The organism is Stieleria varia, from assembly GCF_038443385.1.
In the GTDB taxonomy this organism is placed as follows: domain Bacteria; phylum Planctomycetota; class Planctomycetia; order Pirellulales; family Pirellulaceae; genus Stieleria; species Stieleria varia.
Genome location: NZ_CP151726.1, coordinates 7,150,953 through 7,381,638 on the forward strand (window position 1 = coordinate 7,150,953; position 230,686 = coordinate 7,381,638).

A 230,686-nucleotide genomic window follows, 5' to 3' on the forward strand; every position below is an offset into this window, starting at 1 on the left:
CTGGAATTCACTGACCAGTTGGTGAGTCGAGCTGTTGCCGGCAAAGGACCAGGGCAAGGCTTCGTTCTGCTCAGCCGATCCCGGTGACTCGTTCAAACGAATCGTGTTCGCGTCGACGACGGTGACGTAGTATCGCTCGCCGTCACTCAGTCCACCAATGGGCCGGTCCGCAATCGTCACCTCGGATGCGATCAAGAACGCATGGTTGCCTCCCAACGCAGGACCCGTCAGGTCGATCAGATTGTCTCCCAAGTCGGTCAACGAAAAGTGATCCCCGTCCAAGACCTCGACTTTGTACTCTTGGCCAGGTGTCAATCCGCCGATCGATGAACTGCCCTCGCGAACATACACGACATGTTGTCCGTCACGGAGTCCGTGACCGGCCAAGCGAATCGATTCACCCAGCGGGTCAACGATGTCCGGATCCATCGGGTCCGGCGCGGGCGTCAGACGTGAGTTGAGGTTCAACGAAGATCCCGCAGTTGGATCAAAGGCCAGGAGCGACGAACTCCCCACTGCGGTTGCTCGGGCAGCAACAAAACTGATCGTGGCTCCTGATCGATCGCCCGTCTGAACCTGAAAGTTGTGACTTTGGTTGGCAACGCCGGCACTTGATAAAACGATCGGCGTCCCGGTGTCCTTGTCCAAGAGCGAGATCACGTCGCCACTGACACGCACCACTTCGTATTCTCGATTGTTGACCAAGCCACCAACGTTGGTCACACCAGTGCCACGCGTGTACTGGACGATGTCACCGCTTGCCAAATCGTGAGCGGGCAATTGAATCGAGCTTGATGCTACGTCGACGGCGCCTTCGATCGAGACAAAGACATGATTGCCGGTCAGTACCGTCGCCGTATCGGAGAACGTGATGATCGATCCGTTGCTGGTACTGGTCCCGAGTTGCAATTCGTTGGGCTTGCCCGGGCTGACATGGGCAAAGTATCTGCCGCCATCTACCAAGCCGCCGATCGGTTGGCCGCCGCCGGTTCGATACTCAAGGTAGGCGCCGTCGGCGAATCCGTGTGCCGTCAAATTCAAGACATCGTCGCCATTGTTGACGACTTTATCGACCGTGGTTCCATCGACGATCAAGGCGACCGTTTCAGACGTAAAGGCTTGGTAGTCGTTGTCGTTGAACGTGCTGGTGAGACTGATTTCATTGCCCGCCAAAGCGTCGCTCAATGAGTTCGCCACTTGAATGCGATCCAAGTCCGTCACGATCGCATAGTAGATCTTTTCGCTCGGAGAACCATCCGCTTGAATCAATCCAGCCGATGCCGGAGCATCAGCACCGGTGAGAGGGTCGCGTCCTGCCGTGTACCGCAACGCCTGGCCAGTGAACAAACCATGGTTGGGAATGACAATCGAATCCGATCCGGTTTCGATCACCGTGGGAGTGAATCGATGGTTGTCACCTGTTCCCGTCGAGGTCAGGTTGACTGCAAGTCCCTGAACTGCTCTGGGTTGCGTCGTCGCCAACGAGGTGGTGCCATCGGCGTTAGAGATGACAAAGTAGTCGGTGCCGTTTGTCAAACCACCGATGCGGGTTCCCCCGGCATCGGACTGATAGGTCACCCGCGTTCCTGTGACCATGCCCGACAAGTCTGGATGATTGAACAGGTCGTTGGCGAGATCGACGACGGGATTGCCGTTGGCGTCCAAGCCCTCCACGTCGACGACCGCACTGTCTCCGCGGGCAAAGATCGCGTTTCGGCGAACGGTCTGAGTCGAGCTGACCGAAGAGTCCGTGTGGTAGAGAACTTCATCACCCGTCTGGAAACCATGAGAATTCAGCGTGATCTCATCCCGTGACACGTCGACCGTCGTGGCCGAAGCAGGGAAGCTGATCGCCGGAGCATCAAACGAGATCACGTGATCGCCTCCGACACCCAAGCTTGTCAGATCGATCGGCGAACCGATGTTCCCCAATGCGTCAATCGGAGCGAGCCGGAAACTGATTCGGCCACCGCTCTCGGTTTGCCGTCCTACCACTGAATAGAGCTCGCCATCCTCCAATCCGCCGATCGCCACAGGCTCGATGGCTTCGTCGTCAGAGGCGGCAAAGTATCTGATCTCGGTTCCGTTTTGGATCTCCGAGAGATTGGGTAGCTGACTATTGCTGATCGTGATGCGATCGGTGCTCGCGATGTTCGACAATCCGGAATCAAACTCGACACTTCGTTTCGCGGAAAACGTATGCGTCGATGGCGTCGCATAACCGGCTCGCTCGATAGCATCCAAGCTCAACGCAACCGCAGGTTCACGCACCAATTCAAAGTGATTTGCATCGATCACGATCACACTCAGGATCTCGCCGTCCACCAACCCGGTGACCGGGTTGGTCGATCCATCGGGCGCGGGCAGGACGAGATAAACCAGTTCATCTCCCGTGCTGAACCCATGGCCGACTTGAGTGATCACGCCAGACGAATTTGCATTGCCGCTTTCCACGACGATCGCACGATCCGCACCTGCTGCCTGTATCGTTCCTTCCACCAACGCATCCACATCGGCTGTGTCCGATGCAACACTCACCGAAACGCCGACCGCTCCATCGACAGAGAACGCGACTTTCGATTCCGCTTCGTTGTTCGTCTTGCCGATGGCGTTGACGTAGACATTTCCGGTCGACGCGGTAACCGATGCGTTGACTCCCACATGTGTTTTACTGACCAAGTCGGTCAACGAGACCGCGACACTGCCGCCTGCCGCGTTGGGATCAGCCGGCGATGGCACGCCTTTTTTCACCGACGAGTTGCCAGACGTCATCGCCTCGATTTCAGCGATAGCCTCCGCCCGCGATTCAATTTTGACATCGCCTCCTGTGGATGTGATCCGAGTGTTACCCAGCAGCAACGTTTGTGCATGCGAGTCGGCGATCCCCACGCCAACGCTGAGTGACTGCAACGCCCCCGAAAGTCCCGTCGCACCCGCGCTGCGAGTCGCGATCGCGGTGGTGCTCGCGTCGACCTTGCTGTTCGCTCCCACCGTGATGTTGCCGGTCGCATTGATGACGGTCGAGTTCAGTGTGATGTCGGCTTGCCCGCCGCGGATCATCGCTGCCAGCGGACTGCCGATTCCAGCGGCCTGAAAGATTTTCTTGACGCCCTCGGATGAGTGCGAGGATGCGAAATCCGGGACGATGTCGTCCAAGTTCTGATCCTTTGCCTCCGCAATGATCTCCACACTCGTTCCCGTGATCGTGGCATCCGCGATACGAATATCCACATCCTTGTCGCCCCCGCCGAACGGACGCAGCGGGCTGACGACCGAGGTCACGCGTGTTGCTTTGATCTCAATGGCATCGCCGTTGATCTGAGCCCCCGAGCCGATGTCAATCAGTCGCTCTCCATCCAATACATTGGCCAAGTCGATCGGCAGATTGGCCAAGACATTGGCGCCCATCTCGACGCCGCCGGTGACGAGACTGATGTCGCCGGCATCGATGTCCGCATTGGCCGCTACAAAGATCTCCTCTGAGATCACGGAGATTGTTGTGGAAGTTCCGAGATTGACCGTTCCATCGAAGGTCACCCTGTCGTCACCCCTTTGGCCATCAATGGTCAACGAATCGATGGGCAGAACTCGCTCGTGCAAAATCGTAGCAACCACCGGCGGGTCGCCTGCCATCGCTCCCGGTTGAGTATTGGTCACCTCGGCAAACACCTTCGCCGGCGTCGCCCCGACCGCAGGCTCCGTCCAGATCCGGACGGTGTCATCACTGTTATTGGTGGGGACCAGAAAGTCGCCGGCTAGCAATTGCCGCTGCTCCAGCGATTCCAACTGACCGCGTTTGGCTTGGCGACGTTTCGCCTTGCGGTTCTTCTGCTGTTTGCGAGAGTCAGAACGAGCGCGCAGTTGATCAAGCAAAAGCTGCAAATTCATCGCAGAGTTTCCCAATTCCATCCGGGGCAATTCCGGCCGCATTCGTTGCGGCCGCGTCTTTCGGTCGACAAAACGTGGGACTTGAGTAAATCCGCACACTTTCGACGAAATACGTTCGAGCCAAGATATATCGTGCCGTGAAACTCGACGCTAGATGAACTGTGTCAAAGCCAACCCCCCCGGCGAAAATATTGGCCGCGTGCAATGTTTGATCACGTGATGTTTGATAGCATTGCGTCTTACCCGTTCTCTTTCTCTGCTTCGATGCCGGAACCCGCCCATGAATCAGCCAGAACACGAAGTCTCGATGCTGCTGCAACAACTCAAGGACGGTGACGAGTCGGTCAAGGAGCAATTGTTCGTCGGGCTCCAGGACGAATTACGGCAGATGGCGGCCGCGCTGATGCGACGCGAACGCGCCGACCATACGTTGCAAGCAACCGCATTGGTGAACGAAGCATGCTTGAAACTGCTGGACTCCTCGGCCATCGGAAACGCCACCGATCGCAGGTACTTTTTCGGGATGGCCAACCGTGCGATGCGTCAGATCCTGGTCGATCACGCACGCAAACGTCAGACGAATAAACGAGGCGGCGACTACCAGCGAGGATCGTTGGACATCGTGCTGGATAATTTCGAAGCCAGCAATGGTTGCCGGTTCATCGAACTGGAGGCCTCGCTGGACGAATTGGAGAAGTCATCTCCGCGACAGCGCGAAGTCGTGGAACTGCGTTTCTTTTCCGGACTATCCATCCCAGAGGTCGCCGAAGTCCTGGGGGTCAGCGAGGGGACGGTCGAACGGGATTGGCGGATGGCTCGTGCAAAGTTGTACCAGCAATTGCGTGACGACGAATCCTCGACTCAAGGAAACCCGTAGGCTTCATTGTTGACATCGAAATCGTCGTCCGTCAGACCGACGTTGGTTTTGATGTCGTGGTATGCGTAGGACTCCAGCAGCGGTAGCTCGCTATCAGGTACGTCTGCGTCCGCCTGCTCAGGCCAACCGAAACTTCGGTAGCTCAGGATCAGCATCCGTTCTCGGTCGAACACAATCTCTGCCAGTTTAAAATCATCCTTGTCACCAGACGGTTTGCTGCGTCGAACACGAATCAGCTCCGCTTGAATTCCGTCAAACTCGTGGCCTTTGGACATCACCACGGACACGTCTGGATTGTCGAGATCTTTTTGACCACGTTCGATCAATTGTTCGACCAATCGCACCAAGCCGATTTCGTAGATCGGAAATTTTTGTCCAGTCATCGCGATGATGCCGGTCGGCTCCAACCAAATCGTCTTCAGGTTCAGTAAAAACGCTGTTTCATGAACCGCCATCTGGCCGTCGTACTTGTCTTTGCACCACATCACTTCGCGACCAGCAGCAGACTGCGGCGAAATGAACTTCAGATAGATCCGCATTGGAGCGTCATCGGAGTCGTTTCGCATTCGGGTCTGAATCTTCAGCTCCATCTCGTTCAGCTCACCAAGAACGCCATCGTCGCTCCGCTCTTGTTTGACAAACCGCGCGGTGTAGTCGTGGAGATTGGTCGACATGGTTGTCTTCGCATCCGCCGCCAGCTGCAACACATCGGCGATGCTGGACTGGGCGACAGCAGCAGAGTCAGTCGCTTGAATCGTCGGCGCGGAGACAGGGGCATTGGGCGACTTGGCACTGGAATCTCCCCACCAATAGCCCACCATGCCGGCAAAGATCATCAGGGTGACGGTGGTCGCGTGCTTCTTCATCTCGATAGATCGCTAGAGAAATCGTACCTGGCTGCAAGGATGCCAGGCTTTCTAGTACGTCAGGCTTTCTAGCCTGACATACACAGGACATGTCAGGCTAGAAAGCCTGACGTACGTGGGGCAGGTCAGGCTGGAAAGCCTGACGTACGTGGGGCAAGTCAGGCTGGAAAGCCTGACGTACATGGGGGCTCAGAAGGGGGCTGGGGCACCGCGACCGGGCTGAGCTGCTGCGGCTGCAGCACCGATCGCACGGATTAGGCCTTCGCCGATGCTCACTCGGGACTTGGAGCCGTTGGGGATCGAATCTCCTGTGATATTCAGGACTCCTTGATCACCAGCTTCGCTCAACGAATCGATGACCGCGGCGACTTCGTCATTCATTTCCACTGACTGCGCGAACTGCAGGATCGGCAGCAATTTGACTTTCATGCTAAACACGGATGGCCCCATCCCTGCGGTTGCACCCGAATCAATCAGCTCCTTCAACAACGCCTCACTGTCACGTCCCAAAGCGAGATACAGCGACTTGTCGCCGGTCCCCAAGTGGACTTGCAGCATGTCGCCAAAGACCTTGCGAACTTCGTCCTCCGACGCCGGCACGTCGGCTTCGACCACGTGCATTTGGACTCCGTTGTACTTGCCAAGATCAAACTTGAATCTTGGGGCATCGGGGTTTCCTGCTGGGACCTTGGCCGACAGATCCTTGACCAACTGAGCAGCCTTGTTGCCGTCGGCGAGGAACATGCCAAACGCGAGACGGAACTGGTTCTCGTCAGCCAGCAAGACCATCCCGCTGTCCGACTTTCCTTCAGCGAGCGTATCTCCGATCAGGTCACCAAGGCGTCCCAAAACGCTGTCGATTTCAGCGAGTTCATCATCGGACAAGTTGTTCTCATTGGCAATCGCGTTTCGGATCATGGTCATCGAGCTATCGATGCTGCCACGGTACTGTGCGACGCCCTCAGGATTGATCGCTGTTGCTCCGTGGAAATAGGCTGCTGCGTCGTCGCGAACGACGGACGCGAATGCTGATGGAATGATTTTTTGACCGCTATAGATCGCGGCCATGTTGGAGCCGGGGACGGCGGTGAAGGCAACGTCGAAGACGAGTTCGCGTGCATTCTGATCGATGTTCCAACCAAAGTTCAACTCGTCGGCTTCACGAACGATCTGCTCGATCTGCTGAATCGATTGCTCAGCCATTTCACGCGCGGCGGCTTCGTCTGGATTTTGTTGACGCATTGCGCCCTCAAACCCTTGGCGCATTTGTGCGATCAGCATGTCGCGAATTTCGGTTGGGATTTGCTGCACTTGCAGTCGCACAGCCAGGTCATAATCGTTGCCCATGCCCGAGAACAAGGTGGTCGGATCGCTGGGGGCCAACGCGATAACATCACGGTTGCGAGCGGCAACGGCCCAGGCACCTAGTTGGCGGACATAGACGGTGTTTTGGTTGACTGTGATCACCAATGTGCCATCGTCCAGTTCATCGACCGGCCCGGTCTGAGCCTCCAGACGCTTCAACACCGTTCGGATATCGTCGGTGGGAATGGTGACGATCGGCTCAGGAGCACCATTGACCATCGGCACGATCACGCCGATGGGCAGGTTCATGTTCATGCCTTGCGTGAACATCCCAGCAAACATTTGGAACATCCCGCCTGCTTGCGGCTGCCCAGCGACACCCGTGATGTAGTTGACGTCGGCCATCAGCTTGCTGACCGAGCCAAGCGTCACCACCAAGACGGGCTGAGTGCCGTCGGTCAGCGTGGCCTGTGTACCGATCGGGGCCAGTTTTTCCTGGCCACTGGCCAGAGGCGCGACACAGAATACGGCCGCTGTGGCCAGCATCGCCGAAGCGATTCGAGTGCGAATCGACATTGTTGGGAAACCCATCTTCAAAAACATCCTTAGGTAAGTCGGTGGATTGGTGAGCCGTCACTGGCGAGATCATCCCACGGCGGGAACCCCGCTCAAGGCGGCAATTTATCAGTTTGTGGGCGCGCAAACAAAGCCACTTCTTGGAGACAGTCCATCGACATCGTTTGCACGTCTATCAAGGAGTACCTGAGAAGAGCACTCAGGGTTTCACCGGAGAAGCAATTAAGGGACCAAGCGTCCAAGTTTGGCGTGGTGGACACTGCCAATAATTCGCTGCCGGTGGGAATTCTGGCGCATCCCATTGCGGGCGATCGTCGCTCGACTCTTCGAGCCGATAGCGTACTGCGGGCAACATCGGACGTTACACCAAGTCAATCCGCAAGACACGACGGAGGAGAAGCTTTGCAAAAAACAGCAAAGCGGCCAGACAGGTCCTATCGTTCTCGATAGGTGATGCGACCCTTGGTCAGGTCGTACGGAGAGAGTTCGACGCGGACTTTGTCGCCCGGAACGATGCGGATGAAGTGCTTACGCATGCGGCCAGCCACATGCGCCATGACCTCACTGCCCGTTTCCAACTGAACGCGAAAACGCGTGTTGGCGAGGGCCTGAGTCACGGTGCCTTCTACTTCGAATGCTTCTTCTTTCTTTCCCAAGGGGGGACCTTAAACTAAAGGGACCGAGAAATCCAAGGATCGAATTTCTCGTAATGGATCAGGGACGACTCCCCGTTGGTCATTCTCAGGCAAATGCCCGAGAGTAAGTGACCAATTCTGCAGAGGTACTGCAGAAGTCGTGCCATTTGGTACGCACTGCCAATACTTGCTTGGCAGCACGCCATTGGCAATTACCGTTTGCTGAACTGGACTCCGCGGCGTGCACCACGCAGGCCTGGTTTCTTTCGTTCCTTCATTCGCGAATCTCGCGTCAGGAATCCGCCTTCACGCAGCACATCGTGAAGGCTTTCGTCAAAGCTAACCAGGGCGCGGGCCAAGCCCATGCGGATCGCTCCGCTTTGGCCTGTGGTTCCGCCGCCGTTGACCCGTGCCAACACGTCGACTTTGCCAGCCACCTCAACAGCATCCAGCGTTTCGGTCACGCTGCGGCGATCTTTGTCGGTGTCAAAAAACTCGTCGATGGGACGGCCATTGATCGTGATGTTGCCGCTACCCGGACGTACTCGCACGCGGGCAACGCTGCTTTTGCGACGACCGGTACCGAGAGCATCGCCGTTGATTTTGTCTTTTTTGACCGCAACCATGAATCGATTGTGTTGGGATGGAGTGTGTGAATGAAGGGGGGGCTAGGACGATGGCTTTACCGCGGTGCATGGCCATTGACCGGCCACGCTGCGTGGTTTTAAACCACCAGTGATGATCGCTTCGCTGCGACTACCGCTTCGCAATCTTCTTGCTGACTCGCTTGAGCGGCTCAGCTTGCTGAGCCACATGCGGATGCTCGGGACCCGCGTAAATCTTTAATTTCTTGATCATTTGGCTGGCCAATTTGTTCTTGGGCAGCATGCGACGCACGGCGTGGTAGATCAAATCCTCGGGCTTTCGCTGTTGGCGATCACCGTAGCTCTCGAGTTTCAATCCGGGATAACCGGTGTACCACGTGTAGTGACGTGCATCCATTTTCTTCCCCGTCATGGCCACTTTCTCGGCATTGACGACGATGACAAAGTCGCCGCAATCGACATGGGGTGTGTACTGCGGGCGGTGTTTGCCCATCAGGACAACCGCAATGTCGCTGGCAAGACGACCAAGGACTTCATCGGTGGCGTCAACGATGTGCCAGGAGCGATCGACTTCGCCCGTTTTTGCTACAGTGGTGGATTGAACGGTCACGTGACAGACTGTTAGTAATCGGAAATGTACATTGGCCGCGGGCAAACGGTGCTGTGTCGACTGTTTCCATGGAACCGATCCCGCCAATCCCTTTTTTGGAACCCGTTGTGGGGTAATCCTAAGGATTCGGTGGCAATCAAAAGCTCGATGGAAGCTTTCTCCGGCAGATTTTGTGCCTGATACAGCGTCCCGCAAAGAATCCAGGAATGTATCGACCAAGCCAAACTTGAACAAGGGCTTTTTGGTGTGCAGTTTTGCGAAAAGTGGTCTTAAAAAACAACCAATTCGCACTGCCGTGCCCTACCGGTTCTCTTGAATCTGCCATTTTGGCCGATATCCGTTGGCAAGGATTTGAGTTTTGCTCTGTCTCTCGCTGTCTCTCGCTGTGACTTCCGATGCTTCCTCGCTAAGCTAGCGGGCTGTTGATTGAGTGAGCCGCTAGCTGCGGGCCTTAGGGTGTTGACGCACCCCTTTGAGGCCCGTGGCTATCCCGGATTATTCACACGACTTACTACGGTCATCGCAACACGTTTGCGTGAAACGGCTTGCGCGGATTGGCACGAAAGCAGTCTGCGCATATCAGCCGCCACGCGATAGCGTCAGGTTCTTGCACCTATACTCAGGAACCGGACGCTATCGCGCTGCGGCGGATGAATAATCTGGGCTAGCGGCATCGGCCGGGGCGACCGTACTGCCTGGTGCCTTACGGCCCACGGCTCACCATTGCGTTTACAGTTTCGACAGAATCAGTGGCCCGCAAGCTCCCGTTCTCGTCCCTTGCTACTGGGTAGTGTTTCTTGATCCGCCGACGTTTCCGATCCAAGTTTCCGCTCTTGCTGGTATTGCTGCTGATGGGGCTTGCCGGGGCGGGGTACGTGATCGGTTTGTCTTGGTGGCAAAGCCGGCAAAATGCGTTCTACGAATTCGACGATCTGCTGATCCCTCGCCTGATCGACTTGACCATTGTTTCGTGGCTGCTGTATTTCGGCGGAGCCATTGGCAGCTTTCTGAACGTTGTGGCCTGGCGAATGCCTCGGGGGGACTCGATCAGCGGTCGTTCCAAGTGCCCGCGGTGCGACAACGTATTGCTAGCGCGGGACAACGTGCCCGTGCTGGGGTGGCTCTCTCTGGCGGGCCGCTGTCGATTTTGCTCGTTGCCGATTTCGGCCCGCTACCCGATCGTTGAAGCCGCGGTGGGTTTTTCGCTGACGGCGATCGGAATCACGCAACTGTACAGTTTGGCGTTGCCCTACCAATCACTGCACTGGCACGGCGGTCCGCTGTGGGCTCCTCAGGTTGATCAAAGGGTGATCGCGATCCTGACCTATCACACGGTGGCGTTGAGTACTTGCTGGGCGATGGCATTGATTCGCGTCGACGGAGTGTCCTTGCCCAAGTCGTTGGTGGTGTTTTCGCTCGTCGTCACCGCCGTCCCGATGATTGCTTTTCCAGTCCTGATGGTCACACCTTGGCAATTGGTGCGGCCAGATCATTGGACCGCCGGAGGGCTTTACTTTGACGCACTGCTGAGAGTCATCGCCGCGTGGGTGGCCGCGGCGCTGTTCGCCCGAGTGCTGGCAAAGTCGTTGTGTCCCGCAGCAGACCTCAAGCTCGATCCGCTGGGCGTCGACACAACGCGATTGATTGATTTGGTGATGCTGTTGTCGGTTCCCGCCGTTCTGATCGGTTGGCAGTCGATGCCCGCTGTGGTCTTGATGAGCGCCGTCATTGCCGTAGCGATTGGCCCGCTGTTGCGTCGGCTGCCGATCAACGATGGCCCCAAGGGTTCCATCAAACACCGCGACGCGTTCTGCCGATTTGCCTTCGCGGTCCCGATCGCACTGACGATCCACTTGGTCGTTTGGCGTCATTTACAGGCTGCAACGTACTGGCCCAGCGAAGGTTCTCGGCCGATGGTGATCGTCTTCGCGGCGATGTTGACGCTCACGATCCCGCTCTGGCTGCGTGACCCAACCAGAGCGGTTTTGGGGCAGCCAGACGTTGAGGAACAAGACATTGAGGAAACCGAGTCATCGAATCCGTGAAAATTCACGCCGCGCTGGGGACGCTTCATTCATCGATGGCGTAATGGATTTCGCCAGAAATCCTGTCCGAAAGGAATTCTGGCGAGTCCCACTACCGGGTGCGCCCGGCAATGGTATCGTCGCTCCTTACTTGATGTGGCGTGGACGCAACTGCAGGAACAATGCGCGTTTCTGATCTGGCAGCGAATAGCCGAATCCGCAGTTCTCCAAGAAATGACCGGACGAACTGATCGCCATGATTTCCATCACGCCCAGTCCTCGCGCCCGATCGACACACATCTGGACCAGCTTTCCACCGACACCTGCGCGTTGATAGTCGGGATGGACGGCCAAGCACTGCAGTTCGGCCAGCTTGGGGCTGTAGATCTCGACCGCCGAAAAACCGACGCATCGCTGCGGTCGCCCATCGTTGTTGGTGATCGCAACAAAACCGTGACGCGTCAGCTCGATGATTTCTGCTTCCGTCCGATCCAACAACAAACGCTGAGCCACGAAAGGACGCATCAGTGCATGGATCGCAGCCGCGTCCGTCGGCATGGCTTGACGCAACGTCGGCGCGGGATACTGCTCCGCCCGCGGCTCAGGAATCGACTCGCCTATCGGCTCAGACATCAACATTTCCTTTCTGTGTAGTTGAACCCGCCAGCCGGCTCACCGGTCGGTTCTCTCGTCAGTGAATCTTGACCGGATTGGTTGCCTGCTTGATCGTTTGACGCATCAGCATGGTCGGGGCGTCCTTCCCGGTGAAGAGCTTGAACTGATACGCCGCTTGACGAACAAACATATCGACGCCGGTGATGATCCGACATTGTGCTGCTTTGGCGTGTTTGATCAGCATGGTGTTTTCCGGGTTATAGACCGTATCGAACACGATCATGTACTGATTGAGCGCAGACGCGTTGAAGGGCGAGCGATCGACGTCCGGGTGCATGCCCACCGGCGTGCCGTTGATCAACAATTGAACACGCTGGTTGTGGCGATCCTCCCAAGGCACGACGCGACACCCGAGCTCTGAACCGAGCACACGAGCGCGTTCTTCTGTTCGGGAAGTGATCACAACATCGGCGTGACGCTGCTTGAGTCCCCAGGCGATCGCGCGCGATACGCCGCCTGCCCCGAGCACCATTGCGGTGATGCCTTGCATCGGCTGGCTCTTGCGGTCTTCCTTGCGAATCTCCAGTAGTTCTTCGATGCAGTCCATCGCGGCGCGGTAATCCGTGTTGTACCCGAGGGCTTCCCCGTCATGGAACACCATCGTGTTGATCGCGCCGATCCCATTGGCGCTCGATTCGGCTTGCGTGCAGTATTCCAAGGCGCGTTCTTTGTGTGGGATCGTGACGCTGATCCCGTTGATCCCGAGTTTGGGGCAACACTTCATGAATTGATCCAGATCGTCCCGGGGGACCCGAAACGGCAGGTACCGCGCATTGAGCTTCTCGGCTTGAAAGGCTCGGTTGTGAATGATCGGGCTGTAACTGTGTGCGACGGGGTCGGCGATCACGCCGAACAACTCCGTCTGATCGTTGATGTTCTCGTAGTCGTACAAGCCATTCATGTCTTTCCAGTTCAGCAGACCCGGCGCGATCTTTTTGTCCCTGCTAAACGTTGCGTAGGTGAACGGCGACCCCAGGCGGTTGGCCAGAATCCGAGTGATGGTTCCCATTTCGCCCATGCAAATTCCGATCGTGGGCACTTTGGCTTTGCGGACCATCTCGATCATTCGGACGTTGTCCGAAAAGGAGTTGGCCATGGTCGCGATCTTGACGATATCGGCATCTTCTTCTGCCATCGCCGCATGCAGGTCTTCCAGGTTGTCCGGCGTGTCCTCAAATCTGTGAAAGCTGATCACGCGTTTGGTGGTGCCGTAACGTGGGATCTGGCTCGCCACGTCGGCTTCGATGTCGACGTATTCGACGCCCTCCACGATCGCGTTGCGGAGCAGCATCATTCGCTCGTCTTCGCTTTTCGTCCACCTGCCCCCGTCATCTCGCCGCCGAACGGTGACCACCACCGGCCCCGGTCGCTGCCTCAACAAACGGTTCAAGCTGACCGCGCGGCCGATGTAATCGAGCCTCAGCTCGACCAGCTTGGCTCCTTGTTCGACCAAATTCTTGTGTTCGGCAATCATCCGCGTGTGGCGACTGCAGCCGAGGGTAACGCAAATCATGGATAGAAATTGACAATGATGAGGTGATGGAGACGGCTTTTCGACACGCAAGCCTATAATAGATAGACTGGATTGATCGAGCGGGGGTGTTTTACTCCAATCATCGCGGGAACCCTAAAACACATCGAAATGATCCCGCAATGGTGCCCTGAACGTGAAACTTGTTACCCAAATGGTGGAGATACGATGCCAAACCTCTTGCCCCACTTTTTGCCAAGGTTTCTGCCCAGGCGGGGAAAACCGCTCGTTTTAACCAAGCAGATCGGTCTTTTCAGGGGATCGCGGGCATTGCTTTTTTTGTTTTTCGCGTCTTGGTCGGTAATCGCCCAGGCCGACAAGGACTGGCCCACGCCGCGTGGGGACCAGCATTCCTCAGGCAGCAGCAAAACCAGCTTGCCGGAAAAACTCGTCCAACGCTGGGAGTTTCAAGGTGCCGAAGCGTTTGAGACAACTCCCGTCGTTGTTGACAAAAGCGTTTTTGTGGCTGACGTGTTCGGCAAAATCTACTCGCTCGACCGGGCCACGGGCAAGCAACAGTGGATGCAAGATTTTGACACCGGATTCTCGGCCTCGCCCCTGGTCCGCGACAACGTCTTGTTCATCGGCGATGTCGAAGGAAACGTGTACGCCCTGGAATCGGGCAGCGGCAAAGAACTTTGGAAAGCACAGACCGATGGCGAGATCAGTGGTTCCGCTGCGTACTTTGATTCCAACGTCCTGGTCGCCAGCCAAGACGGCAAACTGTACTGCTTTGCCGCCAAAGACGGCTCGCCGGTCTGGACCTATCAAGCAGAAGACCAGATCCAATGCAGTCCCACCATCGCTGGCGATCGGACCTTTCTGGGCGGATGCGACGGACAACTGCATGTCATCGACCTCAAAACCGGCAAGGGCTCCGGCGAAAAGTTGCCGCTCGGCGGCCCCACTGGCAGCACGCCAGCCGTGTCCGGCGACCGTGTCTTTCTGCCCATCATGGACGGCGCCGTCCTCGCGTTTGATTGGAAACAACAAAAACAGATCTGGAGCTACATCGATGACGAAGTCCAACAAGAGTATCGCAACAGCCCCGCCGTTGCCGATGACCGTGTGATCGTCAGCAGTCAACGCAAACAAGTCGACTGCCTGTCCGCCGACACAGGCAAGCGGATGTGGCGTCATACCCTCCGACGACGCGCCGATGCGTCACCCGTCATCGCCGGCGAGGATGTCTGGATCGCCGCCAGCGACGGACGCCTGATTCGCCTGTCGTTGGCCGACGGAAAACCGCTATGGTCCTACGAAATCCGCGGTGCCTTTGTCGCTGCCCCCGCCGTGACCGATACCGAATTGTTCATCGCGGACGACAACGGCGTCGTCAGGTGCTTTGCCGCTGAAAATTAACTGGACAGAGTTGCTCGATTCCTGCGTCTGACTCCCCACGGCATTACACTATTACATTCGCTACCAACGATTGACGCCGAGTTCCTTGGCACTCACACACCACCTGCCAATTCCCTTTCAACCCCCGGTCCGTCCACATGTCATCTGTTGACAGTGAAAACAAAACCGAAGTCGGCAGCTACTTCATTTCCAACTATCCGCCTTACAGCCAGTGGAAAAAGGAGCAGCTACCAGCCGTTGAAACGGCTCTGCACACCGACGCGGCAGAATCGACTCCGCTGGGGCTGTATCTGCACATTCCATTTTGCAGAAAACGCTGCAAATTCTGCTACTTCAAGGTCTTCACGGACGTCAACGCCGCCGAAGTCCAACGGTACGTCGACGCTTTGTGCAATGAAATCTCGCTGGTCAGCCAGTTGCCCGTGATGGGGCAGCGCCCGTTTCGCTTTGTCTATTTCGGCGGTGGCACCCCAAGCTTTCTGTCCCCCAAACAACTGACGAAACTCGCCGACCGCCTCCGCGAACACATCACTTGGGACGGGGCCGAGGAAGTCACCTTTGAGTGTGAGCCCGGAACCTTGAGCGAAACCAAGGTCAAGACACTTCGCGATGTGATGGGAGTGACCCGACTGAGTCTCGGTGTAGAAAACTTCTCTGACGCATTGCTGGAGGAAAACGGCCGCGCCCACCTTTCCAAACAGGTCTTCAACGCTTGGGAATGGATCACCGCTGCTAACTTTCCTAACGTCAACATCGATTTGATCTCCGGCATGGTCGGCGAAACCTGGGACAACTGGCGCGAGAACGTCCGTCGCACACTGGAGCTTTCTCCTGAAAGCGTGACGATCTACCAGATGGAGCTGCCCTTCAATACCGTCTACAGCAAAGACATCTTGGACAAGCATTCCGATAGCCCCGTCGCCGATTGGGCCACCAAACGCGCGTGGGTGGACTACGCGTTCAACGAGTTCATGGCGGCGGGTTACAGCGTCAGTAGCGCTTACACCGTCGTCAAAGATCCCAACAAAGTGAACTTCTCCTATCGAGATAACCTTTGGCTGGGCGCCGACCTGCTGGCCACCGGCATCGCCAGTTTTGGACACGCCAGCGGAGTCCACTACCAGAACATCGCCGAGCTGGAACTGTACCTCAGCACGATCGAATCCGGCAAACTGCCTCTGGGACGCGGCTTTGTCCCCACCGATCACCAGCGTCTGATCCGTGAAATGATCCTGTTGCTCAAACGCGGCTATCTCGACGTCGATCATTTTCGCAACAAGTTCGGCGTCGATATCGTCGCGCATTGGCAAGCCGAGTGGGATCGCTATGTCAACGAAGGATGGGCGACGATCCAAGACAACACAATTCGTTTGACACGCTACGGCTTGCTGCGTGTGGATGCCATGCTGCCAGCGTTCTTTGAACCCGAACACCAAAACGTGCGATACACGTGAGCGACGGCAACGAGTTCTCGTTCGCGATGGGCGAATTCACGGCGACGTTCCCCAACGATCGTTCGTATGCAAAGAATCACATGTGGGCCGCCCACCAGGGCGGACTGCGATGGCGATTTGGCCTGACTCAGTACGCCGTCCGGCTGCTCCAAGACGTCTATTTCCTCGACTGGGTCGTCGAGCCGCCTCAGACGATCACCCACCGAATGCACATCGGTGCCATCGAAAGCAAGAAGGCCGAGAGTGATCTCTACGCTCCCATTGCCGGCACGTTTTCCGCGATCAATTCGCAAACCCTCGATGATCCGTCTCTGATCAACGCGGCCCCCTATGACGACGGCTGGCTGATCGAAATCGACTGCCTCGATGCCCATCCCGATGTCCTGCTGACCCCCGAGCAATACGCGGAGCACCTGATCGAAGCCTGGAAGGTCGCCCAGCGAACGATCAAGGGACAAGCCAACGAGTAGCCCACGAGCCGGACCTCATCGATACCTACGCCCCATGAAGAATGCCAAGACCCTCGCCAAATCCATCACCACCTGGGAAGCGGACAAGGAGCAGGAAGAAAAACAACCCGATCGCGCGTCCAAGGACAACGTCGAGTTCTGTAACCTGATTTTTGCCGAAGCCTACTTGCGCGGCGCATCGGACATTCACCTGGAACCGTTCGAGCAAGCCTTTCGGGCACGCGTCCGAGTCGATGGCGCGTTGCTGCAAGTCGCCGCCGGTCCGCTGGATGACTATCCGCAGATCTCCACCCGTTTCAAAGTCATCAGTAACCTCGATATCTCCGAACGCAGGCGGCCACAGGAAGGCCGCTTGAGGATGATCATCGAAGGCCGCTCGATCGACTACCGTGTCTCCTCCGTCCCAACCCTGTTCGGCGAAAAAATCGTTTTGCGAGTCGTCGACGCGTCCGAACTACGCGGGGATCTGACCCAACTGGGCATGTCGCAGCGAGACTCTCAACTGATGATCGAAGCCATCAGTCGCCAGTATGGCATGTGCCTGGTCACCGGCCCCACCGGATCGGGAAAAACCACGACGTTGTATTCTGCGATCTCGCGACTGAACCAACTTGATCGCAACGTGACCACGATCGAAGATCCCGTCGAGTTCAATGTCTTTGGCATCAACCAGATCAACGTCCGCCGCGACCTCAACATGGATTTCCCGCAAGTCCTGAGGCTGTTGTTGCGGCAGGACCCTGACGTGATCCTCGTCGGCGAAATCCGCGACGAAGAAACCGCGAACGTGTCCTTTCAAGCCGCTTTGACCGGCCACATGGTGCTCTCCACCTTGCACACCAACGACACCGTCTCCGCCGTCGCGCGACTCAAAGACATGGGGGTCGAGCCGTTCCTGATTTGTAGCGGTCTGAACGTCGTCTTGGCGCAACGCTTGACACGTCGAATTTGCGACTATTGCAAAGTCCAGATCAACGTGACCGAACAACACTTGGCCGCGTTGCGGATTTCGGAAAAGTTTGCCGGTCAAGCTACCTTTTGCGCCGGACGCGGTTGCCCCAACTGCAACGGCAGCGGCTTCAAGGGCCGAGTGGGAATCTTTGAAGTCCTGCCGATGTCCTCGCGATTCAAAGACATGATCTTCAAAGACGCATCGATCGCCGCGTTGCGTGAACAAGCCATCAAGGAAGGCATGCGCCCGCTGCGAGTCAGCGCGCTTGCCAAAGCCGCCAAAGGCCTCATCAGTCTCGAGGAAGCCTCCCTGTTTGTCCTGGAATGATCCGCGACGTGTAGGCCGGGGCACGCTATCGACTTGGAAAGTCGAAAACGAACACCACCATCCGCCCAAACACAAGCCATACGTCTTGAGCCGTAATGCGCAACTGTCACCTCCGCCACGGAACGAGACTGCTGATTTCATCGTGTTGCGCCCTGCAATGGTGAGTGGCAAGCCGCTAGTGCATCGTCCAGTCTTGGAACGTGGGTTTGATAAATGAGCCGTTTTGGCGTTAGCCACGGTTTTCGCGACTCAACCGTGGCTAACGCCAAAACGGCTAACCCCAAAATCAAGACTGGACGATGCACTAGCCCGGGTTATGAAAAACAATCTGCATTTCCCAACGATGTCACAACTCATTGTCAAGAATCTGTTTGCGCTAAAATCAATCATCCGCATGAATCATCCGGGCTAGTGCCTTGCGGCTCACTAATCATCAGTCTCCTGCGCCGGGAGAGGTGACAGAAACTTGCAAAACGCCACAGTGCCACAACCTCAACGTTTGAACGGTCCGGGGTTAAGCCAGTCACCGACGTTTCGTATCTATGAGCGCCCCGCCGAACTGAATTTCGTTATCATGTCGTGGTCGGTGCCAGAAGTCTGCGTACTCACCTACCACGCCGCGTTACTTGCTCCCCCTCCCTCACTCCCCTCATCCTGCCCCACCATCATGCCTGCTGCTCTCGCCATCTGTGCCCACCCCGATGACATCGAAATCTTGATGGGCGGAACGCTCCTGCAACTCGCCCGCCGCGGCTGGGATTTGCACTACGTCAATTTGTGCGACGGATCACGCGGCAGCACGACCATGTCGCGTCAAGAATGCGCGGCGGTTCGATTGGAGGAAGCCAAACGGAGCTGTGAAGTCCTCGGTGCAAAGTTCTATCCGCCGATCTACTCGGACATGGAAGCGGTCTACACGACCGAGAATCTGCAGAAGGTCACCGCGATCGTTCGAGCCTCCAAGGCCAGCATCGTTTTGACCCACTCGCCGAGTGACTACATGGAAGACCACGAGATCAGTTGCCGGCTCGCCGTCAGCGCCGCGTTCTCTCACGGCATGCCGAATCTGGAAAGCATCCCGCCGGTCGAATCCTATTACGAACCGGTGACGGTCTACCACGCTCAACCCGTCGGCAACCGCACGCCACTGGGCGAACTGGTGGTCCCGCATTTCTACGTCGACAGCACGGATCTGATCGAGAAAAAGATCGAAGCCCTGGCGTGTCACGCTAGTCAAAAGGAGTGGTTGGATGTCAGCCAAGGAATGGACAGCTATCTGGAAACCACACGCCAACTCAGTCGCGAAGTCGGCCGAATGAGCCGCCAGTTCGAACACGCGGAAGGCTGGCGACGGCATCTCCACTGGGGATTCTGTAACTCAGACGACGATCCGCTTCGCCTAGCACTCCGCGATGTCATCATCGAGTCCGATCCAACCGGCGCATCTGCGTGATCATTCGATCCAGTGCAGGTAGTCGCGGATGACTGACCAGCGTGGCGTTGACGCTTCGGCTGTCTTGCCCAACACCCAGTGATCATAAAACTCCTGCGCGGTCCCGTCCTTGCGTCTCAACTCGATCCAGTGCTCCAAGAAGTCCCTCATTTTGGCGTCGTTGTTTCCGATGACATAAAAAAGCGGCAGTTGAACGTTGACGTCTCTGGGAATGACCACTTCGTACTCGGGATGCATCAATGTGAATGCGGAACCGCTCTCCGCGCTGATCAGCAACGCGTCCAACTCGGGATGTTGACCCTGAAAAAACTCTAGGTTGTTGCCGATCTCGACAATCGTGACGTCCGGCAATGCGGCTTTCAAGCGTTCCACAAATCCGCGGCTCAGGTCCACCAGCCCGATGGTCAGATCTCCGTGCTCACGTATCGCTTTGAGCGTCTTGAACTCGTGGACTCGGAAATCGGGAACCGCAAGCGCAAGGTTGACATCCAGGTAGCTTTCGGTGTGCTGCATCGCTTGAGCCCGTTCCAAGGTGCCCACCAATCCGGACATGACGACGTCAAAGTGATCCGCTTTGAGTTGCTCGACCAAAGTCGAACGTTCAAATCGAACAAATTCAAGCTTCACCGCAATGTCTTTCGCCAACGCATGGGCCATCTCGACGTCATAGCCGACCAGGGTTCCTCGGGCGTTGAAAAACGCGAAGGGAACCTTGTCTTCGTTGTATCCCACACGCAAGACGCCGCGTCGCCGAATCCTGTCCATCAACCGCTCGCCGTCCAATAGTGGATCGGGGTTAGGGGTAGGCACCAGGATCACCTTGCTTTCGACCGCTTCATGGAGCAGTTGCATGCGTTCGATGATCTCGGCCCGCGGCGGCGATTCTTGGACCACACCATAGAGAAAAAACTGTACGCCACCCAAGAACATTCCTCCGATGACCGCCGTCGCCAGAACATATCGGATGCCTTTGGCCAAGTTGATTCTCAGCCTGCCGTTGAAGGCGAATACCGAGATCATGGTAAAGGCAGCCAAGTGCATGACTCCGACTGCGTCACCGAATCGTTCTCCGACCACTCCAGATACCAAATAGAGCTGGAACATGTCATGAGGCAGGTGCATCTGGTCCAACAGAAAAGGGATCGCTACGACCGGACCACCAAAGAATGCAAACAGGCCTGACCCTAGAAAACCCGGATAGTCCGACGAACGAAACGGCACACCCAAGAACCAAGCCGCAAAAGGGATGAATAGCAGACTCAGAAGTTTGCCGATGTGGGGAAAGGGATACGCCGTTCCGTACAACGCATCGACCGCGGGCGATTCGACTTCGCCAGAGATCAGATCGTCTCGTTTGAAAAGGCGTTCAGTGTTCTCGATCAACATCGGCAACACCACGATCAGCTTGCCGGTCGCAAACGCGGTCAACATCGGTTCTTTGACGACGAACAAGACCTGTCGATACGTCAGCGGTGTTACTGCGACCACCAACCCGGGCAAAACGATGAATCCCAGAAACAATGAGCCGGCGATGTACGCAACCAGATAGGCTTGCAGCCGACTGATTTCTGCCAGTGAAACCGTCCCCGCGGTGCTGGCCGCAATGGCAAAGATTCCGATCGGCGCCAAACGGGTCACAAACCTGCTGACTCCCATCAACGCTCCGGCGGCAACGTCCAACTGTTCCAACAGCACACCTCGGCGATCGGTTCTCGCCAATGCAACGCCGCAAAAGATGCTAAAGACGACGATCGCAGGGACATGGTTGCCGGCAAGTGACTGAAAGATGTTGGACGGAACGAAATACGACATCAGGTCCGGTTTCGGCGTGGACTGGATCATCGCCGTGCTGAAAAAAGAGCCCGACTGGATGTCTGGAAACGAAGCGGCCAAAAGCCAGATCGTGATCAGACAGATCGTCCACAGTCCGGTCAGCACGCTCACGCCCACGATGGCCAGCCTGCGACTATTGCTGAGCGTCAGTTTCCCAAGACTGGCAATCAACGTGATCGCGATATACGGCAACACCGTCATCCGCAACAGACCGATGAACACGTCTCCGACGATCGATAGACGTCCGCAAAGTTCACCAAAGAACAAACCACAGAGAATGCCCAGGATTAAGGCAATCAGAATTTGAATGGAGACATCCATTCGCAAGAGCCACCGCGACAATCGCCCAAATCTGACGGGGACGCTCGGGTGTGTATCATCGTCAGGCAAGCGGGCTTCTCCGGTCAATCTCTTTCGCTTCTTCTTTGCGTCGATAGGGATACGAAGACAACACAACCGTCGTTCCCGCCATCCGGTCGCCGATTCGCTGTTTCAGCGGAGATGCCCATGCGCTCAGGCAAGCAGGCAATCCCCCAAATACCATCGGATTGGTTTCCACCAAACGCATCAGGCTGCGAACCGGAACTCATCAGTGATTATCCGTTAGCGAGTTGATAAGGGGCTCGGTATTCCTTTGTCAGCCATTTTGCCGCCTCTGGATCGCCCACCACCGTTTCACTTGCGGGGTCCCACTGGAGCTTCTTGCCCGTTCGGACGGCAATGTTACCCAAGTGGCAAACCGTGGCCGAGCGGTGACCGATGCTGATGTCCGCCGCTGGCTTGTTTCGCGTTTTGACGCAGTCCAGAAAGTCGTTGAAATGGGCAAAGTTCGCGGCGGAGTTGACGATCTTGGGGATCTCGACTTCTTTGAGCAACTCCGGCGGATCGGCGATCAAGCCGCCGCGATAAACGAACAAGCTGCCTTTGTCGCCGACAAACTGCGTCCCCTGTGATTTGCTCGGTGCACCCGGTGTCTGTCGACAGTTCAGCACCACGCCGCTCTCGTACGTGTATCGGATGTCGGTCGAGTCGGGCGTTTCGTACCAGCCGTCGGGCTGATAGACCGCAGTGCCCTCGACGCTGATCGGCCCGCTGTCATCCATGCCCAATCCCCATTGAGCGATGTCGAGGTGGTGGGCGCCGAAGTTGGTTTGTTGCCCTCCACTGTAATCCCAAAAGAATCGGAACAAGTAGTGAACACGATTCTTGTTGTACGCTCGCTGGGGAGCGGGGCCGAGCCAACGATCAAAATCAAAACCCTCCGGCGGGGCACTGTCGGGAACCGGCATCCCGGCACGGGCGATCCAGTTCGGGCCGGGCAAAGTCACGTTCACTTCGCGGACCTTGCCGATCAAACCATTTTGAACCAATTGGACTGCCAGTTTAAATTCCAAGCCGCTGCGTTGCATGGTACCGGTTTGCACAACGCGACCGTGTTTTCGAGCGGCATCGATCATCGGGCGGCCCTCGCCGATCATCAGCGTGAGCGGTTTTTCGCAATAAACATCCTTGCCCGCCTGGCAGGCTTCGATTGTCATCAGTGCGTGCCATTGATCGGGAACCGTAACGACGACCGCATCGATGTCCTTGGAATCCAGCAGGCGTCGATAATCGTCCGTCATGACGGCGTCGCGCCCCGTTTCCTTTTTTAAAAAAGCTGCCGCTTCGGACAGATAGTTTGCGTCCAGGTCGCAGAACGCCTCGATGTTTCCCAGCAGGTACTTCATGTTGTTTCTCGGCCCGCCCTGATTGCCCACGCCGATCATGCCGACCCGAACTCTCTCACTGGGTGATTCCGCCGCAAAGGTGTCGCGATAACTCTTGGCCGAAATCCCCATGAAAAGTCCGCCGATGGCAGACTGTTTCAAGAACGATCGACGTGTCGAATGTGGCATGAAGTCAACTTTCTCTGCAAGAAGCTTGTGGGGGAAGGAGCCGATACAGGATAACTCGGCATGGGGCGAAACGAAACGTGGCGAGCCCGGTTTCACCCGAAGCCGACAGACACAGGCGGCTGCGGCGATTGGCTCTGCGGGGCAGTCCGGATGGTGGTCGCGTCGACGCCTTCGGCTTGGCTTCAAGCGAATTCGTGGCACTCATCGTGCGGCAACAAGAGGCCGCGTTCCGTGGGGCAGGTTTTCAACCTGCCAGGAGTCCTTCTAGCTCACGCCCCAATGATTTCCCCGACCGCGAAGCCGATCACAGACGGTAGCCGTCGGTCGCGACTGCGCACCGACGGTGAGTAGAACCTCGCCCCAACGGACCCCGAAGGAGACTGCTGATTTAGTCGTGTTGCGTTGTGTCTGTGAGCCGATGGCGCTAGCCACGGGCCTCGAAGGGTTTCGTCAACACCATTAGGCCCGCGGCTAGCGCCTTGCGGCTCACTAAATCAGCAGTCTCCGAAGGTCGTCGCAGAGAACTCGTCGCAACAAACCGTCTGACGTAGGTCATGCTGTGCATGACGAAATGCGGCACCGCCATCTCCACGCTTGGCCGTCTTGATTCGTTGTAACTTCCAGCACAGCCGCGTTTCAATGGACCAGCGGCATAAAGCCCAGCTTGCCCTAGCGGAACCGCGTTGTGACAAAGAACAGACAGCAAGGGCAAAAAAATGTGTGGGCAAAAAAATATCGGACCAGAATGAGCACTTTGTTGCTGGTGAAATCGCTCCCTCACGTCGATCAAGCCCTGCTACGACGCACTCTTCGCTGCCGCGCACACCGATTCACCCAAAGCAGAACGCTCTATTACCCCAGCAAAGTGCTCTGTCCCTATCAGATGCGTTGACTATTCAATCGGATCGTACAGCGAAGCATTTGTGCCGGCAAGCATGATGCCGACAAGCAGGAAGCCGAAGTTGCGGCCCGTGGCTTTTCGTGCGGGATTGCAGTTGTGATAGAAATACCAAAACACAAGTGATGTTGTGGCAGTCGGCAATACCGCCAGTAAGGGTGGCAACACGAATCGCAGTCCTACTGAACCGAAGTCAAACAAGGAAATCGAGCAATAACCGTGGCATGTAAGTTTCCAGCCCGCTTCACCGTGCGACGAGAAGAACAATGCATACAGAGGCACTGCTGAAAGTACGTGAACCATGGAAACCATCCATCGCCAATCGGGATGAACTGTGCGGACCGGCGTCTCAACCGAGTCGATCTTGGTCGGCGTTCTGTAAGGGTTGTTGGCTCCCATGTCGCGATTAAAACCCCCTCGCGATTAAAACCCCCAGCCCCTTTTAAGCGATCGCAGGCGTAGTCGAATCCGTCGACACAATCGAGAGCCGTCGCCCAAACCATCAGCATCAACACAGCAAAGACGCCGTTCATGCAACATGGCTCCCCCGACCGCGAAGTCGGTCAAAGAAGGTAGCCGTCGGTCGCGACAGCGCACCGACGGTGGGTAGAACCTCGCCCCAGCAGACCCCGAAGGCGGTCGCAAACACCTTGCAACATACCGTCTGTGCAAGGCCAATTGCGCCCCAGCGGCGGGCGAAAGAAGAAGCGGGGTGCGAATGCAAGAAGAAGCTCAGTCAGGACTTGAAGTTGGTTGGCAACGAAGCCAAAGCCTCCGTCCTCGCAAGGATGCGTACTCCTAAGCCACAAACCAAGACCACTTCTCGCATCAACACGAACTCAACCAACGAAGGCCCGATAAGGTTCAACAAATTGCACCACCGAGTCGGGAAAGTTGAGTGTCCATTTCTTAAACCGCGCAAGCCCGACTTCGGTGGATGCGATGGTTATCCGTTCGTTTTACTTAAGCGCTGGTGAAACCTTCTTGGCTAACGCTTTCGCCTTCTTACTACCAATCGCATCCAATCTTCGCTTTAGGTAAAACTGTGAATTGCGATCTTCGCGTGGTAAAGGGTCTAGTAAATCAACGAGTTGAGAATCATTTACCATGCTCAGTGCGAGCTCAGTAATCCGTGATGCCTCTGAATCGTGATATTGATTCTCGTGTGTTCGTGCCATTAGCTTTGCGAACGTCGTTTCTTCCGCTTTGGTGAGTGCATTCTTCGGGTAAACGAAGGAGTTGTCTTCGATCGCAAAATAGATGTCATCATCTTGCGATTTGAGTGACCGAAGAAATGCAGGAATGTTGGGTGCGAGAATGCGAGAGTTGTTGTCGTGACACATCTGGAAAACCAAACCGCGTATCGGACCATCGATTCCGACAACGACCGGATCGGATTCGTTGTTCTCCGATACGAAGAACGGCAGAAAGCGGAGGTCCATTGTGAAGTCGAATGCGCTCCATGTGAAAACTGCCTCCGATAACGGGTAAAACCGACAACCAAGGCGTTTGACCTTGCCGCCGTTGCATGTCTCATAGAATCGAGCCAGCGGTTTGACTGAGGCGATTCCCATGTCGTCGAAGTAGCGTTGAGCCGCTTTGGTGGACGTCGGTTTTCGTGGCTTGCAGCCAACGGATTCGATTAGTTCTATCGAAGGTTGCATGTTGCCTCTATCGGATAGCGGCGAGATCACCCAGTCGCGGCGGCGGTCTCTGTGGTTTGAAACGACGACACCCGCGGCTTGGGTCCATCAGTACGCCCAACATGGGCGTGATCTTGTGGGGTGCCGCTTCCTTCGGGAAGCCAGTCCCCTGTACGAAAACGAAGCTTGAAACGAAAGGCAGTATACCAAATGTAATCTTTCAAGATGAAGTACTAGGCCCTGTCTCCAAGATGCCCGGCAACTGCGCACAAGGCGACAAACCGTGGGGAGGAAGCCTGCGGATGTGCTCGGAAAGACGGCTCCGGCCAGAGGAACGTGCGGTTCGACGAGAACTGAATCGGATAGAATTCCCACGGCTACTCGTGCCGTCCACATCCACGCCAAGACCCGTCAGGTTCGCGCGCAGCATGCAGCAACGTGGTACAGAAATCACATTGAGGCCGATGACCCTAGGTGAGCTGGCTGCTGACAGCGAAACCGAACCGGAAAAGCAGGGCACAGGTAGATGTGGCCCAACAAGCAATGAATACAGTGACGGGAACAGATCACGTGTCCGTGAAAAATCGATGGTCTCCATCGACCAAACGGACGTCCCTTATTTGGGGAGGGCTTCATCCTGTGCCCGCTCGTAGAGCTTGCTCCAACGCAGGGTGGACCGTGATAACACGAACCCACGATCGAAGTCGGCAGCAGAAGGCATAGGAGTGACCCGCCGAGTCCAACGGCGACACAAAGGCGTGAACGTCACAAGACAAGGAACGAACCACCGATGAACTCTGATGCTTCCTCGCTCTCCATCCGGGCTTGACCCGGTGGAATCAAGACTGATGAGCTACAAAGAAGCAGTCGATTCGCTTGGCTCCCCTCCGGCCTCGTGCCGGTGGAAGCAAGGACGATCACTGGCCATCTCAAGTCGCGTTCGTCCCGTTGCCACCGGCACGAGGCCGGTGGGGAGATGGGGTTCGATTGGCCTGCGGTGTCGTAGCCAGTCAATCTTATTCACCACCGGCACGAGGCCGGTTGGAGTCTGGTCAAATCGAACGAATGGTAACAGCTATGCAGACGACTTTGTGATTTTCACAAAGACCGAAGCGGTGGCGCAGCGCGTGTACGGGAGCATCGAACGCTTCTTGACCGAGCGTCTGAAATTGTCCGTCAATCACGACAAGAGCAGCATCCGCAAGACGGATGGGCTTGAGTACGTGGGCTACGAGTTTCGTGGTTTTGGCGGCCAAACTCGCGTGAGCGAGAAGAAGCTCTTGGCATTCAAGAAACCCGGCTGCGGAAACGGATGTCGTTGGGCGTGTCCTGTCGTGTCGCTCGTGGCTTTGCGATGAGCGGCAAGGGCCCGCGTTGTTTGGCAGACAGAGCGTCTTTCCGCGACGTCAGGTGTCCAGCGAGCTTTATCCAACGAGTACCTAGCCGCCGAGGGCTTGTTTATTCTTGAAGAGTGCTGGCTATCGCTTACATTCTTGAGGCGAAACGCACTGTATTCATCGATCCTGGGCGGACCCGCATGCTAGGTGATGTGAGAAGGGTCCCGGGCAACCGGGCTCCTATCTCGATTGGCATGGTTCTGTCGAAGTCTTGTAAGGGCTGAAAACTGAATGGAGGCGACATCGTCCACGGTGATCTGACGTGACTGCGCTATCGATCACCTGTTTACGCACGCATAAGCTATGACAGATACAAAGCAAACCTGCGATGCTGCAAACCCGGTGAAGAGAATCATTTTCGTCGCGGTTCCTTCACCCAATACTTGCGCAGCGATGGATGCAACCGTGATTAGTACGGCCCCAACACCGAACGTGATCTTGACTACACCAGCGAGCCGCCGAGCACGAACGTTGATCGGCGCCGAATTCAATGCTTGCCCTGCTTTGTAGATCTGTGTCTTCACGGTAAAGGTCTTGATGTATCGCGTAAACCCAGCGACGAGTATTCGAATGCGACGAACGCCCCGCATCACGGAGTCGGGAAAGTTGATTGTCCATTCGTGAAACCTCGCAAGCCCGGCTCCGTTGAATCGCATGGTTTCGTCCCTTCTTTTCGTTTGCACAACCAAATGCTTTGGTGTGACGTTGAAGTGTAGCCGATGAGCTTAGTCGAATCAAAACCAGTCATGAACCGAACAATGGGACATTCGGGATTGCGATCCAAACAACAAAACGACGAATCAATGATGCCATTTCGATGAGCGTTGATTGCAGACAAGTGCATCGAGCAAATATGAAATGTACGAACAACAATGTCTTGTCCAAGCGAAAATCTGGGCTGGTCGAGCAGATGGTGGAAGTAGTCAAGTTTCCATTCGTTTTCGTGGTCGTCGTCTTCAATCGGAAGTTCATCGTCAACGAAGGGGATCGTGTGCCAGTCGACGTTCCCGTGCTCGGCGCTTGCGAAAACGTACGCAAGAGATTCATGACGCCGATCAAGCAACACGCGGACGTCGTCGCGATTGCTGTCATTGAACGAGTCCCACCACTGCTCGACTTGCGTGCGTTCAGAGGCTGAGCATTTGTCAAGAAAGTCAGTTGGCAGATGCGTCGTCATCGAGTCTTCTTTGTGGCGGAACGGCGACGATCACGTGGCGGCGACGAGCGATCAACCACTTCAAGCAACTGGACTTCGCCGCTCGTCGTGCATCGCGTTGTTCCCCGATTTCCGTTGTTTGTGTTTGCGTCACTGAATGCGATTGAAAGGCATTGTTATTTCTTCGAGCGTCCGAAGAGATGAAGATCGGGCGATGCAACGTCGTCGGTACCAGGATAGTACAACGTCCATCCGCGTGCTGGAATATGCGCGAGCGATTCTTCGAGTATTGGAATAGTCAAAGTCAATGATTGGAGCGATCCCTCGCCGTAGATGTACCGTGGTTTGAAGAACCCGTCGACCTCAAGAAGCGTCCGATACGTATTGCCCTGTGGATCGTTCGGGTCACGCTCGGGCGTGGAAATCGCGATGCACAACCTACGACTCTCGCCGTCTGCTCGTCGCGCATCGAGGTGCATTTCAGCGATTCGAGTCACACCAATCTTTATTCGGGGAACGGCTGCCAAGAAACTCTGATTTTCACGACCCGCGTTGTCGGCCGCTCCAGTTCACGACATTGTTCGCTCATTACGTTGCGGCGTCCCATCTGATTCAAAGTCAATGTACCGATCAAGAATCGCGGTTTCCCCATTGGCAAACGTCACGCGACACAAACACAAGAATGTGCCGAACGCCGAAACCTTAATACCGATGTATCCGCCGTCGTTGTCGCAAGCAAATACTCGGTTTTTCCATGACGGTCCCAAAAGGAACTCAGCCTTCGTGACATCGTCTAGTCCAAATGGACTGCCAGCATTGTCGGGACGATGTCGAAAGAGGTAGATGAGAATATCGTATTCTTGGTTCGGTTTGCTTGACGGCTCAATTACGTGAACAAGCTCCGTGAAGCGGCGTCGCTGATACCGAGTCGGCCTTTCATTCGTCCATTCCGATGCGTCCAATGAGTCTGGACTATTTTGATCGACCGTTTTCAGTTGTGCGCTGCGCACCTCGCGACCAAGATCGGCGAGCACACTCTTGGCAAGATTGTCGGGCGAGGTAAACGTCTTCCAGACGTGTCGCTTGCCTAGAAGTCCCTTGAACTGCGCAAGTTTTTCGGCGTGCTTGCCTGAGTCAATGTACTCGGGAATCCAGGGTGTCTTTTGATCAACGACGTACACCAGACGCTTTAAGTCTGAATTACCCGCAGCATGATATTCAGCCTCAGTGATTGAGACGCCCGAGTCATCGGGAACGTATCCGTAACGGTGAGCGTAAATCCCAACGAAATAGTCGGACTCCTCGGCAATCATCCGAAGGCACACGTTCTGAGGCCGTTCGTCACGGGCGCCCATGTACTCCATCGCTATGTCGAGAAAGCCGCCTTGACGAAGCGCGTCACACACCGCTTTTCGATGTTCCTGAAGGTCCGCGAACGTGGACGAAACAAAGACGGGTGTTGGTGGGTGTGTCATGTAACTGTGAGCGAACGCTAGCTATCACCGGGCGTCGGCGAATAGCTTGCAAAAAAAGTTAAAACGTGACCACCGACGCTCCGTTGCAGTACGCCCAACATGGGCGTGATCTTGTGGGGTGAAAGTCCGCTGTACTTAGTTCCGGTTACTTCCAATAGGAGACAGTATACCAAATGTAAATCCCAACGAAGTAAGCAAATGTAAATCCCAACGAAGTAAGTACGAGGCGAGGGCAACTGCGGGGAGATGACAAACCGTGGGGAGGAAGCCTGCGAATGTGAGCGTCAAGCTGGATAGCCGCCGAGAACCGTCCGGGTCATAAGGTCAATCTTGCTGATTCGGGCAAGGTTCAACGCAATTCGTCTCCAGACGCATTCACGCCAAGACCCATCAGGTCCGCGCGGAGCTTGCAGTAGCACGGAACAGAAACCCTATAGAGGCCGACACTGCAGGCCCATCGCTGTGCGATTCCCAAAAATCCGCTGGCTGCTGACAGCGAAACCGAACCGGAAAAGTTGGTGGAGGTAGATGAGGAGCTTTGGCGGGGATAGATCACGAGTTTCAAGACCGTCGCGTCTTGAAACGTCCCTTATTTGGGGAGGACTTCATACTGTGCCCGCTAGTAGAGCTTGCTCCAACGCAGGGTGGACCGTGATAACACGAACCCACGATCGAAGTCGGCAGCAGAAGGCATAGGAGTGATCCGCCGAGTCCAACGGCGACAGAAAGGCCCGAACGTCACAAGACAAGGAACGAACCACCGATGAACTCTGATGCTTCCTCGCTCTCCATCCGGGCTTGACCCGGTGGAAGCAAGACTGATGAGCTACAAAGAAGCAGTCGATTCGCTTGGCTCCCCTCCGGCCTCGTGCCGGTGGAAGCAAGGACGATCACTGGCCATCTCAAGTCGCGTTCGTCCCGTTGCCACTGGCACGAGGCCAGTGGGGAGATGGGGTTCGATTGGCCTGCGGTGTCGTAGCCAGTCAATCTTATTCACCACCGGCACGAGGCCGGTTGGAGTCTGGTCAAATGGAACGAATGGTGCCAGCTATGCCAACGACTTTGTGATTTTCACAAAGACCGAAGCGGCGGCGCAGCGTGTGTACGGGAGCATCGAACGCTTCTTGACCGAGCGTCTGAAATTGTCCGTCAATCACGACAAGAGCAGCATCCGCAAGACGAATGGGCTTGAGTACGTAGGCTACGAGTTTCGCGGCTACGGCGGCCAAATTCGCGTGAGCAAGAAGAAGCTCTTGGCACTCAAGAAACGTGTCTGCGAGATCTTTCGTAGAAATCGCGGCGTATCGATGAAATCACGCTATGCAGCGTTTCGCGTCTACGCTCGTGTTTGGTTAGGCTACTTCGCGTTGGATCAAGTGAAGACAACGTTCGCCAGCTTGGACAAATGCCCCAAACTGATCAAATCGGGTCGTCGGGTACGAGCCTGTTACTGGAAACAGTGGCGGAAATCGAAGACCCGTCTGAAGAATCTGATGTCGTTGGGCGTGTCCTATCGTGTCGCTCGTGGCTTTGCGATGAGCGGCAAGGGCCCGCGTTGTTTGGCAGACAGAGCGTCTTTCCGCGACGTCAGGTGTCCAGCGAGCTTTATCCAACGAGTACCTAGCCGCCGAGGGCTTGTTTATTCTTGAAGAGTGCTGGCTATCGCTTGCACCCTTGAGGCGAAACGCACCGTATTCATCGATCTTGGGGGGACCCGCATGCTAGGTGTTGTGAGAGGGGTCCCGGGTAATCGGGCTCCTATCTCGATTGCGATGGTTTCCCCATTCTGTCATCTCGACTCGAGTTCGGAAGCCGGCAACGACACCGGAACAGTGAATTTGACACGAGACGTCGATGAAGATGATGTGTCAGATTTGCCCTTGGAACCGAGACCAATAGTGCCAACCATTACTCCGATTCCGCCTTCGGTTCCCTTGCCCTCTGTTGTAGTCAAAGCAACATCGAATTCGACATTCTGAACAGTCCTGCGGAATCCGGGATTCACGTACGTGGTGTTTCCGTCACTCTGCGTTCCATCGGGGTTGATGATTGCGCCGCGAATGTTGACATCTTGAGCAGCATCGTTCACGCCGTCGCAAATTTGGACGAGTGTCTCCTTGATGAAGGTTCGGAGTTCCATTACGAGTTCAGCACAGTTTGATTGGGGTAACGATACGGATCACGTGGCCACCGCGAGCGATTAACCACTTCAAAAAACTTAGCTCGGTGGCTCACGTGCATCCGCTGGTTCGCCGTTGTCGATTTCTTTGATTCGATAGGGCTCAACATTTATAGAGACGACACATTTCGAAAATCGGTTGGTGAATTCCTCAACTGCTTCTTCGGTTAGTTCGGCACAGTCGACCGTGAGGAATCGTAGCTGAGGGAGATCTGGAAAGTCGCTCAAAGATGAAATTTGATCTGACCGAATTGCAAGTGATCGGAGATTGTCAAATGTGCGGAGCACGTGCAGGGAGTTCACAGGGTCGTGGGAAAAATCGGAGATGCTTAGCTCACGGAGGTTTGCGATTTGCTGAAGCTTTTGCAAGGTGGGTTCGTCAATCGTGATTCCACCGAGCGAAACTCGCTCGAGCGATGGGAACGTTTGTGGATCGAATTTGGTAAAAGCCTCGGGCCCGTAGATCATTAGGGAAGGCAGAGTCTGGCAGACGCTCCGTCTAGTCAGCAGTTTTTCATACCCCCGACGATCTCGCACGTTCGCCATGATGCAGTCCCCGTTTCCGTCGAAGCTGATTCCCCCAACATTGTCGCCAGAATAGCCACCTTCATCCGCGAATGATTCCCAACGTCGCTCGTTGCCCCCTTTTTGCATGGCGATAGAAGTTGACATTTGTCTTGTTATGCCCGCCCAAGCTACGAGCAACGCTGCGACAACACACAGCGACAACAAAAGTCGAAGGCTAATTCGCATGATTTGGTTGCTATGTTCGGCGAACGCAGAGATCACCCAGTCGCGGCGGAGAACACACCATTGAAAAAACGCTCGCCTCCGCGACTTGAGTGCATCTGTACGCCCGACATGGGCGTGAACTTGTGGGGTGCCGCTTCCTTCGGGAAGCCAGTCCCCTGTACGAACTCGGAACTTGAAACGAAGGACAGTATACCAAATGTAATCTTTCAAGATGAAGTACTAGGCGCTGTCTCCAAGATGCCCGGCAACTGCGCACAAGGCGACAAACCGTGGGGAGGAAGCCTGCGATGCTCGATCGGCGTAGCAACCGGCAGCATTCCGCCAAAACTGCGGGGTAACGAATAGAAACGCGATAGAGGCTCTGGGAGTCATTGGGGTGAGCGGCCCGAGGACTGCAAAACCCGTTTCCGACAACCTCCTGAGTAGATCGCGTACTCGCGCAGCGAAAGTTCACGTCCCCGTATTCGGGGAGATCTCAGACGCGTACCCGCGAGTAGGGCTTGCCCAAAAGGCGGGACGACCAGGGTGACCTGACTCGTGCTCTGAGAAGTCAGCAGAGGTCATAATACCGATCTGCCGCAATCCAGCGGCAACGGGAAGGACCGAACGTTTCTTGACAAGGAAGAACCATCGATGAATTCGAACCGACCCAAACACACAAAACCTCATTCCGGCAACCAGCAAGGAGCGGAAGACATGAAAGGCCCGTGCTCTTGGGAGTCCCTCGCCGGTCACTCGGACTCGGCGTCCATCGAGAAGCCATCCTGTTCGTTCTCACTCCGATCTTTGATCCGGACTTTTCCGAATCAAGTTTCGGGCTTCGTCCTCACCGCTTCGTGCACTATGCGGATGACTTCTTGGTGTTCTCCGAGACCAAGCAGTCAGCCACACGTGTCTTTCGATCGGTAGAACGATATCTGACATCTGACATCCAAGCTAAAAATCGTGGACAACCACGACAAGAGCCGTATCTGTCCGACGGAAGTGGTCGATTCTCTCGGCTACACCTCTCGCGGCCTTGGTTCTGCCATCTCTATGGATCGCTAAATGCCAACCGCAATTCGAATTCAGCAGTCTCTGTCGCTGCTTCCGCAGCTTGATGGGATGATTGCCGGTCGGACGTGGGGCTGACGCCCCACGCTTTATGCTGTCGCTGCCTCCGCAGCTGAAAGCGGTCACACGCAGAAGAAGTTTTCGTTTTCCACGGGCAGCTTCCATCGACACGTTTGACCGACACAGCAAAGTGCTTTGTCCCCAGGGGCCTGTCAAGGTTCTACCCCTTTTTCCCTGTGCTATCCAGTTTCGAGACCCAGTAAATCTGCTTGTGTTTGTGCGACTCTAATTCCGTCTGCCAGCACTTTGCGTCGAGCAATGACGTCGGTTCGCCGATCGGCATTTCATTACCGTCGTCACCCTGACGCCAAAGCTGGTAAGAGCGAGGTTCAAGCAGTTCGGGGTGACGTTCAGCGTAATGGTCAATCGTCATCGCATCCAAATCGGCGAAAGTACTGGCGGGATACGGCTCCAGCTTAGATTTCCAGTTCTGAAAATGCCTCTGAACGTGCGATGGATTTGGTTCGGATGCCCTAATGGATCCACCTGTTTCAAGGTGCAGGAACTCGAATCCGACTGTTAGTCCGCAATCGAACTTAACGGCCCAAATGTCCGCGTCACCAAGTCCCTGAACGAACTCAACGAACGGTTCGGTGCCAAACCACTCTCGAGCAGTGCGACGATCAACATGCAGAAGGAAAAGCTGAAACCACGGACGAGCCGGCTTCTTACCTTCCGTTTCAATGTCGAATAGTTTCATTCAAATAGTAAAACGTTGGTGTTCACGCGGTGGCGACCCACGACATTGCTTCATGAATAGACGTTGCCGCCACTCGCGTGCAACACATGGTTCGTCAGTTTTGCAGCGGCGATCGAGCGATCATTGCTCAATCACCTTGCTTAACAACATACCGAACATTCCGCGTCAAAGCCAATCTAATACGAGTTGGGAAAAAGGTGGAACCACGAAAGGCACGAACTACACGAAAGTCCCACACATGATGTTTTTCGTGTAGTTCGTGCCTTTCGTGGTTTAAACCGCCCGCCCGCCGTTTCAAGCAATGGCGTTCACGCAACGAGCAACACACTGCTTGTCATTTCGGTGTGCGGGCAACAACCGGTACCCCATCACCGAGAGCAAGGCTGATTAAATAGTCGACTCATGTCGGCCACTGCCGCTCCGTATCATCGCTTGGTCACATGGCTTTCGTTTGCTAGCGTTAAAGTGCGTTTCGTAGCAGCATCAGCTGAGTATCGACATTCTCGTCGATCCAGTCTCCGTCGTTGGCATGAATTGTGCCAAATCGCTCAACGCCATCGCCGCTAGTGTCGATCAGCCAACCACCTGCGTAGAGCAGTCGGTGTATCTCAGTCCCGTCGGACATAAACCGTATTGTATCACTCTTGTTCGGCATGGTTGCGACGAACGGGACCCAGCGCGCATTTCGACAAAGTTGGATGAAGCGTCGAACGTCCGAACGATTCGCAATCGTCAATTCTTCGATTTGAATCGTGTCGACGCCATCCAGTTGGGTCAAAAACTTCGGTTGCGACACCCCATCAATCACGGGTTCGGAGACGGCGCTCGTCGAGGCGCATCCAGAGATCAATGCAATGCAAGCGATTATTTCGATTCGCGGGTGAGACATTACTTTGTCCATGTAACGGCGGTGATCAGCGGGAACGGGCGAACGAGTTACAGGCAGACGAGAAAACGGGCCACCCGTCCTCCGTTGAATCACATGGTTACCCGTCTTCTGGAGGCATGCCAAGAAATACGGTTTGCGGACCATGCAGGTTGCGTTTGTACGGTATGACACGGCAATCCGGAAATCGAGTCTCGAATTGGAGTATAGCATCGTCGCTAATGTTGTCGCAGTCGATAAAGATGTATCCCAGGTTGGTAATCTTTGCGGCGTCTTGCAGGCAAGCATCAGTCAGGATGTCATTGTCCAGATAGAGATCGGTAATCTGAGCGAGTCCATCAAGACGCAGTATGGATGCGAAGTCGCGATCCGCCACGCCACGTCCAACGGAAAGTTGATGCACGTATGGGAGCGGGAATACGTTTCGGCGAACGGTAACATCCGCATACGTGTCGAGATTTTCAAGAAGTGCCCGGTGCCGCAGTTCTGCGCGATATACCAAGGCAAAATAGACGAAAAGACTGGCTGTGACCGTGGTAATGAGAGCTAAACCTACGGAACGATTAAATCTTAGTGCGCTACGAAACAGGTAGGCGATGCCAACGAGAATTGCGACAGCCGCGATGGGCAATGCGAGCAAACGAAGTGGGCCAAATGCAATGAGCAACAGAACGACAATCGCTACGTTACGCAGAGATTTACCGCCACTGTCATCAGTGCCTGAGTTGATTGAATCATCCGTCATCGTTGAGATGTCGCGTCCGTCTCATTCGGGTAACTTGTAATTGAAGGGGAGTCAGGACTTGGCGGTTGGTTATTTAATGCCTAATGGGCGGTTGCCTCTCGATTTCTCCCAGACTTATTGGCAGTTGACTGGTTTTGCCAAGGCTTTACAGCAATTTGCCAATGAAAACACCTCGCATGATAAGCAGTTGCAGTCTCGGATGCGACCTCCGGGGACTGACACCGCTTGGCAGGCCCTGCGTTTTGACTGCACTGACATTTTGTGCATCTGGATTTCTGATTCCAAGGGCATGCGATGACAAGATCTGAGAGTGCGGGATCGTGGGCGCATTGACGCCACGGAAACGCTTGTGTTGCAAGAGTATCGAAGTGTGATTCGAGCGAATCAACTTGCCTGCAACACTGAGGAAGCCTATGTCGCTCCGGTCAGAAGGTTTCTTCAAGCAGCCAACCGCTTGGATGCGATCGAACGCGTGGGTAGGGAAGATGGTTGTGGGCTTCGTGATTTGGCCGCCCGAGATGTGGAGTTCCATCTGTCGAATTTAGCAGTATCTGTCGCTGCCTCCGCAGCTTGATGGGGTGATTGTCGGTTGCACGTGGGGCTGACGCCCCACGCTTTATGCTGTCGCTGCTTCCGCAGCTAGAAGCGGTCACACGCAGAGGAAATTTTCATGTTCCATGGGCAGCTTCCATCGACACGTTTGATCGACACAGCAAAGTGCTGTGTCCCCAGGATCCTGTCCCCAGGATCCGTGTCCCCCGGTCGGATCAAGCCGTCCCGCAGGATTCAATTTTGCAGCGATTGTTCTGGCGCATCAAATCGAGTGTGGGGATTGCCTGTCCGGTGCAGTTCGACGACCTTGGAAAACAAGCTATAATCGAATCAGAAGCCAGTCGATGGCCGTTCCAAGATCAATTTCGTATCGAGACTGTTATGCAGGCCGAACTGAAAAAAATGCTGACCGCGGAGCCGTTCGTTTCATTTACCGTCGTGATGAGCGACGGCACGCACGTAACCGTCAAGCACCCTGAGAAGGCGCTGCTGACAAAACACTGGCTCTATGTCACAACAGACGGCGGCGAGACTACCGAGCATTTGTATCTACTGCATGTGACACGCCTTCAGCGTACAGAGAAAGCCGCATAGTGGGCGCCAACTTCTTCGCAGTGGAACGACGGCGGTAACGGGGCCGCGGCAAAAAACTATGATTTCAAAACCCGCGCCATCGGCGGCTCCCGTTCACCGCATGGTTATCGGATATTTTGGGGTCACGTAACGACCTTTTCATTGTCGAGATGAAGCTGCAAGTCCTCGGATTTGAACCCTGCGAAATGAGCGTGTTCACGGTCGAATTGATTGTACGGAAATCCTCCAGACCACGTAGCGAATTTCCCGGGCGTGATTGGATCGTTCATGGTGATGCCAATGCGAAATATTTCCGCGTCGAAGAGATCAGAGAACACCAAGTCACCCTTTACGGCCCGGATGTTGTCACCGGAAATGTTGTGGAAGCGGAGTTCAAACTCAATTCGGTCTTCGTAGATTTCAAGATCATAGTTTTCTGGAATCAGACTTTTGCCGACCAATTCAACCTTTATCATTTTCGATTGTGGTTGCGCATCCCGCTGACGATTGTTCGGGGTGGTTGCAATTGAATTGTTACTGGCAGAACTCGACGCGTTGGTTTCATCCATTCGTCGTTCGAGTGCCGTGACGCGCAGAGATAGCGATTCAACCAGATCGCTGATTTCGCAGAATACGCGATAATCTCCGACGCCAGAAGCGACGAGTTTGGAGTGAAGATCATCGAACGTCACGCAGTCATGTTCGCTGACGCGCCGCTTCCCATCAGATTGAGTGATCACGAGGAATTTCATTGCCTGCGGTCTGTCCGATAACTTGTAATTAGGGAGAGTCAGGACTTGGCGGTTGGTTATTTGACGTCTTATGGGCAGTTGCCGCTCGAGTTCTGCCGCTCTTATTGGCAGTTGACTGATTGTTCCCCGGCGTCACAGCAATTTGCCAATGAGACCACTTCGCATTGTAGGCAGTTGCAGTCTTGGATGCGACCTCGGGTGGAACTGGCACTGATTGACAGGCCCTGCGTTCTGAAAGTATCGCGAGTTTGTGCATTTGAATTTCCCATTCCACGGGCATGCAATGAGAAGATCTGAGAGTGGGCGGGATCGTGGGCGCATTGACGCCACGGAAACGCTTGTGTTGCAAGAATATCAAAGTGTGATCCGAGCGAATCAACTTGCCTGCAACAATGAGGAAGCCTATGTCGCTCCGGTCAGAAAGTTTCTTCAAGCAGCCAACCGCTTGGATGCGATCGAACGCGTGGGTAGGGAAGATGATTGTGGGCTTCGTGATTTGGCCGCCCGAGATGTAGGGTCCCATCTTACGAATTTAGCAGTATCTGTCGCTGCATCCGCAGCTTGATGGGGTGATTGTCGGTTGGACGTGGGGCTGACGCCCCACGCTTTATGCTGTCGCTGCTTCCGCAGCTGAAAGCGGTCACACGCAGGGGAAGTTTTCGTGTTCCATGTGCAGCTTCAAGCGATACGTTTGATCGACACAGCAAAGTGCTGTGTCCCCAGGATCGCGTGAGTGCGGAATTGGATCCCGCGAGGGATCGCAGAAGGTAGCCGCGGGTCGCCGAAGGCGCTCCCGTGGTATGCGACAACCGTGTTGAATCGACCCCGCAGGGTGTCGCAGACTTCTCGGAATCGGGGCTGCGACCGCCTACGGGGTCGGTTCTCGTCAGACCGAACGAACCGGCGATGATCGCTGCGCTCTATCGCCGGCTACCGTCTGATACCGCTTCACGGTCATGGGCAGCAACAATTCTTTTCACATCCCGAGAGACGCTGCTACGTGTGGGCGCGCCACGATCTGAGTGTGGTGCTGAGTGCAGTGCTGAGCGGCTGAAGACTGTACAACAGCTGCGGGGCCGCCTCGTTTCATTTGCCGCGTTGGTAAATTGCGGTCAGTAGTGATTCGGTGTCTTTGAATTTCTTGCCGCCCGCCAAGGCTTCGTCGATCAATGCCCGGGCGTCTGACTCGCTGTGTCCGAGCGTGATCAGTGCGTCGAATGTTTCGCTGACGACGGCGGTCACGCCGCTGTCGACGTCACCGGGTTGTCCACGATCGACCATCAATGCGAATCGTGGCATCTTGCGACGTAGCTTGGCGATGATGCGTTCGCTGGTGGACGGGCCGATGCCGGGTAAAGCGGACAAGCCTTTGGCATCCTGTTGCTCGATCAGCACCGCCAGCTCGTTGACAGGGCGCACCATCGCGCGAAGCGCTTTCTTGACTCCGACACCGTCCACGCTGCAGAACAGGTCAAAGAATTGACGTTCCGGTTCGGTGAGAAACCCGACCAAACGCGGCGTCAACCTGCCGCCGCCTTGAACGCTGCCGTCGATGTAGTCCAGCGTGTGCAGTCGAGTGGATTGACCGATTTGGCTCTGCAGTTGCCGTCGCGTGTAGTCTCCCACCAGGACTTCGTATTCAAAGGGCGACGACTCAATCGTGACCGCCGTCTCGCTGACGTGAAGGATCTTTCCGGAAATCGCGACGATCAATGCAGTGTGCCTGTGTGAGAAGGGGGAACGAGAGGGCCGAGCGAGTGCAGGTGCTGGAGTGCAGGTGCTGTAGCGATGTGGTCGCTCAGTTCACGAAACCAAGTCCAATTGACGTTGCGTCAGCTCGGCGATGCCTTTTTTGGCCAACGCGATCATACGGGTTAGCTGTTCATCGTCAAACGTGGCTTCCTCGCCGGTGCCTTGCAGTTCCACGAATCGACCGCTGCCGGTCATGACGACGTTCATGTCGACGTCTGCGGCAACGTCCCACTCGTAGTCCAAGTCCAAGCGGACTTCGCCATCGATCACGCCGACGCTGATCGCTGCGATACTGTCTCGCAGCGGTCCGTTTCCGATGGAGGAATCGGGCAGCTCTCGTTTGATCAAAGTGGCCAGGGCGATGAAGCCACCGGTGATGGACGCGGTTCGGGTTCCTCCGTCGGCTTGCAAAACGTCGCAATCGACGACGATGCTGCGTTCCCCGAGTGCTTTCAAATCCACGACGGCCCGCAACGATCGTCCGATCAGGCGTTGGATCTCCGTCGTGCGGCCGTCCAGCTTACCGCTACGGTCTCGACGTTTTCTGGGGTTGGTGCTGCTGGGCAGCATGTCGTATTCCGCCGTCACCCAGCCTTTGCCTTTGCCCTCCAGCCATCCGGGAACACCCGGTTCCAGCGATGCAGAGCATAGGACGACGGTGTCGCCACAGCGATACAGGACGCTGGATGGGTTGCTGTTGAGATACCCGACTTGGATATCGATGGGGCGCAGTTGGTCGGACGGACGCATAGTGTGAAGGTTCGTTTGGGAAGGGGAAAGAAAGATGGGCGAGCTGTTACTCCAGGTTCTTCATTGCCCAATCACGATTGAGCAACCAGACCAAGAGACCCTTTTGTGCGTGCATCCGATTGCCGGCTTGGATGATCACGTCACTTTGCTCGCTGTCGATCACGCTGTCAGTGATTTCTTCACCGCGGACGGCGGGCAAGCAGTGTAGGACGCGGGCGTGGCGTGGGGCGGCTTTCATCAATGCGTCGTTGACTTGAAAGTCCGCGAAGGCCTGTTTTCGCTTTGCCGTTTCGGCTTCTTGGCCCATGCTGGTCCAGACGTCGGTGTAGATGGCATCGGCGTCCGCGACGGCGGCGGCGGGGTCACGCACGATGTTGATTTCGGCGTCTGGATACGCGGCATCGACCATGTTGACCCATGCGTCGTCCATCTCGTAACCCTCGGGGCAGGAGAGCGTGAATCGCATGTCGAGCATGGCGCAGATCAGAGCCAGCGAGTGCGCGACGTTGTTTCCGTCGCCGACGAACACCAAGTGCTTTCGTTCATAGGTTCCCAGCGATTGTTGGATGGTCAGCACGTCCGCCAAGGCTTGGCAGGGATGACAAACATCGGTCAGTCCGTTGATCACCGGCAACGCGTTGAACTCTGCCAGTTCCTCGACTCGCGTGTGTGCTTTCGCTCGACACACCACCGCGTCGACGAACTGTCCGAGGACTTTGGTGAAATCGGCAATCGACTCTCGTTTTCCCCAACCCACGTCTTCGCCGAGAAACAGACTGGTGCCGCCCAGTTGGCCCATGCCGGTTTGAAAACTGACGCGCGTTCGCAGGCTTGGTTTTTCGAACAAGAGCGCGATCACACGGTTGCCCAGCACGGACGGTCGGTCGCCTGCATCCAATTTGGATTTCAGCACCGACGCGATTTGCAAGATTTGACGAAGCTCGGATGGGTCGATGTCAAAGAGTGACAATAAGTGTTGCATGCTGTTTTCTCAGTCAGATGCGGTGGTCAATTGGGCGGTTTCTCGTTCGACGATTTCCATGGTTTCGCCGATTCGATCTAATAACTCTTGCTGATCCGAAGGTTCCATGATCAGTGGCAATTGCATCAGCACTGCGGTCTGTCCACAGACGCCAAGGCATAGCCCGGTCTTCGTGGCGGCTTGAATGATTTGTTCTGCGGGCAAATCGGTGTCGATCCCGATGGTTGCACCGCAGTGGTGAATGTCACGCAAAAAATCGAATCCGCTGATTCGCTTGGCCAACGCCACGGCCAGTTCTCGGTGGGCATCGACCGCCGAGTTCGGCAGTTCCAGCTGTCGCATCGTTGCCAGCGTGGCAACTGCGGCCGTTTGAATCAGGCTGGATCGGCACTCGGGTACTATCGCTACTTGTTCCGATCTCATTCGATCGTTACCCAGTACGATGGCGCCGGGCAGCCCTGTGAAAAGCCCGGCGGCGATCACGGCGACGTCGGGCGCCAGCTCCGCGAGACTGGAGACGGTCAGGCATTGGCCCGAAGCACCAAAACACAACTTCGTTTCATCGATGATCAGCAACGCATCGTGTTCGTCACACAACTGGCGTGCGGCGATCAAGTAGTCTTCGCTGAGCGGCGAAGCTGCGTTGCTCAGATCCAGGGGCGACAACAGAATCGCTGCGGTTTGCCCGTCGACAGCGTTGTGTAGGGCGTCAACATCGTTGGGTGCGACATGGGCAAATCCGGCGACCATCGGCCCGTAGCCTTCATGCAACTCGGGTTGTCCGCTGGCGGTCAAGCACGCAGCGGTACGTCCGTGATCACTGCCGACCAGTGAAACGATCTTGTGACCGCCAGTTGGCTTACGTGTTCGGGCGATGCGAATTGCCAATTCGAGCGCGTCATCGGACGATGCGAGACAATACGCTTGGCTCCATTGATCATGTCCCCAGCCGTGCATGGCGTCCACCAGCACCGCTGCGAATTCGGTCGAGTCGGCGTCTGAGAGTGGCACGGCAGCAGCGGCGGCATCGACCATCGCGTTGGTGATGGCGACTTGCCCGAGTCCCAGTGCACAAATCCGACCGACCGTCGCGTCGACCCAGCGGCGACCGCCAGCGTCGCTGTACTGCAGGCCTTGAGGTGTCGGGGTTGAATCGGTCATGCGAACGATGAATTGGAATGCGGTGAGCGGAATGTCAACGAAACGAAATGGGCGGTGATGGATGCGACCGCACCAAGGAAAGAGTCTTAGTCACGGTTCAATAGAGAAGGTTCGCCCGCCCGTCGAATTCTTCTGCAAGTTTTTTCTTCGGCAAGTTTTCTTGATTCGACTTGCTGAGACACTCACTCGGGCGGCGCCTTGTAGATTTCCGTGCCGACGCCTTGCGACGTGAATATTTCCAGCAACAGAGAGTGTCGCAAGCGGCCGTCGATGATGTGAACTTTACCGACGCCGCGACCAAGTGTCTCCAAGCAGGCTTCGACCTTGGGGATCATTCCGGAGGCGATGACACCTTGATCGATCAAGTCACGAGCTTGATGCTCGTTGAGCGAGTGAATGATCGTTGAGGGATCGTCTTTGTCTCGTCGTACGCCGTTGACATCGGAGAGGAACACGAGTTTCTCGGCGCCCAACGCTTGAGCAACGGCCATCGCGGCGGTGTCCGCGTTGACGTTGTAATATTCGTCATCCGGTCCGACACACATGCTGGGGATCACGGGGACTTGGTCGGTGTACAGCAGACCTTCGATGACACTGCGGTCCACTCGCGTGACGCTGCCGACGGCGCCGAGGTCTTCGCCGCTGGGTAGCGTCAGTTTTTCGCCGAACAAGACGTTGGTGGTATCGAATGAGAGGTTCATCGCCCGACCGCCGAGTCGCTCGATTTCCTCCGTCAAGAAAGCGTTCAACTCACCGGCCAGCACACGTCGGACGATTTTCAGAGTCGCGTCATCCGTGAATCGACGACCTTGAATGAATTTGGGCTCGATGTTCGCTTCGGCCAACGCCCGGTTGATCGCCTTGCCGCCGCCATGAATCACCACCGGTTTCATTCCGACGGTTTCCATGAAGATCACGTCGAGCAGGATGTGCAGCAAAGCGTCGTCGTCATCCAAAACGCTACCGCCGAGCTTGATGACGGTGGTTTTGCCACGAAAACGCCGGATCCACCCCATCGCTTCGATCAGCGTATCAGCCTTGGTGATCGCTTCTTGCACGCTGAATTCTCCAGAGGATTGTGGCGTGGTGGCCGTGCTCCATTCAAAATGCATCCTGGCGGCTCCACGGATTTGGGGCTAGTTTGTTCGGTCGGAAAAACCGATCAATTTACGTGTGTCAAGATCGTGGGTCAATTGACATCCGCCCGTTGTCGGCTGGCAAAACCCGTTGTCGGCTGCCAAAACCGGCTTTCCCGAGCACTTGCGGGGCGAGTGAGAGCCTGCTGACCGCGTCAAAGCAATGAAAGAAGAAGATTTGATGAGCAAAAAGAGGTTGACCGTCATCGGTGGGGGCCAAATGGGGCGTGCCTTGGTGGGCGGCATGGTCGCGGCGAACGTCCTATCGCCAGCGGAGATCTGTGTCGTCGAACCCAGTGCCGAAAGTCGACTTTGGTGGCAAACCCAGCACGGGGACATCGATTTGGTCGTCGATTCAACCGATCCGGCGGCTGACAGCCAGATCGTGCTGATCGCGGTCAAACCGAATGTCGTTCCCGTTGTTGCGTCTCAAAAGGATGGAATGTGGAGCGGCAAACTCGTTATTTCGATTGCCGCCGGAGTCAATCTAAGCAAGCTGGCTGATTGGTTCGGCCATCAACGTGTCGTCCGCGTCATGCCCAACACCCCCTGCTTGGTCGGGCAGGGTGCCTGTGCGTATTGTTGCGGCAACGATGTCGGCGATGAGGACAAGCAGTGGATCAGTGCGGCTTTATCGGCGGTCGGACTGGCGGTGGAAGTCAACGATTCACAGATGGACGCGGTCACCGGCTTGAGCGGTTCTGGACCCGCGTACATCTGTTTGGTGATCGAAGCGATGGCCGACGGTGGTGTCTTGGCTGGCTTGCCGCGTCACTTGGCGATGCAGCTCGCATCGCAGACCGTTCTTGGGACGGCTAAGATGGTTCAAGAGACCGGTCGTCATCCCGGTGAGCTCAAAGACGCCGTGGCCAGCCCCGGCGGCACCACCATCGCGGGGCTCCAAGCCCTGGAAAACAAAGGCCTTCGCAGCGCAATGATCGCCGCAGTGGAAGCATCCATGAAACGAAGTCAACAATTGGATTCTCTCTCCTCCCACAAAGGACAAGGAGCTGGCTGATGGACACTCCCCTGATCTTGATCGACGACAAGCACATTCCGCTGTACCGAATCGTGTGGGTTGCCGATGTCCCGCACTTCTGTGGCGAAGAAGACTGCATGCACGAGGGTGACTATGAAGTGCGTTTGGACGTCGATGACTCCGTCTGGACCAATCGCGCAGGACGTGACGAAGTGATCCAGTCGCTCAATCGATGGTGTGGCGACCCACGCGGCGAAGACGGCGAGTTCTGAGAAGCTTGCTGAACCTTTCTCAAGGGACGCACAACAGGCTTCGCTCTTTCAACCTGGGACAGGTTTGCAACCTGTCAATTATAGAACGGCAGGATAAAAGCCTGTCCCACATGTTCTGCCTCAGCGACTCAGCGACATCAGATAAGCGAACAGATCTTTGCACTGTTGCTCGCTGAGCGTCTCGGCAAAGTTTGCGGGCATCGGCGACAACGTCGTTGCCTTTTGTTTTTCGATCGTATCGACGGCGATGGAAACCTCCTTGCCCGTGCTGTCGACCAAAACCAATTGAGTCCCCTCGGTTCGTTTCACGATCCCGTTGTACACCTTGCCGTCATCGGTCAGCACCAGCGACGCCCGAAAGGCCACATCGACGTTTTGATTGGGCATCAACACGTCTTCTGCCAGTCGCTCCAAGCCACGGTTGCCGATGCCGTCCAAATTCGGACCCACCGCATGTCCTTGGCCGGCAACCTGGTGACAGACGCCACAATGTTGGTCAAACAGTTTCTTGCCCGTTTCCGCCGAACCGAGCCCCGCGAGCAACGAAGCGCGACGACCGTCGATTTGACTTGCAACCGCCGGGTCCACTGCGGGCAAGGTCGCCGTCAAAAATGCGACTCGCTGACTTTGCTGCTCATCGATCACCGCAGACAGTTTTCCTGCGATCGCGGCATCGGCAAGCATCGACGGAGAACCACGCCCCAACTCGATGCAACGGATCAAGACGCTGGCGCCCGGCCGATCGGAGGCTAGGCTCCCTGCCAAACGTTTTTGCTGAGCCGAACTCGCGATCGCCATCACTTGAGAGACCAACTCCGTCGCTTGATCGATTCCATCATTGGCTAACAGTTGTTGGACCAGCTTGGATCGCAATTCGTCAGTAATTCCCGTGACGACAAACGACTGCGCCAAAGTGCTGCGGACGGCCGTGGGATGATCGGCAATCAAGGCGTTTGCAATCTCCGTCGCGGTCTCCGCATCCAATGCCGGATGAGACAACAGAGTGGCGAGTGCGGGGGTAAGCTCGGTCAACTGAAAGTCGCAAGCCAACGCCGCACCGCGTCGCCAGTTGCTGAGCACTTGGCTGGGGTTCAATCCGTCAACGGAAAACCGCCCGACGGCCAACCATGCGTAGGCAGTCGCTGTGTCACCATCCACCAACTCGATCACGACATCTTTTCCGGCGTGCTGACCCGTTTGCCAGTCGATTCGTTGCGCCGTGTCGTTTCGCGGAGGACTCCATTGCTGTAGAACCGCGTTGGTCCCCGCGTCGATCAGGCGGACAAAGTTCAATTGCTGCAGCGGTTTGCTTGGAAATCCATCGTGACCGGCCATGTAAAACGAAAAACTGTCCGGCAGAGTAAATCGTCCACTTCGGTAGATCCCGGTGCGCTGCTCGCCTTTCGGAAAACTGCTGTACAAAACGCTGCCAGATTGCCCGTCTGCGGACGATCGACGCTCAGAGACCGCCCAAGGATTGTCAGCTGAATTGCCTGCTGGGTGCGTAACGTAGCTCCACGCGATCGGCGTGGAATCGACTCGTGGTTTCGATTGCGGATCGGACAAGTCGACACCCAAGTGGCGAGCGGCCAAGTCCAACGCCCACGACTGAATTGCATCGGGGATCGCATCGCCCCGTTTGATGATTCCCGCACGCAACGAGTTGAGCAACTCTTCTTGATACGCTTGATCGCCAGCGAACCGATCGCGTGACAGTTGGGCAATCGAAGTCAAATGTTGCGTCGATGCGTACTGCGCAGCGAACGACAGGTACAGCGAAAGTCGCTCGCGTGGCAAGTCGCTGAGCGTCGCCAGGTGGCCTGCCAAGAACTCACCGGCATGATCCGTTTTCAGTGCCAAGCACAACTCACAAACAGCAGACACGTCGCGTTGTCGTGATTTGTCATCCGTGTTTTGTGAAATCTTGCTTGCCAACTGTGCAAACCAATCGCGATCGGAGAGATGATCTCGCAATGCCATCCGAATCGCGTGTCGTAGATGCACGTCGGACGGGTTCACTGCATGCAGTGATTTCAACAGGGGTTCCATCAACGCGGAATCACGATGCTGTGCCGACGCCATGGCTGCACTGCGTCGGACCAACGGATCGTTATCGACCAGCCCTGCGGTCAACAGGTCGACATGTCCGCCCGGAGGTTCTGATGACGCACCCAGTATTCTGAAAGCGTGGTTGCGAATCAGTGCTTCGTCGGACTGAATCAACCGTCCAAGCTGTTCGTCAGTCAGTGCGTCCAATCGAAACAGCACCCACGCCAGATGGACGACTTCCATCGGATCGGTGGCCACCGCAAGACGTTTTGCCGCGGGCTGCTTGATTGCATCGCCCAAGTCATCGACCAAGTGATCTGCCGCAGAATTTCGCACGGTCGGATTCTCGCTTTTCAGCAAGTCCAGCGTTTGTTCCACCGTGGTGGCAGCGACCGATGTGATTGCTGTCGTGCGGGTGAAATCCTCCGGCACGTCGCGTCGGTCGCCATTGCCGGTGTACACGATCCGCCAAATACGTCCACGATGTCGATCGCGTCCCGGGTGTGTCAGCGGGACTTCGTAGTGGCCGATGATCCGATTGTAGAAATCGGCGACGTACAGTGCTCCGTCGGGACCGACTTGCAAATCGACAGGTCGAAACCAAGGATCCGACGAGATCACAAAATCAGGTTCTTCTCTCGCCACGACACTGGAGCCGACGTACTGCAACGAGTTGCGGTTGACCCGTCCTGTCATCACATTGCCACCGAACGCACTGTTGTAAAACGTCGGCGGGAACTGTGGCGATTGATAGAGTGCAATGCCGCCGATCGCCGTTGAGCCGTGCAAGTGATTCATCACGGGAGGCACAAATCCGAGTCCATCATGTGGCGCACCGAAGCTCTCGCTGTAGCCGCCTTGCATCAACAAGGTGATCGGTTTGGTATGGCAATCGGCCGTGAACAGGTCGCCGTTGATCGATTGCGCCATCCCAAACGGGTTGACTTGTCCGTGCGTGAAGTGTTCGATCCGTGATCCGTCCAGTCGCATGCGAAACGTGTTGCCCGAACGCATCGTGATCTGATGCCCATCGCGACCCGCGACGGTGGACTGATTGTTGAAGCCGTGACACGCGTACAGCCAACCGTCGAGTCCTCGCGTGAACGCGTTGCACATTCCGTGGGTATCACGGGTCGTGTCCATCGGTCCGTACAACACTTCGCGAGTGTCCGCGACAGAGTCACCGTCGGTGTCACGCAGGAACAGGACGTTGGGAATGCTGAAACAGATCACACCGTCTTGGTAGGGATACAAACCGATCGGAATGTTCAGGCCATCGGCAAAGGTCGTGAACTTGTCGGCTCGACCGTCTCCATCGGTGTCCTCCAGGATCTTGATCGTGTCTTGTCCCGGGCGATCATCTGGCGCAGGGTACGGATACTCGGTGCTGCTGGTCACCCACAAGCGTCCTCTCGCGTCAAAGGCCATGTTCAATGGCTTGGCAATCTCCGGCTCGCACGCCACCAATTGGGCTTCGAATCCGTCGGGCAAGGTGAACGTTTTCTGTTCGTCTTCTGCTGTCAGCGGATCGGTTTCTCGCACATGTTTGGCAAATTCATCGGTCCCAACCAACGAATAGGGCTGGTTGATTTGTGGTAACGCGTGCGACGCGAGGTTCTGTCCCGAATTCAGACTCACAAACGTGCCCAACTTGTTGCCCACGACGACATCGGGAAACCCATTGCCGTCCACGTCTGCAATCGTGACTTGCGTACCCACCCCGCTACGTTGGTGAATCACATGCGGAACGAACTCCACGCCGTTGCCCGTTCGTCGGGTTTGCCACCACATCAACAACGGCAGTTGAAACGCGCCCGGATCGCCGCCGCCGTGAGCAAAGAATCGTTTGCCGGTCACGATGTCCAGCACTCCGTCGCCGTCCATGTCAGCCAGCGCAACCGCGTGCATTTGAGTGGGAGCCAAGCCGTAGGGATTTTGGCTTGGCTGATCGCCGGTGATGAGATGTTTGACGAACAGATAGTCATCACCCTTTCCGCGTCGCTCGAACCAATTCAGCCCGAACGCGTGCGCATTGGCAACCGAAACCACATCATTGTCTCCATCGCCGTCGATGTCGTAGGCGTACATCTGCGAGCCGCCTGATTCGGCGAACTTGTTGGCGTGAAAGACAAAGGGTGTGCCGCCATCAGCGGGTTGCTGCCACCAGCCGTTGGTCTCCAACAAGTCCATTCGACCGTCGCCATCGACATCTCCGACGCCCAGTCCGTGTGTGAATCGACCGTACTGTCGATCCGTCGAAATCGGTTTGAAGTTCCACGGAGCGCCAGGCTGTTCGCGGTCGTGCACGGCATAGCCGAAGTTGCCTTGGTGGATACAAACCAGTTCCTTTCGTCCGTCTCCGTTGATGTCGGCGAACGTGGGGGACTCATTATCTACGGTGGACAAAACCGGATGCGAACGCCATGGGTGACTGCTGCCAGTCGAGTCGCCGCCAGGGTTCTCGTACCAAACCGCGGCCCCACCTGGGATCGGGATCGACAGAATGTCCACGCGACCATCGTCATTGAAATCGTCGATGAAACTGAAGAAGTGATCCGAGTATTGCTTGATCGAGTAATCCTTGACCGCAGCATATGGCGTTCGGTTTCGGAAATCCGGCCCGCGATACCAAAACGGCCCCGAGACGATGTCGTTATGTCCATCGCCGTCCAGGTCGGCTACCGCGGCGCCTTCACTGTGGAATTGTTCGCTGAGCACCAGCGTGTGAAAAGAGGGATCGGAATCCTGTGCGTTGACGACGCCGTTGATGATGGAGAGCGACAACGCGACGAAGATCGCGCATCGCCGTGCGTGGGGCTTGTTATTCAAGAGTCTGAACTCAATGGCGGGGGCAAGAGGCTGGCGGGCTGTTGATTGGGTGAGCCGACGGCGCTAGCCGCGGGCCTTATGGTGAAAATGCAACTCTTCAAAGCCCGTGGCTAGCGCCATCGGCTCACGAGAAATCCGTAACGCACTCAATCAACAGCCCGCTGGAGGAGCAGGAGGGAGGACCATTGTCACTCAGCCAACCTCCCTCTGCAACTCAAGGCCATAGAGCACAGGCCATAGAGCATCAGATGCAAGGGCCATGGGCGAGGACTCGTTGTCCTTTGGGCCACGTGAAAAAAGTGACACAAAAACGGCTTTGCCGCGCCCAGACGGGATCCTTTTGTGGCCACAATAGGGGCCGTTCATTCGTCATCGTTGAGGTACAGATCATGCGATCAAGCAAGAAAACCCTGTTGTCTGCCGTCGTTTTGTCCGCCACGCTCGGCTGGTCCACCGCGACCGTCGCCGAAACTTGGACCGATGCGACGGGCAAATTCAAGCTGGAAGCGAAGTTTCTCGGAGCCCAGGACGGCACGGTCGCGTTGCAGAAAGAGGACGGCTCAAAGATCTTTGTGCCCTTTGACAAGCTCGATCAACGTAGTCAAACGCAGGCCCGCGAACTGTACGGCAAAATGAAAGCCGCAGCGGCAGCAAGCCCTGCGGCCGATCAGCCCGCCGCAACGCGTCGCGCGGCAGTCTCACCCGCAATGAACAACACATCAGCGCCGCTTGGCAAATCCAAGTTCGGCGCGAACCCGACCGCCGAAGAGACCGTTGAGATTCTGACACGGGCCATGGAGGAATCGGACCTAGTGACGCTGTGGGATTCGTTGCCCAAAAAGTATCAAAATGACATCAACCAAAACACTCAAATGTTGGCCAAGAACGTCGATCCGATGCTTTGGAACGGCGTCGGAGATATCGTCAAGAAACTTGGGCGTGTGCTGAGTGAAAAGAAGCAGTTCATCTTGGGCAACGAGAACGTCGGCGCGTTTCTGCCCCAGGACCCCAAGTCGCTGGAAATTTGGGACGCCGCGGCTGACGCCATTCAAGCAGTCGGTAATAGCTCCCTGACCAGCCATGGCAAGATGCAGCGTTTTAGCGTGGAAGGTTTCTTGCAATCCGATGGAAGAAATCTTGCAAGTTCCTTCAGAGCGTTGTCCAAACTGATGGAAGACCCATCAGGTGACTCAACAGCGGGTGTTCCGAAGATGCGAGTCGTATCTTCCGACGCACAATCGGCGGTCGTGGAAGTCACCCGACCAGACGGCGATGTCGAAACCAGGGGACTGGTCAAGGTTGACAACCGGTGGGTGCCCGATGACATGGCCAAGGAGTGGGATGAGCAGATGCAAAAGGCGCGAGAAGGGCTTCAGAAAATTGGTTCCCCAGAGGGCAAGCAACAAATGATGAATGCCCGCATGATGTTGGGCATGGTCGGCGGGCCGCTTGATTCCTTGTTGGCTGCGAGTTCTCAGTCGGAATTCGACCAAGCGTTCAATCCGGTCTTCAACATGGTCTCCGGGATGGTCGGTCAAATGATGCCAGGAGGCCCAGGCGGTATGGGGCCTGGTGGATTCGGGCCAGGAGGTATCGGAGCGGGAGGATTTGACGGTGGTGGATTCGATGCAGGCGATGCCGTTCCAGCAGAATTCGGAGCGGACGCGTTCGGCCAGTGATTGGGCGGTCGCCGTACCCATAATGGGATTCGCCAGAATTCCTGCCCGCTATTGGGCTGCACTTCGTGCTGGTATCACGGCGCAGCTCAAGATTCTTGCATTAGCGTTTTTGAACCGACGTGGTGTGCATCGTCTCGCCCTGCAATCGCATTCGGTCGGCTTGGTTCCCGGCCAGCTTTTGCAGATGGGGTCGTCGCAGCATTTGCAGACTCGACGATTCGCCAAGGTCGACGGGCGAATCGATTCGTTGATCGGCATCCGTTCCCCAGGCTCTGAGGCGACGCACCAACTCTGGCGACAGAGACTTTGGTGTGCTTTCCGCGCGAGCCGCAACGACGGAATCGTCTTCGGCCATTCTCAGCAATCGACGCATGTCTTCGATCCGCACTGCCGTATTGGATTCTTGGATGAAGACCAGCTCGCCTGTTGAACATTCCAGCCCCGTTTGCCCGGCGGCTTCCATTCCTCGTGGGCGACCGTGTCGGATAATACGCACTTGAGGATAGCGGGCACTCAGATCGTCGAGGACCTCCGGTGTCGCGTCTCTGCTGCCGTCGTCCACCACGACCACTTCGGCCGGTTCGCGGGTCAAGGTGATCAGTGCCTCCAAGACCCGCTCGACTCGCTCTGCGATATCATGTTGACGATCGCGAACGGGCAATACAACCGATAGCTTGGGGTCGGACATTTGATCATTCCCTGCGAAGAGCAGCCTTTGGGACACTGCGAAGAGCAGCCTTTGGGACACTGCGAAGAGCAGCCTTTGGGGCACTGCGAAGAGCAGCGTTTGGGAGGAACAAACGACAGCGTTGTAAATGAGCTTGCACTGAAAGTGCTCCTGTTTTTCTTCGGCGTTTCCCCGTTCAAGACTTCAATGCTCCACGCATTACGAGGTTTTCTTCGGCGACGAATCAGAGAGATTTACCTGTCGTTCCGTTTGGACAGATTGGGCCTATAATCCCTTTTCATTGAACAGTAATTGTGTTGAGCAACACTGGAATCGGCCATCGAGAGGGCGATCCTTCGTCGCCCGCTCCCGATAGAGACACCATGGACTCAAACCCAGAAAACGAAACCGATGCGGCTGACGGCGAAAGCATCGAGCCGGCGAGCCAAGGTCCCGACTTCGCCAAATCGTCCAATGGACTGTTGCCGGCAATCGCCCAAGATTTCCGGACCGGACGTGTGCTGATGGTGGCCTGGATGAACGAAGTCGCCTTTGCAGAGACATTGGCCAGCGGTCACGCCGTTTATTTCAGTCGTAGTCGCGGCCAACTTTGGCGAAAAGGTGAGACCAGCGGCCATCAGCAAGTGGTTCAGGAGATCCGCGTCGATTGTGATCGCGATACAATTCTGCTGCTGGTCGAGCAACAGGGAGCCGCGTGCCACGAGGGCTACGAAAGCTGTTTTTTTCGACGCGTCGAGCCCGACCGTTCATTGACCGTTACCGAAGACCGCTTGGTCGACCCCCAAACTGTTTACAACCAACCCAAGAGCGAGTGATAGGATGAGTGCCGAAGCCAAACTGAACGAACTAGGAATCGAATTGCCGCCAGCCCCCAAACCCGTCGGCGTTTACAAACCGATCGTGGTCGTCGGAAACATGGCGTACCTGTCGGGGCATGGTCCACTGGATCACAAGAAAACGCTGGTGACCGGACGCTTGGGGTTGGACATGGATGTGGAAGCAGGCTATGACGCGGCGCGTCTGACCGGTTTGGGGATGCTTGCCACTCTGCAAAGTCACCTGGGCAGCCTGGACAAGGTCAAGCGGTTGGTCAAGTTGCTCGGATTGGTGCGTTGCACAGACGGTTTCGACCAACAACCGGCCGTGATCAATGGATGCAGCGAACTGTTCCGCGACGTGTTCGGCGAAGACGCAGGTGTGGCGGCTCGAAGCGCCCTGGGAACCAACGCGTTGCCCGGCGGCATCGCTGTTGAAATCGAAGCGATCTTTGAGATCCAGGAGTGAGATTGCTTGCCCCACCTGGGTAGCCCAGAATCAAGTCCACGTAGACGCGTCTCTCCGAGACGCGAACGCCTTCGAGCCTCGGAGAGGCTCGTCTACGTGAAAGCCGCTCAGAACGTGGGTTTGATCAACGAGCTGTTGAAAATCTCTCGTCGCAGAACATTCGGCAGGGCTACTCCGTAGAAACCTGCTGGACCATGCTGCCCATTGCTGGAAAGCCTCCCCCGGGCTTCCGAAAACAATTGACTTGGGGGAAGAATCCCAATAGTCTACGAGTGTTCTCTCCTCTTGCTCGCTTCTCGCGACGATGTTTCGAATCTCCATCATCACCGCATTATTGCTGATTTCTGTGGGCGTTTTGACGTCGCGGTCGGCTCATGCAAGTTGCGGTGACTGGCTGGAACACGCTTTTCCGACCATGACGATGGATCAGGCCGATTTGCCGGATTCATCGCTATCGACGACAACGCCGCAAAAAACATCGTATCCCGAAACTCCCTGCGATGGTCCTTTGTGCCGGCAATCACCTGATGGAACCCCACAGGCTCCATCCAGTCCCGGCGTGGAAAAGATTCGCCAGTTTGCCGCAGTTGGGTGTAGTGGTTCGATGTCTGAAGCATTCAGGGACATCGATTGGTACTCGGAGTACTCGCTCCGTTTGCTCTCTGGACATGGCCTGATGATCGAGCGTCCTCCACAAATCTAGTGTGCATCGGAAACAGGGCTCGACTGATTCTACTCGAGTGCCGCCGCACGCTGTGAGTTCCGCTCCGGCGTCCGTTGGGCATGTCATCCCGAGTGTGTGTGCGTCAGCCATTTGTTTCCAACTCGTCTACTCGGCGTTTGTCTGCGTTGGCGATCTGTTGATAGCCGGCTTGAAGGCAGTGACTCAACTCCACTGCTGAGTCCTTCAGGTCGCAGTCACGTTGCATCCAACGAGCGATGCAGCGCTGCTCATGGAATCAAAACACACTAGGGTTCACTCATGTCTTCCGTCACTGGAAATGGGGACTCAGCACCGGCTCTCCAACAGAATCCGGCCCCCCGAAAAAAATACGTTCGTGCGGTCGGACCTCGACTTCGCAAGCTTCTTTATTTGATCTTTGTACTCGTCGCTCTGCTATTTGCGAACTCGGGTTATTTGGCAATCGTTACGTTTTTGGAATGGTTTCAGAACCAAACCTATCAGGACTTTTTCTATCAATACATGTTCCTTGCCCACCTCGTGCTTGGGTTGCTGTTGATTCTGCCGCTGGTGATCTTTGGGTTCGTCCACATGTGGAACACAAAGGATCGCCGCAACCGTCGCGCCGTACGAATCGGCTATGCGCTCTTTGCCATCAGTCTCGCCATTCTCGCTACGGGCATCTTGCTCGTACGAATCGGCGGGTTCGACCTCAAACAGCCCGTCGCAAGAAACACGGTTTACTGGCTTCACATCGCCTGTCCGCTCGCTGCGGTTTGGTTGTATTGGCTACACCGCTTGGCTGGCCCTCGCATCAAATGGCGAATCGGAATGAGTTTCGCCGGAGTTGCCGCGGCAGCGATCGCAGCAATGGTCGTGATGCAAATGCAGGACCCCAGGCGGTGGAACTCGATCGGACCCGATTCGGGCGTTCAATACTTCGAACCGTCGTTGGCCCGGACTTCTACGGGTGATTTCATACCGGCGGACGCGTTGATGAACGACGACTACTGTGTGAAATGCCACGCAGATATTCACAAGGATTGGGCAGACAGTGTCCATCGCTTCAGTTCGTTCAACAATCCGCCGTACCTGGCCAGCGTCAGCGGCACCCGTGAGATGTCGCTCAAACGAGACGGAACGGTTCAAGCCTCGCGATGGTGCGCCGGGTGTCACGATCCCGTGCCGTTCTTTTCGGGTGCCTTTGATGATCCGGAATTTGACATGTTGAAACACTCGACGGCTAAGGCAGGCATCACGTGCACGGTTTGTCACGCGATCACGAATGTGAACAGCGTTCGTGGCAACGCGGACTACACCATCGAGGAACCTCTGCACTATCCGTTCGCCAGCAGTGACAACGCCGCCCTGCAATGGATCAGTAATCAACTGGTCAAGGCGAAACCATCGTTCCACAAAAAGACTTTCTTGAAACCTTTTCACAAGACCGCCGAGTTCTGCTCGACATGCCACAAGGTGCATTTGCCCGCGGCGCTGACCGGATACAAAGAATTTCTTCGCGGGCAAAATCACTACGACCCTTATCTGTTCAGTGGGGTCTCTGGCCATGGCGCGCGTAGTTTCTACTATCCTCCCAAGGCGGTCGACAACTGCAGCAAATGCCATATGCCCCTGGTCGCGTCCAACGATTTTGGCGCGAAAAAATTCGACGATGCCGAGGAACTGAGTGTTCACAATCATCTCTTCCCCTCCGCCAATACCGGCATCGCATGGTTACGTGATCGAGAGGAGATCATCGCAGCCCACGAGGAGTTTCATAAGGGCAATCTGCGGGTCGATATTTTCGGAATTCGCGAGGATGGCGAGATCGATGGAGCACTCACTGCCCCGCTGCGACCCGAGGTCCCGACGCTCAAGCCCGGTGGAAAGTATTTGTTGGAGACGGTGATCCGCACACTAAAACTAGGGCACCTGTTCTCCCAGGGAACCGTCGACAGCAATGAGATTTGGTTACAAGTGACGGTGACCAGCGGCGATCGGGTGATCGGCAAGAGTGGCTGGATTGACGAAAAGAAGTTCAATGAAGTCGATCCGTGGTCGCATTTTGTCAATGTTTTCATGCTCGACAAAGACGGCAATCGGATCAGTCGACGCAACGCCGAGGACATCTTCACTCCTTTGTACAACCACCAGATTCCACCAGGGGCCGGGCAAACCGTCCACTATGAATTGCAGATTCCCGACGATGTGGATGCACCGATCAAAGTTGAACTGAAACTGCTTTATCGAAAGTTCGATGCCCAGTACATGGACTTCGTCGCCAAACGCAACGAAGAGCTAGGGCAGATCATTCGCGGTCACGAAGCGGGCAAGGATTACACCAATGATCTGCCTGTCACCACGATGGCGGTCGATACGGTTGTGTTTCCCGTCGAGGGAGTCCAACAGCAGGCCGAAAATCCGACACGCGAGATCCCGCAGTGGCAGCGATGGAATGACTATGGGATCGGTCTGTTGCTCAAAGGGAAAGCCGTATTGCGTCAGGCCGAAGAAGCGTTTCTGGAGGTGGAAAAGCTGGATCGCTACGATGGCCCGTTGAATTTGGCTCGTGTGCTGAACGCCGAAGGGCGTTTGGACGAAGCGGTTGTGGCTTTGCAACGAGCCGATAAGTATCGAGAGACCGAAGGGTTTCCACGATGGACCTGGGCTTGGTTATCGGGGGTGGTAAACGCTCAGCAGGGGCGATTGGAGCAGGCGGAACAGAACCTGAAAAGCGTGTTGGAGGACAATACCGAAGACATGCAAAAGCGAGGGTTTGACTTCAGTCTCGACATCGAAGTCATCAACCTGTTGGGGCGAACCCAGTTTGATATCGGAAATGTTCGTCAGCGACAGAAGCGTTACGATGAAGGCCAACGCTATTTCCAAGAGGCCGTGTCGAGATTCCAACGCACCTTGGAGATCGATCCTGAAAATGTGACAGCTCATCACAATCTGCAACTGCTGTACGAAAAACTCGGCGATCAAGAGCTGGCCGAAAAACATCGCCTGTTGCATTTACGTTACAAACCGGATGATAACGCTCAGGGGCGAGCAATACGTTTGGCGAGAGAAAAGTATCCCGCAGCCGATCACGCAGCCGAGGCCGTGGTGAAGTACCCGCTGCAGCGAGAATTGGAAACAGAACGGAATGAAATCAAAACGATCACGCCCGAAGTCAAAGAGGAGGCCTCCGATGTCCAGTGAGACTCGATCTGAACGAGAGGAAGTCGACGAAAGCGAATTGCGGGACGACGCCGCGATCAATCGCGCTGTTCGTGGCTCTGTGATCGCATTGGCTGTGCTGTTGGTCGCCGGAGGCGCACTCGCCTACGCTTTGTCGCGGAGCAAGCCCGCGCCACCGGTTCGCCAATCCGAGCTCGCGACAGTGGATGTTCGTGAGCTGCCCGAGGTGGATGTCCCCACAGTGAACTTCACAGACATCACCGCGGAGGCAGGTATTGAGTTTGTGCACAATAACGGTGCTGTCGGCGACAAACTGCTGCCAGAAACGATGGGTGGCGGAGCTGCTTTCCTGGACTTTGACAACGACGGTGACCAGGATTTGTTGTTTGTGAATTCATCGGACTGGCCATGGGATTCGCCGAGCGATCGCACCAGCACATCGGTTCTGTACCGCAATGACGGAGGTCAATTTGTGGACGTCAGTCAAGGATCAGGGTTGGACGTTTCGATGTATGCCATGGGCGCTGCCGTCGGCGATTATGACAACGACGGGTTGGTCGATGTCTTTGTCACCGCGGTCGGCAAGAACCGACTGTTTCGAAATCTTGGCGACGGCAAGTTCGTTGATACGACGGAATCAGCGTCCGTGGGTGGCGACGAGAATCGGTGGAGCACGAGCGCTGGCTGGTTCGATTGCGACAATGACGGAGACCTCGATCTGTTTGTCTGCAACTATGTCGGCTGGAGTCGCCAGTACGATCAGTCGCAGGGATTTCAGTTGGTCGGTGGCGGTCGCGCCTATGGCCGGCCACAGAATTTTGAAGGCACCTTTCCCTATCTGTATCGCAATGACGGAGACGGAAAATTTACCGACGTTTCGGAGGCTGCCGGAGTCCAAGTGCGAAACATGACGACGGACCTGCCGCTTTCAAAATCGCTCGGTGTCGCATTCTGTGATTTCGACGATAACGGGGCGATGGACATCGTCGTGGCGAACGACACCGTACAGAACCTGTTGCTGCGGAATGATGGAAAAGGTCACTTTACCGATGTTGGCACGATCACCGGCATCGCGTTTGATTCTTCCGGCAATGCACGCGGTGCGATGGGTGTCGATGTCACAGCGTTCCGTGATCAAAAGTCGCTCGCGGTCGCGATCGGCAACTTCTCGAACGAGATGACCGCGTTGTACGTGACCAAGTCCGGGCAGATGCAGTTTTATGATGAAGCCGTCTCAACCGGATTGGGGCCGAGTACGCGACTGTTACTGACGTTCGGTCTGGCCTACGTGGATTATGATCTCGACGGTCGGCTCGATTTGTTTTGTGCCAATGGGCACTTGGAGGAAGACATCAATCGAGTTCAGCCCAGTCAGCACTATGAGCAACCACCGCAGATGTTTTGGAATGCGGGGCCGGAATTTCAAACCGAGTTTGTTCCGGTCTATGAAGAGCACGTCGGCAAGGATTTGCTGGTACCCATGGCAGGACGAGGCGCAACGTATGCGGATATCGACAACGATGGGGATACCGATCTGTTGATCACAACGACGGGGCGAAAACCTCGTTTGTTGCGCAATGACCAGAATCTCGGGCACCATTGGTTACGCATCAAGCTCGTGGGCGACGGCAAGAAATGCAACCGAGACGCCATCGGCGCGATCGTTTCCGTGTCGGTGGGTGATGAGGTGCTGCAGAAAACGGTTTCACCGACACGGAGCTACTTGTCACAAGTCGAACTCCCACTGACCTTCGGCTTGGCAGACTCGGACTCGGTCCAGAACGTCAACGTTCGCTGGCCCGATGGCGAAGTCACCGAAATCGGACCACTGGCTGTGGATCAAGTACACGAGATCGTGAGGTGAATGGTCGTCACTCCCCAACCGTGACGCCGCGGTAGGTCATTTTGGGTTTCTTTTGCTCGAAACGACGGGACAGTTCGGGGAGGTCTTGATCGTGACTGAGGACCACGACGATGTCGTTGGGATGCAAGATGCTTTTCGATCCTGGATTGAGATCTGTTGTGCCGTCGGAGCGACGGATGCCGACGACGAGGTAGCCGAGATTGCCGCGAATCTCGATTTCACCGAGCGTTTTGCCCGCCAGTTCAGATCCCGGCAGCACCGACAACTCATTGAACTGCAAGCCGATTTGACGTAGATCATCACGAAGCGTGCTTTGATCATGGATGCTTTTCAGGAGGTTCTCCGCTGTCGGTTTGGTGATCAATTGGGCCATCTTTTGCGCGCCGATCGCCGTCGGCAGGATCACCTGATTCGCGCCGCACCCGAGTAGCTTTTTCTCGGTTCTCGGATTCTCGCCTCGTGCGATGATCGTGACCGATTGATTCATTGCGCGAGCCGTGATGGTGACAAAGACATTCACCGCATCTTGGGAGAGTACCGCCGCGACGGTCGACGCGCGATCGATCCCGGCTTGCTCCAGGATATGCTCATCCGTTGCATCCCCGTGCAGCACGAGGTAGCCACGCGACTCTGCTTCCCCTAGTCGTTCCAAGTCCATGTCGATGGCCACAAAAGGCTTGCCTGCACGGTCCAATTCCCGTGCCAAGATCATTCCCAGGCGTCCCATTCCACAGACGATGGTGTGGGCCGATAGCTTTTCAATTCCTCGCGTCATACGTCTTGCTCCTAGAGCTCGATTCAATTCACCGTCAATCAACATTTGCATGAAACCGCCGACGGTGTAGATCACGGCACCGTAACCGCCGATGATGACGGCGATGGTCAATGCACGCAGCATCGGCGTCTCGATCGGTTTCACCTCTCCATAGCCGACACCAAAGATTGTGATGATGACCATGTACACCGCATCATCGACTTTCCATCCGGCACCGATGTAGCCACCGACCGCGACCAAGCAAACCACCAGGAATAGAAAACCGCCGGTGACGATGCGTCGCAGAGGCGCCGACATGTGCGTCGAATGTGCACTACGACGCGGCTCGTCATGTGGGCTAGTCTCTGGACCAAAGCCTCGGTTTTGAGGTGTATTTACAGGTTCAGGCACAGCGGAGCCTCATGACAGATCATCACTGCGGCAGGTACCCAAAGTAGCACTTCGACTTGATCACCTCAGCGACGCTTGGTGGGACCATCGATTCCCAGCTTGAGTCGCCGTCGCTGATTCGCCGCAACACTTCACGCGAGAACACGGTAAGACAATTGGGGTCGTAGTTATCCAACGCGTTGATGACGCCGCGATCCAACAGGTATCCATACAGCTTGCTCAACTCAGGAGTCACGGGCAGGTTGTCGCATGTGGTCAGTTCGCCCGTGTCGGTGTTGAGCAACGGATAGCAATAGAGTCTCAAATCGTTTTTGAACAGCCGTCCAAATGATTCCAGCACGCCGCCTTCCAAGCCGGTGTAATACTTTTCATCAAATAAATCGATCAAGCTGGCTGCTCCCATCGTGATCGCGATGTTCTCCTTGGTGTATCGGGACAGATAAGCAGCGAGTCGGAAGTATCGGAAATAGTCTGAAATGAGCACGGGCATTCCGCAGGCAGCGATCACGTCGGCGCGGGCGAGGAAATCTCGCATGTCGATTTCACCGGTGGCCTTGAGATTGTTCATCGTGATCTCCATCACTTGAACGATCTCCTTGCCGGCAACTTCAGGCAACTGAGAGAACTTTTCATGGGCACACCGAAGCATGTCCAGATTGACATTGCAGATGGGGCGGAAACTGCCACGTTCCACCAGAATGGCTTTGCGATAGAAAAACTCCGACGGCTGCAATACGGTGCCATCGGCCGCAAACATGGCGGCGCCCGACAGGCCGAGCTCCACGAGTTTCAGACTCATCAATCGGTTGTCGACATGCCTGAAGGCGATGCCGGAAAACTCGATCATGTCGATCTCGATTCGTGAAGTGGTCAAACCATCCAGCAACGAATCAACCAGCAGCTCCGGTTCATGATTGAGCATCAGCGCGCCGTGAATCAGGTTCACGCCGACGATCCCCAGGGCCTCTTGCTGCAACGCAGCCTCGCCATCGAGCATGCGGACATGGATGATGATCTGGCTGTCGTCGTCTCGGGGGTGGGCTTGAAACTTGATGCCCATCCAACCATGACACTCGTTGGTCCCTTTGAAATTCCTCGCCGAGACGGTGTCAGCAAACGCAAAGAATGCGGTGGTGTCTCCACGGACCTCTCGCAGACGGTCCAGGTTCAAACGATGCTCGTAGTCGAGCATCGCTTGTAGACGTTCACGGCAGACGTAACGCGATGCACGACCATAGATTGCATCGCTGACCTGCATGTCATACGCAGAAATGCTCTTGGCGATCGTGCCGGCTCCGCCACCGACGCGAAAGAACCAACGGACGACCTCCTGTCCCGCGCCGATCTCTGCAAAGGTCCCGTAGCGACGTGGATCGAGGTTCACACCGAGCGCTTTTTGGTGTGTGTCGATCACGTCGCGACGCTGGTACATACCGATTGCATTCATGGAAACATCCGCCTGTACTGCTGTCTCTATTTGTTATCTCTCGGGCAAGAGTGCCCAAGCTACAAATGTTGTTATCCAAACGTTCCAATAAGATCCACAACCCTAACGTTAAGTTGCCCCAGGCCACTAGCCGTCAGCAACTGTACACTTGCCCGCGGCTAGCCCGGATTATTCATCAGCCGCTGGCGCGATAGCGTCCGGTTCCCGATTACAGACGTGAGAACCGGACGCTATCGCGTGGCGGCTGATTTGCGCAGACTGTTTTCGTGCCAATCCGCGTAAACGGTTTGGTGCAAACGCATTGCGAAGACTGTAGTCAATGGCGTGAATAATCCGGGCTAGCGTCTTGCGGCTCACCAAGGCGGCCGTCTTATTGGGAACAGGTTTACTTTCCCTGCTCTATTTGATGAACAACATCTCCTGGTACGTCGGCAGTGGCCAAAGGTCATCGGCAATGAACTCTTCGAGCTTGTCGACCGTTTCTCGCAGGGTCAACATGTTCGGCAACACGATTTCACAGCGGTGTCGGCATGCCTCGTCCGCATTGGTTGCTGAATCATCGTTGACGGCCAAGTCCAATTTGGCGATGGAATCTTGCAACGATTTCACCAAGCCCGTGATGGCGTCCAGGGTGTCGGTGTCGAAAGAGTACCCGACGGTTTTCAGATTCGCACACGTCGAGGCCAGCTCGTTCTGGTACCGGATGGCAGCAGGAAAAATCATTGTCCTGGCGATGTTCAATGCCAACTTGGCTTCGACATCCACGCTCATGCAATACTGTTCTTGGTAGGTCTCCAGGCGGCTGTGAAGCTCTCGCTCGGACAGAACGCCGTACTCGGAGAACATCGCTGCGTTTTCGGGCGAAATCAGATGGGGCAACGCGTCGGCGGTGGTCTTGAGGTTTAGCAGTCCACGCTTGGCTGCCTCTTCGTGCCACTCGCTCGAATAACCGTCTCCGTTGAAAATGATGTCGCCACATTCATCCAAGATCTCCGCGATCAAAGATTGCACGGCACCATTGAGCGCCGACGGATCATCTTTGGTCGCCTGCTCCAGTTTGGTCGCGCAAAAGTCGACCGATTCAGCGATGATGGTGTTCATCGCGACCAAGGGACCTGAGATTGATTGGTTGGAACCAACCGCACGAAACTCGAAGCGATTTCCGGTGAAGGCGAATGGGCTGGTGCGGTTTCGGTCCCCGGCGTCCTTTGGCAGTGGTGGTAAAACATCCACACCCACCTCCAATGTCCCGCTGGGCAACGAGCTGCTGGCCCCACCTTTTTTGATCTGTTCAAAAATGTCCGTCAATTGATCTCCCAAGAAGATCGAAATGATTGCCGGAGGGGCTTCGTTTGCACCCAGGCGATGGTCATTGCCCGCACTGGCGACGACCGCACGCAGCAAACCTTGGTGTTTGTAGACCGCACGAATCACAGCGGCACAGAAAACCAGGAACTGGGCATTTTCGTGAGGAGTTTCGCCCGGATCCAGCATGTTTCCTTGCGAAGAACTGCCCAACGACCAGTTCACGTGTTTTCCTGAACCGTTGACGCCTTTGAATGGCTTTTCGTGCAGCAGGCACGCCAGCCCGTATTTGGTTGCCACTTTATTGAGCGTCAGCATCATCAATTGCTGGTGATCGGCAGCGACATTGGCGGATTCAAAGACAGGTGCGACTTCGAATTGTCCCGGAGCGACTTCGTTGTGACGTGTTTTGACAGGAATTCCAAGTTTAAAGAGCTCCCGTTCGGCTTCGCACATGAACGCGAGCACTCGCTCGGGGATCGCACCGAAATAGTGATCGTCGAATTCTTGTCCCTTGGGCGGTTTGGCACCGAACAGTGTTCGCCCTGCATTGAGCAAGTCGGGTCGGGCGTAGTAAAAATTCCTGTCGATAAGGAAGTATTCTTGTTCAGGGCCCGCGGTGGACGCGACGAAAGCGCCATCAGTGTGGCCGAAAACGTTTAGCACTCGCTGGGCGTGTTTGTTGAGCGCCTGCATGGACCGCAAAACGGGAGTTTTTTTATCCAGAGCCTCTCCCGTCCAAGAAACAAATGCGGTGGGGATGCAGAGAGTGGTTCCGTTTGGATTCTCGAGGATGTATGCAGGACTGGTGACGTCCCAAATCGTGTAGCCCCGAGCTTGAGAAGTGACACGAATTCCGCCGCTGGGAAAGCTGGATCCGTCGGGTTCACCTTGGCAAAGCTGTTTTCCACTGAACTCAGACAGGGTGCTGCCGTCGGAGGTGGGCGAAAAAAAACTGTCGTGCTTCTCGGCTGTGATTCCTGTCAGAGGATAGAAAACGTGGGCATAGTGCGTCGCACCCTTTTCCATCGCCCAGTCTTTCATCGCGGATGCCACCATATCGGCGACGGCCGGATCCAGAGCATGGCCCGAATCGATGGTGCTGATGAGCGATTTGAATACGGGCTTGGGCAACCGCTCCTTCATCACCGCCTTGGTGAACACATTGCTGGCGTAGTAATCCTGAGCAGGGACGTCAACGAACGAAATGGTTTGTGACTGAGACAGACGGTTGGTGACGGCGGAGACGGCGGAACGCCGCGGCGTGTTTCCGCCTCCCGCACCTCCGCCATTACCGATGGAGCCACCGGAGGTTGATGTCGACTCGTTGAACGTTGCGAACACTGAAGCCATGGGATTTCGCCTGGAGAATCATGGGGGGACAAAATGGAGAGTGACCACGTCGGAGCGTGAAATACAGATGGAACGCAATGTGCATACCAATTAGCGTCTTCGCATCCAATGAAAGCATTGCTCGTTGTCAGTGTCGGCGAATCAACCGCTAGAAATGTTTTTGGCGGTCTGCGCTGCCCGTGCAGAAACGTTCAGCGGCAGATTGACGGGGATGCGTAGCAACTGGGACATGCACAGCGTCTTGATTGCACATAATGAGTGCTGATGAAGCACGAAAAGCGGGCAGTCATACGATGTCATGGGAGGCGAGAGTCGAGAGGCGATTCTGAGCGCGCACGAAAAAACCCACTCGGCAGGCGACTAGCCGAGTGGGTCTTTCGATGATATTTGGTGATGAACTTGATCTCCTAATTGCTTAGGCGATCAATCTGTTGAGTTGTTTGCGAGATCACTTCCACGGATTCAGTTGCCCGGTCACCCGGAATGTCTTGCGACAAAATTGTTTCCGAGGAAACAACGCAACCTAATTCTAAGAATCCTTAGAAAGGAGGTGATCCAGCCGCAGGTTCCCCTACGGCTACCTTGTTACGACTTAGTCCCAATCGTCGAGCTGACCTTCGGCGCCTGCCTCCTTACGGTTAGCTTAGCGACTTCGGGCCCTCCCAACTTTCGTGGCTTGACGGGCGGTGTGTACAAGGCTCAGGAACACATTCACCGTAGTATGCTGACCTACGATTACTAGCGATTCCGGCTTCATGCAGGCGAGTTGCAGCCTGCAATCCGAACTGAGGTACGGTTTTTGGGATTTGCTCCACCTCGCGGTATTGCGTCCATTTGTCCGTACCATTGTAGGACGTGTGCAGCCCTAGACATAAAGGCCATGAGGACTTGACGTCATCCCCACCTTCCTCCGGTTTGACACCGGCAGTCTCTTTAGAGTCCCCGGCATTACCCGCTGGCAACTAAAGATAAGGGTTTCGCTCGTTAAGGGACTTAACCCGACATCTCACGACACGAGCTGACGACAGCCATGCAGCACCTGTGCAAGAGCTCCCCGAAGGGCACTCTCTAATTTCTTAGGGATTCTCAAGCATGTCAAATCTAGGATAAGGTTCTTCGCGTATCCTCGAATTAAGCCACATCCTCCACCGCTTGTGTGAGCCCCCGTCAATTCCTTTGAGTTTCAGCCTTGCGACCATACTCCCCAGGCGGAGCACTTAACGCTTTCGCTACGGCCGGGAGAATGTGGAAGTTCCCCCAACCCAGTGCTCATCGTTTACAGCTAGGACTACCGGGGTATCTAATCCCGTTCGCTACCCTAGCTTTCGTGCCTCAGCGTCAGAAAAGACCCAGTGTTGCGCCTTCGCCACCGGTGTTCCCTATGATATCAACGCATTTCACCGCTCCACCATAAGTTCCCAACACCCCTGTCTTCCTCAAGCTTGGGGGTTTGCGACGCAATTCCACGGTTGAGCCGTGGGCTTTCACATCACACCTACCAAGCCGCCTACGCACGCTTTAAGCCCAGTGATACCGAATAACGTTTGGACGGTTCGTCTTACCGCGGCTGCTGGCACGAACTTAGCCCGTCCTTCCTCTGAATATCGGTCAAAGTCTGCTCTTCACAGACCTTTCCTCCAAACTGACAGCGGTTTACAACCCGAGGGCCTTCATCCCGCACGCGGCGTCGCTCGGTCAGACTTTCGTCCATTGCCGAAGATTCTCGACTGCAGCCACCCGTAGGTGTCTGGGCAGTGTCTCAGTCCCAGTGAGCCGGGCCATGCTCTCACACCCGGTAACCATCAGAGCCTTGGTGAGCCATTACCTCACCAACAAGCTAATAGTACGCGGTCCAATCTCAGGGCGGAATCACACCATTTGATCCTTAGATGTTATCCGGTATTACCGCCAGTTTCCCAACGCTATCCCGGTCCCTGAGGCATGTAACCACGCGTTACTCTCCCTTCCGCCGCTGTCCGAGTTTAATGCAAGCAAAAAACTCTTCTCGCACGACTTGCATGCCTAATCCACGCCGCCAACGTTCATTCTGAGCCAGGATCAAACCCTTCAATTTTGTATCGATTCACGAGCCAGCAAGCTGACTCGGGGAAATCAAAGTGAAACCGAAAGTTGATTCTGCTCCGGGCCGTTCGGTTAACGACCCAGCGATTCGCCTTTTTTGTTTTGAATTGCTTCGAAGCATTGCTGCCTCTAAGCAACCCAGCACGAGCGATCTCGCAAATGCTGAACTCAACAGAGTATTCATCAACCAAATTGTCAAATATCAATGACGGGTGCGGCTCGTTGTTGAGCGTTACCCGTGGGGCCCAAATCTTAGGGCGTTGTTTTTTCTCGTCAAGTGGTTCGAGTTAAAGTTTGTTAAAAAGTTTTTAACTCGGGGATTTCTCCCTCGGCAGGTCGCTTTCGACTTGCCGTTCCTTGCTTGCGAGGCGGAAAGATAGGGGCAGGGCCCTCGCTTCGCAATAGCCGTTGAGAGCTTTTTCAGAAATTATTCTCCGCGACCGCTTCTCAGTCACGCTTTGCATCGGTCAGGTTCGCCCAAAAGTTCACTAATCACGGGGATTTGAGGATGTTTTCGTTCTTTGGAAAGCTTTGTCAGTTAGGCCGTGCTTTACCAACAATCTGCTTCTGAGGCTTGTTTTGCTCGCTCAGTAGCCAGCCAACACCGCCTGACGATAAGAGTTTTACGCACCCCAACATCGGCTCGCATCGGCTCGACCGCGAGTTTCGTGCCAATTGGTGCCGCACCCCCGTTTCGCCCACCTGCCCGGACATGGCAAATCGATCGGCAAGGGTTGCTCGGTCAAGAAGACTTGGATTGGCAAACTCGGGATAAGAACACTCGGGCAGGAACACTCGGCCAACGCTACAAGGAATACCCCATGGGACACGCTCCCTCGGACGCATCGGGACAAAAGCCAGAGGTCGACAGTCAACTGGATGCTTTGATTTCACGCATTCAGTCGCTCACCGGGGGCGATGATCGTGGGGCGGCCTCCTCCGCACAGCGCCCTCGACCTTCAGCGCCGACCCAGTCAGGTGCTGGACCGTCAGGTGTTGGGCCCTCAGGTGCTGGCCCGTCAGGTGTTGGGCCCTCAGGTGCTGGCCCGTCAGGTGTTGGGCAGATGCCGCTTCGCCCCACACCGTCAGGGCTCACACCGTCAGGGCCGATGCAGCCGCCTCTCGGACCGGCTGGTCCGCCGCGGCAAATGCCACCGGCGGCACGCCAAATGCCGTCAAATGGAGGTCCACCCGGCGGATCGAACGCTCCGACGCGACCGCCGCAATCGGGCGCCGCTGCACCATCGTCAGCGGTTCAGTCGTCGTCGGCCGCGACGTCGTCCGCAGCCGGCGGTCCCAAACAAACACTGGGTGGCAGCGTCACGGTCCCCGAGGGACCCTTCGGTTTCATCGCATCGCGTGACGAACAGTGGCGTCCGTGCGAACCGACGTCCGTCGTGGAGTCCAGGATCAATGAGACGATCTTGGAAGCCATCATCTATCGTTTCTTGATCAGCATGGGGGAATGCGAAGGCCGTAAGATCGCCGACCAAGTCAAGCTGCCCTTTCGGATGGTCGAACCGCTGCTGGAGCGCCTGAAGATGGAGCAGAACGTGGCCTACAAGAGCTCGACCGCCACGAACGATTACGTTTATATCTTGACCGAGTCGGGCCGCGCCATCGCAAGAAACCATCTCAACGACAGCACCTATTACGGTGCTTGCCCGGTGCAGTTGAAGGACTACATCAACAGTGTTCGCTACCAGACCATCGAAGGCCAGTATCCCAAGAAAGCTGACTTGGTTCGCGCGTTCAGCGATTTGCTGATCAACCCGATGATGCTCAATCGCCTCGGCCCCGCCGTGGCCAGCGGTCGCGGCATGTTCCTGTTCGGCTTTCCCGGCAACGGTAAGACGTCGATCGCCGAACGAGTCACGGGCGCGTTTGGTAAGTACATTTGGATCCCCAGGGCGGTCGACATCGACGGCGATGTGATGCGAGTGTTCGACCCCATGAATCACGAAATGGACATGCCGGAATCCGCCGGCGGTTTGCTGGACATCGGCGGCTATGACAAACGCTGGGTGCGCATCAAGCGGCCAACGATCATTGCCGGGGGCGAGTTGACGATGGACATGTTGGAGGTCCAGTGCAACAGCGACAGCAACATCAGCGAAGCCCCTCTGCAACTCAAAAGCAACTGTGGCACCTTGGTCATCGATGACTTTGGTCGCCAACGAATGCGTGTTGATGAACTGCTGAATCGATGGATCATCCCGCTGGAAAAACGCTATGACTTCCTCAACATGTCGAGCGGAAAGAAGATCCAGGTTCCCTTTGACCAACTGGTGATCTTCAGCACCAACTTGGAACCCAAAGACCTCGTCGATGACGCGTTTTTACGTCGGATTCCGTACAAAATCGAAGTGGAGAATCCGCCGGAGAAGGACTTTCGCAAGCTCTTTGAGATCATGTGTAAGGTCGTCAAGATTCCCTATGACGCGGAGTGCGTGGATTACTTGATCAAGACGCATTACTTGCCGGTGAACCGTCCGTTCCGAAACTGTCAGCCCCGTGACTTGTTGCTCCAAGTTCGGAACTACTGCATGTACAACGACTTGAAGGTCGAACTCAAGAACGAGTACTTCGACTTCGCTTGCGATAACTACTTCTCCGTGATGTAGTGGCTTTTGTGTACGTCAGCCTTTCCAGGCTGACCTACGAGAGGGTGTGTCAGCCTGGAAAGGCTGACGGACTAGAATCTCCAGCACCAGCATCGGTAGCAGCCAACTGGCCCATGCCGCAATCTGGTAGGTCAGCTCGAGTGACCATCCGGTACGCAGCAGAGCGAAGTGACCCAGTCGCAAGAACACTGCGGACATCATCAGCACATAACTCCGGATCATCCAAAGTGCGTGTGCCCGGAAGTCAAACCGAATGGCGGCTCGCCATCCGAGGAAGGTTGCCAGCCAAGTTGTCAACGCAATCGCGCTGAAACAAATCGTCGTTGACCAACCCCCGAAAGACTTCGTTGCCATCACCAGCCCGCCCGGTGCTGCTGCCAGCAACACAATGGCAACGTAGACCTGGCCGGCATGCCGGTGCAGACGCGGCCAACGTCTCCTGATGGTGCCGCTCATCTGAAAACCACCGATGAACAACGCCGTCGGTGCCGCGAAGATGTGCAGGTAGAAACCGACGAAGTAGCCCGAGCGATAAAAGTACTCGGACTTGTTACGCAAGAAGCCGAATCCAAAATCGGGCGGCAGGTAATGCGGAAACGGCGTGAGAATCCGCCAGCCGATCCAAAACGCCATCGCCAACGCCCACCATTTCAGCAGCCGCCACGGTGTTGGTTGTCCGATGAATTCTCGCATCATGAGCCGTCGTCGGTGAGTGTTCGTCGGTGAGTGTACGCCAGTGAGTGTACGCCAGCCTGGAAAGACCAGAGTTCTTAACATCTACGTAGCCATCCTGCTCGGAACGTGCGGAAAATAAGTGTCGCGAAATCCACTTCGCAATCATCGCTTCGCGTGATTTTGGCAACGAGAGTGAACACTTATTCTCCAAACGACCACGAAGTGGTTAAACAACATAGCCGGGGGTCGCGGCGAAGCCAGCGCACCCCGGGTTAGCTCCGATAGCTGCGGAGCAGCGACAGCATACAGCATGGGGTGCCAACCCCATGTTTCTGCAAGCGAGTCCGCCCAGAAGCTGCGGAGCAGCGACAGCATAAAACGTTTGGTGTAGCCCACGGCACGCGGTGGTCCGGATGCAATCTGTCGCCGCTCCGCGGCTTGTTGGCGGCGTCGGGTGTTCACCTGGGGCTCGCGCCCCAGGCTGTATGCTGTCGTCGCATCCGCGACTGAGGGGATTGCTTTTCACGTCCCCCGCAGGATGATGCCCGACGACAAATTTCGCAATCTCAGGCGATCATGTCGAACAGTTGATTTGAGAGTTGGTGATGCCGGTATTGGCTTCGTTTGGCACCCAAGGGCCGACGACGTTTTTTGGATTGGCAAATCGCTTGGTCGGACCGCATCACGGCGGAGCGTGATGCCTGCGAAGCCATCCACGACATGCCTGCAACTCCTTTTTAGCGGGTAAACCCAGTGTGCTTCATGGTTTAACGCTCAGTACAAAGATGTTAAAAGCCCTGGCCTGGAACGGCTGCGCACATGCAGAAAATGCCCGAATTCAGTGGCTTTTTCCCTTCGCGTATTCGTAGAATGGAGAAATGACACCACGTGCCATCGACTCACTCATCCCTTTTCTTTTCTCACGAGGCATTGATCATGCGAGATGAAACTTCGACTGAATCGTCTATCGATCAAGTGGAACCGTATCGGTCGCCCGTCGATGTTGCGGGAGCAGCGGGCACGACCAGTGCGATGAAGAGTCCGATACTATGGATCGGCGTGGTTGCAGTCATCGCCATCGGAACCGCCGGTGTCTTTGCCATGATGGCGCCCGTCGTGGATGACTTTGGCGGCAATCGAGCCGGACCGCCGCAAATGGAAGACCCGATTGGAGACTACGGCGGCATTCGTCGCAGTGTCCCCTATGAAATACCCGAAGATCTTGCGCAACAATCCTCGGTATCAGAAGCAAATGCTTCGGTTCCGCAGCCATGAGATCAGCAGAACACCAGGGCTCAATCGATGAGTTGATGCCCTATCAGTCGGCAACAGAGATCGTTCAAGACCAAGCGTCCGCTGGAGCAGGCGGCGCCGCACCACGTTGGAAACAAACTTTCGGTTTTGTTGCTGTTCTCATTGCTACCGGATCGATCACGTGGTGGAGTGATGTTGCTAGTACGTCACGGACACCTGCCGAAGTTTCATCAGATGCAATTGAATTGAGCGCGAAAACCGCCGATCCAGACGCGGAATCCAAATTGGAATCTCTCGATGATTTCGTCCAGAGTTACAGCATGCACCGGGGCGGTGCTCATGTCCTGATGGATGACGGAGCGGTGAAGTTCATCCATGATAAAACCGACGAATCGGCCAAGCGTTGGATCGAGGATCCGACGTCAGACGGTCCGTACGGTTTGTGGGGGGCATTGGGAACGAAATCAGACGCAAAGGCGGTGGAAGGCCAGCAAGCAAACACTGTCCTTTCATCGATTGAGTTTCAAACACCGACGGTGCCGGGGGTAAAAAAGTAGCCGATGCGGTCGGCTGTTTTTCAACTCGCCGCGTCCACCATCCGATCCAACGCCATCGCAAAACGAGTCGCGGATTTTGTGTCGTAGGGGAAATAGAGCGAAGGCTCCACCAGTTCCAGTTCGATCACCGCTGGGCTGCCGTCATCCAGCACGACCAAGTCGACGCGGGCGTACAAGAGCACTTCGTCGAGCGCGGCCAAAGCTTGCTCAGCCACACGCAACAACGCGTCGGTGGGCGTGACGCTTTCGATCAATCCGCCGTGTTCTTCTTGGACGCGAAAATCACCCGACTTGGGTTTCTTGATGATCGCGTGGCTGAACTGACCGGCGAAATAAAACAGCGAGTACTCGCCGACCGTCTGGATGGTGGTCAGGAAAGACTGGACCATGGCGGGGCGATCGCAGTAGTGTTGTAAAGCACTGGCAAATTCTTGCGAATCCACGGAAGACACCAGATAGATCCCCGTTGCGCCCGCACCCACGGTCGGCTTGATCACGACCGGTAAAGTCTCCTGATGTTCATCGATCAGGCATTCCAATTGAGCCCGATCGATTTGGCCGAACCATTGCGTGGGCACGATAGGAACGCCCTTTTGCTGCAGTTCACGCAGATAGGTTTTGTCCAGATTCCAGCGACAGATGTGTAGCGGATTGAGCAGGCGCGTCCCGGCGGATTCGATATCCGCCAGCGTGTCGAGAAACCTTGCGGGCGAGGCTTGATAGTCCCACGGAGATCGGATCACGACGGCATCGAATTGAGACCATGGAATAACGGGTCTCGACCAAGGCACCTCGACGACCTTCCAGCCCAAATTACGCAGCGGTTCGTAGGTCAGTTGGTCATAGACAAAGAACCCCTCCGGATTCTCCATCGTCAGATAGGCACACGTTCGCGGCAAGTTTCTGTTCCTCGTTGGTCTTTGAAAGTCGTTCGCATCGCGGCCTATTTGTACCATGCGGGTAGCCAGGCAGTCTTGCTCCCACCGGGGCATGCAGGCTGTCAATCATTCGGCATTGCACTGGATTTGAAATTCGAGAGTTTTGTTTCTCAAGCGTAGGTTCAAGGCGATGAGGGTTGCCAACCCCAACGTGGTTCGACAACAAAGCCTGGAGTCGCGCAGTGCACCCCAGGAAAAGCTGACTAGTGAGAGCGAAATTGGATCCCGCAAGGGATCGCAGAAGGTAGCCACGGGTCGCCGAAGGCGCACCCGTGGTGTCCGACGACGATGTTGAATCGACCCCGCAGGGTGTCGCAGACTACTCGGAATCGGGGCTGCGACCGCCTTCGGGGTCGGTTCTCGCGAGACCGAATCGACCGGCGATGATCGCTACGCTCTATCGCCGGCTACCGTCTGAGACCGCTTCACGGTCATATGCAGCAACAATTGATTTCGCGCCCCCTGGGGGTTGAGTTGTCGTCAATAGCTCTTCACCCAGGGTGCGTTACGCGACCCTGGGCTTTGATGTTTGACCGCGTTGCGGTCGGGAAGCTACCTCGTTGTTGGCGGCAGGAAGTGGGTGGCCGTTTCGTTGAAATGTTCGACTTGTTTGTCTCGCCACGGTTCATCTTTGCCGAGTTCCGTTGCCATGATCTGGGCGACCAGCGGCGCGATCTCGATCGCTGCGTGGGCGTTGAGAAACAAAGCTCTTGATCGTCTGGAGAGGAAATCCTCCACGGTGCGTGACATCTCGTGAAGCACTGCCCAGACAACTTCGGATTTGCGAATCGTCAATTGCGGATGCAGCATTTCCGAAAGTTCCGGGCGTTCGGATTCCAATTGTTCGATGGAGGCCAGATCGCTGCCGTAATGATTTCTGGATGCGGGACGGTGGGTGTCGCAAAAACCGTGCAGATGCATTTGTTTGGTTTGGCAATCTTTCACTGTGATCCCTGATTGTTCCACAACGTGGTCCACGCAGTCCTCCGCCATCTTGCGAACCGTCGTCCATTTGCCGCCGGTGATGGTGATCAGGCCTGATGGAGAGGTTCGAATCACGTGGTCGCGGGACAACGAAGCCGTGCGAGCTGACTTGTCTCCTTTGACCAACGGTCGAATGCCGGTGAACACGCTCAGGATGTCGTCGTGTGTCGGTGTTTGTTTTAGATAGATGGCTGCCGTCTGCAGCAAGAACTCGATCTCTTCTGTTTGTGCGGACGGTTCCAGCTCGGAGTACTTGATGGCGGTGTCCGTCGTGCCGATGAGAGTGTGATCGTGCCAGGGGATGATGAAAATCACACGGCCGTCCGATGTTTTCGGGACAATCATGGCCGCGGGGCCGGGGAAAAAGCTCTTGGGTAGCACCACATGGACACCTTGGCTGGGTGCGATCATTGGTTCGATGCTTACGTCATCCATTGATCGAACGGCATCACAAAACGGCCCCGCGGCATTGACCACGCAGCGTGATTGGATGGAGTAGGTGTCGCCCGACTCGGCATCTGTTGCCGTCACACCGATGATCTTGTTGTCTTGTTTGAGCATTCCCGTCACGCCGACGTAGTTTGCCAACCAGGCACCCTTGTGAGCGGCGGTTTGAGCCATGTTGATCAACAGTCTCGCGTCATCGAACTGGCCGTCATGGTAAACGACACCGCCGCGCAAGCCGTCTTGTTGTAGTTCCGGCACAAGGCTGTCGAGCACCGTGTTGGACGCGCCATGGGAACGTCCAAAGCTATTCCCAGTTGCCAGCAGGTCATAGATTTTGAGTCCAAACCCATAGAAAAAACGTTGCCAGAGGCTCGTGCAAGGAATCACGAACTCCATGTCGTGGACCAAATGGGGCGCGTTATTGCGCAGCAGTGTGCGTTCCCGCAAGGCGTCACGAACCAGCGTGATGTTTCCTTGTTGCAGATAACGCACGCCGCCGTGGACCAGTTTGGTGCTGCGACTGGAAGTTCCTTTGCCAAAGTCCGATTGTTCCAGCAACAAGACATCCATGCCGCGACTGGCGGCGTCCAGGGCGATGCCGATCCCGGTCGCACCGCCACCGATGACAACCAAGTCCCACAGTTGGACACGTTGACGGATTTGTTGGATCGCGTCGTCGCGTTGAAACACGGCTGACATCAATTGGGTTCCCAGTTTTGAGAGCGACGCAGGGCCTCGGACCAACGATCCCGACGCTCGGTGACTTCGCCATCGGCCATCGATGGCTCAAAGACTCGATCGGTCTGCCAAACTTGAGCGATCTCATCAACGTCTTTCCAAAACCCGACGGCCAGCCCGGCCAGGAAAGCTGCGCCGATCGCGGTGGTCTCGATGACTTTGGGACGCACCACGGGGACTTGCAGGATATCGGCTTGAAACTGCATCAACAGATCATTGGCGCACGCGCCGCCGTCCACACGCAGTTCTTTGATCGGATGCCCGGCGTCTTTGCGCATCGCGTCCACGACATCGGCGACTTGAAACGCGATTCCTTCCAGCGCCGCGCGGGCGATGTGTGCGCGAGTCGTTCCGCGGGTGAGCCCCAGGATGCTGCCGCGGGCGTAGGAATCCCAGTGCGGCGCGCCCAAGCCGGCAAACGCAGGAACCAAGTAGACGCCATCGCTGTCAGGGACCGATCTTGCCAGGTCTTCGATTTCATCGGAGGATTCGATGATTCCCAAGCCGTCCCGCAACCATTGAACGGCCGCGCCGGCGATGAACACGCTGCCCTCCAATGCGTACTCACGCCGCTCGCTCGTGCTGCAAGCAGCGGTGGTCAGCAGTTGATTCTTAGAGGCGACGGGTTGATCGCCGACATTCATCAGTAGAAAGCAACCGGTGCCGTAGGTGTTCTTGGCCATTCCGCTGTGGGTGCAGTTTTGACCAAACAACGCGGACTGCTGGTCTCCTGCTGCGCCCCCGATGCGGATCGGCGCGCCGAACAGTTCCGAGTCTGTTTCGCCATAGACATGGCTGGAGGGCACGACCTCGGGCAGCAGGCTGCGGGGAATTTCAAAAAGGGACAGCAGCTCATCGTCCCACTGCATCGTCTGGATGTTCAACAACATCGTGCGTGAAGCGTTGGTGACATCGGTGACATGCAGTCGCCCTCCGGTCAGGTTCCAAATCAGCCAACTGTCGACGGTTCCGAACGCGAGTTCGCCACGTTCGGCACGTTGGCGAGTGTGGGGAACGTTGTCCAGCATCCATTTCAGCTTGGTCGCACAGAAGTACGAATCGATCACCAGGCCGGTTGCGTCTTGGACCATTTGAGTGTGACCGGCGGCGCGTAGTTCATCGCAATAGCCGGCTGTACGTCGGTCCTGCCAAACGATTGCATGATGCACGGGTTCGCCGGTGGCGCGATCCCAGAGCACCGTCGTTTCGCGTTGGTTGGTGATGCCGATGGCGGCCACATCAGCGGCTGATAGCTCACACTGCGCCATCAGCTCCCGTCCGACCTGCAACTGCGTTTCCCAGATTTCAGTCGCATCGTGCTGCACCCATCCGGCCCTCGGGAAGTGCTGGGTGAACTCACGTTGGGCAACGCCCAGAATGCTACCGCTGTGATCGAAAGCGATGGCACGCGAACTGGTGGTGCCTTGATCGAAAGCCAGAACAACGCTCATCAAATTACCGTCAGAGGGGAATCGAATTCAGAGAAGCACGAGCTCTTAGTTTACGCGACCGAGCAACCGGTCGGGGTAGGTGGCGTGATTGTTGTGTAGAATGGTTGTTGATGTGATCTTTTGGTCATGAGCGTATCCCCAGAGAAAGAGCCTGATGATTTCCCGCGTTCTGTTTTCGTTCACACTCGTTGCGGTGATGTTGTGGGTGGCATCAGGGGTTTGGGCGGGGCAACGTGTGGATTTTGTCCGTGACGTGCGTCCTGTCTTTGAGTTGCATTGTTATCCATGCCATGCTGGGACCGAACAGGAATCGGGGTTGCGACTGGACGTTCGGGAGGCCGCGATGGTTGGCGGCGACAATCATGGACCTGACATCGTTCCGGGCAAGTCGAGCGAGAGTCCTTTGATTCGCATGATCACCTCAGATGACGACGAGTCTTTGATGCCGCCCGATGGACGAATGTCGGATGTGGAGGTCGAGATACTGAGGAAATGGATCGACGCGGGTGCTCCTTGGCCTGACGGCGTGGACCGCGTTCAGCTCAAGGACAAGCGTGACCATTGGAGTTTCAAACCAGTCTCTACCGAGATGCACGCAACGAGCATTGACGAGTTCATCGAGGAAAGACTTGCGGCCAACGGACTGGAGATGTCACCGCCGGCCGATGATCTGATTTGGCTCAGGAGGGTGACGTTCGACCTGACCGGATTGCCGCCGACGCCAGAGGAGGTTCGTGATTTTCAAGACTTGTTGGCGATCGGTTCGTCGTCCTGTGGGATGCGCGACGCGTACACTGCGGTGGTGGATCGCTTGCTGGCCAGCCCGCGATACGGCGAGCGTTGGGCACAGCATTGGTTGGACGTGGTGCGATATGCCGACACGCATGGTTTCGAAGTCAACACGGAACGTCCCAACGCTTGGCCCTATCGCGACTATGTCATTGACGCGTTGAATCGTGACACACCGTACGATCAGTTCATCAAAGAACAGATCGTTGGGGACGCATTAGGACGGGACGCTGCGACCGGTTTTTTGATCACGGCATCAGTGTTGTTGCCAGGGCAGATTGGAAAAGACGAGCCGTCGATTCGATTGGCACGTCAGGATGCCTTGGATGAGATCGTCAACAACATCAGCCAGACCTTTCTGGGGCTGAGCGTCGGATGTGCAAGATGCCATGACCACAAGTTTGATCCGATCTCGGCGCGAGACTATTACGCGATGCAAGCGTTCGTGGCGGGGGTGGAGTATGCCGATCGGGAGATGGCGGGCGAAGAAACGCAGGAGCGAAAGCGAAAACTCAGCTCCTGGCGCGCGATGTCACAAGCAGTGCAAACACGACTCGATCGTTTGATACAGCAAGGAGAAGCCGGTGTGCAGAAAACGGACGCCAAAGAGAATGTGGAAAGGTTCGAGCCGATCCAAGCACGCGTCGTCCGCTTTACCATTCACGATGCGAATTTGCACCCGTCGCTCGGATTGATCGAACCCTGTATCGACGAGTTTGAAATCTTTGCGACGGGCGATGAACCCCGAAACGTTGCATTGGCCACGTTCGGGACAAAGGTCACCGCGTCGGGAAGTAGGGAATCGGCAGCACACAAGTTGCAGCATATCAACGATGGACAATACGGAAACTCTCACAGTTGGATGTCGGATACCAAAGGACGAGGCTGGGTGCAGTTTGAGTTCCCGGAAACCGTTGCAGTGAATCGGATCGTTTGGAGCCGCGATCGATTGGGGCGTTTCCAGGATCGATTGCCGACCGTCTATACCATCGAAGCGGGACTGACTATCGAAACGCTTAGCAGGATCGCTGGCGTCAGCGCGGCTGCAAAAGATTTGCATGCAGAAAAAGCAAGGTTGGAAAAGGAAATCAGCGGACTGGGAAAAGGACAGCCGGTGTTTGCCGGCAAGTTTCGCCAGCCTGACGAAATTCGACTGCTGCTGCGGGGTGACCCGGAACAGCCGCGTGAGTTGATATCGCCGGCAGTGTTGACCGCACTGGGCGATGTTTCTCTGAGTCCAGAAGCGGAAGAACAGGACCGGCGTCGTGCCTTGGCTCAGTGGATCGCCAATCCGCAAAATCCGCTGACGGCTCGCGTGATGGTCAATCGGATCTGGCAAGGGCATTTCGGTGCGGGGCTGGTCGAGACTCCCAGTGACTTGGGCAACAACGGGGCTCAGCCCACGCATCCGCAGCTACTGGATTGGTTGGCAGGCGAGTTCGTTCGTTCGGGCTGGAGCATGAAACACATGCATCGGATGATCGTGTTGTCGAGGACTTATCGCCAGTCCGCGGAGTCCAACGACAGGGCGGCGGAGATCGACGCCGGCGTTCGCCTGTTGTGGCGATTTCCGTCACGGCGGTTGGAAGCAGAATGCATACGCGATTCCATGTTGGCGATCAGTGGGAAGTTGAATTTGCAAATGGGTGGACGCGGTTTTGATTTCTTTGACAAACGCGGTGGTTTGAGCGGGTTTCAACCCGTCGAGGAATTATCGCCTGCGAATCAGCGGCGGATGATTTACGCGCACAAAGTTCGCAGGGAATCAGAGGCTGTCTTCGGAGCGTTCGATTGTCCGGATGCTGGGCAAAGTGCTGCGGTGAGAAGAGTTTCGACCACCCCTATTCAGGCGTTGAATCTGCTCAACAGTCGCTTCACCGTCGATGTGTCCCGTTCTTTTGCCGAGCGAATTGAGCGAGAATCCGGAGATGACTTGGCGAGCCAAATCAAACACGCCTACGAGTTGGCTTTAGGGCGATTACCCAGTGCTGATGAAGTCGTCGACGTGGAGCCAATGGTGCGTGAATTTGGCATCGCCGTATTGTGCCGAGCGTTGATGAATAGCAACGAGTTTCTGTTTGTACCGTGATTGCTTTGTCATCAAAGGGAGGACATGCCTTTTGTGGGCTGTTCTGTAGCGATTTCAGCGAGCCGATCCGGACGGCGTGGGGTATTATTAAGGAAGAAGCGGAATTCCTTGAATTTCGGTCATAGGAATCGGCGAAGAGTCAAAGCAGCACGAGTCCGGCGATCAGGAATCTGGTCCATCGATAGAGACAAATTGTGGTGAGCCAAGATCGCATTCATTGCCCGCATTGCAACGATTTGCCGCACGAAGTCTATCCCTCGCGTTGGGGCAAGCAACTGGTGTGTCTGTTGCTGCTGCAGCGATGTTGGCGTTGTGCACGTTGCGATGCACAGATCATTGATTGGTGTTGGAAACGCGTTCAAGAGAACAACGATCCATTCCAACGGCGCGGCAACAAGATCGACGTCGAAGATTCGTCTTCGTGAGGGTGGACTGGTGATTGTCTCACCCTTTCAGGGTGAAATGGGCCTGCAACTGTTTCACCCAGGGCGTCGCTTCGCTTTGCCCTGGGCTTTCATGTTCCGGCCCTTTCAGGGCATGGGCGGAGTCGACAGCAGGTGACTGCTGCCCTAGTGAGCCGCGACGCGTGAGCGGCCGGGCCTTTCACGCAGCCCGGTGCCATCAGAAACCGGGCCAATGAATACTGCCCGGTGCCATCAGAAACCGGGCCAATGAATACTGCCCGGTGCCATCAGAAACCGGGCCAGTGAATACTGCCCGGTGCCATCAGAAACCGGGCCAATGGATACTGCCCGGTGCCATCAGAAACCGGGCCAATGGATACTGCCCGGTGCCTTACGGCCCACGGCTCACCCTTGCGTTCCAGCGGAACTCAGGCCATGCCCCATCGGCGGCGGAGGTACCATTCGGTGCTGAGGGCGGCGGCAAAGAGCGTGAAGACGATCCAGCCGCTCAGCGGGCCATCGCCCAATCGGTAGCGATCCACCACCGGGGCTTCCGCTTTCTTTCGCCGCGCGGCGATTTGCTCCAACAACTGCTCCATCTGATCCGCGCGATAGGCGCCGCCTCCGTGATCGGCGGTCAAGTCCGCGAGCTGTTTCATGTAGAGCGGATCGGCCATCGGACGCGACAGTTCTCGACTCGCCTCGATGACTTGAAAGGCCAGTTCGCCCGGCTGGATCTTTGACGCGGGGTCCGCTGGTTTGACTCGCAAGCGATAGAAACCAGGTTCCAACTCAGGAATCTTGCCCGACACCGCTGCGACGCTGGTGGCGGACACGATCGAAGTCGTGGGGACGGTTTGAGCATCGGTTGAGACGGAGTTTGTTTCTGTGCTTGATTCTGCGAGGATTTCGGCGATCAAGGTTTCACGTGGTTGGTCTTCGGTCAACGCCGTGACGCTAGCGGTGAACTCTGGCGTGGCTTTGGTTTCGAAACGCCGCGAGTCCATTTTGACGATGACTTTGTCCGCGCCGGATTCTTCGCGTGACATCAGCCACAGCATCAACTGACGCCAAAACCTGCGGTGAGCTTCGCTGTTGCCCTGTCTCCACCAGCGATGGGTTTCATCAAACGCCAGTGAGGTCACACGGCCGCTGCCGAATTCGCCGACCGTCAGCAATGGTTGTCCCTCCGGCGTCTGCAACAGGACTTGAACGCCCGCGGCGACCCGTGGTCCGAGCAAGCGGTTTGCGCCCGAGAGTGGCGAAAGTTGCGACCACACGGTGGCTGGATCGTCGCCGCCCAAGTCGGTGATCGGATGTTGTTTGGCAAAGACGATTTCGACGGGATCGGTGAGTTGTCCTGGGCTGTCGGTTGGAATCGAGCCGATGGAAAAGTTGGCACGTCGTCGAGATGCGTCCATCCGCACCGGCAGGACGTCGGCGAGTGGTGAAGTCGCATAGCCGCCGGTGCCGTAGGTTTGAAATCCACCCAGCGTCACCAATGCCCCGCCGTCGGCGACCCGGTCGCGCAGTTTCTGCAGTTGATCGGTTCCCAGAGCGGTCGCATCAAGATCCCCCAGGATGTAGATGTCGTATTGATTGGGGGCAAAGACGTTGCCGAGATCCACGGGCCATTTTTGATTGGTATGGATCCATTGATATTGCAGTTGCAAATCGGGAAAGCCTCGCAAGGCGCGACTGAGGAACGTTTGTTCGGGCCGCTGGGCACCTTCGGCGTAGAACACTCGGCCGCCGCCCTCACGGACTTCTGCAAACGCGGTCTGTGAGTTGTTGCTGGTGACCCACTCACCGCTTTGATTCTCGGCAGCGACTTTCAATCGATAGGCACCCGGTTTGGGAGCCGTCAGTGGAATCGTGACCCCCAGCACGTCATTGGCGCGTTGCGTCGCGCGGGTTCGTTCCGCGGCCACGGTTTCGCTGCCGTCGCTGGCGATCCAAGTCACTTTCAAAGGCACTTCCGTGTTGGCCAAGCCACGCAAGGAAAGTTGGAACGTGACATCGAATTGGTTGCCGGAGAACAATTGGAATACTTCCGGCATCGCGTCCACGGCCACATCGCGAGAGCCGGTATCGCCTGCGGGCGGACCGATCGGGACCGTCCAGAACGGGACACCGAGGGAGTTGAGGATTTCTGCGGAAGACTGTGCGCCCCGCGATGCGGCTTGCGCGGCCGCCGCCCCATCGCGTTTGGCGGTTTGCGTGCCGTCGCCCATCAGGATCACTCCGGCCATCGGTTGACCGGCGGCGGCCGCAATGGCGGCTTCCAACGCCGCACCCAAATCCGTTGCGTCGCCGTCGGGTTGGATCGCTTGTAAAGCCTCGCCCGCGGCGATCGTTTGCTCGGGCGTGCTGGATTGCAGCAGGGGTTCGGCGGAGCCATCGTAGGTGAGCCACTGGACGTTCAGTGACTCGTCCATCGCTGCCAATCCGCTGGCCAATGCTTGCCATGCCTGCTGTTGTGTGGTCCAGCGATCGCCGCCGTCACCGTCGGCCAAAGTCATGCTTTTGGAAACATCGGCGGCGACCACCAACGTTGCATCGGCCGGTCGATTGTCGGTGCGAATCAGTGAAGGCCGAAAGGCGGCCAGTAGCAACACCAATGCGGCGAGACCGCGAAGTCCGATCAGCCAGCGTCGTTGTTCTGGTTTGGGAGTCGGAGGAGTGACCCAAGCGATCACGGCAACGACCACGATCGCGCAAACGATCGTGACCAGTAGCGATCCGTAGAGCGGTTCAAGGGCAAAGTGTGTCATGCCGCCGCCTTTCTCGGCTCGCCCGAGGTTCGACCTGCAGTTGACGATCCAGAGTAGAACCGATTGCCCAAGAGTTGCTCCAATAGAAACACCGCCAGTGCCAACAGCATCAATGGCGAACGTAGCAACACGCGGTCTTGGTTTTGACGGTCACGCCAAGCGATCTCGTCGACGCTTTGGATGATGTCGTAGGCGTCCGCTCCGAAACGCTTGTCGAGTGCCGTGACGTCAATCCGCTGTGTGGAGATCCTGTCGCGACTCAGATTGGCGGAGAAACCAGTTTGCGTCCCCGGTCCTCGCAGCCAATAGGTTCCCGAGCGGGAGACGTCACGGATGACCACGGAGCGAGAATTCGCGGCAGCGTCAGTGGACTCTTTTGTTTCGGTAATCTGAGTGTCGGCTCCCGAGATCGCGACATCGATAGGCACCGGCACCGAATCGCCCGGCGGAAACAATTGCATGCGTACTGTTTCTGCGTTCGTTTGTTGCGAATCGGGAATCGAAACGCGGAGCGATGCCGCTGAGCCGACCGCAGAGGTCGAGTTGGTTTCATCGCGTCCGCAAATTCGTTGGGCGATGCTGCGCACGAGTACGAAAGCCGGCCAGGCTTCTTCGCTGCTGAACAGCTCGTTCCATTTGGCAAACTTGCCCGCCAAGTCCGGCAGGGGCGTGGTCAAGATCAACCAGCGTCCCGATCCGTCGGTCGGTGACGTCTCCAGCAACGCCGGGTGTTCGGTGCCGGCCATCCGCATCAACACTTGATCATTCGTACGACGTTTGATTTGCCAGTATTGGTGAATCCGAAAATCAGACCAAGGCACGCCGCCGGAGAGATCTTCAAAGATCGCTAGTACGGGATGGGACGCATTGATGGTTTGCAAGAACGATCCTGGACGCGGCACACGCCAACGTCGAACCAGCTCTGGCAGATAGGGCACCGAGAGCGGATCGTTGCCAACGGACTCACCCAGGCAGACGAAGACGTTTCCACCGGAGGCAACAAAATCCTGTAGCGAGTCGTCCGCCAGCGTCTCGCGTGGAGGGTCCAGCAGGATGATGGCGGGGAAATCGCTCAGGCGTGCGACCGGCAAGTCGGCGTAGCTGATTCGTTGGATCGCGTATTCGGGCACCGGAGCATCAGGACCCGGCGTTGCCGTGATGACATCTGAGATCACGGATGATTCATCATCGTCATTTCCGACCAACAAAAGACTGATGGGAGGCAAGACGTTGAGCGTGAAATAGGCAGCGTCGTCCAGCGGCATCGCATCACCGCCGATCAAGCGTACCACACCGTGGTGTTGGCCCGACTGCAAGGGCGGAACGGTCAGGCGAATTTCCACCGGCTGATTGATTGACACCTCCACGCTTCGCCGATCAACACTCTTGGTCGCTGGACGCACGATCCGGCCGTCACGCAGCACGGGTAATGACGGATCGTTTTGGTAGAGTTGCAATTCGACGGTGACCGATTGGGTGGCATCCGTGTCCTGCGGCGGTGCCTCGTCGGCGCTTGCCGGCGAGAGGGGATCAACAGCGATGGTCGTTGAAATCGGTACCGGAGATCCTGGGGGCGGCGTTTGGTCCGAGATGACCGGCAGTGATAGCGAACGGTTGTTGCCGCGAAACTCGCCGAGATCCATGACCGACAGTCCAATCGCCGAGTCGCCGCCGAATTGACCGACCAAGGCGGGCACCGTATCGGTGGAATCGCCACTGTTGACGGATTTGTCCGTGTTGGCGTCATACGTCGATGTGGAAAGGTCGGTCACCAAGACCACGTGACGCATCGAGAGATCGCTGGTCTCCAGCAAACGTTTCGCTGCGTCCAACCGAGATTCGATGGGTTGTGTGATCTCCAGGGGCCGCAACTGGGCGACTTTGGAGACCGCGCTGGCGATGTCCAGTGAAAACGCAGCGGGTGTCGATGAGCGATCGATGACCGCGATGCGGCTGGTGGCGGGCAGCGTGGCAATCAATTCATCGGCGACGGCGCGAAGACGTGTGATGCGGTCGTCATCGGGTGTTTGCCAAGCCGATGTCGGCGAGTTGTCCAGCACGATGGCCAGGGCCACCGGTTGGCTATTGTCAATCGACGGTCGAGCGCCCGAGGCTGCTGTGTAGATGCCCCAGATCGACGCGATGGCCAACAGTGCGGCTGCTCCGATACCGAGTCCCATTGCCGTGGCTCGTCCTTGGTTGCGTGCCAACGCTACGCTTGCCATCACCAGCAAGGCGACACCGATCACGGCGAGCAATCCGATGGTCAACCAAGTCATCGAGAGCGCGCGGTGGATCGCGGGGCGTGCCAATGCGATCGCCAAGACCGCCAGGGCAAGGATTCGCAGCGCCAGCAGCCACCAGCGGCGAATCCTCAACTTGCTGCGGTTGGATTCGACACGTCGGACCAGCAAGCGTACCGACGGAAAGACGATCTGGCGTGGTTCGCGTCGCGCGATGAAATGCAAAACGATCGGCACGGCAATCGCCAAGGTGCCAAAGATCAGGGATGCATTGAGAAAGGTCACGACGAGTGTTGCGAATCGATGAGAGGAGGAACCAGGGAACGAACCGGTGAAGTAGGGTTATGCCAGTGCTTGTCGTTGCAACAGATACTGCGTCAATGCTTTATCGAACGGCATGCTGGTGTCCAGCGGTACGTAGTCGATCTTGAGCCGATTGCATCCTTCGCGATACGCGTCGCGCAGAGCCTGCAGTTGTGCCAAGTAGTCTTCGCGAAACCCCGTTGCGTCGACCGAAACGCTGCGTCCACTCTCGGCGTCCACAAACTGCGTCGGGCCATCGTACGGGAACGTCACTTCGGCTTCGTCCAAGACATGAAACACGATCACATCGTGTCCGGCATATTTCAAACGGGCCAGCGCCGAGATCGCATCGGCGACCAAATCGCTGGCGTTGAGGTCTGCGTTGCCGCTGCTGCTGGTGTCATCGCCTGCGTCGTCGCTGGGCCATAGATCGCTGAAGACCATGATGAGCGAATGATGTTTCAGCATCGATGCCAGTTGGGTCAGCGATTTGGGCAAGTTCGTCTTGCCTGTCGGTTTCAACTTTGCCAAGTGCGACAGGACGTCGCCGAGGTGACCACGGCGGCTACGCGCGGGCAGTTCGGCGTGCAGGGTTTCGTCAAAGGTGATCAGGCCGACGGGGTCCTGTTGCATGTTCATTAGGTACGTCAACGAAGCGGCCAAGCAAGTCGCGTACTCGAATTTTGTCATCGATTGGCTTTCGGTAAACCCCATCGACTCGGAGAGATCCATCACCAAGTAGCCGATCATGTTCGTTTCGGCTTCGAAACGTTTGACGTAGTACTTGTCCGTCTTTGCGTAGACCAGCCAGTCGATCAGTTTTGGGTCGTCGCCGCGGTTGTAGCGTCGATGCTCGCTGAACTGGACCGAGAATCCTTGAAAGGGACTGGTGTGCAGACCTTGCAAGAATCCCTTCACGACCATCCGCGCACGGACATCCAGTCGTTGGATCTTTTGCAGTGATTCCGGGGACAGCAGCGCGGACATGACCAGAACGTTCCCTTACGCCTTAGCGAGTTTTTCAGGCTCGGGCGGCTTGATGTCGTTGAGCAACCGTTTGATCACCGCGTCACTATCCATTCCTTCGGCTTGCGCCTGAAAGTTGGTCGCCAAGCGGTGACGCAGCACGGGAGCGGCGATGCGTTGGACGTCGCTGGGATCGACGCTGAATCGTCCGTCCATCGCCGCGAGTGCTTTGGCGCCCGTGATCAGGTTCTGACCGGCGCGAGGGCCGGCACCCCAGTCGACGAGCTGACGAACATATTCTGGTGCCGTGTCGTCTTTGGGACGCGTGGCGCGGACCAACTGGGTCACGTAGCGAATCACAAACGGATTGACGGCGACGCTGGAGACGAGTTTTTGCACGTTCAGGATCGCGCGGCCGGTCAGGACTTTGTTGACCGTGACGCTGTCACCGCGCGTCGTCGTCGTCAGGATCTTTTCTTCTTCCTCGACCGACGGATAGTCCAGACGAATGTTGAACATGAACCGGTCCAACTGGGCTTCGGGCAACGGGTAAGTGCCCTCCTGCTCGATCGGGTTTTGTGTGGCGATGGCAAAGAACGGCGCGGGCAGGTCGTAGGTCTCACGTCCCACCGTGACTTGACGCTCCTGCATGGCTTCCAACAACGCGGCCTGCGTCTTGGGAGGCGTCCGGTTGATTTCGTCGGCGAGCAGGATGTTGGTGAAAATCGGGCCTTCCACAAACCGAAAGCTTCGTCTGCCCGATTCGTCTTCTTCTAGAACTTGGGTGCCGGTGATGTCCGAGGGCATCAGGTCGGGAGTGAACTGAATCCGTTTGAAGGAAACGTCCAGAATGTTGGCCAAAGTGCTGACAATCAGAGTCTTCGCCAACCCCGGAACGCCTTCCAGCAGACAGTGACCACGGGTAAAGATGGCGGCCAAGAGTTGCTCGATCGTGTCCGTTTGGCCCACAATGACTTTGGCCAACTCGGAACGCATCTTTTGTTGATGCTCGGAAAACTCGCGAAGAACGTCACCCAGATTGCGGGCGGGTTGTGGCGAACCTTGAGGTGCTGGTGGAGGAGAACCGCTCATGGTGATACAGAAACATTCCTTTGCAGTGATGCGGCGTCGCGGATTGGGGGCGAACGTCGTAGTAAACTGGATAGTGAAATCGACCGTACGGTGGTTCCGCGGACCTGATCGGTTTGCGTCCACCCCCGACGCGTTGCCACTATTCATCGGTCGGTCATTCTCACACCATCAGTATACGATCCGGGCATCGGGCTGTATGTCCCACTGCCCCCGAACCGCCGAATCGGGTGAAATGGATCGAAACGCATTGCCCGATTTTTCATCGCAGACCGCCGTCATGACGCAAACTGAATTCACAATTCCAGACCGAGCAGCGACCTTTAGGAACGACGATGCGATTGCTGGGGCACTTGGTAGTGGGATTCGCCAGAATTCCTTTCGCATGGGATTTCTGGCGAAATCCACTACGCCATTTAATGAGGAAGCGATTCTTAGTGGTCAAGTCTGGCGTTTTGCCGCAAGACGATGCGTGATCGTCGCCATGATGGTCTTGGTCGGCGTGTTGGTGGTCACGCAGTCGGTTGCGGCCGCCGGGATCGATGCGGTCGCGGTGCAACGCTCTCTGGATCGAGGAATTGCCTATCTTCGCAAAACCCAAGAACCACGGGGTTCTTGGCAGGAGTACGGCGGTCAATCCTGTGGTGCGTCGGCGTTGTGCACGCTGGCATTGCTCAACGCGGGTGTGTCACGTGACGACCCGGCGATCGTCAACGCGATGAAGTATTTGCGAAGCATTCAGGCGGGCGAGACGTATAGCGTTTCGTTGCAAACGCTGGTTTATTGCCAATTGGGGGCCGCAGGCGACTTGCCACGCATCCGTCGCAACGTCGAGTGGCTGGAGTCCAAACAAAAAAATGAAACCAACGGCGCCGCCGGCTCGTGGGGGTACGGTGGGGGAACGGCCGGCGACCCGTCGAATGCTCAGTTCGCTTTGTTGGCTCTGGGGGCTGCCCACGATTTGGGCGTCGAAGTCGATCCGCTGGTGTTTGAACGCGCTCTGGCATACTGGGTCGATTTGCAGCAAGCCGGTGGCGGGTGGGGGTATGGCAGGACGACTCCCTCGGGCAGCATGACCTGCGCCGGTATCGCTTCGGTGATCATCGCCCGCGGTCGATTGGGAGGCACGTCATCCTCGATCGTGAACGGTGCGGTGCAGTGCTGTGGCGGTGAAAGCGACGATGACGATCCGGTGGAAAAGGGATTGAAGTGGTTGGCGGGGCACTTCGACGTGCGAAACAATCCGGGCAGCAACAAAGGAACTCACTATTACTACCTGTACGCGTTGGAGCGTGCCGCTCGACTGGCCGGGCGTCGGTTCATCGGTGATCACGATTGGTACCGCGAGGGTGCCGAACAGTTGATCAGCTTGCAAGACGGTTTCCAGGGTTTCTGGAAAGGAAACGGTTTTGGGGACGACGATCCCAACATCGCAACTTCGTTCGCCCTGTTGTTCTTGGGCAAAGGCAAGCGGCAAGTCGTGGTGGGCAATTTGCAGTACCAAACGGCTGCCAACCAAGACTGGCAGCGGCATCCCGATGCGATGAGGCAACTGGTCCGGCACGTCGAGCGACAATGGGGACGCGATCTGACTTGGCAAACGGTCAAGTTCGAGGGGGCAACGGTTCAGGATCTGTTGCAAACGCCCGTGCTGGTCGTCAGCGGTGGTGCCAAGCTTACTTTCACTGCCGCTGAGTCGGATTTGCTGAAAGAGTATGTTGACCAGGGCGGCAGCATTTTGTTCGACGCCAACGGCGGCAACGGGTGTGGCAATCCGGAACCGTTCCGCGAGAGTGTTCAGAAACTATGTGAGTCGTGGTATCCCGGCGCACAGCTCGATCGGTTGCCGCCGACTCATCCGATTTGGACGGCTGAGCGCAAAGTCGATTTCGATGAGCTGCCGCAGGACTTTTGGGTCTACGGCGTGCAGGCTTGTTGTCGGACGGCGGTTTTCTACGTGCCGCAAAGTTTGACTTGTCGTTGGGAGCTGAGCGATATCCTGTTTCGACGAGGCGACAAAGAGGAACCGGTCCGACAGGAAATCGATCAATCCGTCCGCATCGGCGAAAACCTGATCGCCTACGCGACCGGACGTGAGTTGAAAGACAAACTGGAGCAGCGGATCGTCATGAACGGCGAAACGCTGGACTCCACCGAACGTGGCGTCACACGTGTGGCGATGTTGGCGTTGGACGCTGGAGGTGAAGAAGCGTTTCGGGCGGTCCCGAATGTTTCCGCGATCATTCGTGACAAAGCCATGATCCGCGTTGCCGCAGCGTCCGATGCGGTCGCTGCAGAGGCGGAGACGTTGCGAGAAGTTTCGCTGCTGTGGGTCCACGGCCGGACGGACTTTCGCTGGACACCCACGCAGCGAGATGAACTGGCGATGTTTGTTCGCAACGGCGGCGTGATTTTGGCGAGTTCGATTTGTGGCAGCGAAGCGTTCACGGAAGCGTTTCGGCGAGAAATCGCACTGGTATTGCCCGGCTCGCCCCTGCAAACCATGCCGGGTGACCATCCGGTGTTGTTGCCCACCTACGATGGATTTGATTTGCGGAACGTGACGCTCAGAAAGCCCACGCAAACGGCTCGGGGGCAAGTCATCAACAAACGCACTTCGCCGCCGATTTTGGAAACGGCGACGATCGATGGATTGGTCGCGGTCGTGTTCTCTCCCTTGGACATCAGTTGTGCCTTGGAAAGTCAAAACTCGGTGCAGTGCCCCGGCTACGGCACAGAGGACGCCGCAAAAATCGTCACGAACATCCTGCTCATGACGTTGCGTCAGTAACGAGAGTTACTTTCCAATCCATTTGGTTTTCGTGACATTTTGAGGCAGCGTGCAGGCGGATGCAGTTCACCCAACTGGAATTCTTGATCTTCTTTGTTGTGGTGCTGGCCGTTGCATGGGCTGCTCGCTCACTGCAACTGCGCTCCGTTCGGATGCGTAATGTTTGGTTGCTTGCGGCCAGCTACTACTTCTATGCCTACTGGGACTATCGCTTTTGTGGGTTGTTGGTGCTGTCCACCGTCGTGGACTTTGTCGTCGCCAAGTGGTTGGTGGCGACGGAAAGCCCGACGCGGCGAAGAGTGCTGTTGGGCATCAGTGTCGCCGTCAATCTGGGTGTGCTCGGGTTCTTTAAGTACTGCAACTTTTTCATCGAGTCGGCTCAACCCCTGATGGAGTTCATGGGGCTCAACGCATCGACATTGAACATTATCCTGCCGGTCGGTATTTCCTTTTACACCTTTCAGACCTTGAGTTACACGATCGATGTCTATCGTGGGAACTTGCGGCCCACGGACAGACTGGTTGATTTTGCGTTGTTTGTCGCATTCTTTCCGCAACTGGTCGCCGGGCCAATTGTGCGAGCGAAAGAATTGCTGCCGCAGTTGGCGAGGACGCCGAAGTGGTCGGGGCGCCGGTTTTACGGAGGATCGCAACAGTTGTTACGCGGTGCGGTCAAGAAGGTGTTGTTGGCGGACCGTTTGGGTGAAGCCGTGGATGTCGTCTTTGCCGCGCCGGATTTGTACAGCTCGGCAACGGTCTGGATCGCCGTTTTTGCCTATGCGGGTCAGATCTATTATGACTTTTCCGGCTACAGCGACATGGCGATCGGTGCGGCGAAGATGTTGGGGTATCGATTCCCCGTGAATTTTCGTCATCCGTACTTGGCACAATCAATGACCGAGTTCTGGCATCGTTGGCACATGACATTGTCGCGTTGGCTGAGAGATTATCTCTACATTTCGCTGGGCGGTAATCGCAGCGGCAGTCTGATGACGTATCGCAATTTGATGGTCACGATGGTGTTGGGAGGACTATGGCACGGAGCGGCGTGGACGTTCGTTTTGTGGGGCGTGTTGCATGGCATTGCGCTCTCGGTGGAGCGACGGTTTGCGGGGCGCAAACCGTCGCGACCGAGTCGACTTCGGCAGATCGCTGGCTGGTGCGTCACGCTGTGCGTCGTATTGCTGGGTTGGATTCTGTTTCGCAGTCCTGATCTGACGTCCGCGATGCAAGTTGTCGCCCAGTTGTTTGCGTTTGACGGCGGGATTGCCTGGTACCCACCGCTGGTCTTGCTAGCGTTGGGCTGCATGGTCGCGGAACACGTGGCTTGGCGGACCAGGTTGCGCCTCGCGATGCGTTTACCGATCACGGCGTGGTACTCCCCGGTGGCGACGACGGTGATGATCTGGGCGCTGGTGCTATATTTCCCCCGCGAGTTTCGTCCCTTTGTTTATTTTCAATTTTGAGTGGGGACAGTCGCTTGACGTTCCACGTCGATTTCACGTAGCCGAGCCTCTCGGGGCGTGCGGAAAATAAGTGTCGCGAAATCCACGTAGCAATCATCGCTTCGCGTGATTTTGGCAACGGGAGAAGACACTTATTCTCCAAACCGACCACGAAGTGGTTAAACAACATAGCCTGGGGTCGCGGCGAAGCCAGCGCACCCCGGGTTAGCTCCGATAGCTGCGGAGCAGCGACAGCATACAGCATGGGGTGCCAACCCCATGTTTCTGCAAGCGAGTCCGCCCAGAAGCTGCGGAGCAGCGACAGCATAGAACGTTTGGTGTAGCCCACAGCACGCGGTGGGCCGGATGCAATCTGTCGCCGCTCCGCGGCTTGTTGGCGGCGTCGGGTGTTCACCTGGGGCTCGCGCCCCAGGCTGTATGCTGTCGTCGCATCCGCGACTGAGGGGATTGCTGGGAACGTGAAGAATGAACCGGCGATGATCGCTGCGCTCTATCGCCGGCTAGTGTCTGAGACCGCTTCACGGTCATATGCAGCAACAATACTTTTCACGTTCCCCGAGGCTTAGAGTTTCACGTCTGGGAAAGACGCGACTACGTGAAAGCTCCTCAACCTCGGAGGGGCGAGCGACTTTTTCAGGTTGGCAGTCTAGGTGATCTGCGTTTGGTTTGTCGGAAGTTGCGATTCTCGTGGTCATTTCGAATCTATCGGACCGATACGGAAAGTGAATTTGATTTCTCCCAAGAGGTTTCAGGATGAAACGCACACTTTCCGTTTCGGGTCGACGCAACCGCATCGCTCGTTTTTTGATGTCATTGACCGTTGCAGGATCGGTGGCTGTTGTGGGGCATTGGGCCAATGCGGGTGCCGGCTGTGGCTGTGCGACGCCTGAGCCTGGATGCGGCGTGGTATCGGTTGATTGTGGTTGCGAAGTCGGGGGGTGCGACTGTGGTGTCGCGGCCGAGCCGACGTGCGGTTGCGGGGTTGCGGCCTGCGGAGGCTGCAAGACGCCTCACAATCCGTTGTACCGAACGCTGGATGCCGTTGCCGGCGGAATCGAAAAGGTCTTGGGTTTTGACAAGTGCAAATCGGGCTGCAACAGCGGATGCGATAGCAACTGTGACGACGCTTGCGATGCCGGGTATGCCAACGAATTGATGAATCCGATCTACATCCCGCCGTCACATTCTCATGGCGCACCATCGCCGATCGTCGAATCGATCCCGTCGGTACCACCCTTGGTGACCTCACCGCCGACGATCACCGAGTCGGTGCCGATGTATTCGCAACCTCGCTCGGCTGCCCCTCGAATGGCACCTCGTAGCATCACGCCGGCGGATTCCGCTCCTGGGGCCACTGCGCCCTTGCAGGATCCGACACCGATCCCGCAACCGGAAGCTGCTCCAGAGCCCGGTACTCGCATCGCTCCACCGACTCCGCCCGAGACGACTCCACCGGCGGACAGCAAGAAGGGCGGATTTGATTTTGATTCGCTAGATGATCCGTTCGGTGATGACGAAGTGCGAGCGAATCAGCCCTATCGCCGCGTGCATCCGATCAGTCATGAGCGATTGCCGGCACCGCCGCCTGCCACGGAATCGACGGTTCCGTTTTCCGGACGAACGACCTTGTTGGAAAAAAGTCGAGTGAAATTTCAAGACGCCAGACGTCGCTACAGCGGCGGTTCGGTTCGTCCGGCATCGCACGACGACGGCTTGCAGCCTTTGACCGATCCCATGCCTCACTTGCGGTCGGTCAGTCCCACCCAACTGCGTCCCGCCCCCGCCGTGAACCGCAACGCTACGGTTCGTCCGGTGGGGCAAGTCCAGCCGGCATCGGCACAGGAAGATCGTTTCGAGGGTGCGCCGGCTCCTTTGTCAGCAGGCCGAGTCCTGGCCCCCTATCGCCGATCGAATCGCTAGTCGCGTCGATCACCACGTGGGCAAATCCAATTGAAATTGGTGTTCAGCCCATCGGTCTCATCCCGCAGTGAGGCCGGTGGGCTGATTTCGTTGACCGGTACCCAAACAGCTTGTTGATTTTGTCGTAGGTTGGGATTGAAAGACTGTAGGATGGGCACTCTCGCCCGTCTGAGTATTGAATGTCGGCCAAGAGTGGCCAACCTACGAATAGATCAACATGCCGGAATCGGACAGAGCCGACGTGCGAATCTTTTGGGATCGGTTATCATGATGGGCTTGTACCCTTCCCCCGGACATTGCCCACCCCGCTTTCGATTCTCACATGAGCACTTTGCTGGTTGCCGTTGCTTCGATGATCGGTTTCATCGTCGCCTACAATACGTACGGACGTTGGTTGGCTCAGCGATTGTTCACGCTGACCGACGATGCGATCATGCCGAGCGAAGAAATGCGGGATGATGTGGACTTTGTCCCCACTCGCAAATCAATCGTCTTTGGGCACCACTTCACCAGCATTGCTGGAACGGGGCCGATCGTCGGTCCGGCATTGGCGGTGTTTTGGGGCTGGCTGCCCGCTCTATTGTGGGTCGTGTTTGGGTCGATCTTGATCGGTGGCGTACATGACTTGTCGGCCTTGGTCATTTCGATTCGCAACAAAGGTCAGACGATCGGTCAAGCAGCAGGGCGGATCGTCTCGCCTCGGGCAAAGATTCTTTTCTTGATCGTGTTGGCACTCGCGTTATCCGTGGTGTTGGCGGTTTTCGGATTGGTGATTGCGAACATCTTTTCGATCTATCCCGAATCGGTGCTGAGTGTTTGGATGGCGATGCCATTGGCAACCGCGATCGGCTGGTGGGTGTATCGACGGGGAGGCGGCTTGTTGGTTCCGAGCATACTGGGGCTCGCGTTGTTGTACGCCTGTGTCTACGTCGGCGCTTACTACTTGCCGATCAATTTGGCGGCCGTCCTGCCATCCGGGCATGCGTACTTGACGCCGGTGGTCGTATGGACGGGGATCTTGCTGCTGTACGCGTTCGTCGCGTCGGTCTTGCCGGTGTGGCTGTTGCTGCAACCGAGAGACTACATCAACAGTTTGCAACTTTTCGTCGCGCTGGGGTTGCTCGTGATTGGATTGGGCGTTGCGTCCTTTACCGGAGCAGCGGACTTGACTGCGTCGGCACCGGCGATCTCGGACGAAGTGCCTGCGGATGCGCCAAGCATGTTGCCGTTTCTGTTCATCACGATCGCATGTGGTGCGTGTAGCGGTTTCCATTGTTTGGTCAGCTCGGGGACGACGAGCAAGCAACTGGAAAAGGCCAGTCACGCGCAGGCCGTCGGGTACGGCGGCATGCTACTCGAAGGCATGTTGGCCGTACTGGTGATCTTGGCCTGCAGCGCTGGGATCGGCATGGGACCGCTGACTAGGCAAACGATCGCCGCAACGGATAGCGTGGCAGCACACATCGAAATCGAACGAGCCGAAACAACAGGCCGTGAGGCTTGGCGAGCCTATTATCGGACCGGCATCAATGGCGAACCGGACGCGGGCTGGAAGAATCAAAACTTGGCCAAGAAGGTCGGCGCATTTGTGGACGGAGGGGCGAACTTCCTCAGTTCGATCGGCATGCCCTTGAAGCTCGGCGTCGCCGTGATGGCTGTACTCGTCGCTTGCTTTGCCGCCACCACACTGGACACCGCGACGCGACTACAGCGTTACGTGATCAGCGAGTTGGCGGAATCCGCGGGTGCTCGCCCGTTGGCCAACAAGTACGTGGCCACGGCGATCGCCGTCGGCGTGGGTTTGGCGATCGCGGTGTTCGCGGGTGAGAAACCTGGCACGGGAGGTCTTGTGCTCTGGCCATTGTTCGGGGCCACCAATCAACTGCTCGCCGGTCTGGCCTTGATGGTCACCGTTGTGTTCTTGGCCCGGCGTAGCAAACCATTGGCGGTCGTCGCGATTCCGATGTTCATCATGCTGCTGATGCCCGCCTGGGCCATCACACTGGACTTGTTCAACGATTGGCTCCCCAACCGCAACTACGTTTTGAGCGCCTTTGGTTTGGGAATCTTGGGCCTGCAGGCCTGGATGGTGGTCGAAGGTATCCTGGTTTGGAAAGAATGCCAGGGTGTGTTGGAAAAAACGATTGAACAGGAAATCAGCAATTCAACGGCATCGACATGACGAAATTGGCTTGGCTTCGACGTTGGCTAGCGGGGTGGCTAGCAGTGGGAATCATTTGGGGTTGTTTTTTGACTCCAGGGAACCGCTGTTGGGCTGATCGCGGAGACCAGATTCCGTCGTTGCCTGGCCCCCTCAGTGCGCCGCCCGACGGCCCGGTGATGACAGGCGAGACTCGGTTGCTGTTTTCCAACGGTTACGAACTGAACTTGGTTTCAATCAAGGACTGCGATGCGGGGGCGGCAGCTTGGGACGCGTCGGGGACAAAGCTGACGGTCGATTCCATCAATAGCTCCCTTGAAGGCGACGTTGCTGGCAGCGAAATTGCCACGTCAAAGATCCCGGAAAAGGCTGGTTTCAAACAACGGCTTATCTTTTTCACCGCCAATTTGCCAACTGCAACGGATGTGTCGGTGGAAGTCATAGGCGTTGGCCAAGTGGAAGTCCAGCAAGAACAAGCTTGGAATCGTCGACACGACGAGGAATACGACCGCGACCTACTCTCGGGCACCGTCTGCGTTTCGTTGCCAGTGCAGCAAAGCACGGCGGACCTACGAGTGACGGTGGATTTACCTCATTGGCAAGGCATTGCACAATTTCGTTCCGGCGGTGGGCTGGATCATGGTATCAACTTCGTTGGTCGTCTCTCTGCCGATGGGAGTACGAATTACCAAGCGACAGGCGATTTTGGTGGTGAACTGGACCGTGTTCGGGTCATTGCGATCGGTCGAAACGACGAAGTCATTGCAGCAACCGAAAGCGTTTTTTCTGTATCAGGCACGCCGACTTGGAGTGGGACCTTTGCAAAGGATGCAACGAATCAGATCGATCGTTTTGTCGTCCAGCGTCGCAGCCCTGCCAGTGCGATCCTCTTGCGAAATATAGCTGTCGAACCGGCGGCCAATCCTGATGCTGATACAGCACCACTCGCTTGGCTTGACGTCCCAGGCCAGCCGCGTGAGCCGATCGACTTGCGATTGCCTCGCCAAAATCTGAATCGGTTCATCGGCAAAGCCGAGTCTCCCTACGTCGTCAACGTGACGCCCTCGACCACTTTGCGGCTACAGGCTTTGACATCGTATCCACGCCCCGATCAATGGTGGAGTCCTGATGGTTCTGTGTCGTTCCCGCCAGCGGACCCTTACTATGCTCGAGATTTGAAATTTGATGATGAGGGCGAAGTCTATTTCGAAGCACGGTTCGTCGTCGAGTTGATTGGCGACAATGTGACGGACGAACAGCTTAGCGCCGTCGAGGTCAACTTCACTGGTGGCAAGAATGGAAGTTCGTTCAATGTTCACGCTGCTGGAGTGAATGCTGCCCAACCCGTTCCCGTCGATCCAGCAGCCAGAGCGTCCATCGAGTTGCCGCGAGTCTACTCGTTCGTGGAATCACACGATCGTCGGACGGTTGACTTGAGCGTCCGCCTGGCGGTGGATCCGTGGAGCAAAGGCGAAAGTGTCCCCTTGGTTGATCGTCCCGAGAATTACGACTTCAGCAAACCCTTTGCGACGCTGCGGTACGAAGCCGAAGCGACCAATTACCCTGTGGCGTTTGCCGTCCAAACGGACGAAGAGTTTGAGCAGGGAGACAAAAAGACTCGCGTCTACGTAGTGTCGTTTCCGCCTCAGATTGACGTCCAGCATCGTGTCGTCGCACGAACCGTGGACGGCAAGGACGTGAAGCCTTTGTTCCGGACACACGCAAAGAATCAGACGGTTGTCGGTTTCAACTGTGACATGACAAAAGCTGATTTGATTCTGCAGCATCGTGCAGAGCACAACGTGATGTTTCGCCGTGTGGCGTTGAAACCCAACAGCGTGACGTATCCCAAGATCATGTTGTCGGGCGAATACCCTGACACACTCGATGCCATAGCTCCGGTCCACGTGTTTCGGTCACCGGGTGGTGAGGTATTCACCGAACCCAACAGCTCAGGCTCGGCGAAATGGCTCCAGGAGTTGCAGCGGTCGGGTGCGAGGTTGCGTTTTGATCGTGCCCCAAAGACGAACGAGAACGCCGCGTTGCGGTCCGTTACTTGGCAAGACTGTTACGACGACGAGTTGGCTTTGTTGGCTCCACTGCGAGGCGTGAAAGCCCTGACGCTCGACTCGCGTCATCTGACCGACTCGGGGCTGGAGCTACTGACGGCAATGACCGAATTGCCTGAGCTGGAAATCAAGAACAATCGCAAGCTCACGACAGCGTGCTTGCATCCCATCGGACGCTTGGCTGGACTACGGAAATTGTCGATCGATGATGTCCTGGTGTCAGGAAAGTCCAACTATGACGCGACGGATTTCGACGCATTGGCAAATCTGAAACAACTTCGATCGCTTCTGTTACTCAATTGGGATGTCGACGATCGGTCGCTCGAATTCCTCTCGAAGTTGGAGTCGATTCGAGAGTTGAGTATGAATGGGACAGAGGTCACGGACGTCTCGATCGCAAGGATTTCCAACCCACTGGCCGTTGAACACTTGGAAATACGCCAAAGTCAGATTTCGGATGGCTCCTTTGAGCGATTCCGCGGCTCTCGTTCTCTTCGTCGGCTGAACATCTCCGGCGAGAATGTTTCGGACCGAGTGTTTGAATCGATCCTGCAAATGCCGGCGTTGGAAACTTTGGATCTTTCGCCATCTCAAGTCACCGACGCGGGGCTCACCCAACTGGTTGACGGCCTGGACAGGCTTCCGCGACTCCGACAACTCAATCTCAGGGAAACACGCGTCAGTCGCGAGGGCTTGGACGCCCTGCACAGAGCGGCCCCCAAGCTTCGCTTGATCGGAAACTAGTGCATCGTCCAGTCTTAGAACGTGGGTTCGGTGAATGAGCCGCTTTGGCGATAGCCGCGGTTTCCGCGACACAACCGTGGCTATCGCCACAACGGCGAACTCTGGACTGCTCGAAGTTTGGGGTTGTGGCATTTTGAGTTTGCGCAGGTCTGCTGTCACCTCCACCAAGGAACTTGGTGGAGGTGACAGTGGACAAGAGATGACTCAAAGCATCACGCCGAATCATCGACTCAACCCTAAATATTGAATCGCCCAGCCTAGACTCTAGAAAAGCTGCCACGACCATTCGTCATCCCTGTTCTCGTCATCCAGTTCTTCCATCACACGAGACAAAGACGAGTCGATGATTGAAACCCGGGAGGCGTCGTGACCCTCAACAAGTTCACCCGATAGGCGGGCTCGCTGTGCTGCCAATTCGTTGATCACGTTCAGTGCGTCCAACGCCGTTGCTAATCCATCGGCATTGGTGTCGTAGAACAGGTCGCCGTTGTTCGGCTCAGGTGATCCCGGCAGCTCGCTGCTGGCTTGTTGTGCCAATCGATTGACGATCATCAATGCGTCAAGTGAGGTGACATCGCCGCCGCCATCGACGTCGAAGTGATTCACCGGGTTTTGCCAGATGCTGCCATTGGTCAATTGGATGACGGCTCCCTGACTGGCCAAGACATGAGTCATTCGGCCATCGATCACCACCGGCGTCTCAAAACTCCAACTGCCCACGAAACTCAACTGCTCGCCGGTGGACGCGATCACGTGCAGTGTGTTGCGAGCATCCGTTGCTGCAACCACCCCGGGGGCGGAGAACACAGCGGACTGTGACGTCGAGGTCGACAAATCGATCCGCTCGATGTTGGACCATTTTCCCGTTGCCGAATCGTCAAATCGGATGGTCGCGTTGGGTTTTACCGCGATCAGTGTGTCGTTGCCGAGTCCGCCGTCGATTCCACCCAGATCGTATTCCGCCAAAGTGACGGTGTCGTCGCCGGCGGCGGTATCGAGAAACAGTAGTCCGCCATTGGAGATCGGTTCCACATACACGCGTTCGCCCCTTGTCCCCATGTTCAGCACGCTCAGCGTCGTCCCGTCGGCTGGGGTGCTGCGAATGATTTGATCGGTCGTCTCGTCGATCAAAATCACCGACGAGGCGTTCTCACGACGAATTCGCAAGTCGTTCAAAACAGAATCGACGTGGACTGCGGCCAGAATTCGTCGTGTCGCATTTCGATAGCCGGGATCACTGCCGGCGGCGTCGACGCTGACAAAGACCTCTCCGATTTGATTGCGGTCGATGTCAAAGTCCAACGGGGTGCTGACTTCAACTTGCTGTGGTTGATCCCAGTTGTCCGGGGTGAAAATCAGCTCGGTTGGACTAAAGATCACATCGGGAACTCTGTTTCCATCGACGACCAATCGCACGTCCGTCAGCGGTCGTGTTTGCAAACGGAGTGCGAACGAATCGGAAAGCCCAAGTTCGTTCACGATCGTCGAACCATCCGTCTCCGACAAAACGATCGCAGGCAAGTCGTTGTCGCTCACAGCGACCGGGATGCTTTGATCGGCGACGGATCGGAAAGCCGAACTTGATGCAGCCACATCGATCGAAGCAATCAGCGACAACGTCATGTTCGGCTCAGTCGTGATGTCGTCGATCGCGGTCACCGTGAGGAACTGCGGGACATTCCAGTTATCGGGAGTGAATGTCATGGATGTCTTGTTCAAACTCAACTGCTGAGCGTCCGACGACTCAAGGTTGATCACCACATTGCCGACCGGCTTCACGTCCAAGACCAGTGAAGCTGTTCCAGCCAAACCAGATTCGACCACGTTCACACCAGCAGTGTCCCAGTGAAATCCCGGCTGCTCGTCATCGATCACAAACAAGTCGACCGATACTTGAGGGTGCCCCGCGGCGCTAGCGACGAGGGACACGTCGCGGGTCCCATCGGCGGCATCGTTGTTGATCGTCCGAATCTCAAAGTCGAGAAACGAACGACCGGCAGGAAACTGAATGGTTCGAGGAAGGTCCAACGTGTCGGCGATGGACACATCCAAACGCACAGTCATCTCGCTGCGTGTATTGCGAGTCAAGCGTGCCGTTGTCTTGGTACCACCCTCGATCAACTGGTTGCTCATCAGAGTCAGGCCGAGTTGGGGTGTGTCGTTTTCTGCTACTGCGACGGTGACGGACGTCGAAACGTATTCAGGTGAATTCGCAAGGACGGTCACGCTGCGATTCACACCCACGACGTCGTTGTCGATGATCGCTGCTGCGAATTCAATGGAGACATCTGATTCGGCAAATGTGACAGAACTTGGGAGGGAAAAGAACTGCGGGACGGAACCTTGGAGACCCACGACCGATTCGATCCCGGCCGCCGGTCGGGTCAAACGAAAGCGGACCTCGCCCGAGTTCTCAAAGATCGGTTCGTTGAGCACCGCGATCGACAGGGGCTCGTGATCTTGGACGGTGATGGATGCGACACTGTCAATGTATCCGTCCAACTGTGCGGTGACATCGATCGCAGCGTTGCCGTCCACCAACACATTGTCGATCGCTGAAACCGTAAACAGATCGGATGTCGTATGGCCATCGGCAAACGATACGGTTACCGGAACCGAAAGCCGCGTGGCATCGGCTGAAGTCAGTGTTACCGTCGCATCGCCACTTGGGTCGGTTCGTGTCAAGTAACCAGTGGTCGTTCCACCCAGCTCACTGATGGTGGAGCTGCCAAAGGCAAACGCAAGCTCTTCGTGATCCGTGATGGTCACTGTGTCTGTGCCGTCGATGTAACCAGCCGCAGCACCGACCACCGATACCAGACGTGTGCCATCGAGCAAATCGTTGTCGATGGCTGTGATGGTGAACGGCGTGGATTGAGTTTGCCCATCCAAGAACTGCACGAACGCCGGGACGCTCAATTGGCTGCCGGGAACTCCTCGGACGGTGGCGATCAAGCCGCCTCGCGGATCGGTTCGCGTCATTGTTGCCAGCGATAGGCCGCCCCTTTCGCTCATGCTGTCTTCGATGACATCAACGGTCAATTCTTCGTAGTCGGTCACATCAATGCTGACCAACGAATTGATCATGTTGGGCGTGTTGGCGGTGATCGTCGCCAATTGGTTGCCGTCCAGAATCGAGTTGTCGATTCCCATCAACTGCACGGTTACCGTTGACTCACCATCTGGAATGGTCACGCTCGATGGTAGGCTGAGCTTATCAGGCCGGCTGTTGAGCAGTGTGACGGTTTGTTCGCCACGCACGTCCAATCGAGTGATGGTTAGAACGGCCGAGCCGGCTTTCTCGCTCAAACTCGATGTGGAAAGCCGCATGTTCATCGTCTCGTGGTCGGTCACGTTGATCTCTGTCTCGCCCGACAAGATACCGATCGCCGTCGCGGTCACCAAAACCACTTGGGTGCCATCGAGCAAGTCATCATCGATGGCGGAGAAGGTGATGGGGACCGACTCCACGCCAGCGGGGAAAATGACCGTGCGAGAGACAGTCCTCAACTCGGTCGAGTCTGAGATGTTGAGCGTGACCGACATCGGCGCGCTCAAATCAGCGAATCGTCGCGATAAAGTAGCCGCAGTCACTCCGCCTTTCTCGCTGATCGTCGAATTGACAACGTCGATGGCCAGGGTGGGCTGCGCGATGCTGAATGCGGCTCGATAGTCTCCACCGGCAATTCCGTCGCCCGATGGCGTATTATTCCATATGAATGGGTTGTTGTTGCCCGGGATATAGCTGCTCAAGAACTCACCGTCGAGCAGGTTGCCGGCCGTGTTGGTGATGCCGCCCACATCCCCATTGGCTTCCAACAGATAGAACCCATTTTCCAGTGGCCGATCGAATTCCAAAGTCGCTTTGAGCGTGACCGGATCCCACTGGATGATTCCGTCCGAATCAACGAGCACGACATCATCGGCGTCGAAGAAGGTTGGAGTCGGGCTGCGTCGAAGCTGCAGGTTCGACGGAGTCAATGTGCTCACATCGATGTTGCCGCTGAAAGCAACCCAGACGGAGTTGGAGGATGAAGTGACGACGTGCGATCCTGGCAGAATCGAAACATCGATCACCGACGGTCCGTGAATGAATCCATCGACATCGACGGGGGCTCCCGGCAACAACCATTCAAAATGCATTTGCTCCTGGCCGGTGGTTTCCTCGTATTGAATACGAATTTGATAGGTGCCAGCGGCTAGCTCGGGCGTCAGTTGACCGGGCAACAATCGGTGCCCTGTTCCCCAACCGTTGTCAAAAAGTTCACCGTCGGCAGAGTTCAGGTTTCCGTCCCCATTCAAGTCGATCCACATGCGGCTGCCATCGTCGCTGCGGGTGACCAACTGAATTCCATCGGTCGGTATTTGAATCCAGCCGTCCCACTGGACGGAAAAGTCATCCCAATTGTCGTCCGCGCTGCCTCCGGTGATCCCCACGGTGGAACGTACACCAAATTCGGCACGACTGAAAGCGACTTGAGGGTCGACCCTTGTGCCTGAAATGGTTTGACTGTTCCGCCAGTCGTCTTCGACCGCATAGCCGCGAAGGTTGGAGTTGACATATGAGCCCGTCAGGCCGCCAGACGACAGGGCGGCATCGGTGAACAAAGCCGACTCGGGAACGGAACCGGACACGCTGATCGGTTCATTCAATTGAACCCGCAGGCCGGCGGCGTCCTCCAACGTCCCTTGAATCAAGTACCTTCCCGAATCCGGAATGCCTCGGGAGTACAAATTCAAGCTGGGATTGAAGGACTGTCTGACATGGTCGTAGGTTGCATCCAACGGCAGCAGAGTGTCATCGGCCGTATTGAACAGTCCGTCTTGGCCGGTTCCCCGCAGCGTGAATTCTGCACTGTGGACACTGGCGATCGACAGATTGTCGGTCATGTTCAACTGAAACCGACCGCGATTGTACGGGTCACGCAAGTAGGAAGCATCGCGGACTTGCGAAGGTGCATTGTCCAATTGCGAGATCGTGAACGGCATCACAAAGGATCCGCCGGTCGCCCCGTCACCGCTCAGTTGCGGAAACCCGAACGTGCTGCTCGCTTCGCCGTCCAGCAAATTACCTGCGAGGTCGGTGATTCCACCCACATCTCCATTGAGTGTCACCGTGTACGAGTCCACCGGCAACGCTTGATCTGCGGTCCAGATCAGGGCCGCGTCCAACGGATTGAAAACGACGTTCCCTGTGTGGACACCACTGTTGGCACCGACAACGGAGATGTTTGCGTCGGTCAGTGTGGCCGGATCGAGTACATCATTGAAAAAGAACACCAGCTCGGCGGTCTGATTGATCGTTGAGCCGTACTCAGGAAAGACGGCGTTGATCTGTGGTCCGTCTTGGTCCAATGCTCGCTGCGGAGTGACCTTGAATCGATAGTTTCCTGCCGATCCCAGTTTCCCAGAGACCTCGATCGTCACCACGTCATCGGTTTGGAAGACATGCGAGATGAACGGATCGACCGACTCAATTCCCGAGTTGCGATCCAGCCCATCATCATTGAGTGTCAGCAGTTGACCATTGGAACCATAAATACTGAGCATGGCATCGAGCGGATACTGAAACTCAGCCGAATCGATATCGAACGTCCATCGACTGCCCGCCGTGACGGTCAATTGAAACGTATCGACGTCGTCGTCGTCGTCGATCGCACTGAAAACAGTACTGCGATCATTCCGCGGGTCGTCGGCAATCTCTTCCATGATGGCAATCGTGTTGTCGCCTTCATTGGAAACAACAAACTCTTTGTCGCCGTCGCCATCCAAGTCGATCGCTGCCGCGATGGCTTCGTTTCCGCCCGCCTGTAAGCTGATCAAACGGGTGAATTGACCATTACCCAATCCCAGGCTCACTTGGGCCGACGTGTTGTATCCTGCCGAGATCAAGTCGATCACACCGTCGCCATCGACGTCGTCGGCTTCCAAGAAAAATGGATCAAAGGGAACATCGAGCGAACCGTTCAAGGTAAACGAGCCGCCGACGCGGGCACGGAACAAATCGATCCTTCTCTCGTCCCTGCTGGCAACCGCAAAATCTGTCAGTCCATCTCCGTCGAAGTCAGCCGCGACGACGCTTTGCGGATTGTCGCCGACAACCAAGGTGTTCAGGGGCAAGAATGTTCCGGATCCGGTTCCCGACAACAGACTGACCGTGTTCGAATTTGCGTTGGCGGCGACCAAGTCGATCCGCCCGTCACCGTTGAAGTCACCCGAGCTGACCGAGTACGTATTGTCGCCCGTCAAGAAGTTTGGTCCGGCGCTGAACGTGCCGTCCCCGGCGCCCAAATACGTGTAGCCCGTCTGCGTCGCAACGGTAACGGCCACGATGTCCAATCGCCCGTCGAGATTGATGTCGACGAGTTCCAATCCTTGAGGTTCGCGAGGAACGGCGTAGGTCATGGCGTTGGCAAAGCTGCCGTCGCCGTTGCTTAGCAACACCGTCACGTTTCTTGCCCCGTAAACCGCGACGACCAAGTCCGCGTCACCATCGCCGTCCAAATCGCCGATTTCCAGTGGTTCTGTCCAGCGTGTGATGTCGCCACCGATGGCGACGGTGGTCGGGGTGCCCAGCGATCCATCGGCGGCGGTCAAAAAGACGCTGATTGAGTTTTCGACGTCGTTCGCGACGGCAATATCGTCCCGTCCATCGGCATTGAAATCGCCGGTCACAATGTCAAACGGTCGGCCTTCCGTGTCATGCAAGGCGACGACGGAATGATCCAGCGTCATCTCGATATAGAACGGATCCAGATTCAATGGGCCGGTGGAATCTTGTTGCTCTGATCGATGGATCTGTGCACCCGGCTGCAACGCCCAATCCAAGTAGTCGCGTACGTCGTAGACAGAGGTTCCGGGGCGTCGGGAATCAGTACCTTGGAAAGCATAGGCACCACCGACCGGCAGATACTCGGTCGAACCCACATAGGACATCAATCCTTGTGCATCACGAGCGTGTGGCAGGCCAGTCGCATGCCCGAATTCGTGCATGATCGTTGGCGTCGTCAGGTACGAGATGTTGTTGGCGGAGGTTTCCAACGCGCTGTTCACCGCAGTCCCTTGACTCGATCGGGTTCCGCGTCCGCCACCGCCCAAGCCGCCCGCACCGATGTCGCCAAAATCTCCGATACCCGAGGCTACTCGCTCGTTGCCATCAAGCGGTTTTGTCAATGTCGTTTCGACGTCGTAGACTTCGTAGCGAGATTCGAACACGCCCACGACATAGTCTTGCGCGGCGGGAACGGCATAGTTGGCGACGCGATCGAAACCAAAGTAAGAATCGGTCCCGTCGAAATCGAAGTAGTTGACGGCGTTGTCACGTTGCAGAGAAAAATTGGTTCGCGTCGCATAGCTCAACGCATAAGCACCCGTTCCGACGGGACTCGCCGCCAGGACTTCGATGAAGTAGCGACCGGGAACCAACGCATCGGTGAACTCCGTGTCCAACTGTCCGGTCGATGAATGCCGAATCATTTGGCCGTACTGGTTGTACAGTCGCAGTTCTTTGCCGGTCTCGACGATCTGCTCGGAGCCGGACGCTTGAACACTGAAGTTGAGGAACTCGATGCCGTTGATCTCGAATGAATAGAAGTCCGCATCGCCTGGATTGGAGAGCACTCCGGTGATGGTTTCACGCAAATCCGTTGAACGGTAGAGATCTGCATCTGCGAAACTGTCTCCGACATCCCGTGCCACTCGTGAATCGGCAAAGCGATTGATGACGGTGGAGTACTCGCCGGTGAAGTTGCCCTGAGTGTTTCGCGACGACATGGTCACGTAGATCTGCCCGCCGGTGGGTACGCTGACGGCCACTCCATTGCCGTCGCTTCCCTGACCCAACACTTGTCCGGTGGCCGTTCGTACGGTCACCGCTGGTGAGTGCTGTGGCAATCCGGCAAAGGCGACGACGATGCTGTCACCATTTTGTGCATCGACGATATAGGTGTCGACATCGATCAAGTCGTTGATGCTGCCATTGACGATCTGCCCCAGCGCGGCCGCGTTCGCTTGAGCCACCGAGTCATTCGGTTCGGCTTCGGTGCGCGTCGCAGGGTTGTTGACCGTCGACTGCATGCCGTAGTCACCCACAAACGTTCCAAAAGCGTTCTGCGAAGTGATGCGGACGAAATATTGACCGGTCGATGGTGCCACCAATGAGATGTCGCGTCCATCAAACGAGGTGGACATGGTTTCGCCGGCGTCGTTCAGGATCTCAAGTCCCGGAGGCAGAGTCGGATCGAACCGCGGTGCATTGATATTGAACGTATCGATCAGGAAACGCTGCCCCTGCAGCAACGTTGTTCGAAAGAAATCCACGTCGTCGGTTCGGCTCAAACGGCCTTCCAATACATCACCGGCGACGAAGACGGTCGCGTCGACGGTCGCTTCGTTGGGTTCGATTTCCGCCGCCAGCATCTGTCGGCGTTCCAAGGACTGCAGCGACAGCGGCCGCTTGCCCGGACAGCGTTTCGTCGATCGGGAACGTCGTGGGCGGATGAAACCGTGGGGAAGTGGCATGATTTCGGGGGGGATCAGGGGAAAATCATCAGGATCAACGCGGAAATGATTTGCCCAGTTTAACTTGCCCCCCCGCCGAATGATACGCTTGGCTGATCACCCATTGAGATGGCTTTTGGCCGCACATTTCGCACAATTCGACCTTGTGTCTCCCCTGTCGCCCCGCCTACCTTTTGCCCATGCACCCGCCCCAAATCATCATCGCACGCAGCTATGGCCAGTTGGGCAACCGGCTTTTCCTGTACGGACACATGATCGCCGCCGCCCGACACTATGGTGCCGAGCTGCTCAATCCATGTTTCGCGGAATACGCGCGCCTTTTTGAGACCACGGCTGGCGATTTGTGGTGCCGCTACCCGGTCGTGACAGCGGAGGCAGATTCGCAGGACAAACCGTCTCCAGCAGATGCTGCCCAGGCACCGTCGACACGATCACGTCGCTTGCTTGCTCAAGCCATCGAGCGGTCCGCAAAACTGCTGGCGGCGACACGTTGGAATTCTCGCGGGTTAGGGGTTTTGAAATTGGGGCGGGACGTCGCGTGTGACTTGGCCGATTCCACGTTTGAACAAAAGCTGCGTTCCCATCGACGACTGCTGACTCACGGCTGGCTCTTTCGTAGCGAGACCTTGTTCCGACGGCACGCAGATGAGGTGCGATCACATCTGCGTCCTGCCGAGTGTCACCGGCAAAACATTGCTCGCTGCATCACCCACGCCAGGGCCGACACGGACGTGTTGGTCGGCGTGCACATTCGACGCGGCGACTACGCGACCTTTCAAAACGGTCAGTATTTTTTTGACGATGAATGCTACCGACGTTGGATGCATCAATGTGCGGAACAGTTTGATGGACGCAGGGTGACGTTTCTGGTGTGCAGTAACGCTCCGGTCGACGCCGAGCAATTTCCTGGATTGAACATTGTGCAGGGACCTGGCCACTTGCTCGAAGACATGTACACGCTGGCGGAAACCGATTTCATGATCGGTCCTCCCAGCACGTTCACCGGCTGGGCCGCGTTCATGGGTGGCAACGCGCTGCAGTATCTGCAAAGCAAGACGGATTCGGTGTCCGTACCGGATCGCATTGTTCGACGTCGCGATCATACGCTGGAGTCCGCGGCGTGAGATTCCAAGCATGACATTGGAGTCGAGTTCAGTGCCTCAAGACTCAACACTCGAAACGTTGCCTCCCGTCTTTCTGATCGGAGCCGGCGTGGTCGGTACCGCGATCGCACAATCGCATCTGGACGCCGGCGTTGCGTTCTGCATTGGCGATCAGGACGCAGACGTGTTGCAGCAAGCTGCCCAGCAGCTCGTGTTGCCCAGTGACAACTGGAGTATCACTCAGCGTCAGATCCCAGGTTTGTCACTTCCTGGTCTCTGCGTTCAAGACGAGTCGATTGACATCCGGACGCGGCCATGGATCGTCATCGAGTCGGTCGTCGAACGCTTGGACGTCAAGCAAACCTTGTTCAATGTTGTCGGAGGCGTGTTTGGGGCGAGTGCAGCGTATTGCAGCAACACGTCCAATCTACGGATCGCCGACATCGCGGCGGGACTTAACGACGCGAGCGGGTTTTGTGGGATGCATTTTTTCATGCCCGTTACCGAGCGTCACGCGGTTGAGATTGTGGGGCATGATGGCACTTCACAACCAACACTGACAAGGGCGTCAACGCACGCGAGGCGATTGAACAAGGAGCCGATCGAGGTCGCCGATGGTCCAGGCTTTTTGGTCAATCGGATGCTTTCCCCCTACATCAATCAATCAATGCTGCTGCTGACGACCGGTGCATCAGCCGATCAAATCGCTGCGGGGGCTGCCGCGTTTGGAATGCCGATGAGCCCGCTGGAGTTGATCGACTGGATCGGTTCGCGGACATTGTTCCACGCGGGTCGGGCGTTCTGGCAAGCTTTTCCACATCGCTTGAGTCCTTCGCCCATGGTCGCAGGTTTGGTCAAGAATGATCGCCCCGGTCGTGCCGCAGGCCGAGGTTTCTATGACTACGTCGGCGGATTACGATCCGAAAATCTTGCCCCCATCACACGCGAATTGATCGAACGCTACCGGACCGATCAGCGTGTCTACTCGCTCACGGATATCGAGCATTTGTTGGCCATTCCGATGTGGATCGAAGGCATCGCGGCCCTGGCCGAGGGCGTTGCCAATGGTCCCGAGCAAATCGATATCGCAATGCGGTGTGGCTTGGGGTACCGGCATCCGCTAGGCTGGAACGGCTACTTTGAGGCGCTGGGCAAAACGCAAATGGACTCCGCGATAGCAAAATGGTCCGACGCGTTTGCTTCGATGAGAATGCCTAGCCCTGATTCAACATGAGCCGCCACGCGATAGCGTCCGGTTCCCGAATTGAGGCGTGAGAACCGGACGCTCTCGAGAGAATCTCGCTAACGATGTTTGTCTTATCAAACGCTGGGTGGTGTCATACGCCCTGAGCCGCTGGCCGTCAGGCCACGGGTTTTACGCACTGAAATGGATGCTCTGTGCGTGTAAGACCCGGCCGCTCACGCGTCGCGGCTCACGGCGTTTGATAGCGTCATCCGCGTTGATATGTTGAGTTGTTTGGGATTGAACGCCAAGATCGCGCAAAATGCTGTGATTCCTCCGCGTTCTAAGCCGGACGCTCTCTATCGCGCTGCGGCTGATGTATCAAACGGCAACGTCCTGCTTTCAACGTAAACCAAGTCTCGGCTATCAGTTGCGTCGTAGTAACAGACGCCTATGCAATATCTGCGTTTAGCAGGAAAACGCATAGCCTGTACAATGCACTTGGCGGCGAGATAATACTGTCTCATCTCTTTCTCGATTCGCAAAGGCTCCCGACCGACGCATGGTTGATTACCCATCGCCCAATGATAGTCGCGACGAAAGACGCGATGATCCGCATGAATCACGCCTGCAAAGTGGCACGGCGGATGTCGTGAAAGAAACGGCAGCGGACGGTGCCAGTAGTGATGATGATGTGGCACAAAGTGAGGTTCTCGACTCAGCGGGGTCGCTCGGCTTTGATCATGCGGCGACGAAGGTCAAGAGCTTTCCGACGTCACCCGGCGTCTACTTGATGAAAGATGTCGCGGGACGAGTGATCTATGTCGGCAAAGCCAAGAACCTGAGAAGTCGCGCGGGTAGCTATTTTCTCAAAGCGGCTGCGGAAGATCAGCGGACGGCCACTTGGATCGGCGAAATCGCCGACATCGATTACATGGATTGCGACAGTGAAGTCGACGCATTGTTGGTCGAGTCGCGGCTGATTAAAGACATACAGCCCAAACACAACAAGGAACTCAAGGACGACAAGTCGTTTCCCTATTTGATGATCACGACGCACGATGAGTTTCCGCGGATCGAAGTCACGCGGGAGCCGAAGGCAAAGGGCGTCAAGCTTTATGGACCGTTTGCCAGTGCCGGAGCGTTGCGGGGAGCGATCGGGGTGCTGCAAAAAATCTTTAAGTTCCGAACATGCACGCTGGATATCAGCGAGTCGGATGAACGCTGGAAGTGGTTTCGCCCGTGTTTGTTGGCCAGCATCAACCAATGCAGCGCGCCGTGCAATTTTCGCATCGGCAAAGAAGACTATCGACGCGACATCAAGCGGCTGCAGACCTTTCTCACCGGCGGCAAAACGCGTTTGCTGAAAGAGATGCAGGACGAGATGGTGGCGGCCAGCAAGTCGTTGGATTTCGAACGCGCCGCAGTGTTGCGTGATGAGATCAAGATGCTAGAACGCCTGGAGGAACGAGGTGAGTTGGAGACGCATGCACAGCCGGAGGTGTTTTACATCGATCCGAAAAAGGGACTCGCGGGGCTTCGTAAAGTCCTCGACATGCCCAAGACCCCACGGGTGATCGAAGGCGTCGACATCGCTCACCTCGGGGGCGGCCAAACGGTCGCGTCGTTGGTTCAGTTCATCGATGGATTGCCATTCAAACCGGGCTATCGTCGCTTCAAAATCCAGGATGTGAAGGGCATCGATGACTTTCGCAGTATCTATGAAGTCGTCTCAAGACGCTTTCGGCGACTGAGCGATTCTGGAGATTCTTTTCCAGACATCTTGTTGATCGATGGTGGCAAAGGACAATTGAACAGTGCGATGGCGGCCTTTCGTGACCAAGACATCACGCCGCCGGTGGTGATCTCGTTGGCAAAGAAAGAAGAAGAGATCTATCGTCCGGGGATCTCCGAGCCGTTGAAGCTGAGTCGTAACGCATTCGCATTGCGGTTGCTGCAATATGTTCGGGACGAATCCCACCGCTTCGCGCAACACTATCATCACATGCTCCGTACGAAATCCACCTTTGACGAAACCTGATGCCGCGACGAACCGTCAGCCTGCTGTTCGCCCCTCTGGTTTTGCTCGTGGTGTTGCTGTCGACCATGACAGGGTCGCAGCGGATCGCTTTCCGAGATGTCAGCCATTTCTATCTGCCACTGTACGATTATGTGGCGGAGCGATGTAGTGAATCATGGCTGCCGTTGTGGAATCCGCTGGATCAAACAGGGATTCCACTGATCGGTGAATCGTCGACCGCGGTGCTGTATCCGATTCGATACCTGCTGTTCGCGTTGCCGATCTCGACCGAGCTGTCGATGAACGGGTATCTCGCCGTGCACTTGATCTTGGCGGCGACGACGGCATGGTGGCTGGCACGTCGCATCGGCCAATCAAACCTCGCGTCGTCGTTGGCCTCGATGACCTACGCGCTCGGCGGCGGCGTATTTGGGCTCGCGTGCAACCCACCCTTTCTCGTCGGTGCCGCTTGGCTGCCGCTGGCACTGGGCGCTGCGATTGCCGTGCCGCTAACGCCAGATGGTTCTTGTCGGACGCCGAGGTTTTGGAGTCGTCTCGCCCTCTTTGCCATTGCGATCTCGATGATGATCCTGGGTGGCGACCCTCAGTCAGCGCTGCATGTTTGCCTCGTCAGCGTTTGTGTGCTGGTCGTGGCGGGGATTCGTAAACCAACAAACAAGGTTGTGGAGATTCCTTGGCGGGAATCGGTCCTCGTGATCGGTGGTGGTTGCGTGCTGGCCGCATCCCTGTCGGCGATCCAAATCGCGGCATCCTACGATTGGACGCGACAGAGTGATCGGGTTTCGCGTCAGGAATCAAGCCAATGGTGGGAACCGCCGATCGATGGCAGCCATCGATTCAATGTGTTTAGCTTTTCATTGCCGCCATGGCATGTCGCGGAACTTTTCACGCCGCATCCGTTCGGGAGGACTTTTCCCGAGAATCAAAGGATCGGTGCATTGCTGCCGGGCGATGGACGCATGTGGACGCCGTCGATCTACATGGGAGTCATCGCCCTATTGGCTTGGATGACCACACTGATGCGTTGGCCATACGATGGACTTGGGCGTTGGGAGTGGGTTGGGCTGGTGAGTTTGTTGCTCTGTTTTGGGCAGTTCGGCATCGCTTGGCTGGTACAGCAATTCACCGATCGGCTCGACGCGTACGACAGCGCGATCGGTGGTCCGTATTGGTGGTTGTATAAATTTTTGCCTGGTTACGACGCGTTTCGCTATCCCGCGAAATGGTTGCCCATGTTCTCGATCGCCAGTGCCGTGATCGTGGGTAAATGGTTTGATCGATTCCAAATCGACAACGAGACCGTGTATCGCCGCAACTCAATGCAAATGATGTTCCTGACGACCGTGATGTTGGCAGTGGCGGGGTTCGCGGTGGCCATTGCATGGTGGCTGAATGCGGGGGAAACAGCGACGAAGCAGATGGCGGGCGACTATTTTTGGGGACCACTGAACGTTCAGGCGGCTTGGGGAACCATTGGATGGTCCATTCTGCATTCCATGATCGCGGTGAGTGTCATTTCTCTGCTGTTGTGTTGGCCCCAGAAGCAAACCGGCGAAAGAGGTTTGTGGTTGACTCCGATGCGCGCCGGATTACTCGCCTGCTGCATCGCAATCGACCTGGGCGTTTCGGCCTTTTTGATCTTGCCACGAATTTCGGTCGAGGACGAGCAACAGTTAGCAGCGAAAATTCATTCAAAGGTTCCCAGAGGAACTCATCGGTGGATGCGGACGCAAAATGGTGGTTGGCCGGAGCAGTGGTTGCGTGAGTCATCGCCTGATCGCGCGTTGGTCGTTTCGGCAAGTGAACGAGCGGCGTGGTTTGGACGCTGGCATTTGGCGGATCGTCAAGCGGTGTTCAACAACATGACGACCATTCGCAGCAAACGAATCACGGACTTTTGGTTGGCTGCAAAATCACGATTGCCTGCGCTCAGCGCTGCAGAAGAACGGCAGGCGTGGCAGTCCATTCGCCGATGGTTGACGATCGAAGGCGTTTCCCATACGTCTGCGGACACCGTCTCCGTGGAATTGGACGGACAACCAAGACCCATGGTCGATGTCACACGTAGACTGTTGCAAACGATGCCCCAGGTGCGAGCCGATTTGGATTGGGACGTTGTCGAACCAAGCCAAACTGTTGCTGGGGAAGTCATCGATCGTGTGCTGCGAGATGAAGATTTCGTGAAACCGATTGTGGTTTCGTCGACGGTGAATCTCGAACGTGCTCCGCAGGGACTCGAAAGTGCTCCGCAGGGACCGGTCCGTGACGCACAGATAAAGGGCCTGCGTGATGGTTGGGAAATCACCACGGATCAGCCGGTCCTGATTTCGAGATCCGTGTTGCAGGATGGAAATTGGCGGGCTTACTTGCTCGCGATCGACTCGTCTGATATCAAACCGACGAACGGCAAAACGGAACTTACTCTCCACTGCGTCGATGGACTTCGTCAGGGGTGCGTCGTACCTGCTGGACATTGGCGGCTGATGTTCGAGTATCGCCCCTGGTGGCTCTATCCTGTGATACTGATATCGTTGTCGGGCTGGTGCATGCTACTGCTCATTGTCTTGACAGCCTGCTGGGATGTCCGACAAAACAAGTCGCGATAGAGAATGGGCGATGGGGAGGCTCGTTTGCTGTGGAGGGAATTCTGGCGAATCCCATTACCGGGGCGGGTGTGAGATTTTGGTGTTTCGTTGAGTGTCGATTTACTCAGGATGTTGTGCATGATGAACCAGTGGTTGCCGCCGTTGATCGAAACGGTCGAACGAATCGAAAGCAGTTCTGAAGCTCTTTCTGCGCAGCGGCAGTCGTTGCTCGACGATGCGACAGACTTGATCGTCACCGCATTGCGTGAGGTTAACGGATCCGACCAATCGATCGGGTTGAACTTCATTTGCACTCATAATTCTAGACGAAGTCACTTGGCGCAATTGTGGGCTGCCGTTGCGGTGCAGCGATACCAGATTGCCAGCTTGAGATGTTTCAGTGGCGGCACAGAGTCCACGGCGTGCAATGAACGGATCGTTCGGAGTCTGCGACGCGCCGGGTTTAGCGTGGTGACGATGGAACCCGGTGCGGTGAACCCGCATTACTGGGTTCAGTATGATGAGACCCTTCCGCCACTGACGCTCTATTCCAAGCGTTTTGACGCGAACGATAATCCGACCAGTCATTTCATCGCCATGATGTGCTGTGATCACGCCGACCAAGCGTGCCCGATCATCCACGGATCGATGGGACGTGTGGCGTTGGATTATCGCGATCCAAAGCACTCCGACGGCTTGCCCAGTGAATCGCAGACCTATGATCAACGACGCGACGAAATCGGCGCAGAGATGTTTTATCTGATGCGTGCCATTTCACAGCGTTTAGAGACTTGAGTAGCGGCGATTGTCGTTCGACTTTCCAAGTCGAAAACGAACACCAGCATCCGCCCGTGACCAAGCTCTCATCACGCCAAAGACGATTCGATCTCGTCCGCGACGATTTCTGCGGTCGGCCGAAGTCCTTGGAATCGTCGGGCGATGGCGTCGACGGATTCTTGAGTCGATCGGTCGTCCAAGTAATGTCGAATCGTTTCGGTCAGATCTCGGTCTTTGCGCAGCCAAGTCCCGCAACCGAGTCTTGTCACACGCGTCGCATTGTCGAACTGATCAAATGCCATCGGACGAATGAGCTGAGTGGTCCCAGTCGCGAATGCTTGAGAAGTCGTTCCGATGCCGCCGTGATGGACGATCATCGCGCAGTGCGGCAGCAGCGTTGATAACGCGGCATAGTGGCATGATTTGACGTTGTCGGGCAATCCCGGTGGAAAGTTTTCCCGGTGTGTTGACAACAGGAGTCCCGGACGATCCAACGCGACACATGTCTGGACGGCTTTTTCAAAGAAACCTCTTGTGTGGTGGTTTGCGGTTCCTGCGGTGAACACAATCGGGGCGGCCGACATTGCCCATGATCGGATTGGTTCGTCGTCTGTTGCATTGGATGCATCGTCCAGCGGAAAACCTGCGTGCATCAGTTGCGGCACATGGCCGACGGTCGCAGGTGCAAACCATTCCGGATACAACGCGATGACACGGTCGGGCGATAACCACCAATCGTTCATCAAACGTTTAACCGGTGACAATCCATTGTCGCGACGAAGCCGATTGACGGCGGAAGCCAACATTGGGTCGAGCACCATGCGATCGCCCACCCAATACCCGAAGCGAAATAGTCGCTTGATGATCGGAGGCTCGATGCCCCAGGGTGTCAGCCTGGGAGGTTCGGTTGGCGTCCGCAGCAGCATCGGTGCGAGATGCACATCGATCAACGGCAAATCACAATGATCGCGGAAGACTCGTGATGCGAAGTCCAGGGGATGGGAGACCAGGACGGTTTCGCCGGGGCGATGTCGTCGAGCAATCAATTCGTGGTGTGGCTGCAGAAACGTTTTTGCGACCGTTTGCACGACGCGGTGAAGTCCTCGCAGTGGCCGCCAAACCGCTGGATCGGATAGCACTTGGGCAAAATGTTCCCGACTGAGCAACGAAACCGGTTCCAGGTCCGCTTGTTCGGCCAACTCCGCGTAGGGTTCGGCGAGCGAGATCACGACATCATGACCGCGAGAGCGAAGTTCACGACCGATCGCGATCATCGGATTGACGTCGCCGCGAGAACCCGGAGCGGACAAAATGGCCAACATCAATCGATATCGCTTTGGATGGGGGCACGGCAGGCAGGCGGTGGTCACCCACGCACGTCTCAGAATTTCCAACGATACTCGATTCGCGTCCCGTAAACATCCGGCAAACCGTCTCGCCAACCGTACATCGCGTCCATTCGGATCAACGTCGCGTTGGTGATGGGGAACTGATACCTCGTTCCCACGCCGTACTGATCACCTGGCACGTTCGGGTTGCTGCCGCCGTGGGGTGTTAAATAACTGAGCTCGACCAGCAATTGTCGGTCCAGATCCTTGCCGATCAAATCCACGCCGATGCTGGTGCCTGCGGTGTCATTGGCCGTCGGGTCCAGTGTGGCAAAACCATTCAGTCCGTCGGTGTCAAAGTTGATGCCGGTGTTCCTTAGGATTCCCCCGGAGAGTCCCGCGCGAGCGACCGATTGCGGACGATCCCAGCCGACAAAGAAATTGGCGTAGGGGACGAACGTCAGAGGTCGCGAAGTGATCAAGCTGTTTTCCACCAACAGCAATGCTCCGTCTGCTGTACGCGAGGACTTGGGAAGGTCCTGGCCGGTGTTGACGATCACGCGCACACTGTTGCTGATGCGATCGAAGTAGCGTCGGGTGAAACTAGCCGTGATGTTATGGTAGCTCAACTCCGATCGATTGCGTTCACGCAAATAGGCGTAGCCGGTTTCTATGTAGCCCCCGTAGGCTTCGATGAACCAGGCCGTGCCGATCGCCTGAGCGTCACTGGCATTGGCAAAGGCAGGGCTGTTGAGCTGGTCCACGACGGCAAAGAACGTGGCGTCGTAGTTTGACCAATTCAGTAAATTGCTGTGCCGTGCCGGCAAAGAGAAAGCCGCGGCCGTCACCGCGTCTTCCATCCAGATACCGTTCTGAAACAACAGCGGCACCAACCCCACACTGACGGGCAAATCAAAGTCAGCGGAGTGGTTTTGCATCGCCCCCAGGATGACCCCCAAGTCGCCTTCAAAGAAACCCGTGACAGGAGTCCAATCCATCTCGTTGCGATATCGCAACTGGCCATCGATATTCTCGATGCGTGTGAATTGATTGTTCTTGTCCAGTGGCCCAACAAACGCGTGAAAGCGTTCGGTGCTGGTCAATTGCAAGTCCATGTCCAGGTTCAATCGGTTGGCCCAGTTGTCCGCCCGCCCGCCGGCATTCCGGCCGCTTTGGATTCCGGTGCGGAAGTCACCGTAGACGTAGAACTTTGGTCTCACAAGATTGGCGTCGCCGAACCAGTTCTTGCCACGCGGTGTGATTCCGTCTCCATACCAAGTCCGTCCCCATTGAATCAGCGGATACTGTGTCGGCGTCGGCGCTTTGGCGTCGTACGGGAACGCTTCACGACCGCCGTCATGCCACATCGATTCCGGTTCCATGACGGACGCTGAGAAGTCGTCGTAAAAGTAGTTCTGCTCGCAAGCCTGCGTCGTTTCGCTGACGCTCTGCGTTGGTGATCCCTGAGGAACGCCGGATTCCAGCGAGCCGCCTGTCTCCTGCGGATCGACGTGCGATGCGAACAACGCGGGCGGTGATTCCACAGGGGCTGATGCGGGCAAGGCGAACAGCCGTGACTGAACGTTGATTGATGGATCGACTGGCGGAACGGCAGCCGTATCGATGGAGGGTGCGACTATCGCGGGTTGCTGATGGACCCGAGGCATCCCCAACGTTGTGCGTGGCGGCAGCGGAGCGGGCTGAATTGGCGGTGCGAGTTGGGGTTGCTGATGTACGACAGGACGCTGCTGTCCAGGCATTCGGGGCTGCGGAGCCGGCTGCGGACGTAACGCGTATGGCGTTGTGGTCTGGCGAGTCGATGGCATCACCCACTGCGGCTGTGCAGGTCGTATCTGTGCTGGCACCGGCGCTGGTGGCATTGGTGCCGGCGCTATCGACGATTGCATCGGTACCGGTTGGCGATTGATCGCAAAACCGACTGGTCGCGCAGGCACGCGGGTTTCATGAGTTGTCGCTTGGGGAATCGGCGGTGCAACAATTGGTCGCGCAACTTTTGGTCGCGCAGTTGTTGGCGGCGCAGTATTAACCCGTGCACTAGGTGTTGGTGCAGCGGGTGATGGTGCATTAGGTGTTGGTGCAGCGGGTGATGGTGCAGCGGGTGTTGGTGCAGCGGGTGATGGTGCAGCGGGTGTTGGCGCAATCAGGTGCGATGCCACGGAGGAAGGCACCGTTGTCTGCGGCAGAGGATGTGCTAAAGGCTGCGGCCTGACTTGCGGAGCGGGCGTGGCAGGCAAACTCGGTGGGTACTGTGTTGTGCGATTGGACAGGGAGAGCAGCGGAGACGGGGCGTCGTCTTCCGAAACCTCATTCAGTTCTGCTTGCCAGTCGATAGGACCGAAGCCCGTTGTAACCGCCGACGGGGTGGCTGCGTCCACGTCGATTCGATTCTTGAGCGAACGCTCAAAGGCGTCCCCTGAAAATGCTGTTGATTCGCTCGGTGGATAGACGGCGATCCTGTTGGGAGTGCTAGAGGGCCGGGGCAAATTGAACGCTGGTCGCGGGGCTGGCGGACTTGGTTGCAAGGCGGCCAGTTGCAAACGCGTTGAGATTTCAAAGTTGCGAGTGCTGAGTCCAGTTTGTCTGTACCCGTCCCGACTGCCGTCGTTGGAATTGCCAGTGACATGACCGCCAGATGCGGACGCATTGATCGACGCGTCGATTTCTTGCGAGAGCTCGTCAGACAAGATCATGCCGGCAGTGTCAGACGCTTCGATCGCGTCGGCGACAGTCTTTCCTGTCTGAGACTTCTGTTTTACGGTTGGCGTGGCAGACTCCCTGGGGACCATCTTGTCGGCCGTGGAAAGGAAGTCTGGTGTATGTGGCACCGAAGTGGTTTCGGCGGCGGCAAGGTACGCGCACCAACTGATCCCGACGACGAGTGTCGCCAAGCCAACGTAGATGATTGTGGGTCGCGCTGCGGAGCGATAGGTGTTCACGTTGATCATCGCACCCAGAATGTATGACTGCTGGGATGGACATCCAACGTGTACTCCTGCATTCGCCGGATCATGTCAGGCGTACAATTGATTTGACGCATAAAGTACATCGGTTCGGTACGGCTTCGCATTCTGACACTCAAGCGATACGCGCCGGGTTTGGTCATCAAGTGCGCGGGCACCGTGTATTTGGCCATTCGATGATCCAGCGGCGGGATCGAATGCGCCTCCATTCGGATCAGCGGTGGATGATTGAGCACGGTGGTGGGAACGGCACCCGGTCGCAGGAAAGCGAGTTGATCGAGACTGAAATTGACCGGCAACGCGACTTCTCGATCTGTTCCTCGGACATTGTTGATCAAGAACTTGGTCTGCAAGTTGAACAGATTCTTGTCACGCGGGATGTTGCCCAAAGCGACTTCGCGGGAATGCATGTCGGCCAAGTCGCCGTTGCGATCCAAGTAGCCGGACTCCCAAACTCGTTTTCCCGTCGGGTCGATCAACGCGACATTGAGCCAGAGTTGAGGTTGAGCGCCGAGCGAACCTGTGGGCAAGTTGTGTCCGTCGCTTTCATTTTCGACTCGATAGGAGAACTGCAGTGGCACGCCCGCCATCGGTGCAGAGTCAAAGAACGGGCCTTTGATTTCAACGCCGGCTTGCATCGTCATGATGGCATTGGAGCGTTTCTGATCGAGCTTTGCTAAATTGTCGTCGATGATCTTTCGGCCGTCGCGGCGATCGTCAGTGGTGTCCCATGGTTTTGGGAAGGTCATCCCTGGCGGCACATTCTTTTCAAAGGCTTCGGTGCCCCAGCCGGCGCGATAGTCGAACTCCAGCCACTGCCGCGGAGTGTACGAACTGGCTTTCGGATTGTGCGGAAAGATTCCCGGATGCGCGATCGAGTAGCCAGGTCCCCAGAACGAATGATTCGATCGTTTGCGTGGTTCGCCGTAAGGTTTTCCGGCGACCTCGGCGATGTGACCACAGTCGTATCCAAGATCCTTGCCCGGAACGCTACCCATGTGACACTGTTGGCAGCTCACGCCACGTTTGGCCGCTGGGCCGCTTCGGTACTGAGCATGGACGACTTCCAGCCAAATCCCCGGATGCACGGCGACTTGGTGGCAGGAGACACAGGCATCGCTGGTGGTCAACGGTTGAAAGAATCGTGATTCCAAGTGAATCGGTTGCCCGGGACCTTTGTCGTCCGGCGATAACTTCAGTTTCAGCTCCTTGGACTTGGCAATCGCCTCGCGCAAGCCTTGGCCATCGCCGCCACCGTAAACCGGTGCGTGGATATTGCCCGGTTCGATCCGGCGATCACCGTTGGTCTTCCAGTACTGCTCGTTGACGCGATGGCAGGCGATGCAGGTCACGCCCTCGCGAACCACAGGCGGTGCATCGAGCACGCTGACGTGGCGGGGGATTTGCAACTGTGTTTGAACCGGCGAGTGACATCGATTGCAGAACGAACCCACCGTCCCTCGCGTGTACTCCGTCATCGCCTGATCAAACCGATTGAACATCGGTGAAACGGATGAGTAAGCGTGGCCACTGGCTCGCCATTCTTCGTACTGGGCCGGGTGACACTTGCGGCAAGACTCGGCCGATGGGTAGCAGTTTTCGGTCCACAGTTCTTCGTGCGGATCCTTCTTCTTGTCCTCGACAGCCTGCTTCTTGATCGGTTTGGTCGGACCGAGATTGCTCAAGGGATCTTGCTCTGCCTCGGCGCCGACGGCAGTGTTGGCTCCACCACCCAACAAGTCACCGCCACCTAGCAAGTCATCGCCACCTAGCAAGTCATCGCCGGGGCGGATTCCACCTAAGAGATCGTCACCGAGCAAATCATTCGGATCGGACGGCGGCGTCGAACGCATGCGAGGTGACAAGAGATCTTGATCGTCCAGCAACGCATCCGCATCGCCTGCGACCCGATAGATCGGCTGTGAGGGTGGAAACGGTGGTCGTCCCACATCAGGTCGATAGGGATACTGGGCCGCAGTGTCTGACGCGGCGCAGCAGATTGCGAGCCAACCTACGATGAAGGTCAATCGCGGGAGTCGCATTCCTTTCCGCCGTGTTTGCATCTGCTCGATCCGTCTTGCTGCCGTCATCGCGATTAGGGTCTGCGTTTGGGGGGCGAAACGCGAACGAAGGTCGATCCGCTGGCGAATCCCCTTTGTCTGATTCGACATCCGACAATCCCTAGATCGCGAAGAACGGTTACAGGACGCAGTTCCTGCCTAAACGTTACAGATCACCAACTTCGGTCGCCGGTGTGGGTTTGACTCAGGCGGCGGGCTTGCTTGGCGACAAAACGCCAATTTACGGAGCTATGGTTTAGCTAGCGCAACTTTCCATTTGATGGATTTCCAAGTTGGCAAAACCACGTTCACAATCGTCCTACCATGTACAACATCGTTGACACACACACTTCCCAAGAAGCGAACACGTTTTGCTGTCCTGTAACGGGCGACGGGCGAGCCAAGCTGAAAGTCGGACGCAAGAAGTTTCACGTCATCGTGCGTGAAACATCGATCAAGGGCTTCACTGTTGAGATGAAACCCGGTGACGTCAAGAGAATCCTTTCCACGAAGTCGGCGACGCTCGCATTCGACGATCGCCGCGTCGATATCGAGCCTGAATCGACCAACCAGATTGCCAAGGACAAGGTCTTGGTGCGGTTTGCTTTGCTCCGCGAGCATGCCCCCAAAGAGAAATTCCGCCTCAAGATCCCTTTCTTTGGACGCAAGAATCGCGACCCACATCCTGACGTTTCGATGAGCGTGGCGGCCTACGGCGGTGTCGTACTGGTGCTGTTCTGTGTGCTTGCAATGCCCGGATTGGGCGACCATTTGGGGACCGCGCCGCGAATCGAGGCGGCCGTGAAAACGATCTTGCAAGGATTTGATAGCCGATTCACCAACTTTCGGCGATAGTTTTCCTGACCGTTACAGCTTTCCTTAAGCTCACAGTCGGTCTAACCGATACAAACGATGGCGGACCAATACGCCATCGTTTTTTTATGCGCACCATTTGGTCGGGACTTGCTCAGATGAATTTCATGGACGTTCTTCGCGGCGTACAACGATGCTTGCTGGCATTGCTGATGGTCACAACGCTCGTGCTCAGCAGCGGATGCCGGCTGTGTTGCGACCCCGACGACGGCTCATTCTCCGCCTACGGTGGTTCATGGGAGCGAACTCGCCGTGACGGAGGTCGCGTGGGCAGCCTGTTTGATCCAGGTGGGGCAAAAATTGCCGATCTGTCGCCGCGTGATGACGTCGTTGCCCCCGATGAACGCTCCCGTATTCTGCGTGGTCGATCTGATGCCGCAGACGCGAAAGCCGACGCAGCGGAAGACAAACCAGATGAGATGGATGCCGACGAAGCGGCTGCCCAACGCGAGCAAGAATTGCAAGAACGTCTGCAAAAGCTTCGCGACGAAGGCATGGAAAACATCAACATCATTCCCGGCGAGCCTCTGCCGCCATCGGTCTACTGAAACCGAACCGGATCGCCGGGCATTTGATCAAGTTCGCCAGTGGTGTGCGCGACCGATCAGTTTCTCGAGATCGGCAAAGTATTCGGGATAGGTCTTGACGGTGCATCCCGGATTGAGAATCTCGACCCCGTCGGCAACCAGCCCGGCGAGAGAAAAACTCATCGCCATTCGGTGATCGTTGTAGGTCTCCAGGACTGCGGGTCGAATGCCATCGCTGGGCGGTTGGATGGTCATGCCATCGGAATGTTCTGTCACGATCGCCCCGAGCTTTCTCAGCTCGACGGCCAAGTCACCGATGCGATCGGTTTCTTTGAATCGATTGTGCGCGACACCACGAACCCGAGTCGGACCCTGGGCGCACAAAGCGACCATTGCCAGGGTTTGAACTGTATCGCTGATCGCATTCATGTCGACATCGATGCCATGCAGCGGCCGTCCGACAATGGTCAAGCTGTCATGCCCGGTTTCTACTTCGCATCCCATCTGCCGCAGGACTTCACAGAAACCCACATCACCCTGCATCGCACCGGGCGTCAATCCATTGACGGTGATGCGACCCTGAGTGATCGCGGCTGCGGCCCAAAAATAGCTGGCCGCTGACGCGTCAGGCTCAATCGCGTACTGGATGCCTTGATACTCGTTGGCGTCGACCTGAACGCGAACGGTTGTTGCCGTCGCATCGTTCTCCGGCACGTTGCTCTTCGGCACGTTGTTCTCCGGCACGTTGTCGCATTCGATGATCTCGATTGCTCCGCCGAAACGACGCATGACCTCGGCGGTCATCTTGACGTAAGGCATCGAAACCAATTCGCCCCGAACCAATATTTCCCGAGGACTCCTGGTGCGAATCGCAGCGATGGGGGCGGCCATCATCAGACCACTGAGGTACTGACTGCTAACGGACCCCGCGACGCAAATGGATTCGCAGTTCCAGCCGTCCGACTGAATCAAGACCGGCGGGCATCCCGATGGCGATTCCGCCGCGATGTTGCCTTCTTGAATCGGAATCAACGCAGTGATCAGGTCTTCGATCGGACGTTGGTGCATTCGTTCGACGCCGACGAGTCGATAGTTACCGCCGGCCGCCGACAGCGCGGCGGTCAGAAAACGAACGGTCGTTCCGCTGTTGGCGATGAACAACTCGTGATGCTCTGAATTGCGATCCTGCGGTTGGCTAACCCGGCCTCCCAAAGACAACGTAAGCCCGCCTTCGCTGATCTCGATGGGGATGCCGATCTGCCGCAACGCCTCGATCATCACCTCGGTGTCTTCGCTACGCAACGCACCAGTCAACGTCGACGGTCCGTCGGCAAAGGCGGCGCACAACAGCGCGCGATTGGTCAGGCTCTTGCTGCCTGGCGGGCGGATTTCGCCGTTGACGGGACCACCTGGAATGACTCGGACGCTGGCGGGATCAGACATATTCGATGGAAAGGTTCAGTTGCCCGGCGTATCGAGCGGCGTGTCGAAGGTCAGACCGCCAACGCCTCAGGTCACTTGACCATACGGTGCTTCGGTCAACGAAGTGGTCTCGGAGTTCCATGTCACATCATCGCTTCGGCTGGGCAATACGAGCGACGCCACGATCATGCTGCCTGTCATCGTGGTGTGAATCAGCCAACTGTGGTCGCAAGCGATCACGGTGCGCAACGTCACGATGGTCATCACAATCAGGGTGAGAAAGAAACGTCGTTGGGCACGCTGCTCCGCGTCGCCCACCGAAAGCTTCAATGCCACCAAGGACCAAACTCCGATCAACGGTAGTGCGACAGTATCCGCGAAGTGGGTGATCTGGGAAAGGTCGGGCATTTGCTTGTTTCTGGATCGATCGTGACGAAGTTCTAGGCGGGTACAAGCCAGAATGCACCCTGCTCACGACTCCTTTTGTCAGGTTGCCCCGACCGGCCGGAAGATCGACTTGAGAAAAACTTTTCAGAAATCCCGGAATGGTGGTAGGCATCTGGATGGACCAGGCTGCCACCGCCGCACCACAATGGACGGGAAAGTTAGAGTTTGGATACAGCGAGCAATCCGATGGCAGGCAAAAAGGCGATGGCAGACAGCAAGGCGATGGCAGCGAAAAACGCAGTTGCAGTGATCGACTTGGTGCTCGGTAAACACGGACTTCTAACCTCGATGGCATGCCGAAACACGCGATGATATTGCTCGGAATCGTTGGAACGCCGGCTGCCGGTAAATCGACCGTCGCGGAGTATTTGGCCTGGCAGGGAGCGCATTGGATCAACGCGGACTTGATCGCCCGCGATTGCTTGGGACTGCCCGACGTACGCGACGGTTTGGTCCAGCGGTTCGGCCAATCGATTGTTGATGCCGACGGGGCCGTGATCCGTTCGGTTGTGGCAAGCAAGGTGTTCGGCGATGCACCTGAGCAGAGGCAGGCGCTGAAGTATTTGGAGTCGCTGGTGCATCCGATCGTGCGTCGGAAGATCACCGAAAGCTTGATTTGGGCGGCTGAGAACCGTTTTCCCGTCTCTCTGCTGGATGTTCCCCTGATGTTCGAATCGGGTTGGGACCGATGTTGCGATGCCATCTGGTGCATCGATGCGGACCGCGATGTTCGGCTTCAGAGAGCCGCCCGACGAGGCTGGGACGCTTTGGAACTGGATCGCCGGGAGGCCAGCCAAGTGTCGATAGCGACAAAAAAGCGACTCAGTAACCGAATTATGTCTAATGATGCGACCTTAGAGGCTTTGCACGAAAAACTCCGTGCCGCGTGGGAATTGCTCGCTACAATCCAGGGCAGCAGTACCACCAAATCACACCCATCCGGGCCATCAGTCCGAATTACGCCATCGATCCGGACCGGGATCCGGCACTGCCAAACCGACTTCCCAGCCGAAATATGACCCTGACACGATGGTTCCCCGCCATTGCGACCCTTCATTGGACAATCGACGAAATTTCCTGTTAGGCTGTAAGCACCGCCCATGCGGTGGCTGACTATACCCTCCTGCTTCTCTCTTTTCCCTGCCTGCATTCCCTCTCTTCAGAGCGCCACGGCTGACCCAGGCGCGACCAATCATCATGCAATCCAATCGGCCAAACGGTGAGGACAACCGGGGTCCGCGACGCAACAGCGGATCGCGCGAGTACCAGCAGTACAAACGTACTGCACGTCCGCGACACCCGGACAAACAAGTCGACGAACGCATTCGCGAGCTGGATGCGGAACGAGATCCGTTATCGCTCCCCGAGGAGATCGTCAGCGAAGCCAACAAGTCAGGCAAACGCGTTGGAATTCCATCCGGACAGGAAACCACCGAGCTGAATTTGGCTCAGTTGCAGACCAAGACGATCGAGCAGCTCGCGCAGTTGGCGGTTGCCGAAGGCATCACGCTGGCCGACGGGATTTCGCGTACCGAGCTGATGTTCGCGGTGCTCAAGCATCGTATGAAAGTCAACGGGCTGATGTACGGAGAGGGCACGTTGGAAATCTTGCCCGACGGTTTCGGGTTTCTGCGAAGCGCGTCGCATCACTACATCTCCTGTCCCGATGACATCTACGTTTCACCCAGTCAGATTCGTCGCTTCGGTTTGCAAACCGGCAGCCATGTTGCGGGACAGATCCGACCACCCAAGGAAAACGAACGATACTTTGCATTGTTGAGAATCGAAGCGATCAATCGCCAAGATCCGATGCAACGCAATCAGATGGTTGCGTTCGATTTGTTGACCCCGCTGCACCCCAACACGCGAATCATTCTGGAGCACGATCCGGCAGAGTTGAGCACGCGTGTGGTCGACATGCTGACGCCAATCGGGTTTGGACAACGCGGTTTGATTGTCAGCCCTCCGCGGGCGGGCAAAACGATCCTGATGCAGCAGATGGCGCGAGCGGTCTTGAAGAACTATCCCGAGTCGTACGTGTTCATCTTGTTGATCGATGAACGGCCGGAGGAAGTCACGGACATGGAACGCGAGGTTCGCGGGCCGCAATGCGAGGTCATCAGCAGCACGTTCGATGAACCCGCACAGCGACACATCCAAGTCGCTCAGATGGTGATCGAAAAAGCAAAGCGGATGGTGGAAGCCGGCACCGACGTGGTGGTCTTCTTGGACTCCATCACCAGGTTGGCTCGCGCGCACAACAGCGACGGTGAGTCCACGGGCAAGTTGCTTTCGGGTGGCTTGGACGCGGGAGCGTTGCAAAAACCCAAGGCCCTGTTCGGTTCGGCGAGAAAGACAGAGGAAGGTGGTTCGCTGACCATCTTGGCGACGGCGTTGGTCGACACGGGCAGCAAGATGGACGACGTGATCTTTGAAGAGTTCAAAGGAACCGGCAACTTGGAGATCGTACTCGATCGCGCTCTGGTCGATCGTCGCATTTGGCCCGCGATCGATATCGCACGTAGCGGGACTCGTCGCGAAGAAATGTTGATGGATGCAGACGAGCATGCCAGAATCTCTGCCCTGCGTCGTGCGTTTGCCGAAGTTTCTCCGGCGGATGCGATGGCAGATCTAACCAAGCGTCTACGGAAAACGCAAAACAACGTTGAGTTCTTGATGAGTGTGAAAAATGTCGATTGATTCAGCCGATTCGGGAACGATTCAGACTTTTGTCGGTACCGATGGCGATTTGCCCCAGGGCAAGATCGTGGTTGCCGCGAGCACCTACAACGAAGCCATTTGCGATTCGATGCTCACCGCAGCACTGGAGTCGCTGAATAATGGTGGCGTCGCCCCATCGGACATTCTGGTCGTACGAGTTCCGGGAGCATGGGAGCTGTCCCTCGCAATCGCTCCGCTGATTCGACGTCCCGACGTGGTCGCCGCGATCGCCTTGGGATGTGTGATCAAAGGTGAAACGACGCACGACGAGCACATCAATCGGGCCGTCAGCATGTCCTTGATGAACATGGGCGTCGAAACGGAGAAACCGATCGGGCTTGGTCTGTTGACCTGCAACACGCTGGAGCAGGCATTGCAGCGAAGCGGCGGAGCACTGGGCAACAAAGGCCATGAAGCCGCCGACGCCGCCTTGGAGTTGTTGCGACTGTCGGTCAAAATCGGCTAGCCCAGATCATTCATCCGCCACCCCTCAAGGCCAATCAGGAGCCTTCTTCAGCTTACCGGTTTTCAGATCAGTCAGCTTGATCGCATCGGCTGGCGTTTCTTTCGTTGAACGAAAGTGGATCACCAAGCCGGCTTTGGTTCCCATTTTTTCCCGATCGACTTGACCCGAGTGCGCTGAGTCCGGGCCGTCAACGATCCAACGAAAACGGCTCGGCGGTTTGCTGTCTCGCACGACCGCCAACCGGATCGGCTGATCCGTCTTGGGCATGGACTCAATCACTTGGAAATCATCTCCACTGCCCGACTGACTACTGACGATCTCCATGCGGTCTCCTTGAGTGCGGATTCCGATCAGCCATTTCGGAAAGCCGATTGCAACGAGCTGTCCATCGGAAACTTGACCACTCATCTGAACCGTTAAGCTCACTGCCTGACCGCTCTCAAGACTCGGTTTCGTCTCGCTCAACGTTTGCGTTGCGGCCGCGTTCTCGGCCGGTTGAACAATCATCGCGCCATCGGCGGCATTGAACAGCCGTTGAGTGTTTGCGATCTTGAATCGCTTCGCGACGTCGCCTGGAAACTCAGGAACAGCTTTCAGCCCGGCAAGCCAATCTTTGGCAAGTGAAATCGGTGTGGCGTCAGATGGTCCATCACCAGACTTCGCCGGTGGTTGCATGTCTTTCGCTCCCGGCACACTGGCTCCCGGCACATTCACATCGGCCAAGACCTCGTCAAACTTTCCGCCGCTCAGCAGTCCCGATCCTTTCGTGCGTCCGATCTCGGCACCCAGTTTTTGAGATTTCGGCGCGACAGGTCGAGCTTGGCTGCTGGAGACGCTCGCGTTTGCGGTGCGTTTGGTTCGAGTCGAACTCATGGCCTCGTTTGAGGATGACTCCGAGTCATTCGGCGTCGTATTGTCTGGCGTCGTCTTGTTTGAAGTCAAACCGCTCGGTTTTTGGTTCTTTGGGGCCGGGCTGCCGGTCGATTGGGTCGCCGTCGATTTGGACGACAAAGGTTTAGCGTCAGCAGCACGTCGGCCGCCGCCTCCACGATTGACGAAGTAAACGATCAACACAATCAGCAACAGAACACTTGCGCTGATCGCATGGAATTTCCATTGGAACTGTTTGCGTTTCCTGCGCGAGGCGGCATAGGAGTCTGCGCGACTGCTGGCAGGTGTTCCCGCAGCACTTGCGTTGGCGGCGGCTGTTGGTGCTGCGGCGTTGCTCGTGGGAACGACGGTGGGCCTCGCCGCCGGAGCGGGATTCCGCAATTGATCGTCGTAGTGTGTTTTGGATTCGGGGTCCGTCAGCACGCGTCTCGCTGACGCGACCATCCCCAGCAATTCTTGAACCGCCTTGCGTTGCGGCCCCGCAGCGATCGAGTGCAGATAGGCAGCCCTTTGTTTGGCGGCCTCATCGATCTTGGTCGTATCGGATTCAAAATCATCCAGCCCTAGGAGGGCGTAGTGATTGGGGGGCAAACGATCGGCAGGAATCTGCAACCACTGCTGATAGAGTTCGTTCATAAACAAAAAAGGGCGAGTCGTATCGGCGGTATGCTTGGGGTGCCTGGGTCAAACGCCCCAACGGCACCGCCTCGTTGGCAGGAGAATAGAATCAGCACTATAGCACGCTGGCACGCTCAGCCAAAACAAACCACCCGAAAACGGATTTACCGCGAGTGGTCGTGAGAAAGGAAAACGAATAGGTCTTTGGAAAGCACGAGAACCTAAGACGATGGGGGCACGCAATCAAACGCCAGCTAACAGCGCGACCAACTGCTCGCCTAACTCGAACGAGCTAGTCTCGCCTTCGAGATCGTTGAAGGTACGTGTTACTGGCCCCGCTTTCATCGAAGATCCCGCGTGTTCTGGGCCGATTTGTAGTCGGAATAGGAAAGGCGTTGTACATGGTTAATTCGGTACACTTTCGCCCGCCCTCGCAGTCAGCATCTCGCAGCCCGCCTTTCAGAGATTCTAAACCGTACCCCGCTGCTACCTCGCCCCTTTTCAGACGCGTTGCACGCAAATTGTGTTGCACAAGTGCGGATTCATCTCCCGCTGCTTTTCTCTTGGACCTTGGGGGGACGTCATCATGAAGCCGTGGATTTTCACTTCTCTGCAGCAACGTGACCAACAACTTTCCCTGCTGAAGTGCTCTGCTTGCCCCCACTGCAAACACATCGGGACTCTATGGCGACGTGATCGTCTACGAAGGTGGCCGCCGGATCGGTAAGGCCCGCCTGCTGGACGCCGTCGCCAACGGCATGATGCGCCGGAAAGAAACCTCGTGAGCCTCGGGCGCTAGCCGTGGGCCCCGTACCACAATCCGCACCTCGATGCCTCGTGAGCCTCGGGCGCTAGCCGTGGGCCCCGCACCACAATCCGCACCACTCGTCCACTCTGGCTCCCTTCTCCCCCAGCTTTTCTGGGGGAGAAGGGCTGGGGATGAGGGGGCTGAACGCTGAAACGTTGCTTCACCCAATACGCATCCATTCCAAGCGACTTCGCGCACGAAAAGCCAACTAACAACTTCACTCCTCCCATTTCCAACATCCACCCATGATCAGATCCTACTTTCTCTGATTCGAAGCTCCTTCCGTCGAGCTTGTCTCGGCGGAGGAAACAACTGACGGCTACTTGCCCAAGCCAACAAAACTTCCCCACCGCCCGCGAATCGCCAAAGGCGATTCGCGGGCGGTGGGGAAGCGAATGCGATTGTGTTACCGGGTAGCTGCCAGTTGTTGCTCCGAACCGGGGCAAGCCCGGCGGAAGCAAAGAATCAATCCTACGTAGACCGTGAACAACGAGTCACTTCCGGTCAATGAAACCATCCGATCTCAATTCGGCCAAGAACATCCCAAGAGGAATCTAAGGGGTCAGGCCCCTTTGTTGGGATTTTCCGGGGCAGGAATCTAAGGGGTCAGGCCTCTTTGGCAGGAATCTAAGGGGTCAGGCCTCTTTGTTGGGATTTTCCGGGAACCGGACCCGCTTTCGGCCCCTCGGTCGCATGGTCGATTCCAGATGAAGACGGCGGGCAATGCTTTCAACCCAACCCTCACCGCCCAGCGGCTTGCCACGTTGGGCCGACAGGCGGCACGCGGCCAATTCTTCGTCGCTGAGGCATTGATTGACTCGCTCGGTCCAACGGGGAAGCCGCGATTTCGGCCAGCGCGAAAGCAGGTTCGGAGCCGGAGCGTGCAGCCAGTGCCATAGCGATCCCCAACGCCAGTCCTCCGCTCGCTCGACCAAACCCGCTCGCAACGCGTTGCGTTGGACGTACCGGCAAACCACGAAAAAATGCTCATCGTCTTGGATCGGAAAGCTCTTGTATCGTTGTTGATAAACATGTCCCGTGCCGCCGGTGTGGTAGTGCGAATGATACCGCATCGTGTGCGTTCCTCCGACCCACGCCATGAATCGACTCATCTCCCCATCGACCAACGGTCGCAGAACCAGATGGTAACAGTTGGGCATCAACTGGAAGGAATACAACTCGATTTGGAGAATTTGCAACGCTTCATGCAGGATCCACTCGAAAGCAGCGTAGTCGGCATCTTTGTGAAAAATCGTCGCTCGCAAATTGCCGCGATTCAGCGCGTGATACAAACCGCCCGCTTCATCGGCACGTGGTGGTCGGGGCATGGTGAGGTTCTCCGAAAAGGGACCTTTGACAAAGCGTAACCTGCGAAGAACCAAAAACAAAGAGGCCTGACCCCTTTGCTTTGACCCCTTTGCTTTGCGCGACTTTTGAATATTAGTGGAACTAGATTGACACTTCGTGGAGGCGAAGAGTTGAGGAGACGAATCCCGGCATGTGTTGTTTCCTTTGATCGATGGGTATATGGATCACGGGACGGGACGAACTGGTCGAACTTTCTTAAGCGGATTGAACTAGAAAAAACGTCAAACTAGTGCTGGAGTTGTGAGTCAGTCTAAGCAGCAAAGTTCTCTGTCCCCGATCGCTCCGATGTCCCAGATCGTTCCGCTTCGGAAAACGTGACGGAAAGTTTGCTGTTGGAGGCGTAGCAGAGGTCGGCTTCATTTGGAAAGAACATGTCCAGTACAAATACCCCTTTGACGACCCAGATGTCCATTTTTTGGCTTGCACCAGAAAAGAAGGCGTTTTTTTGGAGCCCTGATTGTGCGGTATTTCTAGAACACGGTGAGATAACCCATCGTTGCAGAGGGAAGTCTCCTTACGAGTTTATAATAAGATCTGAGAATTCCGACGCTTCACTGCGAGCCGTTACGCTGGGAGGCAAAGAACTATCACTGACCTTGAACCAAGTGGAAATTGCTGTCCTTGAATATCGTGGTTGGGGCAATCGTGAACTGACATTGATGGGTGAACCCTTTACAGTTCTCGCCAAAGGTGGTCTTTCTGGGACCTACTATGTTCCTGGTGTTTTTGAGTTGACGATGGGAGTGAGATGCCATTCAACTTTGGCGATGGGGACGAGTTGCAACGAATGGATTTGGACTGCTTTGGCACTGAGCTATCTCTATTGGTTTCGGTTCTGGCTAAGTGACTGAGTGACTGTGTGAGCAATAAGCGGCGACAGATGGTTCACGGCATCCCACACAATCTTTCGCCGCCTCCGCGGCTATGCATTTTGGGACGGTTCAATTCTCAATCCTTGAATACCCTGACGAATCGATCTCTCTTGGCGACAGAGTCTCGTCGTGTTGAGGTTTGAGCGGCTGAAGCCTGGACTCCAACTTCGCGATGCACTAGGCGATGATTTCGGACACCACGCGGGCGGGCTCGACGCCGGTGAGGCGTTGATCGAGACCTTGAAATTTGACGCTCAGTCGCGTGTGGTCAAATCCCATCAGATGCAGGATGGTGGCGTGCAGGTCTCGTACATGGACTCGATCTTTGATCACGTTGAAACCAAACTCATCGCTTTCACCGATCGTCACGCCGGGCTTCATCCCGCCGCCGGCCATCCACATGGTGAAGGCGTTGGGGTGGTGATCACGTCCGTCGTCCCCGCCTCCTTGCACCATCGGTGTGCGGCCGAACTCGCCACCCCAGATGACGAGTGTTTCATCCAACATGCCTCGCTGTTTCAGGTCTCGGATCAAAGCGGCACAACCCTGATCGGTGTCCCGACAGTTGTTCGTCAGTCCTTTCTTGAGGTTGCCGTGTTGATCCCACGCTTCATGGAACAATTGAACAAAGCGAACTCCGCGTTCGACCAATCGACGCGCCAGCAAGCAGTTCTTGTTGAAAGATGACTTCGCCGGGTCGACGCCATACATCTGCAGCGTTTCTTTGGATTCCGAGGCCAAGTCCATCAGTTCCGGCGCGCTGGATTGCATTCGGTACGCCATCTCGTAGCTGTTGATACGTGTGGCAATCTCCGGATCTCCTGTGAGCTCCAACTGTTGCTGATTGAGATGAGTGATCGCGTCGAGCGCGTCGCGTTGCGCGACATCGTCGACCCCTGGAGGGTTGGAGAGATATAGGACTGGATCGCCCACGTTGCGTAGCTGTACGCCGGAATACACCGTGGGTAAGTACCCGCTGCCCCAGTTGCTGTTTCCTCCACTGGGACCCTTGGCCCCGCTGCTGAAGACCACAAAACCAGGCAGGTCTCGTGATTCACTGCCCAGTCCGTACAGGGTCCACGAGCCTAAGCTGGGTTTACCAAAGAGTTGCGAACCGGTGTTCATCATGATTTGAGCCGGGGCATGATTGAACGCATCGGTGGTCATCGACTTGACGATCGTGAGCTCGTCTGCGATCGACGAAATGTGTGGCAGCAACTCACTGATCTCGGCGCCGCACTCGCCGTGCCGATCGAATTTGAACTTTGGTCCCAATAGTTTGGAGTTGGGGTCGATGAACGCTGCTCGATAGCCTTTCAGTAGTTCTGCCGGTGGCAGCGTCCCGTCAAACCTCGCCAACTGCGGCTTGTAGTCAAACAATTCCAAATGACTGGGGGCACCAGCCATGAACAAGTAAATGATGTTCTTGATTTTGCCGGGGAAATGCGGCTGGCGAACGGCCAAGGGATCGCTCGGCATCGCCGGTCTATCTGCCGCTGGGGAATTCGAGGCCAGCATTTCAGTCGCCGCCAACGCTCCCATCGAGACGCCGCATTGGTTGAAGAACCAACGTCGGGACCGCAGGCGATTGGCCTGCTGGTGTGAATCGGGTTTCATATTGATTCTCTATTGTCTGGTGATGGTTTCGTCTAAATTCAAAAGAACGCGACACAGCAGGGTCCAGCTTGCCAATTCACGCGCGGCGGGTTGTTCCAGTCCCTGGATGATCGACGGCGGACCGGCGGAAATGATTTCGCCTGCGTCGAGCTCACCATTGGCCAACCGTTTGTCCTGGCGGTCCAGATAGTCGGTCAAGACTCGCAGTTCATCCGCCCGTGGCTTTCTGGCGACGCATCGCCGCAGTGCCTGAGTCAAGCGTTGCCGGGTGTCAGTCGAACCGTCGATGATTTCCTGGGCCATGGCAACTGAGCATTCCATCAACATCGGCTCATTGAGCGACGTGAGCGCTTGCATCGGCGTATTCGACTTGCTGCGCCGTACACAAGAGATGTTTCCCGTCACTGCGTCAAAGTTCTCTAACATGGGATAGGGAACGCTACGGAAACGGAACGTATAGAGCGCACGTCGATAACGGTCCTCGTCTTGTTCGGTGTTCCACGTCTTGGGGCCATAGCTGACCGGGGGTGTGAACAAAAATTCCGGAGCCGGCGGATACACGCTGGGACCTCCGATCTCATCATTGATCAATCCGCTCGTCGCCAGGGCAATGTCGCGAACGGACTCCGCGGGGACGCGGAATCGGGCGCCGCGTGCCAGCAATCGATTGTAGGGATCACGGTCGAGCAGTTCGGGTGTGACCTGCGACGATTGCTGATAAGTTGAGCTGGTGACGATCAAACGATGCAAATGTTTCAAACTCCATCCGTTCTCCATCAACTCCATCGCCAAATGGTCGAGCAATTCGGGGTGCGATGGCGGGCTGCTCTGTGTCCCCAGGTCGTCGCTTGTTTCGACCAAGCCAATCCCAAAGTAGGCTTGCCAGATCCGGTTGACGATCGACCGAGCCGTCGTCGGCGATTGTCGTGATGCCAGCCATTGAGCCAAGCGTAGTCGTGGTGCAGCCGTGCTCTGTGCCGACTCGTGTAGGAATTTTGGTGTGCCCGGCTGGACGACGTGCTGGGGATTGAGGAAATCGCCTCGCGTCAAAAGTGCCGTGGGCCGTGGCTCGTCACGCTGCGAAAGCGTCAACTGGGTGGTCCCGTCGGGATGCTCGGCCCATGCCAGTTCTATTTCCGTGTTCCATTCTGCGAACTCATCGACGGTGGTGCGCCAGTGACTCAGCAACGTGTCCCAGTCGCCGGCGTCTCGTTGATCGAGGGTGCGGCTGAGGATCTCCTCGATTTCGATGGGCAGCGGATCCGTATCGGGAATCAGGTCTCCGGTGAAGGAAAGCTTGAAGCGGCCAATGTTGATGGTCTGGTTGTCATCGCTATTCCAACCGCCATGACGCTGGGCCAAATAAACCGTGACGATGGCATGCTGTCCGGGCGGAATCGAGACGGGCTGCTCCAGTACAAAACGGGCCGTCTGGGGCTTGTTACGATGCGGGTGTCCCACGTCGTTGCTCCAGGCTGTTTTTTCGTCGCCATCGATGGCGAACTGGATCGGACCGAGTACACGTGTCGCTTTGTTGCGATTGTCGTATCTGGAGGGCAACGGATGCTCCGCTGGCGACAGGTCCGCGGTAGCTCGCGCAAACTTGACGGCATGGATTTTGTCTGGCGAACCGGACAACGCATACTCGGCGGTGATCTCGCTCAATGCCCAAGTCCCGTCGACGCTGCGTCCTGGTCCGCTTCGTGGCAAGTTCGGATGGGTGAGCAGATCCAAGCGGATGCCGGTGATCGATTCGCCGGTCACGATGCCGGTCATCTTGGGTTTGAAGTTGGTCGGTGCATAGCTTTGGCACAGATACGAACCATCGCTCTGCAACAGGAACTTGCTGCCGCTGAGTGCCGAATCCAAAAAGGTCAGTTTAGGGGTTTGCCATGTCGGCGAAGGTTGACTTTGGATCTCCTGTTCCCAGTCCGCCATGCGATCACGATGGTCGGGAAAGCGACGTTTGATATCCGACTCGATCTGCCGGACCTGTTTCAAGATCTCGTGACGCTTGGCTTGTTCGTCCGGCGTGTACACCGAGATGATGGCATCGTCGGTATTGTTCAAACAGGCAAAGAGCTGATAGTACTCTTCGTGTGTCAACGGATCGTACTTGTGCGAATGGCACTGAGCGCACTGAATGGTTAGCCCCAAAACGGCTTTTCCGATCGCGTCCATCCGATCAAACATGGCCTCCATACGAAACTGCTCAGGGTCCGCTCCGCCTTCTTCATTGACCATCGAGTTGCGCAGAAATCCCGTTGCCACACGGTCGCTCTGTTTGGCACCCGGCAGCAAGTCGCCTGCGATTTGGCGAATGAGGAAATCGTCATAGGGTCGATCGCTATTGAAAGAATCGATCACCCAGTCGCGATAAAACCATGCCTGGCGAGGTTTGTCTTTTTCGTAGCCGTCGGAGTCCGCGTATCGAGCTGCGTCGAGCCAGAGTCTTGCCCAACGTTCACCGAAATGCGGTGAGTCCAGCAAGTGGGTCACCAAGTCATCGTACGCTTGCGATCGCTCGGATGAATTGCTCAACCGCGAAACCCACAGGTCGACTTCCGCGGGAGTCGGCGGTAGTCCGATCAAGTCGATCCAGAGTCGTCGTACGAGGGTCGCATTGTCGGCGCGACGTGATGGCGAAAGGTTTTCGTCCTCCAGGCGTCGGGCCACGAACGCGTCGATGGGGTTGGTGATCCATTCGGGATGGCTGACAGAGGGGATTTCTGGCCACGCCGGTGGCGAAAACGCCCAGTGTTGTTCGTACTTGGCACCCTGACGGACCCATTGCTGCAGAGTCTGGATTTGCTTGCCGCTGAGCTTCTTACCCGAGTCGGGCGGCGGCATGATTTCACCGGAATCGGTCGAGACGATCCGTTGGATCAGCTCGCTCTGAGGGGGATCCTGAGCGTCGAGCATTCCTGCCGCTCCCTCCGCAGTGTCCAGACGCAAGTCGGCTTCACGAGCCGCTTCATCGGGACCATGGCATTGAAAACATGCATCCGAGAGGATTGGCAGTACGTCACGCCGAAAATTGACGTCGTCCGCAAAGCTAAATGTCGCGGCGAGGGTGAGAGTGCTCACCCAGGTCAGAACACGCGCGAGGGGGGCTGGCATGGGGCAGGTGTGCAATGGCGGGCGGGGAGGGACAGATCAACTGAAACTCCCATTGTATCGCAATTCACGACCGTTGCTGAAGTGTTTGAGCTCGGTTTGCCCTGTGAAGGTCGCCTTTGGGATCACAGTGAATCGACTTTGCTCGATTCCGCGTCCCGAAGGTGACTCTATCGGACTAATCGATACGCCGGGCACGGCCCGTGTGACCGGAACTGGAATCCTAAGATGCTAGCGATTCGTGATGAGAAAGCTGAGAGGGTGTGCATCAGCAGGACGATAGCTCTTTCACGCACCCGAACATTGACTTTCGAGTGTAGTGCCGATTGACCGAACCTCCAATCGATTTCATCTGACAGTGAAATCCATACCTTTGGCCAAGGCCTCCCGTGAGGGGACCAAACCTCTCGTTGCGGAGTCGGGCAAATGGCGCTGGCAAAACCTTCCAAAACTACTCCATGGAGAAATCACGATGCGTCGTGTAATCGTTCCTGCGCTGTTGGCAATCGCTTTGGTCGCTACCAGCTCGGCTGACGCTCAAGCGTTTGGCCTGTTCAGCAAATTGTGTGGTGGCAGCAGCTGTGACACCGGTTGTGCCGCTGAGCCAACCTGTGGCTGCGAAGCACCAAGCTGCGGTTGTGCCGTTGAGCCAACCTGTGGTTGCGAAGCTCCTGCTCCTTGCATGATGGAGCCCGCATGTGGCTGCGAAGTCGTCGAGCCTTGCTGCGACAGCGGCTGCGACGCCGGATGTGGCATCGGCAAAGGCGGATTGCTGAAGAAACTCTTCGGCTGCAAAAAGAACGCATGCTGTGACACGGGTTGTGCAGTGGTCGAACCCGCTTGCGGTTGCGAAGTCGCTCCGACTTGCGGTTGCGAAGTTGCACCTGTTTGCTGCGACAGCGGCTGCTCAATGCCCAAGCCGATGGGCTTGCTAAAGAAACTGTTCAGCTGCAAGAAGAGCTGCTGCGACAGCGGATGTGCAACGTACGTCGAGCCGACTTGCGGTTGCGAGCCAAGCTGCGGATGTGGCCACTGAGCCGCTGACCGCCAGTCACGCGAATGCGGTAGTAAACTGAAAGTCCCCACCTCGGATGCATTCTCTTTTCCGGTCAATCTGTCACGACTCACATCCTCTCGTTGAGAGTTCTTGATCGATCCCGCCCCAATGCATCAGCTTTCTGTAAGTCAGCTTTCAATACCCATCGCGGATCATCAACGAAGCCTTGGTAACCAATCGGTTGCCAGGGCTTTTTTTGTTCAGCACTCCTCCACCACCCAACGCTTGGTAGCAGCCCGTATGCAGGCTGTCGCTTTAGTGAGCCGCCAGACGCTAGACGCGGATTATTTATCAGCCGGAACGCTATCGAGAGCGTCAGGTTCCGGATTACAGGCGTGAGAACCGGACGCTATCGCGTGGCAGCTGATTTGCGCAATCTGTTTTCGTGTCAATCCTCGCAAACTGACTCGTGATAACGTGTTGCGAAGGCTGTAGTGAGTTGCGTGATTATTCCGAGCTAGCCGCGGGCCTTAGGGTGATGATCCAACCTCTCGAAACCCGTGGCTAGCGGGCCGTTGATTTAGTCGAAATCGGGAATGTCAGGGTGAGCCGTGGGCCGTAAGGCACCGGGCAGTGCGGTAGGCCCGGCCGCTTACGCGTCGCGGCTCACTAAATCAACAGCTGGCTAGCGCCATCGGCTCACAACAATTTCGTAACCGAATGAATCGGCAGCCCGCACGCTATACGTGACGCTCAATCGTCACCGCCACCCATCAAGCCTTTGCCAAAGCTGATGATGCCAAAGATGAACAGGATCGGCGGGTAGAAAAAGATTCGATTTGCCGCCAGGCCAGCAAAGAACCAAATCGCGGCGCCCGCCATCATGCCAATCCCGGCAAAGGTCGTGCTGTTCAGTGGTCCCGATCCGCCCGTTGAACCACTGGTACCTTGATAGGAGTTGGCCGCAGACTGCTCTGCTTGTGCCAGGTAGTGGTTGGCCGAACTGGTGTTCGCGTTCGTGGCTCCACCGGGAAATGCTCCGGAGCCAGACTGTCCAGCATACGGGTTCGTGCCTGCGTACGGATTGGTTCCCGCATAGGGATTTGCTGCCGCGTAAGGATTTGCCCCTGCGGCTGGCAGTGACGCGAACGGGTCGGACTGCTGCTGACCGGCGGTCGGCGACGGGAAGTCAAATGGGCTCGCACTGGGCTGCTGTGGTGCTTGATTCGTAGTGGCCATCGGCGCGGCCATCTGCGGGGTCGCTGCCGCTGGTGCCGCAGGTGTCGCAGGTGTCGCAGGTTGAGGAACTCGGGACTGCTGACCGCACGGGCACGCTACGACTTTGCCTGCGTTCTGCGGCGCGACCTGCAACAGCTTGTTACAGCCAGGGCATCGAAATTGGATCACGAAATCGGCTCGCTGAAATGAGTTGGGATCGAACGTGAACTCGCAAGCCGATGGCCGGCGACCGTCAGATCCGATTGTAACGGCGGCTCAGCACCGCCGCGCTTTTGAATTCTAAAAAAACATCCAACCTAAATCATCCGAGACCGAAACTCCGCAGCAGTCGTGTGGGCACGCCGATTTCCACGACATGGATTTCGCCGGTTAGATCGCCCGCCGCCGGATAATCCATTCCCAGTTTTCGAGCGACAAACGTGATGGTGTGCTCGGCCCGGAACGTGACCTCTGACGCTTTACCACTATCGCAATCCAATCCCGTCGGCACGTCGATGGCAATCCGGACGGCGCTGGACCCGTTGGCGAGTCTGACAGCACTGGCAAACGGCTCGCGGGGAGCACCCGTTGCTCCCGTGCCCAACAAACAATCCACCAACACTTCTGCGTCGTCGATGGCATGGCTGATCGATTCGCCGTCGCTGGCGATGACGATCTCCAGTTCTGCTTTGCGTGCGATCCCCGCGTTTTCGGCCGCGTCTCCGGTCAGCTCATCGAGTGCGACAACTGACACCAGGCGAACGTCGTGACCCAATCGATCCAAATGTCTCGCGATGACATAGCCGTCGCCAGCATTGTTCCCCTTCCCGCACAACAAAACAATTCGATTTCCCGGATAAAGTCGATGAATGACCTCAGCGGCCCCACGCCCGGCGTTTTCCATCAAGACCACTCCGCGGATCCCGAACTCTTGGATCGCAATTCGATCGACGCTGCGGACTTGTTCTCGGGAAAGTGATGGGGGCATAGCGTTGTCAACCGTCCCGTGTGAACGACCGTTGGAAATGAAAATGGAACAGCGTTTTCGTTTGACCGGCAGCCGCAGGCGACGCTCAATGAAACACGACCTACCCTGCGGGCACGGGTTAAACGAAAGCCGAACGGTATTGACCCTAGAGGTTGCCCAAAAACGAGCCAGCGGGGCTGTCTTTCCGAAACTGCAATTCGTTCTAATATATCTATCCCAGGCAAGCCGCCTTTGCTTTCCCTGGCTTCGATTCCATATTTTAACGTAACCGTCGTTTTTCGCTGTTGATCACACCGTAGCTGCAGGAGCCCTGTCATGCCGATTTATGAATATGAATGCGACGCATGCAAAGACGTCGCTGAAGTCCTCGTGCGTCGCCCCGAGGATACCCAAGCCGTACGATGCCCCCAATGCGATAGCGATCAGATGCATCGAGTGATGAGCGCGACCGCAGCCCCCAACATGAACGCTGGCGGGAGCTTGCCGGTCGCTGCACGTGGCGGGGATTGCGGGGCACCACGCTGCTGCGGCGGTGGATGCCAGATTTGAGTGAAAACGAAACCATCGATCACTTGGCCGAGCGTCATCCGGCACGCGTGGCTCCGCAGCGCAGTGTTGCGATCGTGGCTTGGCAAGCCCTGCCGGCCGTTTTCCCGAATCTTGGTCGCGGCATTGGTGGGATGGAAACAGCCGCATGGACGTTCGCGAAAGGCTTGACCGGTATCGGCCAGTGGTCTGCCGCGATCATTGTTCGCGCGGACGTTAAGCTACCAGCCGACACGGTCGACGGCGTACGATTGCATGCTTCCGTTGAACGCTGGGAATCCGTACGCCGCGACGTTGCACAATGTATCGATCTGCATCCCTTTCGATGGAAACGATTTCGTCCTTCGTTGCTTTGGAAACTGCCCGCCTTGCTGCTGACGCGTCCGTTTCGATCGCGTGACCCCGAGTTGATGCGTCCCGATCCACGTTTGACCTCTTTCTCGACCGATGTCTGGGTAGCAATGGGAGTCGGCAAAGAAAGCGCAGGGGTCATCGCTACAGCCCACTCACAAAACCGCCCGTGTGTTTTGATGATACGCTGCGGTGCCGATCTGGATGAACGCTACATAGCCGACGAGATTTCGTTTTCCGACTACGGCGAACGCTCCGACGTGTGCCGCTTTGCGATCGAACAAGCCGATGTGATCGTTTGCCAAAGCAACATTCAAGTCGAAAAACTGAAGCGTGTTTTTGGAAGGGACGGTCACCTGATCCGCAATCCCATCGATCTGAATGTTTGGCAACGACCTGCCAACGATCGTTTGCGACGCGGCGTGATTTGGGTCGGTCGCTACGACGATTTTCACAAACGTATTCCGTTGGCGATCGAGATCGCGCGTCGTTGTCCCGAGATCCCCTTCACGTTCATCGCCAATCGAGGTGACGCCGATATCGAATCCTCCACGCGTGCCGCGTGTCCGCCCAACGTGACGTTGATTGATTACGTTCGGGCCAATGAGATGCATCAGCGTTTCGCATCCGCTCTGGCATTTCTATCGACGAGCGACCATCGGGTGGAAGGATTTCCCAACGTGCTCTTGCAAGCCGCAGCTTCGGGAACGCCGATCGTTTCACTGAACGATTTTGATGGATTCCTGGAAGCCTCAGCAGCAGGTTTTCCCTGCGAGAGTTCTCTGGAACACGCGACGCAAACACTCGCCGATGTCGTCGCCGGCAAGCTGACGATCGATCATGAAGCCGTCGACGCCTATTTGCAGACCTATCACAGCACTCCGGCCGTGATCACCAAACTCAGCGGACTACTCAGCACGCTACTCGCTGCCCGAGTCACGAATGGATCTTGATTGGAAACGATGCAAGTACCTGCACGAAACGCAAGCGAGTGAAATAAACGATGTGAATCACTCGCTCGCGCTTCGTGCTAGTATCAAAGCTGACTTCGCAGATTTTTGAGTTCAGTAGGACGGCGAATCGACGATTAGCATCACGTCAGATGATTTGAGTAAAGTGCCCTTTTCAAACTCCACGTTCTTGATCGCGATGGCATGCTCGACCAGCGATTGGAAGTAGCGGGTTTGTGATTCGCTGACCCGACGTTGCGCATCGAGTAATTGTTCAAAGCTGACCGGCATCCCGGCGTCCTGAGAGGACTGCAGGGTTTCCAACGCGTCGGTGGCGGCCAAGTAACGATTCAGGCTCGACTCGATCAACGCTTCGGAACGCTCGACTTCGGCGACCGTGGCGGCCAAGTCATGTAAGATCTGACGCTCTTGCTCTTTCAGAACGGCGCGATCGCGTGCCAATTCCATCTTGGCATGGCGAACGGCCAAGTGCCCCTGGCGAAAACCGACGGGCAGCTTCAACTCCAGGTTCGCCTCGTATTCCTGCAGATCAAACGTTCCCAGATCCGCGAACGCCGAATCGCTACCGGCGAGCCGTTTGTCTAGGCCTCGCATTCGATAGATGGTCACCAAGTCCAATTGCGGCATCAAATAGTTTTTGGCCGCCAACACTTCCATCTCTCGGCGTTTGATCTTCAGTCGTTGCTGCTGCAACTCGCTACGCAGCTGGATGGCTTCCACGGAGATCGAATCCCAATCGAAACGCACGGGCGCTTGAGACGGCTCATCCAATGGTCGCAACAGACTGCCGTCGTTGATCGCAATCCCGATCAACAATCGCAGACGTCGCTCGGCCGCTTGAACGCCGCCGACACCCGCAAACGCTCCACCCGACGCCGCATTGCTGTTTCGTGTTCGTTGAGCAAGCTGACCAGCGATTGCATTCTGTAGATCACTGCGGAATCGATAGTACTGCTCACGCGACAACGCTTCGGCTGCGCCAGACTTTCTGCTGCTGGACCGCTGCGCTTCGTAGCTTCTCCAAGTTTGCAAACTGCGCTCTGTCGCATCACGCTTGGCATCCAGATCCCGGTACGCGAAATAGAGATCCCAGTAAGCGTTGATCACGTCACTGAGGTAGTCTCGCATGCCTTGCTCGAATTTTGCATTCGTGATGTCCTGGTTGACCTTGGCGACCAACACACCGCTGTAAACACCCGGTCGTGCCGCCGGACCCGCGATGCGATTGAACTCCAGACCGCCACCTTGCAACAGTGGCTGGCGGGCTTCCAGATGAATTTGTGTCTGCCAGGCGCTGTCCAGCAGATTGCCCGTCGCATTGTTCGCGTCGTAATCGATCACACTGCGGACGGCAAGTTCCGCACCCGTTGTCGTTCGCTTGGACATCTGAAACACATAGTCGTTCACATCTTGCTTGAAAGCGTTGGAGCCGCCGCCAAAGAATCGGTTGTTGAAACGGCGGTCGTTGTTCTCCCAACTGCCCAGTGCATAGAACTGGGCGTCAAACATCGCCAGTGCAGCCTCTGTCCCGACTTGAGGATCCAACCTGGCCAATGGCTTGGCAAATCCCGAGCCGATTTGATCTGGATTGCGCAGCACGGAGGCGCCCAGGTCACGCAGAACAGCCGTGTTGTTCAACGCAATCGACAGCGTTTCTTGCAGCGAAAGGTCTCGGAAATTCACTGCGTTGAATTCGTCGACCGTGCGAATGGTCATCGGAGACATCTGCGTCGACGGTAACTCCTCCGGGGGCGCTCCCGCATCCACGTCAGCCATGATCGCGTCGACCCAATCGGTGTTGTTCCCGATGCTCTGAGGGATCGTGTGATACGTTGTGCATCCGCCCAGACTGATCAATCCCATCAACACAACCGTGATCATTGCTCGCGCAGCCCAATACGGCATCTGCGGATTCGCCCTCAGGCAACCCAACTTCGTCGTCCGTTCGTCTGGCTTCGTTCGAGAAATCACAAAGACTCTGATCTGGATCGATCTGGCCCACAGAACTGTGGCTTGACTGTCGGTGTCACCACTATCCCGGCCGGCAAACTTTACCTAACCCGCACTCTTTCACTTCTTCGTACAATCGAGCGATCGAAGTTGAGCAGAAGCGGTCAGAATGTGCCGTGAAACGCTGGTGAAACTGAACTTTTGCTGAAGCAGGTGTCCGTTTGATGACGCGGACTGACATTTCGCCGATGGAGTGGAATTCGTAGTCTGCTATTTGCTATCCCTGTATCCCTCCTTTTTTCGGCTCGCCACCTGCGTCAACGGTCCCGATGAACCCCAGCCATCCACCATCCATGACCGCCGACTCGATCTGGGCTCAATCCCCAGCAATGGTGGAGCGATTGGAGCTGGCAGGACAGTCTTGGGATCAATCTGCTGAATCAATCGAGTCGTTTTGCTTGGACGCGTTGCGTTCGCTGACACAAGTGGTGTTGGCGGACGCCGGTCGCATCCTGCAGACGGTTCCAGGGGCGACAACCACAGAAGTCAACCGGACTTTGGCTTCGCTAAGTCCGCAGGATCATGTGTCCGTCGTTCCGGCCGACAATGAAATTCGCATCGAGAGGCCGTTGTTCGCCGCTCAGAGGTTGGTGCTGGAGTTATCTCCAAGTGGGCACCTGGATCCTGAAACTCGACAGGCCGCCCGGCACGCCTGTGAAGCGGTCTGCGGCGTGGTCGTCGACATGCTGAACCGTATTCAGATGGCATCATCGGAGGTGCAGCTTTCCCAGCAGTCCGCTGCGTTGCAACTGATCGACCAGCTCGGCGGTGAACCCGATGCACTGATACGATTGGCCAGAATCTGCCAGTGGTTGCAATCGCAGTCCGGCGATGATCGAGTCAGTGTCTTAGAAAGCAGCGGCGATCGTTTTCGCATGTTGACCGCCTCGGTCCAGCCCAGCCCTGATCGACACGCACGTGTGGTTGCCGCGATCGAGTCGCTCGTGCGTCACTTGCATCGGCGTTCATCCGCCGGCCTCGCCATGCGGTTGCGAACTTCTGATGCGAACGATGAGATCGAGCGGCATTACTTTGCCGTGACCGGCTCCATCTCAACTGGTCTCATTCCCATTCACGCGAAACCAAGTTCTGCTCAGGGTGTCGGCGCACTGATCGGTGTCGTGGTCTGCGAACGCTTTTCTGAACCTGAGAGCGATTCCCCGCAAATTGTTTCGCAAACCCTGCCGCAGTCCACCATGGCATTGATGGAAAGCCTGGTCAAAGACGCCTTGATGATGCGATCACTTGGCGTGGTCAATCGACTCTATCTGAATGCATCCAAGCGACGACGATGGTTGATGGGGGCTGCCGTGGCGTCGGTCCTCGCGTTCTTGCTTTGGCCAGTGATGCTTGTTGTCGAAGCGAACGGATACATGGAGGCTGTAAAACATCAGACAATCTATGCCCCCGCGGATGCAGCGGTCAGCGAAGTCCTGGTCGTGGATGGCCAGTCGGTTGCACTCGGCGAAACGCTTGTTCGCTTGCACAGTGACGAAATCGACCAGCACCGCACGGCATTGCAAGGTGAGCTGGCGGCCGTGACGGCCAAGCTGCAAGTCGCGACGTCGCGGCGCTTGGATTCAGCCGACCGACGCGAACGTGATGTCGACTTGGCGGCGTCGGATGAGAAAGTCTTGCTGGTCGAACAAGCGGCGTTGAAGGAGCAACTTGCTGTCCTCCAACGACGGCAGGATTCGTTGACGCTCCAGAGTCCGATCGCAGGGATCGTCCAACATTGGCAACTGGAGCAGTCACTCGACTCTCGCCCGGTTGTCCACGGCCAGCCATTGTTCAAAATCGCAGACGTTGAATCTGGTTGGACGGTCCAAATGGAAATCTCCGACGCTGAGATCGGTTTCGTACAGTCGGACGATCAGATGAAACGGCCGTGTACCTTCCGAGTTCGTGCCAATCCAGACATTCAGTTTCACGGAACGGTCGATCGGATCGCTTCGACGACCCAGTTGGATGATCAAGGACTCAGCGTGGTCAGCGCGGAATCTGTGATCGTCATCGACGATCAAAACCTCCTCGGAACAAACATTTCGTCCGGTACCACGGTGGTCGCCTCGATCGACTGTGGCCGCAGGACTCGCGTCTTTGTTCTCTTTCGTCATCTCATTGGTTGGGGACGTATTCATGGTTGGTGGTAGTCACGACAACGCAACCCGTTTGCCACACTTCACGCAGCACGCACTGTGGCTGTGTTTCGTCGCGTTGATCTGCGACTGGATACCGGTGGCTTCTGCGGAAACGATCGTCATCGATGGCTTGGTCGCCAAGCTGTCGTTTGAAATCGATGTGCCAGCCAGTGAAGCCGGCCCATTGATCGAAATGAATGTCCGCAAGGGTGACACGGTGGCGTTGGGCGAGATCGTCGCCCGCGTGGATGATCGTCATGCCGTACTGCAAAGTGAACTGGCTGGCGTGGCACACGAGGTGGCCCGGCATCACTTGGCGGCGTTCAGCGACGACAAACTCGCCGAAAAAAAGCTCGAAGCAACTGAGTTGTTGCAGCAACAGCAACGTTTGTTGGCTCAAATGGCCCAAGACAAGGCGGCCAACGAAACTCAGATTTCATCGGCCGAGAAATCCGCTGCGCTGGCAAAGAACGAATTGCAACGCGCGCTCAAGGCACGCGAGACGTTCGTCGATAGCGTTTCAGAGTCCGAACTTGAGAACCTGAGGCTAAAGGTCGAGCATGCAGAACTCGTCCGCCAGCAAGCGGTCGCAGATCAAAAATCCAACTCGCTGGCCGCTGATAGCGAAGACGCTGCGGTGCAGTTGGCCACAGTGGAGATCGAAAACGCAAGACTGAAGCTGGCCGATGCGGTGTCGTCCAAGAGCCTCTTGCGGCTGAATCTGCAAGCCAAAGAAAAAGAGCTGGCGTTGTCGAAACTGGCCGTGGAACGATTCAAAATCGTCGCGCCAGCCGACGCCACAGTCGTGGAAGTTTACCGGATGAACGGCGAATGGGTCCAACCAGGCGAAAAAGTGATCCGCGTCGTCGGTCTGTCTCAACTGCACGCGGAAGGTTTCTTGGCTGCTGGGCAGAGCACCAAGCTACGACGAGGCCAAAAGGTGCAGTTGACGCTCAGCTCCGAACCGTCGACCCAAGTGGTCGGCGTCGTTGATTTTGTCAGCCCGCAAGTCGATCGAATCAACGACGAAGTGCGTTTCTTGGTTCGATTTGAGAACCCCGGAGAGCGGATTCTGCCCGGGATGAAGCTGTCCTTGTCCGTGGATGATCGGTGATGCCGGAGCAATGGTGGGCATCATGACTGAACCAGTGATCGATTCGCGTTTGCGTCCGGACTTGCAGTTTCGTCAGCTTTGGTTCGGCGGGCAACATCACTGGGTGGTCAAAGATCCGATGTCGGCGACGCTGTTTCACTTGAACGATCGAGACTACCGACTGCTGCAGTTGCTCGCTGGGCCGATCACGCTTGCTGAGCTGACCCGGCGGGCAAAACGAATTGTTTCACCGGATACGACCAGTACTCAAGCATTGCAGAGCTTTTATCAGCAAGCCAAACAAAACTCGCTCTTGATTTCCAACGCAAAGGGCAGTGATGCATTTGGCCGAACTGCAAGCCGGTCGATTTCACCGCTGAGCCTGCTGGCATTGCGTTTGCCTGGTGTGGCAGCGGATCGATGGTTTCGTCCCCTCGGCGAAATCTGCAGGCCGTTGACCGGGCGGTTGTTTTGGTTGCTGTTGGCGATGCTGTGGTCGATCGGGCTGATGATCGTGATCACCCACTTACCTGCCATCAGCACGCAGGTGGCGCAAGTGGCGATGCGCGGCGGCGGATTGTGGTGGATGCAGTTGCTGATCGTGATTTCGGCGGCCAAGATCATTCACGAAGTAGCACACGGAGTCGCCTGCACGTTATGTGGAGCGCCGTGTCGCGAGATCGGCGTCATGTTTTTGGTCGGCACTCCGTGTCTCTACTGTGACGTCACGGACGCTTGGCTAATCCCCCAGCGTTGGAAACGGGTGTTGGTTTCGGCCGCAGGGATGATCGCGGAAATCACACTTGCGTCTCTCGCGGCGATCGTTTGGTTGGCAACTCATCCGGGAACGATCAATGACCTGTGTTTGATGATCATGGTGGTTTGCACGGTCAGTACCGTCCTGCTCAACGGCAATCCGTTGTTACGTTATGACGGCTATTTCATTCTCGCCGATGCTCTCCACGCTCCTAACCTCGCCTCGCGTTGCAGCAGGTCCCTGCTGAGGCTCACCCGACGGTGGGTTTGGGGGCGTGACGCGACCCAACACGAAAATGTCAGTCAAGCCACCATCGGCCGTCATCTTGGTCGTCCTTGGTTGATCACGTATGCCGTCGCCAGTGGTGTTTATCGCCTATTTTTGATGGCCGCCATCGCCACGTTGATCTATCAATACACCGCTCGATTCTCCGTTGCTTGGCTTGGTCTCGGCCTGGCGGTCGTGTTGCTGCTGAGCCTCGCCTATCGAATCATCCACGCCATCGCCCGCCGACCAACCTCGGTCAACGAATCGACCGCGAGAGTTCGACCATGCGTTGTCCTGGCGATCCTTTCGGTTGTTGTGATCGTGATTCTGGCTTTCCCGTTTTCGCGAACGGTCGTATCGCCTGGAATCCTGATTCCGGCGGATTCTAAAGATGTCGTATTGGCAAGCTCGGGTGACGTCACGTTTGTGTTGAGCGATGGCGACGCAGTGCGTTCCGGAGAAACGATTGTCCGGCTACAGAATCCGGAGTTGCAGTTGAGTTGGCTCCGCGCCAAAGCGAAACGGGATGCGACCGAACAACGCTTGCAGTCTTTGCGTCGTCAAAAATCAGATGGTCCCTTGGTTTCACAGCAAATCCTGATCGAACAAGAGCACCTGGAGTCATGGAACGCTAAATGTGCACTCATTGAGGAACAAGCAGAACAGCTGCAGGTGGTCGCCGAGCGTGACGGTCGCTTTTACTCAAAGCTCTCCAACGCGGGAAACAGGGACTACAAGATTCGAGGTGTCGCGGCCATGGCACCTCAACGGATGGATGAACATCATCTGAACATGCACCTGCCCGCTGGCACGGTGATCGGACAGATCGGGTCCGAGCACCAACGTGTCATTCACGCCTACGTCTCCCAGCGAGACATTTCGGCGGTGCGGATCGGTCAAACAGCAAGCCTGAATCACCCATCACTCTCCAGCGAGTCGGTCAACGCAACGGTCCAGGGCATCTCCAGCACGGCATTGTCAGAATTGCCGGCGGAGTTGGCAGGGGCAGTTGCGGTGGCATCGACCCACGACTTGATTGATGCAAAGGGTCCACATTCAGTGGTGTATCAGGTCCGCTTGCTTTGCGACGCACAACAAAAAATCGCATTGCCCAGTCGTTGCGTCTGCAGCGTCAGCATCAACACGCAGCGCCGAAGCCTCCTATCGGTCATCCACCAGTACGTCAGTCTTTCTAGACTGACGCGCGGATTAGGGGTATGTCAGCCTGGAAAGGCTGACGTACTTGGAAAGGCTGACGTACTTGGCTACTCGACGCGTTGGTAACCGGGCAGTTCGTAGCACGCCATTTCTTCTGCATTGCGGACCAGCAGTTTTCCGTCGACGATCACGGGGTGGTTCCAGGTCACGCCTTCGAGAGCTTTGATCTCCGCGATCTCTTCGTGCTTCTCGGGGTCGGCGTTGACCAACAGCACCTTGCCCTTCTCCGTCAATACCAACAACACGCCCATTTCTTTCAGCAGCAGAACCTGTCCGTTGCCGTAGCGACCTTTCTTCCAATTCTGATCACCGGTTTCCGCATCGATGCTCATGAAGATGTCACCATCGAAACCGTACAGGTGTCCTTCGTAGTAGACACTGTCGTTGAAATAGGGTTTCAGACGCGATGTCCACCCTTCTGTGGCCGTCCAGTTCCCGTTTTCGAATTGGACATCGATTCGACGAGTTCCGTTTCCGTATCCGGTTCCCAAGTAGACCGTGTTGTCGACGACCAAAGGTTGCGTGACACGAGCCATGTCGCCGATGTCCCAAGCGTGTTGCCACAGGAGTTCGCCGTTTGCCGGATCGAGAGATTGCAGGCCACGATTGCTGGAGATCAACACCTGTTGCACGCCATCGATTTCGGAGAGCTGCGCCGAACTGTAGCCGTGTGTACCGTTGTTGGCCGTCCAAACGACTTCGCCACTTTCGCGATTCAATGCCACAACGCCTTTTCCGTCACCGCCTCCGGCAAACACAATCACCAGTTCATTGATGACCAGCGGCGAACTTGCGAATCCCCACATTGGCATCGATGCGCCGAGGTCGTCGATCAAGTGATACTGCCAGAGCGATTGCCCGGTTTTGGCATCCAAGCATTGGACCAAACCGGCGGCACCGGTCGCATAGATTTTGCCCGAACGATAGGTGGGAGTCGCCCGAGGTCCGATGCCACCCATGGACGCGGTAAAGCGTGCGGAGATTTCGTTCGTCCAGATCGGCACGCCGTCTTGCAGCCGATATGCCGCAACGACTTCCGTCTGATCCCGCTGCTCTTGCGTCACGATCATCGGTCCGATCACGCAAAAGGATGACCAACCGGGGCCGACATTGCGCCGCCAGATTTCTTTCGGCGGATCGGCCTGCCAGTCCGTCGCGATTCGAACACTCGTCAAAATTCCGTCTCGACGCGGACCACGAAACTCAGCCCAATCGCCTTCAGCATGCTCCTCAGGCAGCGTGATTACCGCTTCCGGAGATTCGTCTTGCGACTCCAGTTCCGCCAAAAACTGTTCCTCCGCCGTCGGTGACCAACGCGTGGCCAAGCCGAAGTGAAATGAGGCGTCTTGGTCCGTTGCACGAAACAGCAACGATGCAAACATGCTGACGCTGAAACCTATCCATCCGATCCAGCCGCGACGTGGCCAAGCGACACTCGCCGTGACGCTCAGCAATGCGATCAAGACCGTTAACGAGATCGGCAGCAGATACACCAACACGATGATCGGCATCGATGGATCACTGGCTACGAATGTCAGAATGATGGTGGCGATCGCAAGGAACCAGCCCACGAACCGATGGCTCAGCGGCAGACGTCGCGAAGCGAACCACCAGATGGAAAGCAGTAGCACTCCAAGAATCGGGCCACCTTGCATCGACACAAAGTGGATCAAAGTCAACGGGACGATCTTGCCAGGCACGATCAGCAAACACCACATCAATGCCACCAACACGATCGCCGGAGTCATCCACAAGACGTACTTTGCCGTGCTCGATGCGTTGGTCGCAGGTTCGCCGTCGGCCGATGGCTCCACAGCGCGATAGGGCTCCATCGTTGGCGAATCTTGGTCGTCGGCTAGGTGGGACGTTTCATCTGGCATCTTCGGAGGCTTTCTCTTCCAAGTGGTATGGCAACGAACAACAATCGTGTCAGTGACAAAGCAATGCAAAGCAAAGCAATGTGACTATTCGTCAGTGTTCTGCATTATTGGCGATGAGGAAATGGGCTCGCCAAAAATCAGTCCGAACCCTGAGCCCATTGCATCGCATTGAGCTTTGCCAACGCCAAAACCAAGGATTGGGTTCCGTCTTTGGCGTGCCCTTGCGCGGCAAGTGCCTGATACAGTTGGTGCGCCAGCGCGAGTCCGGGCAAGGCCAGTTGCATCCGAGCGGCTTCCTCCAACGCGATTCCCATGTCCTTGATGAAATGCTCCACATAGAATCCAGGGGCGTGGTCTCCGGCAACCATGCGGGGTGCCAAGTTCGATAGAGACCAACTGCCCGCGGCCCCCGACGAAACACTTTGAAGCACCGTGTTGATGTCCAATCCCGCTTTCTGGGCATACAAGAGGCCCTCGCAAATCGCGATCATCCCGCTGGCGATCAACGTTTGGTTGACCATCTTGGTGTGTTGGCCCAAGCCAGGTCCACCTTGATGGACGATGGTTTTTCCCATCAATTCAAACAGCGGCCACACTCGCTGCACCGCACCGTCCGCGCCACCGATCATGATCGACAATGCCGCGTTGCGAGCCCCCGTGTCGCCACCACTGACAGGCGCGTCGATCGAATCGACCGATTGGGCGGCAGCCCGCTGGGCGATCTCTTCCGCCAAACTCGGTTGGCTTGTTGTCATGTCCACGACCGTCATGCCGGCTTGAGCACCCGCGAGGACTCCCTGGTCGCCCAAGATGACTTCCCGCACGTCGCCGGGGAAACCCACGATGGTAAAGACCACGTCACTCTGCTCTGCGACTTCTCGCGGCGAGTTGGCCACGGTTGCACCCAAGGCGGCGAGTGGTTCCGTTTTGCTAGCAGTTCGATTGTAGACGGTTGCTTGGTAGCCGGCGTTGATCAAGTGTCCGCACATGCTGCGGCCCATCACACCGGTCCCGATCCAGCCGATGCGAGTATTGCTAGGATTGATTTCCGAGGGCGTCATGATTTTCAAATGAGTGAGAACAAAGGTACGTCAGCCTTTCCAGGCTGACACAAGTATCTAGTACGTCAGCCTTTCCAGGCTGACCGAACCCTATCCCGGATGATTCATAACCCGACGCGTAAGCGAGGGATACTCGGTAAATCCCTCGCTTACGCGTCTGGTCATGAAAAACAATCTGCATTTCCCAACGATGTCACAACTCATTGTCAAGCATCTGATTGCGTAAAAATCAATCATCCGCATGAATAATCCGGGCTAGTGCATCGTCCAGTCTTAGAACGTGGGTTCGGTAGATGAGCCGTTTTGGCGTTAGCCACGGTTTTCGTGACACAACCGTGGCTATCGCCAAAACGGCTAACCCCAAAATCAAGACCGGACGATGCACTAGGCAGTGTCAGGCTAGAAAGCCTGACGTACAAGAATCCTGACGTATAAGAATCCTGACGTACAGGCCAGAGAACTCGTCTTGCGCCGCAAACCCCGCTCCTGGTACCCTCGCGGCGGCGAATGCCCTCCCGATGCCACAGGTTCTGCACGTATGAGCCTTCACGGCCAATGTCCCCAATGTCAAAAATCTCACCGGCTGACTTCATCAGATCTCGGTCAGGCATTCTGCTGCGCCTGCGGAAAAACGCTCGCTCCAACCACCCTGAGCGAAGATTCCGTGATCTCCCTGCAGTGTCAGCGTTGTGGAGCTGACTTCGCTTTCGACCCATCTGGTGCCGGCGAAACGATCACGTGCAAATGTCGAAATCGATTAACCGTTCCCAGCGTCGTGCTGAGAGTCGTCGAGTCGACCCCACAAATGGCAGACACCGTCGAAGATGCGGAAAACGAAAACGCCGCAGCCGAGAGCTCGATCGAGCAGCAAGCCGAGAGCAGTCTTGCGTCTTGGGAACGAATGAGCACATCACGTACGATGGCCACTCCTGGCCGTCCGCTTCAGGGTTTTGTCGGGCAAGAGTGCCCAACCCACGACGGTTCGCCGCAACCTCAATTCAGTCCGGCGACACTAGAAACCGATAAAAAACAGCGGCGCCATGATCAGGCGGAATCCGAACCTGAACGCGATCAAGAGATCGAACAGGAATCGACCGCGGTGCCAGCGGAGCCTGAGCAGCCAGCGGAGCCTGAGCAACCAGTGGAACCCGAGCAACCAGCGGAGCCCGAGCAACCAGCGGAGCCCATCGTTTACAACGCGTCGGAGAACGAATCGACTTCGACACTACTCGCAGACGATTCGGAAATGGATTCCGTCGGCGATTCGGTCAGCGAACCGGTCAATAACGAAACTCCAGCAACTCAAATGTTTGCGGTTCAGTGCCCTGGGTGCAAGACACGGTACGAAGTTCCCGCGACGGCGCGAGGCGAAGAAGCCGAGTGTGAATGTGGAGCCATCTTCCTGATGGTCGGTGACCTTTCGATCGTCGATGCAGCACTCTCAGCAGGCTTCAGCGTCCTGGACCCCTTCGCAGCTACAGTCGACCGAAAGAAATCGAGTGGCACGGACATTGCGACGACGCCATTTGTCCCACGTGAACCGTCCAGACCCGCCGTTGACTCAACCGTTTCCGTTGACAATGGCCTGCGACAAGTCCTTCCGCATGATCCGAAGGCACGACCCCTCAAACGCCCGTTACGCTTCGTCGCCGGTCTGGCTTGCGCGGCGCTGATTGCATTGACCGTGACGTTGATGCGATCGCCCAAGAATGAATCGGCTTGGGTGACGGGACCGAAATCTGATCGAGTCGCGGGTCAGCCACGCATCGCGCTGCCCATTCCGCCCAACGACACACTGCACACCACCGCACCAGCGCAGAAATCCGCTGGGGGGCAGACAGCGCACACGCACGCAGATGACATCGTGACACCGATGCTAAAATCGATCGGGCGGCGTGCAATGGATTTGCTGGGGCAGTCGACCGTAACGCGAGATGATTGCTCAGCGTTCGCCGAATCGATTCGCCCGCTCCAGCAACATCGACAGCAACTCACAAAAGAACATTTCCGTTGGCTTGGAGAGACATGGCGTCAGCTTTCCGAAAAAGCCACCGATGAGGAGCTCAGAGAGCTTTGCCGCATCAAAGCCAACGCGGCCTTTGAAATGGCCGCGTCTGGAGCAAGCAGTTCATCAACTGCCGATGAAAACATTGTCACGCGTCAGCAGGACCAGAAGACCAAGAGCCGTTGATCGGCTCTTTGGTCAAACTTCTCGGGCAAGCTATCGCGACGGTTTACTCTTCGCGAACGTCAGCCGTCAAAATCGCTTTGGCAGTGACCGATTGGTCTCCCTTTGTCGTGATCGCTACAGCAACCTTTTGTGGTCCTGATTCACCAGTCGGCGTGAATGAAGCACGCACGATGTGACGAGTCTTCTCGCCCACGGTCGGTGCAAACTCGACATCCCAGCCTTCGCAAGTGATCGAATCGATCGTGAATGGGCTGACGCCTTCGATCACCAACATCTTGGAGACGCCTTGGCCAAGTTTCAGGCTACCCAACGCAATCGCTTGCGGCGAGATGCTCAACGGGCTTTCCACTTGACCTGAAACCCTGAATGGGACGTCGGGTCGCTTGGTGTCGTTGGTGATCACAACGATCTCATTCTGGAAATACCCGGTGGGAGCGTCTTCACGAACCGTCACGGCAATCTCATATTCGCAACGACCTGCCCCACGGCTGACCAAAGTCTTCGATGGCTGCAACCATGGCAGATTGCTACGCACGTCCACGATGTCCCAGTCATTTCGTCCCGCGTACAACACACGAGTCTTCGTGGTCGCTGCATCACCTTGATTGATTTTGCCGAAACTGATTTCACCGGGATGGAAAACCATGTCACTGCGGATGTAACCGTCAACGCGAAGTTGCACTTCGGTAAAGAACGGTTCATCGATCACGACGGTCAACGTCGCTCCTTTCTTGCCGCGAAATGTGCCGGTATTGAATCGAGCCAGGATCGAACCTGCTTGCCCTGGTTCGATGTACTCCGTCTGAATGATCGGGGTCGTGCATCCGCAGCTTGCGCGAACTGATTTGAGATGCAGACGTTGGCTCAGCGGATTGAACACCGTGAAAACGTGCTCGGTCTTTGACGCCACGGCGACCGTACCGAAGTCGTGGTTTCGTTCTGGAAACGCGCTATCGGGCCACTGGGCCCGTTGGGCGACAGGAGCTTGGGCAACCGCCGTTCCTGCGAGGCAAGCGATCGTCAACGTCAATAAAATGTTCTTCGTGGCACGGAACATTGTGTTCCCCCGTTTGTGCGATTGATATGGTGCTGCGATGGTCGTGCGTGCGTCAATGCCGAGGCCCCCCGCGTGGCGAATTCTTGCTCGCTCAAGTGGGCCGTCAACTCGATGCTGGAGAAAGGTTAGGTCATAACCAAGTTGTGCAAGGACAATTTACACAAAATCCTGGCATGAGCTTGACTTTTGGCGTCCCTAGCCGCCGACACCCCAATTTAACGGGTGTCTCCGCCCCTTCTTCCCAAAAGTTAACGCAGTTGAGCGGCAGAACAAGCTAAACCAGCCGATTTGGCGACGAATATTGCTTTATCAAGCTCTGCCGGTCAGGAAGGATGGTGGTGATCGCGAATTGTAGGCAATCGGGGCTGGATGGGCGAGTTGGCTACGAGCGTCATTTCGTTGGCGATCGCTCCGAGAACGAGCGTCAGCATTTCCAAAAAACGAAAAACAAACGGATCAGAACGCTGGTGACTCGCTTGTCGCGAACCCAAATTCTGGTCTAGACTCTTAGTCAGCAATGGCAAGACCATTGTTGCCCCGCCCAGCGAAACTGGGTGAGGACCAGGAGGATAAGCGAATTGGCAAGCAGACTGATTCGAAATCAGTTGCCGGGCAACCGGTTGCGGGTTCGAGTCCCGTGTCCTCCGCTATTTTTGAGAGATGCGATCGAGGGTGTCACCTAAAACGGCACCCTCGTCGCGCTTCGGCACAGTTACGAACGTATCCAACGCATCCAGCATCTCGCCAAGTTCGGCCGTAGGCTGGGCGGCCCACAATGCATCTCCCGTGCGATCAGCGTTGATCCCGACGTAGTACTTCAACGTGGTTTCAATCGATTCATGCCGCATCAATTGCTGCAGAACAACCGGCATCACTTTCGGTGCCCAACGAGCCCCAAAACTGCGTCGAAAGTCGTGAGCGGTCGCATGCTGCTTTGTTCCATCGGCTCGCTTTCGCGCGACGATGACGTTGGCGGCTTTTCCCGCATCGCCGATGCGTTTATCCATCGTCAACGATGGAAAGGCTGTCTCGACCATTGATGGGCCACTTGAACACCCGTCCATGACGCTTTTTGGGAGGCACCGACCGAAGCATCGCCACAAAGTCGGGAGCGATCGGAATCATCCGATCCCGCTTCTTCTCGGGTAAGTGGTCGCCCTCGGCTCATTGTTCCAGACGGAACTCTTGGCAAAGGTGGAGGGGTCGGTCGACGGTTGATCACTCGATCGGCTGGACTACAGGATTTAGACGATTGCATTGATCGGCCCCACCGCAGCGATTTAGCATTGACTGCTCGTCGCTGAGGCCGATGCAACTTTGGCATGCCAGGTCAAATCCAAAACCGCTTCGGTGTCATTCGCTGGCTCCAATGCTGCTCCGACGTCGGCTACCTTCCGCAGAACATTAGCCAAACAGCACGAGGCCGCTTGTCCGCCTCATTTTTTCGCACCGACTTCACTTTCGGTGCCGAAAGTCCGATACTATGGACTGACAACGCATTTGAAGGGAATTCCCATGACAGTCGCATTGAATTTCGGTACTGACCAAGTAAACGAGTTGGGTGAGCGGATTCGTCGACGATTGGAGCCAGGCAAAGGTGAGCGTCCGGGGCGACCAAGTGACCCGTCGTGGACGGTTCAGCGAAAGCTGTCGATGAACGACGAGACGCTGCGAACGCTAGAGTTAATTGCGAAATCTGTCAGTACGGATTCGCGAAGGGTCAGTCCCATGCAAGTTGCTGCCATATTAATTGAAGACGCGACGCAGGGATTGCGAAGCGACGTAAATCAGAGAGGGTGAAGCCAAGATGGCTACTGCACAACAACTCAAAGCACTGCTGCAAAGCTACAGCGAAGCCGATGGCGAAATGTTCGTCTCGGTGGCTTTGCAAATCGCTGCACATGAAGCGAAGGCAGGAAAGGGCAGACTCGCAACTGATATCAAGCGGCTTGTCGATGACATTAAGGTTAAGCACAAAGAAGCAAAGGTCGGTGGCTCGGTTCCGATCACACGGCCTGCGGGTGAACTGGCAGCATTGCTGTCGGCAACCTACCCACGCACAAAACTTTCGGAAATGGTGCTGGCACCGGAACAACGAAATTCGCTGGAGTTAGTGCTGCACGAGTACCGGCAACAGTCGAAGTTGAGAGAACACGGATTGTCGGCTCGACGCAAGCTGCTGCTCGTCGGGCCTCCGGGCGTCGGAAAAACGATGACCTCTTGGGCATTAGCCGGGGAACTGAAGCTTCCCCATTTCACGGTTCAACTGCATTCGCTTATCACAAAGTACATGGGCGAAACGGCAGCGAAGCTGTTCGCAATTTTCGAATCAATGCGACACACGCGTGGCGTCTACCTATTCGATGAATTCGACGCCATTGGATCGATGCGCGAAGGCAGTAACGATGTTGGTGAAATCCGTCGCGTACTGAATTCGTTCCTTCAGTTTTTGGAACAGGATGAATCCGATAGCCTGATCATTGCCGCAACCAATCTCGAAGCCATCCTGGACGATGCGTTGTTTCGACGCTTCGACGATTTCATCAGATACGAATTGCCGCGGGCATCCGAACTGAAGACACTTATCGAAAATCGGCTAGCCGCGTTCAAACTGCCCAACGACAGCCTGGCCAAGGCATCGAAACTCGCGGAAGGACTGAGCCACGCAGAAGTTTGTCGCGCGTGCGACCAAGCGGCAAAGATCGCTGTCTTGGCCGATAGACGAACCATTGGAACTGATGAATTGTCACAAGCAATTGAAACCTTGCGAAAACGAAAACAGACTTTGAAATAGGCGAAACAAGCGTCAATGGCGGACTTCCCACACTTTGTACTTAAGGAGACTCGAACGTCGCTGGCGTACACATCCACGATTCGTGGCGGCGATAAGAAGAACAGTCCGCCTCGACCCGAGCGGAAGACTCATGCCGATCAGTTGCTTGACGCACTTGAGAAAGCTGAAAAGAAAGCAACCGCGAGTCAAGCAGCGGAACCCGCAAGAGAGGGTTTGCAGTTCATTCCGATGGTGTTCGACCAAAGTTCAGACTTTGATCTTGAGATTCGGCAACTCGAAAACACCTCGCCGGGCACGCGGATCGTCAGTGCCAAAGAACGAGACGGCAAGAAGGAATATCTCGTTGCCGTTCCCAACAGCGAGGTAAGCAAGTTTGCTGACAAGTTTCGCGATTACCGTGACAAAGAAACGAAGAAGAAGCAGACACCTCTGAACGAAAAGTTAGCGTCCAGTATCGAAACGATCGATTCCGCTGAGCTTGAAGATTACTGGACCGATGCTTCGGAAAACCTGCCGCACGCCGATGAAGAGATGTGGTGGGAGATTTGGCTGAGTACTGCTGAGACGGACGACGATTTGGCGGCGTGGTTTCGCCGCGTAGCGGCAAACGAGAATGTGGTCACGAGCCCACAGCAGGTTGCTTTCCCTGACAGGCTGGTCATCCTGGGCTTTACTAGTTTGAATGGGTGGCGAAACTTTCCTGGTCTGCTCAACCACCTTACGGAACTGCGTAAGGCAAATATTGTTGCAGGCGAGTTCACGAAGCTTCCCCCGTCCGGTCAAGCGGAATACATCAACAACCTCATAAGTCGCACAACTTTCGCCGCTGTAAGTGCCGTGCGGATTTGTGTTCTCGACACTGGTGTCAATCGTGGACATCCTCTGCTCGAACAGTCGTTAAGCTCCGCAGATACTCAGGCGTGGGAGGCCGACTGGGGAAGTAGCGACCATGACGGACATGGGACCGAAATGGCGGGAGTTTGTCTTTATGGGCAGCTTCGCGATTATCTCTATGGTGATGAACCACTAGAGTTAGCGCATCGGCTGGAGTCAGTGAAGATTCTTCCTCCAGCTGGCCAGAATGATCCACCTGACTATGGGCCGATCACTGTCGGCTCGATGTCGCTCGCTGAAATCGCATCGCCGTCAGCAAGTCGGATATTCTGCATGGCGGTGACCGCCGCCGGTGATGACCAGTGGCGTCCGACGCTCTGGTCGGCCGCAATCGATCAAGCCGCGAGCGGAGCGAACGACGAAACTCGTCGGCTGCTGATCGTCTCGGCAGGGAATTTGCGTGAAGATATCGGCAAGAACTATCCCCATGAAAACTACGTCTCAAGTATCGAAGATCCTTCGCAGTCATGGAATGCTCTGACTGTTGGTGGTTACACCAAGCTGGCTTGGATGCAAGAAGAAGGGCTTGAGGGTTATGCTCCGATTGCAAAATCGGGATTGCTTTCGCCAAGTAGCCGAACTTCACTTTGTTGGGGCGACATTCCTTGGCCATACAAGCCGGATGTCGTTTTTGAAGGCGGCAACTACGCATCCGATAGCAGTGGATTCATCACTAACGCCGACGACCTTAATTTACTGACCACTCGTTCGACTGCCGATTCGGACGCTTTGCTTGGAACGACCGGCGACACGAGTGCTGCAACCGCACAAGCTGCGAACATGTCAGCGATTCTGCAAGCAGAGTACCCAGACTTTTGGCCTGAGACCATTCGCGGACTCGTTGTTCACTCGGCCGAATGGACATCCCAAATGCTGGATGAATTTCCGACAGCACAACGAAAGCAGAGATTGCGAGTCTATGGAATGGGCGTTCCGAATCTTGGACGTGCGAGGAGATCGGCAAATGGCTTCGCGACGATGGTAATTCAAGATCGTCTTCAGCCCTTTTCATTTGGCTCATCGGACAACTCGGCCAATGAAATGCATCTGCACGACTTACCGCTACCGCGTGAAGTTCTTGAAGACCTGGGAAGCACCCACATCAAGATGCGGGTGACGCTCTCTTATTTCATTGAACCGAACCCACCAAGGCGTGGATACGTTGCACAGTATCAGTACGCATCGCACTGACTACGTTTTTCGGTGCGAAGGCCCGAAGAAACACCAGAGCAAATGCGTCGCCGTTTGTCCCGAAACTTCTGGGACAAGGATGCGGATGGAAAATCGGTGTCTCCACCTAAAGGCAGCACTGTGACTGACAACCGCGCGTGGGAGTTAAAAGAAACCGTTGCGGTACGTGGGTCCGTTCACTCTGATTGCTGGAGCGGGACTGCTGTTCAGCTTGCATCCTCGAACTTGATTTCGGTTTATCCCGTGACGGGATGGTGGCGATACCGACGCGACCAAAAAACTGTTGAGAAGATGGCGAGGTACTCGCTTATCGTCAGCATCTCGACTGACGACTCAGAAGTTGACTTGCGCGCAATTATTGCCAACGAGATTCAAGCTCGAATCGACACCAAAGCCGCCATCGAAACGAGGATTGACGTATAGTCAAATTTGTCAAGCGTCGTTTGAATCACCGTTCGCACCAGCACCTTTGTCGGGTGGCGATTTTTTTAGCTCATCAAGTTGTTCGCGGAGTTGTTCGATCGTCGAATTCAATGTTTTGAGAAGAAAAGGTTCCAGGACTCAAAAGTCGGGGTCACTCGGGGCAGGCTCACGCAAGGCTGCGTGAGCTATGAACGCGGGTTGCAAGTTGCAGCGATCGGACGCTGTGCTCCGGTGGCCGACACCGGAGCACTTTTCAATTTCCTAAAACATTGTGGTTTCATCGACGGAAACGGCAAACCGAGGTTTGGAATCTGCTGAGACAGGACAAAGCAAAGCGAATTGGCAGCCACGCGTCGAAACGCTGACTACGCACATCCATCCAAGAGCTAGGGCGCCGCGATTCGGTGGCACTGTTCATTTGCCAAGGTTCCCGGGTCGCAACTAAACGCTCTACCTCGTCGACTGGTACAGCATCGATGGCGGCAACAAGCTCGGGTGCGGGTTCAAAGCTCTTGAGCAGGGCAACGGAAGCGAGGCGAAGGCGGTATTGGCCACAACGAAAAGGCGGCTGCGTTTGGCTACGACAGACGTAGACCGAGTTGCTCGTCGCTGTTCATCTCGAATACACGGACCGTTGTTCGGCCTGTGGGTGTTTTGCCGACAATCTGAATCCCTTGCCACTCAAAGTGCTCGTCCCAATTGTCTTGACGCGGATGGAAGCAGGACAGTGATTTCTCCTGTTTCAGGATCGATGCCCGTCAAGTTGGGACCTTTGTGCAGATTGCAGTCAATGCAGGCCAAGGCCAGATTGTCTAGATCGTTGGTCCCGCCATGCTTTCGAGGGACAATATGCTCGACATGCAGTGTGGCCAAGGGCGAGTCGTCTTGGTGTAGCCGACAGTATTCGCAGCGATGCCCCGCCCTTTCCCGAACGATCGTCTTGGTTGATTCGTTCACCGCCTTTAGGAGTCAGAATTCAAAAGGCGCCGAGCTTGTCTCTGAAGCGTTGCAATAAACTTGTTGGCGCGGACGTAGCCCTGGTATTCCAATCGTTCCTGATCCGTCAACTCTCCCTCAGTCGATTTGGCCGCGAGTTCTTCAATCCGCGCACGAAGCTCGAGATCGACATCGAAGCTAATGACAGTCTCAGCTTTTGGCTGCGGCAAAACCTGTCGCAATACGGGACTGACGGCACGGTCAAACGCGGTGGATTCGGCGGTTGGATTCATGCTTCTAATATAGCGTTTGAGGGCCGGCAAAGCCAGGAAATTGACGCCGGTTTGCTTGTTCTGCCCGGCGACCGGATTTAGCTACAGGGACGACATTTGAGGAGAAAATGGGACGGAGGGAATGAATCGTCGGGATTAACGACTAGCGAACTTAAAGTACCCCGGTGGCCGACGTCGGACGCCTACCGCTTCGATTAGGGTGAATTCGCTTCGGTCCCCATAACGTCAGGGCATTCATGCGATTTCGGGCCAGTCCGAGTCCGCAGCGTCCGATGCAACTTCGGCACCTTAGGTAAAATCCAAAACCGCTTCGGAGTCATTTACTGGCTCCAATGCGGCACAGGCGTCGGCCACCGGGGTACCGAAACAACTCGTCGCGAGTGATTGGAGGGCGGATTGAAACGTCGTGGATGGCGTTCTTAAATTTATACGGCGGACAGTGTCGAGTCTAACCGGATCGCACCAACTCAAAGCCGCCAACATCCAGGGCATTTCTCGAGTCACCCGGCGAAGCGAGTGTAACGAGTGGGACCGCCACCCTGGGTTGAAAATGCGATCGACTCTTATCTCACTCCCGCTCCGATTTTGGCGGCGAAGCCGCCAAAATCGGAGCGGGAGTGAGGCACTGGTGGGGACGTTATCTATACCCAGGGTTGCAGCATCATTCGCCAACGCGAATGACGGCTTTAACTCTGGGCTATGCTGTTAAACGCCTTCGGCGTAGGGAGAAAAGTTGCGAATGCCGATCCCCGTACAACCCCAAATTTTAAACAGTCCAGCTCAAGCCTCTGGGCATCGACGCAAGTGATTTCAGTTTGTCGCGCGGTTACGGGAGAAATCTTGTTGCTATGTCAAGCGACGAAGAAATACTTCTTGCATGAAATCTCTCGCGATTTGCAGTGGATCAACATTCAGATCATAAACATCGCTTTCGTCGCCGACATCAAATCGCTTTCTCGCGACCCGGTCATTCACGACCAAGACTTCACGTAACGTGATCGGACAATTAGGCAGTTCTGAGATGCGAACGGCCGGCTCGTCACCACGCTGTTCGCTGATCAACAAGCATGCATTTGGGCCAATCCCGTCGACTTGACGATCCGCATCCGAATACCAATGCCGGCCAAAAAAGAAACAGAACTGAACACGTTCTTTGCCTTGTCGGAAGTTCACCCAGAAGTACCAAGTTTTTGAGGCCGAACCACTACTGCGAAGCGTTTCCCACGTAGGCTGATCGAGAATATCAAATCCATTGACTTGGACTTCGACGGAACCATCTGAAGCGTTTGTCAACTGAGTTGCACATCGCTGGAACGCATCTTTCACTTGCTCCATCTGCCGCACCCAACGGAGATACTCCAGTCGTCGCTTTTCATCGACACGAGCATTTGTCTCGCCGATAATGCTGACCGCCCAATCCTTCAATTCGTCGACCTCCCGCTGGGCATTGACATAGATTTGCAATGTGCGATTAAGTGACCGAGTGACCAACTGAGTCAGCGAGTTGAAGTCACCATCATCAGCGGAGGTCAACGAGGCATAATACTCACTGCGATCTTCTTGCCGAATCACGGCAGCACTCAATTTGCCGCCAAACAGAACAAGGTCTTGCCAAAGCCTGGCCATGCGCCCGTTGCCATCCATAAACGGATGTAACCTCGCAATCCCCCAATGAGTCCAGGTAGCCAACGTGATCGGTTCAGCCTCGCTAGACTCTTCCAACAGTTTCAGAAATTTCTCAAGTAGAAAATCCAGCTTCTCCGGGCGGGGCGGTTGGTGCTTCGCCCCAGTGATCATGACCCGATCGCTACGAATTCGCCCCGCTCCCTGATCGAGAACGTCCGTCATGAGCGTTTCGTGAACGGAAGTTAGGGAATCCAGCAAAGACCACGCTTCTCGTTTCGCAACCAGGTCTTGTACCTGATTGATAGCTGTCCCCAAGTTTAGTGCTTCGGTTGCCTCGCGTTTTCTTCCAACGTCGATGATGCTACCGGTGCTCAGAATGCTCTTGGTTTCGCGAAGCGTTAGCGTGTTTCCCTCGATGGCGTTACTGTTGAAAACCCTTTCCCCCAACAATTCCGCCTGGATGTTTGCAATGACATCACTTGGCAGTGGCCTTCGCTCGTTGACTTGCTCCGCAAGCATATTGGCATCGGCAATCAGTTCGGCCGTAATCTGATTGAATGCAAGATCGTCTAAGTGTGGAATATCCATCATCGAAGCCGCGGCAAAGTGAATGGGCTGTGAGTCGTGCCAACACATTGGCACGGAGTATCGACACCCCCGTCTACCAGTCGGTTCGCAACTCGTGATAGTCTACCAAGATGGGCTTTTGACAACACCTGCAACGTGTCGAGACTGGGCACCAGCTAGACGGCAACGCCAAACAAAGTATTGCGTTTCTGCCAATCCGATTCTTGACGACGAAACTCCTTGCTGCTGTGAACCGGCGCGTTGTCGATTGACTAATCTGCTTTCCGGTTTCCTCTATAAGCTTGCTGAGCACCGCGTGAGCACGATTGGGATAGCAATCGATGAGTTCACGAAGGATCGATTGCTACTTTGCTGCCCCGGTAATCGTGGATTTTCGAAACGGTGACAAGAAAAGATTCCAGATTATTCGAATGCGGGTCGTGTAGGAGTTCACGACAGGTTCTTCATCGTCCACAAAAGAAAAGGTTCATGCTGATTCTGGTTCCGCATTTTTTTGCCCTCACATTTTTTTGCCCTCGCTGTCTGTTCTCTGCCAAAACGCGGTTCCGGTAGGTCATGCTGGCGCGACGCCAAACGCATATCGTGATTCGACCGCGCTGGACGTTCCCCGATTTCAGACGGCCAAGCGTGAAGATGGGCGTGCCGTATTTCATCATGCAGAGCATGACCTACGAATACTGGACACCAGCGTGGGGGGCTTTGAGGGTGAGCTTTTCGTTTCGGACTTGCCCGCTCCGCGTTCCTATCGCTATACCCGGGCAAGAGGCTCGTTTTCGCTGACCACGGACTGGAATCCATGCGACTTTTTAGTGTCTTTTCGATCATTTCGCTCGCAGTGGCTATCTGCCCGCCCGTTTCGATGGCCCAAAACGGGGGCATGCCGTTGCCTGGAGGTGCGAATGCTGCTGCCAATCCCAATGGCATGCCGCCGCGAAATCTGCCCTCAAGTGACACGCCGCCCAGTTTGCGAGGAGCCGGTCCTGGGGGCAACTCGGGAAACCTCTCCAACTCCGGCAAGCTGCCTCAAACGCATGGACAAGTGCAACGCGTTTGGGATTTGACGCCTTACACGGGGTATTTGACCAAGCACGATCACCCCGAGCAGGCGGTGATCGACTGGATCCTGCGAGAGACCGGGACGGACCTCTGGTTCACCGCTCCGTTTGGTTACATGAACGCCGATCGCGACAAGCTGACGGTTTATCACACCGACGAAGTCCATCAGATGGTCGCTGGAATCGTTGACCGGTTCGTTGCCGGAGACAAAGACCCGCAGGTGCTGGGGCTGCGGGTGATGACGGTTGGCAATCCGAATTGGCGAAGCAACGCGCACCTGTTGATGCAACACGTCAACGTTGACTCGCCGGGCATGCAAGCTTGGTTGTTGAGCAAGGAAAACGCGGCGATCGTGATGAGTCAATTGCGGGCACGAACGGATACGCGACAGGTGCAAGCTTTGGACCTGATCACCCACAACGGACAAACCGAAAAACTCGCCAGCACACGCGGGCGCAATTACGTCTTGAACGTCAAACCGGCACCGACCGGATGGCCTCCTTATGAGCCGGAGACAGGTGAAATCCAGGAAGGCTATCGATTGGAAATCAGCCCTTTGTTGAGTACCGACGGCAGGGCGATCGACTGTGTGATCAAGGCCGAGATCGACCAAGTCGACAAGCTCAAGCCGGTTGAATTGAACCTGCCGCTGCCCAATGCTCAGATTCACCGGGCCCGAATCGATGTACCTCAGGTCGTCAGTTGGCGTTTGCACGAGCGTTTTCGCTGGCCGTCCGACATGGTCTTGCTGCTCAGTTGCGGTGTGGTTGCAAGTCCCGAACGGCCCCAAGCCACGGTGCCGTTGCTGAACCTGGAAATGATCACCGGAACGACGGCTGGTCGAGCCGACGCCCTGATGTTCATCGAATTTCGCGGTCGGGCATCTGAAAATCTGACCACTACGCCGTTGGTGCCGCAGATGGCGACGGGAATCGGTGCCCCGAATCGTGGCCGTTACTAATATTGGCGGCGATCTCTGGAATTTCCCTCCCCTCTAGCCGGCGGCCATTTGCCCGTAGAATGCGCGGCAGCCGGCAGCGGAGTCGGCTCGCGGTCTTGGGCATTCGGCTGACCAGACTGGAATTGGGACATCGCGAATTTCCGCGACCAACCGCCGACGGCCAGGTGTTGCGAAACTTTCGCCCCCTGGGTGACCTTAGAAATCCCCCGCAGCCTGCTCGGTCAGGTGATCGCTATGGAAAACAAATCGGAGCGTCGTGTCGTTGTCACCGGAGTCGGTGTCGTCAGTCCATTGGGAAACGACCCAGACCGCCTGTTGCAAGCACTGCGTGATCGTGTCAGCGGCATCGGACCGTTTACCCAGGTCGAACACGGAGTCCCGTTGGGGGTCTTGCCGGTTGATCATGGCGGCGAAGCTCGTGAGTTCACGGGCGACATCAGTGACTATGGTCCGTTAGACAAAGCACTGCAGCGGACGATTCGCAAAGGCGCGAAAGTGATGTGCCGCGAAATTGAAATGGGCGTCGCCGTTGCGCAGTTGGCGATGCACGACGCGGGACTGGAATTGGCGTCGATCGATCGAGAGCGTGCAGGCATCGTTTATGGTTGTGACTACATCATGTCGTTGCCGCAGGAATACGCGGCCGGCATTCGCGAATGTCTCAATGAAGACGGCGAATTCGATTTCAGCAAATGGGGTGAACTCGGTCGCCCTCAGGTCAACCCGCTGTGGCTGCTGAAGTACTTGCCCAACATGCCTGCAAGTCACATCGCGATCTACAATGATCTTCGCGGGCCCAACAATTCGATCACCGTTCGCGAAGCTTCAGCGGGTGCCGCTATTTCAGAGGCGTACTCGACCATTTGCCGCGGTCATGCCGACGTGTTGATCGTCGGTGCCACAGGTTCTCGCGTGCATCCGTTGCGAACTTTGCATTCATCGATGCAGGAAACACTCGCATCCAACCGGGACGATCCGACCACCATGAGCCGTCCGTTTGACGTCGATCGTGATGGCAGCGTCGTGGGCGAGGGCGCTGCGGCGTTGGTCTGCGAAACCTTGGAGCATGCCCAAGCCCGAAATGCGAACATCATCGGCGAGGTCGTGGGGTACGGCAGCTCGGCCGTCGGACCGGGAGCCGGCGAAAACCATATGCAAACCGCCTTTGCGAATGTATTGCGTGCTGCGTTGGGCAAAGCAGACCCGAGCTCCATTGGGCACATTCACGCACACGGATTGGGGACAAAACCGTGTGATGCTGCGGAAGCGGCTGCGATTGCGGAGGTCTTCGGTCCGCCGGAACAACAGCCTCCTGTGACGACTGCCAAAGGGCACATGGGTAACTTGGGCGCAGGCGGTGGGATGGTAGAGATCATCGCCAGTCTCAAGGCGCTCGGCGGAAACCTGTTTCCGATCCTCAATTGCGATAACTTGGATCCAAACTGTCCCATTGCGGCCGTGACCAACGATGACACTCCGGCGGGAACTCAGTTCATCAGCGTCAACATCACCCCGCAAGGCCAAGCGTCCGCGGTGAGAATTCAGCTCGTTCAGTAGCGGCATCAACTTAGCGCAGCGATTCTTTTTCATCGATGCGTGCCATCTTTCCCATCGATCAGTTCAACAGCAAACAAACCATCATGTCCGAACAGAGCCCGTCCTACGCGATCACCATCCGCTTGCGTTATCCCGACTTGAGCGGGCTGCTGGGCAAGATCACGACCGCCATTGGCCACGCCAACGGATTCATCGGCGCGGTTGATATCGTCGGTGTCCAGGATGGCCAGATCGTCCGCGACATCACGGTCAATGCGTCCAACGTGGCACACGGACAAGCCATCGTCGAACTGCTCCGGCAGCTCGACGATGTGACCGTGATCAATGTGTCCGATCGCGTATTCCTGATGCATTTGGGCGGCAAGATCGAAGTCAACTCCAAGATGCCGATCAAGACGCGCGATGACTTGTCCATGGCCTACACGCCCGGCGTCGCCCGCGTTTGCATGTCCATTGCGGAGGACCCCGACGCTTCGTTTGCATTGACCATCCGAAAGAACACCGTGGCCGTGGTCAGCGACGGCAGTGCGGTGCTGGGACTGGGGAATATCGGTCCACGGGCCGCCATGCCGGTGATGGAAGGCAAAGCGATGCTGTTCAAAGAGTTCGGCGGCGTCGATGCGTTTCCCATCTGCTTGGAAACTCAGGACACCGAAGAAATCATCGCGACCGTCGCCCGACTCGCACCCACCTTTGGTGGAATCAACCTGGAAGACATCTCCGCTCCACGCTGTATCGAGATCGAAGAGCGGCTGGAGGAAATGCTGGAGATCCCCGTCTTTCACGACGACCAACATGGGACCGCCATCGTCGTCTTGGCCGGGCTGAAAAACTCCTTGCGTTTGCTGGGCAAGGAACTTTCCGAAGTTCAAATCGTGATCAATGGCAGCGGGGCAGCGGGAACCGCGATCACCAAGTTGCTGCAACACGCCGGTGCTCAACACATCGTGGTTTGTGATACCAAGGGAGCGATCTCAACAAGCCGCACCGATCCGCTCAACCCGATCAAACAATGGTTGGCTGAGAATACCAACAAGGATTGCAAGGCCGGGACGCTTAGTGAAGTCATTCGCGGCGCAGACGTTTTCATCGGGGTTTCCGTCGCCGATGTGTTGACCGAAAACGACGTGGCATCGATGAATCGGGATGCGATCGTTTTTGCCTTGGCCAACCCCAATCCGGAAATCAAGCCAGCCTTGGCCGCGCATCATGTCAAGATCATGGCCACGGGACGCAGCGACTATCCCAACCAAATCAACAACGTGCTCTGCTTTCCAGGTCTATTCCGGGGCTTGCTGGATGTTCGAGCGATTCGGGTCAATAATGAAATGAAAATCGCAGCGGCTGAAGCGATCGCAGCCGTGATCGACCCCGAGGACCTGCACACCGATTACATTGTCCCCAGTGTCTTTGATCGCCGTGTCACCGGAGTTGTGGCGCAAGCCGTCGCGGACACCGCCATTGCGACCGGCGTCGCCCGCCGAGGCAACAAACCCTCCTACCACGTCACCTGAGATCGATTGCCGTGAGTTCAACAACCGTTCTGTGCAGACCGTCACGACGAAAGCATCTGCTGCTGATTCTTGGATTCGCCGTTGGCCTGAGCGGAAACGGATACTCGCAGTCACCGCAGGCTGCCCTTGAACCGAGCTCTGACTCGACCGCTGAGACGTCACCAAGCCCATTGTCGTTGGTCAGTGATGATCAACACGTGTCCATCAACCGTGGCGCCGTCGAGCTGCTGCGGTACAACAAGACCGCGTTGCCTGCGCCGCAGGGCATTGATCCCAGTTACGCTCGCAGCGGCTACATTCATCCCGTGCGTACTCCCCGCGGCGTGATGGTCACCGGCGACTTTGCCGCCGATCACCCACATCAGCACGCGATTTTTTCCGCCTGGACGAACACCACTTACGACGGGCATCGCGTCGACTTTTGGAATCAGCACAAGAAAACCGGACTGGTGTCCTATTTAAGTTCTGGAGCCGAGCAGGAAGGCAAACTGGGTGTCTCGTTCAACGTTCAGCAAAAGCACGATGCGTTGAAGGTTGCCGATCAGCCACTGACGATCCTGGAGGAGGAATGGAAGGTCACTGCTGTGAGCAGCGACAACAGTTCGACCTCGCCCTATTTCATTTTCGACATCGAACTGACACAAACTTGCGTTGCCGACAAGCCGCTGATCCTCAACGAGTACCTGTACGGTGGAATGGGTTTCCGCGGCAACAACCAATGGTTCAGTGACGAGTCGGCCAAGGCACTGTCAAAGCTCAAGCCGGAGACCACGGATGCGGCGGACTATCCGCCGATTGAAATCACACGCCATCGTTTCTTGACCAGTGAAGGAAAGCGTCGTTTGGCGGGCAACCACAGCCGTCCCGATTGGGTGGATCTGTCCGGTTTGGTCGATGGAAAGATGGCGGGCATCACGGTGATGAGTCACCCCAGCAACTTTCGGCATCCTCAGCCAGTGCGATTGCACCCCAACAAACCATACTTCTGTTTTTCACCGTGCGTTCTGGGGGCATTCGAAATGAAGCCTGGTGAGACCTACCGAGCCCGATATCGCTACGTCGTCCACGACGGCGAGCCTGATGTCACGCGGCTCAATGAACTGTTTCAAGAGTACTCGCAAGAGTAGGTCGGTTCGTTTTCGCTCTTGGAAAGTCGAACGACAATCGTCGCTCGACTTTCCAAGTCGATAGCGTGTGCTGGCAAACGTTTTGCTAATCCCAAACGCTTTCTTGCGCAGACGCCCCCTCCCTGGCATTCGTCTCAGCGGCTCTGTTCGACCTCCCCCAGCTGTGGAGACTGCTAATTTAGTGAGCCGCGACGCGTGAGCGGCCGGGTCTTACACGAACCCAAGCATCCATTTCAGTGCGTAAAACCCGTGGCTGACGGCCAGCGGCTCAGGGCGTATGACACCAAAGAGCGTTTGGCAGCACAACCATGCTAAGCGGGACGCTATCGCGTGGCGGCTGAAATGCGCAGACTGTTTTCGTGCCAATCCATGTAAACCGTTTCGTGCAAACGTATTGCGAAGACTGTAGTGAGTCGCGTGAATAATCCGGGCTAGCCGCAGGCCTAATTGTTGACGAAACCCATCGAGGCCCGTGACTAGCGCCATCGGCTCACAGACACAACGCAACACCACTGAATCAGCAGTCTCCTGCGCCGGGAGAGGTGACAGTGGTGAGGACGCTGGTGTCTCATTGCGCATGAAGAAACCGGCTTGCCGCGTGTGCGTGCAAGCCGGTTTCAAGGTTGATAAACAGTGTCAGTCAGCCAGCTACTGGTTGAGCTGCTCCTGAATGACCTCTTTGCTGGCGCGAGTCCCCAGGGCGCCCCAAACACCGTAAGGGCTTTTCTTGCCCGGCGATGTCGTCGAGCTACCAACGGGCCAAGCGGGCGAGTTGGCGTATTTATCTCCGGCTTCGATCGAATCGGAGATGAATGTGACCGCACCGTCACCCATCAGAATATGAGCACCGCCTGGGTGACGACTGCCGACGGTGAACATCCCGTCCGAGCCGTCGCCCGAGTAGGCACAACTGACGCCGTTGGGCGGCATGATCGTTGTCACACTGGAGAGCACTGGGCGTCCATCGGTCCACCGCATGCCTTTTCGCTGGGAGGTTCCCCAGTTGTTGGCATTGGTCCCATCAAGGTGGAATTGCGGATCCAGAGGATCAATGGTGCTTTCGCAGTCCGCGGGGGTGATAAAGAATGAAGCGTTCGAGCCACGATTGACGACGGTCGCATTGACCTCCAGCGTATTGCTGTCGACCACGATTTCGCCACACGCGATCGTGTTGCTCAAGCCATCCAGTATGTCACGAAATTTTGTTACCCTCCGCGTTTCAAAGTAACCGCGGTTGTAGGAACCGCGACGTGGCGTGCACCACCCCATCTCATTGCCGTACTGGTCAAAACATGAGTGGTTGTTGCTGGCGATACCATCACCGATACATGCGGCGTAGTTGGTGAAGCCTTCGAAGTTGGCCGGTGGTGTTGCCGGATCGCTTGGGCACCGATAGGTTCCGACTTGAGTCAACCATGGCGTGTAGTTGCGATCCCACGGCACCGGCCCCATGGCTGGGAATGGTGGCGTGCGGGTACTGCCATTGTGATTGATCGCACGAGGATTCGAAATCTGCTCCCACAAGCCTTGTTGCTCGATGAACGGAGTCAAGCCGACCATGTAGCTCAGCAGGTTTCGATTACCAGGGTCGTGGTATGAGCCACCGCTTTGCACAGGGTTCTGCTTGTACGTCGAGTGGTAGTTTTGAATGCCCAACCCGATCTGTTTGAAATTGTTGGAGCAACTCATGCGGCGAGCCGCTTCGCGAGCCGCTTGAACGGCGGGCAACAGCAGCCCAACCAAGATGCCGATGATGGCAATCACGACCAATAGCTCGACAAGCGTGAACGCTCGCCGTCGACTGGCCTCTCCCATCGGGAGTTGTTTGTTCTTCATGGAATCACCATAGAAAAAGACGAAAGAAAAAAAGCCGAAGCGCTGCACTCGAAAGTGCCTCACGTCAACATAAACACGTTGATCTCAGTCGCTATTCGCTACGCTGTTGCGCGGCATACTCGGCTTCCATTTCCGCCATCGTTTCTTCGGAGTGAATGGCGCTGTCGTCCACCGGAGAGACAGTGACAGAGTTATCTGGACCACAGCCAACGGAAACACAAGCCGCCAGGAGCAGCAAGGCAAAGCAAAATCGAGTCATCAAAAACCTCAATGAGAAAAAAGAATGGGAATGGTCGATTGGGCATTCGACCTCCCAAAGCAATGCAGCGGAAACTGCGGATGGGAAGTGAGCTGCCCCTCACCAGCGAATGAAAGCGAACTGCCCGTCCTTGGGAGGACTGACTGCACATGACATCCTTTCGCCGTACTGTGGCTGCTGCATTCACAATCGACGTGATCGGAAATGAAGCACGCGTTAAGACTAGCCCCGCGAGAACCCCAAGTAAACGGACGCGGATCGCAATAAAACGAAAATTCCAGACCATTTCTATATCGGCTCAATTGCCGCAATTCGGTAACTGCGGCAGAAACGACGACACAGCGTTCTTTTTCGCGAATCGTGCACCCTGAATGGGTGGTTTGCGTTCCGCAGATGTAGGTCACGCGCTGCATGACGAAATTCAAACCGGCTGCAACAGCGTAGGGCAGGTTTTCAACCTGCCGAGCATGCGGGAACCCTGGCAGGTTGAAAACCTGCCCCACGGAGCAATCGTTAGGTCAGTTGCTCGGGACGTGCGCAAAATTAGGTGTCCTGTGTCTTTGCAAGAACGACGCGGAGCGATGATTGCTACGTGGATTTCGCGACACGTATTATCCGCACGTCCCCCGCAGCCGCTCAGGCAACTTGAGACGCCCCAAGCGCTCGTGGATCTCCGCCAGCAGGGCTCGACGCTCGTGCGACACCTCCGCCAGATCGGAACGGATCGACCGCTTGCGACTCGCTCGCATCGCTTTCAGAGCCAGATGCGGTTCGATGCGGGATAGGATGGCACGGACATTGGAAATTTCGCCGATGCCAGCAAAACAGTAGCAGTCAGCGTAACCGCATCGGCTGCGGCGAAACTGGGTGATGATGTCTCTGGGACTGACGTCGGTGAGCAGTTCATCGAGAAAGCCGGTGTGTTTTGTGTCCGCCGCACGTAAGGCGAAGCGTAGCGTCGTTCGAAATCGGGCGTTCTGTTCCAGCAAAGCTTTCCAGATCAACTGCATGATCCATGGCTGTGGCATGTTCGTCCGTCCGTCACGCCAGTATTGGCTCTCTTCCACCAGTGAGTCCAAATCGTAGCGACTCAGTACTGCGGTGATCGATTGTTCGATGGCTTCGATATCATCCACAGACGGAACTGCGTTGGATGCATGCTTGATCACCAACTGTTGATACTGCTGCAATAGACAGGCAACAGAGTCACGGTCGCCGTCCACGGCACCGTCGTCGTACCAGCTTGGCGAGACAAGTTCAGATACTCTCGCCGTGGTGCTGCGCGTGGTGTTCATTGCTGTGGCGAGCGAGTTCACGAAGGATTCCACTGCGGATTCGAAACCGTATCGACTCTCATGTGCATACGCCCGATAACGCATCAGTTCGCCGCGATCGCCGAGGGTCAACAGGCACCGTCCCACGACACTGCCGTCATCGGTTCGCCCGTACAAGACTTGTTTGTTGATATCGACGGCGTTGGCGATTGTTGAAAAGAAGTTAAAACCCTCTGGTGCCAAGCATGTCTTGAACCAATGTCCCATCAACAGGTAGTCCATCGGGTCCCGGGAGATTTGCAGGGCATACGCGGGGGCGTTGCCTGGTTCAACTCGTGTCGTTCGGTTGGTGTCCAACCAGGGCGACAGTTCGATTCCCAGATCGGTCATCCGCTGAACAAAGGCTGCGTTCTCTGGTTCTTCGACGCCGGGGCAAGTTTCCCCGGCGAATGAGCGTTTCAAGAGTCTGACTCCCAGGCGTCGCATCCGGGCTTCAAGTCCTGCGACACGCGCGATCAATAGCTGCAAGTCTTGCCGGTCGATTTGATCCGACGGAATGGGTTGCTCGCCAAGATCAAGAAACACTCTGGCTTGATCGGAAAGAGATTGGATCACCCATTTCTCATATCTCGACAACGCACGGTGTTCGATCTTTTCTGCCAGCCGCGCCAGGCGTTCGTCGCTGACGGCGAGTTCACTTGTCAGCAGCCGATCGATCGCTTCGACCCGCCGGGTGAATCGAGCACGTTGCGAGTCATCGAGTTCCGCGGATTCGAGTCGCTGCTGCAAAAACTGCTTTTCCGATTGCCGTTTGCTGGTATCCACAAAATCATGAGCCAGCACGTCGCGAGCGATTTGCTCTGAATTCTCACAGGCTTGAGCGAGCAATCGCAATGACTCGTGGAGACGTTCGGGATAGCGAGCGATCCAGTCATCGTTGGCCAATTGCGGCGGGCTGCTGCTGACGGACAAACCACTTTCAACGATGGCTGAGGCAAGGTTTGCTAATCGCTGCAATGGTCGGTCACCTTCGTCGTGAACGAAACGCTCAATCATTCGACGACCAAGCGGAGAAACCGACAGCGGGTGCAACGCGATCAAATCGTCTTCGTCGATATACTTTGAATCGATCGACCAGAGCAGCGCCGCGAGTGCCCTGGGATGCTCGACAAACGGTTGTGCTGAATAGATTTCTTTGGCAGTCACTCCGTTGACCAAAGTTTGCGTGTGGTTGAAAGCGATGACCAGTTGGGTCGCGTCAGAAACGCTGGGGCAACCTGCAATGATTTCCGCGAGCGATCGAATCAAGTTAGACTGAGTGGGCAGTTCGTCCAAACGGTCCAATTCACAAATGAGCTGAATGAAGGCCGTCAGATCGGGCGTGCGCTGATAGGGTTTTGCAGGTCGCGAGACGGGCTGGCTGGTTTCGAGCCATGGCTCAAAGACTTGCAGGGAGGTCGATCGACCTTGGGGCAACATCTGCCGGATGCACGTCAGCATCCGGTGGGGGTGTTGTGAGCTGCAGACACAGTCGGACAAGCCGAGAAATATTCGCTCGATCGATCGTAGGACACATGCCGACTGCTTGCTATTGCGAACTTGGTTCCATCGAGACAGCAATTGAGTGACCAATGCCACTTGGGTGCGAGGCCTCAGCACGCTGGCTCGCATCCAGGCCGCGATCGATTGCAGAAAGGGATCGGGCAGGTCGATGCCTTCGCCGAGCAGCAATCCCCATTGCATCACAAGTGCGGCGTCCTGGTCCTCGATCATTCGGGCATGGGAGACTTCACGCAACGGTTTCTTGAAGGGGGCTTTCGTCCACGCGCGAGTGACCTGCTGGACTTGCTGCAATTCGCTGCAAATTCGCTCCAACCGCTTCGCTTCGGCGTGCAACTGAAGAGCAATCTCGTCGATGGTTTCCGCTATCGTTGGATTTCCCAACTCGCTCAGGACGTCAAGCAACGCGTTTCTGCGGCTGCCTTTTGCCAACAGGCTTTCATCGATCCAGTGCATCACCAGCGGCAGCATGGTTTGTCGCTCTGCGGGTGCTGAGTCAGACGACTCCGTTGCAGCCGTCTTGGTCGACTGTTCCCGGCGAAGTCGCTCCGCATGATGCCGCACGAAAACACTTGGATCCGGATGATGAATGAAGCGGAATCCGTCACTGAGCAGGAGGTTTGCGATTCGTTCGACACAACTTGGAGCTCGAAATCCGTTGCTGAGGCAAACGAGTTTGAGTTGCAACGCCAAGGGATCGGGCAGCACGGATGGAGTGGATGCTGGGCAGCCATCAAAAACTTTCAATCGCATCAGTCCTTCTGCGGAATTGTCGATCCAATCGATGATCGACGAATCGGCTGGCTGAGGACTCATCCGTTCGGCCATCTGAATCGCCAAGATGCATCGCTCCAGCTCCGGGTGCCGCCGTCGAAGCGTCAACCAAGCACGCTGGGACTTGTCGGTGGAGTCCGCGTGTTCAAATGACTCTCGTAACAGAGACACCGGCGCTCCCTCGTGCACGACACATTTCAGGTTGGCAATCAGATCATCGAACCGTGTCAGCCATTGATCGGGTGATTCAAACAGTTCCGTCAGGGCGTTGGGAAATTGATGTCTCAAGCGCGAGACGGTGAGCTCGGAGCGGCGAATGATTTCACGGTCGATAAGGATCGGCGTGACGGCTCCGGCGGAACCGGGCTTTGGCAGACAGCACCAGTGGACGGAGTCTGGCTGTCGGGATCGCGGAGTCGCAGAAAAGTCGGCAATCGGGAATCCGATCGTCCATTGCAAGTCACGACGGTACATCAATCGCGCCCGGGCGATGCCTTCTCTTGCTCTGCGTTTCTTTTCCGCGCGATCGGCCATGGCACAACTCGATTAACGACAATACCGCAGGGGTCGGTGGCGCTCTTGCCCAGATGATTCATCAGCCGGCACGCGATAGCATCCGGTTCCCAAGTATAGGCGTGAGAACCGGACGCTATCACGTGGCGGCTGATAGGCGCAGACTGTTCTCGTGCCAATCCACGCAATCCGGTTGTGCAAACGTGTTGCGAAGAGCGTAGGGACGTGTTGGGGGGAGCGATGTCGCCTTTGGCTTGTCGTTAAACGAAGGGGGGGTAGCGATGTCGCCTGCGGCTTGTCGTTAAACGATGAGGCGCGGTGGGGGGACGCGGGTTGGGACACGTCCGTGGCCGATAGGTTCAGCTAGAATCGCGGCGATGGCGATCGCCACTGCAGATTACTGCGTTGCTGTTGAGAAACGGGTGCCGTGGTTGGCAAGCCCATTGCGGTCCTGTCGACTGGATCGGACGCTCCGTAGTCGTTCATCTGAGTCGCGTCGGCGAAGGCTTGATTGCCCGAAAGTGAGTTCGTGTTATAGCCCGCATCGGCTTGCATGCGCGGATCGGGCAGATCGTTGGCGCCCGAAAGGGGAGCGGCGTTGCCACTGGGGGCGAAACCAGGGGCTGTGCTTTGCAGCGGAGGCAGGATTCCTGGCGTGGAGTAGACCGTTCCGTTTGATGAAGGCCCGTTGATTGTAGTTCCGTTGATTGCAGCGCCGCCAAACGCTGAGCCGGCTTGTCCCGCACCGTAATGGATCGGCGGTGCCGAGTTGAATTGAGGCGAGTTGTATTGGGGGTCATTTCCGTACGATGAGCGATAGCCAGGTGGCGGCGGTGCGTTGGTCAAGTCGATGACTTGCATGCCGCCGGTGCGTGGTCGCCCCAGGCTGTTATTCTGATCGGAGATGTTATTGGGAACCATCGAACCGTTGTTGTTGCCATAGGCGTCTGGCGAATACATGTTCGGTTGAGATGAGTTTCCCATGCCGTTGGAAAACGCAGCGCCGCCCGCGGGCTGAACTCCTGAGCCGACGGTGCCGAAATCACTGGCACTCGCAGGCGAGACTGCATCGCCGCGCCAGCCATCATTGGTTTGGTATTGTGGTGCATAGTTGCTCGACGGGGCCAATGATGCTTGGCCGCCCATGTAGTTGTTGGGCACCGTGTAGGAGCCGGTCGATGGTGGCGGAACACGAGTCGCTCCTCCCATCGGCCCGATCGCGGACGTCGGTTGGATCGGCGAGAGCATGCCGCTGGGGACCATCGGCGAGACCGGGGTCAGTGGCGAACCGGGCGTGACCCCAGTGGTTTGACGGCACCCCGTTGCAAGCAACGCGAGCATGCCCATCGCGCACATGTTGCGCAAGGCAGGCGATCCGGATCGTTGAATGAGTTGGTGCATCACTGAAATGCCTGTGCATGCTTTTGATGAGCGGTGAATTCCGATCAAAACGTCTGACGCGTCGACTGCTACGTTTCGATCCCTGTTACCGAATTCCGAGGGTTGGCCCCGGGGCTCGGACTCTGAGTAACTGGGCTTTAGCAAAACTTGGGATTTCCTCGAAAGACCAGAACGATGCAGCGCGCGGTGTGATTGGTCTGTGATTCGCCTGCGTTGTGACTTGGGCAAGCTAGCAAAACTGGTCAGTCAATCCGGACAATCGCTACAGACCGCAGGGATCACTTGGGGGCGGTCGTTCACGTTGGAGTCGTTTTCTTTGCGGCGATGCTTGGGCCGCTGGTGAGCTAAACACCCTGTAGCTACTCCGCTGGTTGATTGCGTTTTTCTCGCCTCGCTTTGTTGTTTGTGCTCATGTTGACCCCACGCCGTCAGATTTGGCGCTCGATTTCTCCTCGCAGTTCGGCAGGCCCGTTGAACTGCATGTTTGTGATCACCAGCATGCCCGTCGGTGGCGCGGAGACATTGCTGGTGAACATGATGCGTCGCATGGATCCGGCGGTGATTCGTCCCGAGGTGGTCTGTCTCAAAGAACCAGGTCCACTTGGTGAGCAGATTGCCGGCGAATTTCCGGTGACGGCCAGTTTGTTGAGCGGAAAATGGGACCTTCGCGTTTTACCGCGACTGATTCACTTGATGCGTCGACGCCGATCCGATGTGGTGATCACGGTTGGGGCGGGAGACAAAATGTTTTGGGGGCGTTTGGCGGCTTATTTGGCCGGCGTGCCTGTGATCGCGTCGGCGCTGCACAGCACCGGATGGCCTGACGGCGTGGGACGGCTGAATCGTTTGTTGACGGGAATGACCGATGCGTTCATCGGGGTAGCCGATTCTCACGGCGAGTTTCTCCGGGAATTCGAACGATTTCCTGATCATAAGGTCCACGTGATTCGCAACGGAGTGGATTGCGATCGGTTCGTACCCGACCAATCGGCACGAGAAAGTGTTCGTGAGGAACTGGGTTTGGCCGCCGAGACGTCATTGGCCGGGATCGTCGCCGCGTTGCGTTCGGAAAAGAATCACTCGATGTTGATCGACGTGGCCGCTCGATTGAAATCATCCCACCCGGATCTGCATTGGTTGATCATCGGCGACGGTCCTGAAAAAGAATCGATCGAAGCGTCTGCGAAGCGGTTGGGGGTCGCGGATCGAGTCCACCTATTGGGAACGCGTCACGATACGCCGCGCTTGGTTGCTTCGCTGGATGTGTTCACCTTGTGCTCGCTCAACGAAGCATCACCGGTCTCGATCCTGGAAGCACTCGCGTGTGGCGTCCCGGTCGTGTCCACGGACGTGGGCTCGATCAAAGAGTCGATCCTGGAAGGCAAAACGGGGTACTTGGTGGCATCGGAGGACGTGGACGGGTATTGCGACGCGGTGGCAAAGGTGATGGTTTCACCGGAAACGCGGCGGGAGATGGGGCGGGCAGGACGCGAATTGGTCATCCGCACAGGTTCATTGCAGTCGATGGTCAGCGGATACCAGGACTTGGCGACCAAGCTCTACGACAGATGGGTACGTCCAGCGACAGAAGCGTCAGCGGGGTTGGTACGGACTGCCACAGAAATCGCTTCCTCACCGCGACTTCGCAAGTCGTCGGCGAGCAAGTAGACTTCCGCACATGACCCTCACTAGTCATGTGATCGTTCTGCTCGCCAAACTCTTCAGCGGCTTCACCGTGCGCTGGGTGGATTGCCAGCCGGACACCTGCCAACGAATCTATTTCGCGAACCACACCAGCCATTTGGACGCTGTCGTGCTGTGGTCCGCTTTGCCGCGCGAATTGAGAATGGTGACGCGGCCCGTTGCGGCCAAGGACTATTGGTCACAGGGCTGGCTCAAGCCGCACATGGCAAAGAGCTTCAACGCACTGTTGATCGACCGCAAAGAGATCAAGGTCCACCGCAGCCCCATCGACATCATGCTCAGCGAGATGGGAGACGTTTACTCGTTGATCGTGTTCCCCGAAGGCGGCCGGAGCAGTGGTGACGAGATGGGGGAGTTCAAAAGCGGTCTGTACTACATCGGCAAGAAACGTCCCGACTTGGAGCTGGTCCCGGTGTACATCGACAATGTCAACCGCATTTTGCCGCGTGGCGAGTTCCTGCCGGTGCCGCTGCTGAGTTGCATCACGATCGGGCAACCGATTTTCTTGGAGGCCGGTGAGCCCAAACAGGAGTTCTTGGCTCGGGCACGAGAGGCCGTTCAGCGTTTGAAAGAAAAGTAGGTTCAGCGTGACATGATCTGCCAAATCTGTTGAGCCACCGCCAGATCGTTTTGCCCGGCGTTGCCGCGTCCGTAAACAACACGGTTGTAGGCTGCGGCCAAACGCCCCGTGGGTTCGCTCAGTTGAGGTGACGCCGATGCGGCGCGGCGGACAAACTCGTCGGGCGTTTCATCTTTTTGACGCAGCGCACCGCGGTCACGCATCCACGCTTCGTAGGCTTGAAAAGTGATCACGATCACGCGACGCGGATCCGATTCGACTCCGATCGGGTTTCGGAAGGACGAGAACGGGCGACGAAAGGCTTCGGCGCTTGCCGCCGTTTCGGCTTCCGATTCCTCGACCGGCGTGGCTGCTTGGCCGCCAAACAAACTCGCCCACCACGCGACAAACGCCGCCCAGTTGCGGAAGACGAAAACCGCGACGATCACCAGCAACACCAACATCAGAATCAGCTTCAACAGACTGCCCAGCCCGGTGAGTAGTCCAGACAACATTTGTTTGAGCTGACTGGTCATCGAAGGCGAATCCGATTTCGGCTTGCTTGCCTCGGACTCAGGTGGCTGTGACTGCTGTGATTGTGATGACTCGGGTTCCTTTGACTCGGGTTCCTTTGCGGACTCATCGTCCTGGGGTGGTTTCGATTGGGTTTCTTGCTTGCCTTCTTGTTGAGGCTGCTGTGACTGTTGTTCGTCGCCAGAGTCGCTTGGCCGCTGTTGATCGGAGTTCTCGGACGGTTTGGATTTTTGGGACTGCTCCGACTGCTGAGACGATTCGGACGCATCTTTTTGCTGGGACTGCTCCGTCGATTCACTTTGTTGAGAAGGCGAATCCGCGGGTTTTCCCTTCTGTTGTTTGTCACCATCGGGCGACTTGGACGGCGAGGAGGGTTTTTGTTCGGACGGTTGGCCGGAGGAATCGGGGCTGCTGGACTCTTGCTCCGACGCGCCGCTCTTGCCTTTGTCGGAGGATTCGTCTGATGGCGGTGCCGATTGCGAGTCACGGTTTTTGGCGTTGGGGTCGCCCTCGGATGCTTCACCGGGCTGTCGCTCCCGGTCTGACTTTCCCTGGGTTTGTTTGCCCTGCGGCTTTCGGTCTTGGTCGGTTTGGGCGGACTGTTCGTCCGACTTCTCAGCAGCTTCGTCGCCCCAGCCCTGCGAGCTGGCCTGTTTTTCGTCTGGCGTGGTCAACCATGCAGGCGGTTCCAGCGAGGCGAGCAACTGGCCTGGCAGGGGCGCGATGTAGGCCACCAGCAGGACGATTGCGATCAAACCTAATCCGCCGGCTAGCCAGGCCACGGAAACGTTGTGCGGCATGTCGACTTGACGCTGACGCAGATAGCGGCGTAGCCCCAGAAAGCTCGTCGTCACCAACAGGGAGAGGCTGGAAAAGAGATAGAGCGCGAGGAATTTCAGCGACTGCGACCACAGCAAATCATTGCCACCCAAGAAAAACTGCCCCAGTCCGAACAGTGGCAAAGCCGCCAGCGCCAGGTAAAACACCGTGCGTCCGGGCTGATGCGTCTTTCGGGGCGGCGCGGCAGTTGGCTCAACGGCGTTGTCTGCCTCTGGACTTGTCTGGTCGTTTGTCTTTCTCAGCGCCTCTGCATTTTGACGGATCAGAATCCTGCCCGAGTCCATCAACCCTTCGCCGCTCGCGTCGACATCATCATCGATCAGGGTGCAGTCGTAGGTGATTCGATCGGACAGGTAGGCGATCATCACCAGGATCGGAATCGCCAACAGCGGAGAACCGACGTATTGACTCAGCACCAGCAATGCCGCTGCGCCCAAGGCACCCAGGTAACCAATCGAGTACTCACGGCTTTGTTCGATGGACACCCTCGCCACCGCGACGGACCCCATCGTGTACATCAACAGGATCCAGGAGACGCGACCGCCGAACCCGCCTTGGTAGATCAGCAACACAAAGAACTGTGCCAGACTGCTGATCATCACAAAAATAAGAATCGGAGCCACCGCGATGGCTGCGTAATCGGCGACAGTCTTGGGCGGGGCCACCTAACGATTCAGCTTTGCGTTGAAGTCAAGAGAGAACAAAACCACTGCGCACCATTCGGGCATCCGACGCGGCATTGTCAAATCACTCGCCTGCTTGTTCCGCATCCGGGTGCGCCGCCAACCAACGCTTCATCGCCGGCCCGACCTTCTCCATCTTAACCCACTTGCCTCGCGTCTTACTGCTTTGGACCAACGTATCAGGCTCAATTTGCCCTTTATCGATTCGATGTAGTAAATCCGCTTCGCTGATGGGGCCAACGCGACGCGATTTGCGAAGCCACCCCGTGCCCATGTAAAACCAATCTGCAGTCATGGATCATCTCCTAGATGAATGTTCATCCGAATATCGCGATCAAGGTACGTCTTTAGATGCACTAATTACGCAACCCAGTGCTGTGGAGGAAAGGCAGATTGATGGGGAAACCAATCGCCTATACCTGCATGTTAACGTGAACCATTTCCCCGATGAAGGTCGTTACGGGGAAAACCAGCTCATTTCTGACGAACGGGCCCTCCAGTGAGGGGTGAGCGTTTGTCGATTTTTGGGGGCTCAGGTCCGCACATCCCTGTTTCCGCACGTCCCTCGGCGTATCTTCCAAATGGAGGAACAAAACCTTCGCAAGTCTCTGTCACCTCTCCCGGTCGCTGGAGACTGACCACATTCTGACGCTGGATGGTGCACAAGTCTCTTCGGGCTCTCTCTTGGTTGGCCCATCTATACGTTCCGACCGAAAAACGCCAAGCTATCGGCTGATTCAACACCGCATTGCCAATCGAATCTCGGAAAAGAAACAAGAATGGACGAGCTGATCCAAAAATTGACCAACCAATTGGGTATCGATCCGAGCGTCGCGGCGTCAGCCACCGCCAAAGCGATGGCTTTGGTCAAAGAACAGGTGGGCGACGATCTCTTTTCCAAGATCTCCAACGAAATCCCAGGCGCCGATTCCGCAGCCGAACAAGCAGATGCGCCAGGCAGCGTTGCCGGAGGGGGGTTGATGGGAGCGATCGGTGGACTTGCTGGAGGACTCTTGGGTGGTTCTGTTGGCGACGCGGCCAAGCTGGCTCAAGGGCTCAGCGCCAGCGGTTTGCAAGCCGGACAATTGGGCGATTTCGCGTCCACACTGGTTTCGTTTCTGAAAGAAAAGCTCGGGGACGATGTGGTGCAGCAAATCGTCAGCAAAGTCCCCGCCTTGAAAAGCTTGCTAGGCTAATCGCTGTCTGTCCCGCGTCCACCTCTCATACGCACACACAACTCATCTCACGCAACGTTCCATGTCCGCTTCTGAATTTACAAAACGCCAGCGTCAACTCCGCAATCTCGTGGTGATGGCATTGGCTGATGGTTCCATTGGGGAACGCGAAGTGAACTTGGTTGCAGAACGCTGTCACGAACTCGGTTTGGGCGAGTCCGATTTGCAGAAAGCGATGGAGTTCGGATTGGGGGACGATGCCGCTTTGGAGTTGCCCGTCAACGTGGACGAACGCAATGAATTGATGCAGGATCTGATCCGCATGATGGCCGCCGACGGCCATTTGGATGAGAGCGAGAAGCGTTTGTTCGCGTTGGCTGCCGTGAAGATGAACATCTCCACGGCGGAACTGGAGCAATTGATCGATGCGACGCTGAGTTGATTTGTGGCAAAGATTCTGATCACGTCTGGACCTACACGCCAATACTTGGACCCGGTCCGCTATCTCACCAACGCGTCGAGTGGCCGAATGGGCGCGGCGCTTGCCGATGCCGCATTGCGTCTGGGGCACGATGTCGTTGTTGTCAGCGGCCCGGTGTCGATCGACTATCCTCGCGGAGTGGAGTTGGTCCAAGTCACCACGACCGACGAAATGCTGGACGCTTGCCGGCGACTCTTTCCGGAATGTGATGGTGCGATTGGAGCTGCGGCGCCGTGTGACTACATGCCGCATTTTGTTCAAACACAGAAAATCGCAAAAACTGGCGAGCCGATCGCTTTGGAGTTGATCGAGACACCGGACGTCGTCGCGATGATGGGTCAAAACAAACGCGCCGATCAGTGGGTCGTCGGGTTTGCCCTGGAGACCGCCGACCGGCGTTTCCGAGCCACGGTGAAACTGCAAAAGAAACACTGTGATCTGATCGTCAGCAACGGACCCCAAGCGATCGATTCGTCGGACAACGAAGTGGAGTTGCTGAGTCCTGATGGTACGGTCGTGATTGCGGTGCGTGGCGACAAGCAATACGTCGCCGACGAACTATTGCAACACATCGAAAAAAGACTTGTTCTCCACCAACCGAAACAAAATTCGGCCAAGGACACGTGATGGATTTATCGACTCAACTGGGACGTCTGAAACTCAAGAATCCGATCATGGTCGCATCCGGGACGTTTGGATACGCGCGAGAAATGCAGGGCATCGTCGATGTCCCCAAGCTCGGTGCCGTGTTGCCCAAGACGATCACCGCAGAACCACGTATCGGCAATGCACCCTGGCGCACCGTCGAGACATCCGCCGGACTGCTCAACGCCATCGGCTTGGACAACGACGGCGTGGACGCGTTTTTACAGCACCACTTGCCCTACTTGAAGGAACTCGGAACTTCCATCGTGGTCAGCGTCGCCGGACGCACCGTGGATGATTTTGTTTCTCTTGCGGCGCGGGTCGGCGCAGAAGGCGTCGCGGCAATCGAGTTGAATTTGTCTTGTCCCAACGTCAGCGGCGGTGTCGACTTCGGCACCAACGCCAAGTCCTGTGAGGAAGTCGTGTCCGCGGCTCGCAAAGAATGCGCCGTGCCCTTGTTAGCCAAGCTGACACCGAACGTGACACGCATCGCGGAAATCGCGCAAGGGGCCGCCGACGGAGGCGCCGACGCGGTTTGTTTGATCAATACCGTCTTGGCGATGGCAATCGATTGGCGGAAACGACGACCGATCTTGGGCAACGGCATGGGGGGGCTCAGTGGACCGGCGATCAAGCCCATCGCGTTGCGTTGTGTTCATCAAGTCCGCCAAGCGGTTTCTATTCCGATCATCGGCATCGGTGGTATCGCCAACATCGACGACGTCATGCAATTCCTGGTCGCCGGTGCGTCGGCGGTGCAAATCGGCACGGCCAACTACTACGACCCGACGGTCTCAACACGATTGATCGACCAGTTGCCCGATGCGCTCGCGGAGCTAGGTGCCCAGTCGATCGCCGATGTGGTGGGAACTTTGGACCTGAGTAAAGCGTAACGACCCAACGTCATGTCATTGATCGCTATCGAAGAAGTCAGCATCGGTTTTGCCGGCCCTCAACTGCTGGAGTCCGTCTCCGCCCGCATCGAAATCGGGCAACGAATCGGTTTGCTTGGTCGCAACGGCGCGGGCAAAACGACTTTGCTGCGTATGCTCAGCGGTCAGATCCAACCGGACAACGGCACGATCAACGTCCGCCAGGGCGTCCAGGTCGCGAGGTTGACGCAAGACGTACCGACTGACTTGAGCGAACTGGGTGAACTGCCCGGCGGCGACGCGCACAGCGTCCGCAGCGTGGTGCTCGCCGGCCAGATCGGCAAACAAGGCGTTGATGACAGTTGGGCGATCGAACACGCCGTCGATACCACGCTCTCACAGATGAACCTGGACCCCGACGCGATCTTTGAGTCACTTTCCAGCGGCATGAAACGCCGTGTCTTGCTGGCACGCTCAATCTCGACTTCACCCGACGTGCTGTTGTTGGACGAACCGACCAACCACCTCGACATTCCATCGATCCTGTGGCTGGAGGATTTTCTGTCGCGGTGGGACAAGACACTGGTGTTCATCACCCACGACCGCTCGTTCCTGCAAAAACTGGCGACTCGGATTTGGGAGATCGATCGCGGACGATTGTTCGATTGGTCGTGTGATTACGAAACATTCCTGAAACGAAAGCAGCAAACGCTGGAGGCGGAGGAGAAACAGAACGCTCTGTTTGACAAACGACTGGCCGAAGAAGAACGTTGGATCCGAACCGGCATCAAAGCACGCCGGACCCGCAACGAAGGCCGCGTTCGTGCGCTCAAGGAAATGCGTAACCAACGCGCGCAACGACGCACTCAAGAAGGGACGGCGAAGCTGAACTTGCAAACCGCTGCCCGCAGCGGTGCGTTGGTGGCCGAAGTCGAATCGATTTCATTTGCCTACGGCGACACGCCCATCGTTACCGATTTTTCGACAACGCTGATGCGGGGCGACAAGATCGGGATCATCGGTCCCAATGGCGCCGGCAAGACCACTCTGTTGAAACTGCTGTTGGGACAACTCAAACCCGACTCCGGAAAAGTACGTTTGGGAACGAATCTCAAAGTCACTTACTTTGACCAGCTTCGCGATACCCTCGATCCAGAATTAACGGTCCACGAAAATGTCGGCGAAGGAAGCGAGCGGCTGCAAATCGGCGATACGACTCAGCACATCATGGGCTACTTGCAGGATTACCTGTTCACACCAGAGCGTGCCCGGACCAAAGTCAAGTTTCTCTCCGGCGGCGAAAAGAATCGCGCGTTGCTGGCCAAGTTGATGACCAAGCCGGCCAACGTGATCGTCTTGGACGAACCGACCAATGACTTGGACGCGGAGACCCTGGAGCTGCTGGAAGAACAGCTTGCCGAGTACAACGGCACGCTGTTGATGGTCAGCCACGACAGAACGTTCCTCAATAACGTGGTCACATCGACGATTGTTTTCGAAGCCGATGGGCCGCGCGAATACGTGGGTGGATACGACGATTGGCGGGCCGCCGTCGCCCGACGCGAGTCAGCGGGCGGTGATGGTGGCAAGTCCAAGGCTGCCGCAAAGAAATCCGCGGACTCGCCAGCCACGTCCGCCCCTGCAGTGACCCCGACCGTCGCTGCCAAGAAACTCTCCTACAAAGAAAAACGCGAATTGGAGCAGTTGCCCGTCTTGATTGAGCAACTGGAAAGCAAGATTGCTGAGATGCATGACGCGATGGCGGCAGCGGACTACTACCAACGCGACGGCGAATTGATCGCCAAGGACGCCGCCGAATTGAAACAAGCCGAGTCCGATTTAGAGACCGCCTACAGCCGCTGGGAACTGCTGGAGGGCTGAAGCGGATCGCCATCCGTCGCTCGACGTCCCATTCGATAGCGTGCAGCGTCGACAGGCTCACCCCCGCAAACGCTGAGAGCCGTGACGCTCTCTTGAGCGCCAGCGGCTGATCAATCACCTCGCTAACGATCCGGCAGATCGAGCGTCGATTCCTAGACGTTCACTCAACGGCGAAATTTTCAACGACGCCGATGCCTCGGACGCCGAAGTGACGTAGTCGGGTCGCGAGTTGCTGGATGTCTCCGCTGCGTGTCGATCGGAGGTCTTGTGTGATCACTGCCGAGTCCACGCCTTGGCAAATGACTTGCAGAACGGCCGCATCACTGGCGGGTGCGTCAATCACCAGCAAATCGAACTGGCCCTGCAGCGTTTGCATCAATGCGGCGACTTCCGCGGCCGCGGCTACAGGATGTCCAGGAGCGGGAGGCAACAAGGGAATCAACGTGACACCATCCTCCAAGGACGAAACCGCGACTTGGCTCAGCGGAATCCCACAGCGGATGGCTTCTACCCAACCGTAGTCGAGCTCCAACCGCAAATCGTCGACAAGACTCGGCTTGCTCAGATCGCAATCCACCAACGCGACTCGCAGTCCGGTGGCGGCTGCCGCGATGGCGGTGCCGATAGCGACCGTCGATCGACCTTCGCCGCTGCGGACGCTAGTCACCGCGAGACTGCGAAGTCCATCGGCAACGGTTTCTCGCATTCGGTTGGCGATCGATTTGAAGAAAGATTCGTCAAAGAAAAGGCTGGCGACGCTGCTGGGGACTTCGAACACGTCGACTTCCCATTGCGCGCCCGGCCAAGGTGTCTTTGCCCACTGCTGTGGAGATGAAGTTGACGTGTAGGTTTCCGGCTCCTCTGTGGCAGGAGTCGCGATGGACGCTGCTGGGGGAGTCTCGTAGGCTAGTTCATCAACAGACTCGTGCACGGGGTCATCAACAAACTCATCGATTTCTGTTTGCCAATCGATGAGCGGTGCCGGCTCGGCCGCTTGCTGAGCGTTTTCAGCCGGAGGCGTTTCGACGACAGGATAGTCGACCGTGGAATGGAGGACTGCGTGAGATGCGTCGTCAACGCAACCATACATGACGATCTGCGAATGCAAACTTTGCAGCATTACGGCGGCATCGGGATCCGCAGCAATGTTGTCGGAGCTGTTATCGGAGCTGTTATCTCCGAGCACATTAGATGCAGCCGTGGTCGGTGCCGACTGTGGCGTCCTTGGCTGGGGGATCGGTGTGACCGGCTGGTGAGGTGAACCGTTCTCGGGCGAATCGATTCGTAAGAACTGATCTTGATTGGGTTCCACCCAGATCTTCGCCGAGTCGGAGATGTTCGCGGCGAGTTTCAAGTCACGCATGGCCGCAGACTCAGACGCCATGTGAGGCGACGGGGGCGCAGCGGCGGACGGTTTGATCATCGTGCCCAAACGCGTCGGTTGTGGAGTGTTTGGTGCTGGCGTAGCCTGTGCAGTACCAGTTGATGCAGGTGCCGGTCGAGCTGCTCGTGCATTCGGAGTTGGATTCGGAGCCGAACCACGCGAATCACGACGTGTTCTCGCAAACGTATTGAAAAAAGCGTTGTCAGGCGAACTCATGACATTTCGGTTTGTAAGTGGAGTCGTTTGCGTTGGTTATTGACGATCGTATTGGTAAGGCCCGACCGCCATTGCTGGCTGGTTTGCCATGGTGGGGGCCGTGGTGGGGTCCACGGCAGGATTCATAGCGTGTTGACCGTAGTCGCCTTGGTTATCAGCAGGGAAGTAGCGCGACCAATCGGTGACCCCGAGCGGAGTGCGTGAGTACTGGTAGGCCATCGAAGTGTCTTCGTAGGCAGCTGCATAGGGATCCGGTTGGACAGCGGTGTACTGAGGCAAGTTCGGAATCGGTCCACCAAGTGTGACCGTGTTATCGGGCAAGCCAGTCATGGGATTCGACGCGGCTGGAAGTTCGCTTGACGGTGGAAATGATCCCATCGCTTCTGGATCGAGAAACGAGTCCGAACCAGTCACTGACGCGTCGTCAACGTTGGGGTCTCGATAGGCGACCGCTCTGTCGTTTTCGGCAGGAAAGCCGGCTGCCATTTCACTCTCGGTCATTTCACCGCCAGCCGGGACACCCGCGGCCGAATCGAACTCGTCGACGTTTTGAAAGAACGGATCATTGAAATCCAATGAGTCGTCCAGATCGACTTCAGCCATGACATCGGTTGGCGAGTCGGCGTTGAACGTGCTTGTTTGCCCTGGCTTCGATTGCCCTGGGTATAATTGCTCTGGGTATAATTGCTCTGGGTATGATTGCCCTGGGTTCGAAGTCTCAGCAACGCTTTCGGCAAAATTAAGTTCACCCAAGTTCAGGCCATCGAGATTCAATTCGCCCAATCCGAATTCGTCTGTACCGAACTCGTTCGCGACATCCACTTGAGCTGCAGCCAAATCCGCTCGCGTCGTTGTCTCGGCTCCGGGCGTACCCATCAACAGACCGATTGGATCTTGCCCTGGGTCGATCGGTGTTGTTGAAATCGACTCTGTTTCGTTGCTCTCGTCGTTCGCCGTCTGCATCGCCAACTCACCGTTTGGACTTGCTGTAGGACGTCGCAGTCCGCGGACCGCCAAAGCGGCGAATCCGACGACGAGCAAGAGCAACGTGATCATCAACGCGCGGGACCCCCAGGTTTCCAATGCGAGGTCGACCGCGGGAAAGGAGGGCTTCTCACGTCGTGGGGCCGGCTCGATGGTGAGATCACCTGGCTGCGGCATTGCTGCATCCACCGCACGTGCATTCATCGCACGTGTATCTAACGAATGGGGCGGCGGTGTTGTCTGTCGTGCAGGCATGTTGACAACGATTTCGTTGAATCCGGGCGTGTTTCTGGCGACCCGGCTGCCTGGAATTCGGCTCTCGGCGACTTTCGCCGCCGCCGTGATGGACTGATAGGGGGTGTTCTGGGCGGCTTGCGGCGAATCGTCCGTCGCAACGTCAATCGATGGTTGAACCGAGGCTCCGGTGGGATGAATCGATTGAGAGCGATGGTTTCCGGACCGATTCAAATCGGGCAAGCGAAACAATGCGGGCAAATCCTCACCGGGGAGATGCGGCGGGTCAACGCGATGCTGAGCGTTGAGGCTGGACCCGGGGTCGTCACCGAAGGATGGCTCCTGGGGCAGGGCGGTCATGCGATCTTCCTGATGCAACGTTGGTTTCCGCTTGGGCAATTCCGGCTCGCAAACCATGCAAAAACCTACATGGCCCGCGTTTTGGGGAGGCAGGACGGTGAACCTCCGATCCGTCGGGGGTTTCTCGTCATTACCGTATGTCTGCGTCATCGCTCAGGATCGGAGCGGAGTGTTCCGTGTCTTGAGGTTTTTGCGGAATAGCGAAAGTTGGACGCTCAGACAAGGTTGATTAAAGAATCGTCCGGCGGGTTACCTTGTGAAAACGGACGCGGGCAAAGAAGATAGACGCTGCCAACCTGCCCATATTTCCTTGATATTTCACGCGTGAAACACACGATGCTGCAAGCCGACCCGACCGAAACTGTCCTGTCCGAGCTGATTCGCGAGCGCATTTTGCTGCTTGATGGAGCCATGGGAACGATGATCCAGCGTCTGGGACTGGACGAGGCGGGCGTGCGAGGAGAGCGATTCGCGGAGCATCACAAGGATCTGAAGAATTTTTCTGACATTTTGTGTCTGACCCATCCGGAGAAGATCACAGACATCCACCGGGCCTACTTCGAAGCCGGCAGCGATATCGTCGAAACCAACTCCTTTGGCGCCTCGCCGATCGGGATGATCGAGTTTGATCTGCCACTGGAATTGGTGGAGGAGATCAATCATGCCGCGGTGGCTTGTGCTCGCAAGGCCGCCGATGAGTGGAACGAGCGGACACCGGACAAACCGCGATTCGTCGCCGGATCGATCGGCCCCACGACGATGCAGTTGGCCATCAGCACCAACGTCGATGACCCGGCCCACCGTGCGACGACCTTCGAAGCTCTGCGAGACAGCTATCGCGCCCAAGTGGAAGCGTTGGTCAACGCGGGGGTCGACATTCTGTTGCCCGAAACGGCGATCGACACTTTGAATCTGAAATCCTGCTTATTTGCGATCCAGGATTTCTTTGACGCCGGGGGCCGCCGTGTACCCGTGATGGCCAGCGGTACCTTCGACCAAGGCGGCAGGACCTTTGTCAGCGGGCAGAGCGTGGAAGCTTTTTTCACTGCCCTGGAACACTTTCCATTGCTTTCCATTGGCATGAACTGCGCTCTCGGCCCCGACGTGATGCGGCCTCACATCGAAGAACTGTCCAAGGTGTCTGACATCCCCGTCAGTTGCCACCCCAATGCCGGCTTGCCCAACGAGATGGGTGCATTTGATCTCGGCCCCAAGCAGATGGCTGAGATCGTCGGCGAGTATGCCGACAACGGTTGGGTCAACATCATGGGCGGTTGTTGCGGAACAACACCCGATCACATTCGCGCGATGGCGGAGCGAATTGCCCGTTGCAAGCCGAAACAAGAGTCTGTCGGACCGGTCTACACGCGACTGTCCGGTTTGTTGCCCATGGTGATGCGTCCGGAGATTCCGTTCACGATGGTTGGCGAACGGACCAACGTCACCGGTAGCCGAAAGTTTGCACGTTTGATCCGCGATGAGCAGTATGACGAAGCCATCGAGATTGCCCGTGAGCAAGTTGAGAACGGAGCGACGATCATCGACATCAACTTCGACGATGCGTTGCTCGACGGTGCCGAAGCGATGACGCGTTTTCTGAGGCTGATCGCCGGAGATAGTATCACGGCATCGGTGCCCGTGATGATCGACAGCAGCAAATGGGAGGTCATTGAAGCCGGACTGCAGAACGTGCAAGGCAAGGCGATCGTGAATTCGATTTCACTCAAAGACGGCGAGGAAACGTTTCTGCATCGTGCCAAGTTGGTCCGTCAGTATGGCGCCGCGGCCGTCGTCATGGCTTTCGACGAACAAGGCCAAGCGGCGACGGAGGACGAGAAGGTTCGCATCTGCAAACGTGCCTACGACTTGCTGGTCAACCAAGCCGACTTTCCAGCCGAAGACATCATCTTTGACCCCAACATCCTGACCGTCGCGACGGGGATGGAGGAGCACAACAATTACGCAGTCGACTTCGTCAACGCCATTGCGCGGATCAAGAAAGAATGCCCCGGCGCCAAGACCAGTGGCGGTGTGAGCAACATCTCGTTTTCATTCCGAGGAAATGACCCTGTCCGCGAAGCGATCCACTCCGCGTTTCTCTACAAAGCGATCCAGGCGGGATTGGACATGGGCATTGTCAACGCCGGCCAGTTGGAGGTCTATGAGCAAATCGCTCCGGATCTGCTGGAGCGTGTCGAAGATGTGTTGTGGAATCGACGCGATGACGCGACCGATCGCTTGCTGGAGTTTGCCGAAACCGTCAAAGGCTCGGGGAAAAAGAAAAGCGGCGAGGACCTCGCGTGGCGTGAGGCTCCGGTCGCCGAGCGGATGAAGCACGCGTTGATCAAAGGCATCGACAAGTACATCGTCGAGGATACCGAGGAAGCACGCCAGCACTTCGACCGCTGCTTGCAAGTGATCGAAGGACCGCTGATGGACGGCATGAGCGTTGTCGGTGACCTGTTCGGTCAAGGCAAAATGTTCTTGCCGCAAGTCGTCAAGAGCGCACGCGTGATGAAGAAGGCCGTGGCCTACTTGGAACCGTTCATGGAGGAAGAAAAACGGGCGGCGGGATTGGAAAACGCCAGCGCGCGAGGAAAATTCCTGATCGCAACGGTCAAGGGTGACGTTCACGACATCGGAAAGAACATCGTCGGTGTCGTGCTGCAGTGCAACAATTACGAAGTCATCGACATGGGCGTCATGGTTGCCGCCGAAGCCATCTTGGACGAAGCGGTCAAGCAGGGCGTGGACATGATCGGCTTGAGCGGTTTGATCACCCCGAGCTTGGACGAGATGATCGGGGTCGCCAGAGAAATGAAACGACGCAAGTTGAACTTGCCGTTGCTGATCGGCGGTGCGACGACCAGTGCAAAACACACCGCGGTCAAGATCGCGCCGGCCTACGATGCGCCCGTGGTTCATGTGCTGGACGCCAGTCGCAGCGTCGGTGTGGTCGAAAAACTGCTCAGCGACGATCGCCGCGATGCGTTCATCGCTGAGAACGCCAAGTCTCAAGCCGAGCTGGCGTCCAGTTATCGCGCACGACAACAAAAACTGGTGCCGTACGAAGAAGCCCTTGCGAAACGATTTGCCACCGATTGGAAAACAGTTCAAATCGATCAACCCGAGTTCACCGGAGTCAGGACGCTGCATGATTTTCCGCTGCAGGACATCCGGCCGTTCATCGACTGGTCTCCTTTTTTCATGACGTGGGAACTCAAGGGCAAGTATCCCAAGATCTTTCAAGATCCCACTGTCGGCGAAGAAGCCAAGAAGATTTACGACGACGCTAACCGAATCCTCGATGAGATCATTGCCAACAAGTCGATCTCGGCGAACGCCGTCTACGGATTCTGGCCGGCGGCAAGCGATGGCGACGATGTGATCCTGTACACCGACAACTCACGGCAAACCGAGCTGACCAGACTGCATTTCTTGCGTCAACAATGGGAACGCAAGGGGCAGTCGGATTTCCGATCGCTTGCCGATTACATCGCACCGCTGGACAGTGGCCGCGCTGATTATATCGGCGGTTTCGTCGTCACCGCGGGCATCGGTGCTCAGGAAATGGCGGATCGTTTGAGATCGGAACTCAATGACTATGACGCCATCATGGTTCAAGCCGTTGCGGATCGCTTGGCCGAAGCGTTTGCGGAGTTGTTGCATCAACGGGCGCGACGCGATTGGCGTTTTGGAACGGATGAGAATCTCTCGACCGAAGAGTTGATCGAAGAAAAGTATCGCGGAATCCGCCCCGCAGCCGGGTACCCCGCGTGCCCGGATCACACGGAAAAGCGAACATTGTTTGATTTGCTCGATGCGGAAAAGAATACCGGTGTCGAGTTGACCAGCAGTTATGCAATGACGCCTGGGGCAGCGGTCAGCGGTTTGTACTTTGCGCATCCGGACGCACGGTATTTCACCGTCGACCGGATGACGAAAGATCAGATCGAGTCGTACGCCAAGCGTAAGGGTCAGCCGATCGAAGAAATTGAAAAATGGCTCGCGCCGAACTTGGCTTACGATCCCGAGTGATTGTCTCACTCCTTCAGGGTGAAATGGGGAATGCCCGCCGCTAGTGGTGGGTATTGCATCAGCCGCGACGGGCTGCGTTATCCCTGTGAGCCGATGGCGCTAGCCACGGGCCTCGAAGGGTTTCGTCAACACCAATAGGCTCGCGGCTAGCGCCTTGCGGCTCACCAAGTCAGCTGCCTCCAGAGAAAAGGCAGGTGGCGCGGATGGTTTTGATTGGAACCGATGAGGGTGTCTCCTACGCCTTCGGCTGCGGGTCAAACAGGTGAGGCGAGTGCCTCTCGCATGGACTTGAATGCCTCGGGGATCGCTTCGTAGGGTTTTTCGTCTTCGTATTCCAAGATCACGAAACCCTGGTATCCGCTTTCCTTCAGCAGGTTTGCGATGCGGTTCATGTCGGCGGGATACTTCTTTCCCTCCGGCGATTTCATGCTCACCTTCACTTGGACATTCACCGCATAGCCGACGCATTGCTTGAGATCGCCGTAGGGATCGTCGCTGATGAAGTTGCCAGTGTCCAAATTGATGCCGACCCAGGGGCTATCGATGCGTTGAACAATTTCCAGCAGTTGTCCAGGTCTCAGATTGCCGTGATTTTCCACTCCGAGAAAGACACCGCGACGAGCGGCGTGCTCGGCGCACTTGCGCATCGCCGCCACGGCTTCGTCCATCCGCTCGGGATGCTCCTCCAATTCTTTGCCTGTGCCGGCAAAGAACCGGATGTGGGGCGCGCCCATGACTGCGGCGTTGTCGATCCATTGGATGGCGGCTGCGATTTGAGCGTCTAGTTTCTCACCGGCACCGATCGTGAAGTTGTTCCCGATCGCGGTGCCGGAAATGGTCACACCGCGCAGAAACGCTTGTCGCTTGAGCTCCAGAAAGTAAGCGTCATCGGCATCGGGCGGAAAGAAATAGCTTGTCAATTCCGCCGCTTCGAAATCCTGTTGGACGCAGTAGTCAAGGAAACCAATCATGTCGATTGGCTTGCCATCTGTCTTCGGCTGTCGTGGTTTGCCTTTCATGTACGAGAAGTAATCTCGCAACGAGTAGGCCGCCAACCCGAGACGAAATCGTGGGTCACCTGAACGCTGGATCGGATCCGCCGCGGTGGACAAAGCGGGCAACGCTGCGAGGGATGCCATACCGATACCGGTAGCCAGGAGATTCCGGCGGTTGAGCGTCAATGAAGTCATCGATGGTTCTTTTCGTGTAGGGTTTCTTGGGCAGAGTTTCACAGACGGGATTTCTCAGGTGAACAGCTCAATCATAACGGACGACCGACCAAGATTTGCGCGACATGCATGACGCGGATCGGACGTTTCTCGCGGCGGATCAGACCTTGCAAGTGCATCAGGCAACTCATGTCGGCGGAGGCCAGGACTTCGCTGCCCGCGGACACGTGATCGGTGATTCTGGCGCGGCCCATTTCCGCGGACACGTCGGCTTCATTGACCGCGAATGTTCCGCCGAAGCCGCAGCAGTCGTCGGGGCGTTGTGGTTCGACCCACTGGATGTCGTGGACCAACTCCAAAATCTTGCGGACTTTGTTTTCGCGTGGAGTCATGGATTCGCTTGACTGCCCTAAACGAAGCTCTCTCAAACCGTGGCAGCTTTGGTGCAGAGAAACACGATGGGGGAAATGGACATCGAGTTGCTGCACGTGGAGCTTGTCGTGCAGGAATTCGCACAACTCAAACGTGTTGTCTCGAACATGCTGAAACGTTTCGTCATCGGGCTCAAAGTATTGGGCGTAATGTCCGCGGACCATTGCCGTGCAAGAACCGGAGGGGCACACGATGCTGTCGTAGGGGGCGAAAAGTTCGACCAAACGTCGGGCCACCGGTGCCGTTTCGTCGTTGCAACCCGTGTTGGCCATCGGCTGACCGCAGCATGTCTGGCCCGACGGGTAGACCACGTCGACTCCCAAGCGTTCCAGCAGTTCCAGGGTCGCGATCGCCACGTCGGGGTAAAGTTGATCGATGTAGCAGGGAACAAAAAGCGCGACGGACATGCAAAGCGATCGGGTTGTGATGAAGCAAATGGGAGGACCGAGTGACCTCAGTATAGTTATCCGCTGACCCGATCGTCGCAAGTCGGCCTGACGTTTGCCTTTGCCTGGATGTTTCATCGGCCGCCGGCACGATAGAGAGCGTCCCACACACTAATGGCGTGGTATCAGTCGTTCGGTGGTGTCATTCGTCCTGAACCACTCGCCGTCAGGCCACGGGTTCTACGCGTTCAAATGGATGCTCGATGCGTGCAAGACCCGGCCGCTCACGCGTCGCCGATCGCGGCGTTTGGTACGTGTTTGATCGGATGGTGGTGTTCGTTTTCGACTTGGAAAGTCGGACGACGATCGTCGCTCGACTTTCCAAGTCGATAGCGTGCCCCGCCAAGCGTTTTGCCATTCCCAATCGTTGACTTGCGCAGACAGGCCCGCTCCCTCGCATTCGCCTAAAGGGCTCTGCTCGACCTCCCCCAAGTTCCTTGAGGGAGGTGGCAGGGAACGAGGACAGCTAGCTAAAAGGTCATCGCCACACCAACTGACAGGCCAGATCGTGACAGGCCAGATCGTGACAGGCCAGATCGTGACAGGCTGGACTCCGACTGCGTCGCCCTGGGACGCACCTTGGTCGCTGCTCGATTTCCGCCCACGACGGTCTTGGCGGACTCGATCCACGTTCGAGTTTTGCGAACGCTGGGCAGGCGGCGACCGGCCAGCCAGCGTCGTCCCGCGGTTGTTTCGGCAAAACGCTGAAAATCTCGACAGAGTCCGCCGGCGGATTCTCGCGCCAAGCCGTTGAGGCTATTTCGGTGAACGCGGACCAACAGCAAGGCGTCGCGGGGCATCAGTCCGGGGACTCCGACAGCCAATCGAATCGCGCGGCGGTGCATTTTGATCCAGCGTCGAGCTCTTGGGCCGCTGCCGACGGCGACCCGTAAGGCATCCGGCGTTGCAAAAACCAGGTCGCCAGCGGTCAAGATTCCGTGTTCGGCGAGCGTTCGGCAGCGGGCGCGGCCGCAAAAATTCAAATGCTCCAGCTTCATGCTGAGCAAGCGTTGCCGGTGATTGGGCTGAATCAAGGGCGATCCTGAGCGTTGGGCGTCTTGCCGGTTTCGCTGAGGCACGGGGGGCCGTAGAGCAGCGTCCTGTTTCAACGCGGCCTTGCGGGCTGGCGGCTCGGGTTCGACACCATCGGGAGTTGCCCATGGTGCACCGGGGGGTGAGGCAGCGATCGTTTGGGGTGGGGCGATTTGACGAAAAACGCTGCCGGGGAAGCCGAAGAAAGCGAGAACGGTTCGTAACATTTGCGATTCCTGGTAGAGAAGAGACGAGACAGGAAAGATGAGAGAAATGCGACATCAGTCAGCTTGGCTTTAGCCAAAATCCGTCGATTCTCGCCAGGGCGGAATGGGCCCGAAAATTGGTTCCTCGCGAAATCCTTTCTTCTGCCCTGGCTCTCTTGCCGATCAACGCTTATTCCGGTACCCTCTCGCTCCCTGAAAGACGGCAGAAATGCCTTCTCGGCAGATTTGTTCGCGGATTTGTTCGCGGATCGATCAGCAGGGACCCATGGGACCGATTGAGTCCCGCTGCAATGGCCGAACCTCTCTGGTGCGGCTTGCATCCATTTTTTTTCACAAACCGATCACTACTGTTGGGATGAAGGACGAGCGGATACCGCAAGGTGTCTCAATGTCCTGGAAACCTGGTCCTGGAAACAGGAACTGCGTTTCTCGAAGCCCGTCGTGATCACAACCAAAGAAAGAGTTCAGACATGGCGAATCCAATCGTCCAAGAAATGATCGAAGCCGGCGTGCACTTCGGTCACCGTACCAGCCTGTGGAACCCGAAGATGCGTCCGTACATCTTCGGTGCTAAGAATCAGATCCACATTCTGAACATCCGCGAAACGCTCCGCGGAATGTTGCGAGCACAAAAGTACCTGAGCCAAGTCGCCGCCGGCGGTAGCTTGATCCTGTTCGTCGGCACCAAACGTCAAGCCGGCGAAGCAGTCGAAGCACAAGCACTGCGTTGCGGCATGCCCTTTGTCAGCGAGCGTTGGTTGGGCGGAACGCTGACCAATTTCCGAACCATTCGCAGTCGTCTGACTCGCTTGGAAGAACTCGAGTCGATCCGTGGCAGCGATGCGATCGACAACTACAGCAAAAAGATGCAGTCGGCACTCAACCGCGAGTACCGCAAGATGTACCGCAACTTGAACGGTCTGCGTAGCATGAACCGTTTGCCCGAGTGTTTGTTCATCGTCGACCCCGGCAAGGAACGCAATGCGGTCCGCGAAGCCAAACGGCTCGGAATCGCGACGGTCGGCTTGATCGATACCGACAGCGATCCTTCGTTGATCGATCTGCCGATTCCAGGCAACGACGATGGGATTCGCAGCATCGAGCTGATCATGCGTCACTTGGCTGACGCGGTGATCAAAGGCAAGGGGCAAGTCACGATGCAGCAGCAAGCTGATGGCGAAGACGTCGCCGAGGCTCCTGCGGCAGAACCCGTCGCCGAAGCCGCACCGGCCGAAGCAGAAGCGGCTCAAGCCGAAGGTTAAGCCAGAGCCAGTTGTAGGTCAGCCTTTCCAGGCTGACCTCTGCAAGCCGCAACTCCCAGCCTGGAAAGGCTGCGTACAGAATCAATCGGTGAGGCTCACCGTCGATCGCCTCCCCACCAAACACTTCCTGTCATTTCATTTGGAGACACCCAAGATGGCCGAAATCACCGCAGCAGCGGTCAAGGCATTTCGTGAGCGTACCGGCTTGCCCATGATGGACTGCAAAAGCGCACTGCAAGAAGCCGGCGGAGACCAGGACAAAGCGTTCGAGCTGCTCCGCGAACGTGGGCAGCAGTTGATGGACAAGCGAAGCGATCGCGAAACCGCGTTCGGCATCTTCGGCATGTACATCGGAACGGACAAGAACACAGGCGCGATGGTCGAACTGTTGTGCGAAAGCGCACCGGTCACCACCAACGACGAGTTCCTGCAACTGGCCAGCGACTTGGCAGAGCAGTTGGCGACCGGTCCCGGTGCGTCGACGGCAGCGGAACTGCTTGCTCAACCATCGCCCTCCAAGAGCGGCACGACCCTGGGTCAGCAAAAAGACGACTTGTTCAACAAGATCCGTGAAGTCTTTAACGTCGGACGCATGATCCGCGTGGAAGGCGCCACCGGAGGTTACTTGCACCACTCCGCCACCACCGCCGGCGTGTTGGTCGAGATCGAAGGTGGCAACGATGCCGCAGCCAAAGACGTCTCGATGCACATCGCTGCGATGAAACCCGATGCGTTGGACGCCGATAGCTTGGACGCCGAAACGGTCGAAAAAGAACGTGGCGTGTTGACCAAGGCCGCGTTGGCCGAAGGCAAGCCGGAGAACATCGTCGAAAAGATGGTCGAAGGACGTATGCGAAGCTACTTTGCCGAACGTTGTCTGCTGGCTCAACCGTTCGTTAAAGACGACAAACAGAGCGTGGAAGAGTACGCCAAGAGCCACGGTATGACCGTCAAAGCCTATCACCACTGGGTGATCGGTGAGAACGCGGACGCCTGAGCGTTTGCCTGAGCGGGCGTCATTGGGTCACGATTGGTCCGATCGATGACCATAGCATCCGCTGCAAACGTATTTTCATATTCAACCTCGCTGGTCCCGTATCGGATCAGCGAGGTTTTTTCGTATGATATCGTTTGATATTTACGCCATGCCTTCATCGAAACCACGCTGCCCATGTCTTCACCCTCAGACGCCAAATCCAATGCCAGCTCAGAACTCCGCTACAAACGTGTTGTCCTGAAACTCAGCGGAGAGAGCTTGGCTGATGCCGGCGGCCGCGGGCTCAGCAGCCAAGAAATGGGCGACATTGCTCGCCAAATCAAACTGGCGCACGAATCCGGATGCCAAATCGCGATCGTCATCGGCGGCGGCAACATTCTCCGTGGGGCAAGTTTCTCTGGCAGCAATGCCTTGGTCCAAGAAGCGACTGCGCACTACATGGGGATGTTGGCCACCGTCATCAATTCCCTGGCCATGCAAGACTCGCTGGAGACGCTCGGGCTGTCCACTCGCGTGATGTCCGCCGTCCCGATGGAAAAGATCGCGGAGACCTTCATCCGTCGCCGAGCCCTGCGTCATCTCAACAAAGGGCGGATCGTGATCTTGGCCGCCGGGATCGGCAATCCGTTCGTCACGACCGACACCGCAGCCGCTCAGCGAGCCCTGGAACTGGACGCCGACGTCGTCCTGAAAGCCACCCGCGTGGACGGGGTCTATAGCGATGATCCCGAAAAGAACCCACATGCCGTGCTCTATGAAACACTGACGTACGATCAAGTCACCGAGAAGAAACTGCGGGTGATGGACGCAACCGCCATCGCGTTGTGCCAAGAACACGGCAAGCCGATCGTGGTGTTCAACTTCAAGCGAGACGGAACGATCGTGAAAGCCGTTTCCGGCGAAAATGTGGGGACATGCATCAGCGCCGAAGCATCACCCCAATAATTTACGATAAACTACATGGCGTAAACCGCTTAACCCATTCCTGAACCTCGACCCCAAGGATGCATGAACATGTCGGCCGAAGAAACATTGATGGATGCGGAAGAACGCATGGAAAAGGCGATCTCCGTTTTGGGAAACCAGCTTTCGGGCATTCGCACCGGACGGGCCACCCCCGGCTTGGTCGATTCACTGAAAGTCGAAGCGTATGGTTCGACCACGCCGTTGAAACAAGTCGCATCGATCGGGACCCCCGAGCCGCAACAGATCGTCATTCGCCCCTACGACGCCGGGACGATCAAGGATATCGAGAAAGCCATCGTGGCAAGCGACTTGGGTCTGAATCCGCAAAACGACGGCCGCATCATTCGACTCAACGTCCCGCCGCTGTCGACCGACGTCCGAAAGAAAATGGTGTCGCGGATCAAAGACTTGGTGGAAGACGCCAAGATCTCGATTCGAAACATCCGTCGCGATGCCAACAAGCACGCCGATCAGCTCGAAAAAGACAAGGAGCTGTCCGAAGACGATCGCGATAAATTGAAGGACGAAGTCCAAGAGTTGACCAAGAAATACGAAGCACAAGCATCGGAGATGGCCAAGGCTCGCGAAGCCGAAGTCATGGACAACTAGTGTTGCGATTTTGAATTGACCTTGATTGGAAAGGATGCAAATACCAGCACGACGCGCAAGCGAGTGAACAAGACGCCGTAAATCACTCGCTTGCGCTTCGTGCTGGTATCAAAGCTCAACTCGCGATCTTCGCACTAGGCTCAGAACGGGCTGTTGATGGAATTGATCTTCAACAAGCCCCCCCGCGCCAAACCGTCCGGCGCTCACCGGTGATCCATAGGTTTCCACCAGCATGCCCCAATCGCTCCACTGCCCACAGTGCAACGCCAATGTCACCGTGGGCCCTCAGCACAGCGGCCAACGTGTCGCCTGCCCGCGATGCGGCAAACAGTTTGTCGCGCCCGGCAGCCTCGCCCCGTCGACCAGAGCGGGCGACGACGAAGACGATTGGCTGACGCTGGACGACCCGAAACCTCCTGCACCGCTGACATCCCCCTCGCGCTCGTCCGCGTCGGGACCCTCCCCCTCAGGGCCCATCGACGGCGGCGCGACGTCAGACGATGTCCACACGCTGTCCGATGACGATTTATTGGACGACGATCTGCCTGATGACGATGCCCCGCTGACCCTGCAGCCGGTCTCGCCGGGCGGTCCAAGCGGATCGGGCAAGCCGCCGACTTCGAACGCCGGCTTCTCTGAGGGTGACCTTGCTGCCCTCGGATCGCTGGGAATGCTGGATGATGATTTCTTGCAATCCACCGACACCGTCCCCTCGCCGACTCTGGGCACAAACCTGCCGGGCATCAACGAGGCGTCATCGAACTTTCCCTCGTTCGACACGTCGCAGATAGATGGTTCTGCCAGCGGATCGGGCGATGGTTCCAGCGACGATGACTTGTTCGGTGATTTGCCACCCGTCCAAGTGCCATCAACGGCTGGCAACAACGCCGGTTCTGCTGCCGTTGCGATGGACCCCAATCAAGAGTTCCGTCTGAAGTGTCCGATCTGCGGATCTTTGATGTATGCCAAAGCGCGGCAAGCGGGCAAACAGATCAAATGCGGCGATTGCCACAGCTTGGTTAAAGTTCCGCAGCCGCCCAAGGTCAAACCGGTGCAGTCCGTACCCTCGCCCGATGAAGGATACTCGTTCGCCTTGCAGGCTCCGGCCACGGAAAACAAGCCGACGGATCCGTACCAAAAAAACGCCAACGAGCTGCTCGCGCAAGCCGCTGCGGAACGGGACAAGGAAACGAAGCCGAAGCAGAGTTTGGACATGGACGTTCCGAGCGTCGGACGTTGGTTGGCGGGCGTCTTCGGCATCTTCAAGGATTCCGGTGTGATCCTGCACTGGATCATCCTGTCCTCCCTGCTCGCCGGACCGGCGGCGTTTGCGTATGCCCAAGAATCCACTCCACTGTACCTTGGTGTGATGATCTGGTCGGTCCTGTTTGGTGTCCTGGTGATCTCTTGCGGTTTTGCGATCATGCAAGCGGTCGCAAACCAACTGGAATCGGTGACGGATTGGCCAACGATGGATCCGCCGGCCTGGTTCGAGCAACTGATGGTGGTCGTGATGGCAACCGCAATGGCTGCCGCGCCACCGTTCGTCGTGTGCAAGCTGTTTGGTGCCCCGCCGATGATTTCACTCGGGTTTACCATGTTCTGCGTCTACATCGCGTTTCCGTTTTTGATCCTGTCGATGTTGGACATGCAGAGCATCTTTACACCGTTCTCGCCCGAGGTGGCACGCAGCGCAACCCAATGCAGCGAAGCCTGGGGAGGACTTTACTTTTCCTCTGCGATGTTGTTCGGCGGCGTTTTCTTTTTTGCCCTCTTTGCCGCCACGTCCACTGGCGGACTCGTCGCAACGATCTTCCTCGGCGTCGCAGCGATCTTTGTGTACTTTTCCATGATCGGGCGTCTGGCCTACGCGATTGGTCAAGCCGTCAACGGGCCGACCGACAGTAGCTACGACCGAGACGAGAAGCTGCCTCCGCAAAACGGCCAACCAGCCAATTCCGGTGCGAAAACAGGCACCAGCACGGATGCCACGCCGAAGCAACGCTGATGCCTCCGGATCCGATTCTCACTCATGCGTACGATCCCGAGCGGTTTCGCGCGTCCGCACATCAACTGGTGGATCTGTTGGCCGACGAACTGGCCGCCAATCTGTCCGCGACGCAATCTCAATCGCTGCCTTGGCAGACACCGCAGCAGAGCGAAGCGTTCTGGCGAGATTTGGCGACCCAAGCACCGTCGATCATGGACATCGCTCGCACTGTTCTGCAACGCAGTGTCCGCATCAGCGACCCTCGTTTCATCGGACACCAGATCTGCACTCCGATTCCCGACGCGATCCTCGCCGGATTCCTAACGGACTTCGTCAACAACGGTTCCGGTGTCTATGAAATGGGCATGGCTGGAGTCGCGATGGAACGCTGGATCATGGATCAAGTCGCTCAGCGATTGGACTTGCCGGAGACAGCCGCCGGTGTGATGACATCGGGAGGCACCTTGGGCAATCTGACGGCTTTGCTGTGTGCCCGCAGCGTCAAGAGTCCGACCGATGTTTGGAAATCCGGTACCAGCGGCCAACTGGCCATCATGGTTTCCGAGCAATCGCACTATTGCGTGAGGCGTGCGGCGGGCATCATGGGCTGGGGGGAATCAGGCATCATCACAGTGCCCTGCAACGACCGATTCAGCATGTCTACGGATCAATTGCCCGAGCTGTATCAGCAAGCCACCGGTCGTGGCATCACAGTCATCGGCGTGGTCGGCAGCGCATGCGGAACCTCCACGGGCGCATTTGATGACTTGAACGCGATCGCCTCGTTTTGCCGCCATCATGACTTGTGGTTTCACGTGGACGGTGCCCACGGCGCTGCGCTCGCGTTCTCGGACGTGCACAAAGGAAAGCTGGCGGGGATCGAACACGCCGACAGTGTTGTCATCGACTTTCACAAAATGCTGATGACCCCCGTGCTGGCCTCCGCAGTGTTGTTCCGTCGCGGGCTGGATGGTTTTCGTACTTTTTGCCAGCAGGCGGATTACTTGTTCGCCGAGTCGAATGACGCCAACTGGGACGATCTGGCACAGAGAACGTTTGAATGCACCAAAACAATGATGGCGGTCAAGTTCTACACGGTGCTGGCCGGTGGCGGCCCTGGCTTGCTGGCCGCCAACGTCGACCGACTGATGGCCATGACCGGCGAGTTGGTCCGCGAGATCCAGCGACGCCCCGCCTTTGAACTGGCGGTCCAGCCGCAATGCAACATCGTCTGCTTTCGGCATCGACATCGTTCGGCAATCGACCTGAATGACTGGAACAACCGACTGCGTCAGCGGATCATCCATCGCGGCGAGTACTACCTCGTCCAGACCAAACTGCATGGCCAAACATGGCTACGATGCACCGTCACCAATCCGATGACGGGTCCGAAAGAATTTGTGGGCATGCTGGACCAGATCGAACAGATCGCCACGCAAATCGACTAGGCTCTTGAGTTCTGAGTGAGAGTGGAACTCAGGAAAAGATGGGATGAGAGTTGGGGCGTCAGACGGGTGCAGTCAGGAATTCTGGCGAATCCCATTACGGCAAGAAATGAATCAATGAGTAAAGCCCACCGATGCAACATGAACGACTCAGCGGCTTGATTGCCGCCACCTACACACCTTTGAAGACAAATGGCGATTTGAATCTGGATCAAATCCCTCCGCTGGTCGATCACTTGCTCGGCAGCGGTGTGACCGGCATGTATGTCTGTGGCAGCACAGGCGAAGGCATGTCGTTGTCGACCGGTGAACGAAAACAGGTCACCGGTGCGTTCATGCAGGCCGTCAATCGACGCGTTCCAGTAATCGTGCAAGTCGGCCACAACAGTCTTGCCGACGCACGTGACTTGGCCCAACACGCTGCCGAAGTCGGTGCGGATGCCGTCTCGGCGACTTGCCCGTCTTACTTCAAGGTGTCCGACGTTCCCACGTTGGTGGATTGCATGGCCGACTTGGCCTCTGCGGCGCCCGACACGCCGTTCTACTACTACCACATTCCATCCCTGACCGGGTCGTCGCTCGACATTGTTGATTTCATGCGTCGTGGGGGCGATCGGATCGGAAACATGGTCGGCCTGAAGTACACCGATACAAAGCTGCATGAGTTTCTGGAATGTTTGACGATCGATGACGGGCGTTTTGACATCGTTTGGGGATGTGACGAAATGCTGCTCGGTGCGTTGGCCACGGGTGCAAATGCGGCAATCGGCAGCACGTACAACATCGCGGCGCCGTTGTATCGTCAGATCATCGACGCGTTCACGCGTGGTGACATGAATGCCGCGCGCCAACACCAGCTGCGCAGCGTTCAGATGATTCGCACCATCTATCAGTTTCCTTTTCACCCGGCGATGAAGGAAGTCTTGGGGATGCTGGGGATTGAATGTGGTCCGTGTCGGTTGCCGCAAAAGCGACTTTCACCAGGCGACACCAACCGGCTGATGGAAGACTTACAAGCCATTGATTTCTTTTCCATCAATGGCGTCGTTCTCTAGATCTCGCAAACGGCAGACCGTGTCATGACCCAAGCGACCCTCTCGCCCCAAGCGACCCGCGCCGGCGCGCTAAGCGTCATCGTGCTCAGCGTCATCGTGCTCCTGTGCAATTTCGTCTCCCCAGTTCGGGCAGAAACTCCGCTGGCCAAGTCCTTGGCATGGGGTGAGTTGCCCACGCTGCCGGATTCGATCGGCGTTGCAGGTCCGTTTGCCGGTGTGCACAACGACGCTTTGATCGTCGCGGGAGGCGCAAATTTTCCCGCGCCGACTTGGGAAAGCGATAAGGTTTGGCATGACCGAATCGATGTGCTCGTTCGACAAGGAGACGAGTTCGTCTGGAAACCCGGCGGGCAGTTGGAACGGCCCACGGCGTACGGCGCGTCCGTTTCCACCGCCGACGGTGTGCTGTGCATCGGCGGCAACGATGCCGACCGAGCGTTTGACGATGTGTTCTTGTTGCAGTGGAATCCGCAGACAGAATCCGTGACGACGGTTCTCTTTCCATCGCTCCCCACACCCTGCGCTTTTGCCAGCGCAACTCGCGTGGGATCGGTCGTCTATGTCGCCGGTGGCCAGAGCAGCAATCAGCCTGATTCATGCATGAACAATTTCTGGTCATTGGATCTATCTCAACGCGGTAATACTGACGCCTTTCAGTGGCGAGTGCAGACACCTTGGCCGGGCAAGTCGCGGGCATTCAATTTGACCGTTGCCCAGCACAACGGCTACACCGACTGCGTCTACGTGATTAGCGGCAGACGCCCCGATGGTGATCGGACGGAGTTTCTAACAGATTGCTGGGAATTCAATCCGAACACGGGGGCCTGGAGAGCACGATCAGACACGCCACGCTGCGTCATGGCGGGCACGAGCGTGGCGGTCGGCCAGAGTCATGCCCTCGTGCTCGGCGGCGATGATGGATCGTTGTTTGGCGCTGAGTTGCGAGACCAGCATCCTGGCTTTCCCAGAGAAGCGTTAGCCTATCACACGATCACTGATCGGTGGGCATCGGCAGGCGAGATGCCGGCCAATCACGTCACCACGGTGGCGGTCAAGTTTGCCGGTCGGATCGTTATCCCGAGCGGAGAAATTCGACCACGTGTACGTTCACCAAGATTGTTGACGTTGATCATTCAAGATCACCAACATGGTTTTGGCGTGATCAATTACGGTGTGCTATTCGGATACTTGGCCGCGATGGTTGGCATCGGTGTGTATTTCACCAAACGCAATCGGAACACCGACGACTATTTTCGCGGCGGCAAACGGATCCCGTGGTGGGCTGCCGGATGCAGCATCTTTGCCACCATGCTGAGCTCACTGACCTTCACTGGGATCCCGTCCAAATCGTTCGCTCAGGATTGGGTTTACTCAATCGGGAACTTCACGATCCCCGTGGTCGCGATCGTTGCGGTGTATGTTGCCCTGCCGTTTTTTCGACGCATTGATGTGACCAGCGCCTACGAATACTTGGAACTGCGTTTCAACCGATCGGTCCGATGGTTTGGCAGCGCGAGCTTCGTCCTGTTTCATCTCTTTCGCATGGCGGTCGTCATGTCGCTCACCGGACTCGCTCTGGCCGTGGCCACACCGCTGACGCCCGTGCAGTCGGTCTTGTTGATGGGAGTGCTCAGCATCGTGTACTGCACGTTGGGTGGAATCGAAGCCGTGATTTGGACCGACACGGTGCAAACGTTTGTGCTGCTGGGCGGCGCAGTTTTGGCGGCAGCCCTGTTGATCAATGGAACCGATGGAGGATTGACCGGTTGGATCCAATCGGGCTCATCGGGAGACAAGTTCAACATCGCCAACTGGCATGTCGATCCACGAAGTGCTCAGTTGGCGTTGTGGGTCGTGGTCGTCGGCGCGATCGGCCAAAACATTTCATCCTACACGTCCGATCAAGCCGTCGTGCAGCGTTACATGACCACCGCCGATCAACGGCTGGCGGCACGATCGATCTGGCTCAATGCGTTCTTGGCGATTCCTGCAACTATCCTGTTCTTCGGTATCGGCACCGGCCTTTACGCGTTTTATCAATCGCATCCCGAGCGTCTTGATCCGGGAATCACGACCGATCAAATCTTTCCCCTGTTCATTGCGACGGAGATGCCGATCGGCATCGCGGGCTTGATCGTCGCTGGGATTTTTTCGGCGGCGCAGTCGACCGTTTCGACCAGCATGAACTCGACCGCAACGACGGTGGTCACCGACTTTCTGGAACCGCTGGAGTGGTTCAAATCGGATCGCGGCTATTTGATCGCCGCTCGTGTGCTGACCGTCATGATTGGCGTCTTGGGAACATTGCTGGGGTTGGTTTTTGTCGACCCGAGCATCAAATCGCTATTTGATACCTTCATCCAAGTGATCGGCATGTTCATGGGCGTCCTGGGCGGACTGTTTGTTTTGGGCGCGTTGACTCGACGCGGCAACGCAGCGGGGGCGTTGATTGGTGCGATCACAGGTGCGACCTCGATGATCGCACTGTGGCATTTTCAAATCGTCAACGGTTATCTGTTCACCAGTTGCGGCATCACCATCTGTGTGGTCGTCGGCTATCTCGTCAGCCTGCTGACGAGACCGCCGCAACAAAGCCTCGACGGGCTCACCGTGTATGACAACGCTGTGAAGCATTCTGACAGTCCAGAATACTAGCACGGTCGTGTCACCAAACGTTCGGTGGTGTCAAACGCCCTGAGCCGCTGGCCGTCTAGGCCACGGGTTTTACGTACAGAAATAGATGCTCGATGGGGGCAAGACTGGGCTGTTCAAAATTTGGGGTTGTACGGGAATTGGCATGCGCAACTTTTCTCCCTACGCCGAAGGCGTTTAACAGCATAGCCCAGGGTTAAAGCCGTCATTCGCCTTGGCGAATGACGGCTTGAACCCTGGGTACAGATAACGTCCCCACCAGTACCTCCCTCCCGCTCCGATTTTGGCGGCGAAGCCGCCAAAATCGGAGCGGGAAGGAGGTGAGAGTCGATCGCATTTTCAACCCAGGGTGGCGGTCCCACTCGTTACACTCGCGGGAACCTTACCCTGGGCTATGTTGTTAAACGCCTTCGGCGTATCTTCCAAAGGGAGGAACAAAACCGCCCGATTGAAGTTGCATGTCAAGACCAACGTTTTGACGCCCCAGGGCAAGACCCGGCCGCCTACGCGTCACGGCTCACGGCGTTTGGTGGTGTCACACGCATGGCTTTGAAGCGTTAGTACATGAACGCTTCGGCGTCTTCTTTGGGGGCGGCTTGGTATCCGAGCGGCTCCATGCTGCTGCCCGCGCGGCCTTGGCTGAGGCTTCGCACGGCGCTACTGTAACCAAACATTTCTTTCAGCGGTGCGTGAGCCGTGATCACCGTCATCGCTCCTCGCGTTTCCGTGCCGGCGATCAAAGCGCGTCGCTGCTGCAGGTCGCCGACCAACTCGCCCATGTAATCTTCCGGCGTCGTGACCTCTACTTTCATCACCGGTTCCAGCAGCACGGGGCCGGCCGCCTGCAAGCCTTTGTCGAACGCGTCGCCCGCCGCGATTCGGAACGCGACCTCATCGCTTCCTTCCTCGTGCGTCTCTGCATCGTAGGCTTCGATCCTGACGCCCGAGAGCGGGAATCCGGCCAGGAGCCCACCGCCGGCGGCCCGCTCACGCAATTCTTCGATTGCTGCGTGGCGAATGTCACCTGGCAGGTTGATGTCGGCTGGCAAGCGATCGAATACTTGAACAGGTGCCGACGAATCTTCCAGCGGAGAAACGCGAACGCTCAAGCGGGCGAACATCTGCGTCGCGCCCATTTGGCGATTGCAGGCACCAACGATGTCCGATTTGCCGCCGACGGTTTCTCGGTAATTGACCCGTGGCTTATAGAACTTGACGTTCAAGCCAAAATCGCGAGTCAGGCGATGCTGAATGACTTCCAAGTGCAACTCGCCCATGCCGCTGATGATCGTTTGGCCGAGTTCTTCGTTCTCCACGGCTTGGAACGTGGGGTCTTGGCGTCGCAGCATTGCGAGGACCTCTTCCAGCTTTTTGCGATCGCCCGTGTTCTCGGGTTCGATCGCCATCGAGAGCACCGTGTCGGCGAACTTTATGCTGGGCAACTCGATCATTTCCTTTGTGTCGCACAGGGTGTCGCCGGTGATGGCGAATCGGGGGCCGATGACGCAACAGATGTCTCCCGCAGCGAGCGATTCGGTTTGACCGTCTCGATCTTTCTTGGAGGCATGGATCTGCCAAAGCTGAGCGACATTTTCTTTTTTGTCACGATTGGGACAATACACCCGCGAGTTTTGCTTCAGCACACCGCTGTAGATGCGAATCCAATAATTGTCGCCCGTTTTGGCCGGCAGGATCTTAAACACCAACGCACTAAAGGGTTCTTTGGGATCCGGATTGCGCGCGAGCGTCTTGTCCTCTTTCTTGGGATCGAAACCTTCCACGGCCGGTCGATCTAGCGGACTGGGCAGGAAGTGGCCGACCGCCGTCATCAGGGGTTGAACACCGATTCCGTGCAGAGCAGAGCCGCACAAGACCGGCTGGATCGTTTGTTCGATACATCCTTTGCGCAAAGCTTGAATGATGACTTGTCGAGGGACTTCTTCTCCTTCCATTGCCAGTGCCATCGCATCCTCGCTCAGCTCGTAGACAGCTTCGAGCATTTGTTCGCGCCACAGCAGGGCGTCGTCCATCAGTTCGTCGGGGATGTCGGTTTCCTTGACCTGTTTGCCCTCCGTTTCGGGATCGAACTCTAGGAATTTCAGATCGATCAGGTCGATCACACCGCGGAACGGATTGTTGACGTGTGCGGGACCTTGACCGACCGGGATTTCGACGGCGACGGGTCGGCCGCCGAGTCTTGGTTGGATATCGTTAAATACGGATTCAAAGTCGGCTCCTTCGCGGTCCATCTTGTTGATGAAAACGATTCGCGGAACGTTGTATCGATCGGCTTGTCGCCAAACGGTTTCACTTTGGGCTTCGACACCTTCTCTAGCGGAAAAGACGACGACGGCGCCGTCCAAGACTCTGAGGCACCGCTCGACTTCGGCGGTAAAGTCTACGTGGCCGGGGGTGTCGAGCAAGTTGATGTGGTTGTCTTTCCAATCGAACTTCACGCAAGCGCTGAAGATCGTGATGCCGCGTTCTTGTTCTTCTGGGTCATCATCCGTGTCTGTTGTGCCGTGATCGACGCGTCCGACTCGGTGTTTGGCTCCACTGAGAAACAGCATCCGTTCGGTGACGGTGGTTTTTCCCGCGTCGATGTGGGCGATGATTCCGATGTTTCGGATTTTCTGAATGTCTGATGACATGGTCGAACGAGCGAATTTGGGGGACGGGGTGGTAGCGTTAGGATCGCAGGAATATGGGAAACAGACGACGGAGGGAATAGGGGACTAGGGACTCAGCGCATGAAAAACCGCGGCTCGGAATTTCCGAGTCGCGGCGTGTTCATTGGATCGCAACAAAATCACCAAGCGAAGTGAGCGAACGCCTTGTTGGCATCGGCCATACGGTGGGTGTTTTCGCGTTTGGTGTAGGCGACGCCTTCCTTTTTGTAGGCTGCCAAGACTTCGTCCGCCAGTTTGATATGGGTCGGACGGCCTTTCTTGTCGCGGATGGCTTCCAGAATCCAGCGGATCGCCAAACTTTGCTGGCGAGATTTGTTGACCTGCATCGGAACCTGATAGCTCGCACCACCGACTCGCTTGCTGCGGACTTCGATGTACGGCTTGACGTTGTCCAAAGCTTGTTCGAAGACTTCGATCGGGGTTTTGTCGGCGATATCACCGCGACGACCGATTTCTTCCAGTGCATCGTAAAAGACGCCTTGAGCGACGGATTTCTTTCCGTCCCACATCAGGCAATTGATGAACTTGCTGGCCAAAAGCGAATTGAACTTTGGATCGCCCTTGAGCTGCTTTTTACTGGCGGTGATACGTCCCATTTTCGGAAACTACTGCGTGCAAATGTGTGAGTTGGATGGGGGAGAGCTTACTTCTTCTTGGCGCCGTAGCGGCTACGCGACTGCTTGCGGCCGTCAACGCCCAACGCGTCGCGTGAACCGCGGACGACTTGGTAGCGGACACCGGGCAAGTCACGGACACGACCGCCACGAACCAGAACGATCGAGTGTTCTTGCAGGTTGTGACCTTCGCCAGGGATGTAAACGGTGACCTCCTTGCCATTGCTCAGCTTGACCCGCGAGATCTTCCGCAGAGCCGAGTTCGGCTTTTTGGGGGTCATGGTCCGTACCTGAAGACACACGCCCTGCTTTTGCGGGCATTTCTCCAGAACCGGCGATTTGCTTTGGCTTTTCTTTAGTTTCCGCCGTTTGCGGACCAGTTGGTTGATCGTGGGCATGGACTGCTGAGCTAAAAAGACTGTCTGAGGCCGAAACTTGGCCCGGATTGAGTTGCAAAGAAGATCGCAAGTATCCGGCGGATCGAATTCCTGTCAATAGGTTCTGGCCAGTTCGGTCCGGAAACCCGGCAATCTTTGTTGGTGGTGGAAACACGTAGCGGTGTCTCGCGGAGATGCCCTGGTTGGCTTCTCGCAGAGACGCGTCCACGTGATATCGCCCTGCGGTCAGTTGGTTGCCTCGGACTCCGGCGCCAGGACCATGATCTCGACTTTTCGAAATTGGACCGGGTGGCTTTCAGACTGCAGCGAAATCGTGCCCCCGGAGAGCATTTTGCCGCCCGATTGCTCGATCAAGGTTGCGGCGTGTGTGTCGCGGTCATCCAGTTGAGGTTTCTGGTACTCCAGGACGACTTCGCCATCGAGAATGTGCTTGATGACTCCGTTGCCGCGGACTTCGATTTCCGCCGTCACCCATTGCTCTCCGTGATACGTCTTGGAGGTCGACTGGGTGCAGTGGGGCAGGTGCAGTTTGTCTTTGTAGACCACATTGGTGCCGGGCGTACACAGATTGCTGGTAGGACGCACGGCCTTGCCGTCGCCTCCGAGCAATTGAACTTCGATCGAAGCGGGAAAATCCTGGTCTTTGCCCATCGTTTCGGGCGATTCGCCATGAATCATCACACCGCTATTGCGAGTTGCCCATCCCGGGCCGCCTTTGCATTGATCGCCGACAAACCTGTACTCCACCCGGAATCGATAGTGGGAGAAAGTATCTTTGAAGAACAGGTGACCAAAGGTTTCGTTGAACTCGTCATAGTTCTCGTAACCCACCACCAACAAGCCATCCTTGACGGTGAAAGTCTGCTTCGCGTCGTCCCCGAACTTCTCGTAGCGGATCTTGGGTGTCCAGCCGTTGAGATTCTCGCCGTTGAACAAGGAGACCCACTGACCGACCGGATACGAATCCGCTGAATCTGATTTTTTCGAATCTTCAGCCCTGGCGGCAATCGGACCGAGGACGATCGAAAACAGCAGGGCGGTTCCGAGCAGAATTCGATGGGGCAATGAAGGCATCGACGTGGCTTTTTCTTGGGGACAAAGTAGGGAAACGGAGGGCAAATTCTATGGGTCGCATCTTACACGAAATGAAATCTGGGCACCGCAAATGACGGGGGATTTGCTGAGCAAATCGCTTTGGCATAACCCTGTTTGACCCATAGCCGCAGGCGTAGGAGACGCCACCAACCGGGTTGCCCCGCAGAGTCAAATGCCGCCTGCTAGGCGCGGATTATTTATCAGCCGGCACGCGATAGCGTCCGGTTCCCGAGTACAGGCGTGAGAACCGGACGCTATCGCGTGGCGGCTGATCTGCGCAGACTGTTTTCGTGCCAATCCGCGTAAACCGTTTCGTGCAAACGAATTGCGAAGACTGTTTTTGTGCCAATCCGTGCACGCCGTTTCACACAAACGTGTTGCGATGACCGTATTGAGTCACGTGAGTAATCCGGGCTAGAGCCATTTGCCGGGAGCGGAGGGCCCCCCCCTCAGCCGTGCGATATGGCACGAACCGGAATCGTGGTTCATATTGACTACACGCTCAATGGCTTCGCCGATTGATCTGCAGGGCTTGCAGTGGGCAATCGCCGTGAGCGGGAAAGGGGCTATCACCTTCCCATCCCACCTCACAATAGTGTTTCCTCGTGATGGACTCCGATGAAAAACTGTCCGCTGACATTGCGATCACGCATTTGCAATCCCATTCCCCAAAGCCAAACGAACCACTGCCATCGACGGTCGTCTACCTCGTCGACAACGACAGCTTTGTCTTGCAGTCGGTACAGCGAGTACTCGCAGAGATAGGGATCAATGCCAAGGCATTTCATTGTGCGGATGAGATGCTAGCGAATTCGGATCTCAAGGCTGCTGGTTGCGTGATCACGGATTTGAGGATGCCGGGTCTCAGTGGTGCAGAGTTGCACCAAGCGTTGTTGGATCGCGACAGCACGCTGTCGGTGATTGTGCTGACGGCGCACGCGGACATTGCAACGACAGTGAAACTGATGAAGAACGGGGCGGCGGCCGTGATCGAAAAGCCTTTTCGCGCCGACACGCTCCGTGACGAAGTGTTAGCCGCGATCGCATCGAGTCAGAAGGGCTATGCTCGGCGCAAACGTCAGCTTGATGCCAAGGAGAGAATCTCGCGATTGAGTAGCGAAGAGATCGCGGTCATGGAATCGGCTTGTCGCGGCATCCCGAACCGACAGATCAGTGTCGAGCTATCGTTGAGCAATCGGACGATTGACCGCCGCCGTCAGTCGGCGATGCGAAAGCTGCAAGTCGACTCCGTCGCCGACTTCGCCGTGCTACGTGCCACGGCCGAAAATGGCTAAAGCCACTTGCCGACGCGAATTCTGTTTTCGCAGCCACGAGGCAAAAGTTTCAAAATCGCCAAGTCACACTGGCGCGGGCCATGGCGGGTTCGACCGGGTGAAAGTGAAAATCTTCTGCTGCCGGAAGCCCGGCCGGCTGGGACTCATAAAAGTATGTGATGTCGTTGTCTTTGCTGTTGAATACATTGAATACATCGACAGCCGCGGTAGTTCGCTTGGTTTGATAGCCCAATTGCAAGTTCGCCACGGTCGTTGTCTCGCTGCGGGCGCTATTGTCTTCGATCAGCGCAGCCGGTCCGTAGTGACGCAAGCGGAACGTCCCGTACCAGGGTGTGTGGGGGACCTGGGCGGTAAATCCCGTTGCCAGAACATTTTCGACGGCATTGGGAATGCGATCACCGCCTGCAAACCGCGGTTGCACGAAAGCATAGTCGGCATCTGCGGTTAGCCATTGATTGAGTTGGTAGTAGTTCGTCCATGTAACACCAAAGCGACGACTTGCCGGGCCAGCTTCGGTGGTTCCGGCGTCGCCAACGAAGAGTAGTTCGGAATCAATCTCCAAATACCACATTGCGAGTGTGGAATTCCAGTTACAGGTCAAATCCGAACGCAAACCGATCTCGCTGCCTTCGCTCTTGATGAGCGGATCGGCGGGATCGACTGATGCATTGACGCCACGAGAGTCATTGCTGTGAAAGCTTTGTCCCCAATTGAGAAATAGCTCCGAGTCATTCCAGGGGCCGAAAACCAATCCCAGTTTGGGGCTAAAGACTCCGGCATCAGTGGTGCCGCTATCCGCCGCATTCAGATTCGATTGATTGTGAAAACGATACAGGTCACCACGCAAGCCGATGGTCGAACGAGCCCATGATGTGAGCGCTGCATCGTTGACGTAGTAAAGAGAATAGCTCTGCTGGTCGACGTCGTCATTTCGCGTCTGTGAGATCAGTTGCCGCTGGCGAGTCCGATTGAGCTCCAGGCCATAGACGTTGTCGTTGCGAAATTGAAATCCAAAGGTGTGATCCACAAACTGGCGATGGTACGTCTGACTTGCATTCACGCCCGAGTACCAGCGATTGTCGATCTGTTGGATTTGATCTCCGTTGATCGGATCATCCAGAAAGAATGTGAAGTTCGAAAATAGATCCATATCGTAGTAACTGGTGTAAGCATTGATGGCGGTCGTGACGTCATCGTTGATGCTCCAGTACTCCGCGTTGACACCGAAACGCTTTGTGTTTCCGCCATCGCTGGGATCAAGTGAACCGAATCGATCCACCAGCCCTGCTGTCACCGCGCGTTGCGGAATCTGGTTTGTCGCCGTCCAGTCGCTGTGGTATCCCATCGTCGACAGAGAGAAACCGTGATCACGGTCCCCAATCGACCAGCGAAGCAATCCGTTGAACTTGTGAAAGTCCTCGGGCACGACCCAAGGCCCGTCGTAGAACGATGTCTCGTAAGCGTACAGCAGGGTACCGCCTGCGAAATCGTGAGAGTCAGCGAGCAAGACGCGATAATAATCAAAGGCACCTGCCGTCACAGATGCGATCCCGAAGGGCAATGCACGTCGTTGACGAATGTCAGCAGAACCGGCTGAGCTGAAGTCACCGATGTCCGCAGAGTAGGGGCCAAGTCGATAGTTGACGGACTCGATCAACTCCGGAATCAGCCAATTGACGTCCAAGTATCCTTGGCCGTGACCGTGGGAGGGCAAGTTCATCGGAACACCGTCCACCCGTACAGCAAAGTCGGTGCCGTGATCCAGATTGATGCCTCGCACGAAGTATTGATTCGCTTTGCCCGAACCACTGTGCTGTGTTGCGATCACACCCGGAATCAACTCCAGGAGGTCTCCAGGACGATTGATCGGTCGGAATTCGAGATCGGGTTGTCCATATTGACCACTCGAAGCGGTGGAGGTTTCGCCTTGGAGGCTTGCAGAGCGAGAAACCGGGACAGCAGGCTGAAAAGCGGATGTTTCTGCACTGGTGGAGCGATTCGCGTCATTGCTCATGGGACGTGCCGTTTGAGCGGAATCCAAGTTCTGCGTCTGTTGCCCCGTGTCAATGTTTGACTGTTGTGGGTCGGGCGACAAATTGAAGGGCTCCGGCAATGGCGTCACCTCGTCAGGAACCGTTTCCGAAAGTGATGACGTGTCCTGCATTGCCGTCGGCGGTGTGGGATCTGCCTCCGGAACAGCGGTTTGTGATCCCGTTGGCTTCTCTGGGACCGCTTCCACAACGGTCTCTGGCAACTCTTGCAACGTTGGCGGCTGTGTCGCCCCGGTGATCGAGAAACACAACAATCCAGATCCAAATGCAATCAACGCGATAATTCGATTCAATGGTATCAACGAGCTACCCTTCCCAAACCGGTTACAACTTAAGTTCAGCGTATGACGGTTGGATCGGTTTCTCGGCCCGCGAGCAGCCTGATGATTCGAACGTACTTGAATGGATTCGACGATCGATCCCGCTTCAACCGCGAAAGGCGGCAAACTTTATCACGGCTATTAAGATTTGGCGCCGAGTGTGAACCGGATGGGTACGAGGATCTCCGCCGTTACTGGCAAACCTCTGAACTTAGCCGGGCTGAATCGCCATTGAAACACCGCCTCCAAGGCTGCCGAATCCAGGACGCCAAACCCGCTGGAGGTCGCAACCGCAATGTCGGCAACACTGCCGTCGCTCTTGACGGTCACCACAAGAACGACGCGTCCCTCGTGACCTGCGGCTTGCGCGTCGTCAGGGTAATTTGGCGGTTCGTTCTCAGGTAGTTTACTCGGCGGAGTGTCGTAGTTCGCACCGGTCGGGGCGTCGATCGGCGGAGGTGCCATAAGCGATGCATGCAATGCAGCCGAGGCGACCGTCTTTTTCTTGCGGCGTTTTTTTTCTGGCTCGACGGTAACGGGCATCTTTTCCGTCATCGCCGGGGGAGGCGGCAGGTTTGCTGAAACCACCGGCAAGGGCTCGGGCTCCGGAGCGGTCATGGCCGCCAAGGACGCCGACTCAGCAGGACGATGTTCTGGCACTTCGTCCGGTAACCTGTCAACTGGAACGGTTTCACTTTGGGCGGTTTCAACTGGGGCAGGCGGTTCTGTCTCTGCCTCGGTGACGATCGGCTGGACATTTGCGATGGGTTGAGCAACCGAAGTGGTTGATTCAATCGAAACGATGAGCGTTGTCGAACGTCCACGGTTGACGTTGGTTTGCCAAAGCACAGCGGGTGCGGTGACCAATCCAGCAACCAGCAAGAGACCAGCATGGGTCGTCAAACTGACTGAATTCGCGATCAATCGGTGGCGTCGTACGGGCAAATTCATGTCAATGGTTGTCAGGCACATAGCAACGACGAGACCGGTCGGGTCATGATTGATGAACGGTACCGATTCGTCAACCTTTCAAGCCGCGGATTCGGATTCCAGGATGGGTTTCATCACGTTTCCGTGCACGTCGGTCAGCCGCATGTCACGACCGCTGTAGCGGTATGTCAATCGCGTGTGGTCGATGCCCATCAAGTGCAACACCGTCGCCCAGAGGTCGTAGGGATTCGCCGGATTCTCAACCGCGTGGTATCCCAACTCGTCAGTCGCGCCGTGAATCGTCCCTCCACGAACTCCTCCCCCTGCCATCCAGATGCTGAAACCGAACGGGTTGTGATCACGTCCGTTGCTGCCTTGGGAAAACGGTGTACGTCCAAATTCGCCGGCCCAAACGATCAATGTCTCGTCCAACAATCCGCAACGCTTGAGATCTTGCACCAACGCGGCAATCGGCTGGTCAACTTGCTCACCCATGGCACGGTGACCGTTTTCTAAGTCACCGTGTTGATCCCACGGATTCGCTGCGCCGCCGGCACCGATCCCGGCGGTCAAACAACTCAGTTCAATGAACCGAACACCGCGTTGGACGAGTCGTCGCGCCAACAAACACTGCCGCGCGTACGCGGAGACCAATGGGTTGGATGAGTCGATCCCGTACAACGATTGTGTTTCTTGGGTTTCACCAGACAGGTCGCAGACCTCCGGCACGGCGGTTTGCATCCGAAACGCAGTTTCGTAGTTCTTGATTGCCGCTGCGATCTGTTGGTCGTTGCCCGTTGCGTCGAGAAACTGCTGGTCAAACAGTTTGGCGAATTCCAAGCGTCGTGATTGGATTGCCGGTCCGTCTGGCGATTGCAAGTCGCGAATGGCTTCCGCACGATCGGCTTGCAAGATCGATCCCTGATGCTGGGCTGGCAAGAAACCGTTGCTGAAAAGCGATACACCGCCGTGCGGCGGGATCGCGTTGCCACTTTGCAGCACCACGTAGGACGGCAAGTTTTCATTCTCGCTACCCAGTCCGTACGCGCACCACGCGCCCGCCGCCGGGAAACCCATGAACGGAAACCCGGTGTGCATGACAAAGTTGCCCTGCGCGTGTTCGTTGGCGGTTGTGGTCATCGAGCGGACCACGGCCAACTCATCGGCCACCGTTCCCAATTGCGGAAACATGCTGCTGATCGGTATCCCGCTTTCGCCGTGCCGAGTGAACTCAAAGGGACTCGCAAAGACGTTGCCATTGCGATTGAACTGCGTCCGCTGGACGGCAACCGGCATCGGCTTGCCGTGCAATCGGGCAAGCTTGGGTTTGGGGTCAAAGGAATCCACGTGGGACACGCCACCCGACATGTAGCAAAAGATCACATGCTTGGCTCGCGCCCCGTGATGTGTCGCAGGCAACGCGGCACCGGCAGGCAAAGCCTCCGCGTCGAGTTTGGCATCGCGCCCCGAAACGGAGTTGTGCATCAATCCCGACAGGGCAACCGCGGCGAAACCGCTGGTTCCCAGCGACAACGTCTGTCGCCGAGTCATTGGGAATCGATCCGTTGGATTGGTTGGAAACATATGATCGCGCTATCTATCGGAGATAAATGAATTCTTTCATCAGGAACATCGAGCGAGCCAGTTCCGCCCAGTCGGATTGGCTACCCGCACGCCCCAATCGCAACTTCAACTGATCGAGCTTGCCGCTGAGTTGATCGATGCGACGCTGGGTTTGTAGAACGCTCTGGCGATCGGACGGGGCCAATTTCTCCAGCACCATTGCATCGGTCACGATGCGTCCGGTTTGGTGAAACCATTGTTCGATCTGATCGGAGTCCAGTGCGTTGTCAAAGATCATCGCGGACTGAATCGTTCCACGCAGCATCCGTCCCGGATTTGCCGGCAGATGCCGTACGCCGAAGCTGATCACCCATTCGTTCTTGGGATACCGGATCGGTCCGTCGCTGCGATACTTCGTTCCGTAGACCTGTCCGTCGCGATAAGCCGTGATTCGCCCGTCGGCGTGATAAACGATCGCCAGTTGAACCGGTCGCTGGCTGGCCTCTGTTTCGACGGGGACACGAAAAGGTTGCGTTCGTCGAAAATGATCGCTGCCCGACATCCACCGCCCCGGTTGCTGTTCGCCGAAAACGATCGAGTCAAAAACGGCTCCGTCACGAGTTTGCACCGACAGCACGCCGCCACCGGATTGGTTCAAATCGTCGAGTCGCACCGTTGCCATGAGCGTCTTTTCCCCGATCGTTCTATCGATCGGCTCAGTGACTGCATGTCGCATCTTTCCCTCTCTGGGGCCAACGACCAGACCTTCGTCAGACAACGACGCGTCTCCGATCAGCTTTGCATCGGCGGTACCCCTTTGATCATTGATGCCGGAGCGAAAATCCCAGCGACCGATCAAATGGGATTCATCCAAGGACGATGCGGCGTCTTCGTTTTGCTGCAGACTCTCGGCAAGCTGTTCACGGATCGGACGCTTGATGTCGTCGATCTGTTGTTGTAACTGAGTCAGTTGCTGCTGCGTCGCAGCCAACGCTTGTTGGTCGGCCTGTCTCTGCTGAGCGACATCCGATAGATACGCCCGAGCAAGCTCTGCTTCCGTCTCCGTCGGCCGCCGACCGAACGCTGTCCAAAACAATTCGTGCAACCGCTGAGAATCGTCAGGCAGCGTTTCGATTCTGGCGCCCCACTGACCGGCCAAACGCGAAACGAACTCGTTGTTGAGCATGGTCAACGACTGCGCGGGCACGTTCGTTGCATTGCGCCGCCCGACCGTCGCGAAGGGTTCTGGGAAATCGAAAACCCTCAAAAAGGGATCCAGTTGGTTGCGGATCACGCGAACGTAGACACTGCGGCGCGGCTGATCTCCGGGAACGGGATCACCGAACAAGCGATCGTCTAGCGTTCCAGAAACAGCGAGCATGCCGTCCCGTATCGCTTCGGCGTCGAGGCGGCGAATTCTGGCATGGGTCAACAAAGTGTTCTCGGGATCGGTCTCGTCCAAGCCCGATGGTACCGTCGACGACAGTTGCCAAGTCTCGCTGGTGACCATGGACCTGATCATCGATTTCATCGATCCGCCGTTGCGTGACAACTCGCCCGCCAACCAATCCAGTAGCTCTGGATGAGTCGGCAGGACACCGAGTTCGCCAAAGTTGTCAGGCGTGGGAACGATGCCGACACCGAACAGATGATGCCACAAACGGTTAACGATCACTCGGCGAGTCAGCGGGTTGTCATCACGCAACATGTCATCGGCGAGTTGCAATCGTCGAGTTGCGGGATCGTATGGGGCCGCGTCGACTGCGGACAGAAATCGAGCCGGCACCACTTCGGCGGCATGCTTGTGATCACCGCGGATGTACAGCGGCTGTTGTCGTTCCACCACATCCTCAATGCCCGGCACACGAATCTGTGAGGGTAGCGTTGATTCCAAACGACGATATTGATCGATCAAGGACGCAGTGTTTGGCAAGCGTCCAAGGTCATTGGCGATCAAACCTGCTCGCAAACAAACGTCCAACATCAACGCCTGGGAATCGTCGACTTTTCCGTCACGCCACGATCTGATCGCCCTCGTGATTGCCGCTTGATAGATCGCCAGGACGTCATCTAAGGAGTGCGGATCGGTTTGCCCCGTCAGCAATGGTTGCAGGATTTCCGCAGAATCATTGGGTGGCGATTGGTCGGCGGGCAACACCATGGCTTTGCGAATTCCAAACCACGATCGCTCGGTGCCTTTAACCAACAGCGGCGCATCTCGCGCGGTGGTGAGTTCCAAATGGATTTTGTCACCGCTCCAATAGCCGACGTCAAAGGACTGCCATTTCCAGGTTTCCGCCAAATTTTGGACGGGATACACGGTACCGTTTCTCGGATAATCTTGAACAACATATCGCGACGAGCTTTCTCCCTCGCCGATCGTCTGCAACCAAACCTTCATCGAGGGTTTCAGTTCGATATCCGGCGAACTTAATCTGGCTGCATCACGCGACGAGACGTCATTGGAAATGACTCCGGCGGGATAGATTCCCTTGAGCACTCGGCCGACTTGCGTATCGATCGCGAATTGCCCTGCACTGCCGGATCGAACGGGCAATCCATTCCCCGCCGCGTGCCATTGTTGGTAGTCCGTGTTGTCGGCAAAGTCCCACAGGTGATGCCCCGTCGTCTCGGCGTCGGAGTCGTTCGAACCGCCAATACCTTTGATGGCAGCGTACCAAGCCTGCGAAACATCCTTGCTTTCCCGCTGACGCTTTGCCGCTTGGATCAGCGGTGATAAGAACGCCGACACATCCTGCGTTGCTGGTGGATCGCCCTTTGCCAAGTCCTCCAAACGCTGTTTCAACGTATCCGTTTGAGAAAGCCATTCCTCCGCGATCGACCGGCGAATCTCGTTCTTCAGCTCCGCTATCGCATTGCGTGCTGCAATGTCCCGTTGCGGGTCATCGATCGTGTGACGTGCCGGGCGAGCACCGGCAAGGATTCCGTACAACGCGTAGTAGTCGGCTTGGCTGATCGCGTCAAACTTGTGATCGTGGCATCGGGCGCAGGAGACCGTCAGACCCAGGAATGCCTTGGAGAACGAGTTGACTTGATCGTCCGTGAAGCGCACTTTTTCCTCTAATGCATCGGTCGGTGCAAAGCCGTGAAAGACCATTCGCCAATGCGACGTGCCGATGACAGACTCGTTGATCTGCATCTCATGATTGATTCGCGGCTGTGTCAGCAAGTCGCCCGCAATGTGCTCACGTAGCAATTGATCAAATGGAACGTCGGCGTTGAATGCGCGGATCAGGTAGTCGCGATAACGCCAGGCACCGTCGATCGCCGGGTCGCCTTCGCTGCCATGTGACTCGGCGTAGCGAATCCAGTCCATCCAGTGTCGCGCCCAGCGTTCGCCAAAGTGAGGGCTGGCCAACAATTCATCGACCAACTCGCCAAACCCGTTTTCGTGGTCCTCCCGCAAACGCATTGTCCATTGCCGGGCTTGCTGCGGTGTTGGTGGTAGTCCGATCAGTGTGTAGTACAATCGGCGAACCAGCGTGGTTTCGTCCGCACGGTCGGCGCACGTCACACCAGCCTCACGTTGTTTGGCCGCTACGAATCGATCGATCGCGTATGGCGATCGACGCAAAGGCACATCGACGACGTCTATCTCGATAGCAGGCGGCCGGACGTCTCGAATCGGTTGCCAGCACCAATGTTGTTTGCGACGTTGAAAAACGGCGTCCCAGGAAGTCGCGGCGGTCAATTCGGAATGGGTGGGAGCGGTGGAACGCGGATCATACGCTCCGTCGCCAATCCACTTCTTAAAATCGGCCAACACGGATTCAGAAAGTTTTGGACGCCCCTCAGGCATCTCCAGTCCGGCGACTTTGTGATTGATGATCGCCAACAAGCGGCTTTGTTCGGGATGCCCGGGAACGACAAGCCGACCATCGTCACGGGGTTCCAGCATCGGAGCACGATGGTCCAATGCCAAGTCGGCTTCCGCGGTCTCGTGAGAGTTGTGGCACTCGTAGCACTGCTCGATCAACACCGGACGGATTTTGGCTTCAAAGAACTCGAGTTTCTGCGGAGCCTCTGCATCGGTCTCTTGCGAGAACGATTTTTCGTGCGCAACCGCGATCAAGCAAACAGCGGTGATGACAAAGAACGCGAAAACTCGTGGCATCGTTTTCATCCCTTACGCAATGATGTCACGGATATCCAGCAGATACACTTGACGACCGCCCGCATGTGGACTGTCGACGGTAACGAAGTGCCCGTCATTGCTGCTGCGAGGATGTGTGTCGCAACGCCATTCGCCCGTGTACTCGGGTGGGGAAGGAAAATGTCCCAGATCGACGCGTCGCCCTGTGGGGACGTGGTACAAGTACACCGTCTGGCGGCGGTCGCCTTTTCCGGGGTACGTGTCGTTCAAAATCCAGTCGCCGTAGGGAGCGGGCAAGTAGGTGTTGTGCCCGTTGGTCGGCATTTTGTCGTGCCCGATCGCTGCGACCTCGTCCGTCCGATCGGTGAAAACATAGAACCCATTTTTTTGTCCCTCGGGACGCGTCCACATCGTGACCTGCTCGTCGTCTTTCCAGATGAAATGCGACGTATAGCCCGACGGATCGAGTTCGTAGAGATCACTGCCATCGACGTTGGCCGTGAACATTCGCGTGACAAAGTTGCCGTCAAATTTCAAGGTCGCCGGATCAAACCGTGGTCGATAGCGATGCAGCACAATGAATCGCTTGGCCGATGGGCTGATCAACAGGTGATTGAAATAGTGCCACGCGTCGCTGTGCTTGCTGCCGTCAGACCATGGCATCGCGGCGACGTCGGCCAACGACAGAATCAGTTCGGACTGGCCCGTCGTCAAATCCACTCGCCAGATGCCGGAGTCCGCCGGAGCACGCTGGTTGACGTGCGGGTCGGCCAAACCGTCGTATCCGTAACCGGGACGCAAGTTGTCGATGCGTCGAAAGTCCACCGACAGACCAAACTTGCCGTCGGGCGAGATCGTGTAGATGGGACGATCGATCGTCCGTGTCGTGCCGTCGGCAAGCGTGTGAATGCGACAGACAAAGGAGTCTCCCTCGCGGTCATTCCACAACACTCGTTTGCCATCGTCGCCGATCCACTGCAACATGCATCCCTGTTGCCATCCCCATGCGCGACTGGAACCGATTTCATGCCAGCGGTCTCCATCGGCCGTGTCGCTGAAACCGACTTTGATTTCGTCGTCCGCAGTTGGTGAGCGACCTTCAAAGCCCACTTCGTTGGCCAGGATCTTGGTGCCGGTGGGATCAAACTGACGTTTGTCATAGTATCCGAACCAATGATGCTTTGGACCGCTGGTGATTGCCCGACAAGGGACAAAGGTTTCCAGTGGTCCGACGTCAGCAGCGGAGACACGGCCGGGACACCGGATGGCCGATACGCCGGCGACCACACCGGCTGCGGCGCCGTAGCGCAGCATCTGTCGACGGGAGATTTCCATCATGAGGGTTTTTCGCGAGGTGGGACGAAGCAGAAGAAAATGGCGGGACGAGCAATGCTCAGCCTCCATTGTAACCGACCCGCGAACCGTCAGACGGATCAGCGTTGTTCGCGGTACGTCGTCCAGCTCAAGAACAGCAGCAGGCCGCCCAGCACGACAAACACAATGTCCATCATCAGACTCGCGGCACCCAATGGGGCGAGACTGCTCATCCCGATCATTCCCATGACCGCATCGGCCAAGAACAACAGGACGATCAGGATCGACGCAACAAGGCTGATCAGGCAGAGAGCCTTGGGCATCAATGAACCTCGGAAAAGAGCCAGGTGGGGCGGAGGGGAAAGACAAGCGTTGGGGGCAACAAGGCCGCAGTATAGTTACAGAGGTCCATCTTTCCCAAGCCTACGCCGCGTCGCTAGATTAACGTTTTTCAAGGTTTCTTTCCTGTTGTGCCGGTTTTTCTTGCCAGACCGGCCGATTGAAACCCAAAAATCATGGTTTGGACGCCTATTTTCGTCCCCAACATCCCTTCGCACCCCGTCGCTGTCTCTCGATCCCGGAGCTGGTCTCATCGATATTTCCCCGGCCAATCTCGCCGAACTGCTGCAAACAAATCCCTGGAAATGGTGGCGTCAGCAGATGCCGATCGTCCGCCAGTGGGCCTATTTGGATCACGCCGCGGTTGGGCCACTGCCCGGTCCGACGGCCGACGCGATCCGGCATTTTGCCATGCAAGCGGAGTGTTTGGGGGACACGGTCTGGCCGCAATGGTCCCGAAAATTGGATCTTCTGCGGTCAAGTTTCGCTGATCTGATCTCCGCCGAACCCTCCGAAATCTGCTTGGTGCCCAACACGACCACCGGGATCAACATCGTCGCCGAAGGATGGCCGTGGCAACCAGGCGACAGCGTGGTGCTACCCGAAGGCGAGTTCCCCAGCAACCTCTTTCCGTGGCAAAACCAAGCCAGTCGGGGTGTCGAGCTGAGAATCATTCCCCGTCGCGATGGACGAGTCGAGGTCGCTGACTTGCTCGATCACGTCGACGACAGCACGCGCATGATTGCGGTCAGTTGGGTCGGATACGCCAGCGGATACCGAGTCGATTTGCACGAATTGGTCCAGCAAGCGCACCGGCGTGGCGTGTTGGTCTTTCTCGATGCCATCCAAGGTCTGGGAATGTACCCGCTGGATTGCCGCCAAACACCGGTCGATTTCCTCGCCGCCGATGGTCACAAATGGATGCTCGGTCCGGAAGGCATCGGGGTGGCGATGATTCGCCAGGAACATCTGAACACCCTGCGTTGTGGCAACGTCGGCTGGAACAGCGTTCAAGCCTCGTTCAACTACGCCCAGCCGGAATTGAAACTTCGCAACTCCGCCACGCGTTTCGAAGCGGGCTCGTCCAACATGCTCGGCGCGAGCGCTCTCTCAGCCAGCGTGGACTTGATCGGTGCTGTCAACCAAGCTCACGGCCCCCAGGCGATCGAAAAGCGATTAGTGGAGTTGGCCACGCAATTTCACCACCAACTGAGCGACCTGGGAATCGACAGTCGGATGCCGTCGGACCCGCAGCATCGTAGCGGCATCGTGACCTTCGAGGTCCCGTGGGCGGAACCCAACGCGGTTCGCAACGCGGCACTGGAAAAAAACTGCGTCGTCAGTTGTCGCGACGGCGGCGTTCGAGCCAGCATTCACGCTTACAATGACGCAAGTGACCTGCAGCGTTTGATCGATGTCGTCGCATCGCTGAAACCATAGCGTCTTTCTCCACCAAAAAAAACTTCCGCTGCACTCACGGCTGATTGTCCCCCGTCTATCCCATCGTCCCCCAAGATCACCGGCAATGAACAATCCCCGCATTGCGGTTTACACAGGCTCGTTTGACCCCATCACGCTGGGGCATATGCACATCATCGAGCGTGCCTCGCGCTTGTTCGATCAGTTGATCATCGGAATCGGGATCAACGCGGACAAGCGTGCCTTGTTCACGCCCCGCGAACGTTTGGATTTGGTCGGCACCGTCACCGGAGGAATGGACAATGTCCAGATCGAGATCTTTGAAGGCCTGGCGGTGGACTTTGTTCGCAGCATGGGCTCACGCATCATGGTTCGCGGCATTCGCCCGCTGACGGACATTGCCGGTGAGTTCACGATGATGATGGCCAACCGTCAGCTCGACGCCGACATCGAAACCGCTTTCCTGATGGCCGACGAACGATTCGCGCACGTCAGCAGCAGCCTGCTCAAACAAATCGCGACGCTGAGCGACGACGATGATCAGTTGGCAAAGTTTGTTCCCCAAGCAATCATCGCTCCGCTGCGTGCCAAGCTGCGAGACTGAAGAACGAAGATGTTCGCGTGTGAAGGGAGAATTCTGGCGAAAGCCTCTTAACGTGGGGCAGGTTTGCAACCTGCCAAATCCCTGAAAAGGCAGGTTTCAAACCTGCCCCTCGATCCATTCACAACCACTCCGGGTCAGGAACCGTTATCGCTGACAAGGATGTCTTGCGAGTCTTTCACTTCGATCGCGCTTTCGTTCTCAAAAATACAATTCGTGACGCGGCATTTGCGACAGTCGTTGATGATGACCGCCTTGGCGTGTGAATCCATGATCGTGTTGCCCAGAACATTGATGTCATCGCATCCCTGCAATTCCAACGCGGCCTCCCGCAGCCCTACGCCGTTGATCACGTTGGCCGACAGAATGCATTTGGAACAGTCCTCCAAGCGAACTCCCAGCTTGGCTTGATCACCATCGCCATAGTGGTAGCGAGGGTTGCGGTCCATCGCGTTGCCGGTCAGAGTGATTGCTTCGCAGTCCTGCAGCAGGACATTGGCATGGTAACCTTTCCAAATGGTGTTGCCGTTGATCGTCGCCCCGCGAGCGTGCAACAAATGCACGTTGACTTGCGTATCCGACAAAACATTGCCGCTGATCGTGATGTTTCCGTGCCTCAGTTCCTCCGTCACCCTCACAGGATTGCTTCGCAAGTCAATGCGAATGTTCGCGGAGTCTGCCGCTTCGTGAGCATGCTGGATCGTACAGCCCGTGATCGCTACTTCGCCGATCGAACCGTTGCCGGAAACCAACCAGACGTTGGCCGCCGGTGGAGCTGCTTCGTCGCCCATGTTGCCTTCGATATCACATCCGGTGATGTGCACGTTGCGGACGTCACCGCCTCGGATCACGATGCCACCGCCCGCGTTGTAGCTGATGTGTGAACCCGTGATGTTGGTCTGGTGCAGATTGACGGCATCAAAAAACAGTCCCACTCCCGTGTTCTCGTACAAGTGGCAATCGCGAACGATCACATTTCGGTTTCGCCCCACTAAATGAATTGCGTGTCGCGTTTTCCGGATCGTCAAGTCACGCAGTGTGGGTTGCATGGTGCCGGCAAGTCTGACGCCGCCCGATTCGGGATGATTGCCGACGATTTCCAAATCAGCGATGACCGGCGAGTTTTGCCACTGCCAAACTCGCTCGCGAACGGACTGCGGCGCCGCCGTTCCGTCGTGTGTTCCCACAATGTCCAACGCCGGGCCGGGTCCGTCCATGATGAGCCTCACTCGCCCATCACCGCCGACAGATGCCGAATCACAACGAGCCAAGTCAATCACAATCGGACGAGTGATCCGATACGTTCCAGAAGGAAACCGAACGCTTCCCTTCAACCGATCCACCATCGCCTGAATGGCCACGGTGTCGTCAGCCACCCCATCGCCCACCAAGTCAGCCGCAATCACCGGGCTGGTGACAATCGGGCTGACAATCAAAACCAAAAAACAAACGGCAATCACAGGGCGAAGAAGAAGCATGGCACACCTGGCGGGAATCAGAAAGAGATTGATTTGGGGATCATTGTAGTAGGAACCAAACGAGCGAGGAGTATTCACGTGAATCCCGATCGTCTTCGCAAAACGTTTGCGCTAAGAAACGTACAAGGCTTACCATCAAAACAGTCCATTCTCATCAGCCCTAAGCCGCTGGCCGTCAGGCCACGGGTCTTGCGTTGGGCTGTTCAAAATTCGGGGTTGTGGCACTATGACGCTCCGCAAGTTTCTGTCACCTCTCCCAGCGCAACTGGTGGCCCCAGTGAGCCTCAGGCGCTAGCCGTGGGCCTGAGGCTGGTGGGCCCAGTGAGCCTCAGGCGCTAGCCGTGGGCCTGAGGCGGATTGTGGTGCCGACCCACGGCTAGCCCGGATGATTCATCAGCCGCTGGCGCGATAGCGTCCGGTTCCCGATTACAGGCGTGAGAACCGGACGCTATCGCGTGGCGGCTGATATGCGCTGACTGCTTCGTGCCAATCCGCGTAAACCGTTTCGTGCAAACGTATTGCCAAGACTGTAGGGAGCCAGCGTGAATAATCCGCGCTAGCCGTGGGCCTGAGGCGGATTGTGGTGCCAGCCCACGGCTAGCGCCTGAGGCTCACTCTGATTGCGATGCATGGGACAAAAACATGGACTGAAAAACAATGCCAACACCAAATTTTGAACAGCCGAGGCTTGCGTTTTGCAATGGATGCGAGATTCGTGCGCAAGACCCGGCCGCCCACGCGTCGCGGCTCAGGGCGTCTCGCCGGCTTTCCATTGGATGAGATTGCCTTTTGCATCTCCGCTAACGAGGGTCTTGCCGTCGTCGACAAAGGCGACGCTGTAGACATAGTCGGTGTGCCCCTCCAAGGTCAGTACTTTGGTGCCGAAACGAGTCTCCCAGACATCCACTCCGTTGCCTTCAGGACTTTCTTTGCTCGCCACGCGTGTTCCATCTGGATTCATGGCAAAGAAATCGATGTTGTCAGCACCGTCAAATCGAAACTTCAGACTCGCCTGGTCGATGTCCCAAAGACTCATTCCCAAACCATAACCGAGTGCTGCGATGATTTGTTTGGAGTCGCGAGTGAATGCGACTTGACAGGGAAAGTACTCGGAACTGGAGGTCGGGAGTGACTGGCGAGGCGAATCTGCTACCAGCGACGTCAAGTCGATGGTTTGGCGGAGCTCCCCGGTGGAGACATTCCAGACCTTGATCCCGTCGCCGCCGACGCTGACCAATTGTCGACCGTCGTCGCTGAACTCAATGTCGCCCGTAAAATCTTTGTGTCCAGACAGCCGTCTGATGGACTTGCCGTCGTCCGACTGCAGGATCTCTATTTCACCGCTGGACAAGGTCATCGCGACCAACGGTCCAGCGGGGGTGCTCGCGATGCTCTTGCCATCATGCATTTCACCTTCTCGACGCCAGCTTTGGTTAAGACGTGTCAAGCTGCCCGTGTTGGTGGAAAAGAACCATCGCGAGGAATCGTTTTGGATATCAATGTCAACAACGAATTCCGGAATCGCCTGCGGAAATAGTTGTCGTTGGTTCTTGTAGGTAAATGCGGTCTGCGGGTAGCCTCCGATCGCCACAAATCCGTTGTCGATGGGTTTGATGAATCGCAATGCACCCGTCGTCAACATTGTCGGAGGTTCGGGATCGACA

General features: G+C 56.5%; 157 protein-coding genes, 1 tRNA gene and 1 rRNA gene (2 of these 159 only partly in view). 77 read left to right on the plus strand and 82 right to left on the minus strand.

What is annotated here, in order from left to right; translation table 11 throughout:
• Window positions 1–3,888, minus strand: the 5' end (the start) of a protein-coding gene (locus tag Pla52nx_RS24005; protein ID WP_197455016.1) for a hypothetical protein. It extends 23,805 nt beyond the left edge of the window; the window shows 3,888 of its 27,693 coding nt (coding positions 1–3,888); its start codon is at window positions 3,886–3,888; its stop codon lies beyond the left edge, outside the window.
• Between the two features lie 280 nt (window positions 3,889–4,168).
• Between Pla52nx_RS24005 and Pla52nx_RS24010 the strand changes: the two genes are divergently transcribed.
• Window positions 4,169–4,765: an ECF-type sigma factor gene (locus Pla52nx_RS24010; RefSeq protein WP_146522903.1), complete on the plus strand. Its 597-nt coding sequence runs from the start codon at window positions 4,169–4,171 to the stop codon at window positions 4,763–4,765.
• Here the strand turns inward: Pla52nx_RS24010 and Pla52nx_RS24015 are convergent.
• From Pla52nx_RS24015 to rplM, 5 genes are all read right to left on the minus strand, one after another.
• On the minus strand, window positions 4,750–5,631 hold the full coding sequence (locus Pla52nx_RS24015; protein ID WP_146522902.1) for a DUF1571 domain-containing protein: 882 nt from the start codon (window positions 5,629–5,631) through the stop codon (window positions 4,750–4,752). The genes Pla52nx_RS24010 and Pla52nx_RS24015 overlap by 16 nt on opposite strands.
• A gap of 189 nt (window positions 5,632–5,820) precedes the next feature.
• On the minus strand, window positions 5,821–7,512 hold the full coding sequence (locus Pla52nx_RS24020; RefSeq protein WP_231742599.1) for a hypothetical protein: 1,692 nt from the start codon (window positions 7,510–7,512) through the stop codon (window positions 5,821–5,823).
• 434 nt (window positions 7,513–7,946) lie between these two features.
• The gene (gene infA, locus Pla52nx_RS24025; RefSeq protein ID WP_145416653.1) at window positions 7,947–8,168 is read right to left on the minus strand and encodes a translation initiation factor IF-1; all 222 of its coding nucleotides are present in this window, start codon (window positions 8,166–8,168) and stop codon (window positions 7,947–7,949) included.
• A 191-nt stretch (window positions 8,169–8,359) separates the two neighbouring features.
• The gene (gene rpsI, locus Pla52nx_RS24030; RefSeq protein WP_146522900.1) at window positions 8,360–8,773 is read right to left on the minus strand and encodes a 30S ribosomal protein S9; all 414 of its coding nucleotides are present in this window, start codon (window positions 8,771–8,773) and stop codon (window positions 8,360–8,362) included.
• Between the two features lie 130 nt (window positions 8,774–8,903).
• Window positions 8,904–9,362, minus strand: coding sequence for a 50S ribosomal protein L13 (rplM, locus tag Pla52nx_RS24035; RefSeq protein WP_146522899.1), 459 nt, complete (start codon window positions 9,360–9,362; stop codon window positions 8,904–8,906).
• A gap of 797 nt (window positions 9,363–10,159) precedes the next feature.
• Between rplM and Pla52nx_RS24040 the strand changes: the two genes are divergently transcribed.
• Window positions 10,160–11,407: a prepilin peptidase gene (locus Pla52nx_RS24040; RefSeq protein WP_146522898.1), complete on the plus strand. Its 1,248-nt coding sequence runs from the start codon at window positions 10,160–10,162 to the stop codon at window positions 11,405–11,407.
• A 126-nt stretch (window positions 11,408–11,533) separates the two neighbouring features.
• Here Pla52nx_RS24040 and Pla52nx_RS24045 read toward each other — a convergent pair whose 3' ends face one another.
• Both Pla52nx_RS24045 and aroE read right to left on the minus strand, forming a co-directional pair.
• Window positions 11,534–12,019, minus strand: a complete 486-nt coding sequence (locus tag Pla52nx_RS24045; protein ID WP_231742598.1) for a GNAT family N-acetyltransferase — start codon at window positions 12,017–12,019, stop codon at window positions 11,534–11,536.
• 58 nt (window positions 12,020–12,077) lie between these two features.
• The gene (gene aroE, locus Pla52nx_RS24050) at window positions 12,078–13,574 is read right to left on the minus strand and encodes a shikimate dehydrogenase (protein WP_146522896.1); all 1,497 of its coding nucleotides are present in this window, start codon (window positions 13,572–13,574) and stop codon (window positions 12,078–12,080) included.
• 288 nt (window positions 13,575–13,862) lie between these two features.
• On the opposite strand from aroE, the gene Pla52nx_RS24055 reads away from it, so the two are divergent.
• The 5 genes from Pla52nx_RS24055 (at window position 13,863) to Pla52nx_RS24075 (ending at window position 19,610) form a co-directional block, all read left to right on the plus strand.
• Window positions 13,863–14,954 carry a PQQ-binding-like beta-propeller repeat protein gene (locus Pla52nx_RS24055; RefSeq protein ID WP_197455015.1) on the plus strand — a complete coding sequence of 364 codons (1,092 nt, stop codon included), beginning with the start codon at window positions 13,863–13,865 and terminating at the stop codon, window positions 14,952–14,954.
• Between the two features lie 137 nt (window positions 14,955–15,091).
• Window positions 15,092–16,408 (plus strand): coproporphyrinogen-III oxidase family protein, encoded by a 1,317-nt coding sequence (locus Pla52nx_RS24060; RefSeq protein ID WP_146522894.1) that lies wholly within the window; start codon window positions 15,092–15,094, stop codon window positions 16,406–16,408.
• A 26-nt stretch (window positions 16,409–16,434) separates the two neighbouring features.
• On the plus strand, window positions 16,435–16,878 hold the full coding sequence (locus tag Pla52nx_RS24065; RefSeq protein WP_146522967.1) for a glycine cleavage system protein H: 444 nt from the start codon (window positions 16,435–16,437) through the stop codon (window positions 16,876–16,878).
• 34 nt (window positions 16,879–16,912) lie between these two features.
• Window positions 16,913–18,157 (plus strand): GspE/PulE family protein, encoded by a 1,245-nt coding sequence (locus Pla52nx_RS24070; RefSeq protein WP_146522893.1) that lies wholly within the window; start codon window positions 16,913–16,915, stop codon window positions 18,155–18,157.
• A 667-nt stretch (window positions 18,158–18,824) separates the two neighbouring features.
• Window positions 18,825–19,610, plus strand: coding sequence for a PIG-L deacetylase family protein (locus Pla52nx_RS24075; RefSeq protein WP_146522892.1), 786 nt, complete (start codon window positions 18,825–18,827; stop codon window positions 19,608–19,610).
• Here the strand turns inward: Pla52nx_RS24075 and Pla52nx_RS24080 are convergent, their stop codons facing one another.
• From Pla52nx_RS24080 to Pla52nx_RS24100, 5 genes are all read right to left on the minus strand, one after another.
• The gene (locus Pla52nx_RS24080; protein WP_146522891.1) at window positions 19,611–21,833 is read right to left on the minus strand and encodes a cation:dicarboxylate symporter family transporter; all 2,223 of its coding nucleotides are present in this window, start codon (window positions 21,831–21,833) and stop codon (window positions 19,611–19,613) included. It lies immediately after the preceding gene.
• Window positions 21,826–22,011 (minus strand): hypothetical protein, encoded by a 186-nt coding sequence (locus tag Pla52nx_RS24085; RefSeq protein ID WP_146522890.1) that lies wholly within the window; start codon window positions 22,009–22,011, stop codon window positions 21,826–21,828. Before Pla52nx_RS24085 ends, Pla52nx_RS24080 begins: the two co-directional genes overlap by 8 nt.
• 28 nt (window positions 22,012–22,039) lie before the next feature.
• Entirely contained in the window at window positions 22,040–23,338 is a 1,299-nt protein-coding gene (locus tag Pla52nx_RS24090; protein WP_146522889.1) for a Gfo/Idh/MocA family protein, read from the minus strand.
• A gap of 892 nt (window positions 23,339–24,230) precedes the next feature.
• On the minus strand, window positions 24,231–24,539 hold the full coding sequence (locus Pla52nx_RS24095; RefSeq protein WP_146522888.1) for a hypothetical protein: 309 nt from the start codon (window positions 24,537–24,539) through the stop codon (window positions 24,231–24,233).
• Window positions 24,540–25,195: 656 nt separating this feature from the next.
• The gene (locus Pla52nx_RS24100; protein WP_146522887.1) at window positions 25,196–25,900 is read right to left on the minus strand and encodes a hypothetical protein; all 705 of its coding nucleotides are present in this window, start codon (window positions 25,898–25,900) and stop codon (window positions 25,196–25,198) included.
• Window positions 25,901–26,727: 827 nt separating this feature from the next.
• On the opposite strand from Pla52nx_RS24100, the gene Pla52nx_RS24105 reads away from it, so the two are divergent.
• Window positions 26,728–27,237 (plus strand): reverse transcriptase domain-containing protein, encoded by a 510-nt coding sequence (locus Pla52nx_RS24105; protein ID WP_261344281.1) that lies wholly within the window; start codon window positions 26,728–26,730, stop codon window positions 27,235–27,237.
• A 317-nt stretch (window positions 27,238–27,554) separates the two neighbouring features.
• Here the strand turns inward: Pla52nx_RS24105 and Pla52nx_RS24110 are convergent, their stop codons facing one another.
• Window positions 27,555–27,932 carry a hypothetical protein gene (locus tag Pla52nx_RS24110; protein WP_146522886.1) on the minus strand — a complete coding sequence of 126 codons (378 nt, stop codon included), beginning with the start codon at window positions 27,930–27,932 and terminating at the stop codon, window positions 27,555–27,557.
• 197 nt (window positions 27,933–28,129) lie between these two features.
• Between Pla52nx_RS24110 and Pla52nx_RS24115 the strand changes: the two genes are divergently transcribed.
• A complete protein-coding gene (locus Pla52nx_RS24115) occupies window positions 28,130–28,414 on the plus strand; it encodes a hypothetical protein (protein ID WP_146522885.1) in 285 nt (94 codons plus the stop codon).
• A 194-nt stretch (window positions 28,415–28,608) separates the two neighbouring features.
• On the opposite strand, the gene Pla52nx_RS24120 is transcribed toward Pla52nx_RS24115, so the two are convergent.
• Together Pla52nx_RS24120 and Pla52nx_RS24125 are read right to left on the minus strand one after the other, a co-directional pair.
• Window positions 28,609–28,929 (minus strand): hypothetical protein, encoded by a 321-nt coding sequence (locus Pla52nx_RS24120; RefSeq protein WP_146522884.1) that lies wholly within the window; start codon window positions 28,927–28,929, stop codon window positions 28,609–28,611.
• A 72-nt stretch (window positions 28,930–29,001) separates the two neighbouring features.
• On the minus strand, window positions 29,002–29,907 hold the full coding sequence (locus tag Pla52nx_RS24125) for a DUF4062 domain-containing protein (RefSeq protein ID WP_146522883.1): 906 nt from the start codon (window positions 29,905–29,907) through the stop codon (window positions 29,002–29,004).
• Between the two features lie 1,064 nt (window positions 29,908–30,971).
• On the opposite strand from Pla52nx_RS24125, the gene Pla52nx_RS24130 reads away from it, so the two are divergent.
• Window positions 30,972–31,556, plus strand: a complete 585-nt coding sequence (locus Pla52nx_RS24130) for a group II intron maturase-specific domain-containing protein (RefSeq protein ID WP_231742595.1) — start codon at window positions 30,972–30,974, stop codon at window positions 31,554–31,556.
• Between the two features lie 140 nt (window positions 31,557–31,696).
• Here Pla52nx_RS24130 and Pla52nx_RS24135 read toward each other — a convergent pair whose 3' ends face one another.
• The 4 genes from Pla52nx_RS24135 to Pla52nx_RS24150 form a co-directional block, all read right to left on the minus strand.
• Entirely contained in the window at window positions 31,697–32,047 is a 351-nt protein-coding gene (locus Pla52nx_RS24135; RefSeq protein ID WP_146522882.1) for a hypothetical protein, read from the minus strand.
• 2,065 nt (window positions 32,048–34,112) lie between these two features.
• Window positions 34,113–34,652 (minus strand): hypothetical protein, encoded by a 540-nt coding sequence (locus Pla52nx_RS24140; RefSeq protein ID WP_146522880.1) that lies wholly within the window; start codon window positions 34,650–34,652, stop codon window positions 34,113–34,115.
• A 460-nt stretch (window positions 34,653–35,112) separates the two neighbouring features.
• On the minus strand, window positions 35,113–35,541 hold the full coding sequence (locus tag Pla52nx_RS24145; RefSeq protein WP_146522879.1) for a hypothetical protein: 429 nt from the start codon (window positions 35,539–35,541) through the stop codon (window positions 35,113–35,115).
• A 97-nt stretch (window positions 35,542–35,638) separates the two neighbouring features.
• The gene (locus tag Pla52nx_RS24150; RefSeq protein ID WP_146522878.1) at window positions 35,639–36,283 is read right to left on the minus strand and encodes a hypothetical protein; all 645 of its coding nucleotides are present in this window, start codon (window positions 36,281–36,283) and stop codon (window positions 35,639–35,641) included.
• A 792-nt stretch (window positions 36,284–37,075) separates the two neighbouring features.
• On the opposite strand from Pla52nx_RS24150, the gene Pla52nx_RS24155 reads away from it, so the two are divergent.
• Window positions 37,076–37,429: a hypothetical protein gene (locus tag Pla52nx_RS24155; protein ID WP_146522877.1), complete on the plus strand. Its 354-nt coding sequence runs from the start codon at window positions 37,076–37,078 to the stop codon at window positions 37,427–37,429.
• Window positions 37,430–37,551: 122 nt separating this feature from the next.
• Here the strand turns inward: Pla52nx_RS24155 and Pla52nx_RS24160 are convergent, their stop codons facing one another.
• The 6 genes from Pla52nx_RS24160 to argB all read right to left on the minus strand — a co-directional run bounded on the left by Pla52nx_RS24160 (window position 37,552) and on the right by argB (window position 43,863).
• Window positions 37,552–38,148 carry a hypothetical protein gene (locus tag Pla52nx_RS24160; RefSeq protein WP_146522876.1) on the minus strand — a complete coding sequence of 199 codons (597 nt, stop codon included), beginning with the start codon at window positions 38,146–38,148 and terminating at the stop codon, window positions 37,552–37,554.
• 1,098 nt (window positions 38,149–39,246) lie between these two features.
• Complete coding sequence (ruvA, locus tag Pla52nx_RS24165) at window positions 39,247–39,873, minus strand: Holliday junction branch migration protein RuvA (RefSeq protein WP_146522875.1); 627 nt, start codon at window positions 39,871–39,873, stop codon at window positions 39,247–39,249.
• 90 nt (window positions 39,874–39,963) lie between these two features.
• Window positions 39,964–40,662, minus strand: a complete 699-nt coding sequence (rph, locus tag Pla52nx_RS24170; protein WP_146522874.1) for a ribonuclease PH — start codon at window positions 40,660–40,662, stop codon at window positions 39,964–39,966.
• Between the two features lie 46 nt (window positions 40,663–40,708).
• Complete coding sequence (argF, locus tag Pla52nx_RS24175) at window positions 40,709–41,644, minus strand: ornithine carbamoyltransferase (RefSeq protein WP_146522873.1); 936 nt, start codon at window positions 41,642–41,644, stop codon at window positions 40,709–40,711.
• 9 nt (window positions 41,645–41,653) lie between these two features.
• Window positions 41,654–42,805: an aminotransferase class III-fold pyridoxal phosphate-dependent enzyme gene (locus Pla52nx_RS24180; protein ID WP_146522872.1), complete on the minus strand. Its 1,152-nt coding sequence runs from the start codon at window positions 42,803–42,805 to the stop codon at window positions 41,654–41,656.
• Window positions 42,806–42,987: 182 nt separating this feature from the next.
• Entirely contained in the window at window positions 42,988–43,863 is an 876-nt protein-coding gene (gene argB, locus Pla52nx_RS24185; protein ID WP_146522966.1) for an acetylglutamate kinase, read from the minus strand.
• A 259-nt stretch (window positions 43,864–44,122) separates the two neighbouring features.
• On the opposite strand from argB, the gene proC reads away from it, so the two are divergent.
• On the plus strand, window positions 44,123–44,959 hold the full coding sequence (proC, locus tag Pla52nx_RS24190) for a pyrroline-5-carboxylate reductase (protein ID WP_146522871.1): 837 nt from the start codon (window positions 44,123–44,125) through the stop codon (window positions 44,957–44,959).
• Window positions 44,959–45,192, plus strand: a complete 234-nt coding sequence (locus Pla52nx_RS24195) for a hypothetical protein (protein ID WP_146522870.1) — start codon at window positions 44,959–44,961, stop codon at window positions 45,190–45,192. Before proC ends, Pla52nx_RS24195 begins: the two co-directional genes overlap by 1 nt.
• 120 nt (window positions 45,193–45,312) lie before the next feature.
• Here Pla52nx_RS24195 and Pla52nx_RS24200 read toward each other — a convergent pair whose 3' ends face one another.
• Complete coding sequence (locus tag Pla52nx_RS24200) at window positions 45,313–50,070, minus strand: PVC-type heme-binding CxxCH protein (RefSeq protein WP_146522869.1); 4,758 nt, start codon at window positions 50,068–50,070, stop codon at window positions 45,313–45,315.
• Window positions 50,071–50,459: 389 nt separating this feature from the next.
• Between Pla52nx_RS24200 and Pla52nx_RS24205 the strand changes: the two genes are divergently transcribed.
• Complete coding sequence (locus Pla52nx_RS24205) at window positions 50,460–51,749, plus strand: SHD1 domain-containing protein (protein WP_197455011.1); 1,290 nt, start codon at window positions 50,460–50,462, stop codon at window positions 51,747–51,749.
• A gap of 100 nt (window positions 51,750–51,849) precedes the next feature.
• On the opposite strand, the gene Pla52nx_RS24210 is transcribed toward Pla52nx_RS24205, so the two are convergent.
• Window positions 51,850–52,437 (minus strand): glycosyltransferase family 2 protein, encoded by a 588-nt coding sequence (locus tag Pla52nx_RS24210; RefSeq protein WP_146522867.1) that lies wholly within the window; start codon window positions 52,435–52,437, stop codon window positions 51,850–51,852.
• A 362-nt stretch (window positions 52,438–52,799) separates the two neighbouring features.
• Between Pla52nx_RS24210 and hisI the strand changes: the two genes are divergently transcribed.
• The 5 genes from hisI to Pla52nx_RS24235 all read left to right on the plus strand — a co-directional run bounded on the left by hisI (window position 52,800) and on the right by Pla52nx_RS24235 (window position 59,453).
• Window positions 52,800–53,252 carry a phosphoribosyl-AMP cyclohydrolase gene (gene hisI, locus Pla52nx_RS24215; RefSeq protein WP_146522866.1) on the plus strand — a complete coding sequence of 151 codons (453 nt, stop codon included), beginning with the start codon at window positions 52,800–52,802 and terminating at the stop codon, window positions 53,250–53,252.
• 4 nt (window positions 53,253–53,256) lie between these two features.
• A complete protein-coding gene (locus Pla52nx_RS24220; RefSeq protein WP_146522865.1) occupies window positions 53,257–53,721 on the plus strand; it encodes a RidA family protein in 465 nt (154 codons plus the stop codon).
• 304 nt (window positions 53,722–54,025) lie between these two features.
• Window positions 54,026–54,424 carry a hypothetical protein gene (locus tag Pla52nx_RS24225; RefSeq protein ID WP_146522864.1) on the plus strand — a complete coding sequence of 133 codons (399 nt, stop codon included), beginning with the start codon at window positions 54,026–54,028 and terminating at the stop codon, window positions 54,422–54,424.
• Between the two features lie 279 nt (window positions 54,425–54,703).
• Window positions 54,704–57,610 carry a tetratricopeptide repeat protein gene (locus Pla52nx_RS24230; RefSeq protein WP_146522863.1) on the plus strand — a complete coding sequence of 969 codons (2,907 nt, stop codon included), beginning with the start codon at window positions 54,704–54,706 and terminating at the stop codon, window positions 57,608–57,610.
• Window positions 57,600–59,453 (plus strand): CRTAC1 family protein, encoded by a 1,854-nt coding sequence (locus tag Pla52nx_RS24235; protein ID WP_146522862.1) that lies wholly within the window; start codon window positions 57,600–57,602, stop codon window positions 59,451–59,453. The genes Pla52nx_RS24230 and Pla52nx_RS24235 overlap by 11 nt, the downstream gene beginning before the upstream one ends.
• 7 nt (window positions 59,454–59,460) lie before the next feature.
• On the opposite strand, the gene Pla52nx_RS24240 is transcribed toward Pla52nx_RS24235, so the two are convergent.
• The 4 genes from Pla52nx_RS24240 to Pla52nx_RS24255 form a co-directional block, all read right to left on the minus strand.
• A complete protein-coding gene (locus Pla52nx_RS24240) occupies window positions 59,461–60,525 on the minus strand; it encodes a potassium channel family protein (protein ID WP_146522861.1) in 1,065 nt (354 codons plus the stop codon).
• 115 nt (window positions 60,526–60,640) lie between these two features.
• Window positions 60,641–62,065, minus strand: a complete 1,425-nt coding sequence (locus tag Pla52nx_RS24245; RefSeq protein ID WP_146522860.1) for a TonB-dependent receptor — start codon at window positions 62,063–62,065, stop codon at window positions 60,641–60,643.
• A gap of 399 nt (window positions 62,066–62,464) precedes the next feature.
• Window positions 62,465–64,723, minus strand: a complete 2,259-nt coding sequence (locus tag Pla52nx_RS24250; RefSeq protein WP_146522859.1) for a glutamine synthetase III — start codon at window positions 64,721–64,723, stop codon at window positions 62,465–62,467.
• Between the two features lie 543 nt (window positions 64,724–65,266).
• Window positions 65,267–66,797 (minus strand): 16S ribosomal RNA (locus Pla52nx_RS24255).
• Window positions 66,798–67,869: 1,072 nt separating this feature from the next.
• On the opposite strand from Pla52nx_RS24255, the gene Pla52nx_RS24260 reads away from it, so the two are divergent.
• The gene (locus Pla52nx_RS24260) at window positions 67,870–69,429 is read left to right on the plus strand and encodes an AAA family ATPase (RefSeq protein ID WP_231742592.1); all 1,560 of its coding nucleotides are present in this window, start codon (window positions 67,870–67,872) and stop codon (window positions 69,427–69,429) included.
• 15 nt (window positions 69,430–69,444) lie between these two features.
• Here the strand turns inward: Pla52nx_RS24260 and Pla52nx_RS24265 are convergent, their stop codons facing one another.
• Window positions 69,445–70,125, minus strand: a complete 681-nt coding sequence (locus tag Pla52nx_RS24265) for a DUF2306 domain-containing protein (protein WP_197455010.1) — start codon at window positions 70,123–70,125, stop codon at window positions 69,445–69,447.
• Window positions 70,126–71,040: 915 nt separating this feature from the next.
• On the opposite strand from Pla52nx_RS24265, the gene Pla52nx_RS24270 reads away from it, so the two are divergent.
• Together Pla52nx_RS24270 and Pla52nx_RS24275 are read left to right on the plus strand one after the other, a co-directional pair.
• Window positions 71,041–71,379 carry a hypothetical protein gene (locus Pla52nx_RS24270; protein WP_146522857.1) on the plus strand — a complete coding sequence of 113 codons (339 nt, stop codon included), beginning with the start codon at window positions 71,041–71,043 and terminating at the stop codon, window positions 71,377–71,379.
• Complete coding sequence (locus Pla52nx_RS24275) at window positions 71,376–71,915, plus strand: DUF1559 domain-containing protein (protein ID WP_146522856.1); 540 nt, start codon at window positions 71,376–71,378, stop codon at window positions 71,913–71,915. The genes Pla52nx_RS24270 and Pla52nx_RS24275 overlap by 4 nt, the downstream gene beginning before the upstream one ends.
• A gap of 20 nt (window positions 71,916–71,935) precedes the next feature.
• Here Pla52nx_RS24275 and Pla52nx_RS24280 read toward each other — a convergent pair whose 3' ends face one another.
• The 3 genes from Pla52nx_RS24280 to glpK form a co-directional block, all read right to left on the minus strand.
• Complete coding sequence (locus Pla52nx_RS24280) at window positions 71,936–72,814, minus strand: ATP-grasp domain-containing protein (protein WP_197455009.1); 879 nt, start codon at window positions 72,812–72,814, stop codon at window positions 71,936–71,938.
• 591 nt (window positions 72,815–73,405) lie between these two features.
• Window positions 73,406–74,983 carry a glycerol-3-phosphate dehydrogenase/oxidase gene (locus tag Pla52nx_RS24285; RefSeq protein WP_146522854.1) on the minus strand — a complete coding sequence of 526 codons (1,578 nt, stop codon included), beginning with the start codon at window positions 74,981–74,983 and terminating at the stop codon, window positions 73,406–73,408.
• Window positions 74,983–76,473 carry a glycerol kinase GlpK gene (glpK, locus tag Pla52nx_RS24290; protein ID WP_146522853.1) on the minus strand — a complete coding sequence of 497 codons (1,491 nt, stop codon included), beginning with the start codon at window positions 76,471–76,473 and terminating at the stop codon, window positions 74,983–74,985. Before glpK ends, Pla52nx_RS24285 begins: the two co-directional genes overlap by 1 nt.
• Window positions 76,474–76,627: 154 nt before the next feature.
• Here glpK and Pla52nx_RS24295 point away from each other — a divergent pair, with 154 nt between their 5' ends.
• Both Pla52nx_RS24295 and Pla52nx_RS24300 read left to right on the plus strand, forming a co-directional pair.
• The gene (locus tag Pla52nx_RS24295; protein WP_146522852.1) at window positions 76,628–79,351 is read left to right on the plus strand and encodes a PSD1 and planctomycete cytochrome C domain-containing protein; all 2,724 of its coding nucleotides are present in this window, start codon (window positions 76,628–76,630) and stop codon (window positions 79,349–79,351) included.
• Window positions 79,352–79,548: 197 nt separating this feature from the next.
• On the plus strand, window positions 79,549–79,776 hold the full coding sequence (locus Pla52nx_RS24300) for a hypothetical protein (RefSeq protein ID WP_146522851.1): 228 nt from the start codon (window positions 79,549–79,551) through the stop codon (window positions 79,774–79,776).
• A 407-nt stretch (window positions 79,777–80,183) separates the two neighbouring features.
• On the opposite strand, the gene Pla52nx_RS24305 is transcribed toward Pla52nx_RS24300, so the two are convergent.
• Genes Pla52nx_RS24305 through Pla52nx_RS24320 form a run of 4 tightly spaced genes read right to left on the minus strand, consistent with a single transcriptional unit; the run spans window position 80,184 to window position 87,037 of the window.
• On the minus strand, window positions 80,184–82,529 hold the full coding sequence (locus tag Pla52nx_RS24305; RefSeq protein ID WP_146522850.1) for a glutamine amidotransferase: 2,346 nt from the start codon (window positions 82,527–82,529) through the stop codon (window positions 80,184–80,186).
• Window positions 82,526–85,057 (minus strand): BatA domain-containing protein, encoded by a 2,532-nt coding sequence (locus Pla52nx_RS24310; protein WP_146522849.1) that lies wholly within the window; start codon window positions 85,055–85,057, stop codon window positions 82,526–82,528. Before Pla52nx_RS24310 ends, Pla52nx_RS24305 begins: the two co-directional genes overlap by 4 nt.
• A gap of 57 nt (window positions 85,058–85,114) precedes the next feature.
• Window positions 85,115–86,062 (minus strand): DUF58 domain-containing protein, encoded by a 948-nt coding sequence (locus Pla52nx_RS24315; RefSeq protein WP_146522848.1) that lies wholly within the window; start codon window positions 86,060–86,062, stop codon window positions 85,115–85,117.
• A 15-nt stretch (window positions 86,063–86,077) separates the two neighbouring features.
• A complete protein-coding gene (locus Pla52nx_RS24320) occupies window positions 86,078–87,037 on the minus strand; it encodes an AAA family ATPase (protein WP_231742621.1) in 960 nt (319 codons plus the stop codon).
• Between the two features lie 292 nt (window positions 87,038–87,329).
• On the opposite strand from Pla52nx_RS24320, the gene Pla52nx_RS24325 reads away from it, so the two are divergent.
• The 5 genes from Pla52nx_RS24325 to Pla52nx_RS24345 all read left to right on the plus strand — a co-directional run bounded on the left by Pla52nx_RS24325 (window position 87,330) and on the right by Pla52nx_RS24345 (window position 98,281).
• On the plus strand, window positions 87,330–89,921 hold the full coding sequence (locus tag Pla52nx_RS24325; protein WP_342190247.1) for a DUF4159 domain-containing protein: 2,592 nt from the start codon (window positions 87,330–87,332) through the stop codon (window positions 89,919–89,921).
• 59 nt (window positions 89,922–89,980) lie between these two features.
• Entirely contained in the window at window positions 89,981–91,387 is a 1,407-nt protein-coding gene (locus Pla52nx_RS24330) for an MBOAT family O-acyltransferase (protein WP_146522846.1), read from the plus strand.
• Between the two features lie 753 nt (window positions 91,388–92,140).
• Window positions 92,141–93,307: a hypothetical protein gene (locus tag Pla52nx_RS24335; RefSeq protein WP_146522845.1), complete on the plus strand. Its 1,167-nt coding sequence runs from the start codon at window positions 92,141–92,143 to the stop codon at window positions 93,305–93,307.
• A 322-nt stretch (window positions 93,308–93,629) separates the two neighbouring features.
• Window positions 93,630–95,489 carry a carbon starvation CstA family protein gene (locus Pla52nx_RS24340; RefSeq protein WP_146522844.1) on the plus strand — a complete coding sequence of 620 codons (1,860 nt, stop codon included), beginning with the start codon at window positions 93,630–93,632 and terminating at the stop codon, window positions 95,487–95,489.
• A gap of 119 nt (window positions 95,490–95,608) precedes the next feature.
• Complete coding sequence (locus tag Pla52nx_RS24345; RefSeq protein WP_146522843.1) at window positions 95,609–98,281, plus strand: leucine-rich repeat domain-containing protein; 2,673 nt, start codon at window positions 95,609–95,611, stop codon at window positions 98,279–98,281.
• A gap of 264 nt (window positions 98,282–98,545) precedes the next feature.
• On the opposite strand, the gene Pla52nx_RS24350 is transcribed toward Pla52nx_RS24345, so the two are convergent.
• Window positions 98,546–106,801 (minus strand): FG-GAP-like repeat-containing protein, encoded by an 8,256-nt coding sequence (locus Pla52nx_RS24350; RefSeq protein WP_146522842.1) that lies wholly within the window; start codon window positions 106,799–106,801, stop codon window positions 98,546–98,548.
• Window positions 106,802–106,980: 179 nt separating this feature from the next.
• On the opposite strand from Pla52nx_RS24350, the gene Pla52nx_RS24355 reads away from it, so the two are divergent.
• The 5 genes from Pla52nx_RS24355 to Pla52nx_RS24375 all read left to right on the plus strand — a co-directional run bounded on the left by Pla52nx_RS24355 (window position 106,981) and on the right by Pla52nx_RS24375 (window position 114,508).
• On the plus strand, window positions 106,981–107,925 hold the full coding sequence (locus tag Pla52nx_RS24355) for an alpha-1,2-fucosyltransferase (protein ID WP_146522841.1): 945 nt from the start codon (window positions 106,981–106,983) through the stop codon (window positions 107,923–107,925).
• Between the two features lie 31 nt (window positions 107,926–107,956).
• Window positions 107,957–109,138, plus strand: a complete 1,182-nt coding sequence (locus Pla52nx_RS24360; protein WP_197455008.1) for a 3-hydroxyacyl-CoA dehydrogenase — start codon at window positions 107,957–107,959, stop codon at window positions 109,136–109,138.
• A 511-nt stretch (window positions 109,139–109,649) separates the two neighbouring features.
• Window positions 109,650–111,128 (plus strand): UvrB/UvrC motif-containing protein, encoded by a 1,479-nt coding sequence (locus Pla52nx_RS24365; protein ID WP_231742589.1) that lies wholly within the window; start codon window positions 109,650–109,652, stop codon window positions 111,126–111,128.
• Window positions 111,128–113,734: a hypothetical protein gene (locus tag Pla52nx_RS24370; RefSeq protein ID WP_146522839.1), complete on the plus strand. Its 2,607-nt coding sequence runs from the start codon at window positions 111,128–111,130 to the stop codon at window positions 113,732–113,734. Before Pla52nx_RS24365 ends, Pla52nx_RS24370 begins: the two co-directional genes overlap by 1 nt.
• Window positions 113,735–113,821: 87 nt before the next feature.
• Window positions 113,822–114,508: a protein-tyrosine-phosphatase gene (locus tag Pla52nx_RS24375; RefSeq protein ID WP_342190248.1), complete on the plus strand. Its 687-nt coding sequence runs from the start codon at window positions 113,822–113,824 to the stop codon at window positions 114,506–114,508.
• A gap of 71 nt (window positions 114,509–114,579) precedes the next feature.
• On the opposite strand, the gene Pla52nx_RS24380 is transcribed toward Pla52nx_RS24375, so the two are convergent.
• From Pla52nx_RS24380 to Pla52nx_RS24390, 3 genes are read right to left on the minus strand one after another with little or no spacing between them, the layout of a single operon-like run.
• On the minus strand, window positions 114,580–115,812 hold the full coding sequence (locus Pla52nx_RS24380) for a glycosyltransferase (RefSeq protein ID WP_146522837.1): 1,233 nt from the start codon (window positions 115,810–115,812) through the stop codon (window positions 114,580–114,582).
• Window positions 115,813–115,871: 59 nt separating this feature from the next.
• Window positions 115,872–118,775, minus strand: coding sequence for a hypothetical protein (locus Pla52nx_RS24385; RefSeq protein ID WP_342190249.1), 2,904 nt, complete (start codon window positions 118,773–118,775; stop codon window positions 115,872–115,874).
• Window positions 118,776–118,780: 5 nt separating this feature from the next.
• A complete protein-coding gene (locus Pla52nx_RS24390) occupies window positions 118,781–120,970 on the minus strand; it encodes a cytochrome c family protein (protein WP_231742585.1) in 2,190 nt (729 codons plus the stop codon).
• Window positions 120,971–121,183: 213 nt separating this feature from the next.
• On the opposite strand from Pla52nx_RS24390, the gene Pla52nx_RS24395 reads away from it, so the two are divergent.
• Together Pla52nx_RS24395 and Pla52nx_RS24400 are read left to right on the plus strand one after the other, a co-directional pair.
• Window positions 121,184–121,714 (plus strand): hypothetical protein, encoded by a 531-nt coding sequence (locus tag Pla52nx_RS24395; RefSeq protein ID WP_146522836.1) that lies wholly within the window; start codon window positions 121,184–121,186, stop codon window positions 121,712–121,714.
• 125 nt (window positions 121,715–121,839) lie between these two features.
• The gene (locus Pla52nx_RS24400; protein ID WP_146522835.1) at window positions 121,840–122,280 is read left to right on the plus strand and encodes a hypothetical protein; all 441 of its coding nucleotides are present in this window, start codon (window positions 121,840–121,842) and stop codon (window positions 122,278–122,280) included.
• Between the two features lie 27 nt (window positions 122,281–122,307).
• On the opposite strand, the gene aroA is transcribed toward Pla52nx_RS24400, so the two are convergent.
• Complete coding sequence (gene aroA / locus Pla52nx_RS24405; protein WP_146522834.1) at window positions 122,308–123,702, minus strand: 3-phosphoshikimate 1-carboxyvinyltransferase; 1,395 nt, start codon at window positions 123,700–123,702, stop codon at window positions 122,308–122,310.
• A gap of 66 nt (window positions 123,703–123,768) precedes the next feature.
• Window positions 123,769–124,089 (minus strand): hypothetical protein, encoded by a 321-nt coding sequence (locus Pla52nx_RS24410; protein WP_146522833.1) that lies wholly within the window; start codon window positions 124,087–124,089, stop codon window positions 123,769–123,771.
• Window positions 124,090–124,226: 137 nt separating this feature from the next.
• Between Pla52nx_RS24410 and Pla52nx_RS24415 the strand changes: the two genes are divergently transcribed.
• From Pla52nx_RS24415 to ribH, 4 genes are all read left to right on the plus strand, one after another.
• The gene (locus tag Pla52nx_RS24415) at window positions 124,227–124,397 is read left to right on the plus strand and encodes a hypothetical protein (RefSeq protein WP_197455006.1); all 171 of its coding nucleotides are present in this window, start codon (window positions 124,227–124,229) and stop codon (window positions 124,395–124,397) included.
• A 24-nt stretch (window positions 124,398–124,421) separates the two neighbouring features.
• Window positions 124,422–125,147 carry a dephospho-CoA kinase gene (coaE, locus tag Pla52nx_RS24420; protein WP_146522832.1) on the plus strand — a complete coding sequence of 242 codons (726 nt, stop codon included), beginning with the start codon at window positions 124,422–124,424 and terminating at the stop codon, window positions 125,145–125,147.
• 178 nt (window positions 125,148–125,325) lie between these two features.
• Entirely contained in the window at window positions 125,326–126,828 is a 1,503-nt protein-coding gene (gene rho, locus Pla52nx_RS24425; protein WP_146522831.1) for a transcription termination factor Rho, read from the plus strand.
• Window positions 126,818–127,315 carry a 6,7-dimethyl-8-ribityllumazine synthase gene (gene ribH / locus Pla52nx_RS24430; protein WP_390620414.1) on the plus strand — a complete coding sequence of 166 codons (498 nt, stop codon included), beginning with the start codon at window positions 126,818–126,820 and terminating at the stop codon, window positions 127,313–127,315. The genes rho and ribH overlap by 11 nt, the downstream gene beginning before the upstream one ends.
• A gap of 24 nt (window positions 127,316–127,339) precedes the next feature.
• Here the strand turns inward: ribH and Pla52nx_RS24435 are convergent, their stop codons facing one another.
• Window positions 127,340–128,842, minus strand: a complete 1,503-nt coding sequence (locus tag Pla52nx_RS24435) for a hypothetical protein (RefSeq protein ID WP_146522830.1) — start codon at window positions 128,840–128,842, stop codon at window positions 127,340–127,342.
• A 1,425-nt stretch (window positions 128,843–130,267) separates the two neighbouring features.
• Window positions 130,268–130,960, minus strand: a complete 693-nt coding sequence (locus Pla52nx_RS24440) for a transposase (RefSeq protein ID WP_342190250.1) — start codon at window positions 130,958–130,960, stop codon at window positions 130,268–130,270.
• A gap of 411 nt (window positions 130,961–131,371) precedes the next feature.
• On the opposite strand from Pla52nx_RS24440, the gene Pla52nx_RS24445 reads away from it, so the two are divergent.
• Window positions 131,372–131,851 carry a hypothetical protein gene (locus Pla52nx_RS24445; RefSeq protein WP_197455004.1) on the plus strand — a complete coding sequence of 160 codons (480 nt, stop codon included), beginning with the start codon at window positions 131,372–131,374 and terminating at the stop codon, window positions 131,849–131,851.
• A 198-nt stretch (window positions 131,852–132,049) separates the two neighbouring features.
• On the opposite strand, the gene Pla52nx_RS24450 is transcribed toward Pla52nx_RS24445, so the two are convergent.
• Together Pla52nx_RS24450 and Pla52nx_RS24455 are read right to left on the minus strand one after the other, a co-directional pair.
• The gene (locus Pla52nx_RS24450; protein WP_231742573.1) at window positions 132,050–133,489 is read right to left on the minus strand and encodes a DUF1501 domain-containing protein; all 1,440 of its coding nucleotides are present in this window, start codon (window positions 133,487–133,489) and stop codon (window positions 132,050–132,052) included.
• 9 nt (window positions 133,490–133,498) lie between these two features.
• The gene (locus tag Pla52nx_RS24455) at window positions 133,499–136,609 is read right to left on the minus strand and encodes a PSD1 and planctomycete cytochrome C domain-containing protein (protein WP_146522827.1); all 3,111 of its coding nucleotides are present in this window, start codon (window positions 136,607–136,609) and stop codon (window positions 133,499–133,501) included.
• 469 nt (window positions 136,610–137,078) lie between these two features.
• Here Pla52nx_RS24455 and Pla52nx_RS24460 point away from each other — a divergent pair, with 469 nt between their 5' ends.
• Window positions 137,079–137,642, plus strand: a complete 564-nt coding sequence (locus Pla52nx_RS24460; protein ID WP_146522826.1) for a keratin-like protein — start codon at window positions 137,079–137,081, stop codon at window positions 137,640–137,642.
• Between the two features lie 714 nt (window positions 137,643–138,356).
• On the opposite strand, the gene Pla52nx_RS24465 is transcribed toward Pla52nx_RS24460, so the two are convergent.
• Both Pla52nx_RS24465 and Pla52nx_RS24470 read right to left on the minus strand, forming a co-directional pair.
• Window positions 138,357–139,010, minus strand: coding sequence for a hypothetical protein (locus tag Pla52nx_RS24465; protein ID WP_197455003.1), 654 nt, complete (start codon window positions 139,008–139,010; stop codon window positions 138,357–138,359).
• Between the two features lie 133 nt (window positions 139,011–139,143).
• Window positions 139,144–139,809 carry an NAD(P)H-hydrate epimerase gene (locus Pla52nx_RS24470; RefSeq protein WP_146522825.1) on the minus strand — a complete coding sequence of 222 codons (666 nt, stop codon included), beginning with the start codon at window positions 139,807–139,809 and terminating at the stop codon, window positions 139,144–139,146.
• A gap of 315 nt (window positions 139,810–140,124) precedes the next feature.
• Here Pla52nx_RS24470 and Pla52nx_RS24475 point away from each other — a divergent pair, with 315 nt between their 5' ends.
• Together Pla52nx_RS24475 and Pla52nx_RS24480 are read left to right on the plus strand one after the other, a co-directional pair.
• Window positions 140,125–140,358 (plus strand): FmdB family zinc ribbon protein, encoded by a 234-nt coding sequence (locus Pla52nx_RS24475; protein WP_146522824.1) that lies wholly within the window; start codon window positions 140,125–140,127, stop codon window positions 140,356–140,358.
• Window positions 140,355–141,659, plus strand: a complete 1,305-nt coding sequence (locus tag Pla52nx_RS24480) for a glycosyltransferase family 4 protein (RefSeq protein ID WP_197455002.1) — start codon at window positions 140,355–140,357, stop codon at window positions 141,657–141,659. The genes Pla52nx_RS24475 and Pla52nx_RS24480 overlap by 4 nt, the downstream gene beginning before the upstream one ends.
• 111 nt (window positions 141,660–141,770) lie before the next feature.
• Here the strand turns inward: Pla52nx_RS24480 and Pla52nx_RS24485 are convergent, their stop codons facing one another.
• Window positions 141,771–143,648: a TolC family protein gene (locus Pla52nx_RS24485; protein ID WP_315855015.1), complete on the minus strand. Its 1,878-nt coding sequence runs from the start codon at window positions 143,646–143,648 to the stop codon at window positions 141,771–141,773.
• A 332-nt stretch (window positions 143,649–143,980) separates the two neighbouring features.
• Between Pla52nx_RS24485 and Pla52nx_RS24490 the strand changes: the two genes are divergently transcribed.
• From Pla52nx_RS24490 to Pla52nx_RS24500, 3 genes are read left to right on the plus strand one after another with little or no spacing between them, the layout of a single operon-like run.
• On the plus strand, window positions 143,981–145,840 hold the full coding sequence (locus Pla52nx_RS24490; protein WP_197455001.1) for an efflux RND transporter periplasmic adaptor subunit: 1,860 nt from the start codon (window positions 143,981–143,983) through the stop codon (window positions 145,838–145,840).
• Entirely contained in the window at window positions 145,827–146,942 is a 1,116-nt protein-coding gene (locus tag Pla52nx_RS24495; RefSeq protein ID WP_146522821.1) for an HlyD family secretion protein, read from the plus strand. The genes Pla52nx_RS24490 and Pla52nx_RS24495 overlap by 14 nt, the downstream gene beginning before the upstream one ends.
• Window positions 146,943–146,964: 22 nt before the next feature.
• The gene (locus tag Pla52nx_RS24500; RefSeq protein WP_342190251.1) at window positions 146,965–149,229 is read left to right on the plus strand and encodes an HlyD family efflux transporter periplasmic adaptor subunit; all 2,265 of its coding nucleotides are present in this window, start codon (window positions 146,965–146,967) and stop codon (window positions 149,227–149,229) included.
• Here the strand turns inward: Pla52nx_RS24500 and Pla52nx_RS24505 are convergent.
• Complete coding sequence (locus tag Pla52nx_RS24505; protein WP_146522956.1) at window positions 149,211–151,043, minus strand: PQQ-binding-like beta-propeller repeat protein; 1,833 nt, start codon at window positions 151,041–151,043, stop codon at window positions 149,211–149,213. The two genes, Pla52nx_RS24500 and Pla52nx_RS24505, sit on opposite strands and share 19 nt — an antisense overlap.
• Before the next feature lie 137 nt (window positions 151,044–151,180).
• The gene (locus Pla52nx_RS24510; protein ID WP_146522955.1) at window positions 151,181–152,104 is read right to left on the minus strand and encodes an NAD(P)-dependent oxidoreductase; all 924 of its coding nucleotides are present in this window, start codon (window positions 152,102–152,104) and stop codon (window positions 151,181–151,183) included.
• 805 nt (window positions 152,105–152,909) lie between these two features.
• Here Pla52nx_RS24510 and Pla52nx_RS24515 point away from each other — a divergent pair.
• On the plus strand, window positions 152,910–154,295 hold the full coding sequence (locus tag Pla52nx_RS24515) for a hypothetical protein (protein ID WP_146522954.1): 1,386 nt from the start codon (window positions 152,910–152,912) through the stop codon (window positions 154,293–154,295).
• Between the two features lie 43 nt (window positions 154,296–154,338).
• Here Pla52nx_RS24515 and Pla52nx_RS24520 read toward each other — a convergent pair whose 3' ends face one another.
• Window positions 154,339–155,352, minus strand: a complete 1,014-nt coding sequence (locus tag Pla52nx_RS24520) for a DUF1573 domain-containing protein (RefSeq protein WP_146522953.1) — start codon at window positions 155,350–155,352, stop codon at window positions 154,339–154,341.
• Window positions 155,353–155,916: 564 nt separating this feature from the next.
• Here Pla52nx_RS24520 and Pla52nx_RS24525 point away from each other — a divergent pair.
• Window positions 155,917–155,999: transfer RNA gene (locus Pla52nx_RS24525), tRNA-Ser, on the plus strand.
• Here the strand turns inward: Pla52nx_RS24525 and Pla52nx_RS24530 are convergent.
• A complete protein-coding gene (locus Pla52nx_RS24530) occupies window positions 156,000–156,389 on the minus strand; it encodes a tyrosine-type recombinase/integrase (protein ID WP_231742611.1) in 390 nt (129 codons plus the stop codon).
• Window positions 156,390–156,867: 478 nt separating this feature from the next.
• Between Pla52nx_RS24530 and Pla52nx_RS24535 the strand changes: the two genes are divergently transcribed.
• The 3 genes from Pla52nx_RS24535 to Pla52nx_RS24545 are packed head-to-tail and all read left to right on the plus strand — an operon-like array spanning window position 156,868 to window position 160,231.
• Window positions 156,868–157,152 carry a hypothetical protein gene (locus tag Pla52nx_RS24535; RefSeq protein ID WP_146522951.1) on the plus strand — a complete coding sequence of 95 codons (285 nt, stop codon included), beginning with the start codon at window positions 156,868–156,870 and terminating at the stop codon, window positions 157,150–157,152.
• 7 nt (window positions 157,153–157,159) lie between these two features.
• Window positions 157,160–158,146, plus strand: a complete 987-nt coding sequence (locus Pla52nx_RS24540) for an AAA family ATPase (protein ID WP_146522950.1) — start codon at window positions 157,160–157,162, stop codon at window positions 158,144–158,146.
• Between the two features lie 15 nt (window positions 158,147–158,161).
• Window positions 158,162–160,231 (plus strand): S8 family peptidase, encoded by a 2,070-nt coding sequence (locus Pla52nx_RS24545; protein WP_146522949.1) that lies wholly within the window; start codon window positions 158,162–158,164, stop codon window positions 160,229–160,231.
• 1,104 nt (window positions 160,232–161,335) lie between these two features.
• Here the strand turns inward: Pla52nx_RS24545 and Pla52nx_RS33015 are convergent.
• On the minus strand, window positions 161,336–161,611 hold the full coding sequence (locus Pla52nx_RS33015; RefSeq protein WP_197455027.1) for an HNH endonuclease: 276 nt from the start codon (window positions 161,609–161,611) through the stop codon (window positions 161,336–161,338).
• On the opposite strand from Pla52nx_RS33015, the gene Pla52nx_RS24550 reads away from it, so the two are divergent.
• On the plus strand, window positions 161,599–161,964 hold the full coding sequence (locus Pla52nx_RS24550) for a hypothetical protein (RefSeq protein ID WP_146522948.1): 366 nt from the start codon (window positions 161,599–161,601) through the stop codon (window positions 161,962–161,964). The genes Pla52nx_RS33015 and Pla52nx_RS24550 overlap by 13 nt on opposite strands.
• 765 nt (window positions 161,965–162,729) lie before the next feature.
• Here Pla52nx_RS24550 and Pla52nx_RS24555 read toward each other — a convergent pair.
• Window positions 162,730–164,145, minus strand: a complete 1,416-nt coding sequence (locus Pla52nx_RS24555; protein WP_146522947.1) for a Fic family protein — start codon at window positions 164,143–164,145, stop codon at window positions 162,730–162,732.
• 748 nt (window positions 164,146–164,893) lie between these two features.
• On the opposite strand from Pla52nx_RS24555, the gene Pla52nx_RS24560 reads away from it, so the two are divergent.
• The 4 genes from Pla52nx_RS24560 to Pla52nx_RS24575 all read left to right on the plus strand — a co-directional run bounded on the left by Pla52nx_RS24560 (window position 164,894) and on the right by Pla52nx_RS24575 (window position 170,312).
• The gene (locus Pla52nx_RS24560) at window positions 164,894–166,114 is read left to right on the plus strand and encodes a hypothetical protein (protein WP_231742608.1); all 1,221 of its coding nucleotides are present in this window, start codon (window positions 164,894–164,896) and stop codon (window positions 166,112–166,114) included.
• Window positions 166,115–166,348: 234 nt separating this feature from the next.
• The gene (locus Pla52nx_RS24565) at window positions 166,349–167,671 is read left to right on the plus strand and encodes a beta-ketoacyl-[acyl-carrier-protein] synthase family protein (protein WP_146522946.1); all 1,323 of its coding nucleotides are present in this window, start codon (window positions 166,349–166,351) and stop codon (window positions 167,669–167,671) included.
• Between the two features lie 83 nt (window positions 167,672–167,754).
• Window positions 167,755–169,185: an NAD-dependent malic enzyme gene (locus Pla52nx_RS24570; RefSeq protein ID WP_146522975.1), complete on the plus strand. Its 1,431-nt coding sequence runs from the start codon at window positions 167,755–167,757 to the stop codon at window positions 169,183–169,185.
• Window positions 169,186–169,196: 11 nt separating this feature from the next.
• Complete coding sequence (locus tag Pla52nx_RS24575) at window positions 169,197–170,312, plus strand: PmoA family protein (protein ID WP_197455026.1); 1,116 nt, start codon at window positions 169,197–169,199, stop codon at window positions 170,310–170,312.
• Between the two features lie 648 nt (window positions 170,313–170,960).
• Here the strand turns inward: Pla52nx_RS24575 and Pla52nx_RS24580 are convergent.
• The 4 genes from Pla52nx_RS24580 to Pla52nx_RS24595 all read right to left on the minus strand — a co-directional run bounded on the left by Pla52nx_RS24580 (window position 170,961) and on the right by Pla52nx_RS24595 (window position 177,929).
• Window positions 170,961–172,148 (minus strand): DUF1559 domain-containing protein, encoded by a 1,188-nt coding sequence (locus tag Pla52nx_RS24580; RefSeq protein WP_231742605.1) that lies wholly within the window; start codon window positions 172,146–172,148, stop codon window positions 170,961–170,963.
• A gap of 91 nt (window positions 172,149–172,239) precedes the next feature.
• Window positions 172,240–172,407 (minus strand): hypothetical protein, encoded by a 168-nt coding sequence (locus tag Pla52nx_RS24585; RefSeq protein ID WP_197455025.1) that lies wholly within the window; start codon window positions 172,405–172,407, stop codon window positions 172,240–172,242.
• A 611-nt stretch (window positions 172,408–173,018) separates the two neighbouring features.
• The gene (locus Pla52nx_RS24590) at window positions 173,019–176,549 is read right to left on the minus strand and encodes a hypothetical protein (RefSeq protein WP_146522944.1); all 3,531 of its coding nucleotides are present in this window, start codon (window positions 176,547–176,549) and stop codon (window positions 173,019–173,021) included.
• A 342-nt stretch (window positions 176,550–176,891) separates the two neighbouring features.
• Complete coding sequence (locus Pla52nx_RS24595) at window positions 176,892–177,929, minus strand: hypothetical protein (protein ID WP_146522943.1); 1,038 nt, start codon at window positions 177,927–177,929, stop codon at window positions 176,892–176,894.
• Window positions 177,930–178,409: 480 nt separating this feature from the next.
• Between Pla52nx_RS24595 and Pla52nx_RS24600 the strand changes: the two genes are divergently transcribed.
• Together Pla52nx_RS24600 and Pla52nx_RS24605 are read left to right on the plus strand one after the other, a co-directional pair.
• The gene (locus Pla52nx_RS24600) at window positions 178,410–179,597 is read left to right on the plus strand and encodes a glycosyltransferase family 4 protein (protein ID WP_146522942.1); all 1,188 of its coding nucleotides are present in this window, start codon (window positions 178,410–178,412) and stop codon (window positions 179,595–179,597) included.
• A 10-nt stretch (window positions 179,598–179,607) separates the two neighbouring features.
• Window positions 179,608–180,213, plus strand: coding sequence for a lysophospholipid acyltransferase family protein (locus Pla52nx_RS24605; protein ID WP_146522941.1), 606 nt, complete (start codon window positions 179,608–179,610; stop codon window positions 180,211–180,213).
• Window positions 180,214–180,215: 2 nt separating this feature from the next.
• On the opposite strand, the gene Pla52nx_RS24610 is transcribed toward Pla52nx_RS24605, so the two are convergent.
• Window positions 180,216–182,231 (minus strand): DUF4129 domain-containing protein, encoded by a 2,016-nt coding sequence (locus Pla52nx_RS24610; protein ID WP_146522940.1) that lies wholly within the window; start codon window positions 182,229–182,231, stop codon window positions 180,216–180,218.
• 82 nt (window positions 182,232–182,313) lie between these two features.
• Entirely contained in the window at window positions 182,314–182,544 is a 231-nt protein-coding gene (locus tag Pla52nx_RS24615) for a DUF4339 domain-containing protein (protein ID WP_197455024.1), read from the minus strand.
• 484 nt (window positions 182,545–183,028) lie between these two features.
• Here Pla52nx_RS24615 and Pla52nx_RS24620 point away from each other — a divergent pair, with 484 nt between their 5' ends.
• The 5 genes from Pla52nx_RS24620 to Pla52nx_RS24640 all read left to right on the plus strand — a co-directional run bounded on the left by Pla52nx_RS24620 (window position 183,029) and on the right by Pla52nx_RS24640 (window position 187,303).
• A complete protein-coding gene (locus Pla52nx_RS24620; protein WP_146522939.1) occupies window positions 183,029–183,445 on the plus strand; it encodes a DUF2780 domain-containing protein in 417 nt (138 codons plus the stop codon).
• A gap of 61 nt (window positions 183,446–183,506) precedes the next feature.
• Window positions 183,507–183,866 carry a TerB family tellurite resistance protein gene (locus tag Pla52nx_RS24625; RefSeq protein WP_146522938.1) on the plus strand — a complete coding sequence of 120 codons (360 nt, stop codon included), beginning with the start codon at window positions 183,507–183,509 and terminating at the stop codon, window positions 183,864–183,866.
• A 3-nt stretch (window positions 183,867–183,869) separates the two neighbouring features.
• Complete coding sequence (locus tag Pla52nx_RS24630; protein ID WP_231742603.1) at window positions 183,870–184,532, plus strand: phosphopantothenoylcysteine decarboxylase; 663 nt, start codon at window positions 183,870–183,872, stop codon at window positions 184,530–184,532.
• Window positions 184,532–185,443 carry a dihydroorotate dehydrogenase gene (locus Pla52nx_RS24635; protein WP_146522937.1) on the plus strand — a complete coding sequence of 304 codons (912 nt, stop codon included), beginning with the start codon at window positions 184,532–184,534 and terminating at the stop codon, window positions 185,441–185,443. The genes Pla52nx_RS24630 and Pla52nx_RS24635 overlap by 1 nt, the downstream gene beginning before the upstream one ends.
• Before the next feature lie 18 nt (window positions 185,444–185,461).
• Window positions 185,462–187,303 (plus strand): ATP-binding cassette domain-containing protein, encoded by a 1,842-nt coding sequence (locus tag Pla52nx_RS24640; RefSeq protein ID WP_146522971.1) that lies wholly within the window; start codon window positions 185,462–185,464, stop codon window positions 187,301–187,303.
• A gap of 160 nt (window positions 187,304–187,463) precedes the next feature.
• On the opposite strand, the gene Pla52nx_RS24645 is transcribed toward Pla52nx_RS24640, so the two are convergent.
• The gene (locus Pla52nx_RS24645) at window positions 187,464–188,726 is read right to left on the minus strand and encodes a tyrosine-protein kinase family protein (RefSeq protein ID WP_197455023.1); all 1,263 of its coding nucleotides are present in this window, start codon (window positions 188,724–188,726) and stop codon (window positions 187,464–187,466) included.
• Between the two features lie 213 nt (window positions 188,727–188,939).
• Window positions 188,940–190,481: a hypothetical protein gene (locus tag Pla52nx_RS24650; protein ID WP_146522935.1), complete on the minus strand. Its 1,542-nt coding sequence runs from the start codon at window positions 190,479–190,481 to the stop codon at window positions 188,940–188,942.
• 336 nt (window positions 190,482–190,817) lie between these two features.
• On the opposite strand from Pla52nx_RS24650, the gene metH reads away from it, so the two are divergent.
• Window positions 190,818–194,519 carry a methionine synthase gene (metH, locus tag Pla52nx_RS24655; RefSeq protein WP_146522970.1) on the plus strand — a complete coding sequence of 1,234 codons (3,702 nt, stop codon included), beginning with the start codon at window positions 190,818–190,820 and terminating at the stop codon, window positions 194,517–194,519.
• Between the two features lie 254 nt (window positions 194,520–194,773).
• On the opposite strand, the gene Pla52nx_RS24660 is transcribed toward metH, so the two are convergent.
• Entirely contained in the window at window positions 194,774–195,709 is a 936-nt protein-coding gene (locus Pla52nx_RS24660; protein WP_231742602.1) for a sugar phosphate isomerase/epimerase family protein, read from the minus strand.
• A gap of 71 nt (window positions 195,710–195,780) precedes the next feature.
• A complete protein-coding gene (locus Pla52nx_RS24665; protein WP_146522934.1) occupies window positions 195,781–196,527 on the minus strand; it encodes a (Fe-S)-binding protein in 747 nt (248 codons plus the stop codon).
• A 242-nt stretch (window positions 196,528–196,769) separates the two neighbouring features.
• Between Pla52nx_RS24665 and Pla52nx_RS24670 the strand changes: the two genes are divergently transcribed.
• A complete protein-coding gene (locus tag Pla52nx_RS24670; protein WP_197455022.1) occupies window positions 196,770–196,937 on the plus strand; it encodes a hypothetical protein in 168 nt (55 codons plus the stop codon).
• Between the two features lie 99 nt (window positions 196,938–197,036).
• Here Pla52nx_RS24670 and Pla52nx_RS24675 read toward each other — a convergent pair whose 3' ends face one another.
• Window positions 197,037–197,825 (minus strand): DUF4332 domain-containing protein, encoded by a 789-nt coding sequence (locus tag Pla52nx_RS24675; RefSeq protein ID WP_146522933.1) that lies wholly within the window; start codon window positions 197,823–197,825, stop codon window positions 197,037–197,039.
• Window positions 197,826–198,295: 470 nt separating this feature from the next.
• Here Pla52nx_RS24675 and rpsB point away from each other — a divergent pair, with 470 nt between their 5' ends.
• The 8 genes from rpsB to Pla52nx_RS24715 all read left to right on the plus strand — a co-directional run bounded on the left by rpsB (window position 198,296) and on the right by Pla52nx_RS24715 (window position 208,804).
• The gene (gene rpsB / locus Pla52nx_RS24680) at window positions 198,296–199,087 is read left to right on the plus strand and encodes a 30S ribosomal protein S2 (RefSeq protein ID WP_146522932.1); all 792 of its coding nucleotides are present in this window, start codon (window positions 198,296–198,298) and stop codon (window positions 199,085–199,087) included.
• Between the two features lie 154 nt (window positions 199,088–199,241).
• On the plus strand, window positions 199,242–200,084 hold the full coding sequence (gene tsf, locus Pla52nx_RS24685; protein ID WP_146522931.1) for a translation elongation factor Ts: 843 nt from the start codon (window positions 199,242–199,244) through the stop codon (window positions 200,082–200,084).
• A 174-nt stretch (window positions 200,085–200,258) separates the two neighbouring features.
• Entirely contained in the window at window positions 200,259–201,029 is a 771-nt protein-coding gene (gene pyrH, locus Pla52nx_RS24690; protein ID WP_146522930.1) for a UMP kinase, read from the plus strand.
• A 69-nt stretch (window positions 201,030–201,098) separates the two neighbouring features.
• Entirely contained in the window at window positions 201,099–201,659 is a 561-nt protein-coding gene (frr, locus tag Pla52nx_RS24695; RefSeq protein WP_146522929.1) for a ribosome recycling factor, read from the plus strand.
• A gap of 232 nt (window positions 201,660–201,891) precedes the next feature.
• Complete coding sequence (locus tag Pla52nx_RS24700; protein ID WP_146522928.1) at window positions 201,892–203,667, plus strand: zinc-ribbon domain-containing protein; 1,776 nt, start codon at window positions 201,892–201,894, stop codon at window positions 203,665–203,667.
• Window positions 203,667–205,097, plus strand: a complete 1,431-nt coding sequence (locus tag Pla52nx_RS24705; protein WP_146522927.1) for a pyridoxal phosphate-dependent decarboxylase family protein — start codon at window positions 203,667–203,669, stop codon at window positions 205,095–205,097. The genes Pla52nx_RS24700 and Pla52nx_RS24705 overlap by 1 nt, the downstream gene beginning before the upstream one ends.
• Window positions 205,098–205,228: 131 nt before the next feature.
• Window positions 205,229–206,149 carry a dihydrodipicolinate synthase family protein gene (locus Pla52nx_RS24710; RefSeq protein ID WP_146522926.1) on the plus strand — a complete coding sequence of 307 codons (921 nt, stop codon included), beginning with the start codon at window positions 205,229–205,231 and terminating at the stop codon, window positions 206,147–206,149.
• 24 nt (window positions 206,150–206,173) lie between these two features.
• On the plus strand, window positions 206,174–208,804 hold the full coding sequence (locus Pla52nx_RS24715) for a sodium:solute symporter family transporter (RefSeq protein ID WP_146522925.1): 2,631 nt from the start codon (window positions 206,174–206,176) through the stop codon (window positions 208,802–208,804).
• Window positions 208,805–209,358: 554 nt separating this feature from the next.
• On the opposite strand, the gene fusA is transcribed toward Pla52nx_RS24715, so the two are convergent.
• From fusA to Pla52nx_RS24735, 4 genes are all read right to left on the minus strand, one after another.
• Entirely contained in the window at window positions 209,359–211,452 is a 2,094-nt protein-coding gene (gene fusA / locus Pla52nx_RS24720; protein ID WP_146522924.1) for an elongation factor G, read from the minus strand.
• A gap of 158 nt (window positions 211,453–211,610) precedes the next feature.
• Window positions 211,611–212,087 (minus strand): 30S ribosomal protein S7, encoded by a 477-nt coding sequence (rpsG, locus tag Pla52nx_RS24725; protein ID WP_146522923.1) that lies wholly within the window; start codon window positions 212,085–212,087, stop codon window positions 211,611–211,613.
• A 47-nt stretch (window positions 212,088–212,134) separates the two neighbouring features.
• Window positions 212,135–212,503 (minus strand): 30S ribosomal protein S12, encoded by a 369-nt coding sequence (gene rpsL / locus Pla52nx_RS24730; RefSeq protein ID WP_146522922.1) that lies wholly within the window; start codon window positions 212,501–212,503, stop codon window positions 212,135–212,137.
• 225 nt (window positions 212,504–212,728) lie between these two features.
• The gene (locus tag Pla52nx_RS24735) at window positions 212,729–213,577 is read right to left on the minus strand and encodes a 3-keto-disaccharide hydrolase (RefSeq protein WP_146522921.1); all 849 of its coding nucleotides are present in this window, start codon (window positions 213,575–213,577) and stop codon (window positions 212,729–212,731) included.
• Window positions 213,578–214,206: 629 nt separating this feature from the next.
• Between Pla52nx_RS24735 and Pla52nx_RS24740 the strand changes: the two genes are divergently transcribed.
• Complete coding sequence (locus tag Pla52nx_RS24740; RefSeq protein WP_146522920.1) at window positions 214,207–214,893, plus strand: response regulator transcription factor; 687 nt, start codon at window positions 214,207–214,209, stop codon at window positions 214,891–214,893.
• 49 nt (window positions 214,894–214,942) lie between these two features.
• On the opposite strand, the gene Pla52nx_RS24745 is transcribed toward Pla52nx_RS24740, so the two are convergent.
• The 6 genes from Pla52nx_RS24745 to Pla52nx_RS24770 all read right to left on the minus strand — a co-directional run bounded on the left by Pla52nx_RS24745 (window position 214,943) and on the right by Pla52nx_RS24770 (window position 225,508).
• Window positions 214,943–217,237 (minus strand): TonB-dependent receptor domain-containing protein, encoded by a 2,295-nt coding sequence (locus tag Pla52nx_RS24745; protein WP_197455020.1) that lies wholly within the window; start codon window positions 217,235–217,237, stop codon window positions 214,943–214,945.
• Between the two features lie 168 nt (window positions 217,238–217,405).
• Window positions 217,406–218,215, minus strand: coding sequence for an energy transducer TonB (locus Pla52nx_RS24750; RefSeq protein ID WP_197455019.1), 810 nt, complete (start codon window positions 218,213–218,215; stop codon window positions 217,406–217,408).
• A gap of 78 nt (window positions 218,216–218,293) precedes the next feature.
• A complete protein-coding gene (locus Pla52nx_RS24755; RefSeq protein WP_146522918.1) occupies window positions 218,294–219,745 on the minus strand; it encodes a DUF1501 domain-containing protein in 1,452 nt (483 codons plus the stop codon).
• A gap of 46 nt (window positions 219,746–219,791) precedes the next feature.
• Window positions 219,792–223,892 carry a DUF1553 domain-containing protein gene (locus Pla52nx_RS24760; RefSeq protein ID WP_197455017.1) on the minus strand — a complete coding sequence of 1,367 codons (4,101 nt, stop codon included), beginning with the start codon at window positions 223,890–223,892 and terminating at the stop codon, window positions 219,792–219,794.
• Between the two features lie 12 nt (window positions 223,893–223,904).
• Window positions 223,905–225,209 carry a hypothetical protein gene (locus Pla52nx_RS24765; protein WP_231742601.1) on the minus strand — a complete coding sequence of 435 codons (1,305 nt, stop codon included), beginning with the start codon at window positions 225,207–225,209 and terminating at the stop codon, window positions 223,905–223,907.
• Between the two features lie 95 nt (window positions 225,210–225,304).
• Window positions 225,305–225,508, minus strand: coding sequence for a hypothetical protein (locus Pla52nx_RS24770; RefSeq protein WP_146522916.1), 204 nt, complete (start codon window positions 225,506–225,508; stop codon window positions 225,305–225,307).
• Between the two features lie 337 nt (window positions 225,509–225,845).
• Here Pla52nx_RS24770 and Pla52nx_RS24775 point away from each other — a divergent pair, with 337 nt between their 5' ends.
• Together Pla52nx_RS24775 and coaD are read left to right on the plus strand one after the other, a co-directional pair.
• Window positions 225,846–226,964, plus strand: a complete 1,119-nt coding sequence (locus tag Pla52nx_RS24775) for an aminotransferase class V-fold PLP-dependent enzyme (RefSeq protein WP_146522915.1) — start codon at window positions 225,846–225,848, stop codon at window positions 226,962–226,964.
• Window positions 226,965–227,049: 85 nt separating this feature from the next.
• A complete protein-coding gene (coaD, locus tag Pla52nx_RS24780) occupies window positions 227,050–227,547 on the plus strand; it encodes a pantetheine-phosphate adenylyltransferase (protein ID WP_146522914.1) in 498 nt (165 codons plus the stop codon).
• Window positions 227,548–227,681: 134 nt separating this feature from the next.
• On the opposite strand, the gene Pla52nx_RS24785 is transcribed toward coaD, so the two are convergent.
• Together Pla52nx_RS24785 and Pla52nx_RS24790 are read right to left on the minus strand one after the other, a co-directional pair.
• Window positions 227,682–229,022 (minus strand): right-handed parallel beta-helix repeat-containing protein, encoded by a 1,341-nt coding sequence (locus tag Pla52nx_RS24785; RefSeq protein WP_146522913.1) that lies wholly within the window; start codon window positions 229,020–229,022, stop codon window positions 227,682–227,684.
• A 748-nt stretch (window positions 229,023–229,770) separates the two neighbouring features.
• A protein-coding gene (locus Pla52nx_RS24790) for a CHAT domain-containing protein (RefSeq protein WP_146522912.1) crosses the window boundary here: on the minus strand, window positions 229,771–230,686 show its 3' end. 3,431 nt of this gene lie beyond the right edge of the window; the window shows 916 of its 4,347 coding nt (coding positions 3,432–4,347); its start codon lies beyond the right edge, outside the window; it ends in the stop codon at window positions 229,771–229,773.

What these genes read in the sequence shown, in the direction of transcription:
- Pla52nx_RS24010 (WP_146522903.1), top strand. Translation starts at nt 4,169, where the DNA reads ATGAATCAGCCAGAACACGAAGTCTCGATGCTGCTGCAACAACTCAAG.
- Pla52nx_RS24015 (WP_146522902.1), bottom strand. Translation starts at nt 5,631, where the DNA reads ATGAAGAAGCACGCGACCACCGTCACCCTGATGATCTTTGCCGGCATG.
- Pla52nx_RS24020 (WP_231742599.1), bottom strand. Translation starts at nt 7,512, where the DNA reads ATGTCGATTCGCACTCGAATCGCTTCGGCGATGCTGGCCACAGCGGCC.
- rpsI (WP_146522900.1), bottom strand. Translation starts at nt 8,773, where the DNA reads ATGGTTGCGGTCAAAAAAGACAAAATCAACGGCGATGCTCTCGGTACC.
- Pla52nx_RS24045 (WP_231742598.1), bottom strand. Translation starts at nt 12,019, where the DNA reads ATGTCTGAGCCGATAGGCGAGTCGATTCCTGAGCCGCGGGCGGAGCAG.
- aroE (WP_146522896.1), bottom strand. Translation starts at nt 13,574, where the DNA reads ATGATTTGCGTTACCCTCGGCTGCAGTCGCCACACGCGGATGATTGCC.
- Pla52nx_RS24060 (WP_146522894.1), top strand. Translation starts at nt 15,092, where the DNA reads ATGTCATCTGTTGACAGTGAAAACAAAACCGAAGTCGGCAGCTACTTC.
- Pla52nx_RS24065 (WP_146522967.1), top strand. Translation starts at nt 16,435, where the DNA reads ATGGGCGAATTCACGGCGACGTTCCCCAACGATCGTTCGTATGCAAAG.
- Pla52nx_RS24070 (WP_146522893.1), top strand. Translation starts at nt 16,913, where the DNA reads ATGAAGAATGCCAAGACCCTCGCCAAATCCATCACCACCTGGGAAGCG.
- Pla52nx_RS24075 (WP_146522892.1), top strand. Translation starts at nt 18,825, where the DNA reads ATGCCTGCTGCTCTCGCCATCTGTGCCCACCCCGATGACATCGAAATC.
- Pla52nx_RS24085 (WP_146522890.1), bottom strand. Translation starts at nt 22,011, where the DNA reads ATGCGTTTGGTGGAAACCAATCCGATGGTATTTGGGGGATTGCCTGCT.
- Pla52nx_RS24090 (WP_146522889.1), bottom strand. Translation starts at nt 23,338, where the DNA reads ATGCCACATTCGACACGTCGATCGTTCTTGAAACAGTCTGCCATCGGC.
- Pla52nx_RS24095 (WP_146522888.1), bottom strand. Translation starts at nt 24,539, where the DNA reads ATGGTTCACGTACTTTCAGCAGTGCCTCTGTATGCATTGTTCTTCTCG.
- Pla52nx_RS24100 (WP_146522887.1), bottom strand. Translation starts at nt 25,900, where the DNA reads ATGCAACCTTCGATAGAACTAATCGAATCCGTTGGCTGCAAGCCACGA.
- Pla52nx_RS24105 (WP_261344281.1), top strand. Translation starts at nt 26,728, where the DNA reads ATGAGCTACAAAGAAGCAGTCGATTCGCTTGGCTCCCCTCCGGCCTCG.
- Pla52nx_RS24110 (WP_146522886.1), bottom strand. Translation starts at nt 27,932, where the DNA reads ATGCGATTCAACGGAGCCGGGCTTGCGAGGTTTCACGAATGGACAATC.
- Pla52nx_RS24115 (WP_146522885.1), top strand. Translation starts at nt 28,130, where the DNA reads ATGAAATGTACGAACAACAATGTCTTGTCCAAGCGAAAATCTGGGCTG.
- Pla52nx_RS24125 (WP_146522883.1), bottom strand. Translation starts at nt 29,907, where the DNA reads ATGACACACCCACCAACACCCGTCTTTGTTTCGTCCACGTTCGCGGAC.
- Pla52nx_RS24135 (WP_146522882.1), bottom strand. Translation starts at nt 32,047, where the DNA reads ATGGAACTCCGAACCTTCATCAAGGAGACACTCGTCCAAATTTGCGAC.
- Pla52nx_RS24140 (WP_146522880.1), bottom strand. Translation starts at nt 34,652, where the DNA reads ATGAAACTATTCGACATTGAAACGGAAGGTAAGAAGCCGGCTCGTCCG.
- Pla52nx_RS24145 (WP_146522879.1), bottom strand. Translation starts at nt 35,541, where the DNA reads ATGTCTCACCCGCGAATCGAAATAATCGCTTGCATTGCATTGATCTCT.
- Pla52nx_RS24150 (WP_146522878.1), bottom strand. Translation starts at nt 36,283, where the DNA reads ATGACGGATGATTCAATCAACTCAGGCACTGATGACAGTGGCGGTAAA.
- rph (WP_146522874.1), bottom strand. Translation starts at nt 40,662, where the DNA reads ATGCGTCCGTCCGACCAACTGCGCCCCATCGATATCCAAGTCGGGTAT.
- argF (WP_146522873.1), bottom strand. Translation starts at nt 41,644, where the DNA reads ATGCAACACTTATTGTCACTCTTTGACATCGACCCATCCGAGCTTCGT.
- Pla52nx_RS24180 (WP_146522872.1), bottom strand. Translation starts at nt 42,805, where the DNA reads ATGACCGATTCAACCCCGACACCTCAAGGCCTGCAGTACAGCGACGCT.
- proC (WP_146522871.1), top strand. Translation starts at nt 44,123, where the DNA reads ATGAGCAAAAAGAGGTTGACCGTCATCGGTGGGGGCCAAATGGGGCGT.
- Pla52nx_RS24195 (WP_146522870.1), top strand. Translation starts at nt 44,959, where the DNA reads ATGGACACTCCCCTGATCTTGATCGACGACAAGCACATTCCGCTGTAC.
- Pla52nx_RS24205 (WP_197455011.1), top strand. Translation starts at nt 50,460, where the DNA reads ATGCGATCAAGCAAGAAAACCCTGTTGTCTGCCGTCGTTTTGTCCGCC.
- Pla52nx_RS24210 (WP_146522867.1), bottom strand. Translation starts at nt 52,437, where the DNA reads ATGTCCGACCCCAAGCTATCGGTTGTATTGCCCGTTCGCGATCGTCAA.
- hisI (WP_146522866.1), top strand. Translation starts at nt 52,800, where the DNA reads ATGGACTCAAACCCAGAAAACGAAACCGATGCGGCTGACGGCGAAAGC.
- Pla52nx_RS24220 (WP_146522865.1), top strand. Translation starts at nt 53,257, where the DNA reads ATGAGTGCCGAAGCCAAACTGAACGAACTAGGAATCGAATTGCCGCCA.
- Pla52nx_RS24225 (WP_146522864.1), top strand. Translation starts at nt 54,026, where the DNA reads ATGTTTCGAATCTCCATCATCACCGCATTATTGCTGATTTCTGTGGGC.
- Pla52nx_RS24230 (WP_146522863.1), top strand. Translation starts at nt 54,704, where the DNA reads ATGTCTTCCGTCACTGGAAATGGGGACTCAGCACCGGCTCTCCAACAG.
- Pla52nx_RS24235 (WP_146522862.1), top strand. Translation starts at nt 57,600, where the DNA reads ATGTCCAGTGAGACTCGATCTGAACGAGAGGAAGTCGACGAAAGCGAA.
- Pla52nx_RS24240 (WP_146522861.1), bottom strand. Translation starts at nt 60,525, where the DNA reads ATGTCGGCGCCTCTGCGACGCATCGTCACCGGCGGTTTTCTATTCCTG.
- Pla52nx_RS24245 (WP_146522860.1), bottom strand. Translation starts at nt 62,065, where the DNA reads ATGAATGCAATCGGTATGTACCAGCGTCGCGACGTGATCGACACACAC.
- Pla52nx_RS24250 (WP_146522859.1), bottom strand. Translation starts at nt 64,723, where the DNA reads ATGGCTTCAGTGTTCGCAACGTTCAACGAGTCGACATCAACCTCCGGT.
- Pla52nx_RS24260 (WP_231742592.1), top strand. Translation starts at nt 67,870, where the DNA reads ATGCCGCTTCGCCCCACACCGTCAGGGCTCACACCGTCAGGGCCGATG.
- Pla52nx_RS24265 (WP_197455010.1), bottom strand. Translation starts at nt 70,125, where the DNA reads ATGATGCGAGAATTCATCGGACAACCAACACCGTGGCGGCTGCTGAAA.
- Pla52nx_RS24270 (WP_146522857.1), top strand. Translation starts at nt 71,041, where the DNA reads ATGCGAGATGAAACTTCGACTGAATCGTCTATCGATCAAGTGGAACCG.
- Pla52nx_RS24275 (WP_146522856.1), top strand. Translation starts at nt 71,376, where the DNA reads ATGAGATCAGCAGAACACCAGGGCTCAATCGATGAGTTGATGCCCTAT.
- Pla52nx_RS24285 (WP_146522854.1), bottom strand. Translation starts at nt 74,983, where the DNA reads ATGTCAGCCGTGTTTCAACGCGACGACGCGATCCAACAAATCCGTCAA.
- glpK (WP_146522853.1), bottom strand. Translation starts at nt 76,473, where the DNA reads ATGAGCGTTGTTCTGGCTTTCGATCAAGGCACCACCAGTTCGCGTGCC.
- Pla52nx_RS24295 (WP_146522852.1), top strand. Translation starts at nt 76,628, where the DNA reads ATGATTTCCCGCGTTCTGTTTTCGTTCACACTCGTTGCGGTGATGTTG.
- Pla52nx_RS24305 (WP_146522850.1), bottom strand. Translation starts at nt 82,529, where the DNA reads ATGACACACTTTGCCCTTGAACCGCTCTACGGATCGCTACTGGTCACG.
- Pla52nx_RS24315 (WP_146522848.1), bottom strand. Translation starts at nt 86,062, where the DNA reads ATGTCCGCGCTGCTGTCCCCGGAATCACTGCAAAAGATCCAACGACTG.
- Pla52nx_RS24320 (WP_231742621.1), bottom strand. Translation starts at nt 87,037, where the DNA reads ATGCGTTCCGAGTTGGCCAAAGTCATTGTGGGCCAAACGGACACGATC.
- Pla52nx_RS24325 (WP_342190247.1), top strand. Translation starts at nt 87,330, where the DNA reads ATGTCCCACTGCCCCCGAACCGCCGAATCGGGTGAAATGGATCGAAAC.
- Pla52nx_RS24330 (WP_146522846.1), top strand. Translation starts at nt 89,981, where the DNA reads ATGCAGTTCACCCAACTGGAATTCTTGATCTTCTTTGTTGTGGTGCTG.
- Pla52nx_RS24335 (WP_146522845.1), top strand. Translation starts at nt 92,141, where the DNA reads ATGAAACGCACACTTTCCGTTTCGGGTCGACGCAACCGCATCGCTCGT.
- Pla52nx_RS24340 (WP_146522844.1), top strand. Translation starts at nt 93,630, where the DNA reads ATGAGCACTTTGCTGGTTGCCGTTGCTTCGATGATCGGTTTCATCGTC.
- Pla52nx_RS24350 (WP_146522842.1), bottom strand. Translation starts at nt 106,801, where the DNA reads ATGCCACTTCCCCACGGTTTCATCCGCCCACGACGTTCCCGATCGACG.
- Pla52nx_RS24355 (WP_146522841.1), top strand. Translation starts at nt 106,981, where the DNA reads ATGCACCCGCCCCAAATCATCATCGCACGCAGCTATGGCCAGTTGGGC.
- Pla52nx_RS24365 (WP_231742589.1), top strand. Translation starts at nt 109,650, where the DNA reads ATGGTTGATTACCCATCGCCCAATGATAGTCGCGACGAAAGACGCGAT.
- Pla52nx_RS24370 (WP_146522839.1), top strand. Translation starts at nt 111,128, where the DNA reads ATGCCGCGACGAACCGTCAGCCTGCTGTTCGCCCCTCTGGTTTTGCTC.
- Pla52nx_RS24380 (WP_146522837.1), bottom strand. Translation starts at nt 115,812, where the DNA reads ATGTTGGCCATTTTGTCCGCTCCGGGTTCTCGCGGCGACGTCAATCCG.
- Pla52nx_RS24390 (WP_231742585.1), bottom strand. Translation starts at nt 120,970, where the DNA reads ATGTCGAATCAGACAAAGGGGATTCGCCAGCGGATCGACCTTCGTTCG.
- Pla52nx_RS24395 (WP_146522836.1), top strand. Translation starts at nt 121,184, where the DNA reads ATGTACAACATCGTTGACACACACACTTCCCAAGAAGCGAACACGTTT.
- Pla52nx_RS24400 (WP_146522835.1), top strand. Translation starts at nt 121,840, where the DNA reads ATGGACGTTCTTCGCGGCGTACAACGATGCTTGCTGGCATTGCTGATG.
- aroA (WP_146522834.1), bottom strand. Translation starts at nt 123,702, where the DNA reads ATGTCTGATCCCGCCAGCGTCCGAGTCATTCCAGGTGGTCCCGTCAAC.
- Pla52nx_RS24410 (WP_146522833.1), bottom strand. Translation starts at nt 124,089, where the DNA reads ATGCCCGACCTTTCCCAGATCACCCACTTCGCGGATACTGTCGCACTA.
- Pla52nx_RS24415 (WP_197455006.1), top strand. Translation starts at nt 124,227, where the DNA reads ATGGTGGTAGGCATCTGGATGGACCAGGCTGCCACCGCCGCACCACAA.
- coaE (WP_146522832.1), top strand. Translation starts at nt 124,422, where the DNA reads ATGCCGAAACACGCGATGATATTGCTCGGAATCGTTGGAACGCCGGCT.
- rho (WP_146522831.1), top strand. Translation starts at nt 125,326, where the DNA reads ATGCAATCCAATCGGCCAAACGGTGAGGACAACCGGGGTCCGCGACGC.
- ribH (WP_390620414.1), top strand. Translation starts at nt 126,818, where the DNA reads ATGTCGATTGATTCAGCCGATTCGGGAACGATTCAGACTTTTGTCGGT.
- Pla52nx_RS24435 (WP_146522830.1), bottom strand. Translation starts at nt 128,842, where the DNA reads ATGAACGAACTCTATCAGCAGTGGTTGCAGATTCCTGCCGATCGTTTG.
- Pla52nx_RS24440 (WP_342190250.1), bottom strand. Translation starts at nt 130,960, where the DNA reads ATGCCCCGACCACCACGTGCCGATGAAGCGGGCGGTTTGTATCACGCG.
- Pla52nx_RS24445 (WP_197455004.1), top strand. Translation starts at nt 131,372, where the DNA reads ATGTCCAGTACAAATACCCCTTTGACGACCCAGATGTCCATTTTTTGG.
- Pla52nx_RS24450 (WP_231742573.1), bottom strand. Translation starts at nt 133,489, where the DNA reads ATGAAACCCGATTCACACCAGCAGGCCAATCGCCTGCGGTCCCGACGT.
- Pla52nx_RS24455 (WP_146522827.1), bottom strand. Translation starts at nt 136,609, where the DNA reads ATGCCAGCCCCCCTCGCGCGTGTTCTGACCTGGGTGAGCACTCTCACC.
- Pla52nx_RS24460 (WP_146522826.1), top strand. Translation starts at nt 137,079, where the DNA reads ATGCGTCGTGTAATCGTTCCTGCGCTGTTGGCAATCGCTTTGGTCGCT.
- Pla52nx_RS24470 (WP_146522825.1), bottom strand. Translation starts at nt 139,809, where the DNA reads ATGCCCCCATCACTTTCCCGAGAACAAGTCCGCAGCGTCGATCGAATT.
- Pla52nx_RS24475 (WP_146522824.1), top strand. Translation starts at nt 140,125, where the DNA reads ATGCCGATTTATGAATATGAATGCGACGCATGCAAAGACGTCGCTGAA.
- Pla52nx_RS24490 (WP_197455001.1), top strand. Translation starts at nt 143,981, where the DNA reads ATGACCGCCGACTCGATCTGGGCTCAATCCCCAGCAATGGTGGAGCGA.
- Pla52nx_RS24495 (WP_146522821.1), top strand. Translation starts at nt 145,827, where the DNA reads ATGGTTGGTGGTAGTCACGACAACGCAACCCGTTTGCCACACTTCACG.
- Pla52nx_RS24500 (WP_342190251.1), top strand. Translation starts at nt 146,965, where the DNA reads ATGACTGAACCAGTGATCGATTCGCGTTTGCGTCCGGACTTGCAGTTT.
- Pla52nx_RS24505 (WP_146522956.1), bottom strand. Translation starts at nt 151,043, where the DNA reads ATGCCAGATGAAACGTCCCACCTAGCCGACGACCAAGATTCGCCAACG.
- Pla52nx_RS24510 (WP_146522955.1), bottom strand. Translation starts at nt 152,104, where the DNA reads ATGACGCCCTCGGAAATCAATCCTAGCAATACTCGCATCGGCTGGATC.
- Pla52nx_RS24515 (WP_146522954.1), top strand. Translation starts at nt 152,910, where the DNA reads ATGGCAGACACCGTCGAAGATGCGGAAAACGAAAACGCCGCAGCCGAG.
- Pla52nx_RS24520 (WP_146522953.1), bottom strand. Translation starts at nt 155,352, where the DNA reads ATGTTCCGTGCCACGAAGAACATTTTATTGACGTTGACGATCGCTTGC.
- Pla52nx_RS24530 (WP_231742611.1), bottom strand. Translation starts at nt 156,389, where the DNA reads ATGGTCGAGACAGCCTTTCCATCGTTGACGATGGATAAACGCATCGGC.
- Pla52nx_RS24535 (WP_146522951.1), top strand. Translation starts at nt 156,868, where the DNA reads ATGACAGTCGCATTGAATTTCGGTACTGACCAAGTAAACGAGTTGGGT.
- Pla52nx_RS24540 (WP_146522950.1), top strand. Translation starts at nt 157,160, where the DNA reads ATGGCTACTGCACAACAACTCAAAGCACTGCTGCAAAGCTACAGCGAA.
- Pla52nx_RS24545 (WP_146522949.1), top strand. Translation starts at nt 158,162, where the DNA reads ATGGCGGACTTCCCACACTTTGTACTTAAGGAGACTCGAACGTCGCTG.
- Pla52nx_RS24555 (WP_146522947.1), bottom strand. Translation starts at nt 164,145, where the DNA reads ATGTGTTGGCACGACTCACAGCCCATTCACTTTGCCGCGGCTTCGATG.
- Pla52nx_RS24560 (WP_231742608.1), top strand. Translation starts at nt 164,894, where the DNA reads ATGCGACTTTTTAGTGTCTTTTCGATCATTTCGCTCGCAGTGGCTATC.
- Pla52nx_RS24565 (WP_146522946.1), top strand. Translation starts at nt 166,349, where the DNA reads ATGGAAAACAAATCGGAGCGTCGTGTCGTTGTCACCGGAGTCGGTGTC.
- Pla52nx_RS24570 (WP_146522975.1), top strand. Translation starts at nt 167,755, where the DNA reads ATGTCCGAACAGAGCCCGTCCTACGCGATCACCATCCGCTTGCGTTAT.
- Pla52nx_RS24580 (WP_231742605.1), bottom strand. Translation starts at nt 172,148, where the DNA reads ATGAAGAACAAACAACTCCCGATGGGAGAGGCCAGTCGACGGCGAGCG.
- Pla52nx_RS24585 (WP_197455025.1), bottom strand. Translation starts at nt 172,407, where the DNA reads ATGACTCGATTTTGCTTTGCCTTGCTGCTCCTGGCGGCTTGTGTTTCC.
- Pla52nx_RS24590 (WP_146522944.1), bottom strand. Translation starts at nt 176,549, where the DNA reads ATGGCCGATCGCGCGGAAAAGAAACGCAGAGCAAGAGAAGGCATCGCC.
- Pla52nx_RS24595 (WP_146522943.1), bottom strand. Translation starts at nt 177,929, where the DNA reads ATGCACCAACTCATTCAACGATCCGGATCGCCTGCCTTGCGCAACATG.
- Pla52nx_RS24600 (WP_146522942.1), top strand. Translation starts at nt 178,410, where the DNA reads ATGTTTGTGATCACCAGCATGCCCGTCGGTGGCGCGGAGACATTGCTG.
- Pla52nx_RS24605 (WP_146522941.1), top strand. Translation starts at nt 179,608, where the DNA reads ATGACCCTCACTAGTCATGTGATCGTTCTGCTCGCCAAACTCTTCAGC.
- Pla52nx_RS24615 (WP_197455024.1), bottom strand. Translation starts at nt 182,544, where the DNA reads ATGACTGCAGATTGGTTTTACATGGGCACGGGGTGGCTTCGCAAATCG.
- Pla52nx_RS24620 (WP_146522939.1), top strand. Translation starts at nt 183,029, where the DNA reads ATGGACGAGCTGATCCAAAAATTGACCAACCAATTGGGTATCGATCCG.
- Pla52nx_RS24625 (WP_146522938.1), top strand. Translation starts at nt 183,507, where the DNA reads ATGTCCGCTTCTGAATTTACAAAACGCCAGCGTCAACTCCGCAATCTC.
- Pla52nx_RS24635 (WP_146522937.1), top strand. Translation starts at nt 184,532, where the DNA reads ATGGATTTATCGACTCAACTGGGACGTCTGAAACTCAAGAATCCGATC.
- Pla52nx_RS24645 (WP_197455023.1), bottom strand. Translation starts at nt 188,726, where the DNA reads ATGATCAAACCGTCCGCCGCTGCGCCCCCGTCGCCTCACATGGCGTCT.
- Pla52nx_RS24650 (WP_146522935.1), bottom strand. Translation starts at nt 190,481, where the DNA reads ATGACCGCCCTGCCCCAGGAGCCATCCTTCGGTGACGACCCCGGGTCC.
- metH (WP_146522970.1), top strand. Translation starts at nt 190,818, where the DNA reads ATGCTGCAAGCCGACCCGACCGAAACTGTCCTGTCCGAGCTGATTCGC.
- Pla52nx_RS24660 (WP_231742602.1), bottom strand. Translation starts at nt 195,709, where the DNA reads ATGACTTCATTGACGCTCAACCGCCGGAATCTCCTGGCTACCGGTATC.
- Pla52nx_RS24665 (WP_146522934.1), bottom strand. Translation starts at nt 196,527, where the DNA reads ATGTCCGTCGCGCTTTTTGTTCCCTGCTACATCGATCAACTTTACCCC.
- Pla52nx_RS24670 (WP_197455022.1), top strand. Translation starts at nt 196,770, where the DNA reads ATGCGTGCAAGACCCGGCCGCTCACGCGTCGCCGATCGCGGCGTTTGG.
- Pla52nx_RS24675 (WP_146522933.1), bottom strand. Translation starts at nt 197,825, where the DNA reads ATGTTACGAACCGTTCTCGCTTTCTTCGGCTTCCCCGGCAGCGTTTTT.
- rpsB (WP_146522932.1), top strand. Translation starts at nt 198,296, where the DNA reads ATGGCGAATCCAATCGTCCAAGAAATGATCGAAGCCGGCGTGCACTTC.
- tsf (WP_146522931.1), top strand. Translation starts at nt 199,242, where the DNA reads ATGGCCGAAATCACCGCAGCAGCGGTCAAGGCATTTCGTGAGCGTACC.
- pyrH (WP_146522930.1), top strand. Translation starts at nt 200,259, where the DNA reads ATGTCTTCACCCTCAGACGCCAAATCCAATGCCAGCTCAGAACTCCGC.
- frr (WP_146522929.1), top strand. Translation starts at nt 201,099, where the DNA reads ATGTCGGCCGAAGAAACATTGATGGATGCGGAAGAACGCATGGAAAAG.
- Pla52nx_RS24700 (WP_146522928.1), top strand. Translation starts at nt 201,892, where the DNA reads ATGCCCCAATCGCTCCACTGCCCACAGTGCAACGCCAATGTCACCGTG.
- Pla52nx_RS24705 (WP_146522927.1), top strand. Translation starts at nt 203,667, where the DNA reads ATGCCTCCGGATCCGATTCTCACTCATGCGTACGATCCCGAGCGGTTT.
- Pla52nx_RS24710 (WP_146522926.1), top strand. Translation starts at nt 205,229, where the DNA reads ATGCAACATGAACGACTCAGCGGCTTGATTGCCGCCACCTACACACCT.
- Pla52nx_RS24715 (WP_146522925.1), top strand. Translation starts at nt 206,174, where the DNA reads ATGACCCAAGCGACCCTCTCGCCCCAAGCGACCCGCGCCGGCGCGCTA.
- fusA (WP_146522924.1), bottom strand. Translation starts at nt 211,452, where the DNA reads ATGTCATCAGACATTCAGAAAATCCGAAACATCGGAATCATCGCCCAC.
- rpsG (WP_146522923.1), bottom strand. Translation starts at nt 212,087, where the DNA reads ATGGGACGTATCACCGCCAGTAAAAAGCAGCTCAAGGGCGATCCAAAG.
- rpsL (WP_146522922.1), bottom strand. Translation starts at nt 212,503, where the DNA reads ATGCCCACGATCAACCAACTGGTCCGCAAACGGCGGAAACTAAAGAAA.
- Pla52nx_RS24735 (WP_146522921.1), bottom strand. Translation starts at nt 213,577, where the DNA reads ATGCCTTCATTGCCCCATCGAATTCTGCTCGGAACCGCCCTGCTGTTT.
- Pla52nx_RS24740 (WP_146522920.1), top strand. Translation starts at nt 214,207, where the DNA reads ATGGACTCCGATGAAAAACTGTCCGCTGACATTGCGATCACGCATTTG.
- Pla52nx_RS24750 (WP_197455019.1), bottom strand. Translation starts at nt 218,215, where the DNA reads ATGAATTTGCCCGTACGACGCCACCGATTGATCGCGAATTCAGTCAGT.
- Pla52nx_RS24755 (WP_146522918.1), bottom strand. Translation starts at nt 219,745, where the DNA reads ATGACTCGGCGACAGACGTTGTCGCTGGGAACCAGCGGTTTCGCCGCG.
- Pla52nx_RS24760 (WP_197455017.1), bottom strand. Translation starts at nt 223,892, where the DNA reads ATGCCACGAGTTTTCGCGTTCTTTGTCATCACCGCTGTTTGCTTGATC.
- Pla52nx_RS24765 (WP_231742601.1), bottom strand. Translation starts at nt 225,209, where the DNA reads ATGATGGAAATCTCCCGTCGACAGATGCTGCGCTACGGCGCCGCAGCC.
- Pla52nx_RS24770 (WP_146522916.1), bottom strand. Translation starts at nt 225,508, where the DNA reads ATGCCCAAGGCTCTCTGCCTGATCAGCCTTGTTGCGTCGATCCTGATC.
- Pla52nx_RS24775 (WP_146522915.1), top strand. Translation starts at nt 225,846, where the DNA reads ATGCCGATCGTCCGCCAGTGGGCCTATTTGGATCACGCCGCGGTTGGG.
- coaD (WP_146522914.1), top strand. Translation starts at nt 227,050, where the DNA reads ATGAACAATCCCCGCATTGCGGTTTACACAGGCTCGTTTGACCCCATC.
- Pla52nx_RS24785 (WP_146522913.1), bottom strand. Translation starts at nt 229,022, where the DNA reads ATGCTTCTTCTTCGCCCTGTGATTGCCGTTTGTTTTTTGGTTTTGATT.